General features: G+C 61.7%; 214 protein-coding genes, 2 tRNA genes, 3 pseudogenes and 1 riboswitch (1 of these 220 running past the window's edge). Of the genes and pseudogenes, 108 read left to right on the top strand and 111 right to left on the bottom strand.

The window, feature by feature from the left end:
* The first annotated feature begins 195 nt into the window (after nt 1-195).
* The 8 genes from fabD (at nt 196) to SPHINGO391_RS13350 (ending at nt 7,757) form a co-directional block, all read left to right on the top strand.
* On the top strand, nt 196-1,140 hold the full coding sequence (fabD, locus tag SPHINGO391_RS13385; protein WP_152009290.1) for an ACP S-malonyltransferase: 945 nt from the start codon (nt 196-198) through the stop codon (nt 1,138-1,140).
* Between the two features lie 72 nt (nt 1,141-1,212).
* The gene (fabG, locus tag SPHINGO391_RS13380) at nt 1,213-1,950 is read left to right on the top strand and encodes a 3-oxoacyl-[acyl-carrier-protein] reductase (protein ID WP_152009289.1); all 738 of its coding nucleotides are present in this window, start codon (nt 1,213-1,215) and stop codon (nt 1,948-1,950) included.
* A gap of 282 nt (nt 1,951-2,232) precedes the next feature.
* A complete protein-coding gene (locus SPHINGO391_RS13375; RefSeq protein WP_152009288.1) occupies nt 2,233-2,469 on the top strand; it encodes an acyl carrier protein in 237 nt (78 codons plus the stop codon).
* Nucleotides 2,470-2,568: 99 nt separating this feature from the next.
* Complete coding sequence (fabF, locus tag SPHINGO391_RS13370) at nt 2,569-3,834, top strand: beta-ketoacyl-ACP synthase II (protein WP_152009287.1); 1,266 nt, start codon at nt 2,569-2,571, stop codon at nt 3,832-3,834.
* 144 nt (nt 3,835-3,978) lie between these two features.
* The gene (mltG, locus tag SPHINGO391_RS13365; protein ID WP_244615420.1) at nt 3,979-5,178 is read left to right on the top strand and encodes an endolytic transglycosylase MltG; all 1,200 of its coding nucleotides are present in this window, start codon (nt 3,979-3,981) and stop codon (nt 5,176-5,178) included.
* Nucleotides 5,179-5,232: 54 nt separating this feature from the next.
* The gene (locus tag SPHINGO391_RS13360; protein ID WP_152009285.1) at nt 5,233-6,120 is read left to right on the top strand and encodes a YicC/YloC family endoribonuclease; all 888 of its coding nucleotides are present in this window, start codon (nt 5,233-5,235) and stop codon (nt 6,118-6,120) included.
* Nucleotides 6,121-6,122: 2 nt separating this feature from the next.
* Nucleotides 6,123-6,779, top strand: a complete 657-nt coding sequence (gene gmk, locus SPHINGO391_RS13355; protein ID WP_152009284.1) for a guanylate kinase — start codon at nt 6,123-6,125, stop codon at nt 6,777-6,779.
* Nucleotides 6,780-6,911: 132 nt separating this feature from the next.
* On the top strand, nt 6,912-7,757 hold the full coding sequence (locus tag SPHINGO391_RS13350) for a hypothetical protein (protein WP_152009283.1): 846 nt from the start codon (nt 6,912-6,914) through the stop codon (nt 7,755-7,757).
* 65 nt (nt 7,758-7,822) lie between these two features.
* Here SPHINGO391_RS13350 and SPHINGO391_RS13345 read toward each other — a convergent pair whose 3' ends face one another.
* Nucleotides 7,823-10,183 (bottom strand): transketolase, encoded by a 2,361-nt coding sequence (locus tag SPHINGO391_RS13345; protein ID WP_152009282.1) that lies wholly within the window; start codon nt 10,181-10,183, stop codon nt 7,823-7,825.
* A complete protein-coding gene (locus SPHINGO391_RS13340; RefSeq protein WP_152009281.1) occupies nt 10,180-10,887 on the bottom strand; it encodes an aspartate/glutamate racemase family protein in 708 nt (235 codons plus the stop codon). Before SPHINGO391_RS13340 ends, SPHINGO391_RS13345 begins: the two co-directional genes overlap by 4 nt.
* 126 nt (nt 10,888-11,013) lie before the next feature.
* On the opposite strand from SPHINGO391_RS13340, the gene SPHINGO391_RS13335 reads away from it, so the two are divergent.
* Nucleotides 11,014-11,466: an Lrp/AsnC family transcriptional regulator gene (locus SPHINGO391_RS13335; protein WP_343200306.1), complete on the top strand. Its 453-nt coding sequence runs from the start codon at nt 11,014-11,016 to the stop codon at nt 11,464-11,466.
* Nucleotides 11,467-11,514: 48 nt separating this feature from the next.
* Here SPHINGO391_RS13335 and SPHINGO391_RS13330 read toward each other — a convergent pair whose 3' ends face one another.
* Complete coding sequence (locus tag SPHINGO391_RS13330) at nt 11,515-12,720, bottom strand: methionine gamma-lyase (protein WP_152009280.1); 1,206 nt, start codon at nt 12,718-12,720, stop codon at nt 11,515-11,517.
* 113 nt (nt 12,721-12,833) lie between these two features.
* Between SPHINGO391_RS13330 and SPHINGO391_RS13325 the strand changes: the two genes are divergently transcribed.
* Entirely contained in the window at nt 12,834-13,295 is a 462-nt protein-coding gene (locus SPHINGO391_RS13325; RefSeq protein ID WP_152009279.1) for an Lrp/AsnC family transcriptional regulator, read from the top strand.
* Nucleotides 13,296-13,333: 38 nt separating this feature from the next.
* Here SPHINGO391_RS13325 and rsmA read toward each other — a convergent pair whose 3' ends face one another.
* The 6 genes from rsmA to SPHINGO391_RS13295 form a co-directional block, all read right to left on the bottom strand.
* The gene (gene rsmA / locus SPHINGO391_RS13320; RefSeq protein WP_152009278.1) at nt 13,334-14,164 is read right to left on the bottom strand and encodes a 16S rRNA (adenine(1518)-N(6)/adenine(1519)-N(6))-dimethyltransferase RsmA; all 831 of its coding nucleotides are present in this window, start codon (nt 14,162-14,164) and stop codon (nt 13,334-13,336) included.
* On the bottom strand, nt 14,164-15,210 hold the full coding sequence (gene pdxA / locus SPHINGO391_RS13315; RefSeq protein ID WP_152009277.1) for a 4-hydroxythreonine-4-phosphate dehydrogenase PdxA: 1,047 nt from the start codon (nt 15,208-15,210) through the stop codon (nt 14,164-14,166). The genes rsmA and pdxA overlap by 1 nt, the downstream gene beginning before the upstream one ends.
* A gap of 12 nt (nt 15,211-15,222) precedes the next feature.
* Nucleotides 15,223-16,158, bottom strand: coding sequence for a SurA N-terminal domain-containing protein (locus tag SPHINGO391_RS13310; protein WP_152009276.1), 936 nt, complete (start codon nt 16,156-16,158; stop codon nt 15,223-15,225).
* A 134-nt stretch (nt 16,159-16,292) separates the two neighbouring features.
* Nucleotides 16,293-18,656: an LPS-assembly protein LptD gene (locus tag SPHINGO391_RS13305; RefSeq protein ID WP_244615188.1), complete on the bottom strand. Its 2,364-nt coding sequence runs from the start codon at nt 18,654-18,656 to the stop codon at nt 16,293-16,295.
* On the bottom strand, nt 18,656-19,738 hold the full coding sequence (gene lptG, locus SPHINGO391_RS13300) for an LPS export ABC transporter permease LptG (RefSeq protein ID WP_152011555.1): 1,083 nt from the start codon (nt 19,736-19,738) through the stop codon (nt 18,656-18,658). The genes SPHINGO391_RS13305 and lptG overlap by 1 nt, the downstream gene beginning before the upstream one ends.
* A gap of 2 nt (nt 19,739-19,740) precedes the next feature.
* The gene (locus tag SPHINGO391_RS13295; RefSeq protein ID WP_193217285.1) at nt 19,741-20,946 is read right to left on the bottom strand and encodes an LptF/LptG family permease; all 1,206 of its coding nucleotides are present in this window, start codon (nt 20,944-20,946) and stop codon (nt 19,741-19,743) included.
* A 364-nt stretch (nt 20,947-21,310) separates the two neighbouring features.
* Between SPHINGO391_RS13295 and SPHINGO391_RS13290 the strand changes: the two genes are divergently transcribed.
* The gene (locus SPHINGO391_RS13290) at nt 21,311-22,798 is read left to right on the top strand and encodes a leucyl aminopeptidase (protein WP_152009273.1); all 1,488 of its coding nucleotides are present in this window, start codon (nt 21,311-21,313) and stop codon (nt 22,796-22,798) included.
* An 8-nt stretch (nt 22,799-22,806) separates the two neighbouring features.
* Nucleotides 22,807-23,256, top strand: a complete 450-nt coding sequence (locus SPHINGO391_RS13285) for a DNA polymerase III subunit chi (RefSeq protein WP_152009272.1) — start codon at nt 22,807-22,809, stop codon at nt 23,254-23,256.
* Between the two features lie 28 nt (nt 23,257-23,284).
* Here SPHINGO391_RS13285 and SPHINGO391_RS13280 read toward each other — a convergent pair whose 3' ends face one another.
* The 6 genes and pseudogenes from SPHINGO391_RS13280 to SPHINGO391_RS13255 form a co-directional block, all read right to left on the bottom strand.
* Complete coding sequence (locus tag SPHINGO391_RS13280; protein ID WP_152009271.1) at nt 23,285-24,502, bottom strand: ABC transporter permease; 1,218 nt, start codon at nt 24,500-24,502, stop codon at nt 23,285-23,287.
* Nucleotides 24,492-25,226: an ABC transporter ATP-binding protein gene (locus SPHINGO391_RS13275; RefSeq protein ID WP_152009270.1), complete on the bottom strand. Its 735-nt coding sequence runs from the start codon at nt 25,224-25,226 to the stop codon at nt 24,492-24,494. Before SPHINGO391_RS13275 ends, SPHINGO391_RS13280 begins: the two co-directional genes overlap by 11 nt.
* Entirely contained in the window at nt 25,223-26,479 is a 1,257-nt protein-coding gene (locus SPHINGO391_RS13270; RefSeq protein WP_152009269.1) for an efflux RND transporter periplasmic adaptor subunit, read from the bottom strand. The genes SPHINGO391_RS13275 and SPHINGO391_RS13270 overlap by 4 nt, the downstream gene beginning before the upstream one ends.
* Before the next feature lie 229 nt (nt 26,480-26,708).
* A pseudogene (locus SPHINGO391_RS13265) lies at nt 26,709-28,487 on the bottom strand (PAS domain-containing methyl-accepting chemotaxis protein).
* Between the two features lie 512 nt (nt 28,488-28,999).
* The gene (locus SPHINGO391_RS13260) at nt 29,000-30,049 is read right to left on the bottom strand and encodes a trifunctional transcriptional activator/DNA repair protein Ada/methylated-DNA--[protein]-cysteine S-methyltransferase (RefSeq protein ID WP_152009268.1); all 1,050 of its coding nucleotides are present in this window, start codon (nt 30,047-30,049) and stop codon (nt 29,000-29,002) included.
* A gap of 111 nt (nt 30,050-30,160) precedes the next feature.
* Complete coding sequence (locus tag SPHINGO391_RS13255; RefSeq protein ID WP_152009267.1) at nt 30,161-32,041, bottom strand: ABC-F family ATP-binding cassette domain-containing protein; 1,881 nt, start codon at nt 32,039-32,041, stop codon at nt 30,161-30,163.
* 125 nt (nt 32,042-32,166) lie between these two features.
* Between SPHINGO391_RS13255 and SPHINGO391_RS13250 the strand changes: the two genes are divergently transcribed.
* The gene (locus SPHINGO391_RS13250) at nt 32,167-32,859 is read left to right on the top strand and encodes a glutathione S-transferase family protein (protein WP_152009266.1); all 693 of its coding nucleotides are present in this window, start codon (nt 32,167-32,169) and stop codon (nt 32,857-32,859) included.
* 6 nt (nt 32,860-32,865) lie between these two features.
* On the opposite strand, the gene SPHINGO391_RS13245 is transcribed toward SPHINGO391_RS13250, so the two are convergent.
* The gene (locus SPHINGO391_RS13245) at nt 32,866-33,441 is read right to left on the bottom strand and encodes a hypothetical protein (protein ID WP_152009265.1); all 576 of its coding nucleotides are present in this window, start codon (nt 33,439-33,441) and stop codon (nt 32,866-32,868) included.
* Nucleotides 33,442-33,710: 269 nt separating this feature from the next.
* Here SPHINGO391_RS13245 and ndk point away from each other — a divergent pair, with 269 nt between their 5' ends.
* A complete protein-coding gene (gene ndk, locus SPHINGO391_RS13240) occupies nt 33,711-34,133 on the top strand; it encodes a nucleoside-diphosphate kinase (RefSeq protein WP_152009264.1) in 423 nt (140 codons plus the stop codon).
* 102 nt (nt 34,134-34,235) lie between these two features.
* Here the strand turns inward: ndk and SPHINGO391_RS13235 are convergent, their stop codons facing one another.
* From SPHINGO391_RS13235 to SPHINGO391_RS13200, 8 genes are all read right to left on the bottom strand, one after another.
* On the bottom strand, nt 34,236-35,018 hold the full coding sequence (locus SPHINGO391_RS13235) for a DUF4344 domain-containing metallopeptidase (protein WP_152009263.1): 783 nt from the start codon (nt 35,016-35,018) through the stop codon (nt 34,236-34,238).
* A gap of 63 nt (nt 35,019-35,081) precedes the next feature.
* Entirely contained in the window at nt 35,082-35,771 is a 690-nt protein-coding gene (gene ung / locus SPHINGO391_RS13230; RefSeq protein WP_152009262.1) for a uracil-DNA glycosylase, read from the bottom strand.
* Nucleotides 35,771-36,268 (bottom strand): molybdenum cofactor biosynthesis protein MoaE, encoded by a 498-nt coding sequence (locus tag SPHINGO391_RS13225; protein ID WP_152009261.1) that lies wholly within the window; start codon nt 36,266-36,268, stop codon nt 35,771-35,773. Before SPHINGO391_RS13225 ends, ung begins: the two co-directional genes overlap by 1 nt.
* Nucleotide 36,269: 1 nt before the next feature.
* Nucleotides 36,270-36,527, bottom strand: a complete 258-nt coding sequence (gene moaD, locus SPHINGO391_RS13220) for a molybdopterin converting factor subunit 1 (RefSeq protein ID WP_152009260.1) — start codon at nt 36,525-36,527, stop codon at nt 36,270-36,272.
* A complete protein-coding gene (gene pgsA / locus SPHINGO391_RS13215) occupies nt 36,524-37,108 on the bottom strand; it encodes a CDP-diacylglycerol--glycerol-3-phosphate 3-phosphatidyltransferase (protein WP_152009259.1) in 585 nt (194 codons plus the stop codon). Before pgsA ends, moaD begins: the two co-directional genes overlap by 4 nt.
* A gap of 120 nt (nt 37,109-37,228) precedes the next feature.
* On the bottom strand, nt 37,229-39,316 hold the full coding sequence (uvrC, locus tag SPHINGO391_RS13210; protein WP_152009258.1) for an excinuclease ABC subunit UvrC: 2,088 nt from the start codon (nt 39,314-39,316) through the stop codon (nt 37,229-37,231).
* Nucleotides 39,317-39,411: 95 nt separating this feature from the next.
* Nucleotides 39,412-40,176, bottom strand: a complete 765-nt coding sequence (locus SPHINGO391_RS13205; protein WP_152009257.1) for an SDR family oxidoreductase — start codon at nt 40,174-40,176, stop codon at nt 39,412-39,414.
* A gap of 48 nt (nt 40,177-40,224) precedes the next feature.
* On the bottom strand, nt 40,225-41,160 hold the full coding sequence (locus SPHINGO391_RS13200) for a calcium/sodium antiporter (RefSeq protein ID WP_152009256.1): 936 nt from the start codon (nt 41,158-41,160) through the stop codon (nt 40,225-40,227).
* A 278-nt stretch (nt 41,161-41,438) separates the two neighbouring features.
* Here SPHINGO391_RS13200 and SPHINGO391_RS13195 point away from each other — a divergent pair, with 278 nt between their 5' ends.
* Nucleotides 41,439-42,077, top strand: a complete 639-nt coding sequence (locus tag SPHINGO391_RS13195) for an outer membrane protein (protein WP_152009255.1) — start codon at nt 41,439-41,441, stop codon at nt 42,075-42,077.
* A gap of 97 nt (nt 42,078-42,174) precedes the next feature.
* Here SPHINGO391_RS13195 and SPHINGO391_RS13190 read toward each other — a convergent pair whose 3' ends face one another.
* The 6 genes from SPHINGO391_RS13190 to SPHINGO391_RS13165 all read right to left on the bottom strand — a co-directional run bounded on the left by SPHINGO391_RS13190 (nt 42,175) and on the right by SPHINGO391_RS13165 (nt 45,855).
* Nucleotides 42,175-42,828, bottom strand: a complete 654-nt coding sequence (locus SPHINGO391_RS13190; RefSeq protein ID WP_152009254.1) for a DsbA family oxidoreductase — start codon at nt 42,826-42,828, stop codon at nt 42,175-42,177.
* A gap of 161 nt (nt 42,829-42,989) precedes the next feature.
* The gene (locus tag SPHINGO391_RS13185; RefSeq protein ID WP_152009253.1) at nt 42,990-43,376 is read right to left on the bottom strand and encodes a diacylglycerol kinase; all 387 of its coding nucleotides are present in this window, start codon (nt 43,374-43,376) and stop codon (nt 42,990-42,992) included.
* A complete protein-coding gene (locus SPHINGO391_RS13180; RefSeq protein WP_152011554.1) occupies nt 43,373-43,969 on the bottom strand; it encodes a glutathione S-transferase in 597 nt (198 codons plus the stop codon). Before SPHINGO391_RS13180 ends, SPHINGO391_RS13185 begins: the two co-directional genes overlap by 4 nt.
* 39 nt (nt 43,970-44,008) lie before the next feature.
* A complete protein-coding gene (locus SPHINGO391_RS13175; RefSeq protein ID WP_152009252.1) occupies nt 44,009-44,710 on the bottom strand; it encodes a ribonuclease in 702 nt (233 codons plus the stop codon).
* A 7-nt stretch (nt 44,711-44,717) separates the two neighbouring features.
* Complete coding sequence (locus SPHINGO391_RS13170; RefSeq protein WP_152009251.1) at nt 44,718-45,140, bottom strand: hypothetical protein; 423 nt, start codon at nt 45,138-45,140, stop codon at nt 44,718-44,720.
* Nucleotides 45,141-45,270: 130 nt separating this feature from the next.
* Nucleotides 45,271-45,855 (bottom strand): hypothetical protein, encoded by a 585-nt coding sequence (locus tag SPHINGO391_RS13165; protein WP_152009250.1) that lies wholly within the window; start codon nt 45,853-45,855, stop codon nt 45,271-45,273.
* Here SPHINGO391_RS13165 and SPHINGO391_RS13160 point away from each other — a divergent pair.
* Nucleotides 45,833-46,534 carry a Crp/Fnr family transcriptional regulator gene (locus SPHINGO391_RS13160; RefSeq protein ID WP_193217283.1) on the top strand — a complete coding sequence of 234 codons (702 nt, stop codon included), beginning with the start codon at nt 45,833-45,835 and terminating at the stop codon, nt 46,532-46,534. The two genes, SPHINGO391_RS13165 and SPHINGO391_RS13160, sit on opposite strands and share 23 nt — an antisense overlap.
* On the opposite strand, the gene rlmJ is transcribed toward SPHINGO391_RS13160, so the two are convergent.
* Nucleotides 46,502-47,353: a 23S rRNA (adenine(2030)-N(6))-methyltransferase RlmJ gene (gene rlmJ, locus SPHINGO391_RS13155; RefSeq protein WP_152009248.1), complete on the bottom strand. Its 852-nt coding sequence runs from the start codon at nt 47,351-47,353 to the stop codon at nt 46,502-46,504. The two genes, SPHINGO391_RS13160 and rlmJ, sit on opposite strands and share 33 nt — an antisense overlap.
* Before the next feature lie 85 nt (nt 47,354-47,438).
* On the opposite strand from rlmJ, the gene SPHINGO391_RS13150 reads away from it, so the two are divergent.
* The 3 genes from SPHINGO391_RS13150 (at nt 47,439) to SPHINGO391_RS13140 (ending at nt 51,443) form a co-directional block, all read left to right on the top strand.
* A complete protein-coding gene (locus tag SPHINGO391_RS13150) occupies nt 47,439-49,577 on the top strand; it encodes a molybdopterin oxidoreductase family protein (protein ID WP_152009247.1) in 2,139 nt (712 codons plus the stop codon).
* 125 nt (nt 49,578-49,702) lie between these two features.
* Entirely contained in the window at nt 49,703-50,662 is a 960-nt protein-coding gene (locus SPHINGO391_RS13145) for a VOC family protein (RefSeq protein ID WP_152009246.1), read from the top strand.
* Between the two features lie 154 nt (nt 50,663-50,816).
* Nucleotides 50,817-51,443, top strand: a complete 627-nt coding sequence (locus SPHINGO391_RS13140) for a class IV adenylate cyclase (protein ID WP_152009245.1) — start codon at nt 50,817-50,819, stop codon at nt 51,441-51,443.
* Here the strand turns inward: SPHINGO391_RS13140 and SPHINGO391_RS13135 are convergent.
* Nucleotides 51,440-51,910, bottom strand: a complete 471-nt coding sequence (locus SPHINGO391_RS13135) for a MarR family transcriptional regulator (RefSeq protein ID WP_152009244.1) — start codon at nt 51,908-51,910, stop codon at nt 51,440-51,442. The two genes, SPHINGO391_RS13140 and SPHINGO391_RS13135, sit on opposite strands and share 4 nt — an antisense overlap.
* 121 nt (nt 51,911-52,031) lie before the next feature.
* On the opposite strand from SPHINGO391_RS13135, the gene SPHINGO391_RS13130 reads away from it, so the two are divergent.
* Complete coding sequence (locus SPHINGO391_RS13130; RefSeq protein ID WP_152009243.1) at nt 52,032-52,454, top strand: organic hydroperoxide resistance protein; 423 nt, start codon at nt 52,032-52,034, stop codon at nt 52,452-52,454.
* Nucleotides 52,455-52,506: 52 nt separating this feature from the next.
* Here the strand turns inward: SPHINGO391_RS13130 and SPHINGO391_RS13125 are convergent, their stop codons facing one another.
* The 3 genes from SPHINGO391_RS13125 to purM all read right to left on the bottom strand — a co-directional run bounded on the left by SPHINGO391_RS13125 (nt 52,507) and on the right by purM (nt 54,442).
* Nucleotides 52,507-52,656, bottom strand: coding sequence for a hypothetical protein (locus SPHINGO391_RS13125; RefSeq protein ID WP_193217282.1), 150 nt, complete (start codon nt 52,654-52,656; stop codon nt 52,507-52,509).
* A 95-nt stretch (nt 52,657-52,751) separates the two neighbouring features.
* Nucleotides 52,752-53,342, bottom strand: coding sequence for a phosphoribosylglycinamide formyltransferase (gene purN / locus SPHINGO391_RS13120; protein ID WP_280177937.1), 591 nt, complete (start codon nt 53,340-53,342; stop codon nt 52,752-52,754).
* 29 nt (nt 53,343-53,371) lie between these two features.
* Complete coding sequence (gene purM / locus SPHINGO391_RS13115; RefSeq protein ID WP_152009241.1) at nt 53,372-54,442, bottom strand: phosphoribosylformylglycinamidine cyclo-ligase; 1,071 nt, start codon at nt 54,440-54,442, stop codon at nt 53,372-53,374.
* Between the two features lie 203 nt (nt 54,443-54,645).
* Here purM and SPHINGO391_RS13110 point away from each other — a divergent pair, with 203 nt between their 5' ends.
* From SPHINGO391_RS13110 to SPHINGO391_RS13090, 5 genes are all read left to right on the top strand, one after another.
* Nucleotides 54,646-55,191 (top strand): CDP-alcohol phosphatidyltransferase family protein, encoded by a 546-nt coding sequence (locus tag SPHINGO391_RS13110; protein WP_152009240.1) that lies wholly within the window; start codon nt 54,646-54,648, stop codon nt 55,189-55,191.
* 48 nt (nt 55,192-55,239) lie between these two features.
* Nucleotides 55,240-56,367: an AI-2E family transporter gene (locus SPHINGO391_RS13105; protein ID WP_152009239.1), complete on the top strand. Its 1,128-nt coding sequence runs from the start codon at nt 55,240-55,242 to the stop codon at nt 56,365-56,367.
* On the top strand, nt 56,367-57,071 hold the full coding sequence (gene hdaA / locus SPHINGO391_RS13100; RefSeq protein ID WP_152009238.1) for a DnaA regulatory inactivator HdaA: 705 nt from the start codon (nt 56,367-56,369) through the stop codon (nt 57,069-57,071). Before SPHINGO391_RS13105 ends, hdaA begins: the two co-directional genes overlap by 1 nt.
* Nucleotides 57,072-57,162: 91 nt before the next feature.
* Nucleotides 57,163-59,343, top strand: coding sequence for an RNA degradosome polyphosphate kinase (locus SPHINGO391_RS13095; RefSeq protein WP_343200362.1), 2,181 nt, complete (start codon nt 57,163-57,165; stop codon nt 59,341-59,343).
* Between the two features lie 260 nt (nt 59,344-59,603).
* On the top strand, nt 59,604-61,130 hold the full coding sequence (locus SPHINGO391_RS13090; protein ID WP_152009236.1) for a Ppx/GppA phosphatase family protein: 1,527 nt from the start codon (nt 59,604-59,606) through the stop codon (nt 61,128-61,130).
* Between the two features lie 226 nt (nt 61,131-61,356).
* Here SPHINGO391_RS13090 and SPHINGO391_RS13085 read toward each other — a convergent pair whose 3' ends face one another.
* Nucleotides 61,357-61,659, bottom strand: coding sequence for a hypothetical protein (locus SPHINGO391_RS13085; protein WP_152009235.1), 303 nt, complete (start codon nt 61,657-61,659; stop codon nt 61,357-61,359).
* A gap of 86 nt (nt 61,660-61,745) precedes the next feature.
* Nucleotides 61,746-62,105: a hypothetical protein gene (locus SPHINGO391_RS13080; protein ID WP_152009234.1), complete on the bottom strand. Its 360-nt coding sequence runs from the start codon at nt 62,103-62,105 to the stop codon at nt 61,746-61,748.
* Between the two features lie 323 nt (nt 62,106-62,428).
* Here SPHINGO391_RS13080 and SPHINGO391_RS13075 point away from each other — a divergent pair, with 323 nt between their 5' ends.
* A complete protein-coding gene (locus SPHINGO391_RS13075) occupies nt 62,429-63,733 on the top strand; it encodes a cyclopropane-fatty-acyl-phospholipid synthase family protein (protein WP_152009233.1) in 1,305 nt (434 codons plus the stop codon).
* A gap of 113 nt (nt 63,734-63,846) precedes the next feature.
* Here SPHINGO391_RS13075 and rnd read toward each other — a convergent pair whose 3' ends face one another.
* Both rnd and SPHINGO391_RS13065 read right to left on the bottom strand, forming a co-directional pair.
* Entirely contained in the window at nt 63,847-64,992 is a 1,146-nt protein-coding gene (gene rnd / locus SPHINGO391_RS13070; RefSeq protein WP_152009232.1) for a ribonuclease D, read from the bottom strand.
* Nucleotides 64,993-65,007: 15 nt separating this feature from the next.
* A complete protein-coding gene (locus SPHINGO391_RS13065) occupies nt 65,008-66,297 on the bottom strand; it encodes an MFS transporter (RefSeq protein ID WP_152009231.1) in 1,290 nt (429 codons plus the stop codon).
* Between the two features lie 234 nt (nt 66,298-66,531).
* Between SPHINGO391_RS13065 and aspS the strand changes: the two genes are divergently transcribed.
* Nucleotides 66,532-68,319 (top strand): aspartate--tRNA ligase, encoded by a 1,788-nt coding sequence (gene aspS / locus SPHINGO391_RS13060; RefSeq protein WP_152009230.1) that lies wholly within the window; start codon nt 66,532-66,534, stop codon nt 68,317-68,319.
* 92 nt (nt 68,320-68,411) lie between these two features.
* On the opposite strand, the gene SPHINGO391_RS13055 is transcribed toward aspS, so the two are convergent.
* The 5 genes from SPHINGO391_RS13055 to SPHINGO391_RS13035 form a co-directional block, all read right to left on the bottom strand.
* Entirely contained in the window at nt 68,412-68,567 is a 156-nt protein-coding gene (locus SPHINGO391_RS13055) for a hypothetical protein (RefSeq protein WP_193217281.1), read from the bottom strand.
* 124 nt (nt 68,568-68,691) lie between these two features.
* Complete coding sequence (locus SPHINGO391_RS13050; protein WP_152009229.1) at nt 68,692-69,915, bottom strand: hypothetical protein; 1,224 nt, start codon at nt 69,913-69,915, stop codon at nt 68,692-68,694.
* 129 nt (nt 69,916-70,044) lie between these two features.
* Nucleotides 70,045-71,310: an RNA polymerase sigma factor gene (locus tag SPHINGO391_RS13045; RefSeq protein WP_152009228.1), complete on the bottom strand. Its 1,266-nt coding sequence runs from the start codon at nt 71,308-71,310 to the stop codon at nt 70,045-70,047.
* A gap of 5 nt (nt 71,311-71,315) precedes the next feature.
* A complete protein-coding gene (locus SPHINGO391_RS13040; protein WP_152009227.1) occupies nt 71,316-71,666 on the bottom strand; it encodes a YciI family protein in 351 nt (116 codons plus the stop codon).
* A 112-nt stretch (nt 71,667-71,778) separates the two neighbouring features.
* Nucleotides 71,779-72,168: an MAPEG family protein gene (locus SPHINGO391_RS13035; RefSeq protein ID WP_152009226.1), complete on the bottom strand. Its 390-nt coding sequence runs from the start codon at nt 72,166-72,168 to the stop codon at nt 71,779-71,781.
* A gap of 168 nt (nt 72,169-72,336) precedes the next feature.
* On the opposite strand from SPHINGO391_RS13035, the gene parC reads away from it, so the two are divergent.
* A complete protein-coding gene (gene parC, locus SPHINGO391_RS13030) occupies nt 72,337-74,583 on the top strand; it encodes a DNA topoisomerase IV subunit A (RefSeq protein ID WP_152009225.1) in 2,247 nt (748 codons plus the stop codon).
* Here parC and SPHINGO391_RS13025 read toward each other — a convergent pair.
* The 5 genes from SPHINGO391_RS13025 to SPHINGO391_RS13005 form a co-directional block, all read right to left on the bottom strand.
* Complete coding sequence (locus tag SPHINGO391_RS13025; protein WP_152009224.1) at nt 74,576-75,337, bottom strand: DUF3750 domain-containing protein; 762 nt, start codon at nt 75,335-75,337, stop codon at nt 74,576-74,578. The two genes, parC and SPHINGO391_RS13025, sit on opposite strands and share 8 nt — an antisense overlap.
* 112 nt (nt 75,338-75,449) lie before the next feature.
* Nucleotides 75,450-76,361: a DMT family transporter gene (locus SPHINGO391_RS13020; RefSeq protein ID WP_152009223.1), complete on the bottom strand. Its 912-nt coding sequence runs from the start codon at nt 76,359-76,361 to the stop codon at nt 75,450-75,452.
* Nucleotides 76,362-76,467: 106 nt separating this feature from the next.
* Nucleotides 76,468-77,217 carry an arginyltransferase gene (locus SPHINGO391_RS13015; protein ID WP_152009222.1) on the bottom strand — a complete coding sequence of 250 codons (750 nt, stop codon included), beginning with the start codon at nt 77,215-77,217 and terminating at the stop codon, nt 76,468-76,470.
* A gap of 19 nt (nt 77,218-77,236) precedes the next feature.
* Complete coding sequence (locus SPHINGO391_RS13010) at nt 77,237-79,057, bottom strand: SLC13 family permease (protein WP_152009221.1); 1,821 nt, start codon at nt 79,055-79,057, stop codon at nt 77,237-77,239.
* 194 nt (nt 79,058-79,251) lie between these two features.
* Nucleotides 79,252-82,671, bottom strand: coding sequence for an indolepyruvate ferredoxin oxidoreductase family protein (locus tag SPHINGO391_RS13005; protein WP_152009220.1), 3,420 nt, complete (start codon nt 82,669-82,671; stop codon nt 79,252-79,254).
* 126 nt (nt 82,672-82,797) lie between these two features.
* Between SPHINGO391_RS13005 and SPHINGO391_RS13000 the strand changes: the two genes are divergently transcribed.
* A complete protein-coding gene (locus tag SPHINGO391_RS13000) occupies nt 82,798-83,268 on the top strand; it encodes an Lrp/AsnC family transcriptional regulator (protein WP_244615185.1) in 471 nt (156 codons plus the stop codon).
* A gap of 1 nt (nt 83,269) precedes the next feature.
* On the opposite strand, the gene SPHINGO391_RS12995 is transcribed toward SPHINGO391_RS13000, so the two are convergent.
* A complete protein-coding gene (locus tag SPHINGO391_RS12995) occupies nt 83,270-83,701 on the bottom strand; it encodes an RDD family protein (protein ID WP_193217427.1) in 432 nt (143 codons plus the stop codon).
* A 138-nt stretch (nt 83,702-83,839) separates the two neighbouring features.
* Nucleotides 83,840-84,895 (bottom strand): porphobilinogen synthase, encoded by a 1,056-nt coding sequence (gene hemB / locus SPHINGO391_RS12990; RefSeq protein ID WP_152009218.1) that lies wholly within the window; start codon nt 84,893-84,895, stop codon nt 83,840-83,842.
* Nucleotides 84,896-85,120: 225 nt separating this feature from the next.
* On the opposite strand from hemB, the gene SPHINGO391_RS12985 reads away from it, so the two are divergent.
* The 9 genes from SPHINGO391_RS12985 to SPHINGO391_RS12945 all read left to right on the top strand — a co-directional run bounded on the left by SPHINGO391_RS12985 (nt 85,121) and on the right by SPHINGO391_RS12945 (nt 92,844).
* The gene (locus SPHINGO391_RS12985) at nt 85,121-85,567 is read left to right on the top strand and encodes a DUF6163 family protein (RefSeq protein WP_152009217.1); all 447 of its coding nucleotides are present in this window, start codon (nt 85,121-85,123) and stop codon (nt 85,565-85,567) included.
* Between the two features lie 125 nt (nt 85,568-85,692).
* Nucleotides 85,693-86,217, top strand: a complete 525-nt coding sequence (locus SPHINGO391_RS12980; protein ID WP_244615184.1) for a MarR family winged helix-turn-helix transcriptional regulator — start codon at nt 85,693-85,695, stop codon at nt 86,215-86,217.
* 242 nt (nt 86,218-86,459) lie between these two features.
* Nucleotides 86,460-86,873, top strand: coding sequence for a hypothetical protein (locus tag SPHINGO391_RS12975; protein WP_152009216.1), 414 nt, complete (start codon nt 86,460-86,462; stop codon nt 86,871-86,873).
* Nucleotides 86,874-86,921: 48 nt separating this feature from the next.
* Nucleotides 86,922-87,422 carry a hypothetical protein gene (locus SPHINGO391_RS12970; RefSeq protein ID WP_152009215.1) on the top strand — a complete coding sequence of 167 codons (501 nt, stop codon included), beginning with the start codon at nt 86,922-86,924 and terminating at the stop codon, nt 87,420-87,422.
* Nucleotides 87,423-87,796: 374 nt separating this feature from the next.
* Nucleotides 87,797-89,068: a L,D-transpeptidase family protein gene (locus SPHINGO391_RS12965; protein ID WP_152009214.1), complete on the top strand. Its 1,272-nt coding sequence runs from the start codon at nt 87,797-87,799 to the stop codon at nt 89,066-89,068.
* Between the two features lie 246 nt (nt 89,069-89,314).
* Nucleotides 89,315-90,628: a serine hydroxymethyltransferase gene (glyA, locus tag SPHINGO391_RS12960; RefSeq protein WP_193217280.1), complete on the top strand. Its 1,314-nt coding sequence runs from the start codon at nt 89,315-89,317 to the stop codon at nt 90,626-90,628.
* A 6-nt stretch (nt 90,629-90,634) separates the two neighbouring features.
* Nucleotides 90,635-91,117 (top strand): transcriptional regulator NrdR, encoded by a 483-nt coding sequence (gene nrdR, locus SPHINGO391_RS12955; protein ID WP_152009213.1) that lies wholly within the window; start codon nt 90,635-90,637, stop codon nt 91,115-91,117.
* A gap of 4 nt (nt 91,118-91,121) precedes the next feature.
* On the top strand, nt 91,122-92,225 hold the full coding sequence (ribD, locus tag SPHINGO391_RS12950) for a bifunctional diaminohydroxyphosphoribosylaminopyrimidine deaminase/5-amino-6-(5-phosphoribosylamino)uracil reductase RibD (protein ID WP_244615183.1): 1,104 nt from the start codon (nt 91,122-91,124) through the stop codon (nt 92,223-92,225).
* A gap of 4 nt (nt 92,226-92,229) precedes the next feature.
* Complete coding sequence (locus SPHINGO391_RS12945) at nt 92,230-92,844, top strand: riboflavin synthase (protein ID WP_152011550.1); 615 nt, start codon at nt 92,230-92,232, stop codon at nt 92,842-92,844.
* Between the two features lie 24 nt (nt 92,845-92,868).
* Here SPHINGO391_RS12945 and SPHINGO391_RS12940 read toward each other — a convergent pair whose 3' ends face one another.
* Nucleotides 92,869-94,245 carry an O-antigen ligase gene (locus tag SPHINGO391_RS12940; RefSeq protein WP_152009211.1) on the bottom strand — a complete coding sequence of 459 codons (1,377 nt, stop codon included), beginning with the start codon at nt 94,243-94,245 and terminating at the stop codon, nt 92,869-92,871.
* Between the two features lie 215 nt (nt 94,246-94,460).
* Here SPHINGO391_RS12940 and SPHINGO391_RS12935 point away from each other — a divergent pair, with 215 nt between their 5' ends.
* Complete coding sequence (locus tag SPHINGO391_RS12935; protein ID WP_152009210.1) at nt 94,461-94,838, top strand: VOC family protein; 378 nt, start codon at nt 94,461-94,463, stop codon at nt 94,836-94,838.
* Nucleotides 94,839-94,869: 31 nt separating this feature from the next.
* On the opposite strand, the gene SPHINGO391_RS12930 is transcribed toward SPHINGO391_RS12935, so the two are convergent.
* Entirely contained in the window at nt 94,870-95,586 is a 717-nt protein-coding gene (locus SPHINGO391_RS12930) for a DUF2161 family putative PD-(D/E)XK-type phosphodiesterase (RefSeq protein WP_152009209.1), read from the bottom strand.
* A gap of 269 nt (nt 95,587-95,855) precedes the next feature.
* Between SPHINGO391_RS12930 and ribH the strand changes: the two genes are divergently transcribed.
* From ribH to SPHINGO391_RS12905, 5 genes are all read left to right on the top strand, one after another.
* Nucleotides 95,856-96,311 carry a 6,7-dimethyl-8-ribityllumazine synthase gene (ribH, locus tag SPHINGO391_RS12925; protein WP_152009208.1) on the top strand — a complete coding sequence of 152 codons (456 nt, stop codon included), beginning with the start codon at nt 95,856-95,858 and terminating at the stop codon, nt 96,309-96,311.
* Nucleotides 96,308-96,823, top strand: a complete 516-nt coding sequence (nusB, locus tag SPHINGO391_RS12920) for a transcription antitermination factor NusB (protein ID WP_193217426.1) — start codon at nt 96,308-96,310, stop codon at nt 96,821-96,823. Before ribH ends, nusB begins: the two co-directional genes overlap by 4 nt.
* A 5-nt stretch (nt 96,824-96,828) precedes the next feature.
* Nucleotides 96,829-98,067: an MFS transporter gene (locus SPHINGO391_RS12915; protein ID WP_152009206.1), complete on the top strand. Its 1,239-nt coding sequence runs from the start codon at nt 96,829-96,831 to the stop codon at nt 98,065-98,067.
* A gap of 258 nt (nt 98,068-98,325) precedes the next feature.
* A complete protein-coding gene (locus tag SPHINGO391_RS12910; protein WP_152009205.1) occupies nt 98,326-100,479 on the top strand; it encodes a sodium-translocating pyrophosphatase in 2,154 nt (717 codons plus the stop codon).
* Between the two features lie 107 nt (nt 100,480-100,586).
* A complete protein-coding gene (locus SPHINGO391_RS12905) occupies nt 100,587-101,348 on the top strand; it encodes a DUF4239 domain-containing protein (RefSeq protein ID WP_152009204.1) in 762 nt (253 codons plus the stop codon).
* Nucleotides 101,349-101,403: 55 nt separating this feature from the next.
* Here SPHINGO391_RS12905 and SPHINGO391_RS12900 read toward each other — a convergent pair whose 3' ends face one another.
* Nucleotides 101,404-101,913, bottom strand: coding sequence for an outer membrane protein assembly factor BamE (locus SPHINGO391_RS12900; protein ID WP_152009203.1), 510 nt, complete (start codon nt 101,911-101,913; stop codon nt 101,404-101,406).
* Between the two features lie 136 nt (nt 101,914-102,049).
* Here SPHINGO391_RS12900 and SPHINGO391_RS12895 point away from each other — a divergent pair, with 136 nt between their 5' ends.
* The 6 genes from SPHINGO391_RS12895 (at nt 102,050) to SPHINGO391_RS12870 (ending at nt 106,603) form a co-directional block, all read left to right on the top strand.
* Complete coding sequence (locus tag SPHINGO391_RS12895; RefSeq protein ID WP_152009202.1) at nt 102,050-102,598, top strand: ubiquinol-cytochrome C chaperone family protein; 549 nt, start codon at nt 102,050-102,052, stop codon at nt 102,596-102,598.
* Nucleotides 102,598-103,161: a DUF177 domain-containing protein gene (locus SPHINGO391_RS12890; RefSeq protein WP_152009201.1), complete on the top strand. Its 564-nt coding sequence runs from the start codon at nt 102,598-102,600 to the stop codon at nt 103,159-103,161. The genes SPHINGO391_RS12895 and SPHINGO391_RS12890 overlap by 1 nt, the downstream gene beginning before the upstream one ends.
* A 96-nt stretch (nt 103,162-103,257) precedes the next feature.
* On the top strand, nt 103,258-104,316 hold the full coding sequence (gene plsX, locus SPHINGO391_RS12885; protein ID WP_152009200.1) for a phosphate acyltransferase PlsX: 1,059 nt from the start codon (nt 103,258-103,260) through the stop codon (nt 104,314-104,316).
* Nucleotides 104,317-104,325: 9 nt separating this feature from the next.
* A complete protein-coding gene (locus SPHINGO391_RS12880) occupies nt 104,326-105,297 on the top strand; it encodes a beta-ketoacyl-ACP synthase III (RefSeq protein WP_152009199.1) in 972 nt (323 codons plus the stop codon).
* A 170-nt stretch (nt 105,298-105,467) separates the two neighbouring features.
* On the top strand, nt 105,468-105,791 hold the full coding sequence (locus tag SPHINGO391_RS12875; protein ID WP_152009198.1) for an integration host factor subunit alpha: 324 nt from the start codon (nt 105,468-105,470) through the stop codon (nt 105,789-105,791).
* A gap of 269 nt (nt 105,792-106,060) precedes the next feature.
* Nucleotides 106,061-106,603, top strand: coding sequence for a MerR family transcriptional regulator (locus tag SPHINGO391_RS12870; protein ID WP_152009197.1), 543 nt, complete (start codon nt 106,061-106,063; stop codon nt 106,601-106,603).
* Between the two features lie 90 nt (nt 106,604-106,693).
* Here SPHINGO391_RS12870 and SPHINGO391_RS12865 read toward each other — a convergent pair whose 3' ends face one another.
* Both SPHINGO391_RS12865 and SPHINGO391_RS12860 read right to left on the bottom strand, forming a co-directional pair.
* On the bottom strand, nt 106,694-106,897 hold the full coding sequence (locus tag SPHINGO391_RS12865) for a hypothetical protein (RefSeq protein ID WP_152009196.1): 204 nt from the start codon (nt 106,895-106,897) through the stop codon (nt 106,694-106,696).
* A complete protein-coding gene (locus SPHINGO391_RS12860) occupies nt 106,894-107,892 on the bottom strand; it encodes a LysR family transcriptional regulator (protein WP_152009195.1) in 999 nt (332 codons plus the stop codon). Before SPHINGO391_RS12860 ends, SPHINGO391_RS12865 begins: the two co-directional genes overlap by 4 nt.
* A gap of 166 nt (nt 107,893-108,058) precedes the next feature.
* On the opposite strand from SPHINGO391_RS12860, the gene SPHINGO391_RS12855 reads away from it, so the two are divergent.
* Both SPHINGO391_RS12855 and SPHINGO391_RS12850 read left to right on the top strand, forming a co-directional pair.
* On the top strand, nt 108,059-109,198 hold the full coding sequence (locus tag SPHINGO391_RS12855; protein WP_193217279.1) for a GNAT family N-acetyltransferase: 1,140 nt from the start codon (nt 108,059-108,061) through the stop codon (nt 109,196-109,198).
* Nucleotides 109,199-109,210: 12 nt separating this feature from the next.
* Nucleotides 109,211-109,477: a hypothetical protein gene (locus SPHINGO391_RS12850; protein ID WP_152009193.1), complete on the top strand. Its 267-nt coding sequence runs from the start codon at nt 109,211-109,213 to the stop codon at nt 109,475-109,477.
* 187 nt (nt 109,478-109,664) lie between these two features.
* Here the strand turns inward: SPHINGO391_RS12850 and SPHINGO391_RS12845 are convergent, their stop codons facing one another.
* Nucleotides 109,665-111,320, bottom strand: coding sequence for a sensor histidine kinase (locus SPHINGO391_RS12845; RefSeq protein ID WP_152009192.1), 1,656 nt, complete (start codon nt 111,318-111,320; stop codon nt 109,665-109,667).
* A gap of 298 nt (nt 111,321-111,618) precedes the next feature.
* Here SPHINGO391_RS12845 and SPHINGO391_RS12840 point away from each other — a divergent pair, with 298 nt between their 5' ends.
* Together SPHINGO391_RS12840 and SPHINGO391_RS12835 are read left to right on the top strand one after the other, a co-directional pair.
* Nucleotides 111,619-112,296 (top strand): nitroreductase, encoded by a 678-nt coding sequence (locus tag SPHINGO391_RS12840; RefSeq protein WP_152009191.1) that lies wholly within the window; start codon nt 111,619-111,621, stop codon nt 112,294-112,296.
* A 90-nt stretch (nt 112,297-112,386) separates the two neighbouring features.
* Nucleotides 112,387-112,463: transfer RNA gene (locus tag SPHINGO391_RS12835), tRNA-Pro, on the top strand.
* Between the two features lie 70 nt (nt 112,464-112,533).
* On the opposite strand, the gene SPHINGO391_RS12830 is transcribed toward SPHINGO391_RS12835, so the two are convergent.
* The 4 genes from SPHINGO391_RS12830 to SPHINGO391_RS12815 all read right to left on the bottom strand — a co-directional run bounded on the left by SPHINGO391_RS12830 (nt 112,534) and on the right by SPHINGO391_RS12815 (nt 117,171).
* A complete protein-coding gene (locus SPHINGO391_RS12830) occupies nt 112,534-113,799 on the bottom strand; it encodes an O-antigen ligase family protein (RefSeq protein WP_244615182.1) in 1,266 nt (421 codons plus the stop codon).
* Nucleotides 113,796-115,361 carry an undecaprenyl-phosphate glucose phosphotransferase gene (locus SPHINGO391_RS12825; RefSeq protein ID WP_193217278.1) on the bottom strand — a complete coding sequence of 522 codons (1,566 nt, stop codon included), beginning with the start codon at nt 115,359-115,361 and terminating at the stop codon, nt 113,796-113,798. The genes SPHINGO391_RS12830 and SPHINGO391_RS12825 overlap by 4 nt, the downstream gene beginning before the upstream one ends.
* 87 nt (nt 115,362-115,448) lie before the next feature.
* Nucleotides 115,449-116,591, bottom strand: coding sequence for a glycosyltransferase family 4 protein (locus SPHINGO391_RS12820; RefSeq protein WP_152009190.1), 1,143 nt, complete (start codon nt 116,589-116,591; stop codon nt 115,449-115,451).
* Nucleotides 116,592-116,595: 4 nt separating this feature from the next.
* Nucleotides 116,596-117,171, bottom strand: a complete 576-nt coding sequence (locus tag SPHINGO391_RS12815; RefSeq protein ID WP_152009189.1) for a polysaccharide biosynthesis/export family protein — start codon at nt 117,169-117,171, stop codon at nt 116,596-116,598.
* A gap of 263 nt (nt 117,172-117,434) precedes the next feature.
* Between SPHINGO391_RS12815 and SPHINGO391_RS12810 the strand changes: the two genes are divergently transcribed.
* A complete protein-coding gene (locus SPHINGO391_RS12810) occupies nt 117,435-119,552 on the top strand; it encodes an exopolysaccharide transport family protein (protein ID WP_193217425.1) in 2,118 nt (705 codons plus the stop codon).
* 39 nt (nt 119,553-119,591) lie between these two features.
* Here SPHINGO391_RS12810 and SPHINGO391_RS12805 read toward each other — a convergent pair whose 3' ends face one another.
* Complete coding sequence (locus tag SPHINGO391_RS12805; RefSeq protein ID WP_152009187.1) at nt 119,592-120,818, bottom strand: GNAT family N-acetyltransferase; 1,227 nt, start codon at nt 120,816-120,818, stop codon at nt 119,592-119,594.
* 159 nt (nt 120,819-120,977) lie between these two features.
* Nucleotides 120,978-121,196 (bottom strand): DUF2842 domain-containing protein, encoded by a 219-nt coding sequence (locus SPHINGO391_RS12800; protein ID WP_152009186.1) that lies wholly within the window; start codon nt 121,194-121,196, stop codon nt 120,978-120,980.
* A gap of 187 nt (nt 121,197-121,383) precedes the next feature.
* Between SPHINGO391_RS12800 and SPHINGO391_RS12795 the strand changes: the two genes are divergently transcribed.
* Nucleotides 121,384-122,538: a COX15/CtaA family protein gene (locus tag SPHINGO391_RS12795; protein ID WP_152009185.1), complete on the top strand. Its 1,155-nt coding sequence runs from the start codon at nt 121,384-121,386 to the stop codon at nt 122,536-122,538.
* A 58-nt stretch (nt 122,539-122,596) separates the two neighbouring features.
* Nucleotides 122,597-122,884, top strand: coding sequence for a YrhK family protein (locus SPHINGO391_RS12790; RefSeq protein ID WP_152009184.1), 288 nt, complete (start codon nt 122,597-122,599; stop codon nt 122,882-122,884).
* A gap of 82 nt (nt 122,885-122,966) precedes the next feature.
* Here the strand turns inward: SPHINGO391_RS12790 and argC are convergent, their stop codons facing one another.
* A complete protein-coding gene (argC, locus tag SPHINGO391_RS12785) occupies nt 122,967-123,896 on the bottom strand; it encodes an N-acetyl-gamma-glutamyl-phosphate reductase (protein WP_152009183.1) in 930 nt (309 codons plus the stop codon).
* A gap of 88 nt (nt 123,897-123,984) precedes the next feature.
* Nucleotides 123,985-124,935: an agmatinase gene (gene speB, locus SPHINGO391_RS12780; protein WP_152009182.1), complete on the bottom strand. Its 951-nt coding sequence runs from the start codon at nt 124,933-124,935 to the stop codon at nt 123,985-123,987.
* A 229-nt stretch (nt 124,936-125,164) separates the two neighbouring features.
* Between speB and SPHINGO391_RS12775 the strand changes: the two genes are divergently transcribed.
* Entirely contained in the window at nt 125,165-126,220 is a 1,056-nt protein-coding gene (locus SPHINGO391_RS12775) for an acyltransferase (RefSeq protein WP_193217277.1), read from the top strand.
* A gap of 186 nt (nt 126,221-126,406) precedes the next feature.
* Here the strand turns inward: SPHINGO391_RS12775 and SPHINGO391_RS25250 are convergent.
* Nucleotides 126,407-126,538: pseudogene (locus tag SPHINGO391_RS25250) on the bottom strand (IS5/IS1182 family transposase); the annotation flags it as partial.
* A 191-nt stretch (nt 126,539-126,729) separates the two neighbouring features.
* Here SPHINGO391_RS25250 and SPHINGO391_RS12770 point away from each other — a divergent pair.
* Both SPHINGO391_RS12770 and SPHINGO391_RS12765 read left to right on the top strand, forming a co-directional pair.
* Nucleotides 126,730-128,247, top strand: a complete 1,518-nt coding sequence (locus SPHINGO391_RS12770; RefSeq protein WP_152009180.1) for a glycosyltransferase family 39 protein — start codon at nt 126,730-126,732, stop codon at nt 128,245-128,247.
* 73 nt (nt 128,248-128,320) lie between these two features.
* A pseudogene (locus tag SPHINGO391_RS12765) lies at nt 128,321-128,823 on the top strand (DDE-type integrase/transposase/recombinase); the annotation flags it as partial.
* Here the strand turns inward: SPHINGO391_RS12765 and rpsI are convergent.
* The 3 genes from rpsI to SPHINGO391_RS12750 form a co-directional block, all read right to left on the bottom strand.
* Nucleotides 128,820-129,302, bottom strand: coding sequence for a 30S ribosomal protein S9 (rpsI, locus tag SPHINGO391_RS12760; RefSeq protein ID WP_152009179.1), 483 nt, complete (start codon nt 129,300-129,302; stop codon nt 128,820-128,822). The pseudogene SPHINGO391_RS12765 and the gene rpsI sit on opposite strands and share 4 nt — an antisense overlap.
* 2 nt (nt 129,303-129,304) lie before the next feature.
* Nucleotides 129,305-129,769 carry a 50S ribosomal protein L13 gene (gene rplM / locus SPHINGO391_RS12755; protein ID WP_152009178.1) on the bottom strand — a complete coding sequence of 155 codons (465 nt, stop codon included), beginning with the start codon at nt 129,767-129,769 and terminating at the stop codon, nt 129,305-129,307.
* Nucleotides 129,770-130,038: 269 nt separating this feature from the next.
* Nucleotides 130,039-130,476 carry a PaaI family thioesterase gene (locus SPHINGO391_RS12750; RefSeq protein WP_152009177.1) on the bottom strand — a complete coding sequence of 146 codons (438 nt, stop codon included), beginning with the start codon at nt 130,474-130,476 and terminating at the stop codon, nt 130,039-130,041.
* A gap of 230 nt (nt 130,477-130,706) precedes the next feature.
* Between SPHINGO391_RS12750 and SPHINGO391_RS12745 the strand changes: the two genes are divergently transcribed.
* Together SPHINGO391_RS12745 and SPHINGO391_RS12740 are read left to right on the top strand one after the other, a co-directional pair.
* Complete coding sequence (locus tag SPHINGO391_RS12745; protein ID WP_152009176.1) at nt 130,707-131,531, top strand: enoyl-CoA hydratase; 825 nt, start codon at nt 130,707-130,709, stop codon at nt 131,529-131,531.
* A 121-nt stretch (nt 131,532-131,652) separates the two neighbouring features.
* Nucleotides 131,653-132,090, top strand: coding sequence for a VOC family protein (locus tag SPHINGO391_RS12740; RefSeq protein ID WP_152009175.1), 438 nt, complete (start codon nt 131,653-131,655; stop codon nt 132,088-132,090).
* A gap of 67 nt (nt 132,091-132,157) precedes the next feature.
* Here SPHINGO391_RS12740 and SPHINGO391_RS12735 read toward each other — a convergent pair whose 3' ends face one another.
* A complete protein-coding gene (locus SPHINGO391_RS12735) occupies nt 132,158-132,532 on the bottom strand; it encodes a hypothetical protein (protein WP_193217276.1) in 375 nt (124 codons plus the stop codon).
* 140 nt (nt 132,533-132,672) lie between these two features.
* On the opposite strand from SPHINGO391_RS12735, the gene SPHINGO391_RS12730 reads away from it, so the two are divergent.
* From SPHINGO391_RS12730 to SPHINGO391_RS12720, 3 genes are all read left to right on the top strand, one after another.
* Entirely contained in the window at nt 132,673-133,212 is a 540-nt protein-coding gene (locus SPHINGO391_RS12730) for a CoA-binding protein (RefSeq protein WP_152011547.1), read from the top strand.
* A 125-nt stretch (nt 133,213-133,337) separates the two neighbouring features.
* Nucleotides 133,338-133,796: a hypothetical protein gene (locus SPHINGO391_RS12725; protein WP_152009174.1), complete on the top strand. Its 459-nt coding sequence runs from the start codon at nt 133,338-133,340 to the stop codon at nt 133,794-133,796.
* A gap of 221 nt (nt 133,797-134,017) precedes the next feature.
* The gene (locus SPHINGO391_RS12720; protein WP_152009173.1) at nt 134,018-135,301 is read left to right on the top strand and encodes an O-acetylhomoserine aminocarboxypropyltransferase; all 1,284 of its coding nucleotides are present in this window, start codon (nt 134,018-134,020) and stop codon (nt 135,299-135,301) included.
* A gap of 147 nt (nt 135,302-135,448) precedes the next feature.
* Here the strand turns inward: SPHINGO391_RS12720 and SPHINGO391_RS12715 are convergent, their stop codons facing one another.
* Nucleotides 135,449-136,381, bottom strand: a complete 933-nt coding sequence (locus SPHINGO391_RS12715; protein WP_152009172.1) for a formate/nitrite transporter family protein — start codon at nt 136,379-136,381, stop codon at nt 135,449-135,451.
* A 338-nt stretch (nt 136,382-136,719) separates the two neighbouring features.
* On the opposite strand from SPHINGO391_RS12715, the gene SPHINGO391_RS12710 reads away from it, so the two are divergent.
* Nucleotides 136,720-136,962, top strand: a complete 243-nt coding sequence (locus SPHINGO391_RS12710) for a hypothetical protein (protein WP_152009171.1) — start codon at nt 136,720-136,722, stop codon at nt 136,960-136,962.
* Here SPHINGO391_RS12710 and SPHINGO391_RS12705 read toward each other — a convergent pair.
* Nucleotides 136,950-137,456, bottom strand: a complete 507-nt coding sequence (locus tag SPHINGO391_RS12705; protein WP_152009170.1) for a DUF6653 family protein — start codon at nt 137,454-137,456, stop codon at nt 136,950-136,952. The genes SPHINGO391_RS12710 and SPHINGO391_RS12705 overlap by 13 nt on opposite strands.
* 41 nt (nt 137,457-137,497) lie before the next feature.
* Here SPHINGO391_RS12705 and SPHINGO391_RS12700 point away from each other — a divergent pair, with 41 nt between their 5' ends.
* Both SPHINGO391_RS12700 and SPHINGO391_RS12695 read left to right on the top strand, forming a co-directional pair.
* A complete protein-coding gene (locus SPHINGO391_RS12700; protein ID WP_152009169.1) occupies nt 137,498-137,848 on the top strand; it encodes a cupin domain-containing protein in 351 nt (116 codons plus the stop codon).
* Between the two features lie 9 nt (nt 137,849-137,857).
* The gene (locus tag SPHINGO391_RS12695; RefSeq protein ID WP_152009168.1) at nt 137,858-138,874 is read left to right on the top strand and encodes an NAD(P)H-binding protein; all 1,017 of its coding nucleotides are present in this window, start codon (nt 137,858-137,860) and stop codon (nt 138,872-138,874) included.
* 11 nt (nt 138,875-138,885) lie between these two features.
* On the opposite strand, the gene SPHINGO391_RS12690 is transcribed toward SPHINGO391_RS12695, so the two are convergent.
* On the bottom strand, nt 138,886-140,094 hold the full coding sequence (locus SPHINGO391_RS12690) for a cytochrome P450 (RefSeq protein ID WP_152009167.1): 1,209 nt from the start codon (nt 140,092-140,094) through the stop codon (nt 138,886-138,888).
* A 133-nt stretch (nt 140,095-140,227) separates the two neighbouring features.
* A complete protein-coding gene (locus SPHINGO391_RS12685) occupies nt 140,228-140,821 on the bottom strand; it encodes a hypothetical protein (RefSeq protein WP_152009166.1) in 594 nt (197 codons plus the stop codon).
* Nucleotides 140,822-141,275: 454 nt separating this feature from the next.
* Between SPHINGO391_RS12685 and clpP the strand changes: the two genes are divergently transcribed.
* The 5 genes from clpP to dnaE all read left to right on the top strand — a co-directional run bounded on the left by clpP (nt 141,276) and on the right by dnaE (nt 150,919).
* Entirely contained in the window at nt 141,276-141,902 is a 627-nt protein-coding gene (clpP, locus tag SPHINGO391_RS12680) for an ATP-dependent Clp endopeptidase proteolytic subunit ClpP (protein WP_152009165.1), read from the top strand.
* Between the two features lie 315 nt (nt 141,903-142,217).
* On the top strand, nt 142,218-143,498 hold the full coding sequence (gene clpX / locus SPHINGO391_RS12675) for an ATP-dependent Clp protease ATP-binding subunit ClpX (RefSeq protein ID WP_152009164.1): 1,281 nt from the start codon (nt 142,218-142,220) through the stop codon (nt 143,496-143,498).
* 342 nt (nt 143,499-143,840) lie between these two features.
* Nucleotides 143,841-146,273, top strand: coding sequence for an endopeptidase La (gene lon, locus SPHINGO391_RS12670; RefSeq protein ID WP_152009163.1), 2,433 nt, complete (start codon nt 143,841-143,843; stop codon nt 146,271-146,273).
* Nucleotides 146,274-146,522: 249 nt separating this feature from the next.
* Nucleotides 146,523-146,837, top strand: coding sequence for a DNA-binding protein HupB (hupB, locus tag SPHINGO391_RS12665; RefSeq protein ID WP_267662127.1), 315 nt, complete (start codon nt 146,523-146,525; stop codon nt 146,835-146,837).
* Between the two features lie 521 nt (nt 146,838-147,358).
* The gene (gene dnaE, locus SPHINGO391_RS12660; protein ID WP_152009161.1) at nt 147,359-150,919 is read left to right on the top strand and encodes a DNA polymerase III subunit alpha; all 3,561 of its coding nucleotides are present in this window, start codon (nt 147,359-147,361) and stop codon (nt 150,917-150,919) included.
* Here dnaE and SPHINGO391_RS12655 read toward each other — a convergent pair.
* Nucleotides 150,916-152,232: a DNA polymerase IV gene (locus SPHINGO391_RS12655; RefSeq protein WP_152009160.1), complete on the bottom strand. Its 1,317-nt coding sequence runs from the start codon at nt 152,230-152,232 to the stop codon at nt 150,916-150,918. The genes dnaE and SPHINGO391_RS12655 overlap by 4 nt on opposite strands.
* A gap of 94 nt (nt 152,233-152,326) precedes the next feature.
* Here SPHINGO391_RS12655 and SPHINGO391_RS12650 point away from each other — a divergent pair, with 94 nt between their 5' ends.
* Nucleotides 152,327-152,905 carry a GNAT family N-acetyltransferase gene (locus tag SPHINGO391_RS12650; RefSeq protein WP_152009159.1) on the top strand — a complete coding sequence of 193 codons (579 nt, stop codon included), beginning with the start codon at nt 152,327-152,329 and terminating at the stop codon, nt 152,903-152,905.
* Nucleotides 152,906-152,949: 44 nt separating this feature from the next.
* On the opposite strand, the gene SPHINGO391_RS12645 is transcribed toward SPHINGO391_RS12650, so the two are convergent.
* On the bottom strand, nt 152,950-153,603 hold the full coding sequence (locus SPHINGO391_RS12645) for a hypothetical protein (RefSeq protein ID WP_152009158.1): 654 nt from the start codon (nt 153,601-153,603) through the stop codon (nt 152,950-152,952).
* Entirely contained in the window at nt 153,600-153,890 is a 291-nt protein-coding gene (locus tag SPHINGO391_RS12640) for a DUF3572 domain-containing protein (RefSeq protein WP_244615180.1), read from the bottom strand. The genes SPHINGO391_RS12645 and SPHINGO391_RS12640 overlap by 4 nt, the downstream gene beginning before the upstream one ends.
* Before the next feature lie 192 nt (nt 153,891-154,082).
* Here SPHINGO391_RS12640 and SPHINGO391_RS12635 point away from each other — a divergent pair, with 192 nt between their 5' ends.
* Nucleotides 154,083-154,454: a response regulator gene (locus SPHINGO391_RS12635; protein WP_152009157.1), complete on the top strand. Its 372-nt coding sequence runs from the start codon at nt 154,083-154,085 to the stop codon at nt 154,452-154,454.
* A 15-nt stretch (nt 154,455-154,469) separates the two neighbouring features.
* Nucleotides 154,470-155,843, top strand: a complete 1,374-nt coding sequence (locus SPHINGO391_RS12630) for a PleD family two-component system response regulator (protein WP_152009156.1) — start codon at nt 154,470-154,472, stop codon at nt 155,841-155,843.
* A gap of 435 nt (nt 155,844-156,278) precedes the next feature.
* Here the strand turns inward: SPHINGO391_RS12630 and rpmG are convergent, their stop codons facing one another.
* The 6 genes from rpmG to topA all read right to left on the bottom strand — a co-directional run bounded on the left by rpmG (nt 156,279) and on the right by topA (nt 163,992).
* A complete protein-coding gene (gene rpmG / locus SPHINGO391_RS12625; RefSeq protein ID WP_007197024.1) occupies nt 156,279-156,446 on the bottom strand; it encodes a 50S ribosomal protein L33 in 168 nt (55 codons plus the stop codon).
* A gap of 92 nt (nt 156,447-156,538) precedes the next feature.
* Entirely contained in the window at nt 156,539-157,723 is a 1,185-nt protein-coding gene (locus SPHINGO391_RS12620; protein WP_152009155.1) for an MFS transporter, read from the bottom strand.
* A gap of 10 nt (nt 157,724-157,733) precedes the next feature.
* Complete coding sequence (locus tag SPHINGO391_RS12615) at nt 157,734-158,453, bottom strand: NUDIX hydrolase (protein WP_193217275.1); 720 nt, start codon at nt 158,451-158,453, stop codon at nt 157,734-157,736.
* Complete coding sequence (locus SPHINGO391_RS12610) at nt 158,450-158,902, bottom strand: DUF983 domain-containing protein (RefSeq protein WP_152009154.1); 453 nt, start codon at nt 158,900-158,902, stop codon at nt 158,450-158,452. The genes SPHINGO391_RS12615 and SPHINGO391_RS12610 overlap by 4 nt, the downstream gene beginning before the upstream one ends.
* Nucleotides 158,903-158,962: 60 nt before the next feature.
* Nucleotides 158,963-161,341, bottom strand: coding sequence for a ribonuclease R (gene rnr / locus SPHINGO391_RS12605; RefSeq protein WP_244615179.1), 2,379 nt, complete (start codon nt 161,339-161,341; stop codon nt 158,963-158,965).
* Between the two features lie 2 nt (nt 161,342-161,343).
* A complete protein-coding gene (gene topA / locus SPHINGO391_RS12600) occupies nt 161,344-163,992 on the bottom strand; it encodes a type I DNA topoisomerase (RefSeq protein ID WP_152009153.1) in 2,649 nt (882 codons plus the stop codon).
* Nucleotides 163,993-164,244: 252 nt separating this feature from the next.
* Here topA and SPHINGO391_RS12595 point away from each other — a divergent pair, with 252 nt between their 5' ends.
* A complete protein-coding gene (locus tag SPHINGO391_RS12595) occupies nt 164,245-164,454 on the top strand; it encodes a hypothetical protein (protein ID WP_152009152.1) in 210 nt (69 codons plus the stop codon).
* Here the strand turns inward: SPHINGO391_RS12595 and dprA are convergent.
* From dprA to SPHINGO391_RS12575, 4 genes are read right to left on the bottom strand one after another with little or no spacing between them, the layout of a single operon-like run.
* Nucleotides 164,451-165,602, bottom strand: a complete 1,152-nt coding sequence (gene dprA / locus SPHINGO391_RS12590; protein ID WP_152009151.1) for a DNA-processing protein DprA — start codon at nt 165,600-165,602, stop codon at nt 164,451-164,453. The two genes, SPHINGO391_RS12595 and dprA, sit on opposite strands and share 4 nt — an antisense overlap.
* Nucleotides 165,602-166,210, bottom strand: coding sequence for a glycerol-3-phosphate 1-O-acyltransferase PlsY (gene plsY / locus SPHINGO391_RS12585; protein ID WP_152011543.1), 609 nt, complete (start codon nt 166,208-166,210; stop codon nt 165,602-165,604). The genes dprA and plsY overlap by 1 nt, the downstream gene beginning before the upstream one ends.
* Before the next feature lie 60 nt (nt 166,211-166,270).
* Entirely contained in the window at nt 166,271-167,557 is a 1,287-nt protein-coding gene (locus tag SPHINGO391_RS12580) for a dihydroorotase (RefSeq protein WP_152009150.1), read from the bottom strand.
* Complete coding sequence (locus SPHINGO391_RS12575; protein WP_152009149.1) at nt 167,554-168,489, bottom strand: aspartate carbamoyltransferase catalytic subunit; 936 nt, start codon at nt 168,487-168,489, stop codon at nt 167,554-167,556. The genes SPHINGO391_RS12580 and SPHINGO391_RS12575 overlap by 4 nt, the downstream gene beginning before the upstream one ends.
* A 178-nt stretch (nt 168,490-168,667) precedes the next feature.
* Between SPHINGO391_RS12575 and SPHINGO391_RS12570 the strand changes: the two genes are divergently transcribed.
* Complete coding sequence (locus SPHINGO391_RS12570; protein WP_152009148.1) at nt 168,668-170,326, top strand: acyl-CoA dehydrogenase family protein; 1,659 nt, start codon at nt 168,668-168,670, stop codon at nt 170,324-170,326.
* Here the strand turns inward: SPHINGO391_RS12570 and SPHINGO391_RS12565 are convergent.
* Complete coding sequence (locus SPHINGO391_RS12565) at nt 170,308-171,258, bottom strand: AEC family transporter (RefSeq protein ID WP_152009147.1); 951 nt, start codon at nt 171,256-171,258, stop codon at nt 170,308-170,310. The genes SPHINGO391_RS12570 and SPHINGO391_RS12565 overlap by 19 nt on opposite strands.
* Nucleotides 171,259-171,421: 163 nt before the next feature.
* Here SPHINGO391_RS12565 and SPHINGO391_RS12560 point away from each other — a divergent pair, with 163 nt between their 5' ends.
* Together SPHINGO391_RS12560 and SPHINGO391_RS12555 are read left to right on the top strand one after the other, a co-directional pair.
* The gene (locus SPHINGO391_RS12560) at nt 171,422-172,012 is read left to right on the top strand and encodes a hypothetical protein (protein WP_152009146.1); all 591 of its coding nucleotides are present in this window, start codon (nt 171,422-171,424) and stop codon (nt 172,010-172,012) included.
* On the top strand, nt 172,009-172,359 hold the full coding sequence (locus SPHINGO391_RS12555; RefSeq protein WP_152009145.1) for a DUF6105 family protein: 351 nt from the start codon (nt 172,009-172,011) through the stop codon (nt 172,357-172,359). Before SPHINGO391_RS12560 ends, SPHINGO391_RS12555 begins: the two co-directional genes overlap by 4 nt.
* On the opposite strand, the gene ruvX is transcribed toward SPHINGO391_RS12555, so the two are convergent.
* Entirely contained in the window at nt 172,345-172,839 is a 495-nt protein-coding gene (gene ruvX / locus SPHINGO391_RS12550; RefSeq protein ID WP_152009144.1) for a Holliday junction resolvase RuvX, read from the bottom strand. The two genes, SPHINGO391_RS12555 and ruvX, sit on opposite strands and share 15 nt — an antisense overlap.
* Before the next feature lie 107 nt (nt 172,840-172,946).
* Between ruvX and SPHINGO391_RS12545 the strand changes: the two genes are divergently transcribed.
* From SPHINGO391_RS12545 to SPHINGO391_RS12515, 7 genes are all read left to right on the top strand, one after another.
* Entirely contained in the window at nt 172,947-173,654 is a 708-nt protein-coding gene (locus SPHINGO391_RS12545; RefSeq protein ID WP_152009143.1) for a metal-dependent hydrolase, read from the top strand.
* Between the two features lie 109 nt (nt 173,655-173,763).
* The gene (gene gatC / locus SPHINGO391_RS12540; RefSeq protein WP_152009142.1) at nt 173,764-174,051 is read left to right on the top strand and encodes an Asp-tRNA(Asn)/Glu-tRNA(Gln) amidotransferase subunit GatC; all 288 of its coding nucleotides are present in this window, start codon (nt 173,764-173,766) and stop codon (nt 174,049-174,051) included.
* A gap of 4 nt (nt 174,052-174,055) precedes the next feature.
* Nucleotides 174,056-174,538 (top strand): GNAT family N-acetyltransferase, encoded by a 483-nt coding sequence (locus SPHINGO391_RS12535; RefSeq protein WP_152009141.1) that lies wholly within the window; start codon nt 174,056-174,058, stop codon nt 174,536-174,538.
* Entirely contained in the window at nt 174,535-176,016 is a 1,482-nt protein-coding gene (gene gatA / locus SPHINGO391_RS12530) for an Asp-tRNA(Asn)/Glu-tRNA(Gln) amidotransferase subunit GatA (RefSeq protein WP_152009140.1), read from the top strand. The genes SPHINGO391_RS12535 and gatA overlap by 4 nt, the downstream gene beginning before the upstream one ends.
* Before the next feature lie 168 nt (nt 176,017-176,184).
* A complete protein-coding gene (locus tag SPHINGO391_RS12525) occupies nt 176,185-176,454 on the top strand; it encodes a hypothetical protein (RefSeq protein ID WP_193217274.1) in 270 nt (89 codons plus the stop codon).
* Between the two features lie 19 nt (nt 176,455-176,473).
* Entirely contained in the window at nt 176,474-177,610 is a 1,137-nt protein-coding gene (locus tag SPHINGO391_RS12520) for a radical SAM protein (protein ID WP_193217273.1), read from the top strand.
* A 115-nt stretch (nt 177,611-177,725) separates the two neighbouring features.
* Nucleotides 177,726-178,259 (top strand): GNAT family N-acetyltransferase, encoded by a 534-nt coding sequence (locus SPHINGO391_RS12515; RefSeq protein WP_244615415.1) that lies wholly within the window; start codon nt 177,726-177,728, stop codon nt 178,257-178,259.
* A 139-nt stretch (nt 178,260-178,398) separates the two neighbouring features.
* Here the strand turns inward: SPHINGO391_RS12515 and SPHINGO391_RS12510 are convergent, their stop codons facing one another.
* Nucleotides 178,399-178,683 carry a DUF6455 family protein gene (locus tag SPHINGO391_RS12510; RefSeq protein WP_152009137.1) on the bottom strand — a complete coding sequence of 95 codons (285 nt, stop codon included), beginning with the start codon at nt 178,681-178,683 and terminating at the stop codon, nt 178,399-178,401.
* A gap of 185 nt (nt 178,684-178,868) precedes the next feature.
* Between SPHINGO391_RS12510 and gatB the strand changes: the two genes are divergently transcribed.
* From gatB to SPHINGO391_RS12495, 3 genes are all read left to right on the top strand, one after another.
* Entirely contained in the window at nt 178,869-180,371 is a 1,503-nt protein-coding gene (gatB, locus tag SPHINGO391_RS12505) for an Asp-tRNA(Asn)/Glu-tRNA(Gln) amidotransferase subunit GatB (protein WP_152009136.1), read from the top strand.
* A 30-nt stretch (nt 180,372-180,401) separates the two neighbouring features.
* Nucleotides 180,402-181,043 (top strand): YdcF family protein, encoded by a 642-nt coding sequence (locus SPHINGO391_RS12500; RefSeq protein ID WP_152009135.1) that lies wholly within the window; start codon nt 180,402-180,404, stop codon nt 181,041-181,043.
* An 85-nt stretch (nt 181,044-181,128) separates the two neighbouring features.
* Nucleotides 181,129-181,626 (top strand): GNAT family N-acetyltransferase, encoded by a 498-nt coding sequence (locus tag SPHINGO391_RS12495; protein WP_152011542.1) that lies wholly within the window; start codon nt 181,129-181,131, stop codon nt 181,624-181,626.
* A 14-nt stretch (nt 181,627-181,640) separates the two neighbouring features.
* Here the strand turns inward: SPHINGO391_RS12495 and SPHINGO391_RS12490 are convergent, their stop codons facing one another.
* A complete protein-coding gene (locus SPHINGO391_RS12490) occupies nt 181,641-182,063 on the bottom strand; it encodes a hypothetical protein (protein WP_152009134.1) in 423 nt (140 codons plus the stop codon).
* A 175-nt stretch (nt 182,064-182,238) separates the two neighbouring features.
* On the opposite strand from SPHINGO391_RS12490, the gene SPHINGO391_RS12485 reads away from it, so the two are divergent.
* From SPHINGO391_RS12485 to SPHINGO391_RS12470, 4 genes are all read left to right on the top strand, one after another.
* Entirely contained in the window at nt 182,239-182,727 is a 489-nt protein-coding gene (locus tag SPHINGO391_RS12485) for a DM13 domain-containing protein (protein ID WP_152009133.1), read from the top strand.
* A 4-nt stretch (nt 182,728-182,731) separates the two neighbouring features.
* Nucleotides 182,732-183,196, top strand: a complete 465-nt coding sequence (locus SPHINGO391_RS12480) for a GNAT family N-acetyltransferase (protein ID WP_152009132.1) — start codon at nt 182,732-182,734, stop codon at nt 183,194-183,196.
* Between the two features lie 101 nt (nt 183,197-183,297).
* Nucleotides 183,298-183,696 carry an NADH:ubiquinone oxidoreductase subunit NDUFA12 gene (locus SPHINGO391_RS12475; protein ID WP_152009131.1) on the top strand — a complete coding sequence of 133 codons (399 nt, stop codon included), beginning with the start codon at nt 183,298-183,300 and terminating at the stop codon, nt 183,694-183,696.
* A gap of 128 nt (nt 183,697-183,824) precedes the next feature.
* A complete protein-coding gene (locus tag SPHINGO391_RS12470) occupies nt 183,825-184,256 on the top strand; it encodes a DUF2155 domain-containing protein (RefSeq protein ID WP_152009130.1) in 432 nt (143 codons plus the stop codon).
* 139 nt (nt 184,257-184,395) lie between these two features.
* On the opposite strand, the gene SPHINGO391_RS12465 is transcribed toward SPHINGO391_RS12470, so the two are convergent.
* From SPHINGO391_RS12465 to SPHINGO391_RS12440, 6 genes are all read right to left on the bottom strand, one after another.
* Nucleotides 184,396-186,501, bottom strand: a complete 2,106-nt coding sequence (locus SPHINGO391_RS12465) for an OmpA family protein (RefSeq protein ID WP_152009129.1) — start codon at nt 186,499-186,501, stop codon at nt 184,396-184,398.
* A 236-nt stretch (nt 186,502-186,737) separates the two neighbouring features.
* The gene (gene aat, locus SPHINGO391_RS12460) at nt 186,738-187,349 is read right to left on the bottom strand and encodes a leucyl/phenylalanyl-tRNA--protein transferase (RefSeq protein ID WP_152009128.1); all 612 of its coding nucleotides are present in this window, start codon (nt 187,347-187,349) and stop codon (nt 186,738-186,740) included.
* 26 nt (nt 187,350-187,375) lie between these two features.
* Complete coding sequence (gene accC, locus SPHINGO391_RS12455) at nt 187,376-188,731, bottom strand: acetyl-CoA carboxylase biotin carboxylase subunit (protein ID WP_152011541.1); 1,356 nt, start codon at nt 188,729-188,731, stop codon at nt 187,376-187,378.
* 12 nt (nt 188,732-188,743) lie between these two features.
* Nucleotides 188,744-189,211 carry an acetyl-CoA carboxylase biotin carboxyl carrier protein gene (gene accB / locus SPHINGO391_RS12450; RefSeq protein WP_152009127.1) on the bottom strand — a complete coding sequence of 156 codons (468 nt, stop codon included), beginning with the start codon at nt 189,209-189,211 and terminating at the stop codon, nt 188,744-188,746.
* 298 nt (nt 189,212-189,509) lie between these two features.
* Nucleotides 189,510-190,274, bottom strand: a complete 765-nt coding sequence (locus tag SPHINGO391_RS12445) for a DsbA family protein (protein ID WP_152009126.1) — start codon at nt 190,272-190,274, stop codon at nt 189,510-189,512.
* Between the two features lie 57 nt (nt 190,275-190,331).
* A complete protein-coding gene (locus SPHINGO391_RS12440; RefSeq protein WP_244615178.1) occupies nt 190,332-191,729 on the bottom strand; it encodes a M48 family metalloprotease in 1,398 nt (465 codons plus the stop codon).
* A 285-nt stretch (nt 191,730-192,014) separates the two neighbouring features.
* Here SPHINGO391_RS12440 and SPHINGO391_RS12435 point away from each other — a divergent pair, with 285 nt between their 5' ends.
* Both SPHINGO391_RS12435 and SPHINGO391_RS12430 read left to right on the top strand, forming a co-directional pair.
* Nucleotides 192,015-193,133 (top strand): aminotransferase class I/II-fold pyridoxal phosphate-dependent enzyme, encoded by a 1,119-nt coding sequence (locus SPHINGO391_RS12435; protein ID WP_152011540.1) that lies wholly within the window; start codon nt 192,015-192,017, stop codon nt 193,131-193,133.
* Nucleotides 193,130-193,705: a GNAT family N-acetyltransferase gene (locus SPHINGO391_RS12430; RefSeq protein ID WP_152009124.1), complete on the top strand. Its 576-nt coding sequence runs from the start codon at nt 193,130-193,132 to the stop codon at nt 193,703-193,705. Before SPHINGO391_RS12435 ends, SPHINGO391_RS12430 begins: the two co-directional genes overlap by 4 nt.
* A gap of 424 nt (nt 193,706-194,129) precedes the next feature.
* Here SPHINGO391_RS12430 and SPHINGO391_RS12425 read toward each other — a convergent pair whose 3' ends face one another.
* Nucleotides 194,130-197,096, bottom strand: coding sequence for a ribonuclease E/G (locus SPHINGO391_RS12425; protein WP_152009123.1), 2,967 nt, complete (start codon nt 197,094-197,096; stop codon nt 194,130-194,132).
* An 807-nt stretch (nt 197,097-197,903) separates the two neighbouring features.
* Between SPHINGO391_RS12425 and SPHINGO391_RS12420 the strand changes: the two genes are divergently transcribed.
* From SPHINGO391_RS12420 to prfB, 3 genes are all read left to right on the top strand, one after another.
* On the top strand, nt 197,904-199,178 hold the full coding sequence (locus SPHINGO391_RS12420; protein ID WP_193217272.1) for an N-acetylmuramoyl-L-alanine amidase: 1,275 nt from the start codon (nt 197,904-197,906) through the stop codon (nt 199,176-199,178).
* A gap of 304 nt (nt 199,179-199,482) precedes the next feature.
* Complete coding sequence (locus tag SPHINGO391_RS12415; RefSeq protein WP_152009121.1) at nt 199,483-201,933, top strand: penicillin-binding protein 1A; 2,451 nt, start codon at nt 199,483-199,485, stop codon at nt 201,931-201,933.
* Between the two features lie 111 nt (nt 201,934-202,044).
* A protein-coding gene (prfB, locus tag SPHINGO391_RS12410) for a peptide chain release factor 2 (RefSeq protein WP_152009120.1) occupies nt 202,045-203,173 on the top strand; the annotation gives its coding sequence in 2 pieces (ribosomal slippage) (nt 202,045-202,113 and nt 202,115-203,173; 1,128 coding nt in all).
* Between the two features lie 50 nt (nt 203,174-203,223).
* Here prfB and SPHINGO391_RS12405 read toward each other — a convergent pair.
* The 4 genes from SPHINGO391_RS12405 to SPHINGO391_RS12390 form a co-directional block, all read right to left on the bottom strand.
* Nucleotides 203,224-203,844 (bottom strand): LysE family transporter, encoded by a 621-nt coding sequence (locus tag SPHINGO391_RS12405; protein WP_152009119.1) that lies wholly within the window; start codon nt 203,842-203,844, stop codon nt 203,224-203,226.
* A 92-nt stretch (nt 203,845-203,936) separates the two neighbouring features.
* Entirely contained in the window at nt 203,937-204,416 is a 480-nt protein-coding gene (locus SPHINGO391_RS12400; protein WP_152009118.1) for a hypothetical protein, read from the bottom strand.
* Nucleotides 204,417-204,441: 25 nt separating this feature from the next.
* Nucleotides 204,442-205,206 (bottom strand): NAD kinase, encoded by a 765-nt coding sequence (locus SPHINGO391_RS12395; protein WP_152009117.1) that lies wholly within the window; start codon nt 205,204-205,206, stop codon nt 204,442-204,444.
* Nucleotides 205,207-205,382: 176 nt separating this feature from the next.
* The gene (locus SPHINGO391_RS12390) at nt 205,383-207,266 is read right to left on the bottom strand and encodes a heavy metal translocating P-type ATPase (protein ID WP_152009116.1); all 1,884 of its coding nucleotides are present in this window, start codon (nt 207,264-207,266) and stop codon (nt 205,383-205,385) included.
* Nucleotides 207,267-207,440: 174 nt separating this feature from the next.
* On the opposite strand from SPHINGO391_RS12390, the gene SPHINGO391_RS12385 reads away from it, so the two are divergent.
* Complete coding sequence (locus SPHINGO391_RS12385) at nt 207,441-208,949, top strand: fused MFS/spermidine synthase (protein WP_244615177.1); 1,509 nt, start codon at nt 207,441-207,443, stop codon at nt 208,947-208,949.
* Nucleotides 208,950-209,020: 71 nt separating this feature from the next.
* Here the strand turns inward: SPHINGO391_RS12385 and SPHINGO391_RS12380 are convergent, their stop codons facing one another.
* Genes SPHINGO391_RS12380 through SPHINGO391_RS12355 form a run of 6 tightly spaced genes read right to left on the bottom strand, consistent with a single transcriptional unit; the run spans nt 209,021 to nt 213,564 of the window.
* Entirely contained in the window at nt 209,021-209,320 is a 300-nt protein-coding gene (locus SPHINGO391_RS12380) for a nitrate reductase (protein ID WP_152009114.1), read from the bottom strand.
* Nucleotides 209,317-210,306: a GTP-binding protein gene (locus tag SPHINGO391_RS12375; RefSeq protein WP_152009113.1), complete on the bottom strand. Its 990-nt coding sequence runs from the start codon at nt 210,304-210,306 to the stop codon at nt 209,317-209,319. Before SPHINGO391_RS12375 ends, SPHINGO391_RS12380 begins: the two co-directional genes overlap by 4 nt.
* Entirely contained in the window at nt 210,303-211,481 is a 1,179-nt protein-coding gene (locus tag SPHINGO391_RS12370; RefSeq protein WP_152009112.1) for a GTP-binding protein, read from the bottom strand. Before SPHINGO391_RS12370 ends, SPHINGO391_RS12375 begins: the two co-directional genes overlap by 4 nt.
* A gap of 4 nt (nt 211,482-211,485) precedes the next feature.
* Nucleotides 211,486-211,896, bottom strand: coding sequence for a Fur family transcriptional regulator (locus tag SPHINGO391_RS12365; RefSeq protein WP_152009111.1), 411 nt, complete (start codon nt 211,894-211,896; stop codon nt 211,486-211,488).
* A complete protein-coding gene (locus tag SPHINGO391_RS12360; RefSeq protein WP_152009110.1) occupies nt 211,893-212,744 on the bottom strand; it encodes a metal ABC transporter permease in 852 nt (283 codons plus the stop codon). Before SPHINGO391_RS12360 ends, SPHINGO391_RS12365 begins: the two co-directional genes overlap by 4 nt.
* The gene (locus SPHINGO391_RS12355; protein ID WP_152011539.1) at nt 212,737-213,564 is read right to left on the bottom strand and encodes a metal ABC transporter ATP-binding protein; all 828 of its coding nucleotides are present in this window, start codon (nt 213,562-213,564) and stop codon (nt 212,737-212,739) included. Before SPHINGO391_RS12355 ends, SPHINGO391_RS12360 begins: the two co-directional genes overlap by 8 nt.
* A 129-nt stretch (nt 213,565-213,693) precedes the next feature.
* On the opposite strand from SPHINGO391_RS12355, the gene SPHINGO391_RS12350 reads away from it, so the two are divergent.
* From SPHINGO391_RS12350 to SPHINGO391_RS12315, 8 genes are all read left to right on the top strand, one after another.
* Entirely contained in the window at nt 213,694-214,740 is a 1,047-nt protein-coding gene (locus SPHINGO391_RS12350; protein WP_152009109.1) for a zinc ABC transporter substrate-binding protein, read from the top strand.
* A 204-nt stretch (nt 214,741-214,944) separates the two neighbouring features.
* Nucleotides 214,945-216,039, top strand: coding sequence for a hypothetical protein (locus SPHINGO391_RS12345; protein ID WP_152009108.1), 1,095 nt, complete (start codon nt 214,945-214,947; stop codon nt 216,037-216,039).
* A gap of 150 nt (nt 216,040-216,189) precedes the next feature.
* Complete coding sequence (locus tag SPHINGO391_RS12340) at nt 216,190-217,398, top strand: GTP-binding protein (RefSeq protein ID WP_152009107.1); 1,209 nt, start codon at nt 216,190-216,192, stop codon at nt 217,396-217,398.
* Between the two features lie 124 nt (nt 217,399-217,522).
* A complete protein-coding gene (locus SPHINGO391_RS12335) occupies nt 217,523-218,143 on the top strand; it encodes an ABC transporter substrate-binding protein (RefSeq protein WP_152009106.1) in 621 nt (206 codons plus the stop codon).
* Between the two features lie 15 nt (nt 218,144-218,158).
* Nucleotides 218,159-218,379: riboswitch (cobalamin riboswitch) on the top strand.
* Nucleotides 218,380-218,486: 107 nt separating this feature from the next.
* Nucleotides 218,487-218,912, top strand: a complete 426-nt coding sequence (locus SPHINGO391_RS12330) for a DUF1636 domain-containing protein (RefSeq protein ID WP_152009105.1) — start codon at nt 218,487-218,489, stop codon at nt 218,910-218,912.
* Nucleotides 218,909-219,688, top strand: a complete 780-nt coding sequence (locus SPHINGO391_RS12325; RefSeq protein ID WP_152009104.1) for an ABC transporter ATP-binding protein — start codon at nt 218,909-218,911, stop codon at nt 219,686-219,688. Before SPHINGO391_RS12330 ends, SPHINGO391_RS12325 begins: the two co-directional genes overlap by 4 nt.
* A gap of 11 nt (nt 219,689-219,699) precedes the next feature.
* Nucleotides 219,700-220,638 carry an ABC transporter substrate-binding protein gene (locus SPHINGO391_RS12320; protein ID WP_152009103.1) on the top strand — a complete coding sequence of 313 codons (939 nt, stop codon included), beginning with the start codon at nt 219,700-219,702 and terminating at the stop codon, nt 220,636-220,638.
* 40 nt (nt 220,639-220,678) lie between these two features.
* The gene (locus SPHINGO391_RS12315) at nt 220,679-221,698 is read left to right on the top strand and encodes an iron ABC transporter permease (RefSeq protein ID WP_244615413.1); all 1,020 of its coding nucleotides are present in this window, start codon (nt 220,679-220,681) and stop codon (nt 221,696-221,698) included.
* Between the two features lie 246 nt (nt 221,699-221,944).
* On the opposite strand, the gene SPHINGO391_RS12310 is transcribed toward SPHINGO391_RS12315, so the two are convergent.
* The 3 genes from SPHINGO391_RS12310 to SPHINGO391_RS12300 form a co-directional block, all read right to left on the bottom strand.
* Nucleotides 221,945-222,020 (bottom strand) — tRNA-Thr (locus SPHINGO391_RS12310).
* A gap of 84 nt (nt 222,021-222,104) precedes the next feature.
* Nucleotides 222,105-222,794 (bottom strand): FkbM family methyltransferase, encoded by a 690-nt coding sequence (locus SPHINGO391_RS12305; RefSeq protein WP_152009101.1) that lies wholly within the window; start codon nt 222,792-222,794, stop codon nt 222,105-222,107.
* Nucleotides 222,795-222,802: 8 nt separating this feature from the next.
* Nucleotides 222,803-223,693: the 3' portion of an RNA methyltransferase gene (locus SPHINGO391_RS12300; RefSeq protein ID WP_152009100.1), read on the bottom strand. It continues 3 nt past the right edge of the window; the window shows 891 of its 894 coding nt (coding positions 4-894); its start codon lies beyond the right edge, outside the window — the gene reads right to left on this strand; its stop codon occupies nt 222,803-222,805.

Raw genomic sequence — 223,693 nt, 5'->3', positions numbered from 1 at the left:
GCAGCCGGTCGATATGCAAATAAATCTTTCGGCTCTCCTCGACTGGACTGACCGGCGTGCTGAAACGCCGCCGCATGGGCGTTTAGGCTGACCCGACTCTCTGGCGCCGCGGCCTGAAACCGGTCTCAACCTTGACACCGGCGGTGCGAATGTGAATTGAAGCGGCAACGCGACATCAATCATCGGAGCCGAAACATGGCCATAGCATTCACTTTTCCGGGGCAGGGCAGCCAGACGGTCGGCATGGGCAAGGACCTGGCCGCCGCTTTTCCCGAAGCCCGGGCCGTCTTTGACGAAGTCGATGCGGCGCTCGGCGAAAAGCTTTCGTCGGTGATCTTCGAAGGCCCCGAGGACAGATTGACCCTGACCGCCAATGCCCAGCCTGCCTTGATGGCGGTCTCCATGGCGCTGATCCGCGTGCTCGAAGCCCGCGGTCTCGACCTGGCCAAGACCGCAAGCTATGTCGCCGGCCATTCACTCGGTGAATATTCCGCGCTGTGTGCGGCCGGTATGTTCTCGATTTCCGACACGGCGCGGCTGCTGCGCATTCGCGGCAATGCCATGCAGGCCGCGGTTCCGGCGGGCGAGGGCGCAATGGCTGCCATCATCGGGCTGGAGAACACTGATGTTGAAGCCGCCTGCACAGAGGGCCGCGCGCACGGCGCCGTCCAGATCGCCAATGACAATGGCGGCGGCCAGCTGGTCATTTCCGGCCTGAAGCCGGCGGTGGAAGCCGCAGCTGCCGCGGCCACGGCAAAGGGCGCCAAGCGCGCCCTGATGCTCCCGGTCTCCGCGCCTTTCCATTCAAGCCTGATGCAGCCCGCCGCCGACGCCATGCGCGAGGCGCTGGCGGGCGTGGCAAAATCGGCACCGGTGGTTCCTGTCATCGCCAATGTGCGCGCTGCACCGGTCTCCGATCCCGATGAGATTGCCGACCTGCTGGTCGAGCAGGTTACCGGCCAGGTGCGCTGGCGCGAAACGGTTGCCTGGTTTGCCGCCAACGGCGTCGACACGCTGGCCGAAATCGGTGCCGGCAAGGTCCTCACCGGTCTTGCCCGCCGCATCGACCGCTCCGTCACCGGTTTGAATGTTGCCGGACCCGACGACATCGACCCGTTTCTGGCCGCAATGAACGCATAGGCCGAACCGGCCTGCAAACAGGACTGCCCGCGCCCAGGCGCCGGCGCGAGACCAATCCCGAAAGGACTTTCCATGTTCGATCTGACCGGCCGCAAGGCCCTCGTCACTGGTGCATCCGGTGGAATCGGCGAAGCCATCGCCCGTCAGCTGCACAGCCGTGGCGCGACCATCGGCCTGCATGGCACCCGCGTTGAGCGGCTCGAGGCGTTGGCCGCCGATCTCGGCGACCGGGTTCACATGTTTCCCGCAGACCTCTCCGATCGCGACGCGGTCTCTGCGCTCGGCAAGTCCGCCGAGGAGCGGCTCGAGGGCGTCGATATCCTGGTCAACAATGCCGGGATCACCAAGGACGGACTGTTCGTGCGCATGAGCGACGATGCCTGGGACCAGGTGCTGGAAGTCAACCTGACTGCGGTCTTCCGCCTGACACGCGAACTTGCCCACCCGATGATGAAGCGCCGCAATGGTCGCATCATCAACATCACCTCGGTGGTGGGTGTTTCCGGCAACCCCGGGCAGGCGAACTACTGCGCCGCCAAGGCCGGTATGATCGGCTTCTCCAAGAGCCTGGCCCAGGAAATCGCGCCGCGAAACGTCACCGTCAACTGCGTTGCGCCCGGCTTCATCGAGAGCGCCATGACCGAAAAGCTCAATGACAAGCAGAAGGATGCGATCATGGGCGCAATTCCGATGCGCCGCATGGGCACTGGTACCGAGATCGCTTCCGCGGTGACCTGGCTGGCATCCGACGAGGCCTCCTACGTGACCGGCCAGACCATCCACGTCAATGGCGGGATGCTGATGGTCTGATCTGCCGGAGGGCAGGTCCGGGCCATGCCGGCGCATCAGGAGGGCTGGCGGGAATCACGGGTGACCCGCATTTTCCGGCTTTGCCCGGTTGGCAAACCGTGATACTTCGCCCCCGCTGCGCGCGGCGCATGCCTTTTCCAGGGGTCGAATAAGCTGAAATCCACAGCTTCGGCTTTGACGGGATGGGGTAGAGCGCATAAAAACGTGCAACAAGCTTGATTACCCATGCTTGCGCAGGTAACGAGGCGCAACAACAATTTGAAACAGGTCGAGGAATCCGACATGAGCGACATCGCAGACCGCGTAAAGAAAATTGTCATCGAACATCTGGGCGTTGACGCTGAAAAAGTGACCGAAAGCGCAAGCTTCATCGACGATCTGGGTGCGGACTCGCTCGATACCGTCGAACTGGTGATGGCGTTTGAAGAAGAATTCGGCGTTGAAATCCCCGATGATGCCGCTGACACCATTCTGACTGTTGGCGACGCGATCAAGTACATTTCGTCTGCTCAGTCCTGATCGGACTTCAATTGACCGGCGGACCTGATGTCCGTTGTCAGGACCGGCGCAGACCCTGCGCCGGTTATTTGCATTTTGACATGACTGGGACTTGAGACGATGCGCAGAGTTGTCATTACCGGCACCGGTGTTGTTTCTCCGCTGGGATGCGGCACCGAAATAACATGGTCCCGCCTGATCGGCGGCCAAAACGGTGCGTCACGCGTCACGGCATTCGATGTCAGCGACATCCCCGCACAGATAGCCTGTTCGGTTCCCACCGACCCGTCGGTCGAGGGAGCCTTCAATCCTGACGACTGGATGGAGCCCAAGGAACAGCGCAAGGTCGACAAGTTCATCCTGTTCGGCGTGGCCGCCGCCGACATGGCGCTCAAGGATGCCGGCTGGAACCCGCAATCGCGTGAAGACCAGATCGCCACCGGCGTGATGATCGGCTCGGGCGTCGGTGGTCTCGAAGGTATCGTCGAGGCCGGCTACACCCTGCGCGACAAGGGTCCCCGCCGCGTGTCCCCGTTCTTCATTCCCGGACGTCTCATCAACCTGATCTCCGGTCAGGTGTCGATACGCCACGGCTTGCGTGGACCCAACCACGCCGTGGTCACAGCCTGTTCGACCGGCGCCCACGCCATTGGTGACGCGGCCCGGCTGATCGCGCTCGGCGATGCCGAGGTGATGGTCGCAGGCGGTGCGGAAGCCGCCATCTGCCGGATCGGGCTTGCGGGATTTGCCGCCTGCAAGGCGCTGTCTACCGCCTACAATGACACGCCGGAAAAGGCGTCACGCCCCTATGATCGCGACCGCGACGGTTTTGTCATGGGCGAGGGGGCGGCCATCGTGGTGCTTGAAGAGCTTGAGCATGCGCTGGCGCGCGGCGCCAACATCATCGCTGAAGTCTCGGGCTACGGGCTGTCGGGTGACGCCTATCACATCACCGCGCCGTCCGAAGATGGCGATGGAGCCTACCGTTGCATGCAGATGGCGCTCAAGCGCGCCGGTATCACACCGGCAGAGATCGACTACATCAACGCCCATGGCACATCGACCATGGCCGACACCATCGAACTGGGCGCCGTCGAGCGGCTGGTCGGAGAGGCGGCTGATGGCATCTCGATGTCGTCGACCAAATCGTCGATCGGTCATCTTCTGGGTGCGGCGGGCGCGATGGAGGCGGTCTTCTCTGCGCTTGCCATCCGCGACAATGTCGCCCCGCCGACGCTCAACCTCGACAATCCGGAAGTCGAGACAACAATCGACCTTGTTCCCAAGGTTGCGCGAAAGCGCAAGATCGATGTTGCTTTGTCCAATTCCTTCGGGTTCGGCGGAACCAATGCATCGCTCGTGCTGAAGCGTTTTCAACACCAGTAAGACCTGTGCCCGGTCCGGGAAGACACGTTGCCGGACCGGCATTTCGCCACATTGAGCGGCCAGAACACTGCAACGGACGCCGTCCCTGTTTCAATTCCTGCGGAGATTGATCTCGTGAACGACCGCAACAATCAAGGCAATGGCATTTTTGGCCGCGCCGGTGACCAGAACAATGCGCCGTCCGGCCCGATCATTCCGGTCTCGCCGTCGCAGGCGCTGAAGCCTGAAAAGGCGCCGCCTCCGCCGAAGCGGTCGCGCCGCGCCCGTAACCAGGTGGTCGTCTTCCTTAATTTCATTCTTTCGCTTGTCATCTTCGTGGCCGTCATCGCCGTGGGTGTGTTCTGGTACGGCAAGACTGAATTCGAAGGTCGCGGGCCGCTTGACCGGACCACCAATTACATGGTGCGCGAAGGCGCGGGCCTGAACCAGATTGCCGCCGGGCTCGAGCGCCAGGGCATCGTGACAAACCAGCGGATCTTCTCGATCGGGGCAAAGGGCGTGCTGGGCGACGACACGCTGAAGGCCGGCGAATACGAGATCAAGGCCGGCGCCTCGATGCTTGAAATCGTCGAACTGATGCAATCGGGCAAGTCCATCCTGCATTCCTTCACCGTGCCCGAAGGCCAGACCGTTCAGCAGGTGTTTGACCGGCTGAGAAGTGACGAGATGCTTGTCGGGGATCTCCCCGAGGACATGCCGGCGGAAGGTGCCTTGCTGCCCGAGACCTACAAATTTTCGCGCGGCACCACGCGTGCCGACATTCTCGACCAGATGATCAAGGCGCAGACACGCGCGCTCGAACAGGTATGGGCCCGCCGCGCGCCCGATCTTCCGCTCGAAACCCCCGAAGAGCTGGTGATTCTTGCCTCGATCGTCGAGAAGGAAACCGCCCGGGCCGATGAGCGCCCGCGGGTAGCCAGCGTCTTCATCAACCGGCTCAACAAGGGCATGCGCCTGCAGTCCGACCCGACCATCATCTACGGTTTGTTCGGTGGCGCCGGAAAACCCTCCGACCGTCCGATCTACAAGTCTGACATCGAGAAGCCGACAGCCTACAACACCTACGTGATCAACGGGCTGCCGCCCACGCCGATCGCCAATCCCGGCCGTGAAGCCATGGAAGCGGTTGCCAATCCGTCACGGACAGACGATTTCTACTTCGTCGCCGACGGCACCGGCGGCCATGCCTTCGCCCAGACGCTGGACGAGCACAATTCCAATGTCGCGCGCTGGCGGCGGATTGAAGCCGAGCGTGAAAAGGCACTGGCTGCGGAAAAGGCAGCCGCCGAGGCGGCTGCCGCAAACCAGCCGGCCGAAGCCGGGGCAGGCGGCGAAAACAACTGACCGGACGCCGTCCTGGCGGGCGGATCCGGTCCGGGGGAACAGGGGGCTGAAACAATGGCGATCCAGTCGATGACGGGATTTGCCCGTCATGAAGGCGAAGTCGATGGCTTCCGCTTCGTGTGGGAACTGCGCTCGGTCAATGGCAAGAACCTGGATGTCCGTCTGAGATTGCCGCAGGGCTTCGAAGTGCTGGAACAACCGGTCCGCAAGGCCGTGGCGGCGGCCATGACCCGCGGCAATCTGCAGGTGTCGCTGTCCACAAGTGCTTCCGCGACGGCCTTGGAGGCCGTTGTCAACGAAGCCGCGCTCGATGCAGTGATCGATCTCGTCAACCGTCTGGAAGACCGGATTGATGCGCGCAAGCCCGCGCTCGACGGCATTCTCAACATCAAGGGTGTTCTCGAACTTCGCGATCCCGAACTGACCGAGGAGGCCCGTCAGGCCCGCAACGAGGCGGTTCTTTCAGGCTTCATGAACGCGCTCGGGGATCTCAAGGCCATGCGCCTGTCGGAAGGCAAGGCCCTGGCGCGGGTTCTGGGCGAACAGGTCGATCGTATCGGAGAACTCACCCGCGCAGTCGAGGCCGATCCGTCACGGTCTGCCGAGGCCATTCGCGCCCGCCTGGCCGAGCAGGTGGCAAGCCTGATGGACACCGGCGCCGGGCTGGATCGCGACCGGCTCCACATGGAAGCGGCACTTCTGGCCACCAAGGCGGATCTGCGCGAGGAAATCGACCGCCTCAAGGCCCATGTCGAAGCGGCGCAGGCCTTGATCGGCGGCGAGGCTGCCGCAGGCCGGCGGCTGGATTTCCTGGCCCAGGAATTCAACCGGGAAACCAACACCATCTGTTCAAAATCCAATGCGGCCCCGGTTACTGCGATCGGGCTTGATTTGAAGGTCCTGATAGACCAGTTTCGCGAACAAGTTCAAAATCTGGAGTAGCGATGAGCCAGCCGCCCGCCCATCTTCCCTCGGCCCGCATCAAGCGGCGCGGCCTCATGCTGGTGATTTCCTCGCCCTCCGGAGCCGGAAAATCCACCATTGCCCGCAATCTTCTTGAACATGACACCGGCCTCAGCCTGTCAGTCAGCGTGACCACGCGGCAGCGTCGCGGCAGCGAGATCGAGGGTGTGCACTACCAGTTCAAATCGCATCGTGAATTTGAGCGGATGCGCGATTCCGAAGCGCTGCTTGAATGGGCGGAGGTACATGGCAATTACTACGGCACGCCGCGCGAGGCCGCCGAAGTGGCCATGGCCGAAGGCCGGGACATGCTGTTCGACATTGACTGGCAGGGCGCACAGCAGCTTCAGGAAAAGATGAGCGCCGATGTGGTCTCGATCTTCATCCTGCCGCCTTCAATGGATGAACTCAGGGCCCGTCTGCACCGTCGTGCCGAAGATGCAGACGATGTGATCGAGCAACGGCTCGCCAATGCCCGTTCGGAGATCGAGCACTGGCGCGAATATGACTACGTCGTCGTCAACGACGATCTCGACCGGGCCTATTCGGCGGTGCGCGCCATCGTCCAGGCCGAACGCCTGCGCCGCGACCGCCGTCCCGGCCTGTTCGAGTTCGTCCAGGGGCTGCTTGAAGGCTGAGCGCAGGTGAACCAATCTGCAAATTGCAAGTCGAAGAGCGTAGAGCGAATAGATATAGGTAGCAAAAACTGGCATAGTTCAGCTTTGTTGATTCAAGAATAAAATTGATAATTGATCAACGAGGGTTTTTGTATGCTTGAGCTAAATGCAGCTAAGTTTTTTGATACTCTCCTTGAGGTCAGGAGAGTGAAAACTGTCATCGACACTGCGTTCGATAGCGATGGCAAGGCCGCTAGTGTGACAGACGCCAGAGAAATGCTGCGAGCGAATTTCGAGGATCTAGCGGAAGCCACATCATTCGTAGGTGCTGAATTGGCTTCTATGGCAGCCAGCAGAATGGCTGCGAAGCTTTTTGATTCAGAAGTAAATATTACGATGGCCGAGATAAGCCACTCCATCGAAGATGTTGAGAGTCGTTTTCGGGATGAGTGTCAACTGGTGACTTTTGTTGTTCTGAACAGAAATCAGAAAATGCTATTTGGATCTGCTAATGAGCTAGTGGGAAACACCTGGGATTTGAACAAAATATTTCCGGATGCAGCACGAGAGCTAGAAGAATCGGCGAAGTGCATCGCTCTACAGCGTCCTACAGCGTCGGTATTTCATGCAATGCGTATGTTAGAGGTTGGTATTAAGATTCTGGCAGACAAATTGGGTATTGATGAGATTACAGAGCCAGCTAAGCGAAATTGGGGGAATATTTTGAATGTAGTTAAGTCAAAAATAGATTCAACCTATCCCAAAAATACAAGGGTTGAAGGTTCAGAAGGTGCTAAATTTGAGCGTCTTTACGTATCTCTGGATGCTGTAAAAAACCCTTGGCGAAATGGGACGATGCATGTTGAGTCATTTTATTCAGAAGCGGAAGCTCTTCATATACTGCGTTGCGTAACCTACTTTTTGCATGTCCTTGCCGCAGTTTGCATGCCGGATGAAGTAGGATTGTCTTTGGAAACAACCTCTGAAATACCGAAATGACAGGTAGCCAAGCTATTGGGACGAGTTGAATTGGAGCGCTTCCCGTTGTCTCCAATCAAAGGCTATCAGCAGCGTCTGCCGTCCGTCAGTCCGATCGCCGCCTGAACGATGGCCTCAGCGTCAATCCCGAAATGCCGGTAAAGATCGCCGATCGTGCCGGTCTGGCCGAAATGCTCTACGCCCAGAGGGATGGTCTGATGGCCCTGCACCGAGCCGATCCAGCCCAACGTGGCCGGGTGGCCGTCGATGACCGTGACGATCTTGCAGTGCCGGGGCAGGGCGGCGGTCAGCGTCTCGATGTGGCTTCGGGCTTTGGAATTGCCACGTGACCGCGCCCGTTGCGCCGCCGTCCAGCCGGCGTTGAGCCGGTCGGACGAGGTGACAGCAAGCACCCCGACATCGCGCCTTGTCTCGGCAATGCGGCCCGCCGCCCGGATCGCTTCCGGCGCCACGGCGCCCTGGTAGGCGATCACCACCTCGCAGTTTGGCCCCGGCTTGCGCAGCCAGTAGGCCCCGTCGATGGCACCCTGGCGAAAATCCTCGTCGGCGCGGGTGCCCGGCTGCTCGATCGGGTTGGTGGTGAGTCTCAGATAGACCGAGCCCCCGGTCTCATCGCGCAACCATGTGCGTTCGTCCGGATCGCCCTCGCCATCCTTCTGCATGTAGTCAAACGCCCATTTCATGATCACCGCCAGCTCGTCGGCAAAGGCCGGCTCGAACGCGGCCAGCCCGTCCTGGCTCAAGCCGATCAGCGGCGAGCCGATCGACTGGTGCGCGCCGCCTTCAGGCGCCAGCGTCACGCCCGAGGGCGTGCCGACGATCATGAAGCGCGCATCCTGGTAGCAGGCATAGTTGAGTGCATCGAGCCCGCGGGCGACGAAGGGATCGTAAACCGTGCCGATCGGGATCAGCCGCTTGCCGAACAGGGAGTGTGAAAGTCCGGCGGCACCCAAGAGCAGGAACAGGTTCATCTCGGCAATACCGAGCTCGATATGCTGGCCGTCGGGCGTGAACTCCCATTTGGCGGTCGAGGGGATGTTGTGGGTCTTGAAGGTGTCGGCTCGGGCTTCCCGGGCAAACAGCTTGCGCCGGTTGACCCAGGGGCCGAGATTGGTGGTTCCGGTCACGTCCGGCGACGTGGTCACGATCCGGGCCGCCAGCTCGCTGTCCGTCTTCGACAGATCGTCGAGGATCTTGCCGAACGCCATCTGGGTCGAGATCTCGCGTTCGGACGCGAGCTCGATCTGAGGCGTGGCGATGACATGGTCGGAAAAGCGCCGCCGGCCCTTGGCAAAGAACGGCGTCCGCTCGAGGAACGCCTGGAGTGTGTCGGGATCCCTCACGGTTGCGAATTTCTCCCACTCCTCGCCCTCGGGCACGCCCATGTGGCGCTGCCACTCGGCCATCTGGGCCTTGTTCATCAGCCCGCCGTGATTGTCCTTGTGGCCGGCAATCGGCGTGCCCCAGCCCTTGATCGTGTAGGCCAGGAAACACACCGGCCGGTCATGGTCGATCGAGGCGAAGGCATCGGCCATGGTCGAGACGCAGTTGCCGCCGAGGTTTTCCATCAGTTCGGCCAGTTCAGCGTCGGAACGCCGCTCGATCAGCGCGGTCACGTCACCCTGGTCGCCAAGGTCGTCCATCAGGTGCTTGCGCCACACGGCCCCTCCCATGAAGGTCAGCGCCGCGTAGAGCTGGTTGGGGCAATTGTCGATCCAGCCCTTGAGCTTGTCGCCGCCCTTTTCGGAGAACGCCGCGCGCTGCAGGTGGCCGTACTTGACCCTGACCACGTCCCAGCCGAAGGCCTCGAAAATCTTCTCGACGCGCCGGAACAGGCCCTCATGGACGATGCCGTCGAGCGACTGGCGATTGTAGTCGATGATCCACCAGGTGTTGCGCAGATCGTTCTTCCAGCCCTCCTGCAGCGTCTCGTAGATGTTGCCCTCGTCAAGCTCTGCGTCGCCGACCAGAGCCACCATGCGCCCGAGCGGCAGATCCTGGCCCCACTCCTTGGCGGCAATGTAATCCTGTACGATCGAGGCGAACGAGGTGATCGCCACCCCGAGGCCCACCGAGCCCGTGGAGAAATCGACATCGTCGATATCCTTGGTCCGCGAAGGGTAGGACTGCACCCCGCCGAACCCACGGAAATTCTCCATCTTCTCGCGGGTCTGGTTGCCCATCAGGTACTGGATCGCGTGGAAAATTGGTGAGGCGTGCGGCTTGACCGCCACCCGGTCCTCGGGTCTGAGCGCGGAGAAATACAGCGCCGTCATGATCGACACCATCGAGGCCGATGACGCCTGGTGCCCGCCGACCTTGATCCCGTCCGCCTTGGGGCGGATATGGTTGGCATTGTGGATCATCCAGTGCGACAGCCACAGCAGCCGCTGTTCGATTGTCTTGAGATGGTCGGTACGGCTCATCGTGCAGTGTCCCCTGAAAGTGCGAAATCAACCGCAGCCTGGGCGTGCAGCTGGGTGGTGTCGAAGGCGGGAATGTCGAAATCATCCTGCGAGATCAGCAGCCCGACCTCGGTGCATCCGAAGATGATCCCGTCGGCTCCACGCGCCCGGGCAGTTTCGATGATTCTCAGGTAACGGTTCTTCGAGACCGGGCTGATCACACCCTGGCAAAGCTCTTCGTAGATGATGCGGTGCACGTCGTCGCGCTCTTGCTGTTCGGGTACGCAGACTTCGATCCCGTGCCGCTCCCTGAGCCTCGCCTTGTAGAAGTCCTGTTCCATGGTGAAACGGGTGGCAAGCAGCAGCGGCTTGCGGCAGCCGCTGGCCTTAATCGCTTCGGCAGTCACGTCAGCGATGTGAAACAACGGGATGGAAAGCGCCGCCTGAACCTCGTCGGCACAGATGTGCATCGTGTTGGTGCCGATCAGCAGGCAGTCGGCGCCGGCCGCTTCCAGCCGGATCGCCGCTTTGACCAGCAGTTTCGCCGCCTCGCTCCATCTGGCCTCGGCCTGCAGATCCGCGATCGGCGCGAAATCGAACGAGCGCATCAGGATTTCGGCGGAGTGCAGACCACCCAGCCGCTCCCGCACCATCCCGTTGAGCAGCTGATAGTAAGTGACGGTGCTTTCCCAGCTCATCCCGCCCAGCAGGCCGATCGTTTTCATGTGTCCTCTCCCGTATCCCTTCACAATAACATCCTGCTTGAGCAAATTGATGCCATTTTCCGCTTCCCGTGCCGCAATTGTTGGTGATATATCGCGCATATTCAGACTACAACGGGGGTAATCCGCGTGGATGATATCGATATGGCGATTGTCCGTCGCCTGGCGGTCCATGGCCGTATTTCACTCAATGAGCTCAGCGAGGAGGTCGGGTTGAGCCCGACCCCCGTCTCGCGGCGCATCCGGCAACTCGAAGCTGAAGGTATCATTACCGGCTATCACGCCAAGCTCGATGAGACCGCGCTGGGCTTTCCGGTTTCCGTTTTCGTGTCAGTGCGCCTCGACAAGCAGGTGGACGAGGCGCTGGCGGTTTTCGAAGCCGCGATCAACCGTTTTCCGGAAGTCGTCGACTGCTGGTTGATGACCGGAAATCGCGACTACCTGATGCGCGTCGCCACCCGGGATCTGGCGGATTTCGAGCGTTTCCTGACCCAGCAGCTGACGCGGGTGAAAGGCGTGGCGGCGATCGAATCCTCCATCCCCCTGCGCCGGGTCAAGGCTATGCCGGCAAGAACCCCGTGACCCCGCAAGCCTGACCGTCCTTGTCCCGCGCATTCGAGTCGAGCATCCTCACGCCGCTGCGCGGACTGCATCATCGCTCAGCGCCTGGGCCAGATCGCCGATGATGTCGTCGACATCTTCAAGTCCGACGGACAGACGGATCAGCCCGTCGGAAATGCCGTGCTCGGCCCGCTCTTCGGCGGTGTAGGTCGAGTGTGTCATGCTCGCCGGGTGCTGGATCAGCGATTCCGCGTCGCCCAGCGAGACCGCACGCCCGATCATGGTAAGCCGGTTCATCAGCCGCCGTCCGGCCTCGATGCCGCCGTCGAGCTCGAAAGCGATCATCGCGCCGAAGCCGGGCATCTGCCTCAGCGCAAGCTCGTGCTGCTCGAAGCTTACTAGACCCGGGTAATGGACCTTCGCCACGCCTTCGCTCGCCTCCAACATGGCGGCGACCTTCTGCGCATTTTCGCAATGCCGCTCCATTCTGAGCGCGAGCGTCTTCAGCCCACGCAGGATCAGCATGGCGTTGAACGGGGCCATCACCGCGCCGGTCATGTCCTTCATGCCGAACATCCTGATTTCGGAAACCTGTTCCGCGCTGCCGACAAGCAGACCGGCGACGACATCGCCGTGGCCGCCGAGATATTTGGTCGCCGAATGCACGACGATGTCGGCGCCGAGCTCGATCGGACGGGTGAGGTAGGGGGTGGCGTAGGTGTTGTCGACAACGACCGTCGCACCGCTCGCATGGGCGATCTTCGAGATGGCTTCGATGTCGACGAGCCGCATGTTCGGATTGGCCGGTGTCTCGAAATAGACGACGCGTGTCTTCTCGGAGATCACCGGTGTCAGGTTGGCCGGATCGGTCAAGTCGACATGGGTGATGGTGATGCCGAACTTGGATAGCCCGTGGCGCATGAAGGCGAAGGTGCAGCCATAGAGCGTCTTGTCGACGATGACTTCGTCACCCGGCGACAAGAGCGTCCACAGGGCCGCGGTGATCGCGCCCATGCCGGATGCCAGAGCCAGCCCAGCCTCCGCACCTTCAAGCACCGCGATGCGCTTTTCCAGCAAGTCGAGCGTCGGGTTCGAAATGCGCGAATAGATGTAGCCCGGTCGCTCGCCCGCAAACATCTCGCCGCCGGCTTCGGCACTGTCAAAGGCAAAGGTCGATGTCAGGTGCAGCGGCGGCGTCAGCGCTCCCTGATGATCCAGCGGATTGTAGCCGTGGTGGATGGCGCGGGTGGAGAAGTTCTTGCTGCTCGATTTCATGACGGGATCCTTTCCGGTGAAGCAGCAAGATTGCCCTATCTTGAAGGGCATTTGATTGCTATTTGTGCTTCAACAGACATGAGTTTTGGCATTATCTGCCAGGAAACGGGAAGATGGACAGCAAGGATCGCCAGATCATCCGGGCGCTGCAGGCCAATGCCCGCATGACCAATCAGGATCTCGCGGCAGCGGTGAACCTGTCACCCTCGCCATGTCTGCGCCGGCTTCGCAACCTCGAGGACAGCGGCGTTATCCGCGGCTACAGCGTCGATGTCGACGCCAGGGCCTACGGGCTGCCGATGACGGTCTTCATCCGCATCCGGCTCGAGCGGCACACGGGCAGCCATATCCAGGAGTTCGAGGCCCGCATCAGGGCGATCGATGAAGTGCTCGAATGCCATCTGATGACCGGACCGGCGGATTATCTGCTGAGAGTCGTGGTCGCCGGTCTTGACCATTACGAGGATTTCATCCGCAACCGCATCCACGCCATCGGCGGCATCGCGTCGATCGACACGAGCATCGTCTACGGAACCGTCAAGAAGACCGGCGTGTTTCCGGCGCTGCCGTCATAGGCAATAAAGGCAGCCGGGATTGAGGGATTGTCGCCGGACTACAGGGCCTCGGCCAATGCGCAGAATTCGGCGACACTCAGCGTCTCGGCGCGGCGCGTGGGCTCGATCCCGACCCGTTCCAGCAAGGCTTCCCCGCCCAAGGGTTTCAGGCTCTGCCTCAGCATCTTGCGGCGCTGGCCGAAGGCGGCGTGGGTGACGCGTTCGAGCCGTGCGAGGTCGCAGGGCAGGCGCTTGGCCAGGGGCTCGAGCTGTACCACGCTCGACGTGACCTTCGGCGGCGGCGTGAAGGCCTGTGGCGGCACGTCGAACAGGATCTCGCTGTGCGCCAGCCATCCTGCCAGCACGCCCAGGCGGCCGTAATGGTTCGATCCCGGCACAGCCACGATCCGCTGGCCGACCTCCTTCTGGAACATCAGCGTCATCGACGTCCAGAACGGATGGTCGACATCGGCAGTGAGCCAGTTGATCAGCAATTGCGTGCCGACATTGTAGGGCAGGTTGGCGACGATCTTGGCCGGAGCGCCATTGGCCAGCGCCGCAAGGTCGGTCTCGAGCGCATCTCCCTCCACCACCTCGAGCCGACCGGGATAATGTGCAGCGATCTCAGCCAGGATCGGCAGGCAGCGCGGGTCGCGCTCGACCGCGACGACGCGGGAAGCGCCCTGGGCCAGCAGCGCCCGGGTGAGCCCACCCGGGCCGGGGCCGATTTCGAACACGGTGAAGCCCTCGAGAGGGCCGGCCGACCGGGCGATCTTGGCAGTCAGGTTCAGGTCGAACAGGAAATTCTGCCCAAGCGCTTTTTTCGGCGCCAGCCCGTGCGTGGCAACGACATCGCGCAGCGGTGGAAGGCCGTCGGGGGTGGTGGCCATCAGACCCTGCTCAATGCTTGAAGGGTTGCGGTTTCAATCTCGGTATTGGCCATCCTGGCGGCAAGCTTCAGTGCCGCCACAAGGCTGTCGGCGCGGGCCTCGCCCTTGCCGGCCAGCGAGAAGGCGGTGCCGTGATCGGGCGATGTGCGGATGAAGGGAAGGCCGAGCGTCACATTGACCGAATCGTGAAAGCCCAGCGTCTTCGCCGGGATCAGCGCCTGATCGTGATACATGCAGATCGCCGCGTCATACCCCGCCCTGGCCTCCGCATGAAACATCGTGTCAGCCGGCAGCGGACCTGTGACATCAAGCCCCTCGGCCTTCAACAGGGCAATCGCGGGCAGGATGACCTCGCCGTCCTCGCGTCCCAGAGCGCCATCCTCGCCGGCGTGCGGATTGAGGCCCGAAACCGCGATGCGCGGCCGTGTCAGGCCGAAACGGCGGCCGAGATCATGGGCGACAATGCGTGTGGTCTCCACGATCGCGCCGGTCGTCAGCGCATCGGGAACCTGCCTGAGCGGGATGTGAATGGTGACCGGAGCAACGCGCAGGGAAGGACCGGCAAGCAGCATTACCGGAGTGACTTCATGGCCGGCGTTCTCGCTCGCCAGATGGGCAAGATACTCGGTGTGGCCGGGAAAGCCGAAACCGGATGCATAGAGCACCGATTTTGCGATTGGATTGGTCACAACCGCCCGGGTTCTGGCAGCCGTGGTCAGTCCCACCGCAACACGGATAGCCTCGATGATCGCCTCCGCATTGCCCGAATCCGGATGGCCCGGCACGGCGGGCCTGGCGAGTTCGACCGGCAGCACGGGCAGGGCCCTGTCGAATTTCGCCACGGCACTTTCGGCGGTGGCCTCCACCAGCGGAATATCCAGGCCGAGCAGCTGCGCCCGCTCGGCGAGCATCGCCGGATCGGCAATCATCAGGAAGGCCGGCAGCTCAAGCTGCCCACGATGTGTCCAGGCCGCGAGCGCCAGATCCGGGCCAATTCCGGCCGGGTCGCCCATGGTCAAGGCCAGCGCGCGGCGGTGCCCGTTCATGTGGGGGAATTCCTACTTGTTGGCAATGACCGCACGCTTGCGCAGTTCGGCGAGGTACTTCTTTGCCTCCGCGGAATCGCCGGCATCGGCGTTCTCTGCGCGAAACACCATTTCAGCTGCCTTGTCGTCCGACACGGTCTTGGCCGAGCAGACGATGATGAATTCAACCCCGCGTTCCGTGATCCGCGCCGAGGTGGTTCCGCCGGCATCCGTGCGTTCAATGAGCGGCTTCCACTCCGGCGGCAATTCCGGCTTCATGACGCGCCCAAGCTGGCGCAACGACACGTCGCGCAGACCGGTAATGGTCGATGCGGTGTTGTCACAGCCCTGAATGCGCGGGCGCAGCTGGTCTGCCTCGCGCTTGCGCGCGTTCAGCACCGCGTTCGAGCGCTTGTTCGCCGGCACCACCAGAACCACCTGCTGCAGAAAATACTCCGTGGTCGACGGCTTGTCGTCGCCACGCTCGAGCATCTTCGTCACGAGATCCTGGGTGGAAATGCCGCCACCGCCGGTGACTGCGCCAACCACCCTTGGCCAGCTCATCTGCACCCGGATGAAGGACTTGAAATGCTTTGGCGTCACACCGGCCTGGTTGAGCACCTGGTTCATCTGCTTGGCCGACAGGTTGTTGGAGGCGGCGAACCGCTCATACGACGCATCTACCTGGGAATCGGAGGCCAGCACGCGGATCCGCGCGGCTTCCTGCAGCTTGAGCGCTTCCTCGATCAGTTGTTCCCGCGCTTTCTGGTTCAGGTTTCCGCCCGTGCGTTGCAGTCTGAGGAATGCCGCCCTGCGGGCGATATCGACGCTGGTGATCGCCTGGTTGTTGACGATGATCTTGATCTCGCTGGCGGCATTTGCAGCGCGCATGGGCGCAAACGACATAGGCAGCGCCAGTGTCAGTGCCAGCAGCAGTCCGGTAAGGCGAAAGATCGCGGAAGATGTCATGCTTTCGTGTCCTCTTGTCCGGTCAAACGGATCATTGCCAGTCTTGCAAATCCGGCGCCGCCCGTAAATGCCTGTTGCTTGCGGCAAAAACGAGGCGGGTAGGGCACGCTTTCCCTTGCATCGGACTGCTTGAATCAGAAACTGGGCTTGAGCAGCGGGCTTTCAACATCACCTGTCCCGATGCCGCCAAGCGTCCTGAAGCTCAGCCGGGCGCCGATCTTCCAGTCGCGGGCGTTGGTGTTGCCGTCGTCGCGGATGCTCTCATAGGCGAAAGAAAACGCGTAGCATTCGTCCTCGTAGAGAATCCCGAACGCCTGCCGGTTGAATTTCTTGTCGACCAGATCATAGCTGGTCGATGCGGCGACGCGCCAGAAGTCATGCACCTTGAGCGAGGCATAGCCGGTGACTTCGCGGCGGTCCTCGTCGCCGACAACGAACGGACGCGGCGCCTTGATTTCCGTATAGGTCATCGAGGTGCTGAGCCGGCCACGGCTGAAGCCTGCGCGCACATCGGTGCGCTCCATGCGGAAATCGTCCTTGTCAAACCGCGCCGATGCGGCCAGCGAGAGGCCGTTGAAGGACAGGCCGCCCATGCCGACGAAGTCAGAGACATCGTTTTCCAGCCCGGCGTTTCGGGTTGCCTGCGAAAGATCCGGGGATGCGAAGGAATTGAGGCCTGCAATATGATAGGACTGGCCGAAAGCCGTGTGGGTTTTCAACCCGTTGTCGAAGCTGCCGGTGTAGCGCAGGCCGACATTGGCGCGGGTGCCGCCCTCGGTCCTGTCGAAACCGGAAAATTTGTCACGCTCGAACAGCGAAGTTGTGTCGAACACAAAGCTCTGCGCGTCCTCGTTTGGCAGGCCGCCGGCCAGCCGCTCGTTGGGACGCACGAAAATCTGGCCGATCGGTTCGAACACATGGCTCGAGCCAGCGGTAGTCACAAGCACCGGATAGCTCGCTTCCAGGCCGGCGGTCACCATGCCGCGGGCATGTGAGCCATTGCCCGCGAACGCGCCGTTGTAATCGGTGGGCGCTGTGTCGATATTGACCGAATTCAGGTCGCCGCGCGCCGCCAGGATGGGGGTCAGGCGCAGGCCGTTGGCCGTGGTCAGGGTCCGCCTCCACTCGAGCTCGCTGCTCAGACGCGAATTGGCGCCGGCGAAGCCCTTGTAGCGGTCGGCAAACAGGGGATCGGTCGCGGCAAGCCCGGTGCGCGTGGTGATGTCGTCAGCATTGCGGGAAACCGAATAACCATTGACGTTCAGCGAAAGCTCGCCCCCGGCGACCGGATCGGAGAAGGTGCGGGTGTAGTCGAGCGAGGGGTGGATCGTCGCCTGTTGCCTCTCGGTCAGGTTTGTCGTGGTCGCGTCCTGAATGTCGAACCGGTAGCTGCGCAGATCGAAATGGCTGCGGTTTGACAGGCCGGTCAGGTACACTTCCGATTTGACCGTGTTCTCCGAATAGCCGGAAATCCCGTAGGTGCGCGAGAAATTGTTGTCGGACTGCAGCATCCCGTCCCAGCCGAAGGTCCAGCGTGGATTGATCCGGAACTGGCCTCGCGAGGCAATCATGCCGCGCTCGGTCACCAGGCTGTCGGAGGTGCCGGCATCGAAGTCGCCGGGATTGGTCTGGGAGATGCCTGCCATGCGCAGTGTGTGTTCGCCATTGGCGAAGTTCTGCCGGAATTCGACCTCACCAAGAAAGCCCTGGTTGGTGTAGCCGCTGCCGGTGAAGGTCGCATCCATATAGGGCGAGATCGCCCAGTAGTAGGGGATCGACACACCGGTGCCGAGGTTGTCGGCAGTCAGGTAACTCGGCGTCAGGAAACCGCTCTTGCGCTTCCTGTCGTGATCCGGGATCTCGAGAAAGGGCAGGTAGGCAATCGGCATGCCGAAAAGTTCGAAGGTCGCCTGCTCAAGCCGGATCGTCTTGGTTTCGCCGTTCTGGATGACGCGTTTGGCCTTGACTTGCCACAGCGGCGCGCGCTCCGGGTCGTCCTCGCATGCTTCGCACGCGGTGTAGACACCGTTGTTGAAGGTGGTCTGGCCGTCACCGCGTTCAGCACTTTCAGCCGCTATACGGGTGTTGTCCGGTGTCTCGATTCTGAGCGCGTTGACAAATCCATCGGCGAAGTCGTCGGTGATGTCGAGATTGTCGGCATAAATCCGGTTACCGGTCGGCTCTATCATCTCGACCGAACCGAAGGCCTGCATCCGGCCGCTGTTCTGGTCATATTCGACGCGGTCGGCGACGAGCTTGTAGTTGTCATAATCGATCTGCACGCCGCCACTGGCGACGACCACGCCGGTGTCGTTGTTGTAGATCAGTTCGTCGGCTGCCAGCAGCATCTTTGCGTCTTCGGCAACACTGATGCCGTCCGGCGCCACGATCTGGGCGGCAGCCTGCGGCGCGGCAAAGTAAAAAATGGTGCAAAAGGCCACGCCGGCGCACAAGACGCCAGCAAACGCATGAACTCTCGACCGGCGCACACCCGCCACTATCCGTCCTCCTTGTGGAGAAGCACTGTTGTCCCCAATGCCGAGGCGACCAAAACCGGAAGCCATGCCGCCACGACCGGCGGGATGGTCCCGGCATTCGCGAACGCCTGGATCAACTCGGAGACGACATAAAGCACGAAGCCCGCCAGGATTCCACCCAGGATGACCGTTAAAGACTGACCAAATCGAACAAATTTGAGCGACACCATCGCCGCGATAAGTGTCATGGCCGCCAAAAGCGCCGGAAGAGCCAGCAAACGGTGGAATTGAGTCTCGTAGCTGGTTGCCGGAAGGCCGAAGGATTTGGCCGCGGCAATTTTCTCCCGCAACTCGAAAAACGGCACGGTTTCCGGTGAAGTCAATGATTCGCCAACAAATTCCGCCTTGAGACTGGTCGGAACGGTTGTGCTCTCAAGCTCTTCAACCGGTTGCGAGCCGCGGATGCGCTTGACCTTGGTCAATTCCCACACGCCATCCCCCAACCGTGCGCTCTCGGCCTCCAGCCGTTCCCTGATCCGCTGGTCCTGATCGAACAGGAAAAAGGTTGCGCCGGAGAGTTTGGTACCACCGTCGGAGCTGGCCCGGGCGCCAAGAACGGTATCGCCTTCTGCAGTTCGCTGTCGCAGCCAGGGCGCGGCATTGGTCTGTTGCCGGCTGCCGAGATTGCTTTCAACGACAATGTCCTCGGCTTTTTGCATAGCGCTTGCCGCGAGAGTGTTGAGAACGGTGATCGACAGAACTCCGATCAGCAGGTTGGCAATGATCAGGGGGGCCAGGAACTGCCAGGCGGAGATTCCCGCAGCGCGCGTTACCACCAGCTCGTATTTCCGATTGAGCTGCATGAGCGTGGCAATCGAGGCGATCAACACGACAAACGGAATGATCAGCTGCAGCACGCTGGGGACGCGCAGCGCCGAGACCAACAGCCCGAGCGCGACCGTGTAGTCGGGCGCGCGCGACAGGCGCCGGCTGGTCTCGTTGAAATCCACCAAGAGGATCACCAGCAGCAGTCCAAAGCAGTAGACAAGGAACGTCGTCATGTAGCGACTGAAGAAATAGCGCGAAAGAGTGGAGGCCAGGATTGTCATGCCGAGCGTCCTTCACCCGGCTTCTCGCGGTTGCCCTGAAACCGTTCGAGCAAGCCGGAAAGGTTGTCGAAAAGCCGGTTGTTGAGCTGGGCCCAGGCCTTCGGGATCGTCAGTGCCCGGCCGCTGATGGTCAGAAAGCCGAAGACCACGATCAGGCTTACCGGCACGAGATAGGATATCGCCTCCATCACCGGGCTGATGCCTGCCGCTTCGGTGCTGTAGAACCCGAGCCCGCGGGCACTCAGCGCGATGGCTGCGACCAGTGCCCCGTTCTGAAACTGTTCATGCCGGTTCGAGCGCGCCTTTCCGAGGAAGGAAAACGCCACAAGCCCGAAGGCAAGCGGATAGGTCCACGTCGAAAACCGCTTCACCAGCTCCTGCTGGATCATGTTTTTCGGACCTGTGTAGTAGTAGTCGTCGGGGTCCGGATCAAGGAGATAGAGGGTGGATCGCTCGTTCGGGCGCTTTGCCGCGGAGCCGCCTGCGGGAACGAACGCGGCCATGTCCAGGGCGTAGGATGAAAAGGTGACGATCGAGATCCGGTTGTTGGAGAGATCCTGCTGCTGCAATTCGCCATCGACCAGGTAGAGGATGTTTGTATCGGTCTCTTCAGATTTCCGGATGACGCCACTGCGCGCGTAGTAAATGGTTTCGTTGCCCTCGGTACGGGTGTCGGAGAGAAAGATCCCGCCGAGTTCGCCGCCGGGCAGCTTCTCGTTGACCTGGACGTACAGGCCGTCCTCGAGCTTCATGAAGGCGCCGGAGCGTACGGCAACCGAAAACAGGTCTGACTGGGCCTCGGCGATCACGTCATAGAGCTTGCCGTTTGCCCATGGCTCGATGAAATTGCTCACCACGAGCACCATCAGCGAAATCGCCGCTGACAGCGCCAGAACCGGTTTGAGAACCGTGGTCGGTGGCACGCCGGCGGCTTCCACGACAACCAGTTCGCTGTCCGAATTCATGCTCGACAGCACCTGGCTGACCCCGATCAGCAGCGCAAAAGCGGCGACGATGGGCACCACCGAGGGAATAAGCGTGGCCGCAAGCATGGCGAAGGCTCCGAACGCCTGTCCGGTGGTCGTCAGCACATTGACACGTATGAGCACCTGCGTGGTCAGCACAAGCAGGGTCACCGCGGAAAGCGACCAGAAGGTCAGCGAACTCATGCGGCGAAATATGTAACGTTCAATCTGCTTCATTTCGCCTTTCCGGAGCAGCCCGAGCGGAACCATGATTCGTTTGGCACCTCAGTGCCCCGGTTCGACCAGCCCAACCATGCACCGGCCTTATCAAATCTCAAATTGGATAATGTGTGGCAAACAAACGCGGTTAACATATTGTTGCGGCGGTGTAACGCAAATGCAATATGGCTTGATACGAGGCTTCGGCAGCGCCGCTGTTAGCTCAAGGACAATCCGGATCAGGCCCAATTTTCGACGCAAAGCCGGTTCGTCATGAGCGTGCGGGAATTTGCGGCGTGTTGCGCCCATCCGCTCTTGCCTTCTGCCGCGAAAGCGCCAAGATCGCGACCCACGCAAATCAAGAGAATCCATTGGAGCCGTCATGTCGATGAGCATTGAAATCAGTTTTTCCAAATCAGCAAAGGTCACTGGAGGACTGGTCGTCGCTCTCGGCTCGTCGAGCCAACCCGTGCCATCGATTGTTCGCAGCGTGGACCCCGGCGGCCAGCTCGACAAGGCGGTCAAGGTTGCGGGCTTCTCCGGCAAGCTCTGTTCGACCGCCGATGTGATTGCGCCCGTCGATGCGGCTGCGGACCGTATCGCGCTCGTCGGGGCAGGGGAGCAGGGCAAGCTCTCCGCGCACGAATGGATGCGGATCGGCGGCAAGGCCTTTACCCAAATCCGCAAGGCCGAGAAGGTCACCGTTCTGTTGGGGGACGCGGACGAAGTTTCAGCGGAGGCTGCCGCCGACATGGCGCTCGGGCTGTTGATGCGCGCCTACTCGTTCGACCTCTACAAGACCAAGAAGAAGGACGATGACGACAATGGCGCCCGCAAGTGCACCGTGGTCTTCCAGCATGAGGACGCCGCGGCCTGCAAGAAGGCCTTCGCCAGCCGCCAGGCGGTCGCCGACGGGGTGAAGCTGGCCCGCGATCTGGTCAACGAGCCGGCCAATGTGCTCGGCCCGGTCGAGTTCGCAGCCCGCGCCAAGGAGCTTGAAGCGCTCGGCATGGAAGTCGAGATTCTCACCGAAAAGGAAATGAAGAAGCTCAAGATGGAGGCGCTGCTCGGTGTCTCGCTCGGTTCCGTGCGCCCGCCGCGCCTGGCGATCATGAAATGGCAGGGCGGCAAGGCCAAGGACAAGCCGCTGGCCTTCGTCGGCAAGGGCGTCGTCTTTGACACCGGCGGCATCTCCATCAAGCCCGCAGCCGGCATGGAGGACATGAAGGGCGACATGGGCGGCGCTGCGGCCGTCATTGGGCTGATGCACACGCTCGCCGCGCGCAAGGCCAGGGTCAACGCCATCGGCATTATCGGACTTGTCGAGAACATGCCCGATGGCGCCGCCCAGCGTCCGGGCGACATCGTCCGCTCGATGTCGGGCCAGACCATCGAGATCATCAACACGGATGCTGAAGGGCGCCTGGTGCTCTGCGATGCGCTGACCTATTGCCAGGATCGCTTCAAGCCCGAGATCATGATCAACCTGGCAACGCTCACCGGTGCGGTGATGGTGGCGCTCGGCCAGCACCATGCCGGCCTGTTCTCCAACGACGACAAGCTGTCGGAGGCGCTCAGCAAGGCCGGCGCGGTCACCCAGGAGCGGGTCTGGCGCCTGCCGCTCGATCCGGCCTACGACAAGATGATCGATTCCAAGTTCGCCGACATGAAGAACACCGGCGGCCGTTATGCCGGATCGATCACCGCGGCGCAGTTCCTCAAGCGCTTCGTCGGTGAAACGCCGTGGGCGCATCTCGATATCGCCGGCACAGCCATGGGGTCGCCCTCGACCGACATCAACCAGTCCTGGGCCTCGGGCTTTGGCGTCCGGCTGCTCGATGAGCTGGTGCGCGCCAACTACGAGGGCTAGGACGGCTCATGGCCGAGGTGCTGTTCTATCATCTGACCGAGTCCAGGCTCGAGGACGCCTTGCCGCCGCTGCTGGAGAAAAGCCTCGAGCGCGGCTGGCGGGTGTCCGTACACGTTGGCAGCGAGGAACGCTGCGCCGCGCTTGATGCGCATCTGTGGACCTGGCGCGAGGAAAGTTTCCTGCCGCATGGCAGCGCTCAGTCGCCGCATGCCGAGAGGCAGCCGGTGCTGCTGACGCTGGAACCCGAAGCAGCCAATGGCGCCACCGTGCGCTTTGTCGCCGATGGCGCCGATGTTCCTGCCCTTGAGGGAGTGGAGCGCCTGGTGATGATGTTTGACGGCCATGATCAGAACCAGCTCGATGCGGCCCGCGCCCAGTGGAAGACCCTGAAGGCCGGCGGTCACACGCTGACCTATTGGCAGCAGACCCCGGACCGCCGCTGGGAAAAGAAGGCCTAGATACCTGACACGGCAGGCCTCGGGACGCCTATTGGTGGCGGAGCGCCTCGATCGGATCCATCCGGGCAGCCCTGCGCGCCGGAAAATAGCCGAACACGATGCCGACCAGAGCCGAGAACAGGAAGGCTGCGAGCACGATGGTCGCGTCCGGCGCGAAGGGAATCGACAGCAGCCGCGAGCCAAGAAGCCCGAGCGCCAGGCCGAGCAGGATGCCGATCAGCCCGCCGATCAATGACAGCACGATCGCCTCGACGAGGAACTGCATCAGCACCTGGCGTTCTGTGGCGCCCACGGCCAGCCGGATGCCAATCTCGCGGGTACGCTCTGTCACTGACACCAGCATGATGTTCATGATGCCGATCCCGCCGACCAGCAGGCTGACAGCGGCCACCGCCGAGAGCAGGCCGGTCAGCACGCTGGTGATCCCGGTCAGCATCGAGGTGATCTGCTTCATGTCGAAGACGTTGAAGTCGTCCTCCTCGAAGGGGCCGATCCGCCGCCGCTCCCGCATCAGGCTTTCAATGTCGGCCTTGGCCTTCTCCGTGGAAACGCTGTTGCGGATCGAGGCATAGATCATCGCCACATCCTGGTTGCCCGATATCCGCCGCTGGAAGGTCCGGATCGGGATCAGGATGATGTCATCCTGATCGGTGCCGAAGCTCGAGGCTCCCTTGATTTCGAGAATACCGATCACCCGGCAGGCGATCTGCTTGAGCCGGATGCTGGCGCCGATCGGATCGCCATTGCCGAACAGTTTCTGGCGCACGGTTTCGCCGAGAATGCAGGCGGCGGTGCCGGTTCTCAGCTCGCTTTCATAAAACGCGCGGCCACTGACGACAGCCCAGCTGCGGGCTGTCAGGTAGCGGTTGTCGGTGCCGGTCACGGTGGTGGAATAGTTCGCGTTGCCGTAGATCGCGGTCATGCCGCGCGAATTGGAAGGGGTGGCGACCGCGACACTGGAGATCTGCTGTTCGATCGCATCGACATCCTTGAGCGTCAGGCTTGCAGCCGTGCCGCCACCACCGCCCGAACCCGGCCCCTGCGAGGGCTGGCCCGGCCGGATCATCAGCAGATTGGTGCCAAGCGTCGACACATCGGCTTCCACCTGGTCGGTCGACCCCTGACCCACCGTGACCATGGCGATGACAGCCGCGACGCCGATGACGATGCCCAGAACCGTCAGAAATGACCGGAAGGCGTTGCGCAGGATCGCCTGCAGCGCCAGCCGCACCGCTTCATACAGCATCTGCAGCCGCCTTCCTGTTCCGGTTGTCCGTTTCGATCCTGCCGTCCAGGAAGTGTATGATCCGGTCGGCGTAGTCCGCCATGTCCGGCTCATGGGTGACCATCAGGATGGTGATGCCATCCACGCGGTTGAGCCCTGTGAGCAGATCCATGATCTCGTGGCTGCGTGCGGTGTCCAGGTTTCCAGTCGGTTCATCGGCCAGGATCACGTCCGGATTGGTCACGATCGCCCGCGCGATGGCCACCCGCTGCTGCTGACCGCCCGACAGTTGCGCGGGATGGTGGTCTTCCCGGCCTTCAAGCCCGACCTTGGCCAGCGCCTCGCGCGCCAGTATCCGTCGCTTTGAGCCAGCCATGCCCTGGTAAATCAGCGGCAATTCGACATTGTCGAGCGCCGATGTCCGGGCCAGCAGATTGTATCCCTGGAAGACGAAGCCGAGAAAGTTCCGCCGCAGCAGCGCCAGCTGGTCACGGTTGAGGTGACCGACCTCTGCTCCGCCGAAGAAGTATCGTCCGCCGGTCGGCTTGTCGAGAAACCCGAGAATGTTCATGGCGGTGGACTTGCCGGAGCCGCTGGGTCCCATGACGGCGACGAACTCGCCGCCTGAGATTTCCATGTCGATGCCGCGCAGAGCCCTGACCTCGGCATCACCGCTGCCATAGACCTTGGTGATGCCTTCAAGCCCGATCAGTGGCCTGGAGTCCGGATCTTGACCCTTGCTCATTCTTGCATCAGATCGGTAATCACCTGATCGCCCTCGGCCACGTCTCCATCCCTGATCTCGGTCATCGCGCCGTCTGTCTCGCCGGGCAGGATATCCACCGCCACGGCCTGTCCATCGCGCAGCACCCAGATATTGCGCCTGCCGTCTTCACTTACCTGGGCCGCTGTCGACGGCGGTCGGCTCGGTGCGTTCTTGAACAACATGCCGAGCAGGCCGGTACGGTTGCTGTCCTCGGTCTCCACAGGTGGTGCGAACCTCAGCGCCGCATTGGGAACCGCCAGCGTGTCCTTGATCTCCGCCACCCTGTTGTCGGCGGTGGCCGTCATGCCGGGCCGCAACAGAAGCTCGGCATTGTCGATCGACAGGATCGCTTCGTAGGTCACCACGCCGTCGACGGTCTTGGGCGCAAATCTGAGTTCCGAGATCACCGCCGGGAAAGTGCGTCCCTGGTAGGCCTCGACCGTGAACACCGCCCGGTTGCCAACCTGCACCTTGCCGATGTCGGCCTCGTCGATATCGACGCGCAGCTCCATGTTCTTGAGGTCAGCGGCAAGGGTGAACAGCACCGGAGCCTGCAGGGATGACGCGACGATCTGGCCCACTTCGACATTGCGCTCGAGCACCACCCCGTCGATTGACGAGCAGATGCAGGCCTTGGCCAGGTTGGCTTCATTGATCTTCAGGTTTGCCTCTGAAACCCGGATATCGGCTTCAGCGCTCTTGAGGGCCGCCTGGGCCCGGTCATAGGCGGCCTTTGCCCTGAGCAGTCCCTCAAGAGTGGTCACCTGCTTTTTCTCGAGCATCACCGCCCGCTCGTAATTGTCCCTGGTCTCGTTCCGTGTCGCCGTCGCCTCGGCCATTCTTGCCTGGGAGGCCGTCAGCGAAGCCCGGGCAAGTTCGACATTGGCCTCCAGCTTGTCGGTGTCCAGCCGCGCGAGTATCTGGCCGGTCGTCACCAGGTCGTTGAAATCGGCTTCCACCGAGCGGACCGTTCCGGACAGTTCGCTTGAGATTTCAACCTTGTCCGTCGGCTCCACCGTGCCGGTGGCCGTCACCTGAACGATGACATCGCTCCGCACGATGGCCTGCGTCGTGTAGACGGGCAGGTTCTGACCCGAACCGGAACTCCACCACAGCCAGAGCGTGGAAGCACCCATGATCAGCGCCATCGCCCATAGCATCCGGCGCAGGGTGGACGGGCCTTTTTCGGCAGATTTGGCGATTGTTTCGATGTCGGATTTGGAAGGCGTCATCTGGATATCCCGTGGTTGGGAATGTCCTACCACGCAGCGTCGGCGCGACCGTTGACATGGGTCAAGAACTTGCCCGCGGGGAACCGCTGCAATCTGCTACTCGTGTTATCCTGCCTTGATACGGTTATCCATGGCTGCGGCGGTCCAGCCCGTTCTGAACGCGAAAACCCCCGGATCAGAGATCCGGGGGTCCCTCCTTTCGGCCTAGCGGGGGACATCCGAGCCGAAATTAAAACTCTTCCCAGTCCGACATCTCCACCGCGGCATTGCCGTGGAAGGCAGGCCGCTGGCGGGCTGGCGCGGTGTAGGCCGGGGCGGGGGTGCCACCGTTGCTCCGGACCACCCGTGGCGAGTGGCTTGCAGCGGCATCCACCTTGAACCGCGACAGCAGCTGGAACAATGAGGCTGCCTCCTGCGCCAGGCTGTGGCTGGCGGCGGTCGATTGCTCGACCATTGCCGCATTCTGCTGGGTGCCCTGATCCATCGCGTTGACCGCCGTGTTGATCTCGTTGAGGCCGGTCGACTGTTCGCGCGAGCCGGTGACGATCGCCTCGACATTGGCGTTGATCTGCTTGACCTGCTCGACGATGCTGACCAATGCCTTGCCGGTTTCGCCAACCAGCGACACCCCGGTGTTGACCTGCTCGCCCGAAGCCGTGATCAGCCCCTTGATCTCCTTGGCCGCCGTTGCCGTCCGTTGCGCGAGCTCGCGGACTTCCTGGGCGACAACCGCAAAGCCGCGACCGGCTTCACCGGCCCTGGCGGCTTCGACGCCGGCGTTCAGTGCAAGCAGGTTGGTCTGGAACGCGATATCGTCAATCACATCGATGATGTTGGTGATCGCCTTGGAGGAACTTTCGATCTCGGCCATTGCAATGACAGCCTTGTCGACCACCTGGCCGGATGTCTCCGCATCGCGCTTGGTCTTAGCCACCAGTTCGCCGGCTTCTTCCGCACGCTGGCTGGAAGCGGCGACGGTCTTGGTGATTTCCTCGAGCGCGGCTGCGGTTTCCTCGACGGAGGCTGCCTGGTTCTCGGTCCGCTTGGCGAGGTCGTCTGCTGCAGAGCGGATCTCATCCGAACCGCTGGCGATCATCCGGGCGTTCTCGTTGACCGAACTCATCGCATCGCAAAGCCCTTCGTTGGCCTTGTTGAAATTGATCCGGAGCGGCTCGAGAGCAGGCTGGAAGGGCTTTGTAATCTGGATGGTCAGATCGCCGTCGGCCATGCTCTGCAGGCCGGTCGACAGGGATTCGACATTGCTGACCCGTTCGGTCACGTCTGTGGCGAACTTGACGACCTTGAAGACCTTGCCGTCCGCATCGAAAATCGGGTTGTAGGAGGCCTGGATGTGGATCACCTTGCCGCCCTTGCCGATCCGCTTGAACTCATCGGAGTTGAATTCGCCGGCGGCAAGTTTTGTCCAGAACTGCGCGTATTCTTCCCCCCTGACATAGTCGGGGTCGCAGAACATCCGGTGGTGCTTGCCGACGATTTCGGCAAGCGTCTAACCGACCGCGCCGAGAAAGTTTTCGTTCGCGAACACGATTGTTCCATCAGGCTTGAACTCGATCATCGCCTGTGAACGGGAGATGGCGTCGAGCTTTCCGGCGTCCTCCATCGACTTGACCTTGGTCGCCGTGATGTCGGAGGCGAACTTGACCACCTTGTAGAGCTTGCCGCCGCGAAAAACGGGGTTGTAGCTGGCTTCGATCCAGATTTCATCGCCGCTCTTGGTGACGCGCTTGTACTGCGCCTTGTCGTATTCGCCGCGGCCGAGTTTCTTCCAGAATTCGGCATAGGCTGGCGCGGCAGCTTCCTTCGGTTCGACAAAAATGCGGTGGTGCTTGCCCTTGATCTCGGACAGTTCGTAGCCGAGTGCCTGGCAGAAATTTTCATTTGCGTCGAGAATCTTGCCGCTCAGATCGAATTCGATCATGGCGAGGGACTTTTTCAGTGCCTGGACGATGTTCTTTTCGTCTGAGCCGACGATGCTGGTGAAGCTCATGAGACTGGTCCTAAATGGTAACAAGTGACCTTATGATCTGCACGGATTTCTGCCGCGTAGACGCCGGTGGATTGTATCGAGGGAATGTCTGAACCAGATGCTTCATGCATCAAGTACATCATGAATTTCTCATGCATCCATTTCTAAAAAGTTAATGAATTTTCATATTAGGAATGCTAAATATTGAGGTGCATTTTAGCAAATGAGGAACTGGTTGACGGGCACTCGTGAAAGACACGCGCGGGGCCGTTGATGTTGCTGAATGCCCGTTTGAGTGCGATGGCAAAAGCATCTGCAGATGCTTCGGTTGGAAACAATCGAAGAGGTTGCGGGAAGGCTGTGCGAACCGTGTCCGGCGCCCGCTCCCGATGGCTGCTGTGCCTCAACGAGTTTCCGCAGAAAAATGACCGCACCGGCTTTAATTGACGCATCTGCGACCTGCGTTCATTGCGCTGTCTGACGCAGGCATGAGCGGAACACTTCTGCAGCCGTTACCTGTCGCTCGTGCCTGCTCAGGCGTATTGACGCTCGATCTCGATCAGTTTCTGTTTTCGCCACAAGCCACCGCCGTAACCGGTCAGGGACCCGTCGGCGCCAACGACGCGGTGGCACGGCACGAGAAGCGCGATCTGGTTGGCGCCATTGGCGCGCGCCACGGCGCGGACAGCGGAAGGGCGCCCGATTGTCCCGGCGATCTGGCTGTAACTGCGGGTTTCACCCGCAGGGATCTCCACCAGCGCATGCCAGACGGTTTTGGTGAACTCGCTGCCATGAAACGCCAGCGGCACGCTGAAGCGCGGGTTGCGGCCTGAGAAATAAGCATCAAGCTGGGTTTCGAGATGATCGAGGGGAGCATGACGGCCGAAGCCGATCCGGCCCTTGAACGCCTGGTGCATGCGGCGCAATTCGGCGGGCAGGGCCTTGCGGTCGGCGAATTCCAGAAGATGCAGATGGGTTCGGTCACACAATGCGATCATCGGACCGAGCGGGGTATCGATGTAGTCAGCCCGGATCATCGCGTCAGCGGTAAAACTCCCCGGCGGTGTGCCCATCAGCCTGGCAAAGGCCGCCCGGAAGGCGCCAGCCGATTCAAACCCGGCATCGAGCTGCGCCTCGATCACCTTGGAGCCGCCCGCCAGCGCCAGGTGTGCATGGCGCAGCCGCTCGAGCCGCGCCATTTCCAGGAAAGTCATTCCGAAATGCCGGTTGAAGGAGCGCCGCACGGTCGAGGGATCGAAACCCAGCCGGATGATGTCGGGTTCGCGCCAGCGATGTCCCTTCCGGTCAGCAAGCGCTGCAAGCAACGCTTTCACCGCCGGATCGGCTTCCGCGGCGGGCGCTATCGGGTGGCATCGCTTGCAGGCCCGGAAACCGGCCTGGATGCAGTCGCCCACGCTGGCATAGAAGCTGCAGTTTTCCGGACGTGGTTTACGAGCCGGGCAGGTCAGCCTGCAGAAGATGCCGGTCGAGGACACGCCCACATAGGCGCGCCCGTCATAATCCGGATCGCGTTTCAACAGCGCTTCGTAAAGAATGGCGGGCTCTGGCAGGTCAAACAACATGGTTCGCAGCCTAGCGCCGGCGTGATCCGTCGTCAGCCTGAAATCGGGCGTCTATTCCTGATTACGTCTGGCGAGGTTGCCGGTCAGCCGGGGCCTCGGCAATGCGCGTATCTACTCGGCCGCGTCAGCTTCCTCGACCTGGCTGGTCAGAGCCAGCCATTCCTCCTCGGCCTTGGCCAGTTCCGCCGCCCGGTCGGCCCGCTGCTTGGATTTCTGGGTGATCTTGTAGGGCGCGTCGGCAAACTGGCCCGGATCCGAAAGTTCCGCATCAAGCGACTGAATCTGTTTGGTAAGTCTTGCCACCAAGGATTCGAGATCATTGATCTTTTTCTTCAGCGGAGCCACGCTGGCGCGCTGCTGGGCGGCCTGCTTGCGTTTCTCCGCTTTGGAGCCCCCATCGCTGTCATTCCCCTTCTTGCCACGGCTCGAGGCGCCGACGACTTCCTGCCGGTAATCCTCCAGATCGCCGTCAAAGGAACTCACCGTGCCGTCCTTGACGATCCAGAGCCGGTCGACCGTGGCCTCGATCAGGTGCCGGTCATGGCTGATCAGGATGACCGCGCCGGGGAAGTCGTTGAGCGCCCGGATCAGCGCCGCGCGGCTGTCGATGTCAAGGTGGTTGGTCGGCTCGTCGAGGATCATCAGGTTCGGCGCGTGAAACGCCGACAACCCCATAAGCAGCCGCGCCTTCTCGCCACCCGAAAGGTCCTTGGCCGGCGTGTTCATCTTCTCCGCTGTCAATCCCATCTGCGCCACCCGGGCCCGCACGCGGGCTTCCTGCGCGTCCGGCATCAATGCTCTCACATGCGCCACGGCCGATTCGTTCGGCCTCAGATCGTCCAGCTGGTGCTGGGCAAAAAAGCCGGTCTTGAGTTGCGGCGCGGTGCGGATCAGCCCGTCCTCGGCCTCAAGCCGTCCGGCAATGAACTTGGCGAAGGTCGACTTGCCGTTGCCGTTCGAGCCAAGCAGCGCGATGCGGTCGTCGGCGTCGATCCTCAGATCGAGCCGGGACAGGATCGGCGAGCCGGGAGTGTAGCCGACCGAGCCGCCCTCGATGGCGATGATCGGCGAGGCAACGCCGCGATCGGGCCGTGGAAAGGTGAAACCGCGCACATTGTTCTCGATCACCGCGTCGACGGTGCCCATCTTTTCAAGCGCCTTGAGCCGCGATTGCGCCTGGCGCGCCTTCGAGGCCTTGGCCCGGAACCGCTCGACGAAGGCTTCCATGTGCTTGCGTGCCGCCAGGCTCTTCTCGCGCGCCTTCATCTGGTGTTCGTCGCGCTCGGCCTTCTGCCGCTCGAACTGGTCGAAGCCGCCGCGGTAGAAGGTCAGCTTCTTCTGGTCGAGATGAACGATCGCGTTGGCCGCGGTGTTCAAGAGGTCGCGGTCATGGCTGATGATCAGCACCGTGTGCGGATAGCGGCGGATATACTCTTCCAGCCACAAGGTGCCTTCCAGGTCGAGATAGTTGGTCGGCTCGTCGAGGAGAAGCAGGTCGGGTTCCGAAAACAGCACCGAGGCCAGCGCCACGCGCATCCGCCAGCCACCCGAGAAACTCGAGGCGGGCAGCTGCTGGGCGTCCTGGTCAAAGCCGAGACCGGCCAGGATCGAGGAGGCGCGGGCCTCGGCCGAATGGGCGTCGATGTCGACCAGCCGGGTCTGGATCTCGGCGATGCGGTTGGGATCGGTCGCGGTCTCGGCTTCCTTCATCAGCCGGGTGCGCTCGAGGTCGGCGCGCAGCACGATCTCGACCAGCGCCGTCTCTTCGGAAGGCGCTTCCTGAGCGACCTGGCCGATGCGGGTGTTCTTCGGGATCGAGACGTGGCCGGTCTCGCTCGCCATCTCGCCGGTGATGATCCTGAACAGCGTCGACTTGCCGGCGCCGTTCGGCCCCACAAGCCCGGCCTTGATGCCCGCGGGCAGCGCCAGCGAGGCATTGTCGATCAATAGCCGCCCGGCAATGCGTGCGGAAAGGTCTGTAATCGTAAGCATGACCGCGCTTCTGGCCGGGTTCACGTCAAATGGCAAGGGCAAACGGTGTTTTCCATGGTCCCTGACCGGTGACAATTGGTCCGCGGTGCGTCACAAGTCGGATGACATGTGGCAGGAGAAAAAGAATGACGATTGTTTTGCACGAGCTTGTCGGCGCCGATGAAGCCCGTCCGTTCAGCCCGCACTGCTGGAAGGTGGTGATGGCGCTGGCCCACAAGGGACTGCCTTTCGAGCGCAAGCCGGTCTGTTTCACCCAGGTGCCCGGGGTCGAGGGCGGTGTATCGAAAACCGTGCCCGTCATTCGCGATGGCAGCCAGGTGGTGGCCGACAGTTTCATGATCGCCGCCTATCTGGAGGAGACCTATCCCGACCGGCCATCGCTGTTTGGCGGCGACGGCGGCCAGGCCATGGCCCGCTTCGTGGAAGCCTGGTCGCAATCAACCCTGCATGCTGCCCTGAATGTGATCGCGCTCAAGGAGATCGACGGTATTCTGTCGCCCGAGGATCAGGCCTATTTCAGACCGAGCCGCGAAGCCCGCCTGGGCAAGACGTTCGAGCAGATTGCCGAGCGTCGCCAGGCCGAGATCGAGGGTTTCGGAGCCAAGTTGACGCCTTTGCGGGTGATGCTGAAATCGCAGCCCTGGATCGGCGGATCGTCGCCGCTGTTTGCCGACTACATCGTCTTTGGCGCGCTGCAATGGGCGCGAGTGGTTTCCAGCGCCCCGTTGCTCGAGGCGGGCGACGCTGTGACCGACTGGTTCGAGCGCTGTATTGATCTCCATGACGGTCTGGGGCGTGCGGTAGCCGCGGCGGGCTGAACCGGTTCAGCCGCCCGGCATCAGCGCGGCGATGGCTGCGACAAACATCAGGATGCCGAAGCCCCAGTCGAAATGACGCCGGTGCCAGCCCGAGCTCAGATACAGGCAGCCGGACCATCCGGCGACGGCCCAGAGGCCAAGGCCGGAAGCGGTCAGCAGCGTCAGCCCGGCAAAGGCTGAGGCCAGCGTCACCGAGCCGCTGAGCGCCGACCCCGCGAGGAAAAAGGCGACGGCCCAGCTCTCGGGGCTCTGCAGATTTTGCACGGGCAGTGTAGGGCGCACAGGGGCGGCCTCCTGCTCTAACGGAGTGCCCGGATCGGCCATGTAGCGGGTCAAGCCTGACAGCGCCAGCAGGAGCGACGCCAGCACCATCGCCGTGCCGCTCATCCATTGCGGCATGAGGTGCAGGACACCAAGCGCCAGCGCGAACAGCGACAGCCAGCCGCAGATGCTGGAAATCATGCCGTCGATCACCGGTTTGAAGGTTCGCTCGGCGCCAGCCGTCAGCATCGCGTTGTTCTGGGGCGCAAACCCCAAAACCGCGACCGCGACAACTCCGCAGGCTATCACCGCGTCAGACATGTCATAAATCTACAACGCAATCGTGATTGTTCCAAGTCACCATGGCTACGGGGAGCCGGGGAGGGCACGATGACCGGATCACAGGCAGCATGCGCGCGCAACGGACCGTGAGAACGCCGGTGCCCCTTGCGAAGAGCCGGGCATGCGGCTATCTAGGCGCCAACTCCGGGCCGGACCTCGTCCAGCCCGGACTTTTGCACCCGAAATTCTTGCGTGGGCCTCTATGGCCCAGCTCTCGCAACCACAACCAGATGACAGGACAGACACCAATGGCGATTGAACGCACTTTCTCGATGATCAAGCCCGATGCCACCAAGCGCAACCTGACCGGCGCGATCACCAAGGTTTTCGAAGACAACGGCCTGCGCGTCGTCGCTTCCAAGCGCGTCTGGATGAGCAAGCGCGAAGCCGAAGGCTTCTACGCCGTGCACAAGGAACGCCCCTTTTTCGGCGAACTGGTTGAAGGCATGACCTCCGGCCCGACCGTCGTCCAGGTTCTCGAAGGCGAGAACGCCATCCTCAAGAACCGCGAGATCATGGGCGCCACCAACCCGGCAAACGCCGACGAGGGCACCATCCGCAAGACCTTCGCGCTGTCGATCGGCGAAAACTCGGTGCACGGCTCGGATGCGCCGGAAACCGCAGCCGAGGAAATCGCCTACTGGTTCTCCGGCACCGAAATCGTCGGCTGAAGCTTCTGAACTGATGGAATGCGAAACGGCTCCCAAGAGGGGGCCGTTTTTGTATCGGCGGATCAGTCCGACGGTGTGCCGGTACCCAGCATCGTCCGTCGCTCAGCGCTCCAGCGTTTCCGCCACCACCAGCAGCTCGTCCATCATCTCGTAGCACAGCGTGATCTTGACCGCTTCGGGATCGTAGAAGGCATTGACCTCGCCGCACTCCGCCGCTTCGAGGATGAGCGGGTTGGGCCAGGCGTATTCGGTGTCGATCCAGGTGGCGATGTCGCCAAGCACGCCGGTGTCTTCCAGTTCCTCGCGCAGATCGTTGTAATCATCGCTTGGTTTGAGTTCGACCGACACCTTGCCGCCGGGTGTGTCACTGTCCCTGAGCGCGTCGGCCAGTAGCAGATCCCAGGATTCCAGCGCCAGCGCCGCATCGTACTCGCAAGTGTCAAGCCGCTCGTCGGGAATTGCGCGTTTCCTGGCCGCTTCGACATAGGTATCCGGATCGTAGCCATGGGCGATGCACAGAATCCGGTAGGCGCGCTGGATGTCGAGATCGTGCTCGCCGTAATAGGCGTGTTGGCCCCCATCCTGCTTGAAGATCCGGTCGAATGCGAACCAGGTTGCCGCCGCATCGAGCAGGATCGGTGCAGGTTCATCATAGGTTTCCAACACCATCAGCGTGGCGAAGGCATCGACCGCGTCCTCTTCCTGGCCGATCACGGGCAGGCCAAACTGGTCGACCAGCGCATGCCCGATCTCATGATGCATGATCAGGATGATGTTGCTGAGCGCGATGTCGTACTGGGTGTCGGGGTTTGCGCGGGCGGCAGAACCCGTTGTCAGGCTGATGAGAAGACTGGCAAAGGTGAGTTTGAGCCATGAGAACCGCATTTCGGCACTGTCCCTGTTTTTGGTGAGTTGGCCAGCTTCCTGCGGTTTCGTCAATGGCGGCGATCACGCCGTTGCCGGCAGTCGCCAGTCGATCGGCTGCATGCCATTTGCCTCAAGAAACGCGTTGGCTTTCGAGAAATGCCGGCAGCCGAGAAAGCCGTTGTGGGCCGACAGCGGCGAGGGGTGGGCGGCCTTGAGCACCAGGTGCCGGTCGGTGTCGACGAAGCCGGCCTTCTTCTGCGCGTAAGCCCCCCAGAGCAGGAATGCCACCGGATGCTCGAGCGCGTTGACCTTTGCGATCACCGCGTCGGTAAAACGCTCCCAGCCGCGACCGCGATGCGAGGCCGCCAGCCCGCGCTCGACAGTCAGCACGCTGTTGAGCAGAAGCACGCCCTGCCGCGCCCAGCTTTCGAGATTGCCGTGGTTCTCCTTGGGGATGGAGAGATCGCTCTCGAGCTCCTTGTAGATGTTCTTGAGCGAAGGCGGCACGCGGACGCCCGGCTGCACCGAGAAACACAGCCCGTGGGCCTGTCCGTCACCGTGATAAGGGTCCTGTCCGAGAATGACCACCTTGACCCGGTCGAGCGGGGTGAGGGCGAGGGCCGCGAAATACTCCGACGTCTGCGGAAAGATCTGCTTGCCGGCATCGAGCTCAGTGTCGAGGAAAGCTGCAAGTTCGTCCATGTACGGATCAGAAAGCTCCGCCGCCAGAGCCGTGTCCCAACCGCCCGTAAGCGTGAAATTCGCAGGCATCAGTTCTTCTGCCAGCGCAGTTTGGCCTTGTCGTCGGCGTCCTTGGCCGAGACCCATTCGCCTGAACCGCCGTCTTTGAGATGTTCCTTCTTCCAGAACGGCGCATCGGTCTTGAGGAAGTCCATCAGGAACGAGGCGCCATCGAAGGCTGCCTGCCGGTGCGGCGCACTTGCCACCACAAGCACGATGTTGCCGCCGGGTTGAATCGCCCCGTAGCGGTGAATGGCGGTGATTCCGCTGAGGTTGAAGCGGGCCACAGCCTCTTCGGCAATTTTACGGATGGCCCGCTCGGCCATGCCCGGATAGTGCTCGAGTTCAAGCGCTGAGAGCTTTCCGCCTTCGTCGCGGCACAGCCCGGTGAAGCTTACGACCGCGCCGATGTCGGCACGGTCGCCCGTGAGCGCCTCTATCTCTGCGGATATGTCGAAATCCCCGGCCTGGATGCGCACGGTGACCGGCGCCACCGGATCTCCGGAAATCTTGCCGCCCGCCGCCATTTCAGCCTCCGGTCATCGGCGGAAACAGCGCGATTTCCTTCGCGTCGCCGATCGCCTCGTCATGCTCGGCATGTTCCTCGTTGATGGCGGCGCGGATGACCCGGGGCACCTCGAAGGCTGCGGCATATTCCTCGCCCAGCGTGGCCAGATGCGCGATCAGATCGCCCACCGTCTTGACGTCCGCCGGCAGGTCGATCTCTTCCGAGCCCTTGCCGATGCGCTCGCGCACCCAGGCGAAATAGACGATCCGCACGCTCATTCGTCCACCACATGTCTCAGCCCGGCGCGGAAATAGTCATAGCCGGTGTAGATCGTGATGATCGCCGCAACCCACAGCAGCACGATGCCGGTTTCGGTGGTGTAGGGCAGCACCTTGTCGCCGGCCGGACCTGCCAGCAGGAAGCCAAGCGCCACCATCTGCAGCGTGGTTTTCCATTTGGCAATCCAGGTGACCGGAACCGAGACCTTGAGTGCTGCGAGATATTCGCGCAGGCCCGAAACCAGGATCTCGCGGCACAGGATAATGATTGCCGCCCAGATCGACCAGCCGGCGATGGTGCCGTCGGCGGCGACCAGAAGCAGGATCGCGGAGACCAGCAGCTTGTCGGCGATCGGATCGAGCATGCGCCCGATGTTCGAGGTCTGGTCCCAGATCCGGGCGAGATAGCCGTCGAAGAAGTCGGTAATCGAGGCGATGGTGAAAATCGCCAGCGCGCTCCAGCGGGCAAAATCGGATCCGTGCAGCCGGCCCTCGATGAAGAAGCACAGCACGATCAGCGGGACGGCGAGAATCCGTCCATAGGTGAGTATATTCGGTATGTTAAGCGCGCGCGACGCCATGGAGCACCCCGTCCGTATCAGGATTTTGCGCAAGATGCGCGTGGCGGGGCGGAAAGGTCAACCGCCTTGGCCACGATTAGCGCCTGAATGCCGCAGTTTGATGTCTCATCGCACACCAATTCAGCGGTTTTCCTCGTGGAAATGATTGTAGACCAGTTCGGCCACCGCGCGTGAAATCCCCTCGACAGCGACCAGGTCGTCGATTCCCGCGCGCGAGACCGCCTTGGCGGTGCCGAAATGGTGCAGCAGCGCCCGCTTGCGCGTCGGCCCGATACCGGCAATCTCGTCAAGCGGATTGGTCACCATGTCCTTCTTCCGTCGCGCCCGGTGCGAGCCGATGGCGAACCGGTGGGCCTCGTCCCTGAGCCGCTGGATGAAATAGAGCACCGGGTCGCGCGGCGGCAGCGTGAAGTCCGGCTTGCCTTCGACAAAGAACCGCTCGCGGCCGGCTTCCCGGTCCATGCCCTTGGCGACGCCGATGGCGGTGATCTTGTCGGCGATGCCGAGTTCCTCAAGAATTGTCCGCACCGCGCTCATCTGTCCCTTGCCGCCGTCGATCAGCACCAGGTCGGGCCAGGCCGGCATGCCGGGTTGGCTCACCGCGTCCGGATCTTCGGCGCCGTCGGGCCGGACCGGGCCGGCATCCCCATGTTCCTTGATCAGCCGCGAGAACCGGCGCTGCATGACTTCGCGCATCATGCCAAAATCGTCGCCGGGGGTGATGTCGGTCGATTTGATGTTGAACTTTCGGTACTGGTTTTTGACGAAGCCTTCCGGCCCGGCAACGATCATGCCGCCCACCGCATTGGTGCCCATGATGTGCGAGTTGTCGTAGACCTCGATGCGACGCGGCGGATGGGCCAGGTTGAAGGTCTCCGCAAGCCCCTGCAGAAGCCGCGCCTGCGAAGCCGTTTCGGCCAGGTTGCGGCCGTGCGCTTCGCGCGCATTGTTGAGCACCTGCTCGACCAGTTCGCGCTTTTCGCCGCGCTGCGGCACGCTGATCGAAGTTTTGCGGTCCATCCGCACGCTCAGTGCCTCCTCGAGCAGCCTCCGGTCCTCGAACTCGTCGGAGATCAGGATCATCCGCGGCGTCGGCTTGTCGTCGTAGAACTGGCCGATGAAGGCGCCGAGGATCTCGCCCGGCGCCAGCGACGGGTCGGCCTTGGGGAAATAGGCGCGGTTGCCCCAGTTCTGCCCCGTGCGGAAGAAGAACACCTGGATGCAGGCCATGCCGGCATCGTGATGGATGGCGAAGACGTCGGCTTCTTCCACAGTCTGCGGGTTGATGCCCTGGTGGCTCTGCACGTGGCTGAGCGCCGACAGGCGGTCGCGATAGACGGCCGCCCGTTCGAAATCGAGATCTTCCGATGCCGACTGCATCGCCGTGGCCAGTTGCGCTTTCACCGCCTGGCTGCGGCCTGAAAGGAAATCCTTGGCCTCATCCACCAGCCGGGCATAGCCTTCGGCATCGATCTCGCCGGTGCAGGGCCCGGAGCAGCGCTTGATCTGGTAGAGCAGACACGGCCGGGTGCGGCTTTCATAGACGCTGTCGGTGCAGGTTCTCAAAAGAAAGGCGCGCTGCAGCGCGTTGATCGTCCGCCCTACCGCGCCGGCCGAGGCGAAGGGGCCGAAATAGGATCCCTTTCGCGAGCGCGCGCCGCGATGCTTGAAGATCGCCGGCGCCTCGTGATCACCCGTCACAAGGATATAGGGAAACGACTTGTCGTCGCGCATCAGCACGTTGAAGCGTGGCTTCAGCCGCTTGATCAGGTTCGCCTCGAGCAGCAACGCTTCCGTCTCGGTGCGCGTGGTGACGAACTCCATGTTGGCCGTCTGCGCGATCATCCTTGTGATGCGGTTCGAATGGCCGCGGCCCTGCGCGTAGTTGGTCACCCGCTTCTTCAGGCTGCGTGCCTTGCCGACATAGAGCACGTCGCCGGCCTCGTTCATCATCCGGTAGACGCCGGGCTGGTTGGGCAGGTGCCTGACGAAGGCCTGGATGACTTCCGCGCCTTTCAAGCCCGGCGTGGCGACCGGGCTTTCGTTCCACTCGATGCCGGCGACGGAAGCCGCATCCGCGGGCAGGGAAGCATCGACAGCATCCTGTTCGTCCTCGTCTGCACCGGTTTCCTCATAGATCATGCCGCCATCGGCTGGTGCCGTGGCTTTGGATGGCTTGGGAGAGGTCGGATTCGGCGTGCGAGTCATCAGGCGATCTTATCAACTTCCTGCGCTTGTGGGGCAAGGGAGTGCGGCTGTCAGATCATGACATCTGGCGTCAGCAGCGCAGGTTATCAAGCGCGCTATTCCCCTACGCCTGTCACATCCGGGGTCTCCCACGCCAGATGCTGGCCGCCATCAAGCGCGATCATCTGGCCGGTGACTGACCGGGCTGCGTGCAGGTAGCGGATGGTCGCGCCAAATTCCGCCAGTTCCGGCCCGCGCTGAAGCGGCACGGCGGCCTCCTGTCTTGCGAAATCGCTGTCTTTCTGCCGCTCGTTGGCGAGCGTCGGTCCGGGACCGATGGCGTTGACCCGGATGCGTGGCGCCAGTGCCTGCGCCATGGTCTGAGTTGCCGTCCACAGCGCTGATTTCGACAGGGTGTAGGAAAAGAAGCGCGGCGTCAGCTTCCAGACACGCTGGTCTATGATGTTGACGATTAGCCCTTCGCCGTCCCTCGGCAGGTTCTCCGCCATGGTATGGGCAAGCACCGCCGGCGCCTTGACGTGGACGGCGAAATGCCTGTCGAACAGACCCTCATCAAAAGCGCGTACATCGTCTGCCTCGAACACCGAGGCATTGTTGACGATGACGTCCGGTACACCCATGCGTTCGCTCACCTGGCCGTGCAGCGCGCCAACGGCCTTCATGTCGGTGAGATCAGCAAGGAACACCTCCGCCGAACCGCCCGCATCGCGGATCGTGCTCGCGACAGCCTCGGCTTCCTCGCCGCTGCTGTTGGCGTGAACCGCGATGCCGTAGCCGTGTGTAGCGAGATCCAGCGCGATTGCCTTACCGATGCGGCGCGCTGCGCCGGTCACAAGAACTGTGCCGTTCGAAGATGTCATGATGTGTCCCGGTTCATGCTGGCGTGGCTGAAAGCCAGGCTTTCAGGTTCAGAATACCGAGATGATATAGGCCGCGAAAACGACAAGCATAGCCGCGCCGCCGAGCTTTTTGATCGGTATGTTCCAGTGCGCCAGCCCCACCACCAGGAGGCTGACTGCCAGCATCACCCATATGTCGATCGAGACAATGCGCGGATCGACATCAAGCGGCAGGATGACGGCGGTGCCGCCAAGGATCAGGCCGATGTTGAAGATGTTCGAGCCAACCACGTTGCCGATGGCCACCGCGCCGGACCTGCGCCATGCCGCCATGACCGAGGTCACCAGTTCGGGCAGCGAGGTGCCGATGGCAACGATGGTCAGCCCGATGGCCGTCTCCGTTGCTCCGAACATGCGCGCGATATCGGACGCGCCGTGCACCGTGAGCCAGGCTCCGATCGGCAACCCTATCAGGCCACCAACGATGAAAACATTGGTGCGCCAGGTTTCCTGCGGAAGGCCTGCGACCTCGTCGTGATAATCGGGAACGCTGGCGCCGTTCTTCCGGGCCTCCCGGATCTGCCAGCCGAGATAGGCCGCGATCAGCGCCAGCAGGATCGCGCCATCGAGCCGGCTCAGCGGCCCGAACCACATCATCGCCATCAGCGCGACAGACATGACGATCATCACCGCCAGCGATGTCCCCAGCCCGTTTTCGCGGCAATTGATGGTCATCAGCAGGGCTGGCGCGCCGAGTACGAGCAGCACGTTGGCAATGTTCGATCCGACCACGTTGCCGATGGCGATTCCCGAGACGCCGTCGAATGCCGCCTGCAGCGAGACAAACAGCTCTGGCGCGGAGGTTCCGAAGGCCACGATCGTCAATCCGATGATCAGGGGGTCGATTGAAAGCTTCTCGGCGAGGCCGACTGCGCCGCGTACGAGATAGTCACCGGCAAACACGAGGACGATCAGTCCCGCGATCAGGGTCAAAATGCTTAACATATTAAGGAATCAACGCTCGCGGTTTGAATGGGCCCACACCCCATATAGGCGGCGCGCCCGCATGCGCAATGGCGCGGGTGTCCGCCGTCAACCGAAAATGTTGCCGCAATGCAACAGTGAGCGCTGCCCTTTTTCCGCCGCTGTGTTTCCACATTCCTGCTTCTCGTCCGCCGCATTCGATCTCCATCTTCAACCTCGTCGACGGCATGCATCCCAGTGCCGCCGGTGCTCAAGGTCCGCTGTTTCGTGTCGGGCCGGAATTAAACAAGGAGAATGACATGCGTATTCGTAAACTGGCACTGCTGGCCGCAGCCCTTTCCGTGCCGCTCGCTGGCCCCGTGCTGGCCGCGGACGCTATCGTCGAACAGCCACCTCAGCCGCCTGTAGCGGAAGTGGCACCTCAGGCCTACCTCTGGTCCGGCGGTTACCTCGGCGGCTACGGTGAGTACAAATGGGGCGAGTTCAGCGCTGTCCCCGCCCAGAATGCCAATGGCTTCGGCGGTGGCGTCTATGGTGGCTACAACTGGCAGTCCGACAACATCGTCTATGGTGCGGAAGCTGATCTTGGCTATTCGGGCGCCGACTTCACCTCTGGTGGCTTGACCGGCAAGCAGGGCTTCAACGGCTCGCTGCGGGCACGGATGGGTCTCGATATCAACCCGTTCATGATCTACGCAACCGGCGGTGTCGCAGCCACCAATGCAAAGCTGACCAATGCTGCTGGCTCTGACAGCAACACCCATGTCGGCTGGACCGTCGGTACGGGCGCCGAAGCGTTCCTGACTGAAAACATTACCACCCGCATCGAATACCGCTACACCGATTACCAGTCGAAGAACTACAATCTTGGCGGCACCAACGTGTCGTCCGGCTTCGACGACCATTCGGTCCGTCTCGGTATCGGCATGAAGTTCTGATCTTCAGGACATCCCAACAGGAAAGCCCGGACGCGAAAACGTCCGGGCTTTTTTGATTTCCGAAGGTGATTTCGAGCTCGCAGCCGGTCCGCCTGCTTCAACCGCGCAATTGAGCCAGTTGAGCCAGAATGCCGGTGTAATTGTCGGTTCCCTGTGCGCCGGTTACCAGGTGCTTGCGATCAAACACCATGGCCGGCACGCCGCGGATTCCCTGCTGCACCCAGAAGCTCTCCGCCTGCCGCACGTCCTGGGCATAGCGCTGGTCGTCCAGCACGGCCCTGGCTTCGGCCGCATCAAGGCCCGTCTTGCTGGCGATTTCAACCAGCACTTCGGGATCGGACAGATCGCGGCGTTCGGTGAAATAGGCCGCAAACAGCGCCTGCTTCAGTGCGTGCCCACGGTCCTGGGTATCCGCCCAGTGAATCAGCTGGTGGGCATTGAAGGTATTGTACATCCGCATGTCGTCGTCGAAGTTGAACGCGAATCCCAGACTGGTTCCCAGATCGCTCAGCCGCGCGCGGTTTTCCTGTGACTGCTCGCGCGTGGCACCGTATTTCTCCGCGATATGTTCGCCAAGGTTCTGTCCTTCGATGGGCATGTCCGGATTGAGCTCGAAAGGGTGCCAGTGAATCTCGTGTTCCGTGCCCGTGGCCTCGAGCGCCGCGGCCAGTTGCCGGTAGCCGACGATGCACCAGGGACAGACAACATCCGACACGATGTCGATGCGAAGCGGCGCGGTTTGGTCAGTCATCAGAATTCCAGTGTTTGTTCGGTGGGTTTTCTCACAGATAAGACATGAAAATGGAATTGCCACCGCGCAGGGAGAGGGCAGGGAGAGGATTGCGACCCGACTTTGAGGTCGCGGTATCCCGCCCGGTCACCCCGGAAGCGGGCAGGCCGCTGTTCTCAGCCTCAGGGGGCAAGAGGCAGCCAGAGTGTTGCCAGCACATAGGCCGCCCAGATTCCGTTGGCGAGCAGCAGGCAAAACACCGCGAAGGAACCAAGATCCTTGGCGTGCTTGGCCATCTCGGAATAATTGGGAGACGCATGATCGGTGATTTCCTCGACCGCCGTGTTCAGTGCCTCGATCGAGACCGTCAGCAGAAACAGCAGGCTGGCGCCGACATAGCCCCAAAGCGGTGCTCCGGCGTACAGGAACACGCCGGTGATCAGCACGATGGCGAGCACCTCGTGCCGGAATGCGGTTTCGCCCCAGAGCCGCCTGACGCCACCCAGCGAGTAGCGCGCGGCAGCGAATACATGGGCAATCCCGGTTTCCTTGTCCGGCCGTGGTGTCACGCTTTTGGCACCATGTCTGCGAGTTCGGGAAAGCTCGATGCGAACTTGGCATGCCAGCGCTTGAGCTTCGGCCGGCCGCGCTCCCATTGTCCGGAAAACCGCAAGTTCAGATAGCCGATCATCGCGGCGGCAGCAAAATGCCCGCCATTGGGCGCCTTGGTGATCCGAGGCAGGTTGGCCTCGAGATGGTCAAGCGCCCGTGTGGCCTTGGTCCATTGCTTGTCGATCCATTCCTGGTGGACGATTTCCTCGGGCCGGAAGCGGCGCTCGTACATGATCGCCAGCAAGCAGTCGCAGATCCCGTCACACAGGGCTTCCATCACCTCGGCATCCGTCCGCTTGGCCGCATTGCGCGGGTAGATCCGCTTGCCGCCGGCACGATCGATGAACTGCATGATGGCCCGGCTGTCAAAAACGGCCTGTCCCTCGTCGGTGAGCAGCGTCGGGATCTTGCCGAGCGGATTGTTGCCGACCAGTTCGGCCGGCGCGGCATTGGTGTCGGTCAGCACAGCTTCGGCGTTGAGGCCGGCATATTTCGCGGCCATCCGCACCTTGGCCGAATAGGGGGATGCAGGCGAGTAGAGGATTTTCATGGTTTTCATCTCTTCTTCTTGTGACACGACCCGCTTCGGTCAGTCCGGTTCGGGGACGGTGAGATTTTTGATTTTGCAGCCGGCCCGGTCAACCTCGGGGCATGCACGATAGTCAAGTGACGGGGTCATGCAGATGCGGATCTCTCGCAGATAGCCGCGCTCGCAACGTACGGCAATGGTGTCGCGCTTCATGCCGGGGTTGGCGGCGATGAAGGCGTCTTCGGCTTCGAGTGCGTCGATCTCGGCGGGAAGCGTCTCGAGCGCGAACGCCGCCGGTATGCTCACCCGCTCGCGCGCTGCACGCAGCGTTTTTAGATAGTCGGCCTGGGAAAGTCCCGAACAGGACCCGTGCTTGCGCCACTGGTGGCCGATCAAACCCATTGTCGGCACGATGTCGAGATAGTCCCGGCCCAGGCTTGAAGGCACGCGGTCAGGTTCGCGGCTCGGGCAGAACTCCGGGTAGCCCGTTTCATATTGTGGCCAGAGACCGTGCACCACAAAGCCCAGGTCGCGGTCTTCGGCGCATTGCTGGCGGTTGGCGCGGTCACCTTCGACCAGGCAATAGGCTGGCGACCAGGACAGCGCGAGCACGTAGAAATCAAATCCCGATCCGGAAGGCGCGGTCCGGTTCGCGCCGGTTGTTTCCGCCCGCGCCGGCGGTGCGCCATCTTCCGTGCAGGCCACGGCCAGCATCAGCACCGGCAAGGCAAGCAGGATCCGGATCAGGGTGGCGCCCGTCATGGCCCGGTCAGCGAACCGACCTGCACCAGGCTCCGTGAACCTTGAGCGGATCGAGCCCGGATATGCAGAACTCGAGATTGTCTCGCAAACCGGCAAAACCCTGGCCACCTTCGATCAGCCACCAGATCTGGCGTTTGTGGCCATCGTTCATATGGGCGGTGCCGTGGCAGTAGAGCCGGGGAATCGACCAGTATTCGTGCCCGTTGCTGCTGCGATTGCGATGCACCCGTTCGATACTTTCAATGGCAAGACCGCGCTGGAGCACATGGCGGTCGGTCCAGACGAACCTGTTCTGGATATAGGAAAGAACCTGAGGCGCATCGCAGGCCGGGAAGTTGCCGCCGCTGAAAGCCATGGCAGGGCTGGCGAAACTTGAAAGCAAGAAACCGACTGTTGCGGCAAATGCGATTATCAGGCTTTTCATGCTCATGACCGGTCCTCCAAACAGGATGCGAGTCACGATATAAGATGCACGGCCGCCGATGAGCAAGTGCAGAGCGCAAACCAGTCCAACCATTTGGTCCGGTTTGCTGCTCTGTCCGGCAAAGACGGCCGGCGGGTCAATGACCCATCATCCCCCTGGCCATGGCCAGATGGTGCGGCTGGTGATGGCTGCCTTTCGCCATCATCCCGAAGAAGCCGAGCGCCCTGGCTTTCTCCAGATCGTCTTCGGTTGCGCTTTTCACCAGAAGGATTGCGCCTTCGGGCGTTAACTCCGCCGACGTGCTCCACGGACCGGACTTGTCGAGCTCAGCAGCATGGGCGGGAACCATCGCCTGGATGGCCCGCAGCACTGCGCCTTCGCCCTCGACCCTGAACCGGATGGTGTTTCCCTCAACCGTTGTGGTTGCCTTGGCATTGAGCATCAGGCTGTTCATGTCGACCAGGTGCTCGCGCAGCGCGGTGATGTCGACAGTCGACCAGTCCGTGTCCGGATCCTCTTCAAGCAGGGCGACGATTTCGGCAATCGCGGCAAAAGTGGACTGCCCGCCTTCCTCGGGCAGGGGTGCGTCGCCGTGGAGCGCATGCGCCTCGTGGCTTCCTCCGGCCATGGTCGTGGCATCTGACGCGGCAATCCAGTGGTAGAGCGGAATTGCCCCGGCCAGGATGGCGAGAACCGCAATGAGAAGGGGAAGGCGTTTCATCAAGTCATCTCCTGTGTTGCGCGGAGACTACGATGACCGCCGGTTGCCGAAATATGATTTCAATCATATTCTCTCGGCCATGTTGCCATACCCGTTTGATCTTCTGCCACCTTCCGCCTCGTCCCCGCGATCGGTGAAGAAGGGCCAGGCCCTGTTTCGCCGCAACGACCCCACCACCGCCATGTATCACCTCACCGCGGGGCAGGTGCATCTGCTCAGGCACACCAGACAGGGCGATGAGGTGATCATCCACCGTGCTCGCGCCGATGAAAGCTTTGCCGAGGCGGCTTTGTTTTCATCCGCCTATCACTGCGACGCCGTGGCCGCCTCTGACAGCGAGTTGCTTCGTATCGACAAGACCGCCGTGCTTGAACGGATGAAACAGGATCCCGACTTCGCCATGGCGATTGCCGCCCGGTTCGCCGGACAGATCCAGAATTACCGCCGCCGGCTGGAAATCATCGCCATCCGGGATGCCAAAGCCCGTGTCTTCGCCGCGGTGGCCGACGGCATGCTGACCGGCAGCATCAAGCCGGCTGCCGTACAGATCGGGCTGACCCATGAGGCCATGTACCGGGCGTTGTCATCACTGGTGCGCGCCGGCAGGCTGATCAAGACCGGTCGCGGCAGCTACAGGCTGAAAGGCTCAGCTCTCGCCGACCAGGAGCCGCACCTCTGAACCGGCACCCGGGCCTTGCGACAGCAGGCCTGCCAGTTCAGGCAGCACCTGCCGCAGTTCGGCTTCCAGCGTGAACGGCGGATTGATGATCACCAGCCCGGTCCCGTTGAGCCCCGGCGCGGTCTGGTTGGCGCGCGTGAGCAGACGGACGGTCAATGTTCGCGGCCTTGCCAGCGCAATGAGCTTCTTGTCGAAGGCGCCAAGGGCGCTGTCGGCCTTGATCGGGTGCCAGAGCATGTAGGTCCCGCCCGGAAACCGCCGCGTCGCCCGCGCCAGCCCGTCAATCATCCGGTCATACTCGCCGGCTTCCTCGAACGGCGGATCGATCAGCACCAGGCCACGCTTTTCCTTGGGCGGCAGGTGGGCGCCGAGCGACAGCCAGCCATCGAGTTCGATGACCCGCACCTGGTAGTCGCCATCAAAGACCTGCCTGAGCTGTCTGGCGTCTTCCGGATGCAGTTCGATCGCCGTCAGCCGGTCCTGCTTGCGCAGAAGCGAGCGGGTGAGTTTCGGCGATCCCGGGTAATGCAGCAGCCCGCCCTCGGGGTTGAGCGTCGCGACCGCCTCGAGCCATGGCGCCAGGAAGGCCTTGAGCTCGGACGACTGTTCGGCGCCGCTCACCCGTCCGATCCCGTCGCGCCATTCCCCGGTCTTCTGTGCCTCGACCGACGACAGGTCGTAAAGCCCGATGCCCGCGTGGGTGTCGATGACGCGGAACGCCTGGTCCTTGCGCTTGAGATAGGTGATGATCTGGGCCAGCACCGCGTGCTTGAGCACATCGGCGAAATTGCCCGCATGATAGCTGTGACGGTAATTCATCGACTGGCGTGATGCGTCCCTGATTTGATCTGATCAACGCCCGCGCGGCGTGGCGCGGCGGTGCGAATTCTCTTATAGAGAAAGCATGAACGACGCGACCCCCCTTGATTCCGCCGCCCGCGATTCCACAGCGGTCACCGCCATCGGTCATTCGGCCTGCCCGCATGACTGTCCGTCGACCTGCGCGCTGGAGGTCGACCTCTTGGCGCACAACCGCATCGGCCGGGTGCGTGGCGATGCCGCCAACAGCTACACCGCCGGCGTGATCTGCGCCAAGGTGGCCCGCTATGCCGAGCGCATCCACCACCCCGAGCGGCTGCTCAAGCCGCTGATCCGCTCAGGCGCGAAAGGCGAGGGCCAGTGGAAACAGGCGAGCTTCGATGCGGCGCTTGACCTGATTGCCGAGAAATTCGATCAGGCGGAAGCAAAATTTGGCTCGGAAACGGTCTGGCTCAACTACTATGCCGGCACCATGGGTCTGGTGCAGCGCGACGGTATCCACCGGCTCAGGCACGCCAAGCGCTACTCCAACCAGTTCGACAGTTTCTGCACCAACATGGCCTGGACCGGCTTCGCCATGGGGGCAGGGGCGATGCGCGGCTCCGATCCGCGCGAGATGGCCAAATCCGACTGCGTGGTGATCTGGGGCACGAACGCGGTCTCCACCCAGGTCAACGTCATGACCCATGCCATCCGCGCCCGCAAGGAGCGCGGTGCCACGATCGTGGTCATCGACATCTACGACACCCCGACGATGAAACAGGCCGACATCAAGGTGCTGCTCAAGCCCGGTACGGATGGCGCCTTTGCCTGCGCGGTGATGCATGTGCTGTTCCGCGAGGGGCTCGCTGACCGGGATTATCTCAACAAATTCAGTGACGACCCGGCAGGTCTTGAATCACATTTGCACGACCGGACGCCCGAATGGGCGGAAGCGATCTGCGGCGTGCCGGTGGCCGAGATCGAGGCCTTTGCGCGGATGGTCGGCACGACGAAACGAACCTTCTTCCGGCTTGGCTACGGCTTCACCCGCCAGCGCAACGGTGCGGTCAACATGCACGCGGCGCTGTCGCTCGCGGTCTGCACCGGCAGCTACCAGTATGAGGGCGGCGGCGCGTTTCATTCCAATTCGGACATCTTCCGCCTCGACAAGTCGCTGCTCGAAGGCCGCAAGCATTTTGATCCCGGCTTGCGCTGGCTCGACCAGTCCAAGATCGGCCGGGTGCTGACCGGCGATACGGAAGCGCTCAATGGCGGCCCGCCGGTCACCGCCATGCTGGTGCAGAACACCAATCCCGCCAATGTCGCGCCCGAACAGCGCAAGGTGATCGAGGGTCTGAAGCGCGAGGACCTGTTCCTCGCCGTCCACGAGCAGTTCATGACCGACACGGCAAAGCTTGCCGACGTGATCCTGCCCGCCACCATGTTCCTCGAACATGACGACATCTACCGCGGCGGCGGCCACCAGCACATCATGCTGGGCCCGAAACTGATCGACCCGCCCGAGGGTCCGAAACCCAATCACCATGTGATCGAGGAACTGGGCAAGCGTCTGGGCGTCGCCGACCGCGATGGCTTTGGCCTGAGCGAGCGCGAGCACATCGACATCATGCTCCAAAAGCGGGGCCTGGGTGATTTCGACAGCTTCAGGGCCGGCAAATGGGCCGATGTGCAGTCGGATTTCGAGACTGCGCATTTTCTGAACGGCTTTGCCCATAAGGACGGCAAGTACCGCTTCCGGCCCGACTGGACCGGAACGCCGGCCGCCAACAAGCCGCCCAAACGAATGGGTCCGCAAGGCCCGGTCGAGCGGCTGCCGGAGTTTCCCGATCATGTCGAGCTGATCGAAAGCGCCGATGCCGATCATCCCTTCCGGCTGGCGACCTCGCCCTCGCGCTCGTTCCTCAATTCCACCTTTGCCGAAACGTCATCGTCGAAATCGAAGGAAAAGCGCCCGGAACTGCTGATCCACCCGGAAGATGCCGCAAGTCTCGGGATTGCCGATGGCGACAGGGTGCGTCTCGGCAATGTCCGCGGTGACCTCACTATGCCCGCAAGGCTCGACTCCGGCCAGCGCCGCGGCGTGGTCATCCATGAAGGGCTCTGGCCGAATTCGGCTTTCGAGAACGGCGAGGGCATCAACACCCTTACCGGCGCTGATTCCTGCGCCCCCTATGGCGGCGCCGCGTTCCACGACACGCGGGTGTGGGTCAATAAGGCCTGACGGTTCCGCTGCGCATTCATTGTTCGGCATTTGTGAACGAAGTTGCGCTGAAGCGTGGGCTTTAATGTCCGGTGCTCCGTTGCGATATTGGAACAAGATCAACGAAACAAAGTCGAGTTCCGGCCATGCCTTCCTCATTCGACATGACCCGCCGTGCAGCCCTGAATTTTCTTGCCGCCGCGCCGGTTCTGGCCAACGCGTCAACGGCAAGCGCTGCACCGGTGGCGCCTTCCTTTGCGGTCACCACGCCGATCCACATCCACTCCGTGTCGCTGCGGGTGCGCGACCTGGAAAAGATGACCTATTTCTACAATGCGATCATCGGCCTCGATGTCCTCGGTGCCGAGCCGGACCGGACCGCGCTGGGCAAGGATGGAAGAACGCTTGTCACCCTCATCCGCCATGTGGATGACGATGTCGACGATGCATCGACTGCCGGCCTCTACCATACGGCATTCCTGATGCCGTCTCGCCAGGATCTGGGGCGCTGGCTGATCATGGCCTACATGAACGGCATCCCGTTTACAGGTTTTTCCGATCATCGCGTCTCCGAAGCGCTCTATCTCAACGATCCGGAAGGCAACGGCATCGAGGTCTATGCCGACCGCCCGCATCAGGGCTGGCAATGGGTCGACAACCGGGTTGTCATGGGGAGCCAGCAACTCGATCTCGACAATCTGGTCGCTGGCCTGCCCGATGATTCGGACTTGCCTTACAGCGCGCCCAGCGGCTTTCGCATCGGACATATCCATATGCGGGTTGGCGACACGCGGCTGGCGCAGGACTTCTATGTCAAGGCCACCGGCCTTGATCTGACCGCGCTGATACCCAACGAAAGCGCCGCCTTCTTCTCCAACGGCCGCTATCATCACCACGTTGGCGCCAATATCTGGCACAGCCGCAATGCCGGCCAGCGCCCGCAGAACATGTCGGGTCTCGAAGACGCCGCCTTTTCCATCGAGCCTGCGCTGATGGACGGCTTGCGCCGGCGGCTGAGAGCCCACGGCACCGACATCAAGGAAACCGGAAGCACGCTCGAAGCGCTCGACCCCTGGGGCACCAGGATCCGCTTCATCAGCGGCTGAGCGCTCTGGAAAAACCGGGCGTCCGGTGCAGAATGCGGCCTTGAGATTCGCAGATGTCGCAGCGGTTGGGTTTCCGGGCTGAATTGGCTCCGGTGCCTTCCGTGGCCGACCTGCACTCTCGCTGCGTGAACATCGGACAGGAAAGGTCTGGGGCATGGCTGCCGCGATATCAACGACCACCGCATTGCAGGCCAAGGGCATGCTCTGCGATCCCGGCTCTCACTTTGACGGCCGCTACGAGGTTGAGCGCAAGTACCGCGTCCATTCGCTTGAGCCGTTTCGATCTAAAATCCTGTCCATGGGAGCGGTTCCTTTCACTCTCGGCAACGTCGAAACCGACATCTTTCTCGATCAGCCCGATGGCCGGCTTGCGTTGAACGATCAACAGCAGGTGGTGCGCCTGATGCAACCCTCGGGCCGGGTCCTGTGGATCTGCAAGGGACCTGGATCCGATCGCTGTGTGGCGATGGATCTCGATGGTTCGGAAAAAACGCTGGAGATGCTCTCGGCGCTTGGCTTCGTCGGGACCGGGAGACTGGTCAAGCAGCGCGATATCTATTTTGCCGGAGACTTTCACATTACGCTTGACCGGCTCGAAGGGCTCGGCTGCTTTGTCGAGATTGCCGTGATGAGCGATGCTGCCGACAGCCTGTCTTACTGGGCAACCCGTATCGGGGAGTTCGCGAACGGGCTTGGTCTGGATGCCGCACAGGCAGAGGAACGATCCTACCGCGCCATGATGACGGGGAAGGACGGGGCTGGAGATTTGCCGCAGACTTAGGCGGCTTCGCTGTCGCCCCGCGCCTTGAGCGCCCGTCGCAGCTGACCGAGCAGCGAATGCATCTGGGCGAATTGCTCCACTGACAACCCGAAGGCTTCGGCCACGCAGCCGGGAACGTGGCTTGCCTCCTGTTCCAGCGCGATGCCGGCCGGAGTAAGAAGCACACGCACCTTGCGTTCGTCGGCCGCATCGCGTTTGCGCGATACCAGCCCCTGGCTTTCCAGCCGCTTGATCAGCGGGGTGAGGGTGGAGGATGTGAGGTCCAGCCGTTCGCCAAGCTGTCCGACGGTCTGTCTGTCCTGCTCCCACAGCACGATCATCACCAGGTATTGCGGATAGGTCAGCCCCAGCTTAGACAGAAGCGGCTGGTAGACCTGTCCGACCGCATGGTGGGTCGCGTAGATATCGAAACACAACATGGATTCCGGTCTCAGCCTGAATCCGTCCGGCAGTTTCACATCGACCATTCGGTTTCTCCCCTGTCCGGCAAACCTATTTCTCGCAGTCAGGCGGCGCAATGACTTGCATCAAACCCGATTCAATCATATATATCGTGTACGATTAAATCGCAAACAAAGGAAATTGACCATGGTTACGAAAGTTGTCTACAGCACATCGGCCACCGCAACCGGCGGCCGCGACGGACGCTCGAAAACCCACGACGGGGCAGTGGATGTCAATCTCGCCGTTCCCACTGAAATGGGCGGCCCTGGCGGCGGTGTGAACCCGGAACAGCTTTTTGCCACCGGCTACGCCGCCTGTTTCCTGGGCGCGCTGAAGTTTTACGCCGGCCAGCAAAAGGTGAAGGTGCCTGATGAGGCCACCGTGACGGTAACGGTCGGCATCGGCCCGCGCGAAGATCCCGGCTTCGGTCTCGACGTCAAGATCAAGGTCGATCTTCCGGGCATCGACAAGGACGTGGCCGAGGATCTGATCGCCGGTGGCCACAAGGTCTGCCCCTATTCGCACGCCACCTCCGGTACGCTCAGCATCACACCGGAACTTGCCTGAGACCTCCGGGCCTTGACTTTGCAGCCAACCACCGGGCCTTGCGGTCCGGTGGTCAGGCGTCAAGCGCCTTTTGGGCGCTTGCCACCACGCGCTCGAGAAACGCTTTCTCGCGCTCCACGATGCGCGCTTCCTCGGCTTCGATATAGTTTGGCGTGATCGGAGCCGTGGCCGCATTGAGCTCCGGATTGATCAGGATCTTCAACGGAGCCGTGGACGACGTGAAGCGGATCGCGGCTTCGGGGCCGGGCTCCGCAGCTGATCGGATTGAGGGGCACTGACCGACCAGCCGAGCCGGAGTCAGCCGGCGAACTGGGCCCTGTTGTCTCCGCTCATGCGGACTTCGCCGCGCGCCAGCATCGCCAGCGCCATCGGGTAGATCCGGTGCTCGGCCTCAAGCACGCGGGCTGCAAGTGTATCGGGCGTGTCGCCGCGTTCCACCCGCACCGCTTCCTGCTCGATGATCGGGCCTTCGTCCATGCCTTCGGTGACGAAATGGACAGTGCAGCCGTGCACCCTGCAACCGGCGGCCAGCGCCCGCTCATGGGTGGCAAGGCCGGGAAAGGCCGGCAGCAGCGACGGGTGAATGTTGATCATCCGTCCAGCGTAGCGTTTGACAAAATCCCCGGACAACAACCGCATGTAGCCCGCGAGCGCGATGATCCGCGCGCCTGACGCATCCAGTGCGGCAATGACCGCGGCTTCATGCTCGGCCTTGCTGGCATAATCGCCGCGCGGGATCGCCAGCGCCTCGATGCCGAACTCGCGGGCGTGTTCCAGCCCCTTGGCTTCGGGCTTGTCCGAGATCACCGAGACGATCTTGGCAGGAAACCCAGCATCCAGCGCGGCGGCGATCAGGGCGCCCATGTTCGAGCCACGGCCGGAGATCATCACCGCGACCGGCACTTTCGGCTGATCGGTCACAGCGACAGCGTTCCCTTGTAGATGACGCCGGGGCCGTTGTCGGTCCGCCGGGTCAGCCGTCCGAGCCGGATGACCGTCTCGCCCTCGGCTTCCAGCGCGGCAATCACGCGGTCCGCGTCCGCTTCGGGCGTGACCGCGATCATGCCGATGCCGCAATTGAAGGTGCGCAGCATTTCTTCCGGCGCCACGCCGCCGGTCCGGGCGAGCCATGAAAACACGGCCGGAGCCTTGATGGCGTCGAGGTCGATTTCCGCCGCAATCCCTTCGGGCAGCACGCGCGGCAGGTTTTCCGGGAATCCGCCGCCGGTAATGTGCGCCAGCGCCTGGAGGGCGCCGGTCTGCCGGATCGCCGCAAGCAGTGGTTTGACATAGATCCGGGTCGGTTCCAGAAGCGCCGCACCAAGGCTGCGCGAGGCATCGAACGGGGCAGTGGCGTTGTAATCGAGCCCGCTGAGCTCGACGATCCGGCGTACCAGCGAATAGCCGTTGGAATGCACCCCGGAGGAGGCAAGGCCCAGCACCACATCACCTTCCGAAAGTGTGCCCGAGGGCAGCAGCTGACCGCGTTCGGCCGCTCCCACCGCAAACCCGGCGAGATCATAATCGCCATCGCGGTACATGCCGGGCATTTCCGCCGTTTCGCCGCCGATCAGCGCGCACCCGGCCTGCAGGCAGCCCTGTGCGATGCCGGCGACGATTGCCGCGCCCTGTTCCGGATCGAGCTTGCCGGTGGCGAAGTAGTCGAGAAAGAACAGCGGTTCCGCGCCCTGGACGACGAGGTCGTTGACGCACATGGCGACGAGATCGATGCCGACGGTATCGTGGATGCCGGCTTCGATCGCAACCTTCAGCTTGGTCCCTACGCCATCATTGGCGGCCACCAGCACGGGATCGGTAAAGCCTGCAGCCTTCAGGTCGAACAGGCCGCCAAAGCCGCCGATCTCGCCATCCGCACCCGGCCGCCGTGTTGCACGCACCAGCGGCTTGATGCGGTTGACCATCTCGTTGCCGGCATCGATATCAACGCCCGCCTGGGCGTAGGTGAGGCCGTTCTTAGGATCCGCCATCTTGGCTTCCCCTCCCTGGGTTTCAAAGGAGCATCATATGCCGGGGGGATGGCATTTTGCGGGCCATTCTGCAAGCCGGAGCTTGGTTGCAAACCGAACAAACGTCGGGAAAAAGCTTTGCCCGCGTGCTATTGCGGTCGTGAACCATTTAAAAACCGCCGGCCAGTCTCCATATCGCCATCGTTCAGGATCGTTCGCTGCCCATGACGCTGCCCAATTTCATAACGATTGCCCGGTTCATAATGGTTCCGCTGATCATCCTTGCCATGATCAATGGCGAGATGCTTGCGGCATTCCTGCTGTTCATGCTTGCGGGCATTTCCGACGGTCTCGACGGTTTGATTGCCCGGCATTTCAACCAGCGCTCCGAACTGGGATCCTGGCTCGATCCGGTAGCCGACAAGTTCCTGCTGGTCAGCGTTTTTATCATGCTCGGCTGGCTCGGCGAGCTTCCAAGCTGGCTGGTGATCTTTGCCGTCTCGCGTGACGCTCTTATTGTCGGCGCGGTGGTGCTCTCGAGCCTTCTCGACAATCCGGTCGAAATGCGGCCGCTTCTGGTATCCAAAGCCAACACCATGGTTCAGATCGTTCTGCTCATCCTGGTGCTGGCCGATCTCGCCGGCCTTGCTGAGCTCGACGGCATCGTCACATGGATGATCTATGCGGTCGCGGGCTTGACCATCGCTTCAGCCAGCGCCTATCTCGTTACATGGCTCCGGCACATGGCCGGTGTGAATCAGCCGGACTGACCTTTGGCGGATTGTGGCGGCCGCGACCGGCCTGCAAGCGAGGTGATCATGACCACTCACATAGACCGTGCGGCGCTTCGCCGGCAGATCTTCTTCTGGTTGCTGGCCTTTGCGGTCGTCGTCGCCTTCCTGATGGTGTTTCGTTCCATCCTGCTGCCCTTTATCGCCGGCATGGCGCTGGCCTATTTTCTCGACCCGGTGGCCGACTGGTTCGAACGCCGCGGGTTTTCCAGGCTGATGGCGACCTTCGCCATCCTGATTGCCTTCATAGCGCTGTTTGCCATCGCGCTGATCGTGCTGATACCGATCCTGGTAACCCAGGCGGCCGATCTCGGCGGCAAGATTCCGGGCTACATCACCCAGTTGCAATCGCTGTTGACGTCCGAAACCACCCTGCTGCCGGGCTGGATCAGCAGTCAGCTCGATCAGATCAAGGACAGTTTTGCCGCGCTGCTGAAGGAAGGTGCCGGCCTGGTCGGCACAATCTTCCAGCAGATCTGGAACTCCGGCATGGCGCTGCTCGACATCGCAGCGCTGTTCGTGGTCACCCCGGTGGTCGCTTTCTACCTGCTGCTCGACTGGGACAACATGGTGGAGAAGGTTGATGGCTGGATTCCGCGCGATCATGTCGACACCGTTCGCGAACTAGCAAAGCAGGTTGATGCGACCATTGCAGGCTTTGTCCGCGGGCAGGGCAGCGTCTGTATCATCCTTGGTCTCATCTATGCGGTCGGCCTGTCGCTGGTCGGGCTGAATTTCGGGCTTCTGATCGGGCTCTTCGCAGGTCTGATCAGCTTTATCCCCTATGTCGGCTCGATGGTCGGCCTGGTGCTGGCAGTCGTCGTGGCCATTGTCCAGTTCTGGCCCGATTTCATCATGATCGGTGCGGTGATCGCGGTTTTTGCGCTTGGCCAGTTTTTCGAGGGCAACATCCTGCAGCCGCGGCTGGTCGGCAAATCGGTGGGCCTGCATCCGGTCTGGCTGATGTTTGCGCTGTTTGCCTTCGGCGCACTGTTCGGTTTCGTCGGCATGTTGATCGCGGTGCCCGCGGCAGCCTCTGTCGGCGTGCTCGTGCGCTTCGCCATTTCCCGTTACCTCGACAGCGATCTCTACCACGGAACCAGGCGACCGGCGCCGCTGACGGCCGGAACCGCCGACGACACCACGGGTGACTGATGGGCAAACCACCCGCAACCCGTCAGCTGCCGCTCGCTTTCGACCATGGCTCCGCTTCCGGGCGTGACGACCTGATCGTCTCCGACCGTTTGAACGCGGCGGTTGCGATTGTCGACCGCTGGCCCGACTGGCCGGCGCCGGTCGTCATCCTGGCTGGCCCTACCGGGTCGGGAAAATCTCATCTCGCGGGCATTTGGGCGGGCCTTGCCGGCGCAAGCCGGGTCAGCATCGACAAGCCCGATCCGATGGTTCTGGAGATCGCCACGCGCGCGCCGGTGCTCATTGAGGACATTGATCACACCCGGTTTGACGAAACCGCGCTGTTCCATCTGATCAATGCTGTCCGCGAAAATGGCAGCGCGCTGCTGATCACCAGTCGTGTCTGGCCCGCGGCCTGGCCGGTGTCATTGCCTGACCTCGCCTCCCGCCTGAAAGCGGCGACGGTGGTCGAAATCGCCGAGCCCGATGAAGAACTGCTGGCCCAGGTCATGGTCAAGCTGTTCGCCGACCGGCAGGTCGTCGTCGATGACCGCATCATCCATTGGCTTGTGGCCCGCATGGAGCGCTCGCTTGCCGCAGCCCGCACCATCGTCGCCCGTCTTGATCAACTGGCGCTGGCCAGGGGGTCGAAGATCACCCGCGCGATGGCCGCGGAGGTTTTGGCGCAAATGGAGGCCGGAACGGACGACACGGAAGTGTCATAGTTCCTTCGTTCTTGTGCTATAGACGGTGACTTTCATAACCGGGGCGTTGGAGTGAATGATGGACGATTTCGAGGGGACAGTCGGGAGTGAACTGCGGATCGATCCGATCACGGCAGATATTTCTCCGGAAGATCTGAAGACCAGCCCGAAGCGCTTCATCAACCGCGAATTTTCCTGGTTGCAGTTCAACCGCCGGGTGCTTGAGGAGACGCTCAACGCCGCCCATCCGCTGCTTGAACGGGTCCGGTTCCTGTCGATTTCGGCGGCCAACCTCGACGAGTTCTTCATGGTGCGCGTCGCCGGCCTTGAAGGCCAAGTGCGCGAAGGCATTACCAACCGCTCTCCTGACGGGCTTTCGCCGAACGAGCAACTTGACCAGATCCTCGAGGAAATCGACGGCCTGCAGCTCGAACAGCAGGCGTCTCTCGCCATTCTGCAGCAAAACCTGGCGGCCGAGAACATCTACATCGTCCGTCCCTCCGTGCTGGTCGAAGGCGACTTGGCCTGGCTTGAGGACGAGTTCTTGCAGTCGATCTTCCCGGTGCTGACCCCGCTGTCGATCGATCCGGCCCATCCGTTTCCGTTTATTCCCAATCTTGGATTCTCGATCTGCCTGCAACTCGCCTCAAAGGCGGCAAACGAGCCAATGACGGCGTTGATCCGTCTGCCGGTGGCGCTTGACCGCTTCCTGCGTCTGCCCGATCTTGACGGCGCCATCCGCTACATCACGCTCGAGGACGTTGTCTCTCTCTTCATCGGCTCGCTCTATCCGGGCTACGAGGTCCGCGGTTCGGGCACCTTCCGGATCATCCGCGATTCCGACATCGAGGTCGAGGAAGAGGCCGAGGATCTGGTTCGCCTGTTCGAGAGCGCGCTCAAGCGCCGCCGCCGCGGTTCGGTGATCCGTATCGAGTTCGATTCGGAACTGCCGCAGAGCCTGCGCGAATTCGTGGTTCACGAAACCAATGTGCCCGACAACCGCGTCGCGGTGCTGCCGGGCCTGCTGGCGCTCAACACTCTGTCTGAAGTCACCAAGGCACCGCGCGACGATCTCAAGTTCGAGCCTTACAATGCCCGCTTTCCCGAGCGCATTCGCGAACATGCCGGCGATACCTTCGCCGCGATCCGGGAAAAGGATCTGGTGGTTCACCATCCTTATGAATCCTTTGACGCGGTGGTCCAGTTCCTGTTCCAGGCCGCGCGCGACCCGGACGTGCTGGCGATCAAGCAGACGCTCTACCGGACGTCCAACGACAGCCCCATCGTCCGGGCGCTGGTGGATGCCGCAGAGGCCGGAAAGTCTGTCACGGCGCTCGTCGAGCTCAAGGCCCGCTTCGACGAGGAAGCCAATATCCGCTGGGCCCGCGACCTTGAACGCGCCGGTGTTCAGGTGGTTTTCGGTTTCATCGAACTGAAGACCCACGCCAAGATGTCGCTGATAGTCCGCCGCGAAGAGGGAAAGCTGGTGTCCTACTGCCATCTCGGCACCGGCAACTATCATCCGATCACCGCCAAGATTTACACCGACCTGTCCTATTTCACCTGCGATCCGGTGATCGCGCGCGACACCGCGCACGTGTTCAACTTCATCACCGGCTACGGCGAACCGGAAGGGCTCAGCCGGCTTGCAGTGTCGCCGCTCAACCTGCGCACCCGGATCCTCGAGAACATCGAGGCCGAGGTCAACCATGCCCGCGCCGGCCGGCCGGCGGCGGTCTGGATGAAGATGAACTCGCTGGTCGACCCGGAAATCATCGATGCGCTCTACGGCGCCAGTGCCGCCGGCGTCGAGATCGACCTGGTGGTGCGCGGTATCTGTTGCCTCAGGCCGCAGGTTCCCGGCCTATCCGAGCATATCCACGTCAAGTCGATTGTCGGCCGCTTTCTCGAACACAGCCGTATCTATTGTTTCGGCAACGGCCACGGCTTGCCCTCCGCCGAAGCGCTGGTCTATATCGGCTCGGCCGACCTGATGCCGCGCAATCTCGACCGCCGCGTTGAGACGCTTGTGCCGCTGGCCAACAAGACCGTGCATGAACAGGTGCTTTCGCAGATCATGCTGGGCAACATGATCGACAATCAGCAGAGTTACGAGATCTTGCCTGATGGCACCTCCCGCCGGATCGAGCCAGGCGTGGATGAGGAGCCGTTCAACGCACAGGTCTATTTCATGACCAATCCCAGCCTGTCGGGCAGGGGCGAGGCGCTGAAATCCAACGCTCCGAAACTGATCGCCGACCGTTTGGCCCGGGCTTCCCGCAGCAAGCGCTGACCGTCCATCGATTTGACCATGCCTGGCCGCGCGCACCGTCTTCTGTGCGTCCCGGCTCTCGCGAGGTCGGCTTCGGCCACGCGTTCCGCTGTTTCCTGGCGCGTCAAAAGTCGTATGAATTGTTGCTGGACAAGCCTGTGAGAAGTGGTGCTGCCGGGTTTCAGTTCCGGCTAATGCCATATATAAGGGCGCTGAATTGTTGACCTTGGTCTCGCTCCGCTCAGCCGGAGCGCGTCGCCCTAACCGAAGAGCCCTTGGACATGGTGGAATCGGAAGCGCAAGGCCGGCTGCCGGGCATACATCCAGTTTCTGTCATTGATATAGGATCGAATTCGGTCCGCCTGGTGATCTACGAAGGTCTCAACCGGGCGCCATCCGTGCTGTTCAACGAGAAGGTTCTGTGCGGGCTAGGCAAGGGGCTCGTCGCCACCGGCAGGATGGACGAAAGCGGCATCGAGCGGGCTTTGGCCGCGCTCAGACGGTTCCGCGCGCTCTCCGACCAGGCCCGCGCTTCGGAAATGCACGTGCTCGCCACCGCGGCGGCAAGGGAAGCAGAAAACGGTGCTGCCTTCATCGATTCGGCGGAATCCATTCTTGGATGCCGGATCCGCGTCCTGACCGGTGAGGAGGAAGCCCGTTTCTCGGCTCTTGGCGTGATCGCCGGCTACTACAAGCCCGATGGCATCGCCGGCGACCTGGGCGGCGGCTCGCTCGAACTCGTTGATGTCAAAGGCAATGTTCACTCTGGCGGGCAGACCCTGCCACTGGGTGGCCTCCGGCTCGCCGAAATGTCCGGCAACTCGATTTCAAAGGCGCGGGCTATCGCCAAGCGGTCGCTGAAGCAATCGACTGTGCTGCCGGGCGGGGCAGGGCGGACCTTCTATGCCGTGGGTGGAACCTGGCGAAACATCGCCAAGCTGCACATGGAAATCACGGGTTACCCGCTGCACATGATGCAGGCCTATGAGATCGAGGCCAAGCCTGCGATCGAGTTTCTCGGCGAGGTGGCGGCGATGAAGCAGTCGCGGATCAGTGCCATCAAGGCGATTTCGAGAAATCGCCGAGGCCTGTTGCCCTATGGCGCCGTGGCGCTGCAGGAGACGCTGATCGCCATGAAGGCGTCACGGGTCAGTTTCTCCGCACTCGGCGTGCGCGAGGGCTATCTCTACTCCCTTCTCGGCGCTGCGGAGGCGGCACGAGATCCGCTGCTGACGGCAGCAGGCGAACTGGCAATTCTGCGCGCCCGTTCACCCGAGCACGCCCGCGAGCTTGCTGTCTGGACCGGCCGCATGTTCCCTGTCTTCGGTGTCGAGGAGAGCGAGGAGGATGCTCGCTACCGCCAGTCGGCCTGCCTGCTCGCCGACATTTCCTGGCGCGCGCATCCCGATTACCGCGGCCCGCAGGCGCTCAACATCATCGCCCACGGGACCTTCACCGGCATCAGCCATGCCGGCCGGGCCTATATCGCGCTGGCCAACTACTTCCGTTTCGAAGGTCTCAATGACGACGGCATGTCCTCGGAGCTTGCGGCGATCGCCGGGCCGAAATACCTCGAATACGCCAAGCTGCTGGGTGGCATGCTTCGGGTAGTCTATCTTTTTTCGGCTTCCATGCCGGGCATGGTGCCGCGCCTGGAATTCGTTGCCGCCGCGCCATCTGATGGTGACGTCGATATCGTGCTGAAGGTTCCGCGTGAAAGCGAGGCTCTCGTTGGTGAACGCCTGGATGGCCGTTTGCAGCAGCTTGCCAAGCTCACCGGCAAGCGTCTCGGTTTCCGGATCGGCTGACGGGCCCACAAGGTCTTGCAAGGTAAACCCCAGAACAGCAGACAAAGAAAAAGGCCGGGCGAAATTCGCACCGACCTTCCTGACTTGCCTCAACAAACCTGCCAGTACATCCGTGGTCAGGCTGGAGGCAAATTTCCTTGTTGATCAATATATGGGGTGGATCAGATCGATTGCAAGAGGGCACAGTGATTTTCCCGCCTGAACCGGAATAACTTTGCCATTCCGGTCAATCGTCGGGCTTGAAGTCCGAACTCACCGTGATCGCACTTGGACCGGTGGTAAAGGATATGTCCATCGGCGTATCGGTTTTCGAGGTCCAGCTATCGGTCTTGTAGGAATAGGTTGCTTTCAGATACACCGTGTAATCAACGCCGAACTGGATCATGACGTCTCCGCTGAGCATCAGCGTGAAGGTCTTGCGGACGTCACCGATCTTGAATTCCTCGTTGATCACATCCTCGCTGAAGATGGTCCAGTCCTGCTGCTTCCCGGACGTGTTGTAGACAAACAGTGTGTATTTTCGTGCCATTGTCGGGTCCTCCGAGGCGCCGGCCCGCGTGGCGACGGGCCGGCTTTTGCCGGAGCGGGGCTGGCTCCGGCGGGCGATTCACGGGGTCAGCACTTGCCGAACGACTTGGTGATGATCACCTTGCCAAGCACGCTGATGGTGACCGTGACGCCGGTCGGAAACGGGCCGGTGAAGCAGATGCTCAGGCAGGCTTCGGCGGCCGTGCCATTCGGGATGAAAGACGGGATCGGCAGGCAGACCGTGTTGCCGAGCACCGGCAGCTTCAGGCAGACCTTGCCGTTGTCGACAGTCACCTGGATGCATTCCGCGGCAATGTTCATGTGACCGTCATCGTTCGGATCGATCCTGCCGCCTTCCTGGTAGGTGCCGATCTCCGCATAGTAGCTGCGCGCAGCCTCGATCGCGGCGGCAACCCTGTCTTCGCTGAATTCGTGATACTTGGCCATTTTCTTCTCCCTGGATGGTGTGATTGAAGAACCCGGCCGTCCCTCGCAGATGCTGGGCAGGCCGGTATTTTGCCTAACGAGTGCAATTCATGGCAGCAGTTTGAAGGTAATGCAACTAATAATTGATTTACCAAGTTGCAAAACGTAATGGTTGTGTTTTCTAAGGGGGCTGTAATCTTGTAACTGCCAGGTGTCGCGCAGCCGGGTTGACCTGGGCATCATGCCGCGCTGTGGTGTTGCGTAGGTCGGGCGGCCGTGCGACGCCTTTGCTGACCACCAGTTGAGTTGGAACCGATGCGGTTGATCAGACGGGAGACGTGAGTTTGAGCGCAAACAGTCGATTGAAGAGCCTTCGAAAACTTCTTGCCCATGCCCGAGAGATTCTCCAACTGGATATCGGGTTCAGGCTCTGGGATGGCTCCACGGTGCCCGATGACCTCGATCCGGCCGCCTTCGCCATCCGTTTTGCCGACGAGGGCGTGATAGCGTCGCTGCTGCGTTCACCCAATCCCGAAACCCTGCTCAATCTCTGGGTATCCAGCCGGGTCGACCTGGAGAACGGCGACATGTTCGACCTGGTGGCGCGACGGCCAAAGGTTCGCACCCGCGAGATCCGAAAGCAGCTCAGCAAGCTCCAGGTGTTCAACACGGCGCGCAAGTTCCTGTTCGTCGACAGGGGCGGACCATGGCCGCTCAGCGATCAACCCGACGAAAAGCCATCAGATGGCAATGCCGAAGAGAACCAGAAGAACATCGCCTATCACTACGATGTCTCCAACGCGTTCTATGAACTCTTCCTCGATGACCAGATGGTTTACACCTGCGGCTATTTCACCGATTGGAACAATGACATTCACCAGATGCAGACAGACAAGCTGGAGATGATCTGCCGCAAGCTGCGCCTCAAGCCCGGTGAGAAAATGCTCGACATCGGCTTCGGCTGGGGCTCGCTGGCGCTCTATGCGGCGAAGAATTACGGTGTGCATGTGACCGGTGTGACCCTGTCCGAACGCCAGTTGGAGTATGCCACTCAAAAGGCTGAAATGCTCGGACTGTCCGACCGTGTGAACTTCATCCTGCTCGACTATGCCAAGGTCGAAGGAGAATTCGACAAGATTTCCTCGATCGGCATGCATGAAGCCATCGGCATCGACAATTACCCGACCTATTACTCAACCATACACCGGGTGCTCAAACCCGGAGGCATCTACCTGCATCACGCCATCACCCGGCCCGCCAAGAAGGACGCCAGAACCTTCCGCAAGAAGAACAAGGAATTCAAGCTGCTCACCAAGTACATCTTCCCCGGTGGTGAACTCGACCATATCGGCAACACCGTGATGATGCTGGAACAGCACGGCTTCGAGGTTCATGATGTCGAGAACTGGCGGGAGCACTATCAGCGCACCTGCCGGCTGTGGCATGATCGGTTGCTGGCCAATTACCAGGCCGCCGTCGCCGAAGTGGGCGAGGTCAAGGCCCGGCTGTGGCTTGTCTATCTCGGCGGCTGTTCGATCGCCTTCGAGCGCAACACCGTCAGGATCTACCAGACCGTGACCACCAGGTCCGCGCGGGGACCCGCCGGCCTGCCGCCAACCCGGGCAGATCTCTATCGCCAAACCGACTGACGCGCCGTGGTCTTGATCAAACGCACGACGCACGCTTTAGCACTTAAAGCTGCTGCATGATCTTCCACCTTGGATCGTTTCCGATTTAGGGAATTACGCAGCAGGACGAGCAGCTAGAGCTCGACAGCCTCGACCTTCTTGTTGGCAAACCGCAAGGCCAGCTCGCCGCGGATCAGCTTGAGCGCCCGCTCGCCGAACAGGTCGCGGCGCCAGCCCTGGAGCGCGGGAACGTCGGCGGCTTCGCCATCGACGGCGATGGCTTCCAGATCATCCGAATTGGCGATGATCTTGGCGGCGACGTTTTCCTTCTCCACGGTCAGCTTCAACAAGACCCGTAACAGCTCGATCGAGGCCTGCGCGCCTTCCGGCGCCTGTTTCTGACGGGGCAGGCGCGGCATCGCGTCCTTCGGCGTCTCGAGCGCCTCGTTGACGATCTCGACCAGCGTGGCGCCCTGTTGCGAGCGCTCCCAGCCGCGCGGGATGGTCCTGAGCCGCGACAGCGCTTCCGCATCCTTTGGCTGCTGCTGGGCGATTTCGTACAGCGCATCGTCCTTGATCACCCGGCCGCGCGGCACGTTGCGGGATTTCGCCTCGCGTTCGCGCCAGGCCGCCACATGCTGCAGCACGCAGAGTTCGACCGGTTTCTTGACCCGCATCTTCAGGCGCTTCCAGGCGTCTTCGGGTTCAATCTCATAGGTCGAGCGCGATTCGAGCACGGCCATTTCGTCGGCAACCCAGTCGCCACGGCCTGCTGCTTCGAGGCGCGAGACCAGTTCGAGATAGACGTCGCGCAGATGGGTGACATCGGCCAGCGCATAATCGAGCTGCTTGTCGCTCAGCGGCCGGCGGCTCCAGTCGGTGAACCGCGACGACTTGTCGATCGGCGCGCCGGTGATCCGCGAGACAAGCTGGTCGTAGGAGATCGATTCGCCAAATCCGCAGACCATCGCCGCCACCTGCGTGTCGAAGAGAGGGTGTGGAACCAGATCACCGAGCTTGACCACGATTTCGATGTCCTGGCGGGCGGCGTGGAACACCTTGATCACCGAGGCGTCCGCCATCAGCTCAAAAAACGGTTTGAGATCAATGCCTTTGGCCAGCGGGTCGACAATCCCTTCATCCTCGGGACCGGCCATCTGGATCAGGCACAGTTCGGGCCAGTAAGTGGTCTCTCGCAGGAACTCGGTGTCGACGGTGACAAAGTCGTGTTTGGCGAGGCGGGCGCAAAAGGCGGCAAGCGCCTCGGTCGTTGTAATCATGTCCATGTCTGGCATTTAGCGGGAATTTTCCGGTTTGTCTTGTGCCGGATCGCCATTTTGGATGGCATCCTTGTCACCTGGCTCGCTGTTGGCCGACTGGGTCGCCATCCGCGCGAACACCGGTGAGGTGCGCAACAGCGAGGCGAAGCGTCCGCGGTCCGGCTCGTCGGGCTCACCACGGACGATCCGGACGATTGTGTAGGCCACGAATGCGCCATGCATGGCACAGACATAGGTGAAGAAGGCGACCGCGCCGAACCAGTCGACCAGAACCGCCGAAAGCAGCGGACCGATGGAGGCGCCAATCGCCCAGAAGAACATCAGGCCCGAGGCAATCTGCACATACTCGCCGGCCTCGGCCTTGTCGTTGGCATGCGCCGCCGACAATGAGTAAAGCGGCAGCGTGAAGGCACCCCACAGGAAGATGCCGACGAGATTGAGCGCCAGGTTGCTGCCTGCGAACCAGACCATCGCCAGTCCGGTAAGGGTGGAGCCGGCCGTGGCCATCAGCAGCACCGACCGCCGGCTGATATTGTCGGAGAGATAGCCCAGCGGATATTGCAGCACGACACCGCCGATGATGCCCGCACTCATGAAAGAGGCGATGTCGGAGACACCAAACCCCAGACCTTCGGCGTAGAGCGGGCCGACGGAGCGGAACGAGGCGGTGGTCAGGCCCACGGTGATGGCGCCGGCGCAAGCCAGCGGCGAGACCGCGAACAGACGCTTCGGGTTGAACGAGAACGGCGCCGGCGGGGCAGGGTTGGAACGGTCGGCGAGCGAGACCGGCACGATCGACAGGATGATCAGCATGGTCATCACCGCGAAGATCTCGAAACCGCCAATGCCGAAAACCGGCAACATGTACTGCGACAGTGTCACCGCGCCGAGATCGACAAAACGGTAGATTGCAAGTGTCCTCGCCCGGTTGTTGTTGGTCACCTGCGCGTTGATCCAGCTTTCGACATTGGCAAACAGCGAGGCAAAGCAGATCCCGGTGACAAGCCGCATCAGGAACCAGAAGAAGGGATCGATGACCATGACCATGGCGAGCGAGGCACAGGCAGCGACCGCGGACATGGCTGCAAAGGCCCGGATGTGCCCGGTGCTTCTGAGCAGCCACGGTGTCACCCAGCAGCCGACGATGAAGCCGAAATAGTATCCCGCGCCGGAGAGCCCGATGACCGTGGCGGAAAATCCTTCCGCCGAACCGCGCAGGGTGACCAGCGTGCCCTGCAGACCATTGCCTGCCAGCAGCACGCCGGCTGTAAAAAGAAGCGGGAAAAGCGGGCGAAGCGAATGCATTGCAGTCCGGACGAGAGATTGGCCTTCGCGAATCCTTACATGGAATTGTCCGGGCCGTCGCCCTGAAATCCCGTCACTCACAGCGCCATTCACGCCCTTTCAGCTTGACAAACCCGATGCGCCATGCGCTTTTCCGCGCGATTTCGACCGTGCGCCGAAACGGTGATGGATCGCGTCTTCACTCCCGCCGATCCGCCGTTGTCAGCGCGACGCCCCAGCCTTGAGGATATCACAATGCATCGCTACCGTTCCCATACCTGCGCCGCGCTTCGCAAGAGCGACACCGGGGCCAATGTCCGGCTTTCGGGCTGGGTGCACCGCGTGCGCGACCATGGCGGCGTACTGTTCATCGACCTGCGCGACCATTATGGCCTGACCCAGGTCGTCGCCGACCCGGATTCGCCCGCCTTCAAGATCGCCGAGACTGTTCGCGGCGAATGGGTGATCCGCGTTGACGGTATAGTCAAGGAACGCATGGCCGACACCATCAACCCCAATCTCGGCACCGGCGAGATCGAGGTTTTCGCCCAGGAGATCGAGGTCCTGTCGTCGGCCAAGGAACTGCCGCTGCCGGTCTTCGGCGAGCCGGACTATCCGGAAGACGTCCGCCTCAAGTACCGCTTCCTCGATCTGCGCCGCGAGACGCTGCACAAGAACATCGTCACCCGCACCAAGGTGATCGCCGACATGCGCAAGCGCATGACCGAGATCGGCTTCGCAGAATACGCGACCCCGATCCTGACCGCGTCGTCGCCTGAAGGCGCGCGTGACTTCCTGGTGCCGAGCCGTATTCATCCGGGCCAGTTCTACGCCCTGCCGCAGGCGCCGCAGCAGTACAAGCAGCTTCTGATGGTCGCGGGCTTTGACCGCTACTTCCAGATCGCGCCCTGCTTCCGCGATGAGGACCCGCGCGCCGACCGTCTGCCGGGCGAATTCTACCAGCTCGACCTTGAAATGAGCTTCGTCACCCAGGAGGATGTCTGGGACACGATGGAGCCGGTGATGCGCGGCGTGTTCGAGGAATTCGCCGAAGGCAAGCCTGTCACGCAGGAGTTCCGCCGCATTCCCTATGACGAGGCGATGCGAACCTACGGCACCGACAAGCCCGACCTGAGAAACCCGATCGAGATGCAGGCCGTCACCGAGCATTTCGCCGGTTCGGGCTTCAAGGTCTTTGCCGGCATGATCGCCAACAACCCGAAGGTCGAGGTCTGGGCAATTCCGGCCAAGACCGGTGGCTCCCGCGCCTTCTGCGACCGGATGAACTCCTGGGCGCAAGGCCAGGGGCAACCGGGCCTCGGATACATCTTCTGGCGCAAGGAAGGCGACAACCTCGAAGGCGCCGGTCCGATCGCCAAGAACATCGGACCGGAGCGCACCGAGGCGATCCGCGTGCAGATGGGGCTCGAGGATGGCGATGCCTGCTTTTTCGCTGCCGGTGACCCCGCCAAGTTCGCCAAGTTTGCCGGCGACGCCCGCACACGCGCCGGCGAGGAACTGAACCTTGTCGACCAGGACCGCTTCGATCTCTGCTGGATCGTCGATTTCCCGTTCTACGAATGGGACGAGGACAACAAGAAGGTCGAGTTCGCCCACAACCCGTTCTCGATGCCGCAGGGCGGCATGGAAGCGCTCGAGACCCAGGATCCGCTGACGCTGAAGGCCTACCAGTACGATCTGGTCTGCAACGGCTTCGAGATCGCGTCGGGCTCGATCCGGAACCAGTCGCCCGAACTCATGGTCAAGGCCTTCGAGAAGGTGGGGCTCACCAAGGCCGACGTCGAGGAGCGCTTCGGCGGTCTCTACCGCGCCTTCCAGTACGGCGCACCGCCGCATGGCGGCATGGCAGCCGGTGTCGACCGGGTGATCATGCTGATCGTCGGCGCCAAGAACCTACGCGAAGTGGCCCTGTTCCCGATGAACCAGCAGGCCCAGGATCTGTTGATGGGCGCACCGAGCCCGGCTTCGCCAGCCCAGATGCGCGAACTGTCGCTGCGCGCGCTACCGCCGAAGGCCGAATAGGCCGCAAGCAGACTCAAATCATAAAGAAGCCCGGGCAAACATCTGTTTCCCGGGCTTTTTCTTTGCGGCAATGTCTTGCCGGCATGTGGTGATCAGTCCTTGTCGTCTTGTGATTCCGCGGCCAGATCGAGCAGGTCTTCCTTGGCTGCGGATTTCGCAGTCTTGGTCTTTGTTGCAGGTTTTTGCGGTTTGGCTGTGGCGTTTTCCGCTGGCTTTTCAGCCAGCGGCTCTGCCCTGAAACGGATCATCTGTTGGTCCAGTGCTGGTATGAGGCGGTCGAATCGGCACGCGAGGCCCGGAGCCAAATCGCTCCCGGTCCGGCGCGACACTGCGCCCGCCGGGGCCAACAAGCAACCTGATAATCCGCCGATGCTACTGCTTGCAGCAGACTTCCACCGGCTTGTTGGCGATGATCTGCACATTGAGCAGATCAACCAGCGACTTCGGATCGCCCATGCCCGCACCCATGATCACCGGGACCGCCACCGGCGATGCCGGCATCGCCGTGATGGTGATGTCCTGCGGGTTGTTGAGATAGACGCTCGCGGCGGCGGCAATCTGTTTCTGCAGTTCGGGAATACCGATACGGCCGAGCATAAGCGGCAGCATACCCTTGAGCGCCATCCGCATCTGGTCGCCGGAAACACCTTGCTGCTTGCCTGCAAAGGCCAGCGCCCGTTCGGTCACCGAGGCATCCTCGAAGCGCACCGAGGCGGAATTGAAGTTCAACTGCTGCAGCATGCCGAGCATGGCAAATCCCAGCGCCTGCTGGGCTGCCTGCGGATCCGGATTGGCCGCTGCGGCCGCCTGCGCCTGCTGCATCGCGTTGATGAACTCGAGAGTGTAGCCTGAGATCTCCATCGACATGCTCAGGCGTCCCACGTCGTCGAGGCTCAGGGAGTATTCCTGCATGTTGACCGTGCCGGCGGTCGCATCCCACGCGGCGGTGAGATTGATATCGCCGGTCAGGGTCTCGTAGCCCAGCTGTTGGATGGCATCCCTGGCCTTCGGATCATCGATGGAACTGAGGTCGATCTTCAGATCGGATCCGTTCATCCGCATGTCGACCTTCGAGCCATCATCCTGACGCTCGACCTGCATGTCGACCCCGGCCATCGAAAACACACGGACATCGTCTGTCTCGACGCTGATCTCGCCGGTTGAAAACCCTTCATAAAAAAGCATTCCTGCAAGCGAACCCGTCTCGCCGTTGCCCGGTACGCTCAGTCCGGTCATCTCGATACCTTCCACCGTGACCGTGGTCGGTCCCTCGTTGATCTCGACATCTTCGAACAGGGCTTCGCTGACGAAATAGCCGCCGTCGTCCTCTTCCTCGACACCCTTGAAGGTAATGTCGCCGGCTGCGATGGGGGCTTGTCCGGGCACCTCAATGCGAACTGATCTAAGCACAACCGTGTTGCCGTCGGGCTCGACCGCGGAAAAGCTCAACCGGTTGCCGCTCTGGCTGGAGAGGGCTGCAAGCTTGGTGGCGAAGTCATCGGCATCCAGGGCCAGTGCGGGCAGGGCAGGCAACGACAGGCCGGCCGCGAGCAGGGAGGCGGAAAACAGACGCTTGGGTGAGTATTGGACAGTCATCGGAGTTTCCTTCTGCTTTCGATGCGGCCTGGCCGGCCGTTGGGTCAGGGGTGCCGTGTTTTAATAAACTAGGTACCTGTCGCTGCATCGTCCACAGCTTTGTGGTGCGGATGAGGCCGCAAGGCGGTCCTATGTGCTCTGCTCCATCGCCGCCATACGGCTTGCCAGGAACTGGCGTTCGCTTTCGTTGCCGCTGAGCTCGATGGCGCGCCGGTAGCTTTGCCGGGCGGCCTCGAACTGACCCGTCCGGCGCAGCAGATCCGCCCTGGCGGCATGAAACGGCTGATAACCACCGAGCGTGGCTTCGACGGCGCCAAGAGCCTCCAGCGCCTGGTCCGCGCCATGTGCATAGGACAGTGCCGCGGCGCGGTTGAGCAGGTAGACCGGATTGTCCGAACGTGCGTGCATGGCCTCGTACAGAAGCACGATCTGGTGCCAGTCCGTGTCCGCGTGGCTCGTTGCCTCGGCATGCAGGGCACTGATGGCCGCTTGCAGCTGAAACAGGCCTGCGCGTCCGCGGGCGAGCGCCCGCTCAAGTGTCCGGCTGCCCTCGTCGATTTCGCTACCGCTCCAAAGGCTCCGATCCTGTTGATCGAGCGGGATCATCCTGCCGTGATCGTCAATCCGAGCCTGGGCACGTGAGTGGTTGAGCAGCATCAGCGCCAGCAATCCCTCGCATTCCGCGTCGCCAGGGGCCAGTTCCAGCATCAGCCGTCCCAGCCGGATCGCCTCGAGGCACAGGTCATGACGCAGCAGGTCCGGGCCTGCGGTCGCCGAATAGCCTTCGTTGAAGATCAGGTAGATCACCGAGAGCACCGAGTTGAGCCGTTCCGCCCAGTGATCCGGCTCGGGAATTGCAAAGGGAATGCCGGCCTTGGTGATCTTGTGGCGCGCCCGCACCAGCCGCTGTGCCATCGCCTCCGTCGCATCCAGAAAGGCCCGGGCGATCTCCCGGGTTGTCAGCCCGCACAGCGTTCTCAGGGTCAAGGCGACACGGGTCTTGCTGTCCAGCGCCGGATGGCAGCAGGTGAAGATCAGGCGCAGGCGTTCATCGGGGATCTCCGGCGGTTCCTCGCGGCTTAAGGCTTGCTGGTCAAGCTCGATCAGCAGTCCGTACTCCTCCGCCTTGCGGTCGAAATTGCGTGCCCGCCGGAACCGGTCGATGGCTTTTCGGCGCGCCGCTTGCAGCACCCACCCTGCGCGAGAGTCCGGCAGCCCGTTGCGGGACCAGTGCAACAGCGCCGATTCCAGCGCCTCCTGCAGACAGTCTTCCGCCATCTGGAAATCGCGGACATCGCGCAACAGGGCGCCCAGCAGACGGCCTGTCTCTGCGCGCGCAAGTGCCTCTATGGCCTTGCGCGCGCGGTCCTCCAGCTCGGGGACGTCGGATGCCATCCGGGCTATTCGATTTCCATGATCGGCCGGACTTCCACCGATCCGTGCTCGGCTGTCGGGATCATCGCGGCATAGCGGATCGCCTCGTCAAGATTGGCGCAGTCCAGCAGGTAGAACCCGCCAAGCTGTTCCTTGGTTTCGGCAAATGGTCCGTCCATTGTATCCGTCTTGCCGTTGCGAATCCGCACAGTCGTTGCGGTCGACGTGTCCTGCAGGGCTTCGCCCGCCAGCATGACGCCGTCACGCTGGTAGGTTTCCGTAGCCGCGCGGTATCCGTCCATGTAGGGGCCGAATTCCGGTGTGCCGTAATCCGGTCCGGCTCCGGGTGCCGCGTAGATCAGTGCAAGATATTTCATGGTCTGCTTCCTTTTCCTCGGTGGTTGAGGCCACAGCGGTATCCGCCGGGGCCGGAGTTTACGTCAAGGGGACGAACGGGCGGAGCCCGTTTCGACATCGGGCGTGAAAAAACTATGTGCCCCACTGGGCGAGGACGATGTTCACCATCGAAATCAGCATGGAGAGCCATGTCAGGGAACCACCGGCGATGCGGGCGGCGGTCACCGGCCTGTCGTGGAACAGGCCAAGCGGGTGAAGGATCCGGCCGGCAAGAAGGGCAAGGCCAGCCGCATGGGTCCACAAGTGCGCCGTTGTCGAAGCTTCGGCAAAAGCCATCAACAGAAGTGCGGTTGGAACGTTCTCGGCAAAATTGCCATGCCGCCGTATCCGCTCGGCAAGGGCCATGTTGCCGCCATCGAGAATGGAGATGGCGGTCTTTCCCCGCAGAACGCTGACATGGGCGGAAAGTCCCATCATCATCAGCGCCAGCGGCACGGAGTACAGTCCGGTCAGGTGCATCATCGGTGTTTTCCTTTGTCTCGGGTCGATAGTGATGTGCTTTCGATCGATCGCACTGTCATATCGACGAACGGGCCTTGTCGAAATCGACAGGCTGGCGGAAGTTTCCTCTTGATGCCGCCGATGCCGGCGCCTCTTGCCCCGAATCAGGGCTTCCTCTAATCCAGCCCCATGGGAAAAAGCTTGATACCGCCCGGCGGCGGCGATGACATTCAGGGCATCGACCTGAAAAAGGCGCTCGAGGAGCGCTATCTGGCCTATGCGCTGTCGACGATCATGCACCGGGCGCTGCCCGATGTGCGCGATGGCATGAAGCCGGTGCACCGGCGCATCGTCTACGCGATGAGCGAGATGGGCCTGCGCTCGGCCGGGTCGTTCAAGAAATGTGCCAAGATCGTCGGTGAGGTGATGGGTAACTTCCATCCCCATGGCGACCAGTCGATCTATGACGCGCTGGTGCGGCTGGCCCAGGATTTTGCCGTTCGCTACCCGCTCGCCAACGGCCAGGGCAATTTCGGCAACATCGATGGCGATAGTGCGGCCGCGATGCGCTACACCGAATCGAAGATGACCGCGGTCGCTGAACTGCTGATCGAGGGCATCGGCGAGGACGCGGTGGATTTCCGCACCACCTATGACGAGGAAAACAGCGAACCGGTAGTTCTCCCCGGCGCGTTCCCCAACCTGCTCGCCAATGGCGCCACCGGTATCGCCGTCGGCATGGCGACCTCGATTCCGCCGCACAATGCCGCCGAACTCTGCGATGCGGCTCTCGCTCTGATCCGCAAGCCCGAGGCCACGGTCGAGGACCTGCTGCAATATGTCGAAGGTCCGGACTTCCCCACCGGCGGCGTCGTCATCGACAGCCGCGAATCCATCCTCGAATCCTACCGCACTGGCCGAGGCGGCTTCCGGGTTCGCGCCAAGTGGGAAGTCGAGGAGACCGGTCGCGGCGGCTACCAGATCGTTGTCACCGAGATGCCCTATCAGGTGCAGAAGTCGCGGCTGATCGAGAAGATCGCCGAACTGCTGATCGCCCGCCGCCTGCCGCTGCTTGATGACGTCCGCGATGAATCCGCTGAAGACGTGCGCCTGGTTCTGGTCCCCAAGAGCCGTGCGGTCGATCCCAACCTGCTGATGGAATCGCTGTTCCGCCTCTCGGATCTCGAAAACCGCATTCCGCTCAACCTCAATGTCCTGTCGATGGGCAAGGTGCCCAAGGTGATGAACCTGGCCGAGGTGCTGTCTGAATGGCTGGCGCACCGCCGGGAGGTGCTGCAGCGCCGCTCCCGCCATCGCCTGGCGGCCATCGAACGGCGTCTGGAGCTCCTGTCGGGCTTCCTGATCGCCTATCTCAATCTCGATGAGGTGATCCGCATCATCCGTGAAGAGGATGAGCCGAAGCTCGAACTGATGAAGACCTTCGAGTTGACCGATGTTCAGGCCGAAGCCATCCTCAACATGCGGCTGCGGTCGTTGCGCAAGCTCGAAGAGCTTGAAATCCGCAAGGAATTTGATGGCCTGACCAACGAGAAGGCCGAGATCGAGGCCTTGCTCGCCTCCGACGCCAAGCAGTGGCAGACGGTGGCGTGGGAAATCGGCAATGTCCGCAAGACCTTCTCCAAGGAAACCGAACTCGGTGCGCGCCGCACCAAATTCGCCGAAGCGCCGGTGGCCGATCTCGCGGCAATCGAGCAGGCGATGATCGAGAAAGAGCCGATCACCGTTGTGATCTCCGAGAAGGGCTGGATCCGGGCGATGAAGGGCCACATGGCCGATTATGCCGGCTTGCAGTTCAAGGACGGCGATCAACTGAAACTCGCCTTCCACGCCAACACCACCGACAAGCTGGTCATAGTCACCACCGGCGGCAAGGCCTACACGCTCGGCGCCGACAAGCTGCCGGGTGGACGCGGGCATGGCGAGCCGCTCAGGATCATCGTCGACATGGATAATGACCAGGCGGTGCTGACCGCCTTTGTGCATGATCCGGCGCGCAAGCTGCTTATTGCCTCGACCGTCGGCAACGGCTTCATCGTGGCTGAAAGCGACATGGTCGCCAACACCCGCAAGGGCAAGCAGATCATGAATGTCAGCCTGCCGGTGGAAACCCGGCTGTGCGTTCCCGTTACCGGCGATCACGTTGCCATCATCGGCGAGAACCGCAAGATGCTGATCTTCCCGCTTGAGCAATTGCCCGAAATGAGCCGTGGCAAGGGCGTTCGACTGCAGCGCTACAAGGATGGCGGCGTGTCCGATATCCGCTGCTTCGTCATGGAGGACGGGCTCACCTGGGAAGACAGCGCAGGACGGATGCACAACCGCAAGAAGGAAGAACTCACCGAGTGGATTGCCGACCGCGCCCAGGCAGGCCGCCTGGTGCCCAAGGGCTTCCCGCGGTCCGGCAAGTTCAGCTGACCAGCCCGGTATCCCGTTCCATCCCGATCCGTCCAAAGCCCGGCAGCTTGAGCGCCGGGCGCATCACGTCCAGGCCGAAGACCAGTCCGGCGAGTCTCAGTTCGAGGCCGTAGAGCGTGCCTATGGCAAACCCGGCATATCCACCGAGAGAGACTTCGAGATTGCGCCAGTCCGGCGTCAGCGTGACGAAATCACCGAAAGGGCGGAAGTCGCGGCCGACCGCTTCCGGCGGCAGTGCAAGCTCAAGCTCGGGTACCTGCCTGAGCACATGGGCGACAAAGGAATTGGAGTTCGGCCCCGGCCAGATCCGGTAATCGCCAAAACCGGCAAACGGATAGGCCTCGACCGCAGCCTCGATCTGCGGGATCAGCCGGGCGGCTTGCGCGCCGTGAAGCGCCAGCAGCACGTCCGGAGTGTTGGAGTACCAGCGGCCGTCGGCGGGATAGGAATTGGTGCGGATCGGGCTGCCCCAGCCGACCTTGTCGTAGCGGGTGTAGCGCGCCGCATCCCTGTCCTTGGTCACGATCCAGCTGTGAACGGCGAGCGCGCCTTTTAGTCCGCCGGTCCGTGCCGCCATCACATACACTGCTGCCTCCCTGTCCGACGATGCCTCAGGCAGCAGCCCGGAAGACGACCAGTCCGCGGTTCGCCAGGAGCCCGGTTGCGAGCCCGCGGCACGAACGCCGAGCGAGGCCAGCGCCGGGGCGACGAAGCACAGCACGACAACAAGGATGATTTTCTTGATCTTTGACAAGGGCCGATCCAGACGGTTTGAACGCGCGCAGTTGATCACTGCCTTAGGACCAGATTAGGGCGCTTTCAAAACTTTGACAGGGTCAGAGGCCCGCGTGGTGTTTGTATCCGCTTCAGAGCGGATGCCGCGGCGCCAGGCTGCGAACCGCGCGACGGTGCGCGGAAAGTTGCCACAGGGAATGCGCAACAAGCGCCGTGACGATGATAGCCCCGCCGATCAGGCCGAGCCGGGTAGGGGCCTCCGAAAAGATCAGCCACATCCAGACCGGCGCCAGGATGGTTTCGAGCAGGTAGAACATCGCCACTTCGGGCCCGGAGATGTATTTCGGTCCCGTCGCCAGGCACCAGAAGGCGATCGGGATGACGATAAGCCCGTTGAGCGCCAGCCATCCCGGATGCGGCAGGACAATACCGCCGGGGCCGCCGATGATCACAAGACCGACCAGGCAGGGCACGATCGCCGCGATCAGCGGGGCAAAGCCCATGCCGGTGCGGGCCTTCCGGCTGATGGTGATGATCAGCGACAACAAAAGCGAGGTGAACAGCGCCAGCCCGTTGCCGATCATGTTGCCGGCCTGCAACCCGTCGGAGACGATCAGGGCGACGCCGACGATCATCGCGGCCATTGCCACGAAGGTCTGTGGCTTGGGCCTTTCGCCGATCAGCAGCCAGCCCATGAGGGCGGCAAACATCGGGTTGAAGGCAAGGATGAACACCAGGTTGGCCGTTGTCGTGTGAAACACGGCCAGCATGAAGCTGATGGCTGCAATGCCATAAAGCCCGGTCACGAGAAGCCCGGTACGCCCGGGAATGATCGGGTCACGGTTGGAGGTAAACAGCCGCAATCCGGCCCACATCACCAGCGCCGCGAAAAAGGTCATCCCGCCGCGTGTGGCCACAACCGACCAGGCTTCGCCCTCCGACAGCTTGATCAGCGGGATGTCGATGGTCAGCGCCAGCCCCCCGAATGCCGTGATCAGCAATCCCTTGCGATGCTCGGCCGCCTGCTGGATGTGGTCGGACATGGTTGGCGGCCTTGCTGGAGGAACCGGACGGCAGTCTGGTTCTGGCTTCGGTTCGGATCGGGTTTGTGTGGGAATGGTTCAGGCGGGAAACAGGAGGACGAAGAGGTCAGGGTGCATAGCGCTGCCAACCCTGAGCCATCAGGTGTTCCTGCGGCTGAAAACGGGTCTTGTATTCCATCTTGCGCGAACCCTTGACCCAGTAGCCCATGTAGACATGCGGAAGGCCGAGCATCCGGGCGCGCTCGATGTGATCGAGGATCATGTAGGTGCCGAGCGAGCGGGCCGTCACGTCCGGATTGTAGAACGAATAGACCATCGACAGACCGTCGCTCATCCGGTCTGTCAAAGCCACCGCCAGCAATTCGCCCGCCGGATGCTCCTGCAGTCCGTCGCCCTCGGCGCGCACCCGGTATTCGATGATGCGGCTGTCGACGTGCGAATCCTCGACCATCATCGCGTAGTCGCCGATGCTCATGTCGGCCATGCCGCCGCTCTGGTGACGGCTGTCGAGATAACGGCGAAACAGCTTGAACTGCTCGCTCGAGGGTTCCGCGTGATACTCGGCGGCAATCAGATCCGCATTGACGGAGATGTTGCGGCGCATCGAGCGGGTCGGCTTGAACTCGCTGGCGAGAATGCGCACCGAGACGCAGGCCCGGCAGGTCTCGCAGGCCGGCCTGTAGGCAATGTTCTGCGACCGGCGGAAGCCGCCCTGGGTCAGAAGATCATTCAATTCCGTGGCCTTTTCGCCCACCAGATGGGTAAAAACCTTCCGTTCGCTCTGGCCCTCAAGATAGGGGCAGTCCGACGGAGCGGTCAGAAAGAACTGCGGGGAATTGATGGGTTGGTTCATCATGTTTGGGATTCGGAACTGTTCAAAGTCCATAATACCATGGCGCAAGTATCGAAAACGTCAACCATATGATGATCACAAGCGGTGTGCCGGCGCGAAGAAAATCGCTGAACCGGTAATGCCCGGGCCCCATCACCAGCAGGTTTGTCTGATAGCCGATCGGCGTGGCGAACGAGGCGTTTGACGCAAAGATCACCGCCGCGATGAACGGCTCGGGCGGAGCGCCCATGCCCTTGGCGATCCCCAGCGCGATCGGTGTGAACAGCACCGCGGTGGCATTGTTCGACAGGATGTTGGTCAGCACAGCCATCACCAGGAAGAGCCCTGAAAGGACGACGCCGGGCGACGCGCCATCCATAAGGCTGAGCGACGCAGAGGCGATCAGCGCCGCCCCGCCGGTGATTTCAAGAGCGGTGGCGAGCGCCACCGAAGAACCCACCAGCAGAAAGATCTGCCGGTCGAAGGCTCGGCCGGCCTGCAGGATCGAAAGACATCCGGTCAAGAGCATCAGCACCGCGCCGCAAATCGCTGCCACCACGATGGGCACGACGGAGAACGCCGAAAGCAGCACGATGGCGGCAAAGATCGCCACCGCGATCCGTGCCTTGCGGGATTGCGGCACGGCCTCGGCGGAATGCTCGAGCAGCAGCAAGTCGTGATTTCCCCGCAAGAGCTTGATCGCCTCCATCGGGCCGCCGATCAGCAGCGTGTCGCCCGGTTCCAGCCTGATGTCGGACATGGCCGAGCGCGCCATGCGGCTCTTGCGCTGCACGCCAAGCACCGAAATGCCGAATTGCGGTCTGAGGCCGGACAGCTGGATGGTTCGCCCGGCATAGCGCGAACCCGGAGAGATCACCGCTTCGGCAAGATGGTAATCGGGGCCCGGCGGAAGCTCCTTGCCGGTATCTTCCTGCGGGCCGTCCTCGCTTTCCAGCCCCGTGCCCCCGCGCGACAGTGCCTTGGAGAAGGCTCGCCGGGTTCCGGTTACCACAAGCGTGTCGCCGACCGACAGGGTGAGATCCTCAAATGGCGGCAGAACCGGCACATCCCGGCGCTGCAGCAGCCTGAGCGTCAGTTCGCCGAGCCCCGGGAACATCCCCGCCTTGGCGGATATGCCGACAAAGGGATGATCCCGCGTCAGCGTGATCTCGCCGATGAACTGCGCCCCGGACTTTGCTCCGGCGGACAGTTCGGCGACCCGTTCTGGCAACAGTCGCGGCAACACGCCAAGCACATAGGCGCCACCGACCAGCGCCAGGATGACGCCCATCCCGGTGACGTCGAAGAAGCCGATCTCGTAGCCGTAGTCGCGCACCACGCCCGCCACCAGAAGGTTGGTCGAGGAGCCGATCAGCGTGGTCATCCCGCCCAGGATGGTGATGAAGGACAGCGGTATGAACACCCGGCTCGGCGAAATCGACCGTTGCGCGGAGATCACCACCAGGATCGGGATGAAGATCACCACCACCGGCGTGTTGTTCAGAAAGGCCGAGAAGATCGCGGCACCGACCAGAATGAACAGGATCGGCCGGAATGTCGCTGCTCCGCCCATCCGCCCGAGCTTGCGGGCAGGTGCTTCCATGGCGTCCGTCGCAAACAGCCCCTGGCCGACGATCAGCAGCGCGATGACGGTCGCTAGTGCCGGGTTTGCAAAGCCGGCCAGTAACTCTTCCGCACCCAGGGTCGCGCCGTCGAGGCCGGAATAGGGAAACAGCCCGAACAGCAGCAGCACGGCCGCAAGCGAGACCAGCGAAACCGTCTCCATCGGCCAGCGCTCGGAGGCATAGGCAATGATGGTGGCCGCGATGATCACGAACGTGGCGATGAGATGAAAGTCTGGCATGGAAACGGGGCGACTCCGGTGGCGCTGTCTGCTGCCACTTTACCGCGCCACCGGCTCACGCGCCTAGGGCGAATATTTCAGGCCGCTCAATTCCGGCGCAACGGCTGAGGCGATGGTTGACCGAACATGAAACGAATCTTCCGGCCTGTCCATGCCGCCGGTGCTCTTGGCTCAGCGGCGTCCTCTGCAAGCCGTCAGCGCGGCAGCAGCGCTTCAACCCTTGCTTTCACCGTGTCGACCGCCGCGTGCTTGACCGGGCCGTAGCCGCGTATGTCCATTGGCGCGGACAGCACCTGGCACCATGTTTCGGCTGTCTCCGGCGTGATTTCCCGCTCGCAGCGCGCCATCAGCGTTTCGAACCACGCGATCAGCCCGCGCTCCATCTTGCGCTCGGCGGTATAACCGAAGGGATCGAGCGCCGTACCGCGCAGGCCCTTGAGCCGAGCGAGCATTGAGAGCGCTGGCCGGATGGCGGGCCCGAAGGCGCGCTTCAGCGGCCGTCCGCGCGCATCCTTGCCGCCGGCGAGCAGCGGCGGCGCGAAATGATGAACGACCCTGAATTCGCCCTCGAAGCGGTCCTCAAGGCTCCTGCGGAACGCTGAATCCTGGTGGAGCCGTGCGACTTCGTATTCGTCCTTGTAGGACATCAGCTTGAACAGCGATTTTGCCGCCGCGCTGGTCAATCCGGCCCCGAGTTCGGCAGGCATCCTCGCCTCGAACCCGGTCATCCGGCTGCGATAACGATCCGCCCAGGCCCGGTTCTGGTAGCCTTCCAGAAACACGGCCCGCCGCGCGATGATGTTCTCGGGCGAGGTTGCGAAGTCTGGTTTCGGGTTGAGATGAGCAGCCAATGCCGAGGGGTCGGAAGCCATCAGCCGGCCGCAGGCAAGCGCCCGCTTGTTGGCGTCGATTGCGACATTGTTGAGTTCGATCGCCCGCATCAGTGCATCGAGCGTCACCGGAACCAGCCCGCGCTGCCAGGCAAAGCCGAGCATCATCACATTGGCATAGACGGCATCGCCGAACAGCGCCTCGGAGGCCAAATTGGCGTCAAACGCAGCCAGATTGTCAGCGCCGACGACTGCGGCGATGGCGGAGGCGCGGCTGTCGATGTTGAGATCGGCATCGCGCCTGAGCACCAGATCGCCGGTCGGCATCGACGCGAGATTGAGCGCGACCGATGTTCCGGCGCGGTAGGTTCCCGATGCCTTGGGTGACGAGGAGACGACCACATCGCAGCCTATCACAGCGTCCGCCATGCCGGTGTCGATGCGGACCTGGTTGATGGCATCCGGGTCGCGGCCGATCCGCACGAAGCTCAACACCGCGCCGAATTTCTGCGCAAAACCGGTAAAATCGAGAATGCTCGCACCCTTGCCCTCCAGATGCGCCGCCATCGAGATCAATTGCCCGACGGTGACCACGCCGGTGCCGCCAACGCCGGTAACCAGCAGGTTGAACGGCGCGTCAAGGCCTGGAAGCGCGGGCAGGGTGACGGTTTGCATCAGCTTTTCGATGTCGAGATCTGCCGGTTTCGGCTTGCGCCGCTCTGCGCCTTCGATGGTGACGAAGCTCGGGCAGAAGCCATTGAGGCAGGACATGTCCTTGTTGCAGTTGGACTGGTTGATCTGCCGTTTGCGGCCGAATTCGGTTTCCTTTGGCTCGATGCTGAGACAATTGGATTCGGTCGAGCAATCGCCGCAGCCCTCGCAAACCAGCTCGTTGATAACCGCGAATGTCTTCGGATCCGGCAACTCGCCGCGCTTGCGTCGGCGGCGCTTCTCGGTGGCGCAGGTCTGCTCGTAGATCAGCACCGAGACGCCCGGAACCTCGCGCAATTCGCGCTGGACGGCGTCCATTTCGGCCCGGGCATGGATGCTGATCCCGCCCGGGAAGTCCGCAGCCGAGAACTTGTCCGGATCGTCTGACACCAGCGCGATCCGCTCGACACCCTCGGCGCGGCAGATATGGGCGATCGCCTGAACGCTGACCGGTCCGTCCACCGGCTGCCCGCCGGTCATGGCCACGGCATCATTGTAGAGGATCTTGTAGGTGATGTTGGCCTTGGCCGCGATCGCCTGGCGGATCGCCATCGAGCCCGAATGATACCAGGTGCCTTCGCCGAGATTCTGGAAGATGTGGTCCTTGCCGGTAAAGCGCGAGGAGGCCGCCCAGTTGACGCCTTCGCCGCCCATCTGGATCAGCGACGAGGTCTCGCGGTCCATCCAGCTGGCCATGAAATGGCAGCCGATGCCGGCCAGCGCCTTCGAGCCCTCGGGCACCTTGGTCGAGGTGTTGTGCGGACAGCCGGAGCAGAAATAGGGCGTACGCGTTGCGCCCGGATCGGAAAGGGCTACGACCGGCTTGCCGGTGATCTCGGCAGCGCGCGCGGCAAAATTCTCGCCCCGGAACACGCCGTCGAGCCGCTTGGCGATCAGCGGCACAAGTTGCCTCGGCGACAGTTCGCCGGTCCAGGGGATCAGCCGGCAGCCGGTCTCGTCATGCTTGCCGACCATGCGCTGCGGCTTGTCGCCGGGCCAGTCGTAGAAATACTCCTTGAACTGGCTTTCGATGATGCCGCGTTTTTCCTCGATCACCACCACTTCGCGTTTTTCCCGCACGAAATCGAGCGCCGCGCGCCGCGCGAGCGGCCAGACCATGCCGACCTTGTAGATGTCGATGCCGAGCGCCCGGCAGCGCGCCTCGTCGAGGCCAAGCAGCCTGAGTGCTTCCATCAGGTCGAGATGCGCCTTGCCGGTGGTGACGAAGCCGAAGCGGGCATCCTTGATGCCGTAGACCGCCCGGTCGACCGGGTTGGCATCGGCGAAGGCAAACACCGCGTGCTTCTTGGCCTCCATCCGCTCCTCGATCTGCGGGCCGGGTAGGTCGGGCCAGCGGTAGTGCAGGCCGGTGGCCGGGATCTGGAAGTCCGGCTCGGCAAACACGCGGTCAGGCTTGAGCAGGAAGGAACTCGCACCCTCGACCGTTTCCGAAATAGCCTTGAAGCCGACCCACATGCCTGAATAGCGCGACAGCGCGTAGCCATATTCGGCGAACTCGAGATATTCGGCCACGCTGGCCGGATTGAGCGTCGGCATGAACCAGGCCATGAACGCCACGTCCGACTGGTGCGGCATCGAGGACGAGACGCAGCCATGGTCGTCGCCCGCCACCACCAGCACCCCGCCATGCGGCGAGGAGCCATAGGCGTTGCCGTGCTTGAGCGCGTCACCGGCCCGGTCGACGCCCGGACCCTTGCCGTACCAGAGCCCGAACACGCCTTCGACCTGCCGGTTCGGATTGGTTTCCACCTGCTGCGAGCCGAGCACCGCGGTGGCCGCCAGATCCTCGTTGACCGCGGGCAGGAATTCGATCCCGCCTTTTTCAAGCCGCGCCTTCTGCCGCCATAATTCCATGTCGAGCCCGCCGAGCGGCGAGCCACGATAGCCCGAGACAAACCCGCCGGTCTTGAGCCCCGCCTCGCGGTCGCGCCGGGCCTGGTCGAACAGCGCCCGGACGAGCGCCTGGGTGCCGGTCATGAACACGCGGCCGGATGCGAGCGCGTAGCGGTCGTTGAGCGTGTAATTGGATGGGGCGGGTGTGTGGAATGTCATGGGCAGCTCCTCTGCCCGTCACCATACCACTCCCACGCTGGCAGATCTTGCCAGATTGGCCGATTAAGGCCATAAATATGGCAGGATCCTCCAGCAATATATCTAACAGAGAAAAAATTATCCGGAATGACCAGAGAATCTGAAATGCAGCCGGCAGACCGGCAGATCCTCAAGGCGCTGCAGCAGGATGGCCGTATCTCCAACCAGGACCTGGCCGAGCGCGCGGGCATGTCGGCATCCGCCTGCTGGCGGCGGGTCAAGGCGCTGGAGGAGGACGGCGTCATCGAGCGCTACACGGCGCTCGTCAATCCCGAAGCCGTCGGCCTGAACTTCCACGCCATGATGCACGTGGTGCTCTCACGCCACCAGGCCGGTCATGTGGAAAATTTCATTCAGGCGGTGATGGGCCGCCCGGAAGTGCTCGACTGCTTCGCCACCACCGGCGACGCCGACTACCACCTGCGCATCCGCTGCCGCGATCTTGCGGCCTACAACGCGTTCCTGGAGGACTTCATGTTCGCGCTCGAAGGCGTCTCGACGGTGAAGACCAATTTGATCCTGAGGCAGCTAAAGCACGAGACGCGGGTAGAGGTGTGACTTACCCCCGCACCACCACGGTGCCGAGCAGCCAGTCGTGCACGGTCTGCTTGCGGTCGAGCACCAGCGTGGCGAGCAGGATGAACGGGGTCAGCACGGCGTTGAGCGCCCAGAACAGCACGCCGTGGACGACGGCCAGCATGAAATCGACCGGGCGGCCGTCGAGGCGCGCAAGTCGGATGCCCATCACCCGCATGCCGGGGGTTGCCTGGTTCGGTCCGCCCATGGTCATCCCGATATAGGGAATGGCGACCAGCAGGAACAGCAGCGGGTAGAGGAAGAAGCCAAGACCCAGCGTGAAGATGCCGATGAAGAAGATCAGGATCGCCACCGGTACACACAGCGCCAGAACGATGGCGTAGTCGATGAAAAACGCCAGCACACGCTTGGTGCGCACACCGTCATAAAGCGCGATATCATCGTAAGCGCCCATGGCGGGATTGTCTGCACTTTCGCGGATCGGCTGGCTCATCGGTTTCTCCTGTCATCGGCGCGGACAGGTCGCCCACGCTCAATCTGATGTAGGAACTCGAGCCCCGCACTTAAAGGGTTTCGGACGAGCCGCAGCGGATCACCAGCCGCCCTTGGCAAGCTGCCGGGCCGCTTCCGGGGCGAAATAGGTCAGCACGCCGTCGCAGCCTGCGCGCTTGAAGGCCAGCAGTTTTTCCATCATCACCCGTTCGCCGTCGATATAGCCGGCGGCGGCTCCGGCCTTGACCATCGAATACTCGCCCGACACCTGGTAGGCGAAGACCGGCAGGCCGTATGTGTCCTTCAGCGCGCGGCAGATGTCGAGATAGGTGAGCCCCGGCTTGACCATCAGCATGTCCGCACCTTCCTCGACATCTAGGCCCGCGTCCCGGATCGCCTCGGTGGCGTTGGCGGGATCGAGGTAATAGGTGCGCTTGTCGCCCTTGAGCAGCCCCGAGGTGCCGATCGCCTCGCGGTAGGGGCCGTAAAGCGCCGAGGCGAACTTGGTGGCATAGGACATGATGCCGACCGACTGGTGGCCGGCGGCATCGAGTGCCTGGCGGATCGCGCCGATGCGCCCGTCCATCATGTCCGACGGTGCGATGATGTCGGCGCCCGCATCGGCCTGGTGAACGGCGGCCGCGGCGATGATGCGCACGGTCTCGTCATTGACGATCTCGCCGTTGCGCAACACCCCGTCATGGCCGTGATCGGTGAAGGGGTCGAGGGCCACATCGGTGATGATCCCGATTTGGGGCACTTCCTTCTTGATGGCGCGTGTGGCCCGGTTGATCAGGTTGTCGGCTTCAAGCGCGTAGGATCCGGTCTGGTCGCGGTGTTCCATTTCGACATTGGGGAAAGTGGCAAGTGCCGGAATTCCCAGATCGGCCGCCATTTTGGCCGCTTCCACCGCCTTGTCGACCGACATGCGGCTGACGCCGGGCATGGCGTCGATCGGCTCAAGCACATTTGTTCCGGGAATGATGAAGATCGGCCAGATCAGGTCATCGACGGTCAGCCGGGTCTCGCGGGTCAGTCGCCGCGACCACTCGGCGATCCGGGTCCGGCGCATCCGGCGGTGGCCGGTGATCTGATCCACATCGCTCGCCGCCGCAGCCTTCAGTCCGGCAGCCGTGTTCTTCTTGTCCTCGCCCATGTCTTTCCATCCCTTGGCTTCCGCTGCCCCGGCGTCCTCGCCAGGCCCGGTGCGTTCGTATCAGTCGCTTTAGACCGCACCGGGGGGCAAACGGTCAAGCCGGACAAATCATCCGGTCTCATCCGTGTTTGCCCACGGGCTTGCACCGCACGCGGCGGATTGGCTATGACAGGAGCCCGTCGGGGGCTGTTGTCACCCGCGCCCCCCGGACAAGGAGTTTCCTGAATGGCGATACTGCAGATCGGCACCGCCCCGGAAGTCGGCACCGGCGCGATCGAAGCCAGCTTCCGGCTGTTCGTCCGGCTGGTGGCGTTGAGTTCGCTGCTTGCAGGGCTGCACTATTGGGGGCGTCTGATCGGTTACTCCGATGGCGGCGTCTACCGGTTCGATCTTATCCCGTCCTACTGGCAACTGGCATCGGCCTCGCTTGCGGTTTTGCTGCCGGTGGCGGCGGTCGGCCTGTGGATGCAGGTCTCCTGGGGACCAGTGCTCTGGGTGGTGGCGGCCGGTTCTGAAATCATCATGCACCAGGGCTTGCCACAATGGTTCGGAGAGCGTCCGCTGCTGATTGCAGCCCACGCGGTGGTCATCTGCGTCTATGTCGGGTTTCGCATGGCACTCTTCGTCAAGCGACGCTTTGACGCCAGGCAGGTAACAACTGATTCACTTTGATTGACGGTCGGTGACGGGTAACCCGCTGTTAAGCTTGCAGTTTAAGTAGAATTTTAGGCGTATTCGATAGGGTCTGTCTCAAGGCGGGAACAAAAGCCGCCACAACAAACAGTGAGGCAGTCATCATGTCATATACCAATTCAGCTCTTGCGGCGGGACCCAAATCCGCAGTTGCAAACGACGAATCCGAGGCCCTGCGTGATCTCTATCTGGAATCACTGCAGCTGGTCGAGCGGCTCCACCGCCGTCTTCTCGATGTCATCAAGGACGAGTTCGACCGCGCCAATCGCACCGACATCAATGCCATCCAGGCATTGCTGCTGTTCAACATCGGCAATTCCGAACTGACGGCGGGCGAGTTGCGCAGCCGCGGCTACTATCTCGGCTCCAACGTCTCCTACAATCTCAAGAAGCTCGTTGATCTCGGCTACATCAATCACCAGCGTTCGCGGGTCGATCGCCGCGCAGTGCGCATCAGCCTGACCGAGCACGGTGCCGAAATCGCCGAGACGGTAGGCGCGCTTTATGACCGTCACATCAATTCGATCGCCAAGGTCGGCGGTATCGGCGCCAGCGAGTTCGAGGAGCTAAACAAGCTGATGCAGCGCCTCGACCGGTTCTGGAACGACCAGATCCTCTATCGCCTCTGAACCGGCGGTCCATACCAATCCAGTAAAACGCGGCGGGCTCCAAACCCGCCGCTTTTCGTTTGCGCTCCCGGTCCGGGCGGCAGACGCCTCCGCCGGTGTGGAACAGTCGTGTCTCTAAATACAACTTAAAATATTTATAATTACTGATTGCAACCTATAGAATATAAGCCTAGCCTGATAAGCGGCATTCCGGCTCGGGAATGCCGATCCGGCACTTCAACCCAAATACGAGGAGACATCTCATGAGCCAGCCAAGTCCGGGCAATTGCCCCGTCCAGATCCAGGTCTATGTCGACACCAACGCGGCCAAGCAGAATTCCACCGCCGGCGTCTACATGGTCGACAATCGTGTCAACAGCGGCAGCACAGGCGAGGGGTCGCTCGATCTGGACACCAATGTATCGAAGGCCTCGAACGTCTGTTTTCAGGTCATCAACATCGATGCGACATCCGATGTGACGGTGGAGTTTACATCCTTCGGCAACTCCAATGCCTGGGGAACCCAGATACCCGCCATGTGGGACAACAATGCCAAGGTCTGGACCGCGCAGGCGGCCAACCAGGGCGGCAATCAGCCCTACAGCTTCGTTCTGCGGGTCGGAAATGCCACCCCGTTCCAGGTCAGCGTGACCACGCCGACGCTGACCGTCAGCTGATTTTCCAGACACCGGACAATCATCAGCCAAACCGAGGAAGGAATAGAAATGTCCAACGCCATGGTATTGATCAGTCAGAACAGAAAGCCGAACCTGAGAGCTCCCATCGTCCAGACCGCCGTCACGATCGCGCTCGACACCAAGTACCTCATCTCGCAGCCGCCGGGAACCAATTCGCGCGGCATCTACATGTTCGACAACCGCGTCAACAACGGCAGCAGCAACGAGGGGGGACTGGAACTGTCGACCGTGTGCAATGCCGGAGACATCATGAGTTTCGAGGTCATTGCCATCAATGAACTCATGGGTGGTTCCGCCGACACGGTGAAGATCACCGGCTTCAACGTCTCCCAGGGCAATGTCTTCGGCGGCAGCGAAGGCGCACCCATCCCCTATCATCTGCCGGGCACGTCCCCCGGTGCCTACTGGCTGGCCCAGGCGGTCAACGCTGGCCAGCAGGTTTACCAGATCTTCGTCGAGATCACGAGTTCGGGTCTTCACCCGATCGTCCGCGACATCACCTGGGATCCCTACATCACCGCGAAGTAGGATCCCGTAGGCCTTTGGCAATCAGCCGGCGCAAAGAGCGCCGGCTTTTCTCATGCGGCGGCGTCAGCGCCCATGGGTTTGGCATGATGGCATGAGGCAAGTTCGCTGCAAACAGCCGAGCAGGGTGCGCGCTGGGGAGGTCTCTTGCCGTCACCTTGCGGCATTGCCGAATCCGGAACATCAATTAGCCATATTGCCGTGAGACCGGATGTGCTAAGAATGGGGCTGTGGAAATGCGGTTTTCTCCGGTCGCGGGCTCACGCAAAAGTGTTGTGGCTTGCTTGAAGGAGCAGTTTTGGTCCCCATTTCTTAACGTTAACAATGGTACGAAAAGCCGGACCTGACGCTAGAACCGATTGCATGGTGGATGACGCATGAACAAGCCAACCCGACCTGATACACTCTCCCGTCGCCGTTTTATCGGTCGCGCCGCAGCGCTGGCCGCTACCACCGTCGTGGCAGGTCCTGCTCTGGCTCAGTCCGCGATTGAAGATATCATCAATTCGCCGCGCCGCGGTACCTGGGACGACCAGTTCGACGCCAAGAGTTCGCGCTCTGTGGCAGCGACCGCCACCCGTCATCCGATTGCGAGCGCCGACACCATCGCCTTCGTCGAGCGCGCAATCTTCGACTACCAGAACCTTGTCGCCCGCGGCGGCTGGCCGATCGTGCCCGCCACCAAGAAACTGCGCATGGGTGTCTCCGAACCCGAAGTCCGCCTCCTGCGTCAGCGGCTGATGGCATCGGGCGATCTCGACCGCAATGCCGGTCTCTCCAATGCGTTCGATTCCTATGTCGACGGTGCGGTCAAGAAGTTCCAGGCCCGCCACGGCCTTCCGCCGGACGGTGTGCTCGGCAGCTACTCCTACCAGGCGCTCAATGTCTCCGCCGATGTCCGCCTCGGTCAGCTGGAGACGAACCTCGTGCGGCTGCGCTCGATGTCGGGCTTTCTTGGTGACCGGTATGTCATGGTCAACATTCCGGCAGCCCAGATCGAGGCTGTGGAAAACGGCTCGGTGGCGCTGCGCCATACAGCCATCGTCGGCAAGATCGACCGTCAGACGCCGATCCTCAATTCGAAGATCCACGAGATCATTCTCAACCCCTACTGGACCTCGCCGCGCTCGATCATCGAGAAGGACATCGTTCCGCTGATGCGCAAGGATCCGACCTATCTGGCTCGCAACAACATCCGCCTGTTTGACGGCAAGGGCGAGGAAGTCGCGCCGGAAATGGTCGATTGGCATGCTGAAAAGGCGCCGGAACTGATGTTCCGTCAGGATCCGGGCAAGGGCAACGCCATGTCCTCAACCAAGATCAATTTCCACAATCCGCACGCGGTCTACATGCACGACACCCCGCAGCAGGGCGTCTTCAACCAGCTCATGCGGTTTGAATCCTCGGGCTGCGTGCGTGTGCAGAACGTGCGCGATCTCAACACCTGGCTGCTGCGCGACACGCCCGGCTGGAACCGCCAGGCCATCGAGGCGACGATCGCTTCGGGGGAAAACACCGAGATTGCGCTGTCGACTCCGGTGCCGGTCTATTTCACTTATTTCACCGCCTGGGCCTCTGGGGACGGAATTGTCCAGTTCCGTGACGATGTCTACCAGCGCGACGGTGTCGACGAACTGGCGCTGCGCTGAACCGGCACCTTTGCTGAGAGATGATCCTGAAAACCGCCCCTTGCCGGGCGGTTTTTTGTTCTGCGCTGCACAATGACGCAATCAGGACGGCGGATATTGCCCTCGTCATGCGACGGGGGTAAACAGCCGCATCCGGACCGGAACACATTGCTCCGGATTCGAGCTAATCTTTGGACGCCGCCGGACCACAGGCGGACGTTACGTCAGACCCGAGCCATACCCCGAGTCACACAAGGAACCCGGAACATGTCCAACGCGACCGCCGCCGCCCGTTTTTCAGATGCATCGTTCAACCGCACCCTGGCTGATGCCGATCCCGCACTGTTCGGTTCCATTCAGAGCGAGCTGGGCCGCCAGCGGCATGAGATCGAGCTGATCGCTTCAGAGAACATCGTCTCCCGCGCGGTTCTGGAAGCGCAGGGCTCGGTGATGACCAACAAATATGCGGAGGGCTATCCGGGCCGTCGCTATTATGGCGGTTGCCACTTTGTCGATATCGCCGAGGAACTGGCCATTGACCGGGTCAAGCAGCTGTTTGACTGCGGCTTCGCCAATGTTCAGCCGAACTCCGGTTCGCAGGCTAACCAGGCCGTGCTTCTGGCTCTTGCCAAGCCCGGCGACACGCTTCTGGGCATGAGTCTCGACGCCGGCGGTCACCTGACCCATGGCGCCCGGCCCAACCTGTCGGGAAAATGGTTCAACGCGGTCCAGTACGGCCTCGATCTCGCCACCGGCACCATCGACTATGACCAGGTCGAGGCGCTCGCCCACGAGCACAAGCCGCGCATCATTATCGCCGGCGGCTCGGCCTATTCGCGCCAGATCGATTTCGCCCGTTTCCGCGCCATTGCCGACGCGGTTGACGCCATCCTGTGGGTCGACATGGCGCATTTTGCCGGTCTCGTCGCCGGCGGCGCTCATCCAAGTCCGTTCCCGCATGCTCACGTGGCGACTTCGACCACCCACAAGACCTTGCGCGGGCCGCGCGGCGGCATCGTTCTGACCAATGACGAGGATATCGCCAAGAAGATCAATTCGGCAGTCTTCCCCGGCCTGCAGGGTGGTCCGCTGATGCATGTCATCGCAGCCAAGGCTGTGGCCTTCGGTGAGGCACTGACCCCGGACTTCAAGCACTACATCGGCAACGTTGTCCGCAACGCCGAGGTGTTGGCCGAAACTCTCGTGGCCGGTGGCCTCGAGATCGTCTCCGGTGGCACCGACACCCACCTGATGCTGGTTGACCTCAGGCCGAAGAACCTGACCGGCAAGGCGTCGGAATCCGCGCTCGGTCGCGCCTTCATCACCTGCAACAAGAACGGTGTCCCCAACGACCCGGAAAAGCCGACGATCACCTCGGGTGTCCGTCTCGGTACGCCGGCCGGCACCACCCGTGGCTTTGGCGAGGCCGAATTCCGCGAAATCGGCGCATTGATCCTCGAGGTTCTCGACGGCCTCAAGGCCGCCAACTCGGAGGAGGGCAACGCCCAGGTGGAAGCCGCGGTGAAGGAAAAAGTGGTGGCGCTGACGAACCGTTTCCCGCTTTATCCGCATCTCGGGTAAGCCGGTATGCGCTGTCCCTATTGCGGTTCCGAAGACAGCCAGGTGAAGGATTCGCGGCCAGCCGAAGATGGCGCCGCGATCCGTCGCCGGCGGGTCTGTCCCGATTGTGGCGGACGTTTCACCACCTTCGAGCGCGTTCAGTTGCGCGACTTGCAGGTTCTGAAGAAAACCGGCCGCAGGGTTCCCTTCGATCGCGACAAGCTGGCGAAATCCTTCCAGATCGCGCTGCGCAAGCGCCCGGTTGATCCCGAGCGCATCGATCGCGCGGTTTCGGGCATCGTGCGCCGGCTGGAAAGCTCGGGAGAAACCGAGATCGCCACCGACGAGATCGGCCTGCTGGTGCTCGAGGCGCTCAAGGCCTTGGATGATGTGGGGTTTGTTCGGTATGCTTCGGTCTACCGGGATTTTTCCGGGCCGGAGGATTTCGAGCGCACCATCGCCGAGCTGACTGCCCGGATCGCCAATGACAGTTCCGTCGGGGATATCTGACACGATGGCCGTGAGCGCGCGCGACCGCCGTTTCATGGCGGCGGCAATCCGGCTGGCGCGCTGGCACGAGGGCCGCACAGGTTCCAATCCGTCTGTTGCAACATTGATCGTGCGCGAAATCGAAGGCGCGCCGGTGATCGTCGGACGCGGCGTGACCGCCATCGGCGGGCGACCGCATGCCGAGCCTCAGGCTCTGGCCGAAGCCGGGGAGCTGGCGCGCGGCGCAACCGCCTATGTCACGCTTGAACCCTGCGCCCATCATGGCCGCACGCCGCCTTGCGCGGAGGCCCTGGTCGCCTCTGGTGTCACCCGTGTGGTGGCGGCTGCGACCGATCCCGACGAACGCGTCTCCGGCCGCGGTTACGCCATATTGCGCGCCGCGGGCATCGAGGTCGAGGAGGGCGTGCTGGCGCGCGAGGCGGAACGCGATCTGGCGGGCTACCTCAAGCGGCGCACCAGCAACCGCGCGCATGTGACTCTCAAACTTGCAGTCTCTGCCAATGGCATGATCGGACGGCGCGACGGCCGGCAGGTGGCCATTACCGGCGAGATCGCCCGTCACCAGGTCCATGCGCTACGCGCCCGCTCGGATGTGATCCTGATCGGGGTCGGCACCGCCATCAATGATGATCCCGAGCTGACCTGCCGGCTTCCGGGGCTGGAAGACCGGTCTCCGGTCCGCCTTGTCCTTGATACCCAACTCAGATTGCCGGCCGGGTCCCGGCTTGTGGCAACGGCGCGGGATGTTCCCCTGTGGATTGCCACTGCCGCCGCTCCGGATGATCCGCGCCGGGCCGAGCTCGCTGAACTGGACGTGGAATTCCTCGCCTGCGACGCCCATGACGGGCGCATCGCGCTGCCGGAATTGCTCGAGGATATCGCGGCCCGCGGCCTCTCGACGGTATTCGTCGAAGGCGGCGCCGATGTCGCCCGCACCTTTCTGGCCGAGGATCTTGTCGACCGCCTGATCCTGTTCACGGGTGAGGGGAGTGTTGACGGCGATGCGGTGAACGCACCGGTCACCAGGACCACCGTCCCCGAGGCTTTCCGGCCGCTCGCTTCCATGACATACGGGACCGACCAGATGGATGAATACGAAAGGGCCTGACACCATGTTTACCGGCATCATCACCGATATCGGCCGGGTGGCCGCAGTGACCGAGCGCGATCAGGGCGTGAGCCTGCGCATTGAAACCGCCTGGGATCCGGCCGGCATCGATATCGGCGCCTCGATTGCCTGTTCGGGGGTTTGCCTCACGGTGACCGCACTGCCGGCCGACGGTGAGAATTCCCGCTGGTTCGAGGTCGAGGCCTGGGAGGAGGCGCTGCGGCTGACCTCCATCGGCACATGGGCAGCCGGCGCCAGGATCAATCTCGAGCGCTCGCTGAAAATCGGCGACGAACTCGGCGGCCACATGGTCTCCGGTCATATCGACGGTCAGGCCGAGATCATTGCCATCAGGGACGAGGGCGAAGCCCGCCGTTTCACCCTGCGTGCGCCGGGTGAATTGTCCCGGTTCATCGCGCCCAAAGGGTCTGTGGCGCTCGACGGAACGTCGCTGACGGTCAATGCCGTCGATCAGACCGATTTCGACGTTCTCCTGATCCGGCATTCGCTGATGGTCACCACCTGGGGAGAACGCGGGGTCGGCGACCGCGTCAATCTCGAGGTGGACCAGATGGCGCGCTATGCCGCGCGTCTCGCCGAAACCGCCAAGCCCGTCTGATTTCGGTTTTCACCACTGACCGGGTCAGCGCGGGAACGGGTCTTCGCCGAGGCGGAACCGGGCGGCCAGATGTAGGCCGAACACCGCAAAGACATGCATCAGCCACAATGAATCGTTGCGCGCCAGGAAAAATGTCTCCAGGAAAGACAGCAGCGCCGCGAAGACGATGATCATGAAGAACATGTCGGCGATCTTCCTGTTACCCGGTATTTTTCGTGCTTTGGCGTAGTTGAACATTGGCCCGATGAACAGCACCCAGAGCAGCACCGCGCCGCCGATGATCCCGAGATTGAGCACGATATCGAGATAGTTGTTGTGACCGTGAACGATGAAACGGTAGTCCCAGGCCGATTCAAAGGGCTTGTCGAGCAGGAAGACGTTGTCGGTGCTCCAGAAATTGTAAAGGCCGAAACCCGTCCACGGCTGTTCGGGGATCTTTGACAGGCTGAACTCCCAAAGGGTCGTGCGCCCGGTATAGGTGCGGTCACCGAGCAGATCCTCGATCAGATAGGAAATGCGCCCGCTGTAGAGCGAGCCCAGCGTCGCCGCCGCCACACCGGCGAGAGTGACCAGAAAGGCCAGGATGGCCGCCCCGCTGCGCCCGAACAGGCCGGCCATCATCACGATCATGATCGACAGCGGAAAAAAGCCGCTGGTGGTTTTCGATCCGGTCTTGAGCACGAACAGCGCGCCGGCGAGGAAGATGATCAGGCCACCGAGGCGATGACCCGTTCGCATCAGATAAATGCCGAAAATGGCAATCACGCACATCACCGGGCCGGCAACGTTCTTGTGGCTGAAATGACCGCGCCACAACCCGGCATGCTGGGGCTCATAGGCGTCGTAACCGTGGGTGGCCAGATCCGGCACCACCACCAGTCCGCCATAGGACATGGCGAGCGCAGCCGCCGCTCCGGCCAGCAGCGCGATCTGGAAATCCCGCTCGCTGCGCGGCAGCGCAATCGTAGAAAACGCGATGAACATGCCGATCACGGTGAGCACCACGGCACGGATCATTGAGTCCGGATCCGGTGCCTTTGCCACCGAATAGGCAAGGATGACAGCCAGCATCAGGTAGCTTGGCGTGAGCAGGCTTGCGAGCACTTTTCGGCTTGCCAGGCACATCATTGCCACGGCAAACACCAGGCCCGCCGCCAGAAAGCCGATCTGGTTGACGATGCTGCCGCCGTCCCCGCCGGTTTCGCTGACCAGGCTGGAACTGACGAAGGGGCGAAGCGAGATCAGCATCAGCGCCATGCCGGCCGCCGACAGCACGATCGCCGACAGCCGCAGAAGCCCGGGCGTGATGATACCGGGCCGGGCAAAGTCGAGACCGTGCTGCAGCGGAGAAAGTGCCGCACGCCGCAAGGGGCCGGAAGTGAAGGAAGGTGCGTGGCGCATGCCGTTGCCCGGGCGAGAGGTGTCAGGCTCCGAGCATCCGCATTTATGGTTAACCTTGTGTAAACAAGGTCATTCAAATGCGTGCCTGCATTGGTTGAACAAGTCCGCCGGATGGTATATCGCAGTATCAGGCACCGCCCTGTATCGCGATGAATGACCGCTCCACCGGCACCGACCGGCCCTGCACAGTCGCTTCTTTGACTATGGGGTAAACCATGACAGCCACCCGTTCCTCGAATGTATATCTCGGTCGCATAGCGGCCACGATTGCGGTCAGCGATATTGCTGCCGCCTGTCAACTGTACAACACTGTTTTCGGGTTCGAGTGCGTGTTCAGCAATGGCGACCCGACCGGATTCATGATCCTGAAGAAGGATGATGCAGAACTGCACCTGACGCTTCAGAAGGATCGCAAGCCGGCGCCGTTCAATGTCGCACACATGATGGTGTCCGACGCAAACGCCGCGTACGAGTTGTGCCAGGCGAACGGCCTGAGGATCATCAAGCGGATACAGGACAAGGACTACGGCTTGAGGGCGTTCGTGTTCGCCGACCATGACGGCAACCGCATCGACGTCGGCGAGGCGTTGTAGCGGGCAGGGTGGGTCCGGTGCCCGGCTGGGGTCAATCCCGTACGTTGGCTGGAACTGGTGTTTCTGCGACCTTGTCCGGATCGCCAAGCAGCGCCAGCGCCTCCGATCCCTTCGGGCAGAGGCCGTAAATCCCGGTCGCCAACCGTTCGAACCAGCCGTAGTGATTATTGGCCATCAGCGCCCTCGCTCTGTCGACGCCGGAGGCCTTCGCCACCAGCGCGGCCTTTGTGGGACCGAGTTCGGAGAGAACCCGTGCGCAGCGAAGCGCATCCTGCCGGTAGGCGGTCATCAGGCCCTGGCGTGTCGCGCCACCGGAAGTGGGATCGCCTGTACGCTTGGCGAACTCCTTCAGCAGGCGTGCCTTCTTGATGTTGGATTTCCTTGGCTTGTAGGGCGCCGGATCGGCATGCACCTCCACCAGCCCATCTTTCAGCCGCACCGTCATCAGCCCGAGCCCAAGCCGGCGGCAGAGCGATGTATTGGCGGCGATCGCCTTCTGGAACGCCCGCCCTGTCCCGCGCGGCACAGCGATATAGACCACATCGGTGATCGCTTGCCTTTCGATGCCCTGGTGAAACAACGACAGCGAGAACCCGGTTTTCAGTTCCACGACAAGCGGATCCTCATCGGCGCGGACGGCGACGATATCCGCCGCCCCGATCTCGCCCTTGACCGCATAGCCCTGGCTTTCGAGCAGGGCCTTGACCGGCGGATAAAGGTCGGTTTCTCGGGGTTTGGCTGCGCTCATGATTGCCTGCATAGCGGAGTCGTTTCGTTCCGCAAAGGTACCGGCGCGATCCAGCGCGCGGGGGGAGCATGGAAGGGCATTCGGCAGCAACTGCCGCACGCACGGGCCGCGGAAGCGGACAAAAGGCCGCTGGAACCAGCCAAACAGCCATTTCCGCTTGCCAAGCTGCGGACAAAGTGATTTGACCGCGCTCTGATCCGACCCAGTTCTCAGGTTCCAGTGAGGAACCCAGACGCGAGGCAATTCTGTCCGCAAAAAGGAAAGCCGTCATGGCCAAGCCCAAGATTCCGCATCTTCTCATCGTTGAAGCGCGTTTTTACGATGACATGTCCGATGCCCTGCTGGATGGCACGAAATCCGCTCTCGATGCCGGCGGCGCCACCTATGACGTCGTCACCGTTCCGGGTGCTCTGGAAATTCCGCCAGCCATTGCCATGGCGCTCGACGCGATGGACGAGGGCGGCGCGGAGTATGACGGGTTCGTGGCGCTTGGCGTGGTCATTCGCGGCGAAACCCACCATTTCGACATTGTCGCCAATGAATCGGCGCGCGGCCTGATGACATTGTCGATTTCCGAATCGCTCGCGCTCGGCAACGGCATCATGACCACAGAGAACGCCGAGCAGGCATGGGAGCGGGTCCGCAAGGACCGGCTCGACAAGGGCGGCTTTGCAGCGCGCGCGGCGCTGACGATGATCGCGCTGAAAGACAATCTGGCGGGCTGAACGTGGCGACAGAAGACACTTCCTCACCATCGGCGCCCGAGCCGGAAATCAAGGCCGCCAACCAGCGCGGCGCAGCACGGCTGGCCGCGGTCCAGGCGCTCTATCAGATGGATATTGGCGGTGCGGGCGTGCTCGAGATCGTCGCCGAATATGAAGCGCATCGTCTCGGCAGCGAAATCGATGGCGAGCAGTACCGTCCGGCCGATCCGGCCTGGTTTCGCGCCGTCGTATCCGGCGTGGTCGACAACCAGCGTGCACTTGACCCGGTGATTCGCTCCGGTCTGACCGAGGACTGGCCATTGTCACGGCTTGATGCCACGTTGCGCGCGATCCTCAGGGCAGGGGCCTGGGAACTCTCCGCCAAGAAGGATGTACCGGTGGCTGTCGTCGTCAATGAATATGTCGATGTGGCGCGGGCCTTCTTCGACGGCGAGGAGCCCAAGATCGTCAATGCGGTGCTCGATCGCCTGGCACGCAAATATCGCGGCGACCAGAACCCCGGCAAGGACTGACCAGCATGGCGTTTCTCGACAGGGTGGGGCTCGCCGGGACAACCGATGCCGAAAATCTTGCCCGCCGCAACGCGCTGTTGCTCTCGGGCGCGCAGGCGTTCGGTGGAGCGGCCGCTCCCATCGCCATTTCCATGGGTGGACTGGCCGGCTTCTACCTGCTCGGCGCCGACAAGTCCCTGGCAACGGCCCCGGTCACCGGTTTCAATCTCGGCGTTGCGATCGGCGCGCTGCCCGCCGCCTGGCTGATGCGTCAGATCGGACGCCGTTACGGCTTCCTGTCGGGCATGGTGATGACCGCGCTTGGCGGGATTATTTCTTCTATCGCGCTGTTCCGGCATGACTTCTGGCTGTTCGCCATCGGCATGATCTTTATCGGCCTGGGCGGCTCTTTCGTTCAGCAGTACCGGTTTGCAGCCGCCGACGGCTCCCCCACCAATTTCAAGGCCCAGGCCATCTCATGGGTGCTGGCTGGCGGTGTCTTCGCCGCCATCATCGGGCCGCAGACCGTGATTTTCACACGTGAACTGTTCGATCCGGTGATGTTTGCGGGCTCGTTCGTGGCCCTCGTGCCGCTGGCCCTGATCACCATGTCGATCCTGTGGTTTCTGCGCATCCCCAACGACACCAAGCCCGGTGACGCCGGCCACGATGAAACACCGGCCAGGCCGCTTCTCGAGATCATCAGCCAGTCCCGCTTCATCACCGCGATGATCTGCGGTGTCGGCTCCTATGCCCTGATGACCTTCATGATGACCGGTGCGCCGCTCGCCATGGTCGGCTGTGGCTTCTCGCCGGAACTGGCGACGCTCGGCATCCAGTGGCATGTCATGGCCATGTTCGCGCCGAGCTTCTTCACCGGCAAGCTGATCGCCCGCTTCGGCCGCGATACCATCACCGCCGCCGGCCTTGTGATTTTGCTTGGCTGCGCCATCGTCGCCCATATGGGCATAGAGTTGTGGAACTTCTGGCTGGCCCTGGTGCTTTTGGGAGTAGGCTGGAACTTCGGCTTCATCGGTGCCACCACCATGGTGACCATGACCTACAGGCCGTCAGAGAAGAACAAGGTGCAGGGCTTTCACGATGTCACCCTGTTCGGCATTGTTGCCTTTTCCTCGCTGATGTCGGGCAAGGTGCTCAATGCGTGGGGCTGGGACGCCCTCAACAGCCTGTTCTGGCCGGTTGCGCTGTTCTGTCTGCTGGCGCTGGGCACGCAGGTCCTGCTGGAGCGCCGCCGCTCGATCTGAACGGTCTCGCCGGTGTGATGCTGCTGGGCCGCGGTGTTTTTGCGGACGCGGACCATCAGCGGCCATTCCGGCAGCGTTTCCCAATGCTTATTGGCTGTGCCCTGGCAATAACACCATATGCGCCCTTGACGGCACCCCACCTGTGTCGCAATCATCCGCCGCGATGCGGCAGGGTGCCCGGACGTGTGGTCCGTGCAGCTTTCGCCGCGCAATACCTGGCCGGGGGGAGGATTCCGGCCAAATTGGAGGGATATCAGCATGACAATTCTTTTTGCTGTGATCGCCTGCGGATTGCTTTCCGTTGTCTACGCCATCTGGGCGACCAAGTCGGTGATGGCCGCCGACCAGGGCAACGCACGCATGCAGGAAATCGCAGGCTACATTCGTGAAGGCGCTCAGGCCTACCTGAACCGCCAGTACACCACCATTGCCATCGTCGGTGCGGTGGTTTTCGTCATTACCTGGTTGTTGCTCGGCGCGACCGCCGCCATCGGCTTCCTGATCGGCGCGGTGCTGTCGGGTGCCGCGGGCTATGTCGGCATGCATGTGTCCGTGCGCGCCAACGTGCGCACCGCGCAGGCTTCGGCGGTCAATCTTGCCGGCGGCCTCGACATCGCCTTCAAGGCGGGCGCCATCACCGGCATGCTGGTGGCGGGTCTCGCGCTTTTGGGTGTTGCGGTCTACTACTACATCCTCACCGGCCCGATGGCGCTTGCCTCTGATAGCCGTCAGGTGATTGACGCGCTGGTGGCATTGGGCTTTGGCGCCTCGCTGATTTCCATCTTCGCCCGTCTCGGCGGCGGTATCTTCACCAAGGGCGCCGACGTTGGCGGCGATCTCGTCGGCAAGGTTGAAGCCGGCATTCCCGAAGACGATCCGCGCAACCCCGCAACCATCGCCGACAATGTGGGCGACAATGTCGGCGACTGTGCAGGCATGGCTGCCGACCTGTTCGAAACCTACGCGGTGACCGTTGTCGCCACCATGGTTCTGGGCGCCATCTTCTTTGGCGGCATGGATGTGCTCGGCTCGGCCATGCTCTATCCGCTGGCGATCTGCGGTGCATCGATCATCACCTCGATAGTGGGCACTTTCTTCGTCAAGCTCGGCACCAACGGCTCGATCATGGGCGCGCTCTACAAGGGCCTGATCGTGACGGGCGTGCTCTCCATCATCGGCCTGGGCGGCGCCACCTCGCTGACCATCGGCTGGGGTGAGATCGCCGTTATCGACGGCAAGTCGATCACCGGCACAGCACTGTTTGCCTGCGGCGTCGTCGGTCTGATCGTCACCGCGCTGATCGTGGTCATCACCGAGTACTACACCGGCACCAACAAGCGTCCGGTCAACTCGATCAGCCAGGCATCGGTCACCGGTCACGGCACCAACGTCATCCAGGGTCTCGCCATTTCGCTGGAATCGACGGCTCTGCCGGCGATCGTCATCGTTGGCGGCATCATCTCGACCTATCAGCTTGCCGGCCTGTTCGGCACCGGTATCGCGGTGACCGCCATGCTCGGCATCGCCGGCATGATCGTGGCACTGGACGCTTTCGGCCCGGTTACCGACAATGCCGGCGGCATCGCCGAAATGTCGGGTCTTCCGCCGGAAGTCCGCCAGGCCACCGATGCCCTCGACGCCGTCGGCAACACCACCAAGGCCGTGACCAAGGGTTACGCCATCGGTTCGGCCGGTCTCGGTGCACTGGTGCTGTTCGCGGCCTACTCGAACGACCTTCAGTTCTTTGCCGCCAAGGCGAACGCGGAAGGCTCGACGCTGTATCCCTACTTCAAGGATATGGGCGAGATCTCGTTCGATCTGTCCAACCCCTACGTGGTTGCCGGCCTGATCTTCGGTGGTCTGATCCCCTACCTGTTCGGCGGCATCGCCATGACGGCTGTGGGACGTGCGGCCGGCTCGATCGTGGAAGAGGTTCGCAGCCAGTTCAAGGCAAAGCCCGGCATCATGGCAGGCACCGAAAAGCCCGACTACGGCCGTGCGGTGGACATCCTGACCAAGGCTGCAATCCGTGAAATGATCGTGCCGTCGCTGCTGCCGGTTCTGGCGCCGCTGTTTGTCTATTTCGGCGTGCTGTTGATCTCCGGCTCGAAGGCATCCGCCTTTGCTGCCCTTGGTGCATCGCTGCTCGGCGTGATTGTCAACGGCCTCTTCGTCGCCATCTCGATGACCTCGGGCGGTGGTGCATGGGACAATGCCAAGAAGTCCTTTGAAGACGGCTTTGTCGACAAGGATGGCGTCAAGCACGAAAAGGGATCGGATGCCCACAAGGCTTCCGTGACCGGTGACACCGTTGGCGATCCCTACAAGGACACCGCCGGCCCGGCCGTCAACCCGGCCATCAAGATCACCAACATCGTTGCACTTCTGTTGCTGGCAGTGCTTGCGCACTGATCAAGAGACAGGATTGTCATAACAAGGACCCCGCGGACAGCCATGTTCGCGGGGTTTTTTGATGCTATGTTCGCAGCGGCGCATAGCCGCGCAGAACGGGAGGGGCAATGACCGTCGCTGTCTTGGAAGGAAGCGGTTTCATTCTGGGAACCGCAGCACTGACACTGCTTTGCTATCTGCTCATGCGCTACCTGACCGGCGGTGACCCGGAGCAGCACACAAAGGATCTCGCCGGTTCGGTGATCTTCCGGGTCTCCGCTTTGCACGGGCTTATCCTGGCGCTGGTGTTTGCCCAGGAAATGGTGGATTACCAGCAACTGAAATTCGAAAGCACCGTCGAGGCCAATGCGATCGCCGACGTCTATTTCGATGCCCGGCGTTATGATCCGGATTTGGCGCCGGTGGTGCAGGAGCCGATAGAGGCCTATCTCGAACTCGTCGTTTCACGGGAATGGGATCATCTGGCCGAAGGCAAGGGCCTGTTTGGCCCTGCCTGGGGGCAATGGGACGCGGCGTATGAGGCGGTGCTTGATCTTGAGCCGGCCGACCAGCGCCAGGAGAGCCTGCGCAGCCATATGCTTGACCGTATCCATGTCATCTCGGAAACGAGGGTCAAGCGTGAAAATCATGCGGCCGGCTCGATCAGCGCCATGTTCTGGTTCGCGGCAATGGCCGGCGTCGTCCTCATCGCGCTGGCCTACTACCCCTATCCGGTGCAGCGGCACAATGTCATGCTGATTGTCATGTTCGGCGCCTTCACGGGCCTGGTCCTGTTCTTTATCTCCGCCTTCTCGAATCCGTTCGACCCGCCCGGAGCGATCGGAACCGGCCCCTATCTGCGGCTTATTGAGCAGATTGCACGCTCATGAAATATGGAGATGAGGCCGCGGCGCAGCCCGAAAGGCTGCGCCTGGCTGGTTGGGATCAGTTGCCGCCGCCAAGGATGTTGCGGGCCGAGTTCGCCGCCGATTCAGCGCTTGATGCGCCGGCCAGGACCTGGGCAAGGAACGACTTGTCGACGCCGCCGGTCGGCGTCGTACGGGAGATCATGTCGAACACCCGGCCGTCCTGAAGTGTGTAGTTGGCGATCTGCTTGACCGTGCCTTCGTCATCGAAATAGACCGCCAGCACCGACTGGTCGACCAGCTTCGGCTTCATGAACATCGCTGCGCGTGTACGTTTCTGCGAGACGTAGTAGAAGACTTCATTGTCGAAGGTCGCCGTGGTCGAAGGCGTACCGAGCGACAACAGCACCTGTTCCCGGCTTGACCCGACAGGTGTCAGTTCAAGTGCGGTCTGATCGACGACGTAACCCTGATGGAAGACTTCCCCGGTTGTGCAGCCGCTCAGCGCGATCGTCGAGACCAGCGCGATTGCTGCGCCGAGACGCAAATTCCGTCCGGTTGCCTTGAAAACTCTTATCGTCAACGACATCTCCCTTTGGCACGCAGGCTTGAAAGCCGCAGCCATTGCGTTTTGCGTCCCATTCGGTAAACCAGCTTCCGCACGGATGCAACACGCCAGTCTCTTGCAGTTGCGATGATATCCATCGGCCATTGAAGGCATTTTCATGATCTGGAACCTGTTCAAGCGAAAAAAATCCAATCAGGCTCTGGTTGAAAGGCAATATGCCGAAATCACCAGGGCGGCGCGGGTGCCGGCCTTCTACGAATCGATGGGCGTTCCCGACACTGTTCTGGGTCGTTTCGAGATGATTTCCATCCATCTCATACTGTATTTGCGCCGAACCGGCAAAGCCGGAGAGCCCTCGAGGGCGCTGGCCCAGGACATCGTCGATGCCTTCTTCGAGGACGTCGATCACTCGATCCGCGAACTTGGCATCGGCGATATGGGGGTGCCCAAGCGCATGAAAAAGCTCGCCCGCATGTTCTATGGCCGGGTCCAATCCTACGGCCAGGCGGTGGACGCCGGCGACCGGCAGGCCCTGATTGATGCGCTCAAGCGCAATCTTCACCCCGAAAGCGGTGATGCCGCACCGCCGATGCAGGCGCTCGCCGACTGGATGATCGCAACCGCCAGCACCCTTGAAGAGGTGCCGGATGAAACCCTTGCGGCCGGCCGGTTGACGTTCAATGCTTCCGACCGGGAGGTTGCATGATGACCGAGGCAGAAAAGGACCTGTTCGCCTACGAGGTCAAGGTCAGCCATGTGTCGGCCAATCCGATCACGGTCAGGATTGCCGCGGACACTGCTGATCTGCAGCGATTGGCCAGGCAGTGGGGCGTGCCTGAGGTATTGAAGTTCGAGGCCGAACTCTCCCTTGGCCGCTGGAAGCGCGACGGTGTGCGGGTGAAGGGCCATGTCAGCTCCGAAATCGTTCAGGACTGTGTCGTCACCCTCGATCCGGTGCAGCAGCAGATCGAGGAGGATGTCGAAGCTGTCTTCCTTCCCGAGAATTCGCGCCTGGCACAACGGGCCGTCGACGGCAATGGCGAGATGTTTCTTGATCCGGACGGGCCGGACCTGCCCGAACTGTTCAGCGGCGATTCGATCGATGTCGGCGCGGTCGCTGCCGAGTTCGCGGCGCTCTCGATTGACGAGTATCCGCGAAAGCCGGGCCTGGACTATGCGGACCGGATCGAGAGTGATCCGTCGGTGGACAAAAAACCGTCACCTTTTGCGGTTTTGCAAGGTCTCAAGCGCGACGATTCCGCTTCTTGACGCCATGTGCGACGACAAAGCGGTTGTACGCAGAGCGAAAACGGGTATTTTCTGCCGACTAATCCGGCCCGAAGAGCCGGGGACAAAGGACGGGGCGTGATCAGGATTGCGGTTGATTTGATGGGGGGCGACCACGGCCCCAAGGTTGTCGTGCCCGGCGTCGCCAAAGCGCTGGAGCGTCATCCCGACATCCGCTTTTCCCTGTTCGGCCTCGAGAGCGAATGCAGCCCTGTGCTCGACAAGTACCCTGCGCTCCGCGAAGCCTCGACATTCGTGCCTTGCGAGGTCGCCGTCAGCATGGACGACAAGCCCAGCCAGGCTCTGCGCCACGGCAGGTATCGCTCGTCGATGTGGCGCGCCATCGAGGCGGTGAAGACCGGCGATGCCGATGTCTGTGTCTCCGCGGGCAACACCGGCGCACTGATGGCGATGTCGCGCTTCTGCCTGCGCACAATGGCCAACATCGACCGGCCGGCCATCGCCGCCATCTGGCCCACGATGAAGGGTGAGAGCATCGTTCTTGATGTGGGCGCCACCGTTGGCGCCGATGCCCAGCAGCTCATCGACTTCACCATGATGGGTGCGGCGATGGCGCGCGCTCTGTTCGAGATCGAAAAGCCGACCGTCGGTCTGCTCAACATCGGCGTCGAGGAGATCAAGGGGCAGGAGGAAGTCAAGGAAGCCGGTCGGCTGATCCGCGAGGCCGCGATGCCGAGTTTTGATTATTACGGCTTCGTCGAGGGTGACGACATCGGCAAGGGAACCGTCGACGTGGTGGTGACCGAGGGGTTTTCCGGTAACATCGCGCTCAAGACCGCCGAAGGTACCGCCCGCCAGATCGCAAGTTATCTTCGCGCGGCGATGTCGCGCACCCTGATGGCGCGCATCGGCTACGTCTTCGCCAAGGGCGCGTTCGACCTGCTGCGTGAGAAGATGGATCCCGGCAAGGTCAATGGCGGGGTCTTTCTCGGCCTGAACGGCATCGTCATCAAGAGCCATGGCGGGGCCGACGTTGAAGGTTTTGCGGCAGCCGTCGATGTCGGCTATGACATGGCCCGCAACGGTCTAAAGGCCAAAATCGAACATGATCTCAAACTTTTTCACACGCGCCGCTCGGCACTTGCTGTTTCGGTCGGTGACACTTCTTCCAGCTAGGATGCCAGCATGATCCGTTCCGTCGTTCGTGGTTTCGGGGCCCACCTCCCTGAACGCATCATGAAAAACACTGATATGGAAGGTGTCGTCGAAACCAGCGACGAATGGATCGTGCAGCGCACCGGTATTCGCCAGCGCCACATTGCCGGCGAAGGCGAAACAACGGCGTCGCTGGGCGAGATGGCAGCACGTCAGGCGCTCGAGCGGGCCAACATGACCCCAGACGATATCGATCTTATCGTCTGCGCCACGTCCACGCCGGACAACACGTTTCCTGCCACCGCGGTCAATATCCAGAACCGGCTTGGCATGCATCACGGCGCAGCCTTTGACCTTCAGGCCGTCTGCTCGGGCTTTGTTTTCGCCGTCACTACGGCCGACAGCTACATCAAGTCCGGACTGGCCAAGCGCGTCCTTGTTATCGGAGCGGAGACGTTCTCGCGCATTCTTGACTGGAACGACCGCACAACCTGCGTTCTGTTCGGCGATGGCGCCGGCGCCATCGTGCTCGAAGCCGTCGAAGGAGAGGGCACCAATGCCGACCGGGGTGTTCTCACCGCGCATCTGCGTTCCGACGGGGCGCATCGCGAGAAGCTCTATGTCGATGGCGGCCCTTCGACGACCGGCACTGTCGGTCATTTGCGCATGCAGGGGCGGGAAGTGTTCAAGCATGCCGTCGGCATGATCACCGATGTCATCGAAGCTGCCTATGAAGCGACCGGCCTCGGTTCCAGCGACATCGACTGGTTCGTGCCCCACCAGGCAAATCGCCGGATCATCGACGCTTCGGCGCGCAAGCTCGGGATCGATGATGGCAAGGTGGTCATAACCGTTGACCATCACGGCAACACCTCCGCCGCGTCCATTCCGCTGGCGCTCAACGAGGCGGCTTCGGATGGCAGGATAAAGCAAGGTGATCTTGTTCTGCTGGAAGCGATGGGCGGCGGTTTCACCTGGGGATCGGTGCTGTTGCGCTGGTAACCGTCAGGTTTTCTCAACGGAAAATTAACCCTTCCGGGGTCGCTGTTTAGGTGCAGCGCAGTAATGCGGGCGCATTTATGGGAGTTGCTTGACCTTGAGGAACATGATCCATAAAGTTATCGGACTGCATCTACGGGCGGCGGGGAAGCTCACCAGTTTGGTTGGAAAAAATGAGTGGTAAAACAATTACCAGGGCTGATCTTGCGGAGGCGGTTTTCCGCAAGGTCGGGCTCTCTCGAACCGAGTCAGCAGAGCTCGTCGAGATGGTCATAGACGAAGTCTGCAGCGCCATCGTGCGTGGCGACAGCGTCAAGCTCTCGTCCTTTGCGACCTTCCAGGTGCGCGACAAGAAGGAACGCATCGGCCGCAATCCCAAGACCGGCGAGGAAGTGCCGATCAGCCCGCGCCGGGTCATGACCTTCAAGGCCTCCAACGTGCTCAAGAACCGTGTTCTGAAGGGGCATCTGGCCCGAAAAGGCAAAGCCAAGTCCTGAGCGGCCCTGGCACGAGACCAAGCGGTCCCGGGCAATGCCGAGACAGGGCGGTGCAGGTCCTGCTTCAGATCGCACTTGATATTTTTCACGCAAACCTTTGAAATGACGGTTCCCTGATGCGCTGTTGCCGCGATTCGGGGCGCCTTTGCACAGATTGCTGGCGGCGCTCGACATGCCGTTGGTGCCCACTGTGGTGCGCATCAGATTGGAATTTGGCAGGTTTTCCGTCCGGTTCATCCGGCGGGGCTGCCTGAGATCGGAGTGGTCCAATGGACAAGAGCCCTGACGCGTTCCGGACAATATCGGAAGTGGCCGAAGACCTGGATCTTCCGCAGCACGTTTTGAGGTTCTGGGAAACCAGGTTCACCCAGATCAAGCCGATGAAACGCGGCGGCGGCCGTCGTTATTACAGGCCCGATGACATCGAACTGCTCAAGGGCATCCGGATCCTGCTCTATGATCAGGGATACACGATCAAGGGCGTGCAGAAACTGCTCAAGCAGAACGGCAACAAGTTCGTCATTGCCATTGGCAGCGGGGACATGGCCGCGGTGGAGGCTCTATCGGCCACAATCGCGGAAGAAAAGCCCGCTCCGCGCCCAGCCGCGCCGGCGGAGGAAGACCAACTGGTCGGCAAGCCGCGGCTGCCGTCGACGCGCCGGTTTTTCGGTCTCGGCGGCGATGCCGGCAAGTCCGAGGCCGAGGCGCCGGAGCCGGGAGCAGGCGGTCTCAAACGGGATGATCGCGCGCTGCTTCAGGAGGCTCTTTACGACCTGCTCGAATGCAAGCGGCTGCTTGACCAGGTGCGCTGAGCTTCTACAGCGCAAATTCTACCCTCCATCGGAAACGATCCAGGGCGGTATTCAGCAGCATGAAATTCTACAGCCTGAACATGAAATCCGTCAGTTGAGCAGCTTGCATTGCAGGCTGCGCGCCTCGGCGATCGCGGCTTCAAGATGGGCCTCCAGATGCCCGAGTTTCTTGGCCTTGGCCAGGGCCAGGGCCATCTCCAGCTGCATGAGGACCATGACGATGCGGTCATGTTCATCCTGTGTCGCAAGGGTGACGATTTCCGGAGCAGGGCGGGGAAGACGGGGCAAGCTCATGAGCGGGCGGTAAACCCTTCGAAATAGGATCTGAGATCCTCGCGCGAAAACTGCTTCTCGATTTCCTGCGGCGTCATGGTGTCGGCTCCGAACCAGGGAAACCTTCGTTCGTCAAAGCTGTCCGTAAGGAAATCGATGAAGTTCCTGTGCCGGGCGCTCTTGGCGATCTCGGGATGGGTTGCGAGCCAGATCTCGACACGGAAGTCGAACCCGAGATCGACATGTTCCACATCGCCGCCGATCGCCCGGGCATAATTCGGCATCAGGCCGATGCCTGCACCCTTCGCAACGGCCCAGTAATGCGCCGAGGAGAAATTGGTCTTCATCCGCACTATGCGCTCGGCGATTTTTGGGCCGAACACCTTGTCCAGCTCGTAGCCGCGCAACTGGTCGGTCTGCTGCTCGACCACACGGTGATTGACCATGTCGGCCACGCTCTTTGGCCGTCCGAACTGTTCGAGGTAGCTCGAACTGGCAAATGGCAGCAGATGCAGATAGCCCAGCCGCTTGACCTTGAGTTCGGGCCGGTTGGGCATTTCCAGCTGCACCGAGATATCGGCTTCCATGCGCAAGACGTCGACCGAGCGCATGGCGCATTGCAGCTCGATACGGTTCTGCGCCCCGGTTTCGTTCATGTAGTCGACAATGCGCGGGGTCAGCCAGAAGCTGCCCAGACCCTCGGTGATGGCGAGGCGGATCGGGCCGTTCGCCTCGCGCTCCGCCATCGCTGCAACACGCCACATGTCCGAGACCGAGCTTTCGACATCGCGTGCCGCAAGCACGACCCGGCGGCCTTCGTCGGTCAGCCTTACGCCCTCGGCCTCACGGAACAGCAGCAGATAGCCGAGCTGGTCTTCAAGCCGCGAGATCGTGCGCCGTGCGGTGTTGACCGACATGCCCAGCTCTTCCGAAGCCTTGCGGAAGCTGTTGAGCCGCGCGACAGCAAGAAAGATCCGGATGCTGTTCCAATCGGCATTGCGCCACTGGTGTTCCATGGGTGGAACTCTCTGTTACAATCTTTGCCAAAGTCAACGCGGTTCTGCACGGTTACTCTACCCCAACTGGAAGGGGTATCAGGCCATGTCAGCCACACCACAAAATAGTTTTTCATCATCAAAAGCAAGTGCATTGGCTGCGGAGGCGGCTTTGGAAGCCCAACGCATGCAGCGCGCTGCGGCCATGGTGAGCGTGACCAACCGGCTCGAACCGGCCGATGTCCCGCGCCTGCTTGAAGCGGCGGGAAAGGCCATCGGCCGGCTGGCCGAGCCTGGGACGGTGATCAGGGTGGCTGAACGCAACGCCGATTCGGTCTGGCTGTTCACCCGGCGAGGCCGCAGCCGGCCCGAGGGGTTCATGTCGGCGCTTTTGCTCAACGAGGCAGGTCGTTCGGCGCTTTTCGAGGGAACGCTCAACCTGCTTGATCCGCAGGACGAGTATCTGGTCAGCCAGCACGAACGTCCTGCGGCGATCTATGTCTGGGCCAGCTTTACGCCCGGTGTGCTGGCAGCCGGCATCAACCGCGTGATGGACCGGTTTGATTCGCCCCATTACGCCGAGGCCGACATCATCTCGACATCCTTCACCCTGCGCGGCCACCGCGCCATGGTGCGGCGCGGTTTCGAACAGGGGGTCTGGCACGGCGGACGCCTGATCGAGGATTTCTACATGATCCCGCGCCGGCCGAAGACGCTTTCCGCACGCATGCCAAGCTATGCCACGCATGACCCGGTGCTGCGTCCGACCGGTATCCGTGTGGTCAACGGTTTTGACGACATGATGCGGGTCGCCGCCGTCCGCTCCGCTGTCTACATCGGAGAGCAGTCCTGCCCCTACAACGAGGAATTCGACGGCAACGATCTCGCCGCGACCCATTTGCTGGCGCTGGTCGACAATGAGCCGGCGGGGTGCATGCGGCTACGTTTCTTCGGTGATTTCGCCAAGCTCGAGCGGCTTGCCGTGCGACGCGAGTTCCGCACCTCGCGGACCGCTTTCCAGCTCGTGCGGGCCAGTGTCGCGCTGTGCAGGGAAAAGGGGTTCCGGCGCATCTACGGTCACGCGCGCGAAGATTACCTGAACTTCTGGCAGCATTTCGGTTTCAGTCTCAAGGAAAATGGCGCGCCGTTCGCGTTCTCCGATCATGTTTTCGTCGAGATGGCGGACGATATCGAACCTTCGCCCACCGCGCTGTCGCTGAAGGATGACCCCTATCGCCTGATCCGGCCCGAAGGGGCCTGGCATGTTCCCGGCCCGCTTGAAGCCTCGGCCGCGCGCCATCCCGACCTGCAAGCAGCCCGGGCCTGAAAGGAAGCATCGATGACAACAGACGCCGGTTCCTATGCCTGGATCATTCGTACGCTTGTAACCTGCAGGGAGGAAGCCGACCGGATGCAGTTGAACGATCTCAGCCGTCTCATCAACATGGCCGTGTTGCAGACCGCGCTGGACTGGGAGGGAGAAGAGCCTTCCAGAGTGTCGAACACGAACCTTGAAGCCCTGTTGCGGCTCAAGATGAAACTCGCGTTTTCGGAACGAAGCGACAATGTCTTCGTTCTGAACTCGAAAACCGCCGGGGAAGCCTAACGACCTGCGGTTTGCCGGGCGGGTGCAAGGGTTGACGCCACCGCATGCGGCGCGCCCGCCCGGTTTTCTCATTTACCTGCCGCTGCCTCGGGCGGGATTGGCATGCCGGACTGACACCCGGGGATGGCAAAAGCTACTCAAGGCCTCTGCCGCTTTGCTGGTGAAAGCGGCATCGACTTCAACAGGGTCAGCCCAGAAGTGTCCGGTTCAGGGTCGCCACCGGAGCATTGAGAACCCACACCAGCCCCGTCGGGCAATAGTTGATCTCCGTCTGGCCGTTCAGCGCCGCACTCAGGTGACGATCGAGGATCTGTGTGCCGAAACTTGTCTGCTCGGGCTCTGTCACCGCCGGCCCGCCGCTTTCCTGCCAGCGCAGTTCGAGCCGCTCGCCGGCCTCGCTCTGCTGCACCGACCAGCTGATTTCGACCTTGCCGGTCTCGACGCTGAGCGCGCCATATTTCGAGGCATTGGTGGCAAGCTCGTGGATCGCCATTCCGAGATTCTGAACGGCGTCCGAGCCGAGCGAAAATTCTCCCCCTTCGAGCACGATATTGCCGCCGATCGAGCCGAATGTGCGCACATGGTTTTCGATCAGGTCCCTCAGCGTGATTGCCTTCCACTCGCTGGCGGTCAGCAGGTCGATCGACTGCCCGAGACCGGCAATCCGGTCTGCCGTCGATGCCACCAGGTCCTGCGGGGTCTTGGCCTTTTTCGAGCTCTGGCGGACCATGGCGAGCACGATCGAGATCAGGTTCTTGGTCCGGTGTGCAAGTTCCTGCGTGACGATGGTCAGCTGTTCTTCCTTCTGGCTCCGGTCATAGGACGCGTTCGACAGCGCCCGCGCAATCAGGTCGAGTTCGCTGATCCGGGTGTGGATTGGCGAAACAACGCGACCGTGACCGACACCTTCCGCCATGCGGGAGATGCCGCGTACCTCGTTCCGGATCAGCTTCGTGCCGGCGTAGATGACGACAACGCACACCCCCAGCAGCACAAGCGTGCCCAGGATGAGCATTTTCCAGGTCTTGAGGATCGGCGCCTGTGCGGAGGCAAGGGGGCCCGATATCACCGCGTTCCACGGGGTCCCGCGGATCGGTGCATAAGCGAGGACCAGCTCCTCCGGGCCGTCGAAGTGCGAGATGAACGGCAGGCTGGAGACATCTTCGGCGCGAATGTCGACCGGCAATATGTCGGGGGTGGTCATTTGGACCGATATCGGACTTTCAGGCACGAGCGTATTGCCGTCGCCATCAATGATTGCGGCTGTCCAGCCATCGGGAAGCGGCAATTCTGCCATCGCACCAGCCAGGTCGTCCGCGTTCATGGTGGTCACCAGCATGCGGGCATCGGATACCACCGAGACGTCCACCGGCTTGAGCACGTTGAACACCCATTTCCTCGAGGTTCTTCCCATGAAGAAGTTGGAAACGACCGGCCTGCCGGTTTCCATCGCCCTCCTGAAGCCGTCGCTATCCGATATGGTCCCCAGCGGCGCGCCATAGTCGACCCGGGTGTTGAGCAACTGCCTGCCGGCCTCGTCGACGACGATGACGAACTGGCCTGTCTCACGCAAGGCAAACTCGCTCCGCCGATGGAACGTTTTGAGGTCGCCATTGGCGAGTTCCTCAGTCGAGGCCAGCAGGTTGACGGTCGTCGTCATGCTGTTGATCACCGGCTCGACAGCGCGCGCGATGCTCTGCGCGGAGCGCAACGTTCGCCGGTCGACAGAGTCGGCTTCGCTCGATTGAAGCTGCGCGGCCAGAAACCACAGAAACAGGCTGAACGGAGCAACGATCGCGAACAGCGAAAAAGTCAGCCATGTCGAAATTGAGTATCGTCGCAACGCGATTTCCGCCTGTAATCACACGCAGGAGACAGTTAAAGCCATCCGGAAACTTGTCAATTAACATAGGTTAACCGGCTGCCCTGCCGGCAAGTCGAAGGGATCATATTTGAAGACATTCCGACACAAAAGCGTTTCAAGAATGGCCCCCAACAGCGTCCGGCGGTGTTTCAGGCCTCCTGAGCTACGGTTCGCGGCGTCCTCGCTGTCTAGTGTTTGAAAACCGCACCAACATCGGGTAGCCATGCGTTCGGCAGGGCCGTCCGGCTCGACCTTTTTTCCAACCGGGGGCGAACTTATGAATCTTGATCAGGCGATGCAGGACCGTCGTTCCATCCGGGGATTCCTCGACAAGCCGGTTCCGCGTGATCTGCTTGAGGAGGTGATTGCGCTCGCCAACCGCGCGCCCTCGTCAATGAACACCCAGCCCTGGCACCTGCACGTGCTGACCGGTGAGCCGCTGGAACGGGTCCGCAAGGGCAATACCGAACGCATGCTCGCCGGCGTCACGCCGAGCCGCGAGATCGAGGATTACGCCGCCTATGAGGGCGAGCACCGCAAGCGCCAGATCGAGATCGCCGTGCAGCTGTTCGAAGCCATGGGAATCGAACGCCATGACGCCGAGCGCCGGCAGGACTGGGTGATGCGCGGCTTTCGCCAGTTCGATGCGCCGGTCTCCGTTGTTGTCTGCTTCGACCGCGATCTGCTGGGTAACACCATCGCCCATTTCGACACCGGCGCCATGACCTATGGTCTGGTTCTGGCGGCCTGGAGCAGGGGACTTGGCGCGGTAATCAACGGCCAGGGCATCATGCAGAGCCCGGTTGTGCGTGACGTGGCCGGCATTCCCGAGGACCAGGTGATCCTGACCTGCGTGGCGCTCGGCTGGCCCGACGACGAGTTCATTGCCAATTCCGTCGTCTCCCGCCGCCGCCCGGCGGAGAACGTCACCCGGTTCCTGGGCTTCGGCGATTGAGCGCTGCCACGGCTTTTCCCGGTTTTTCCCTAAGAGCCGACATTTTGCTCTTGCCCGCAAAACACTGATGATCTAAGCCCTGTCCCCAGTCGGAGCGTAGCGCAGCCCGGTAGCGCACTTGTCTGGGGGACAAGGGGTCGTGGGTTCGAATCCCGCCGCTCCGACCATTTTCGAAAATCAGCAATGTTTGAAACTGCCGCACTCAAGAACGGCGGCGATTGCGTGTCTCGGCAGACCTCAGGCGGGCAGGGGGCGTTGATGCAGTTCAGCCCCAGACCGCAGCCGTGCCTGCCAGCGCATTTCCAGCGCGTAGCATCCCCAGACGATGCCCATCAGCAGGTAGAAATGCCGCCAGTGGTCGGTGTCGATCACGTTGCCGATGATCATGTGTCCTATCAGGACGATGTAGCCGATCATCAGGTAAGGTTGCCACGGCCGGTCACGCAGCAGGTACCGGAAGCCCAGCACCAGCGTCCATGCGATCAGCGTCACGTAGCTGACAAAGCCCAGCCAGCCATAGTCCATCAGTGCCTTGAGCCAGATATTGTGCGTATCCTCACCCCACATCAGCCCGAACTCCAGCGGCCCGATGCCGAGCGGATGCTCCATTGCCATCAGGAAGCCGATGGCGTGGCGCTCGAAGCGCCCGTGCCGGGCACCGTCATAGGATTGCACCAGCTTGGCGCGGTCGGAGAAAAGATCGGCGATCTGGTCGAACTGCAGCGCCACGATGATTGCTCCAATCAGCAGCAGCGTGCCGATCAGCGTCATCACCAGGATCTTCAGCCGGAAGGCGCCGGTGCGTTCCTTGATCAGCATGGTGAACACCAGCAGAACCATGGTGATGGCGAGCAGGCCCCAGGCTGCGCGTGAGAACGAGAAGAACACGCCGAGTGCCAGGATCACCAGGCCGATCACGCGCAACGGAGCAGCCTTCAGGGTGCCGGTCAGCAGCCCGTGCATCAGGTAGAGCGCCGGCAGCACCAGGTAGGGGCCGAACACGTTCGGGTCCTGAAAGGCGCCCATCGCCCGGCCATAGCGGGTGAACACCTCGCCGCCGGGCAGCACACCGAGATAGCCCAGGATGCCGAGAAGCGCGGTGATTATTGCGGCCGCCACATAGGCCCGGAAGATCAGCACAAGACGCCGCTGGTCGGCTTCGATGATGGCGGCGAAGAATATCGACGTGAAGGCAAGGAACAGCGACACGGCGATGTACATCGGCGTGTCCTTGACGTTGTCCATCGTCAGGATCGAGAACATGCCGCCGATGTTGAAGACCACGAAGAGCACGATCAGCGGTGCGATGTGTTTCGACAACCGGAGCCCGAACACTGCCCAGATTGCGATCAGCACGACCAGGAACAGCTCATAGGGTGCGGGTTCGTTGATCACGAAGCCCGAAAGGAAGACGCCGAAGGCCACCAGCAGCGAGGCCAGCATCGAGATCGCTGCGCGTTGCGGCTGAAACAGGGCAGGTGCTGGAAGGACGGCGCTGGTCAATAGGCGTTTTCCGTGTTGAAGAGCCGGATCGGCGTCAGGAAAAGGATCTTGAGATCGAACAGAAGAGACCAGTTCTCGATGTAGTAGAGATCGCAGGCCGTACGTTTCTTGATCTTCTCGTCGTTGTCGATCTCACCGCGCCAGCCATTGATCTGGGCCCAACCGGTGACCCCGGGCTTGACCCTGTGGCGGGCGAAGTAACCGTCCACCACTTCGGCAAACAGCCGGTCATGAGCCGCGGCCACCACTGCATGCGGCCGCGGCCCGACCAGCGAAAGATCACCCCTCAAGACGTTGAAGAACTGCGGCAATTCATCAATCGAGGTTTTACGGATGAAACGGCCGACCTTGGTGACGCGCGGATCGCCCTTGGTCACCGCCGCGCGCGCCGTGGGGTCGCATTGCTCGGTGTACATCGAACGGAACTTGAGCACGGAAATGACTTCATTGTTGAAGCCATGGCGTTTCTGGCGGAACAGCACCGGTCCCCTGGAATCGAGCTTGATGGCGATCGCCGTGCCGATCATGACCGGCCAGAGGACGGCAATGGCCAGCAGCGAGAAGAAGATATCGAAGATCCGCTTGGCCACCGAATCCCAGTCGGTGATCGGCCGGTCGAAGATGTCGAGCATCGGCACGGCGCCGACATAGGAATAGGCGCGGGGACGGAACCTGAGCTTGTTGGCGTGCGCGGCGAGGCGAATGTCGAGTGGCAGGATCCAGAGCTTCTTCAACAGTTCGAGAACCCGCGATTCCGCATTCAGCGGCATCGCGATGATCAGCATGTCGATCCGCGCCATGCGTGCAAACTCCACCAGCGCGTCGATGTTTCCCAGTTTCGGGTACCCGGCGATCATCGGCGGCGACCGCCGCTCGTCCCGGTCATCGAAAAAGCCGCAGATGCGGATATCATTGTCGGCGTCCTGCTCGATCGAGCGGATCAGGCCCTTGGCGATCTCGCCGCCGCCGACGATGACCGCCCGCCGTTCCATGATCCCGTTCCGGGCCCAGCGCCTGATGCCGAAGGCGACGACATTGCGCACGATGATCAGCCCGACCGCGCCGGAGACGTACCACGCCGCAAACCAGAACCGCGAGAACGCCAGGCCATACTGCATGAAGAACGCCAGCACGGAGATGATGGCGAAGGCAATGGTCCAGGCGCTCAGCACCTTGGGCAAGGTTCGTAGCGCGCTTCTGAGTGCGGGAACCTGGTAGCCGTCGGCAATCTGGATCAGCAGCACCGCCAGGGTCGAGCCGATCAGGATGGCCGGAAGATAGAGATAGACGGTCGCATCGCTCGACAGGCCGACATAGAGGGCATGGACGATGAAACCGGTCAGCGCCAGCAAGGCGAATTCCGCAAGCCGCAGCGAACCGATGATCATCGTTGGGGAGTAGTTCTCCTGCGACAGACGGTTGGCGGTCTGGCGTGCCAGGCGGCTCATTTCGACCGCCGGCTTTCCATCCGCGCCCTCCAGGCTCGGCTTGACCTTGATGTCGGCCAAGGCCTTGCGGATGCCTTCGGAATTGAACGCGTCGTTGCGGTCGAACTTGTTCACGGTCGAACTCTCCCCGGAAACTTACCCCTTGGGGATAGCATGTGCTCCCTAAGAAAGACTTGACACGCCGCGCTTCCCGCTGTGCCGTTATCGTCCGTCCAGGCAGTCCCGGTAGAGCGATATCATCCGGTCTGCCATTGTTTGCGCAGAGAAATTTGCTTGGAACTCCGCCATTTGCGGCATTGAGGCGGGCAGCCAGTTCGGATCGGAGACGGCGTGAGCCATGGCCGCTGCCAGCGCCTCGATGTCCCCCGGTGGCACAAATCCGGCAAAGCCGGTGCCGAGAATTTCAGGGATGCCGCCGACTTCGGTCGAGATCACCGGCTTGCCGGCCGCGACCGCTTCGAGAACGATGTAGGGCATCGATTCAGCCCGCGAGGGGATGACCACCGTTCGCGCCATCGCAAAGGCCTCTCGGGCGGGCATGGCGTCGCGCATCCTTACCCGCTCGCCCAGGCCGAGCAGGTCGAGCCGTGCCTGGTAGCGCGGCTTGTCATCTCCGTCGCCAACCATGACGCCGCGCAGGGGCCGTCCGGCCAGTTGCTCGGCACGCCGCAGCGCTTCGATGAAGACGTCCGGCCCTTTCAGGTCGCGCATCATGCCGATGTAGAGGAAATCGACCGCATCGGCATCGTCAACGACCGGCTCGAACTCGTTTTCACGCAAGCCGTTGTGAATGAGACGCCAGGATGCGCGGGGTGTGCCGATCTTTTTCTCATAGGTTCTGCGCTCGTAATCCGAGACGAACACCAGGCTGTCGGTCCAGCGCTCGAGCAGTCGTTCGATGGCAAAGTAGGCCTGACCCCGCAGGGTCTTCTCGTTGTAGTGCAGGCTCCCGCCGTGCGGGGAATAAAAACGGGCAACGCAAGACCTTGATACCCGTAACCGTGAGCCGACCAGTCGCACGAAAGCGCCACCCTTGGCGCCGTGTCCGTGCAACACGTCCGGCTGCAAATTCTTGACTTCACGAAAGGTTTTGACTGCCGTGCTGATGTCTGACAGCCCAAGTGAGCGGCGAATGGGCAGCCGTGTCAGCCCAAGCGTCAGATGCGGCATGATGCTTTCGAAAAGCTTGTCCTCATAGGCGCCGCCGGTGGTGGAATCGCACAGGATCCCGACCTGGTGACCGGCCTTTGCATGCTCTTCCGCCAGATCCCGTACATGCCGGAAAATGCCGCCCACCGGCGATCGGAAGCAATGAAGGATCCGTAGAGGTTTGTGTGCTGTCATCAGGTTAGAACAGCCGCTCACGCACATAGATCGTGTCGCCAGCGAGGATCGGATCCGTGATCCGAACCCTGCCGGTCATGATTTTCCCGTTGATGTTCCGGGTGATATCGACATTGCGCTGGTTTGCCCGCGAGGAATAGCCCCCGGCAATGGCAATGGCGTTCTGCACGGTCATGCCGGCCACGTAGGAGTATTGCCCCGCCTGTCCGACTTCGCCCATGATGTAGAACGACCGGTAGCGGTCGATTTCGATCGATACGTCAGGATCGCGCAGATAGCCCTGTCTCAGGCTGACTGCGATATTGCCTTCCAGTTCCTGCAATGTGCGGCCGCGCGCGGGAACCGCGCCGATCAGCGGGAAGGCGATATAGCCGGACTGGTCGATGGTGTAGGTTCCGGTCAATCCGTCCTGTTCAAAGACGGTGACCCGCAACCGGTCTCCGGCGTCCAGCCTGTAGGGCTGCATCACCGCCTCGTGGAAAGCCCGCGGCGCCGGCTGATAGCCCGAACATCCTGCCAGCATGACCGCGGTCATGGCGGCCGCCAGAAGATGTGTCACTTTGGACTTGGCGGGTTTCATTCTTTTCCGTGCTCCACGCGAAACGTGCAAAATTCGAAACCCGTTATCGATCCATTAGGGTTAACGGCTGGTAAAACTCCGATCTTTTTTGCTCTGTGCGACCTGCAGGGCGGCTTCAATCAAAGCTGCTGTCCGGCGGGGCCGGGGAGGAGAGCCCAAAGGTAAAGGAACTCTGACTGCAGCCTTAACCCTTGCGTTACCATGTTCCTTTACTCTTGCGGGTCAGTACAAGTACGGAGTAGCTGCGCATGTCTGTCTCGCCGATGACACAAGCTGATGTGGATATTGATCTTGGCCGCCTGGTAAAGGCGGTCTGGGAGAAGAGAGTGCTTGTGGCGGGTCTCACCGCTGCCGCGGCAGGACTGGCCTTCATCGTCACCGGTTTGCTCAATCCGCTCTACAAGTCGGAAACCCGGCTTCTGATCGAAACCCGTGAGCCGGTCTATTCCAGCGATCAGAACCAGACCAACTCCGACACGACATTTGATGACCGGGCGGTGACCAGCCAGGTCGAGATTCTTCGCTCGACCGATCTTGTGAAGCAGGTGGCGCGCACGCTCGATCTGTCCTCCCGCGAGGAATTCGATCCCGCGGCCAATCCCTCGGCGATCAGCGATATCCTGGTCATGCTCGGCCTCAAGAAGAACCCGCTCGACGTCCCCGCCGAAGAGCGCATTCTCAAGGAATTCTACAAGAAGCTTGATGTCTATGCCGTGCCTGAATCGCGCGTGATCGGCATCGAGTTCTCCTCCCAGGACGAGGCGCTCGCCGCCCAGGTACCCAACGCCCTGGTCGATGCCTATCTGGCCTTCCAGTCCGGCGCCAAGCTTGAAACCAACACCGACGCAAGTGCCTGGCTGGAACCCGAAATCGCCAGGCTGCGCGAGAAGGTCCGTGAATCCGAAAGCAAGGTCGCCGAATACCGTGCCCAGACCGGGCTCCTGCTGGTCAACCAGCAGGACACCATTGCTGCCAAGCAACTCTCTGATATTTCGACCGAATTGAGCAGGGTGAGGGGCGAGCGGGCGGATTCGGAAGCCCGTGCTCAACAGGTTCGCACAGCGCTGCAGAATGGCCAGGCGGTCGATGCCGTATCCGACGTGCTCGATAGCCCGGTCATCCAGCGGCTGCGCGAAAGCGAGGGCAACATCCGTGCCCAGCTTGCAGATGTCTCGACCACGCTTCTCGATGCCCATCCCCGCATGAAGGGGCTGCGCGCGCAATTGGCTGATGTCGAGCAGCAGATTGTCAGCGAGATCCGCAAGGTGCTCTCGAGCCTCGAAAGCAATGCGCGGGTTGCGCGTCTGCGCGAAGAGGAACTGGTAGCCCAGCTCAACGAACTCAAGGCCGGGTCGGCCCGCGAGGGCGAGGAGGCCGTCGAGCTGCGCTCGCTCGAGCGCGAGGCGGCGGCCCAGCGTGAACTGCTCGAAACCTATCTGAGCCGCTATCGCGAAGCGGCCTCGCGCACCGAGCCCAAGGCCCTGCCTGCAGATGCCCGGGTGATTTCCCGCGCAGTCCCTGCATCGGAAGCCTATTTTCCGAAAACCGGTCCCATCATTATTGTGGCAGCGCTCTCGGCCTTTCTGCTCTCGTCGATCGGCGTGATGCTGGGCGAATTGTTCTCCGGCAGGGCCCTGCGGCCCTCCTCGGCGCTTGTCGGTGATCCGACTGCCGCCCCGGTAATGGCAAATCAGGCTGCAGCAGTGCCCGTTGCCGCGGCTTTTGCACCGTCCGGCGACCAGTCTGAAAGCCACTCCGCAGCATTGCCCCAGATCTCCAATGATGCGGATGATTTCAGCGTTGAGGCGGTTGCCGAGCAACTGATTACCGATCAGACGCCGGTCGCGGTATGCGTTTCACCGGAGGGAGACGAGGGCTCGGCTGCCGCGGTGATGCTCACGCGCACCGTTGCCGGCGATGGTCTCAAGACCGTGCTGATCGATCTGACCGGGTCGGCCTGCCCGACCGAACTCATGGCAGAATCGACCCGTCTTCCGGGATTGACCGACCTGATGTGCGGTGAAACCAGCATCGCGGACTCGATCCATCCCGATCGCCTGTCTTCGGCGCATGTCATCCCGCGCGGCAACGCCAATGCAAGACGCGCCATGCGCGCGATCGACCGGTTGCCGATGATCATCGACGCCCTGACCGAAGCCTATGATCTCGTGGTGGTCGAATGTGGCGCCGCCGACGCCGCTTCGGTTGCGCGGATTGCCCGCGCTGAGCGCAGCGAGATCGTGCTCTCGATCCTGCGCTCAGGTGAGGCCGAAATCGCCACCCTGCTGGCTGAGTTCAATGCACAGGGTTTCGACGATATCCTGCTGATGACACCCGGCGAACCGGTCAGCCCGCTGGGAAACCGCAGTTCAGCCGCCTGAGTTCCTAGGCTTGTTCCGATTGATCGCCGTATCCCGCGATCAATCGGTCTCCGCAGCCGGCCTGGCTTTCTCTACCGTCAGGCCCCGCAAGCGCGCGGCAACTCGGTGCAATGCCGGTGAGGTCTTGATGGTCCGCTTCAGGCGGATCATGCCGGAGATCAGGGGCGCGGCCAGCCGCCCCTTGAGATTGAGCGGCACATAGCAGTCAACGAGTTCTGTCCGTTGCGGACACCAGGACCGCTTGTAGAGCTGATCGCCGACACCGAAGTCGAACACCTTGTGTCCGCTCGCCGAAGCACGTTCGATCATCAGGTAGAACAGAAGCTCCCCGGCGCTTACGTCGGCGGCCACCGTCTCGTCGATCGAACCGAACTGGCAGGTGACATGCCGGTCCTTGACGGTCAGCCCGGCCACCGAAATGATCCGGCCCGCGTGATCGCCGCCGGCAAGTTCGATGCCGTGAAGTTCGAGTGCGGGCTGTCCGTCCACGTTGCGGTTGGTCGCAAGGGTGCGCAGGAAGGCCCGAATCCCGGCATCTGCAAACACGTTCGGAAGGCCCTGCGCGGTAAGCCGCGCCGGCTTCTGCTCGAGAAAAGCATCCAGCAGCAGCAGGGCTTCGGCATCGCTGTCGCCGGTGATGTGCCGGTAGCCGCCCATCGCCTCCAGCCGTCGCTCCGAGACGCGGAACTTCTTGCGGCGGCGCTTGCCGTTGATCTGCGCCAGTACCTCGGAGAAGTCGGTAAAGAGCGGCAGCTGGAAACTCGGATTCTGGTGGAACACCCGGGGCAAGCCGGAAAACGGCGGTTGCCCGGCCGTCTCCGGCGTCATCTTGTCAAACAGAACGATGTCTGCCGAAAGCCCCGCCTTGGTCAGGGTTGTTGCGAGCTGTTTGGCCGAAACCTGGCCGATCTTGGTCAGTTGCTTGGTGTCGATCAGGCCGGTGTTTTCGTTGGAATGGGCTGTTCCGGCGAAGCGCGCGATGCTGAGCCCACCCCTTTGTTCGATCTCGAGCGGCAGTACGGCGAACGGTACACCATTGTGCTCGAGAGTAACGACGTTGAGGTTCGCGCCGGTTGTCTTGGTCCAGGCTTCCACCCAGGCGCGGCTCTGGTGAAAGCTTGTCTTCGGATCGGCTTCGAGCGCTGACCACAGCTCTGGGATTGCCTCGGGCGCCGGTGCGATCCGCGCGGACAGCCGGTCCACGGCCGCCGCCGCATGCTTTGCTGCCGAGGCCAGGGGGGCAGTGATGTCCTGTGCATTCGCCATGATGTCAGAGCTCTCGGGTTTTCATGCCTGCTGGGGCAAACATGAAGCACGAGACCCAAAATTCACGTAAACATAGTGTCAAAGCTGCATAAAAGCCGGTTTGAAGGCTAATGCCGCGTTAACGCCGCCAGACGCCGCCGCTCGGGGCGCCGGCCGTCGTCAGGCCTGTTTTTTCTTCGGCGGGCGTTCCATCCAGCGGATAACGAACATTGCCGGCACCACCCAGAGAACGCCCGTAAACAGGAAATAGAGCAGGTGCACATACCATTCCGATTCCGCCAGCCGGTAGGTGGCGATCGTCGTGGCCACCAGCGCATAGACGATCACCAGCGCGACGATGATCACGGTTCCGATGAGTTTCTTCAGGCGGACGGGCATGGCGGGGCCTTGTAATTTCGGGCGGTCAGGTTGATCTGGTATCCGACATAGCGGCTTTCGGGCTGAACGCAAGGGCAAGCCTGCGGGGGGCACGCGCCGCGACGGCATGCCGCAAAGCCCTGACCCTTGCCTTGGCACGGCGTGTGGTGCACATGTCCGCCGTGTTGCTCAAGGAAAGAAACCGGACATGAATGCCACCACCGCTGCTCCGCGCGCTGAACTTCAGGATCCCCGGGCGCAGGCCGCCACCGAGACGCCGGATGCCGGGAAATTGCTGGCCGAGCAGCAGCGGATCCGCGACAACCGTGCGGTTCAGCGGGTCTGGCTTGCCATCGTGCTGGTCGCCATTTTCGCCCTTGTGCTTGTCGGCGGCGCCACTCGTCTGACCGATTCCGGCCTTTCGATCACCGAGTGGAAGCCGATCCATGGCGTGATTCCGCCGCTGAGCGAGGCCGAATGGCAGGAAGAACTCGAACTCTATCGCCAGATCCCCGAATACCAGCTGATCAACAAGGGCATGAGCCTGGATGAATTCAAGGTGATCTACTGGTGGGAATGGGCGCACCGGTTTCTCGCCCGTGGTGTCGGCGTGCTGTTTGGCGTGCCGTTGCTGTTTTTCCTGGCCACGGGCCGTGTCGAGAAACGCCTGCGGTGGCCCTTGTTCGGGCTGCTGGTACTTGGCGGTCTGCAAGGCGCCGTCGGCTGGTGGATGGTGGCGTCCGGTCTTGTCGATCGCGTTGATGTCAGCCAGTACCGTCTGGCCACCCACCTGACCCTTGCCTGCCTCATCTTTGCGGCGATTGTCTGGGTGATGCGGGGCCTTGCGCCGCACTCCTCGGACCCGCTCCCGAGTGTCGGCCTGAAGCGCGCGGCAGGGGCTCTTGCGGGCCTCATCCTGGTGCAGATCTATCTCGGCGGCCTGGTAGCGGGGCTTGACGCAGGGCTGGCATCCAACACATGGCCGTTGATGAATGGAGCCTTCGTGCCGGAGGGCCTGCTTGTGATCGCGCCCGCCTGGCGCAATTTCTTTGAAAACGAGTTGACGGTTCAGTTCGTGCACCGTCTTGGCGGTTACCTCATCTTTGCGCTCGCCTTGTGGCACATGGTAGCATCGATCCAGCGCGGACGAGGCAGCACCCATTGCCGCCGCGCCGTTGTGCTGTTTGGACTGGTCACCATCCAGGCCCTGATCGGGATCGTGGTGATTGTCACCCAGGTTCCGGTGAGCTGGGCCTTGCTGCACCAGGGCTGGGCGGTGGTTGTGCTCGGGTTTGCCGTCGCCCACTGGCGCGGGTTCCATGGCGCCTATCCGATGGAAACAAACATCAGCCTGAGGAGTTGACCGGCAAGGCCTGCCGCGACGTCGGCGGCAGGGGTCCGTCTTTCCAAGGGAGAGTGCAATGACACTTTTCAAGCCGTCGCGTCGTCGAAGATATGTCTCCGACACACAATACTACGCCTGGTTCGAACTCGCCTACACGACGGTCGACGTCTGCGCGGCACTGCTATTCGTGCTGGGGTCGGTCATGTTCTTCTCGGAGAATTGGCAGACCGCCGGGACCTGGTGTTTTCTGATCGGCTCGATCTGCTTCGCACTCAAGCCGACACTGCGCATCATCCGCGAACTTCGCTATGTCGAGGAGGATGATTACGAGGATCTTGCCAAGCGATACCAAGACGGCTCTTAGAGCGTCTGCTCAAGGGCAGAGGCGGCTTTCTGCAACGAAAGACGCGGCAAGGCCTGCCGCGCCGCTCGCGCCTTAGCCCGCCTTAGCCGCCGATCATCAGGTCCATGTTCTGCACTGCCGCCCCGGACGCGCCCTTGCCGAGATTGTCGAGCGAAGCGACCAGGTTGACCTGTCCCGCCCCCTCGGTGCCGCAGACATAAAGCTTCATCCGGTCGGTGCCCGCCATTTCTTCCGGATCCAGCCGCGGCAGGCCTGACGAGACCGCAAGCGAAACGACTTCGACGACCGATCCGCTTCCGTAGTGGTCGGCAAGCGCCGCGTGTACGTTCGCCATCGACGGCTCGCCGGTCATCAGGTCGAGATGCAGCGGCACATTGACCAGCATGCCCTGTGCGAAGCGCCCGACGGCGGGCGTGAAGATCGGCCGCCGCGAGATCCCGGTATGGGTCATGATCTCAGGCACATGCTTGTGCGCCAAGGCCAGCGCATAGGCGAAATAGGTAGCCGTGATCGCATCGTCGCGGCCCGCATCTTCCATCTGCGCGATCAATTGCTTGCCGCCGCCGGTGTAGCCGGACACGGCATTGATGGTGACCGGATAGTCCGCAGGCAGCAAGCCGGCTCCCACCAGAGGCGAGATCAGCGCGATCGCGCCGGTTGAATAGCAGCCCGGGTTCGAGACGAACTGCGCACCGGCGATGCGCTTTCTCTGAGCTTGAGAAAGCTCGGCAAAGCCGAACGCCCAGTCCGGGTTGCTGCGGTGCGCGGTAGAAGCATCGATGAACCGGGTTCCGGCGTCGGACGCGAGTGCCACCGCTTCCCGCGCCGCGTCGTCGGGCAGGCACAGAATGGCAATGTCGGCCTCGCGCAGAAACTGGGTCCGGACAGCCGGATCCCGCCGCTGCTCGACGGGCATCGACATCAGCTCGATGTCGCTCCGCTGCTGCAGCCGCGATACGATCTGCAGGCCAGTTGTTCCGTGTTCACCGTCAATGAAAATCTTGGGAGCCATCGGGCTTCTCCGTTCATGCAAATAGTATCAGGGACTTGTGCAGCGCTTCGGATTCAGTTCGCGAAGCTCTTGGTTGGCTTCGCGAGCGTTATCGTCGTGATCGGCGTTCTGCAAGCAGTCCCAGATAATGCATGGCAACAGAGGCTCCGGCTATCGCGGTGATGTCCGCGTGATCATAGGCTGGCGCGACTTCTACAATATCGGCGCCCTTGATATCAAGCCCCCCGAGTTTCTGAAGCACCGAGAGCATCTTGGCGCTCGAAGGTCCGCCGGCCACCGGTGTACCGGTTCCGGGGGCGAAAGCCGGGTCGAGGCAATCGATGTCGAAGGTGACATAGCAGGGCGCATCGCCGACATGATCGGCGATGGTCGCGGCAATCTGCGTCGCCGACATGTCCTCGACGTCGTAGCCGTAGAGGATGCGGATGCCGCAATCCTCCGGCGCATGGGTCCTGATTCCGACCTGGATCGAGCGGGTCGGGTCGATCACCCCGTCACGAACCGCGCGGCCGACGAATGAACCGTGATCGATCCGCTTGCCGTCGTCGAACCAGGTGTCCTGATGGGCATCGAACTGGACCAGTGCCAGTTGCCCATGTTTGGCAGCGTGCGCCTTGAGCAGCGGCCAGGTGACAAAATGGTCGCCGCCCATGCTCATCAGAAAGGCCCCGGAGGCCAGGATCTTGCTCGCTTCGCGCTCGATGGTCGCCGGTGTCTTCTGATGGTTGCCATAGTCGAGCAGGCAGTCACCGTAGTCGATCACCGCCATCGCCTCGAACAGATCCCGATCGAACGGATATTGCGGATCATTGTCGAAGATCGCCGCTGCACGGCGGATTGCCTGCGGTCCGAAGCGCGCGCCGGGCCGGTTCGATACGGCCGCGTCGAACGGAATGCCCCACACCACCGCATCGGCGCCCTTGAGCGACTTGGTGTATTTGCGCCGCATGAACGAAAGCGCTCCGGCATAGGTCGGATCAGACGCCGCCGAGGTCAGCGAACGGGTGGTGAATGCGTGGTCGATGGATTTATTGGCCATGGTCTGGTCCCGGGCGCTGCGGATGTGTCCGCCTTGTCTAACCCAATAGACCCGCATGTCAAAGTCGGCCGTTTCCGGCAGCGGGGCAGAAAACCCCTAGGTTTTTGGTGTTTTAGGGTTTGGGAAGTTTTGTCTGGTAGAGCATGGGCAAGCAGGACAGTGTCCATAGATCCACAAGACGGAATTGGCCATGGGTGAAGCTAAGTCTTCATACGCTTCCACGGAGACCTTGTATTCCGTTCAGTATCTGCGCGCGGCGGCAGCGCTCGCGGTTGTTTACTACCATGTATCGGCACTGTCGCAAGAGACCTGGGGGCTCGATCCCGAGCGCATCGACCATGTCGGTGCCGCTGGTGTTGATCTGTTTTTTGTCATCTCCGGTTTTGTCATGGCGATGATCGTGGGGCGACCTGGCGCCTTTGACGGCCGCGAATTCTGGATCCGCCGCATTGCCAGGGTTGTGCCAGCCTATTGGGTGATCACCTTTGCCGTTTTCGCGCTGGCATGGTTCATGCCGCATCTCTTCAACTCGACCACGGCCGATCTCTCCACCCTGATGACATCCTTGTCATTTCTGGCTCTCGACCATGGTGACGGCAACACGACACCGCTGCTGGTGGTCGGCTGGACACTGAACTACGAGATCTTCTTCTATGCGATCGTGGCATTGACGGCTGGTCTGTTCGGCGACCGCAGGCTGCATGGCGCCTCGCTGCTCATCATCTCTCTGGTGGCCCTGGGGCTGTGGGTGCGCCCGGAAGATCCGAGCCTGGCGTTCTATACGGATCCGATCCTGCTTGAGTTCGTCTTCGGCATCCTCATCTACCGCACATGGAGCCGGACACGGCAACTGCATCACGGACTTGCGTTGGCCATGTTCCTGACAGGCACCGTGCTGCTTGTTCTTCAGTGGGAACGTCCGGTTGGCGATCTGCGGATGCTGTTCTGGGGCGTGCCCGCGGCTGCGGTGCTGTATGGGGCGCTGGGCACGCTGACCTTCCGCAGTCCGCTGCTGGCGCGCCTGGGCGAGTGGTCCTATGCCCTCTATCTCACCCACGTCTTCGTCATCACCCTCTACATCAAGCACATCATCTCCGCCGTGACGACGATCGAACTGCCGTGGCAGGTGCATTACCTGATCATGACCATTTTTACGGTCGCCGGCGCTGCGGCCTACCACATGGTGGTCGAAGCCCCGCTCTCGCGTTGGACCTTGCGCTCACTGCGCCGGCCGCAACCGGCCCTGAAGCAAACCGTCCGACCGACGACTGGTCCCGCCGAATAGTAGCTCCGCCCCTGAGCGGCAAGGCCACCGGCATCAGGTATTGTCTGCGGACAAAAAGGCGGAGCTGAAGCCCCGCTTAAACCTGCAATTCCAGAGATGAGGCTTAACATCTGGAGAGCTGAATAAACGAATAGATAAACCAGTAAAAAATTTGGAAGTTTACATGTCTTGTGGCAGGTAAAACTTTTTTGGGCATCCGGGACGGCGCGGCATTGGTCGAAAAGGCTCGGTCCATGCCCAGTCCCGGTCCGTCATCTCGCTTGCGTAGCGTGCCGTTCGCCCGGCATATTGCCGGCGGGCGGTTTCGGTCCCGATCATTGTGCTCTGCGTTGAATCCCTGCAAGTCAGAAAGATAATTAACCTGTTGAAATAAAACGATTTATTTGAGGTGATTTCTCAATCACGATGCTGTAGAACCCGTGAAAACAAGCCAGGAACGATGTGTTCGATTGCATCGAGATGTTCTACGATCCGAATCGCAGGCGTGTGAGAAGCAGAAAGGGACTTAAATGGTGGCTGTAAAGCCTGAAGCAACTGGCGTGGGGCTCAACAATACCGTGCGAAAGACATCGACATTCTCGCTAACGCATTCGGAACGGCAAGTCTTGATCGCGATTCTCTGCGTCCTGCTGGTCGTGCGCATCCTGGCCATGTTCTGGTACCCTTTCGTAGACTCGACAGAGGCACGATATGCAGAAATTGCGCGAAAGATGGTCGAGACAGGCGACTGGATAACCCCTCAGTTCGATTACGGCGTCCCGTTTTGGGGTAAGCCACCATTGCACACCTGGATGTCCGCTCTGGGCATGAAAATATTCGGAGTTGGTCATTTTGGTGCGCGTTTTTTCTTTCTGATCGCATCTCTTGGCCTGCTGTGGCTCTGCTACGTCTGGGTCCGGAGAGTGCGAGGCGCAGACCAGGCCTTGGTGGCAATGGCTGTCATTGCAACTGCAGGGCTGTTTTACGGGGCGTCGGCTTTCGTCGTGACCGATATGGCAATGGTGCTGGGAACGACCATGAGCATGGCCGGGTTCTACGTTTGCCTCACTGACAGATCGGCTCACCGTTTATGGGGGTACCTGTTCTTTGTTGGCCTTGCTGTTGGCCTCTTGGCAAAGGGGCCGGTTGCGGTCGTTTTAACAGGAATCCCGATTTTCCTTTGGATCGTCGTAGGCAATCGCTGGCGACAGTTGTTTCGTCTTCCATGGATCACGGGTCTGCTTGTCACTGCTCTGATCGCTTTGCCATGGTATCTTGTGGCCGAAGCGAAAACGCCAGGATTCTTGAACTATTTCATTGTCGGAGAACACTACAAGCGATTCCTGGAGACTGCCTGGCAGGGCGATTTGTACGGTTCGGCTCATGCTCGCCCGAAGGGAATGATTTGGGCATATGGGACCTTTACATTCCTGCCTTGGTCATTTTTCGTGCTAGCTTTGATGCTCAGAAGCAAACAGGTTCTGGATGTCTTACGAAAAGATCAAGCCGGATGGTATAGTTATCTTTTTTTCTGGTCATTGTCGCCGTTGATCCTGTTCACGCCAGCTGCCAACATTCTTCCCGCTTATGTTTTGCCGGGAATTCCTGCCGCCGCCATTCTGTTGGTTGCCGTCTGGTCAAACGTATTCGGGCCACCAGGTCGGATGACGCGGCTATGGGGATCACTTTCCATGATCAGTGTCGCGGTAATAGTACTGGGTCTGGCTACGGTTGCGTTCTTCTTGCCCAACACGCTCAATGTGAAGTCGGAACGAGAGTTGGTCCTTAGAGCACTCGAGGCGTCGCCCGATATCGCAATCACCTACTGGGCCGACCGCAGTTATTCCGCCGAATTTTACGCACAAGGCCGCGTTAGCTACCTGATGGATCCGGATGGTCTCCGCGCATTAAACACCAACAACGTCAGGGATGCCCTGGCGGTCAGTAGCCAAGACATACCAAATCTAAGGGACCAATTGGAGGCTGGCTTCGTTGATGTGGGTCGGTTTGGGCGGCGTCATCTGTTTATTGAGCCGTCGCCGCAATAACGATCCGGATGCTGCTGATGGATGCCGGCTATCTGTGACTTGCTCAGACCCGAGGCGAGTGCTGAGAGCTGATGCGCCGGACAGGGCGTGGGTGACAGACATCACCTACATCCGGACAAGGAGAGCTTTGCCTGTCTGGCGGTGATGATCGGCCTGTTTTCGCGCCGCGTCACCGGCTGGCCGCTGCAGGCCAGGCAGGCCACCGGCATTGCGTTGCAGGCGTTGCTTATGGCGGTATGGCGTCGAAGGCGGAAGAACATGGTTCTGGTCCGTTCCGACCAGGGCTCGCAGTTCACCAGCATGGACCGGGCGGTGTTCCTGAAACACCATAGTCTTGAGCACTCGATGAGCCGTCGCGGCAACTGCCATGGCAATGCCATGGCGGAGAGCTTCTTCACTCTCCTCAAGCGCGAGCACCTTAGGGACGGGATGCGGTCACCCGTGAAGTTCGAAAGGCAGCAGAAAATGCAACCCGAGGATGTCCACGAAACTCGGGGCTATTCAGCAAGCATCAAAAAAGGAGGCCCGGTGAGGGGCCTCCTTGAAAATGTTGGGATATTTGCAGTTCCAGCTTAACGCTTGGAGAACTGGAACGAGCGGCGGGCCTTGGCCTTGCCGTACTTCTTACGCTCGACGACGCGGCTGTCGCGGGTCAGGAAGCCACCCTTCTTGAGAACGCCGCGCAGGCCGGGTTCGTAGTAGGTCAGCGCCTTGGAGATGCCGTGACGGACAGCACCGGCCTGGCCGGAGAGGCCACCGCCGGTGACGGTGCAGACAACGTCGAACTGGCCCTGGCGGGCAGCGGCGACGACAGGCTGCTGGACAACCATCTGCAGCACCGGACGTGCGAAATACTTGACGAAGTCGCGGCCATTGACAGTGATCTTGCCGGTGCCGGGCTTGACCCAGACGCGGGCGATCGCGTTCTTGCGCTTGCCGGTCGCATAAGAGCGGCCCAGGTCATCGACCTTGCGCACGTGGACCGGGGCTTCCGGTGCAGCTTCGGCAGCGTTGACCGATGCGCCGAGCTCCTCAAGCGAATTGAGTTCAGCCATGATCAGGCGCTCCTTTTGTTCTTGGTGTTCAGCGAGGCGACGTCCAGGACGGTCGGCTGCTGGGCTTCATGCGGATGTTCCGAACCGGCATAGACGCGCAGGTTTTTCATCTGGCGACGGCCAAGCGGACCGCGCGGAACCATGCGCTCGACAGCCTTCTCGATGACGCGCTCGGGAAAGCGGCCTTCGAAAATCTGGCGCGCGGTGCGCTCCTTGATGCCGCCGGGATAGCCGGTGTGCCAGTAGTATTTCTTGTCGGTGTACTTCTTGCCGGTCAGGACCGCCTTTTCGGCATTGATGATCACGACATTGTCGCCATCGTCAACATGAGGGGTGAAGGTGGCTTTGTGCTTGCCGCGCAGGCGGTTTGCAACAACAGAGGCGAGGCGGCCAACGACGAGATCTGTCGCGTCGATGATGACCCACTTCTTTTCCACCTCTGCAGGCTTCTGCGAGAAGGTTTTCATGGAGTTCTCTCTTCAATTCAGGATCCGGAACCGGTCAGGCCGGCGCGGACGTTTCTTGTTGCTTGTGTTGCTGCGGTCGAGCCCGAAAGCCCAGCATCGCATCAACGATTGCGCCAGCCCCTTCCAAAGGTGCCAACGCTGCGTGCTTATAGGCGAGGGGTAAATCAGCGTCAAGCGGGCGTTCTTGGCGTGAACCAAAAAATACCTTTCAAAAACAAGCGGTTATGAATGCGGTATTTAAATACCGTACAAATTCCGCTTGTTCCGGCTCAGTTTCGCGGCGGAATGGAGTATGTCGCTGTTGCGTGCGCCACCAGTTCACCGCCGGAATCGCGGATGGAGATGTCGGTGACGACCAGCCGTTTGCCCAGTTTCAGGATCATCGCGGTGGCGTCGAGCGGCCCGGGCTGGGGCTTCATCAGGAAGTTGATGTTGAGATTGGTGGTGACTGCCAGCGCCACGCGGCCGATATGCGCCAGGATCACAGCATAGGCCGCGAGGTCGGAGAGCATGAACATGGTCGGGCCGCTCACGGTTCCGCCGGGGCGCAGATGCTTGTCGTCGGCATGAAGCCGCACCAGCGCCGTTCCGGGCGAGACTGCCTCAACCGAGATATCGTCCCCGTTCGCCTTGATTTGCGGAAACACTTCATCGAGATAGGCCGAAACCTCGGGAGCGGACATCACGGGCGTGGCCGGTGCGGACATGGGGCATTTTCCTGTTTTTGTCAGTGTATAGGTAGGCTGTCACAAGGCGCTGAGCATGTGGCGGTCGCGTTCATGATGAACCTTCGCCTTCGGCTTCAACCCTCACGCCAGATTCGATTTACTTTACCCACCGTTGCGGAAACGAAGCGTCCGGTCAACGCGGTGCCGTGGGGTTCACGCCGCGATGCTGCCGCGCTAGACTTGAGCCTGAACAGAAAAGGGTCTCTCGCATGAACGTCGTTGAATTGAAACAGGAAGCACCAGCCGGCCTGGTCAAGGTGTCAAGACACGGCAGCGTGCTGCGGCTGGAGATGAACAATCCGCCGGCCAACGCCCTGTCGATCGCCATGATGGAAGCCCTCAAGGATGAATTCGACGCCGCACGCGAGGACAAGTCCATCCGTGTGGTCATTCTCGCCTCGGCGACGCCCGGAAAACTGTTTTGCGCCGGTCACGATCTCAAGGAGCTGACCGTTCACCGCGCCGACGAGGACCGGGGCAGGGCGTTTTTCGCCCGCACCATGAAGCTTTGCGCCGAGGTGATGCAGACCATCGTGCATCTGCCGGTGCCGGTGATTGCCGAGGTCGATGGTCTGGCCACGGCCGCCGGATGCCAGCTTGTGGCTTCGTGTGATCTGGCCATGTGCACCGACACCTCGACCTTCTGCACGCCGGGCGTCAATATCGGGCTGTTTTGCTCGACGCCGATGGTGGCGCTCTCCCGCAACGTGCACCGCAAGCAGGCCATGGAAATGCTGCTGACGGGAGAGACCATCGACGCCTCCACCGCCCGCGAGTTCGGGCTGATCAACCGCATCATGCCGCGCCAGTATCTCAACCAGGTGGTGATGAAATACGCCGAGGTCATCGCCTCCAAGTCTCCGCTGACCGTGAAGATCGGTAAGGAAGCCTTCTACCGCCAGGCCGAGATGTCGCTCGAGGACGCCTATGAATACACCGCCGGCGTCATGGTCGAGAACATGATGGCCCGCGATGCCGAGGAAGGCATCGGCGCCTTCATCGCCAAGCGCAAGCCCGAATGGACCGGGGAGTAGTCCTGCTGCAATGATCCGGACCAATGGACTTGACGGAAGCCCGGCAAGCTGATTTGTTCTCTGTATGTTCTTTTTGCTGGAAGCGCCCGCCGGATAGCGTCGGTGGCCGCGGGAGTGTGATATGAAGACCTTTGAACCGCGTATCTCCATGATCACGCTTGGCGTCGCCGACGTGGCGGCAGCGACCGCGTTTTACCAGCGGCTGGGCTTCAGGCGGTCATCGGCCTCAAATGACAACGTGACCTTTTTTCACATGAGGGGCACGGTGCTTGGCTTGTTCGGCCGCGATGCGCTTGCCGCCGATGCGGCGGTCGAACCGACTGTGCCGCAGGGTTTCGAGGGCGTGGCGCTTGCCCATAATCTCGGTTCTCGGGACGAGGTGGACGCAGCCTGGGACTTTGCGGTTGAATGCGGCGCGCGGCCGGTGAAAAAGCCGCACGAGGTGTTCTGGGGTGGTTACTCCGGCTATTTTGCCGATCCCGACGGCCATCTTTGGGAACTCGCGCACAACCCCTTCATGCAACTCGATGAGAATGGTCACATGACGCTGCCCGAATAGGGCAGGGACATGGACCCATCACCAGCACTATCGTCATTCTTCACGCCGGTCTGGCTGCCCGAAGGCGCTACTGCGACAGCCGCAGCAGCGGGCGGAAATTGAGCAGCCCGTCATCATCGTCCGCTGCATGCGGATCACAGCGGATCACCCGGCAGGAATTCGTGTCCCGCGCCGGTACCCTGGCCCAGACACCAACCGACGGGCTCTCGCACATCAACGACGAACTGACATAACGGTCATAGATCGGCAGGCCGCGCTTCGACGTGTAGCGCAGGATCGCGGCACCCTCCCGGATAAGCGTCGCGCGGATGGCGTTGCAGTCGGTCTTCGTGGTTTCGACTCGGCTGATGGCCTGCGCTGGTGCAGTCCCGACCGCGAGGGTCGCCGCAAGTACCGCAGCAATCGGCAGGATCGTCCGGGCGGATATGATTGTCTGTCTCATGGGGCTCTCCAAAGCGGTCGTGTAGTATCACCATACAGCCAATTGTGGCGCGTATCGGGACAAAAGGTGACGCCGCCGATGCTTGACGCCATTGATGCCTGTTGCGACAACCGCTGCATCAGGAACCCGGAACAGAGATGATGAATCACGACAGCTACGAGAACGCCTACATCTCCGGTATCCTGAAATCGGTGAAGACCATCGCGGTGGTCGGCGCTTCAGCCAACGATGTCCGCCCGAGCTTCTTTGTGATGAAATACATGCTCGACAAGGGCTATAGCGTTGTTCCGGTCAATCCGGGGCAGGCGGGCAAACCGATCCTCGGCCAGATGACCTATGCACGGCTCAGCGATGTTCCCGAGCCAATTGACATGGTCGATGTCTTCCGCGCTTCCGATGCCGTGCCCGGGATTGTGGATGAAACCCTCAGCCTTGGTCCCCTCCCGAAGGTCATCTGGATGCAGCTGACCGTGCGCCATGACGAAGCCGCCGCCCGTGCTGAAGCGGCAGGCCTCAAGGTGGTGATGAATCGCTGCCCCAAGATCGAATATGCGCGGCTGTCGGGCGAGATCGGCTGGAATGGCGTCAACTCGGGCATGATTTCCTCGCGCAAGCCGGTGATGCGGTCTGGCTACCAGAGCTACGGCCTCAGGGGCAAACCGGGCGATGGGAGCAACTGATCCGACCCTGCAAAGTCCGGCACTAGGTCTGTTTGCCGATCTGATGCCACAGTTCGAGCGCAAGGAATGCCTGGGCAGACTCCATATGAGTGTCTGCCTGTTCAAGACTTGCCCGGAAGGTCATCATGGTCCGTCTCTTCAAGCTGGTGCGCACCACCGCCTTTCTCGTGGTCCTCTGCGTGTCACTCGCCACCACGGCGGTCAGTCTCGGCGTCTGGGCCGTGTCGCTGACGGCGCAGGTCACGACCATGACGGCGAGTGCCGCCGCGGCCGCCATCGCCAACCGCAAGGCCATCGCCGCGGCCGTGCTCAGAACCAAGGCCAAGGCGCGGCTCCGGCGGGCCTTGGTGGTGGTGCCGGTGGCGGGCATCGCCGCAGCCATTGCGTTTGAGCGCGAGGACTATCTCGAATGGAAACAGGACAATCCAGACGGCGACATTGAGGCCTATGGCTGCGAGGTTAGCGCGGTGTCGGCGGAGGTTGTCGATGATGTGCTGCAGGATCTTCCCGAACAGGTGCGCCCCTCGCGCGACTGGCTGCTTTCACGCCTGCCCGAATGTGCCACATCTGACGTGGAGAGCTGAGAGGTAGCCCCGGGCCGGGTGCTCCGCTCGCTCATCCTTTCGCGGACTGTAGATCTTGCAGCATGTTTTTCCCGAAACAGCGCTGAAATAACGCGACAGGCGTGTCTCTTGCTGGTTGCGCGCAAAATTCTTCTTTGACCAGCGCGCGGACATGCGGGATAAACGCCGCGACACCCAACACGGGCCGCAACTGGCCCTACAGGGCACAAGGGGAGAGGTCCATGTCGAACAATCAGCCAGGTTTCAACACGCTTGCCATTCATGCCGGAGCGCAACCCGATCCGGCAACCGGCGCGCGCGCCACGCCGATCTACCAGACCACCAGTTTCGTCTTCGATGATGCCGATCATGCAGCCTCGCTGTTTGGCCTCAAGGCCTTCGGCAACATCTACACCCGCATCATGAACCCGACCCAGGCCGTGCTCGAAGAGCGCATCGCAGCGCTTGAGGGCGGCACTGCCGCGCTTGCCGTGGCTTCGGGCCATGCCGCGCAGCTTCTGGTGTTCCACACCATCATGAGCCCGGGTGACAATTTCATCGCCGCCAACCGGCTTTACGGTGGCTCGATCAACCAGTTCGGCCAGTCCTTCAAGTCCTTCGACTGGCATGTCCGCTGGGCCGATCCCGCCGACATGTCGAGCATCGAGGCGCAGATCGACGATCGCACCAAGGCGATCTTCATCGAGAGCCTTGCCAACCCGGGCGGCACCTTCGTCGATATCAATGCCATTGCCGAAGTCGCCCGCAAGCACGGCCTGCCGCTGATCGTCGACAATACCATGGCCTCTCCCTACCTGATTCAGCCGATCGAACATGGTGCCGACATTGTCGTTCACTCGCTGACCAAGTTCATCGGCGGCCACGGCAACTCGATGGGCGGCGTCATCGTCGATGGCGGTTCCTTCGACTGGTCGAAGTCTGGCAAGTATCCGATGCTCTCCGAACCGCGTCCGGAATATGGCGGCATGGTCCTGCATGAAACCTTCGGCAATTTCGCCTTCGCGATTGCCTGCCGGGTGCTGGGCCTTCGCGACTTCGGTCCGGCCATCTCGCCGTTCAACGCCTTCATGATCCTGACTGGCATCGAGACGCTTGCGCTTCGCATGCAACGTCACTCGGACAACGCGCTTGAGGTCGCCAACTGGCTGGCCAAGCACGACAAGGTCGCCTGGGTCTCCTATGCCGGTCGGTCCGAGCATGAGAACCATGCCCTGCAGCAGCGCTACTCGCCCAAGGGCGGCGGCGCGGTGTTCACCTTCGGCCTCAAGGGCGGCTATGATTCCGGCGTCAAGTTCGTGGAAGGCCTCGAGATGTTCTCGCATCTGGCCAATATCGGCGACACCCGCTCGCTGGTCATCCATCCGGCCTCGACCACCCACCGCCAGCTCACGCCAGAGCAGCAGGTTGCTGCCGGCGCCGGGCCCGACGTGGTCCGCCTCTCGGTCGGCATCGAGGACGTCAAGGACATCATCGCCGATCTCGAGCAGGCACTCGCCAAGGCCTGATCACCGATGTGATGTCTGAATCTGAACGGCCCGGAACCATGTTCCGGGCCGTTTCTGTTAATTCCGTTGTCGCGCTGATGGGTGACAGCGGCTGGACTAGGTTTCACACCCGGACGGAACGCACCGGGGCCACCGCGACTGATGGCTCTACATTTCCTGGCTCACCTGGCCGTAAGACAACACGGCGAAAAGCCCGGTTCCGCCGATGACGTTTCCGATGAACACAGGCAGAATGTGGTGGGTAAAGGCGGTCAGGATATTTATCTCGCCAATCGCCACGAGGCTGAAGATTTCGTTGGATCCGGCGATGACATGGGTGAATTCGCCCGCTGCGATGAGCCAGGTAAACAGGATTATCACGATAACTTCGGATCCTTTTGCCGATGGCAGCATCCAGACCAGCGCGGCGATGAAGAAGCCTGCCGGAATCCCGCGCAGCAGCGCGTCCGCCGGCGGTATCTCGGCCACATGACGCGAGATCTCCAGAACCGATGACAGGATCTTGTCATCCAGAATCCCGCTGTGAACGGCCAGAAATGCAGTGAAGAACGTCCCAACCATGTTGGCCGCAAACACGATGCCCCACAAACGCGAGGTGTAGTAGAACTTGGAACGGGTGGGACTGGTCAGCACAGGCAGCACGACGGTGAGTGTGTTTTCAGTAAACAGCTGAAGCCTGCACATGATCACCAGGACAAAGCCGATCGAATAGCCGAAGCTCTCGATTAACGTCAGATAGGGAAGGTCAGGTGCCAGATTGGCCCTGAGCGTGGCTTCTGCCAGAACTGAAGTCGAAATCCCGATGCCTGCCGCGACACCTGACCACCACAGCGATGTCTTCGGACGGTGAAGCTCCTCTTCCCCTTCGCGCAGTATGATGGAGTAAACCGTAAGGGCGGACAGCCGGCCATGTTCAGCCACCGATTCACGCTCGTCACGGGTGAGTGACCTTTCTGATTCCGTCGGTGTCTGCTCTCGCGTCTCCCGCTCTTCCAGCTGGTCGTGGGATTGCTTGTCCGCATCGCTGGTGCTTGAGGAGGCACCTGTTTTCGGCAACCGATTTTCATTCTCCTTGATCATGGAACTCTCCTGTTGCCTCACATTTTCAATGGCTTCTCAGATCGAATTCGCTGACAGCGCAGTGCTCCAGCCATTTCCTCCCAAACATCCAATCTAGGGCAGGCGAGAGAATAAGCACGCCCGGCTCGGATATGAGTGATCGACATTGAGGCCGGATGGATGACGTTTTCGGGTCTGCGCCTTGCCAATCCCCGGGACATCAATTCAAACCGCAATTGATCTCAGACAAGTCGCGCAAGGACCTGACACGCTAGTCTTTGGTGAAAATTACTCAGTGGAGGCCCCCCGTGTTACGCAACCATCTGCACATTCTTTTCACTGCCGCGATAACTATGGTCATGGCGTCTGCGGCATGCGCCCAGTCCGCCAATCCCGCCTGGCTTGATCAGCTCTCCGAACAGCTGGCGGTCGATAAGGATTGCGCCGTCGAGTATTTTCTCAACATGAAGGAAGGCGAGCTTGCCGGCCGGCTGACGTTCGAGGCCCGCGCTCAATGCGCCGATGGCCGTCAGTTCGACGGTTCGCTGACCGAGCCGGCCGAGGATTTTACCATCAGTGAATGCGGCGTTCAGGTCTGCTGAGCAGCATCTCTGCCGAGAGACCGGGTCATGTCTTCCGCTAGCCAGGCCATCCGGTCGCAGAACCACAGCTTGAACACCGAGGCAAGTATAGCGCTCAGGAATGCCGTCCACGGATCGAGAGCCCACAGGCCGTAGGCGAGCGGCAGCAGCGACAGGCCGGAAAGCACTGACAGCATCAGCGCCGAGCGGGCGTGGTGCGCGGGAATGGGCGTGGTCTTGCGCGCCAGCCAGAAGCGTTCACCGAGCACGGCTTTCGATGCCCAGTCGTTGAGATGAGGCGGCGGCGGAAAGGCGCGCGGATTGACAAAGGTCCACGCGATCAGCCCGGCGACAGGCATAAGACACCACCAGCCGATCCAGACGCGCGACCAGATGGCGAGCGTCAGCAGCAAAAGGATCGGAACCCGGGTCCAGAAACTCAGGGGATTGGCATGGCGTGCCCAGGTGGCATCGTCCATCGCCATCGCGCTTTCGATTGCCTTGTCGATCCTCATGGGCTCAATATAGAAGCCACACGCCCTCTTTGCGAGATCAAATGACCATGTCGAGTACCGCCTTTCTTGCCGTCACCGAAACCGTCGAACCCGAAGTCTCACGGCCCGATGCCGAGAAAGTCCTCTCCGGTGATCCGGTGCACACCACCTGGAACCTCGAAGAGCGCGACGGGCTCTATTCCGGCATCTGGCAATCAACCCCGGGAAAATGGCGGATCTCCTACGACGAGTGGGAGTATTGCCGGATCCTTGAGGGTGTTTCGGTCATATCGGAGGATGGTGGTGCGGCTGTCACGGTCAAAGCGGGCAACAGTTTTATCCTCAGGCCCGGCTTCAGGGGAAGCTGGGAAGTCGTTGAAACGACTCGCAAAGACTATGTGATCAGGGTGTAGGCCGTCAGCGTGAGCGCAGATCCTTCAGATCCATCACCGGGCAAGAGGATACTCCTCCTTGGAGCCACCGGAACGATCGGTCGTGCAACGGTGCGTGCGCTTGTCGAGGAGGGCCACGAAGTGGTCTGTTTCCTCAGGCGGAATTCGGGCAGCGGGCTGGGCCATGCTCGTGCGACACCCCTTGATTGGCCAGATGGCGTCATTGTCCGCCAGGGTGACATCACCGATCCGGATAGTCTTGCGCGCCAGGGCCTTTGCGGTGAGCGCTTTGATGCGCTTGTCTCCTGCATGGCATCCCGCACCGGGGTACCCTGCGACGCCTGGGGGGTGGATTACCAGGCCCATTCCGATGCGCTCAAGGTCGTCGGTGAGGCAGGGATTGGGCAGATGGTGCTGCTCTCGGCGATCTGCGTCCAGAAGCCGCTCCTGGAATTCCAGAAAGCCAAGCTCGCCTTTGAGCAGGAACTGATGGCATCAGGCCTCATCCATTCAATCGTCCGGCCGACCGCCTTCTTCAAATCGCTTTCGGGACAGATTGACCGGGTCCGCAAGGGCCAGCCGTTTTTGTTGTTTGGAAACGGCGAACTGACCGCCTGCAAGCCGATCAGCGATCGTGATCTGGGCGCTTTCATCGCAAGCTGTGTCACCGATGAGAGCCGTTGGAACAGGATCTTGCCGGTTGGCGGCCCCGGCCCGGCCATCACCCCGCGCGAGCAGGGGGAAAAGCTGTTTGCCCTGCTGGACAGGACGCCGAAATACAGGCGAGTCCCGGTCGCCATGATGGATGTGATCATCGCCGCGCTCGATGCCGCTGGCAGGCTCTTGCCGCGCCTGCGGGACAAGGCTGAACTGGCGCGGATCGGCCGCTATTACGCAACCGAATCCATGCTCGTGCTCGATCCCGAAACCGGCCGCTACGATGAAAACCTCACCCCTTCCCATGGTTCAGACACGCTGTTCGAATTCTATGAACAGGTGATCCGGGGAAAGGCCCGCGTCGAGCGTGGCGATCACGCCGTGTTCTGAGCCGGCAGCAGCTAGCGGACGACCAGGCTTTCGAGCCCGTGGAAATGGTAGCTGTCGCGGTACCGAGGCGGGGTCTCGATCTTCATCTCAGGCATCCGCTCAAACAGCACCGACAGCGATTCCTGCAATTCGAGCCGGGCAAGCGGCGCGCCGATGCAGAAATGCAGGCCCGCGCCAAAACTCACATTTTTCTGGTCCGGCCGGCCAGGCCTGAAATCATGCGGCGCGTCGAAGGCGGACAGATCCCGGTTGGCGGCGCCGAGCAGCAGGGCAACCTGCTCTCCCGGCTTGAGCGTCACCGGGCCGAGATCGACCTCCTCATAGGCGTAGCGGGTGAACATGTGCAGCGGCGCATCGAAGCGCAGCGCTTCCTCGATGGTCGCCGCGGTCAGCTCGGGCGTTGCGAAGAACCGGCGCGGGTCGCCACCCTGGTCCAGGATCGTCTTCACCGCATTGCCGGTCTGATGCACGGTGGCCTCGTGACCGGCATTGAGCAGCAGCACGCAGGTGGAAATCAGCTCCGCGTCCGAAAGTTTCTCGCCGGTGTCACGCACCGCGATCAGCGCCGAAAGCAGGTCGTCGGCGCCATTGTGCCGGTGGTCTTCGATATGGGCTGTCAGGAACGCACCGAATTCCGATGAGGCGCGATTTGCCTGTTCCTCGGTCTCGCGCGAGCGCTGCGGCACATACATCTCGCACATGGCGTGCGACCAGCTCAGGAGATCCTGGCCGCGTTCGACCGGCACGCCAAGCAACTCGCAGATCACCGTCAAGGGGATCGGCGTCGCAAAGGCGGGCAGCAGGTCGACTGCCTGGCCCGCTGGAAGGGCATCGACCAGCGCGTTGGCAAGCAGGCTGATCCTCGGCCTCAGCCGCTCCACCGAACGCGAGACGAAAGCGCGGTTGACCAGCGTCCTCAGCCGCGTATGGGCAGGAGGCTCGCGCTCGAGCAGAGAGCCGCTTTCGATCCGGTCAAAATCGGTGAGATGTTCGCGGCCCTCGACCGGGTTGAGCGGCGCGCCCCAGCGGTTTTCGCGGCCGAGCCGCCGGTCGCGCAGCAGCGCATTGACCTGATCATAGGCGGCCACGCACCACATGCCGTACTCCTCCCAGAAGAAGACGGGGCCCGCGCGGTGCATCGCGGCGTAGAACTGGTAGGGGTTCTGAACGAAGTCGGGGTTCTTGGGGTCTTGTGAGACGGAAAGTTCAGCTATGGTCATGATGCACGCATTAGCGTGGATCGGAAGCCGGCAAAATCCGGAATCTTGCCGGGCAACAGTTTTTCTCGACTATGGCTCTCAACTGCCGTGACCTTGCTGCGGCCTTCGCTGTCACGTTGCGGCGGCAGGCGGATCAGTTGCAGCGGCGTTTGCCCGAGACCTGAACCCATCCGGCGGATGCGGGCCGGACTTCGACCGTGCGGGCAACAGTCTTGACCACCGGTGGCACGTGCCGGGCAACAGTGCGCGCCGGTTCGATGACTACCGTACGGGTGCGGTGCGCGTAACGTGCCGGGATCCGCTGATGCACGGTCTGTGCCGGCTGGACCACCACCGTGTGGGCCCGCGTGGCATATTGTGCCGGATGCACCACCTTGCACAGCGTCTTCTTGCCATGCACGTGGCGCCACTCCCAACCGACGGACTTGGCGCGAACCATCACGGTCTGGTGCACGGTCTTAGTCACGGCGGGAATATGACGCGCCACCACCCGTTCAGGCTCGATCAGCACCTTCTCGGTCACCTGGCCGTAGCGGGCCGGGATCGTTTCGTGGACAACGCCGCCGGGCCTGACCACCACCTGTTGATGGATGGTCTTGTAGACTGCGGGCTGGTGAACCTGCTGGTAGCAGGCAAGCGCCTTGCCACCGGCGGCTGCCGGCGAGGCGATCGACATTGCCAGGACGACTGCGGCAACGCCGCGACGGACATGCAAGAACTCAGACATGATACACGCTCCCTTGTTGCGGCAGCGGCATTCTGTGTGCCTTCTCCGCGACTTGAGAGAGGACTTTGACTCACTCTTGCACGCAAGGAAAGCAAAACATTAACGAGTGTTAACCCGAAGTCATCCCGGACGAGGAAAACTCACATGGCGATCTGAGGTTCAAGCAGCCATGGCGCACGACCTCTGGACTATGGTTCGCATTTCGAACGACTGTTTGGAGAAGGGGCAGGCAACGGTCCGAAAACATCCGGCAGAGGGACGGAATTTGCACCGCGATCGAGACAATTGCAAAACCGTAACCTGACCTTAACACCGTTGGTGAACAACATCGCTGAGCCGTTTCGCAGCCTTGCGTCTTGAAGCGGCGGGGGGGCACACTCTATGTAGTGGGTTCAATGAGACTGATTCTGGGCAGGCCGCGCCGTCTGCCGGGCCGTTTGACAAGGGAAGCGCAATGAAAAACACAGTTGATAACGCCATGGCCCTGGTGCCCATGGTCGTTGAGCAGACAAACCGCGGCGAACGGTCATACGACATCTATTCGCGGCTGCTCAAGGAGCGCATCATCTTCATCACCGGCCCGGTTGAAGATCACATGGCGACGCTCGTCTGCGCCCAGCTTCTGTTTCTCGAAGCCGAGAACCCGAAGAAGGAAATCGCCATCTACATCAATTCGCCCGGTGGCGTCGTCACCGCCGGCATGGCGATCTACGATACCATGCAGTTCATCCGGCCCGCGGTGTCGACCCTGTGCGTCGGACAGGCGGCATCCATGGGATCGCTGCTGTTGGCTGCCGGTGAGAAGGGCATGCGCTTTGCCACGCCCAACGCCCGCATCATGGTGCATCAGCCGTCCGGCGGGTTCCAGGGGCAGGCCTCCGACATTGAGCGCCATGCGCAGGACATCATCAAGATGAAGCGCCGTCTCAATGACATTTATGTCACCCACACCGGTCAGGACTACGAAACGGTCGAGAAGACTCTCGATCGTGATCACTTCATGACGGCGGATGAAGCGCTCGGCTTCGGTCTCATCGACCGGGTTATCGACAAGCGCGAATACATAGAAACTGACTCCTAAGGACGGGATAAGGGCTTTTTGTTCCACTCAAGCGTCGATTTCCAGTGCGATGCGCTTCCCCTGCAACACGTTTTCGTGTCTCCGGGGTGGCGCAGGCGTCAGAGCGCGCTAGTATGAACGTTAAGTCTATGTTCAATTTCTCTGGCGTAGCATTGCCAGATTGACGGGGATTCGTTGCCACCGGCCTCAGGACTGTTTACCTGTTCGGTCGGATTTGTACCCCAAGATTGCCTGTAAGCGCAGCGTCAGGACGCTGGTGTGGTCAGGCGCCATACATCCGGGCTTCTATGCCGGGATTGCGGGAAGGAAAGTGAAATGAGCAAGGTCAGCGGCAGCAACGGCGGCGATTCAAAGAACACCCTCTATTGCTCTTTCTGCGGCAAGAGCCAGCATGAAGTGCGCAAACTCATTGCCGGTCCCACAGTGTTCATCTGCGATGAATGCGTGGAATTGTGCATGGATATCATCCGCGAGGAAAACAAGTCCTCGATGGTCAAATCCAGCGATGGTGTGCCGTCCCCGCAGGAAATCATCGCCACGCTCGACGAGTATGTGATTGGCCAGCACCAGGCCAAGAAAATCCTCTCGGTCGCGGTTCACAACCATTACAAGCGTCTCAACCACTCCTCCAAATCGGGTGAGGTGGAACTGGCGAAGTCCAACATCCTGCTGGTCGGGCCCACCGGTTGCGGCAAGACCTATCTTGCCCAGACGCTGGCCCGCATCATCGATGTGCCCTTCACAATGGCCGACGCCACCACTTTGACCGAGGCCGGTTATGTCGGTGAAGATGTCGAGAACATCATCCTCAAACTGCTTCAGTCGGCTGATTACAATGTCGAACGTGCCCAGCGCGGCATCGTCTACATCGACGAGGTCGACAAGATCTCCCGCAAGTCGGACAACCCCTCCATCACCCGGGACGTGTCGGGCGAGGGTGTGCAGCAGGCGCTTCTGAAGATCATGGAAGGCACGGTTGCCTCGGTTCCGCCCCAGGGCGGCCGCAAGCACCCGCAGCAGGAATTCCTGCAGGTCGACACCACCAACATCCTGTTCGTCTGCGGTGGCGCATTCGCCGGTCTCGACAAGATCATCTCGGCACGTGGCGAGAAGACCTCGATCGGCTTCGGCGCCAATGTCCGCGCCCAGGACGAACGCCGTGTCGGCGAAGTGCTGCGCGAGCTCGAACCCGAGGATCTGGTGAAGTTCGGCCTGATCCCGGAGTTCATCGGCCGTCTGCCGGTGCTTGCCACGCTCGAGGATCTTGATGAGGCGGCGCTGATCCAGATCCTGACCGAACCGAAGAACGCGCTGGTCAAGCAGTACCAGCGTCTCTTCGAGATGGAAGAGGTGGAGCTGACCTTCCACGAAAGCGCTTTGCAGGAGATCGCCAAGCGCGGCATCATCCGCAAGACCGGCGCCCGTGGCCTGCGCTCGATCATGGAAAAGATCCTGCTCGACACCATGTTCGAACTGCCGGAACTTGAAGGTGTGCGCGAAGTCGTCATTTCCGACGATGTCGTCACCGGCAATGCCCGCCCGCTCTACATTTACGCGGAGCGTGATGGCGATGCCAAGGATTCGGCTTCCGCCTGATCTCTGCCGCGCTTAAGCCGGATTGTTTTAACACGGGCCCTTCGGGGCCCGTTTCCGTTGCCGGTTGCCTTTTCAGGCGGCGCGGGAGGCTGAGCCTGGCCGCATTGAATCGCAATGATTCCGGTGGCTCCAGCTTCCCGCCACTTTCATTCTCTAATATCGTCACGAATCGGTGATGAAACACATCGCCAGAGCTGATCTGACTTGAAACCGGGGCGCCGGTTCTCCAATTAGACTGGAAAGGGTTTTCCCTTCCAAAGGACGCGAATGGCGGTTGCTGGATGAACCGGGGCCGCGTGCCGTGTTGCCACTCGGTCTGAACGGACCACGAAAGGAAATGACATGCCGGACAAAAATGTGAGTTCATCACACAGCCCTGAAGAGGCAGGTATCTATCCCGTCCTTCCCCTGCGCGACATCGTCGTGTTTCCACACATGATCGTGCCGCTGTTTGTCGGCCGCGAAAAGTCGATCCGCGCGCTTGAGGAAGTAATGGGTTCGGACAAGCAGATCATGCTTGCCACCCAGATCAATGCCAGCGATGACGACCCGGAGCCGTCGGGCATCTATGATATCGGCACAATCGCCAATGTGTTGCAGCTGCTCAAGCTTCCCGACGGCACCGTCAAGGTGCTCGTTGAAGGCCGCGCGCGCGCAGAGATTGTCGAATACACCGACCGCGAAGAATATTACGAGGCCCGAGCCGTCGAGCTCGCAGAGCCCGAGGAAGACCCCGTCGAGATCGAGGCGCTGTCGCGCTCGGTGGTTTCCGAGTTTGAAAACTACGTCAAGCTCAACAAGAAGATCTCGCCTGAAGTTGTCGGCGCCGCCAGCCAGATCGATGACTATTCGAAGCTCGCCGACACTGTCGCCTCGCATCTGTCGATCAAGATCCCCGAAAAGCAGGACATGCTTTCGACCGTTTCGGTCAAGGGACGCCTCGAGAAGTCGCTCGGCTTCATGGAAGGCGAGATTTCGGTTCTGCAGGTGGAAAAGCGCATCCGCTCCCGCGTCAAGCGGCAGATGGAGAAGACTCAGCGCGAGTACTATCTCAACGAGCAGATGAAGGCGATCCAGAAGGAACTCGGCGACGGCGAGGACGGCCGCGACGAGATGGCCGAACTGGAAAGCCGCATCTCCAAGACCAAGCTGTCCAAGGAGGCCCGCGAAAAGGCGGACGCCGAGTTCAAGAAGCTCAAGCAGATGAGCCCGATGTCGGCGGAAGCCACCGTCGTGCGCAACTATCTCGACTGGCTTCTGGGACTGCCCTGGGGCAAGAAATCCCGCGTCAAGATCGATCTCAATGCTGCCGAGAAGGTGCTCGAGACCGATCACTACGGTCTGGAAAAGGTCAAGGAGCGGATCATCGAGTATCTTGCCGTCCAGGCCCGCTCGTCCAAGATCAAGGGCCCGATCCTTTGCCTCGTCGGACCTCCCGGCGTGGGCAAGACCTCGCTCGCCAAGTCGATCGCCAAGGCCACGGGCCGCGAATATGTGCGCATGGCGCTTGGTGGCGTTCGTGACGAGGCAGAAATCCGCGGTCACCGCCGCACCTATATCGGCTCGATGCCCGGCAAGGTCGTCCAGTCGATGAAGAAGGCCAAGAAAACCAACCCGCTGTTCCTTCTCGACGAGATCGACAAGATGGGCCAGGATTTCCGTGGCGATCCGTCCTCGGCGCTGCTTGAGGTGCTTGATCCGGAACAGAACTCGACCTTCATGGACCACTATCTCGAGGTTGAGTACGACCTGTCCAACGTGATGTTCATCACCACGGCCAACACGCTCAACATTCCGGCACCGCTGATGGACCGCATGGAAGTGATCCGTATTGCGGGCTACACCGAGGATGAAAAGCTCGAGATCGCCCGCCGGCACCTGCTGCCCAAGGCTGTGCGTGATCATGCGCTCAAGCCCGAGGAGTTCGAGGTCACCGATGAGGCGCTTCTTCAGGTCGTCCGGACCTATACCCGCGAAGCCGGCGTGCGCAATTTCGAGCGCGAACTCATGAAGCTGTCGCGCAAGGCGGTCACGGAGATCCTCAAGACCGGCCAAACCAAGGTATCGGTCGATGCGGACAACCTCTCCGACTATCTCGGCGTGCCGCGTTTCCGTTACGGCGAGGCCGAGTTCGACGATCAGGTCGGTGTGGTCACCGGGCTTGCGTGGACTGAAGTTGGCGGAGAGCTGCTGACCATCGAAGGCGTGATGATGCCCGGCAAGGGCAAGATGACCGTAACCGGCAACCTGCGCGATGTGATGAAGGAATCGATTTCGGCGGCGGCCTCCTATGTCCGCTCGCGTGCTGTCGATTTTGGCATCGAGCCGCCGATGTTCGACAAGCGCGACATCCACGTGCATGTGCCCGAGGGCGCAACGCCCAAGGATGGACCGTCCGCCGGCGTCGGCATGGCCACCGCGATCGTCTCGATCATGACCGGCATCCCGGTGCGCCGCGATGTTGCCATGACCGGCGAGATCACGCTGCGCGGCAGGGTCCTGCCGATCGGCGGCCTCAAGGAAAAGCTGCTCGCGGCACTGCGCGGCGGTATCAAGACCGTGATGATTCCCGAGGACAATGCCAAGGATCTCCCCGAGATCCCCGACAATGTCAAAAACGGTCTCGAGATCATTCCGGTTGCCAAGATGGGCGATGTCCTGCGCCATGCACTGGTGCGGATGCCCGAGGCCATCACCTGGGATCCGGATGCAAAGCCGGAAACGCCGATTGCGGCGGAAGCCGGTGAAGAGGGCGGCGCAACCATCGCGCACTGATCTCCGGCAAGCGGAAAGCAGGAACTCACGGGCGGGAGAATGTCTCCCGCCCGTTTTCATTTGCACGTAGACCAGGTTGCATCTGGCTGTGCCGAAAGGGGACGCCGTGAGCGCCCGCGTCGGCATTCCAGCCAGTTTCCGCTGCCGGACACACGGCAAAGTAACGTTTTCCCTGTGAAAAGCCTTTATAAAGCGCGGGTTTCCGGGGAGTTTGGTTGCACGGAACCGCGAGATGCGTAGGATCACCGCATCGAACGAAATGAGTCGACACAACGCCAGAAAGGGACGGAAATGAACAAGAATGAACTCGTGGCAGCTGTTGCCGAGAAGTCGGGCCTGAGCAAGGGTGACGCAACTTCTGCGGTTGAAGCGGTTTTCGAAACCATCACCGGTGAGCTGAAGAATGGCGGCGACGTCCGTCTGATCGGCTTCGGCAACTTTACGGTTTCGCGCCGCGAAGCGTCCAAGGGCCGTAACCCGCAGACCGGCAAGGAAGTCGACATTCCTGCCCGCAACGTGCCGAAGTTCTCGGCCGGCAAGGGTCTTAAGGACGCCTGCAACTAAGCCATTTCATGGTTCGAGTAACAGGAGCCCGGGCGGCGACGCCCGGGCTTTTTGCTGTCTGGCTACCTGTGCACGAACCTGCAGCCCGGCACGGTTCCACGGGGAATGCCGGTGTATGATCTAAGCCTGTTCAGCCGGTTGAATGGCAGAATCGACGGTGGGGAAAAATCAGATCGCTGCGATTGACATAAGAACAAAAATAGAACATAAATAAAACATAGAGCGAATTCAAAGGAGTTGATCATGACCGCATTCGCCCGTGATATTGCCGCTTTCGTTTCCATGTCCCTGTTTGTCGCCAGTTTTGCCGTTCTCGCGATGGCGTTTTGAAGCGATAGATTTTTCTCAGCCTGCAATCTTCTTTGCCTGCTGCAGCGCAGATGTGTCGGGGTGCCCGGCAGCCAATGTGAATAAGCTGTTCCCGCTCTGGACTTTGTGGTCCGGGTCCTCACAATTGGCTCCTGAGTCTTGTTCTCGTCGGCATGGTGCCGGTCGTGTCGGACGGACGGCAGAGGGCAGCCATGGCGCGGGAAAACAAGTCGGCGAAACTTCTCGCCAATCTGGCATCGGGAACAGATCAGGCACGGCAGCGCAGCGATCAGAAAGATGACCGCGACGCTGGCAGCTGGCCTGGCTTCGTGCATCTCAGGGTCCACTCGGCCTATTCGCTGCTCGAGGGTGCCCTGCCGATCAAGACGCTGATCAAGCGGGCGGTGGCTGACGATCAGCCGGCCTTGGCCATCACCGATACGAACAATCTTTTTGGCGCGCTCGAATTCTCGGTCAAGGCGATGGAAGCGGGCATCCAGCCGCTCATCGGCTGCCAGCTCGACATCGACATGGAGGATGTCCAGACAGGGGATCGCCGGTCCCATCGCGACCATCTTCAAAAGCCGCCATCCATCGTTCTTTATGCTGCAACACCGGTCGGCTATGACCGGCTGGTGGCCCTGGTCAGCCGCGCCTATCTCGGCGGAGACAGCAGCGAGCGTCCGCACATCATGCTGTCTTGGCTCGAGGAAGGCGCAGAGGGTCTGATCGCCCTGACCGGCGCTGCCGGGGGGCCTGTCGACAAGCCCATGCGCGACGGCCATACCGAGCAGGCGAGGGCGCGTCTCGATACGCTCAGGCGGGTTTTTGGCGACGGCCTCTATCTCGAACTCCAGCGCCAGTCCGGATATGACCGGGCTCATGAGGCAAAGATGATCGCGCTGGCCTACGAGGCCGAGGTGCCTCTGGTTGCCACAAATGAAGCGTTCTTTCCCGCGCCCGGTGATTTCGAGGCACATGACGCGTTGATGGCGGTGGCAAACAACGCTGTCATGTCGGATGACCGCCGTCCGCGTCTGAGCGTTGACAATTGTCTCAAGTCCCGCGCCGAGATGACCGCGTTGTTTGCCGACATCCCCGAGGCGCTTGAAAACACCATCGAAATCGCGCGGCGCTGCAGCGCCATTGTCGAGCGCCGCGCCCCGATCCTGCCGCGCTTCACCGGTGGCGGCGAAGAAGATCCGGAGGCAGCGCTGGCAGCCGAAGCGGCGGAATTGCGCCGCCAGTCGATCGAGGGGCTGGACCGGCGGCTCGAACGCATCGGGCTGGCCGAGGGCTACACCGAGGCAGATTATCGCGAGCGGCTCAAGACCGAACTCGACATCATCGAGAACATGAAGTTTCCGGGCTACTTCCTCATCGTTGCCGACTTCATCAAATGGGCCAAGGAGCAGGACATCCCGGTCGGGCCTGGCCGTGGTTCGGGCGCCGGCTCGCTGGTCGCCTATGCGCTCACCATCACTGATGTCGATCCCTTGCGGTTTTCGCTGCTGTTCGAGCGGTTCCTCAACCCCGCCCGCGTGTCGATGCCCGACTTCGACATCGATTTCTGCCAGGACCGCCGCGAAGAGGTGATCCGCTACGTCCAGCGCAAATATGGCCGCGAACAGGTTGGCCAGATCATCACCTTCGGTAGCCTGCAGGCACGTGCGGCGCTGCGCGACGTCGGCCGCGTCCTGGAAATGCCCTACGGGCTGGTCGACCGCATCTGCAAACTGGTACCCAACAACCCCGCCAACCCGACGCCGCTCAACAAGGCGATCGAGGAAGAACCGCGCTTTGCCGAGGAAATGGAGAAGGAGCCCGCGGTCGAACGCCTGCTCGATATTGCCCAGAAGCTCGAGGGGCTCTACCGTCACGCCTCCACTCATGCGGCAGGTATCGTGATCGGCGACCGGCCACTGTCCGAGCTGGTGCCGATGTACCGCGATCCGCGCTCGGACATGCCGGTCACCCAGTTCAACATGAAGTGGGTCGAGCAGGCCGGCCTGGTCAAGTTCGACTTTCTCGGTCTCAAGACGCTCACCGTGCTGAAGACGGCTGTTGGCTTCATCGCCAAGCGCAACATTGCTATCGATCTTGAAGCCCTGCCTCTGGATGACAAGCCGACCTACGAGATGCTCTCGCGCGGCGAGACGGTCGGTGTGTTCCAGGTGGAATCGGCGGGCATGCGCAAGGCGCTGATCGGCATGCGGCCCGACCGCATCGAGGACATCATCGCGCTGGTGGCGCTCTACCGCCCGGGCCCGATGGAGAACATCCCGGTATACAACGCCCGCAAGCATGGCGAGGAGGAGCTTGCCTCGATCCATCCCAAGATCGACGGACTTCTGGCGGAAACCCAAGGGGTGATCGTCTACCAGGAGCAGGTGATGCAGATCGCCCAGGTGCTGGCCGGCTACTCGCTTGGCGAAGCTGACCTGTTGCGCCGCGCCATGGGCAAGAAGATCAAGGAGGAAATGGACAAGCAGCGCGTCCGTTTCGTCGAAGGCGCGGTCGAGCGCGATGTCTCCAAGCCGCAGGCCGACATGATCTTCGATCTTCTGGCCAAGTTCGCGAACTACGGCTTCAACAAATCCCACGCCGCAGCCTACGGCATCGTCTCCTACCAGACCGCCTATCTCAAGGCGCATTATCCGGTCGAATTCCTCGCCGCCTCGATGACGCTCGACATGTCCAACACCGACAAGCTCGTCGATTTCCGCCAGGACGCCCGCCGGCTTGGCATCGAGGTGGTGCCGCCTTCGGTGCAGACCAGCTTCCGTCACTTCGAGACCGGCGAGAACAGGATCTACTACGCCCTGGCCGCCATCAAGGGCGTCGGCGACGCCGCGGTCGAGCACATTGTCGAGGTCCGCGGCGACACCCCTTTTGCCTCGCTCGAGGATTTCTGCACCCGCATCGATCCGCGCCAGGTCAACCGCCGGGTGCTTGAAAGCCTGATTGCCGCCGGCGCATTCGACTGTTTCGGTCATGACCGCGCCATTCTGAGCGGCGGGCTCGATCGCATTCTGGGCTTTGCCCAGCGCGCCCAGGAAAACCGCATCAGCGGCCAGAGCGACATGTTCGGCATCGGTGGCGGCGCGGCCGAAGCCGAGACAATCCAGTTGCCCGCCGCCACCCCCTGGCTGGCGGCCGAGAAGCTGCACCGCGAATACCAGGCGCTGGGCTTTTATCTTTCAGCCCATCCGCTTGATTCCTATAATGATCTTCTCGCCAAGATGCGGGTCCAGACCTGGGCTGACTTCTCGCTGGCTGTGAAGGCCGGAGCCACCGCCGGGCGTCTGGCCGGCACCGTGACCAGCAAGCAGGAACGCAAGACCCGCACCGGCAACAAGATGGGTATCGTCGCCTTTTCCGACAGTTCCGGCCAGTATGAGGCGGTGCTGTTTTCCGAGGGCCTTGCCCTCTACCGTGAACTGCTCGAGCCCGGCAAGTCGATCGTCATTACCGTAAACGCGGAGGAACGGCCCGAGGGTATCGGGCTGCGCATCCAGACCGCCGACTCGCTCGAAGATCGTGCCGCGCGCGGACAGTCGGCGCTCCGGGTCTACATGCGTGATGCCCGGCCGCTCAATTCGGTCTCGACCCATCTCAAGTCGCGCGGCGAGGGCCAGGTGTCCTTCGTCATGATCAAGGATGACGGCCGCCGGGAGATCGAGGTCACTCTGCCGGACCGCTACAAGATCTCGCCGCAACTGGCCTCTGCGCTCAAGGCGGCGCCGGGCGTGCTGGATGTGGAACTGGTCTAGTCTTCGTCCGCCTGCCGCGTCTTGCGCGACGTGCCGAAGGTGTAGCCGGTCTCGACGATGTTGCGCCCGAACTTCTGACGCACCTTGTCGATGGCGCTTTCCGCCACTGCGCGCCGTGCCGCCGCCGGATCGACCAGGTCGGGCGGGTCGGCCCGTTCGGCTCCGGTAAGGTCCGACACCCCGATGCCGATCAGCCGGAATCGATCCTCGCCCAGCTCGCGTTCCAGCAGATGCAGCCCGGTGCGGAAGATCCGGTCGGCGAGCACGGTCGGGTCTTCGAGTTTGAAATTCCGCGTCCGGCTCTTGAAGTCCGAGGTCTTGAGCTTGAGCACCACGGTTTGTCCGGCCACGCCCGATGCCTTGAGGCGCGCGGATACCTTTTCCGAAAGCCGCCGGAGCACCGGGACGAGATCCTTGGCTTGCGACAGGTCTGAATTGAAGGTGGTTTCCGCCGAGACGCTTTTCGCCCCCTCGTTGGCGTGGACAGTCCGGTCGTCCTCGCCGCGCGCCAGGTGATAGAGCCGCTTGCCCATCACGCCGTAGCGGCGCATCAGGGCAGTTTCCTCCATCGTCTGCAACTGCCCGATGGTGCGGACGCCGTCGCGCTCCAGCGTGGCCGCGAAGGCCTTGCCGACGCCCCAGATCAGCGACACGGGTCTGGGCGCCAGGAACGACAGCGCCTCCTGCTTGCCGATCACCGAGAAGCCGCGCGGCTTGTCGAGATCTGAAGCGACCTTGGCGAGGAACTTGCAGTAGGACAGACCGACCGAAAGGGTGATTCCGATCTCGGCCTCGACCCGGGCCGCAAAGCGCGCCAGCGTGCGGGCAGGGGTGTCCTTGTGCAGTCTCTCTGTACCCGCCAGGTCCAGGAACGCCTCGTCGATCGAGATCGGCTGCACCAGCGGCGTCAGCTCCTCCATCATCCGCCGGACCTCTCGCCCGACCCGGACATATTTTTCCATGTCGGGCTTGATGACGATCGCGTCGGGGCAGGCGTCAAGCGCCTTGAACATCGGCATCGCCGAGCGCACGCCGTGAATGCGCGCAATATAGCAGCAGGTCGAGACCACACCCCGCTTGCCGCCGCCGATGATCACCGGCTTGTCGGCGAGGTCCGGATTGTCGCGCTTTTCCACCGTTGCGTAGAACGCATCGCAGTCCATGTGCGCCAGCGTCAGTTCATTGATTTCCGGATGCCGGATAATCCGCGGGCTTCCACAGGCGTGGCAGCGCTTTGCCTCGTTGCGCGCTGGCGTGAGGCAATCGCGGCAGAAGCCCGGAACCGGATCTGAAAGCTGCGGTGTTTGAATCATGGATTTGCAAATGGGAACAAAGGTTGAACATCTGCAGATTACGCAATAACCTTCAGACTCACAAGTCTGACCAATCCGCCGGAGATCAAACAGCGTGACCCTCGAAATCCGTCCTGTTACAGCCGATCTTTGGCCATTGCTCGAAACCCTGTTCGGGCCGCAAGGTGCCTGCTATGGCTGCTGGTGCAGCTATTTCCGGCTGGAGCCGAGACTGCGGGATGCCTTGAGCAGGGATGAGAAGAAACAGTTGCTCGAGCAGGCCACGCAGGAAGCTTTGCCGCCCGGGCTGATCGCGTTGGATGCAGGTGTGCCCGTGGGCTGGGTGCAGGTGACGCCGCGCGCTCACGTGCCGCGCTGGAACACTGTGCGCACGGTCTCCCGGCCGCTGGACGGGGACGATCCATCCGACTCGGGTCTTTGGGCGATCTCGTGCTTTTTCATCCAGTCAAAGCGGCGCGGAGAGGGGATCAGCCGTGCCTTGCTGGATGCGGGGGTCACCCACGCCCGGCACAATGGCGCCCGCATCGTTGAGGCCTGCCCCATCGAAAAGGCCAAGCATTCCAGGTCGGTCGGCCTGTTCGTCGGTTCGGTCTCCGTGTTCGCGCAGGCCGGTTTCGAGCCGGTTGCCGAACGGAAGCCGGGACGGCCGCTGATGCGCAAAGTTCTTGCGTGATCGCCCGGTCTCTTCCTGCTGCGGGCCAGCCGCGACGCCGCCGCTCAGCGGCCGTCGAAATGGGTCTTGATGATGTCTTCGGCATGCGGCCAGTCGCACGCGATGTCCACACCGTCGCCCGGGTGCGGCGCCAGCGCGCGGAACGTGTCATTGGCCATCAGGTTGACCAGCAGTGTATCGGGTACATGTTTGCGCACCGACTGCAGATTGACGAAGATGTCGTCGATGAACACCACCGGGTGCTGCCGTTCCCCGTGCAGCGCCAGGACCGCGGGCCCCTTAGGCTGTTCCGTCGCGATCATCGGGTAATCAAAGCCATGCCGCGAGAGCAGTCTTCTGCGAACCTCGCGGTGGCGTGGCGGCATGGCGGTGAGGAACACGACATCGGCCCGCACGGAAAGCCGCGCCAGGCTGTCGGCTGCTTCTTTGACCGGCGTTTGCCAATTGTCCTGGGCTTCGAAGAAAGCCTCCAGCATCTCGCTCACGGTCTCGCCCGGCGTCTCGCTGCCGTCGGCGCGGTTGAAGACATTTCCGTGCAGGCGGAAAGACGTGGCGCGCAGCTCGTGGCCATTGTGGTCGAGATAGGCCATAAACGGACTGACAAATTCCAGCACGACTTCATCGATGTCGCAGACGATCAAAGGCCGCTCGCCCAGGTGCAGATCGTCATGTTCGGCGTCAGGGATCAACATGGTCATGCCTCGCTCGCGCCGCCCAGCGCATGGAATGCCCACGAGATGGTTTCGGGCTTGGTGCCCGTTGACGCGCAGAAATCCAGCAGCGTCGGTTCATGGCTCATCAGGAAACCGAGAACACCGGCAAGAAACCCCGGTTCTTTGGCTGCCTCGCGAAGGCTGGAGGCCTCAAGCCCGGTCAGGGCCAGGAAACGGCCCATCAGCTCAGGCTCGCCCGCAAGCCAGACAAGCACCGCAATTGCCGTTTCTTCTGCATCCGCCATCGCTGCCTTGTCCTTCCGGAGTCTCATGCACGGTATTCGAAATGACCGATTACCACTTTTTCAACCTAATGGAACTAAGGTGGCGTTGTTGACCGGGTCCGCAAAGCACGTTTTCCGGGGACAAGGCCAGCTCAAAGCCGGTGAAATCCGCCGCTGGCGGCCGGCAACGACGGGATCCGGCAGGCCGGTGGCCAGCCTGGATCGGGAATGGGATCGGATATGACAAAGCAGGTTATGATTGTTGAGGACAATGAACTCAACATGAAACTCTTCCGGGATCTGATCGAAGCGTCAGGTTACAAGACGATCCAGACCCGCAATGGTCTGGAAGCCATGGACCTTGCCCGCAAGCACCGTCCCGACCTGATCCTGATGGACATCCAGCTACCCGAGGTTTCCGGTCTCGAAGTCACCAAATGGCTCAAGCAGGATGATGATCTGCATGTGATCCCGATCATTGCTGTCACAGCCTTTGCGATGAAGGGCGATGAGGAGCGCATCCGCCAGGGTGGATGCGAAGCTTATATCTCCAAGCCGATCTCCGTGCCGAAATTCATCGAGACGATCAAGACCTATCTCGGTGACGCGTGAGGGTGGAGAGCTGACATGACCGCGCGCATCCTGGTGGTTGACGACATACCGGCCAATGTGAAGCTTCTCGAAGCAAGGCTTCTGGCCGAGTATTTCGAGGTGTTGACCGCCGCAGATGGTATGACCGCGCTGTCGATCTGCGATCAGACCCCCGTCGATCTCATCCTGCTCGATATCATGATGCCCGGCATCGATGGCTTCGAGGTCTGTGAACGGCTCAAGACCAACCCCAGGACCGCACACATTCCTGTCGTCATGGTCACCGCGCTGGATCAGCCGGCGGATCGCGTCCGCGGGCTCAAGGCCGGTGCCGATGATTTCCTGACAAAGCCGGTCAATGATCTGCAGTTGATGACAAGGGTCAAGAGCCTGATCCGTTTCAAGGCACTGAGCGACGAGTTGCGGTTGCGTGCAGAGACCGCGCGCGGCATAGGCCTGGAAACCCTGCTGGCACCCCATCAGGGCCAGCTCGAGGAACCCGGCATGGTGCTGTTGGTCGAGAGCCGCGCCAATACCCAGGACCGCATGTCGAGGGCGCTGGCGGGCATCGCGGACATCACCGCCATCGGAGATCCGCAGGCGGCTCTCTTCGAGGCTGCCGACAAGCCCTATGAGCTGGTGATCGTCTCGTCGTCGCTGGAGGATTATGACCCGCTGCGTCTTTGCTCGCAGCTGCGCTCCCTTGAACGGACCCGCTTCATCCCGATGCTGGTGGTGGCCGAACAGGGCGAGGAGGATCTGGTGATCCGGGCGCTCGAGCTTGGCGTCAATGATTACCTTCTGCGTCCCCTCGATCCGAATGAACTGGTGGCCCGCAGCGTCACCCAGATCCGCCGCAAGCGCTATTCGGACCGGCTCCGGGCCAGTCTATCGGAGTCTGTCGAGTTTGCCGTCACCGACGCTCTGACCGGGCTCAACAATCGCCGCTACCTCGACACCCATCTGGCGACGCTGGTGGATCGTTCCAACCGTCGCGGACGGCCGCTGTCGGTGCTGATCACCGATATCGACCACTTCAAGTCGATCAACGACACCCACGGTCACGAAGGCGGTGATGATGTGCTCCGCGAATTTTCCAAGCGCATCCGCGGTGCCGTGCGCGGCGCTGATCTTGCCTGCCGCTACGGTGGTGAAGAGTTTGTGGTGGTGATGCCTGATACCACATCCGAGATCGCCGCCCAGGTGGCCGAGCGGTTGCGTGACGCGGTGGCGGGCGCTCCGTTCAGGATCTCTGCTTCGGGCGCAGCAGCAGCTGTCACGACTTCCGTGGGTATTGCCACGCTGGAAGTTGATGGCGAGGGCGCTGATTCCCTGTTGCGTCGCGCCGACAAGGCGCTCTACCAGGCAAAAAACAATGGCCGCAACCAGGTTGTTGGACAGGCTGCCTGACAATTTGCAAGTGTTCATCTGGAAGTTGCTGCGGACAATCCCAGTCCGTCAGCATAGTTTCTGATTGTTCATGCCTGGGCTGAAATTTCGTTAAAATTGTTTCTATTATTAACCAATATAGAAAAGATGCTCGAGGCATTCTTAACAAACTATTGATTTTTTACCGGATTGATACAAATATTATAGCACATGATGCGTTTTGGGACTGCCGGGTTGGCATTCTGCGACAGCATAGGTTTTGAATACCCCATGATGTTCAGGTCCGCCGCATCTCCTGGGTCGTGGGGTGGCCGATCGGGATCAAGTGCACAGTGGCATCCTCGTTCCACGCCTTTTTTCCGGTCGGCCCTCGACACGAAAAAACCCGCTTCCGAAAGGAAGCGGGTTTTTTTGTCTGCCGTCGTCGTCCCCGGCCAATCTGGCCGGAAAGCCTGATTACTTGATCTTGGCTTCCTTGAACTCGACGTGCTTCTTGGCAATCGGGTCATACTTGGTCTTCACCATCTTGTCGGTGAAGGTACGGCTGTTCTTCTTGGTCACGTAGAAAAAGCCGGTGTCTGCGGTCGACAGGAGCTTGATCTTGATTGTGGTCGCCTTGGCCATGGTGTTTTGCCTTCTTCAAAAATGAAGCCGCGGACAGCGCTCAAGGCTCCACGGCGAAACTTGCGCGGAAACTACAAAAGCCGCAGGGAAAGTCAAGTCCGTTTTGGACGCAGCACGATACGAAACAGCGTCAGCGCCACATAAAGCGCGAAAAAGAACGCAAGTGCCCAGGCGAAACCGTGATTGCCGGCCACATCCATCGAGACCCCGATGGTTTGCGGGCCCACCAGCATCCCCAGAGCGTAGCAGAAAACGAATGCTGCATTGGCTGCCGCGAGATCCGAACCATGCAGCTTGTCGCCCAGATGCGCCAGCCCGACGGTGTAAAGCCCCGCAACACTTCCACCCCAGAACAGCAGGATGACCGCAGTCAGCAGCCAGTCGTGGATCAGGAAGGGCAGGGCCAGCGATCCCGCCAGTCCGATGAAGGCAAAAAGAGACAAGAGCGGCCGCCGGTCCTTCATTCGATCGGCAATCAGGCCTATCGGGATCTGGAACAGAACATTTCCCAGCCCCATCATCATCAAAAGCAGGGCACCCTGTGATTCGGTGAAACCCGTCCGGTTGGCATAGACCGGGAACAGCGAGAGCCCGCCCGATTCCACTGCCCCGAAGATGAAGACAGCGGCAGTGGCGGTGGGCACAAGGAACACATAACGCAGGAACGGAAGGTCTGGCGGCGTGTCTATCGCCGGGTTTTCCTTGCGCGCCATGATGATCGGGACGGCCGCCAGAAGAATGATTCCCGCGCCGATGAGGAAAGGCAGGATTCCATCCGAACCGATCACCGAGAAGATCAGCGGCCCGGCGGCAAATCCCAGCGACAGAACCGTGGCGTAGATGCCGAGCACCAGCCCGCGCCGCTTCGGCGGTGCGGCGGTGTTGATCCAGAACTCAGAAAGCACGAACAGGATCGTGATCGCGCCGTGGAACACGATGCGCAGTGGAAACCACATCCACAGCGCTTCGGCATAATAAAAGCCCAGCGCGCTCACCGACGCGGCGACAATGGAAAGCACCATCGTGGTGACAACGGAAAGCCGCTGCGCGATCATGGTCGAAAGCGGGGCGGCAACCATGGCCGCAACCCCGGCCATGGCCGAGTTCAAGCCGATCATGGAAGAGGATACACCGCGCTTTTCAAGAATGATCGAGAGCAGCGGCAACCCGAGGCCGATGGCGATTCCCACCGCCGTGATCGCCGAAACCGCAGCAATCAGTGCCGGCCAATGGATCTCCTCGCGGATCACTGGAATGCGGAGAGATGAATTGTCCATTTGGGGTCGCCTAAATCAATTCGCGAACGAATCGTCCGTTGCGGGAGTAGTAGAACGGAACCGCTTTGCCAAATGGTAAAGAGGGGTCTTGCGCGAGCGCCTGCTCGAGATCGGAGAGAATCACCCTGGTAATGCGCGGAAGCGGATGGCTTTCGTGATCATCGATCGGCAGCCATGTCAGGTCGTGCAGCTCGTTGCTGTCGCGGATATCGGCCGGATCAACCCCGACCTCGTCACAGAAACAGGCGAAGAAGCGGGTGTCGAACCTGCGGGCCTGGCCCGGAGGCGTGATCGCCCGGGCGAGAAAGCGGAACTGCGAGACATCCGGGCACAGCGATCCGGCGTGCTCCACGGGCGTCAGCGACAAATGCGCTTCCTCCATCATCTCCCGCGCGGCGGCAACGGCAAGGCCGCGCGCGGCGGGGTCGCCAAACCGCGACTGGGTGCGCACCAGCAGCTTGTCGAACACTTCATCGCGCAAGGGGCGCGCCAGCCGCACCCGGTTGTCGCCCGGATCACGCCGCCCGCCCGGAAACACGTAGAGATCGGGCATGAAGGCGTGCGCCTTGCCCCGTTTTCCAAGTAGCGCGCGCGGAACCTTGCCGCTGCGGTCCATCAGGATGAGCGAAGCAGCGTCGCGCGGGCTTCGCGTCGGATGCCGCTTTTCGCTGGTCCGTGACAGATGGTCCTCGGTCAGGAGTGCAGTGGTAGCGGCAGCGCTGTCGCTCATCGCGCATCCTCATGGGCGGGTGCGGCGAGCATCGGCTCTTCCGACTCGCCGCCAAACCCATGCATACGCAGCGCCCATTGCAATCCGATGACCGCGCCCTTGATGGATGGCAGCATGGCCAGTGTCAGGATCACTGTGATCGGAATCCAGATCATCAGATGCTGCCAGCTTTCAAGCACCAGCCAGGTGTCGGTTGCCATGAAGCCGGCAACAACGATGTGCCCGACGATGAAGATCGCCAGATAGGCGGGGAAATCATCGGCCCGGTGATGAGCCATTTCCTCGCCACAGGCGGGGCAGGCGTCGACCGGCTTGAGGTAGGACCTGAAAAGCTTGCCTTCAGCGCAGTTCGGGCAACGCCCCAGAAGGCCGCGTTTGACCGCGCGCCCGGTGTTGCGGGGGGCTTCCTGATGGGTGTCATGGGCTGTCTTGCCGCCAAATTCCAGCATCTTGTCTCTCCTGCTTCCGACAGCGCGTCGCAAACGCCTGTCTTGTTCGCTGGCGCCGTATCAGCGCCGTCCGCGAGGTGGCCGTGTCCCGGGTTTCTTTGGGGTCCCCCGGCGGGCACGGCCTGATTTGTGAAACGATCGTGTGCCCTTGGGCATTTTCTGCCCTTCGCTCAGCATCTCAAAACGCATTGAGCCTGCCAGCGGGATCACTTCGACCAGCTTGACCTCCACTCCATCTCCCAGACGGTACCCCAGGCCGGTCTTCTCCCCCGTCAGTGCCTGGTGTGCCTCGTCATAGTGATAATAGTCCAATCCCAAAGTTGAAACCGGAATAAATCCGTCTGCGCCAAATTGCGGCAGGCTGACGAAGAGTCCCGACTTGGTCACGCCCGAAACACGGCCGTCAAAGGCCTCGCCGAGGCGGCCCGCCAGATGGTGCGCGACGAGCCGGTCGACGGTATCGCGCTCGGCGGCCATCGCCCGCCGTTCGGTGGTCGATATCTCCGCGGCAATGTTTTCGAGTGCAGCCTCTTCGGCTGGCGTGATGCCGCCTTCGCCCAGCCCCAGCGATCCGACCAGCGCGCGGTGCACGATCAGATCCGCATACCGCCGGATCGGCGAGGTGAAGTGCGCGTACTTCATCAGGTTGAGGCCGAAATGCCCCATGTTTTCAGGCGAGTAAATTGCCTGGCTCTGGCTGCGCAGGACCATCTCGTTGACCATGTCCTGGTAGGGTTCGCCGCGGGCCTTGGCGAGGATGCCGTTGAAGGCGTTGGCCCGGATGGCCGCGCCGCGCGCCAGTGACAGATTGAGCGTACCCAGGAATTCGCGCAGCACTTCCTGTTTGGCCAGCGACGGCTGGTCATGCACCCGGTAGATCAGTGGTTGCCGGCGTTTCTCCAGCGTTTCCGCGGCGGCGACGTTCGACTGGATCATGAATTCTTCGATGAGCCGGTGCGCATCGAGCCGCTCGGGCACGATCACCTTGTCCACCTTGCCTTCCGGGGTGAGAAGGATCTTGCGTTCCGGCATGTCGAGGTCAAGCGGCTGGCGCCGGTCCCGTTCGCGCTTGAGCACCCGGTAGGCGTTCCAGAGCGGCTTCAGGACAGGTTCCAGGAGCGGGCCGGACTTGTCGTCCGGATTGCCGTCCATCGCTGCCTGCGCCTGCTGGTAGGACAGCTTGGCCGCGCTCTTGATCATCACGCGGTGGAAGCGGTGCCCGACTTTTCGGCCTTCGGCGGAAAACACCATGCGCAGTGCCAGCGCCGGCCGGTCCTCGCCCTCGCGCAGCGAACACAGATCGTTGGAAATCCGCTCGGGCAGCATCGGCACCACGCGATCGGGGAAATAGGCCGAGTTGCCACGCTTGAGCGCCTCTCGGTCGAGTGCCGAACCGGGCCGCACATACCAGGAGACATCGGCAATCGCCACGGTGACGATCACACCGCCCGGATTGTCGGGTGAGGGGTCTTCCTCGGCATAAACCGCGTCGTCATGGTCCTTGGCGTCATGCGGATCGATGGTCACCAGCGGGATATGCCGCCAGTCCTCGCGACCGCCGGAAAGGGGCGCTGGTTTCGCGTTTTCTGCTGCGGCAGTCACTTCGGCCGGGAAGACGTGCGGAATGCCGTGCGAATGGATGGCGATCATCGAGATCGCCTTTTCGCCTTCCACCGAACCCAGCACCGCGTGCACCTTGGCGCGGGGAAGACCCATGCGCCCGAGTTTCGCGGTTTCCACCTCGACCAGGTCGCCATCCTTCGCGTCTCCGGTGAAGTCCGGATCGATGGCATACTCCTCGCCGCGCCGCTCGATCGGCATCAGCCGCCCGCCGCCGCCCGGTGCCGAGCGGTAGACGCCCAGGATCAGCCCGTCGCGCCGGTCGAGGATCTTCATGATCCGCGCGGTGTAGCTCATGCCCTTGCCGTGCGGAGCGGCAAAGATCCGCGCCAGCACCTTGTCGCCGATGCTCGCGGCAATCGACGGTGAGCGGGACTTGCCGCGCTCGCGCCCGGCATTGGACTGGCGCACCGTCACCTTGGGGGCGGCACCGTGATCCTCGAGCCACTCCGCCGGGCGGGCAATCAGGTCGCCGTCGCTGTCGCGCATGGTGATTTCGAGCACGGCGACTGCGGGCAGGGTGCCAGGCCGCCGCAGCATCTTCCGGTCCCGCTCGATCAGGCCTTCATCCTCAAGCTCCCGAATAAGGTCTTTCAACTCGGCCCGAGTGTCGCCCTTCAATCCGAACGCCTTGGCAATGTTGCGCTTGGACGCGCGGTCGGGGTTTTCGCTCAGAAAACGCAGGATCGCTTCCCGGTCCGGCATGTCGCCACGACGGAAGGCCGGGCGCGTGTCCGCGTTCTCACCATCGCCCGTTCGGGGGGTCGGTTTGCCGGTCTTGGATTTGTCGGAGCCTGATTTACGGGGAGGGTGTCCCAAATTCAGTCCTTCTTGGCCTTGGCGGCAGCGGGCTTCTTGGCCGCGGCCGGTTTCTTGGCAGCTGCCTTCGCCTTCGGTTTTGCCTTGGCAGCCGCCTTTTTGGCTGGCGCCTTGGTCTTCTTGCCGGAAGCCGCAGCCTTGGCGGCGATCATTTCGAGCGCCTCCTCGACCGTGACCTCGGCGGGAACCTTGTCTTTGGGCAGCGTTGCGTTGATCTTGCCCCAGTTGACATAAGGGCCGTATTTGCCGTCACGCACCGTGATCGGCCCGCCGTCGGGATGGTCGCCAAGCGCCTTCAGCGCCGTGGGCGTGCCTCGTCCGCGGCCAGGGCCCTTGGCCTGCTTTTCGGCGATGACCGTGACCGCGCGGTTAAGCCCGATGGAGAACACGTCTTCCACGGTTTCGAGGTTGGCATAGGTGCCGTCGTGCAGAACGAACGGACCATAGCGACCGATTCCGGCAGAAATCATCTTGCCGGATTCCGGGTGCTGGCCAATGTCCCTCGGCAGGCTCAGCAGCGCCATCGCCTTCTCGTGATCGATGGAATCGACCGCCCACCCCTTGGGCAGGCTGGCGCGCTTGGCTTCCTTGCCGTCGCCGCGCTGGACATAGGGGCCGAACCGCCCGGTGCGTAGCGTGATCGGCTCTTCGGTGTGCGGGTCCTTGCCCAGATCCTTCGGTTCATTCGACAGCGATGCCTCGCCGTCAGCGTTCTGGTCGGCGGAAAGCTGGCGGGTGAAGTTGCAGTCGGGATAGTTCGAGCAGCCGACAAAGGCGCCGTACTTTCCGAGCTTGAGCGAAAGGTTGCCGGTGCCGCAGGTCGGGCAGATCCGCGGGTTGGAGCCGTCTTCGCGCACCGGGAAGACCAGCGGCGCCAGCGCCTCGTTGAGTGCGTCAAGAACCTGGGAAACCCGAAGTTCCTTGGTGTCATCGATGTGGGCGTGGAACTGGGTCCAGAATTCGCGCAACACGTCCTTCCAGGCAAGTTCACCGGCAGAAATCCGGTCGAGCTTTTCCTCGAGATCCGCCGTGAAGCCGAATTCGACGTAGCGTTCGAAGAAGTTCTCCAGAAAGGCGATGACCAGACGGCCCTTGGCCTCGGGGATCAGCTTGCGCTTGTCGATCACCACGTAGTCGCGGTCCCTCAGCGTCGCCAGCGTCGATGCATAGGTCGACGGCCGGCCGATGCCGAGTTCTTCCATCTTCTTGATCAGCGAAGCTTCCGAATAGCGCGGCGGCGGCTCGGTGAAGTGCTGGGTGGCGTTGATCTTCTCCCTGGCGAGGGCTTCCCTGGCATTGATCTCGGGAAGCCGTGCATCATCATCGCCGTCTCCGTCCGACTGTTCGCCGTCTTCCTTGGCGTCGGTGTAGGCGGCAATGAAGCCATCGAAGCGGATCACCGAACCCGTGGCGCGCAGGCCTGCGGTCTTGCCATCCTTCGAGGCGGTGATCTCGACCGTGGTCCGTTCGATCTCGGCAGAGGCCATCTGGCTGGCGGTGGCGCGCTTCCAGATCAGGTCGTAAAGCTTGAGCTGGTCGGGATCGAGATACTTCTTCAGTTCATCCGGAGCGCGCTCGAAACCGGTCGGGCGGATGGCTTCGTGGGCTTCTTGGGCATTCTTGGCCTTGGACGAGTAGAGTCGTGCCTTTTCAGGCACATACCGTGCACCGAAGCGCGTCTCGATGGCCGTTCTTGCTTCCTCGATCGCCTCGGGCGCCATCTGCACCCCGTCTGTACGCATGTAGGTGATCAGGCCAACGGTCTCGCCGCCAATGTCGATGCCCTCATAGAGCTTCTGCGCCACCTGCATGGTGCGCGAGGCGTTGAAACCAAGCTTCGAGGAGGCGGCCTGCTGCAGCGTCGAGGTGGTGAAGGGCGGCGACGGGTTGCGACGGGTCGGCTTGGCCTCGACGCTATCGGCGACAAAGGACGCGCCATCGAGCATGTCCTTGATCTTGTTGGCGAGATCGCCATTGGCTACCGACATCTTGGTGATCTTCTCACCGTCATGCGAAGTGAGCCGGGCGGTGAAACCCTCGCCGCGCGGGGTCTTCAGGTCAGCCGAGATCTGCCAGTATTCCTCCGAGATGAAGCGTTCGATTTCGCTTTCGCGGTCGCAGACCAGTCGCAGAGCCACTGATTGAACGCGGCCAGCCGATCGGGCGCCGGGGAGCTTCCGCCACAGCACCGGCGAGAGATTGAAGCCAACAAGGTAGTCGAGCGCCCGGCGCGCCAGGTAGGCATCGACCAGCGGCGTGTCGATCTCGCGCGGATTGGCCATCGCGTCGAGAACGGATTTCTTGGTAATGGCGTTGAAGACGACACGGGAAACGTGCTTGTCCTTGAGCGCCTTCTTCTTGTTCAGCACTTCCAGCACATGCCAGGAAATGGCTTCGCCCTCGCGATCCGGGTCGGTCGCCAGAATGAGCGAATCGGCACCCTTGAGTGCCTCGGTTATGTCCTTGAGCCGTTTGTTCGATGCCGTGTCGACTTCCCACGACATGGCGAAATCCTCGTCGGGGAGAACCGATCCATCCTTGGCAGGCAGGTCACGGACGTGGCCGAAAGACGCCAGAACCTTGTACCCGTTGCCGAGATACTTGTTGATCGTTTTTGCCTTCGCAGGCGATTCCACTACCACTACATTCATAAGATTGCTCGCATTCGGCCCGGGTTATCGGCAGGCCGCGCGAATTCGCGCCGTACCGATTTGGCCCACGAAATGTACATCGAAATCGATGCGGTCAAGCCCAACGGCCGATTTACCTCCATTTCGCAACCCGAATACAACCAATGCGCGATTGCAACCGTATTGCAATTTAAGATAATTACGGTATCGTGATTTTCGATCTGCCCGCCTCTCGGAAAGAGCCTTGCGGCAGGCAAAAGCAACGGAGCGTTGATGCAACCCCACCCTTCCCAAGGCAAGCTGGAGAATGCCCGCACAGAGCAGAACATTGCCTATATCAGGCAGATGTTGGGGGAACTGGGCACCGTTGCCCGCAACGAAAACGCCGACATGCTGTGTTACCTGATCGAGATGGCCTATCTCGAGGCGGGCGACGTTCTGGCCGGCTCGAGGCCGGTAAGCACGATCGAGAAACCTCGCTAGTCCGCATCAAAGGCCAGCGAAACCATGCCGCCCGGATGTCTGTGCAACCGCCCGGCGAGATCGAGTTCGATCAACACCAGATAGACCGTTTGAGCCGACACTCCGGTGTGCCGGATGATGTCATCGATCTCGGCGGGCGAGGGGCCCAGCGCCTCGATCACCCGTGTCCGGTCGTCATCATGCGGTTCGGTGAAGCGCGCCCCATCGTCACCTTCGGGTTCCTCGAAAAACGGCTCGTCATCTGAAAACAGGCGACTGGAGGGAGCCAGCGCCTCGATCACGTCGCCGCTGTCGGTGGTGACGATCGCGCCATCCTTGAGCAGCCCGTTGGTTCCCGCCGCACGCGGATCAAGCGGCGAACCGGGAACTGCGAAAACCAGCCTGCCGAAGTCGGCGGCACGCCGCGCGGTGATCAGCGAACCCGAGCGTTGCGCCGCCTCGATCACCACAAGCCCGAGGCCGATACCTGCAATCAGCCGGTTGCGACGCGGAAAATCGCGTGCCCGTGGCTCCCACCCCATCGGCATTTCACTGATCGCCAGGCCATTGCCGGCGCGGATCTGCGCGTAGAGTTCATTGTTTTCCGGCGGGTAGGGCTGGTCCAGGCCGCCCGCCAGTGCGGCGATCGTGCCCGCTTCAAGGCTCGCGCGGTGTGCAGCCGCATCGATACCGCGGGCAAAGCCGGAAACGACCACGTACCCGGCAGCTCCCAGTTCCCGTGCCATCCGGGCTGCCATCTTGGCGCCTGACACCGATGCATTGCGCGCGCCGACAATGCCCACCGCGGTTCGCGTCGCAAGCGCCAGGTCGCCGATGGCCGCAATCAGCGGCGGCGCGCCGTCAATGCGCCTGAGCGCCGGCGGGTAGTCCGGTTCGCCAATTCCGATGAACACCGCGCCGAATTTCCGGGCGGCCTCCATCTCCCGTTCCGCGTCATCGACGCTCGCCACCCGGATTGCCCTTGCGGACCCGCCGCGCCGCGACAGTTCCGGCAGTTGCGCGATGGCTGTTTCAGCGGAGCCGAAATGGTTGATCAGGTCTCGGAAGGTGGCAGGGCCGACATTGTCGGAGCGGATCAGCCGCAGCCAGTTCAGTCTCTGGCGATCGGAGAGGGGGACGCCGCGTCTCCCTTCCTCGCCGGCAGACATCAGCCCTTGTCCCCGATCCGGCTCTCGGTTCCCGATATCAGGCGGCGGATGTTCTCATGATGTTTGAGAATGGTGATCAGCGACATCACCACGAACAGTGATCCAACCTCCGGGCGGCCGTAGAGATAAAGTGCGACCGGGACCGCCACCGCGGCAGCGAGTGCGGCCAGCGAGGAGTAGCGGAACAGCTTGGCCATGCCGAGCCAGACTGCGGCAAACACCAGGACGATCAACGGAGCGAGGCCGAGCAGCACGCCCAAATAGGTCGCAACACCCTTGCCGCCCTTGAACTTCAGCCAGACCGGATAGAGATGTCCGAGGAAGGCGCCGAGACCGGCGATCAGCGCAGCTTCCATGCCGAGCACCTGCCGGGCAACGAGAACGGCAACCGTGCCCTTCAACGCATCGGCCAGAAGTGTGGCCGCGGCAAGTTTCTTGTTGCCGGTTCGCAGCACGTTGGTGGCGCCGATATTGCCCGATCCGATCTTGCGGACATCTCCGAGCCCGGCCATGCGGGTCAGGATCAGCCCGAACGGGATCGAGCCGCAGAGATAGCCGAACAGCAGCGAGCCGAGCATCATCGGAGCGGACAGCGTCCATTGGATCATATCAGGCACGGCGCGTCCTTCCTCCCGTGGAACCCGGTTGCGTGGCTCTCAGGCCCGCACTCAGGCGCGATGAACTGTGACACCTGCAACCAGTGTTTGCAATACTTTGCCGCTGAACCTGGCATCCTCGAATGCTGAGTTCTTCGATTTGGACACGATGTCGTCCTTGGACAGCACCCACGGGTACTCCGGGTCGAACAGGGCGATATCAGCCCGCGCGCCGACTGAAAGCGTTCCCGCATCAAGGCCGAGGATCTGCGCCGGGCGGGTCGACATGGCGTCCACCAGCCGCATCAGCGGAACATCGCCTGAATGATGAAGCCTGAGGGCTGCCGCCAGCAGGGTTTCAAGCCCGATGGCCCCGTTCTCGGCGTCCGCGAAGGGCAGCCGCTTGGTGTCGACATCCTGCGGATCATGCGCCGAGACGATGATATCGATGGCGCCGTCAGCCAGTGCCGCAACCATGGCCCGGCGGTCATCTTCGGTCCTGAGCGGCGGCGACAGCCGGAAGAAGGTCCGGTATTCGCCGATGTCGGTCTCGTTGAGTGTGAGGTGATTGATCGAAATCCCGGCGGTCACATTGAGCCCGCGCGCCTTGGCGGCGCGGATGATCTCGGCGGATTCGGGCACCGAAATGCTCATCGCGTGGTAGCGGGAGCGGGTCAGCGCCGCCAGCCGCAGGTCGCGCTCGAGCGGGATGATCTCGGCTTCGCGGGGGATCCCCGGCAAGCCCAGCCAGCTTGCAAAAAGCCCCTCGTTCATCACCCCGGCACCGCCCAGATAGCGGTCCTGCGTGGCCATCGCCACCACGGCGCCGAAATCCCGTGCATAGGTCATCGCCCGGCGCATCACCGCCGGATTGTCGACCGTATGGCGGCCGTTGCAAAGCATGACCGCACCGGCGTCGAGCAGCAGCCCGAACTCGGTCATTTCCTCGCCGTCGAGCCCCTTGGTCAGCGCCGCGGCCGGGTGCACATTGACCACGGCCTCGTCGCGCGCCAGACGCTGGACGAAATCCACCAGCGCCACATCATCGATCACCGGATCGGTGTCGGGCATCATGATGATCGAGGTCACGCCGCCCCGGGCGGCCGCACGGCTCGCCGAGGCGATGGTTTCGCGGTGCTCCGCGCCCGGCTCGCCGATATGTACGCAGGCGTCGACCAGCCCTGGAATCGCGATCAGGCCGGCGCAATCCTCAACTTCGGCATCGGCGGGAACGGAAAAGCCGGCTGCGCTCGCGCCGCAAGCCGCGATCCTGCCGTCGATGATGACGATGTCGCCGGTCTCGTCCATTTGCGTCGACGGATCGACGATCCGGACATTCCGGAGGACCCGCGCGCTCATCGGGCCAGCTCCCCGTGCAGCATCAGCGTTTCCATCACCGCCATCCGTACCGCGACCCCCATCTCGACCTGCTGCTCGATCACGCTCTGCGGCCCGTCGGCAATGTCGGAGGCGATCTCGACGCCGCGGTTCATCGGACCCGGATGCATCACCAGTGCATCTTCCTTTGCCGATTTGAGCTTTTCTGCGTCAAGGCCAAAGTAGCGGAAATACTCGCGCACCGAGGGCACGAAGGAGCCGGCCATGCGCTCTCGCTGCAACCTCAGCATCATCACCACGTCCGCGTCCTTGAGCCCGTCTTCCATGCGCTGGAACACCTCAACGCCCATGTCGGCGATGCCGGAGGGAAGCAGCGTCGAGGGCGCCACCACCCGGACCCGCGCGCCTAGCGCGTTGAGAAGCAGAATGTTCGAGCGTGCCACGCGCGAATGCAGTACGTCGCCGCAGATGGCGACCGTCAGGCGGCCGACCTTGCCCTTGGCGCGACGGATGGTCAGCGCGTCAAGCAGCGCCTGGGTCGGATGTTCATGCGCGCCGTCGCCGGCATTGATCACCGGGCAGCCGACCTTCTGCGACAGAAGCGCCACCGCGCCCGCCGACGAGTGCCGCACCACCAGCACGTCGGGCCGCATGGCGTTGAGCGTCATCGCCGTGTCGACAAGGGTCTCGCCCTTCTTCACGCTGGAATTGGCCACCGACATGTTCATCACGTCCGCGCCAAGCCGCTTGCCGGCCAGTTCGAACGAGGCCTGGGTCCGTGTCGAGGATTCGAAAAACAGATTGATTTGCGTGAGACCGCGAAGGGTGGTGGTCTTCTTCTCGCGCTGACGGGAGATCTTGACCGCTTCGTCCGCCTGATCGAGCAGATAGTGGATGTCCGGCTCCGAAAGCCCCTTGATTCCGAGCAGGTGGCGGTGCGGAAATGACATCATTTGTCCCGTCGGTTGAGGTCTGATGCATATGCTACAACATCCTTTGCGGATCCGATTTGGATGCGCGGCGCTGTAGTGCGGTCTATAGAAAGGTTCCGGGGCAGGGGCAAGCTTGCCAGAGCCGGAAATGCGCGATGTCCCCATGCAAAACCCTGCGAATCCCTGTAAGCGAGGTCCAATGAGCCCGATCCAAGCCTTTGGCCCCCAGGCCGACAATCAGAGCCCGGCCTTTTCCGGACACAATGCCTACCGTTCCGATCCGTTGCTGAAGGACATCGCGGCCGATATGCCGCGCGCGCTTCGCACCGATTTCGAAACGGTCGGAAAGTTCGTGGCCTCCGCCGAGGCTCAGGACCTTGCCGGCATCGCCAATCGTGCCGTGCCCGAGTTGAGAACCCATGACGGTTTCGGCAACCGCATCGACCAGGTCGATTTCCATCCCAGCTGGCATGCGCTGATGCGCCGGGGCGTGGCGTCCGGCCTGCAGGGCTCGGTCTGGGAAGGCCGGCGCGAGGAGGCGGGCTACGCCCACCAGGCCCGCGCCATCCGGTTCTTCCTCACTGCCGGGCTGGAAAGCGGCCATCTGTGCCCGCTGACCATGACCAATGCCTCGATTGCGGCGATCATGGCTTCGCCGCGGATCGAGAAGGCCTGGGCGCCGCAGGTGGTTTCGCGGCGTTATGATTCGAGCCACCGGCCCGCCATGCAGAAATCCGGCGTGACCATCGGCATGGGCATGACCGAAAAGCAGGGCGGCACCGATGTGCGCGCCAACCAGAGCGTCGCCACCCGCGCCGGCGAAGGCGTCTACCGGCTGTCGGGCCACAAGTGGTTTCTCTCTGCACCTATGTCGGATGCCTTTGTCATGCTGGCGCAGACCGGAAGCGACACGTTTGGCGAGCTCAGCTGCTTTCTGGTGCCGCGCATTCTCGAGGACGGCAGCCTCAACGGCCTGCGCCTGCAGCGGCTGAAGGACAAGGTCGGCAACCGCTCCAACGCATCTTCCGAAGTCGAGTTCAGCGACACCTTCGGGTTCCTGCTGGGCGGTGAAGGGGAGGGTGTGCGCACCATTCTGGACATGGTCACCCTGACCCGGCTAGATTGCGCGCTTGCCTCCGCCGGCATGATGCGCGCGAGCCTTGCTGAAGCCGTGCATCACTGCCGCCACCGGCGGGTGTTCGGCGAGTTGCTGATCGATCAGCCGTTGATGGCGCGCGTGCTGGCCGACCTGGCACTAGAGACCGCTGCGGCAACCGCGCTGTCACTGCGCCTGGCGCGCGCTTTTGACAATGCCCGCGACAATCCTGCCGAGGCGGCAATCGCCCGGCTGATGACCCCGGTGGTCAAGTACTGGGTCTGCAAGATCGCCCCGTCGGTCATCTACGAGGTGATGGAGTGCATGGGCGGCAATGGCTATGTCGAGGAACGCGCGGTGGCCCGCCATTACCGCGAGGCCCCGGTCAATGCGATCTGGGAAGGCTCGGGCAATGTCATGGCGCTTGATGTGCTCAGGGTGCTGACCCGTGGCCGTGATCTTTGCGAAGTGGCGCTCGACAGCATCAATCGAGATCTCGGTGCTGCCGGTCCGCGCACGGTTGACGTCCTGCGCGCCTGCATGGCCGTGGCCGAAAGCGATCAGGGAGCCGCACGTCTTCTGACCGAGCAACTGGCGCTGGCTGCTGCCGCTGCGGAACTGACCCGCCTGGGAGCTGGTCATGTCGCCGAAGCCTTTGTCGAAACCCGGCTCGGCGGTGCCTGGCGGTCGACCTACGGCATGCTCGATGCCCGGTTTGATGCCCGCCAGATCGTCGAAGTGCTTTATCCGCCGGCAGCCTGAGCCGCGGCCACCAGCCCCGCGCCCCACATCACGGCAGGAATGGTCAGGAAGGAGGCCGCGGTCTGCACCGTGGTCACGGCTGCGTAGAGTGGAGCGTCGCCGCCCATCTGGCGGGCGAGAAGATAACCGTTCATCGCCGTCGGCACGGCTGCGCACAGGCCCAGGATCAGAACCGTTTCGCCGCCAAGCCCGAACCCGGCCGCCAACCCCACCATGATAATGGGAAACACGATCAGCTTGAGAGCGACAGGGGTTAGCACCGCCGGCCCGGGCCGCAACGCATCGGTGAGTTTCAGTCCGGCTCCGACCAACAGCATCCCGAGACCCAGCGATGCACGCGCGATCAGGTCGACCGAGTATTCGAGCGGCGGATAGATGTCGATGGACAGCGCATTGACCGCGATACCCGCGACACAGCCGAGAATGAGCGGGTTGCCCGCGATCCGCTTGACCAGGGTCGCCATGCTGCGCCCGCCGGTGCCGTACCAGACCAGCATGATCACATTGATGAAATTGAGCGGAATGACAATCAGCGCCAGCACCAGCGCCACGAGTACCATGCCGCTGTCCCCGGTGAGCTTTTCCGCGATCGCCAGAGCCACGAACCCGTTCCACCGCGAAGATGTCTGAAACAGCGTCGTGTAGCTCGCATCCGACATGCCCGACGCCCTGGCCAAGGGGTAAAGCGCGATCAGCAGCACCGTCATGACCGCAACCGCAAGCAGGGAAACAGCCGCGACGGTCCCCAGCTCGATGCCGGAATAGTCGGCCTTCGCCAGGGTGAGAAACAGCAGAAACGGGAAAAACAGGTAATAGCCGAGCGTTTCCAGGCCGGGCCAGACGCTCTGGTCGATAAACGGGGTACGCCGCAGGACCACGCCGAGGAGCACGATCAGGAAAATCGGCAAAATGCTTTCAAATATGGGGATCATGAGGGCCGCCGGATGAAGAATGCCCTCTCATAAGCGGCGCTGGCGCGATGGGCAATGGCAGCCGTTAACCTTAACACAAGGTTAACATTGCGTGGACAGGTCGGCACCGTCATGGTGGAGGGACGAAATCATTCCTGCCCCACGAACCCGCAACGGACCCGTGATGATATCCAGCCGTCTCTACTATGCCTCGATGATGCTGTTCTGGGTCTGCTATCTGTCGCTGCTGGCGTTGGTCGTGATTTATGCACCGCAGGGCGGCGTCGCCTTGGCCGGGTTTACATTGTTTGCCGACACCGGTCTGATCGCGACGGCGCTCGAAGCGATGCAGGCGATCGGTCTGTCGGCATTCGGACAAAGCGTTGTCTTCGGTCTTCTCGGCGGTTTCAGCGCGGCTTCCGCCGGTCTGTTGATGTTTGCGATGATGTTTTATGTCTTTGGCGAGGAGCGCGAACAGCGCGAGGCTCGTCCGCTGGCGCAGGGGGCGGTGGCCTGCACGGCGCTCGCCGCGATGCTTGCCACCATGATCTTCTTCGCCGGCGGCGAGGCGGGCGCACTGCTGGCGCTTGAGTTCGGCGCGCTTGGTGGCCTGTTCCTGACGGTCATGTCACTTGGCCAGTCGCACATCGAACCCGACGCGGTCACGGAGAGTGATTCAATCGAGCTTGACGCGGTCATCGCCGAGCATGCAGCCAATCACGCGGCTTTCAGCGCTCAGCTTGCGTCCTTGTCGAGGCAGGGAGCCCAGTCATGAAGGTCTTCCTCATCCTCTGGGTCACGCCCATCGTCCTGCTCGGCAGCTGGTACGGCCTGTCCTACTACGACATGAATTTCGGCTTTCGCATTCTCAGCCGCGATCTGCACGACCTGGTCTTCACCATCTATGGCAACCTGCTCGGCATACCCCCCGAAACGATTCCGCCACTGGTGCTCAAGGCGATCATTCTCGACACGTTTCTGGTCATCGGCTTTATCGTGATCAAGCGCCGCCGCAAGCAAATCTGGGCTGGCACGCGCAGGATGCTGGGCTGGACCGAAAGCCGCGAAGACGCGATGCAGGTCCCCAACTCTGCCGAAGCCGAGTATTCACGGATTTCCTGATGCAGCTTTCTGCGCGCGCAATCCGGCGAGCCGGTCGAGCGCGCCCTGCAGGATGAAACTGGCGGCTGCCGAATCGATGCGCTCCTTGCGCTTCTTGCGCGAAACATCCATCTCGATCAGCGCCCGTTCGGCGGCCACGGTCGACAGCCGCTCGTCCCAGAACACGAACGGAAGGTCCGTCTTCTGCGCCATGTTGCGCACGAAGGCCCGTGTTGCCTGGGCGCGGGGGCCTTCGCTGCCATCCATGTTGACCGGCAGGCCGATCACCGCCGCACCCACCTTGTCCTGTTCGAGCGCTGCCAACAGCGCCATCGCGTCGATCGTGAACTTCTTGCGCCGGATCATCGGCCGCGGCGAGGCAAGCCTCCACGACAGGTCCGAGACGGCCAGACCAATGGTTTCCGTTCCCAGATCGATGCCGGCGATGGTTTGCCCGGGCTTGGTGTGCTCGAACAGCTCTTCAATGGTAATGGCCGCCATTTTTTACTCTCTGCCTTTGCGCCACGGCGTCAGCCGCGCTAGATGGTGGGTTTAGCGAACAAGCCCTGGAAATGCGAGGGCTGGTCAATTGCGAGGGAGAGCAACGCATGAAAATCACCTGGCTCGGTCACGCCGCGTTCCGTCTGGAAACTGCCAAATCGACGATCCTCATCGATCCGTTCTTCACCGGAAACCCCTCCTTTGAAGGCAATGACCGCAAGGATGCGGTCAAGGACGTGACCCATATCCTGCTCACCCATGGTCACGCCGACCATATCGGTGATACCGCGACGATCGGCAAGGAAACCGGCGCGACCGTCGTCTGCAACTATGATCTTGGCATCTGGCTCGGCCATCATCAGGGTGTCGATAAGCTCGAGATGGGCAACACCGGCGGCACCATCTCGCTCGACGGCTTCTCGGCGACATTCGTCAACGCCTTCCATTCCTCCGCGCAGATCACCCAGGACGGTGTCTCGCATTCGCTCGGCAGCGCCAACGGCCTGATGTTGCATTTCGAGGATGAGCCCGGGCTTCTTCACATGGGCGACACCGACATCTTCTCCGACATGGCGCTGATCAACGAGCTGCACCGTCCGGAAATCGGCATCGTGCCGATCGGTGACCGCTTCACCATGGGCGGAGCGGTGGCGGCACTCGCCTGCCGCAGGTTCTTCTCCTTCGCCAAGGTGCTGCCCTGCCATTACGGCACGTTCCCGATCCTCGACCAGACCGCCGATGCCTTCGTCGAGGCGATGGAAGATGACGCTGAGACCGTTGCCGTGCCGAAATCCGGCGAGAGCGTGACTGTGTGAGACAAGCCCGTCCGGGCGACAACCAGACAAATCGGTGCCCCGCAGTTGCGCGGCTGCGCGCTCGCGGCTATAGCGGGGCCACCTGTTCATATCACCCGATGAGGACCCGATGTCCGTAGATCTTGCCACCGTCAAACGCGTTGCGCACCTGGCCCGCATTGCGGTCACCGACGAGGAAGCCGCCCGCATGGAAGGCGAACTCAACACCATTCTGGGCTTTGTCGAGCAACTCTCCGAAGTTGATGTCGATGGCGTCGAGCCGATGACTTCTGTTACCCCGATGGCGATGAAGAAACGTGTCGATGTCGTCACCGACGGCTCCAAGGCCGAGGACATCGTCGCCAACGCGCCCGACTCCACGGACAATTTCTTTGTCGTCCCCAAGGTGGTCGAGTAGCGCAATGGCTGTTTCGGTCGCCATTGAATCCCCGCTTCAGGATGACGTCACAGGGCTTGTCGAGGCGCTGGATGCCTATCTGGTGCCTCTGGCGCCGGTCGAATTTCATTTCGGCCTGAACATCGAGGAAATGGCGGGCGACGCCACCGCAGTGTTCGTGGCGCGCTCGGATGCGGGAGAGGCGGTCGGCCTCGGCGCACTCAAGGATGTCGGCCTCGACACCGGCCTGCGGACCGGCGAGGTCAAGCGGATGTTCACCGCGCCCACGGTGCGCGGCCAGCGCATTGGCTCGACGCTGCTCGATGCGATTTGCGCGCGCGCGCGCGAACTGGGCATTGAACGGCTGGTTCTTGAAACCGGCGTGGGCGAGGGGCTTGCGGCCGCCGTCCGGCTTTATGAAAATCATGGCTTCACCGAGTGTGGTGCCGTCCTCGATTACCCTGATTCCGGCTATTCCCGGTTCTTTGAAAAGAAGTTGTCCGCATGAGTGACCTGATCCGTCTGACCATCGCTGAAGCCCGAGACGAAATGAAGAAGGGCGCCTTTTCCAGCGTCGAGCTGACCGACGCCTATCTGGCGGCCATCGAGGCGGCCAACCCGGTGATCAATGCCTATGTGAAGATCACCGCCGACAAGGCCCGCGAGATGGCGAAAGCCTCCGACGCCCGCCGCGCCGGCGGTACGGCCGGCGCACTGGAAGGCATCCCGCTCGGCGTCAAGGACCTCTACGCCACCGATGGCGTTCACACCCAGGCCTGCTCCCACGTGCTTGACGGCTTCGAGCCGCGTTACGAATCCACCGTCACCGCCAATCTCTGGTCCGATGGCGCAGTCATGCTCGGCAAGCTCAACATGGACGAATTCGCCATGGGCTCGTCCAACGAGACCTCCTACTACGGTCCTGTGATCAACCCCTGGCGCGCCGAAGGCTCCAATGCCAACCTTGTGCCCGGCGGCTCCTCGGGTGGCTCTGCCGCTGCCGTTGCGGCGCTGATGTGCGCAGGCGCCACTGCCACCGATACCGGCGGTTCGATCCGCCAGCCCGCGGCCTTTACCGGCACCGTCGGCATCAAGCCCACCTATGGCCGCTGCTCGCGCTGGGGCATCGCAGCCTTTGCCTCCTCGCTCGACCAGGCCGGCCCCATCGCTCGCGACGTGCGTGATGCCGCGATCCTGCTCACGTCGATGGCCTCGGTCGACGACAAGGACACCACCTCGGTCGACCTGCCGGTACCCGATTACGAGGCGGCGCTGGGCGGTTCGGTCAAGGGCCTGAAGATCGGCATTCCGCGCGAGTACCGCATTGACGGCATGCCTGAAGAGATCGAAGCACTGTGGCAGCAGGGCATTGCCTGGCTCAAGGATGCCGGCGCCGAGATCGTCGACATCGAACTGCCGCACACCAAATATGCGCTGCCGGCCTATTACATCGTCGCCCCCGCCGAGGCTTCGTCCAACCTCGCCCGCTATGACGGTGTCCGCTACGGCCTGCGCGTGCCCGGCAAGGACATTGCCGACATGTATGAGCAGACCCGCGCCGCAGGTTTCGGCCAGGAGGTCAAGCGCCGCATCATGATTGGCACCTATGTCCTCTCCGCCGGTTATTATGACGCCTATTACCTGCGCGCCCAGAAGGTTCGCAGCCTGATCAAGCGTGATTTCGAAATGGCCTTCGAGGCTGGTGTCGACGCAATCCTGACGCCCGCGACCCCCTCCTCGGCCTTTGCCATCGGGGACGAGAGCCTCGCCAGCGACCCGGTCAAGATGTACATGCAGGACGTCTTCACCGTCACCGTCAACATGGCAGGTCTGCCGGGCATTTCAGTTCCTGCGGGCCTTGACCCGAAGGGTCTGCCGCTCGGCCTGCAGCTGATCGGCCGTCCCTTCGAGGAAGAAACCCTGTTCAAGACCGCCCACGTGATCGAGCAGGCCGCCGGCCGGTTCGAAGCCAGGAAGTGGTGGTAACACGCGGCTTGATTTCGAGCTGTCAGCAGACCTGATAGGGCCTTGCTCATCATGCACCACTCTTATGCGGCGTGTGGTCATTGACGGTTGTCAATGGCGGGCAATGGAAATCGGATACAATCCTTTGGTGTTGGAGGCTTTTTGCCCCACGTCTTTGAGGAGAGTGTCATGTCATCGAAAACAGTCCGAAAGCTGCTGGAACGTGATCCCGAATTCGTTGCGAAATTTCTCACCGGACCATCGTCCGCGCTGAAGGAGTATGGCATCGATCCGGAGACCCTTCCGGAAAAGCAAGTCCATGCCCTTGAGGCGATGGTTCAGCAGACCCAGGAAAACATTCGCACCAACGCCAAGTTGGTCGGTGTGGAAATGGCAAAGTCCGAATGGGGCATTGGCATGGGATGCTGCAACGACGTCAATACCCGCTTCATGGAGTAGCCGTTGCGGCGGCTCTGAAATGAAGACCCTTGCAATATATCTGACCGGCGCCTGCAATCTTCGTTGCAAGCATTGCAGCGTCGGTTTTGACCAATACAGGCCCCGCCAGGCCCTATCGGATGATGAAATCATAAGGGTGCTGGACCGGGCGCGCGAGCGTGAAGTTGAGTTCATTACCTTCCTTGGTGGTGAACCCTTCTATTCGCCGCATGACCTGCCCAGGATTTTCGGCCATGCCGAAGCATTGGGCATCAATGTCTCGGTGAACACCAACCTGTTCTTCTACGAACGTCTGGAAGAGCTGTTCGGCTACACCAGTTTGCAGAATGTTGTCGTCAGCGTCGACGGCGCGAGCGCCGAGAGCCATGATGCCATGCGGGGCAAAGGCAGCTTCGAGCGCACGGTCGGCAATCTGCGCAAACTTGTCAAAACCAGAAACGCACTCCGGCCGGATATCACGATCGATGTGACGTTTGCCCTGTCCGACCTCAATCGCCGGGACAATCTCAAGATGTTCAGGCTTGCAGAGGACATCGGGATCGACTGTCTCAATGTCAACATTGTCCAGCCGATAGGTCGCGCCGGCAAGTTCAGGCAAAGGGTGATGGGGGATGATGCGGGCTACATCGAAGCTCTGGCACAGATTTTCATCTATTTTCTGGCTCGCAAGCCCGCTTTCAAGCTCAGCGTTCCAATTCCTCCGGCAGTCGCCGCCTTTATCAACCAGAAATACGCAGTGCCGATGGAGGTCTTTACCAATGAACGGATGTGCGGCGGCACCTCCGTCTACACCTATATCGATCTTATGGGAAACCTGCTGCCATGTCCGGGTCTTTCCTATGAGGAGGGCCGGAACAGTCTGATGAACCGCAGACAATCGCGGCTTAGCATCGTTGATCACAAGATCTCCGAGATCGAGGAGAGCAGCCTGTTCCAGGCTTTTGAGACCGCCCGCAAGACGCATTCGAAGAACGCGTTGTTTGATCCCTGCAATCGGTGCGCGTTTTCCGACCGTTGTTCTCCATGCACATCTGCCTACTACAAGACCGGCGCCAATCTTGAAATCTCCCTGTGCAAGCGCGTCAGCAATCTGGTGGCCGAATCCGGTGAGCAGTTTTCGGTCTTCAAGCAAACGGACCTTTCCGAAAGCTTCTGACAGGCATGCCGGCGGAGCTTAAGTCCCCGCCGGACTTGATGGCGCACAAAATACCGGCAATTATGTTCAGACCCGTTCGCTTGGGGCGCAGCGGAGGAATCACGGAGCGGTCTTGATGATAGCTATCCGGCCTGCCAGTTCCGCGGAAGCTCAGGATCTCGCCAAGATCGGTCTGGCTGCCTGGGAAAAGGCGATACGCGTCTGGGGCGAGGATGCCGATCGCCTGCGTGAGAATGCCAGGGAAGCCTACTACGATTTCTGCACCCGCTGCTGGCCCGATATCCTGGTCGCCGAATGGGATGGCGAACTTGCCGGCTGGGGATCCTGCGAAAAAGCCGACGATTTCATCACCGATCTCTGGGTTTTGCCGGAGTTCCAGGGCAGGGGAATCGGCACCGCGCTGCTCGACAAGATTGAATCGGGCATCCGGCAGCGCGGTTTTACCGCCGCGCGGCTCGACACCCATGCGCGCAACATCGGCGCAATCCGGCTCTACAAGCGTCTGGGCTATCGGGTGAAGACCTATTTCGTCAGCTACTCCGAACCGCTTGATGAAGACATCGACAAGGTGGAGATGATCAAGGAATTCGAGCCCGGCACCGAACCTGCCGATCCCGGGACCGGTGACTATGGTCTTTACGGCATGTGATCCCGGGTGAGGGGACACGCTGGAGCGTTGCTTCTCTGCCGGGCAAAAAAAGACCCGGATGCGGTGATTCCGATCCGGGTTCCTAAGTCGGGCAAAGAAGACTTTGCCTAGAGGGAGCAGAAAATGCCTGAAAGGAAAATCAGGCCGCCGGTTGCGTGTTCGCTTCGGCGTTGGTGAGCACACGCTCGAAAAGGTCGTGGTTGCGGCAGAACGAAGGCGCTTCATCCGGATTTGCCTCGTGCGACAGCCAGTGCTGGCACGCATCCGGACGATCACAGGTCATGCAGCGGTTGGCCGCGCGGCGCAGCACGCCGGCATGATCCGGCAGCTTCCAGATCTCCTCGGCAACGCCAAGCTTCTTCATCATGGCGTCCATCAGGTCTGCCTGTTTCGTCAAGCGGCTGAAAATATCGAGTACGCTCATGATCATCTCCTCTTCGATGTTGACCACAGAATTCCATGAGACCCGTGCGGCCGCATTGATCTCGGTCAAACATTTTGCAGGTTGTATCGGGGTCTCGGGCCACCAGCAGCCCGGAAAGCCTTGCAGTCGGGCCGGCTTTGTTCTACCCGACAGGGAGCTGATCCTTGTAAGAAAATGAGCCTGCCATGAGCCTCGTCGATACCCGTACTCCCGATCCCAAACGCCTGATTTCCGGTGCCACCGGTGACTGGGAAATCATCATCGGACTGGAAGTCCACGCCCAGGTCACGAGCCATTCGAAGCTGTTTTCCGGCTCCTCGACCGAATTCGGCAAGGCCGCCAATTCCAATGTCAGCCTGGTGGATGCGGCCATGCCCGGCATGCTGCCGGTGATCAACGAGGAATGCGTGGCCCAGGCCGTGCGCACCGGGCTTGGCCTGAAGGCGCAGATCAACAACCGCTCGGTGTTCGACCGCAAGAACTACTTTTATCCCGACCTTCCGCAGGGCTATCAGATCTCCCAGTACAAGGATCCGATCGTCGGCGAAGGCAAGATCATCATTTCTGTCGGTCCTGACCGCCAGGGCCAGTTCGAGGACATCGAGATCGGCATCGAGCGGCTCCACCTCGAGCAGGACGCCGGCAAGTCGATGCACGACCAGCACCCGTCTATGTCCTATGTCGATCTCAACCGCTCCGGCGTCGCGCTGATGGAAATCGTCTCCAAACCGGACATGCGCTCGGCCGACGAGGCCAAGGCCTATGTCACCAAGCTGCGCTCGATCCTGCGCTATCTGGGCACCTGCGACGGCAACATGGACGAAGGCTCGATGCGCGCCGACGTCAACGTGTCCGTGCGCAAGCCCGGCGGTGAATTCGGCACCCGCTGCGAGATCAAGAACGTCAACTCGATCCGCTTCGTCGGCCAGGCGATTGAATCCGAAGCCCGTCGCCAGATCGCCATCATCGAGGACGGCGGCACGATTGACCAGGAAACCCGCCTGTTCGATCCGCAGAAGGGCGAGACCCGCTCGATGCGTTCCAAGGAAGACGCGCACGACTATCGTTACTTCCCCGATCCGGATCTGTTGCCGCTGGAATTCGATGATGCCTATGTCGCCGCGCTGAAGGCCGATTTGCCCGAGCTGCCGGATGACAAGAAGGCCCGCTTCGTCGCCGATATGGGCCTGAGCGTCTACGACGCCTCGATCCTGGTCTCGGAAAAGGCGATCGCCGACTATTTCGAGGAAGTGGCGGCTGGTCGCGACGGCAAGATGGCTGCCAACTGGGTGATCAACGACCTGCTGGGCGCCTTGAACAAATCCGGCAAGGGCATTGAAGAGACTCCGGTTTCCCCCGCTCAGCTCGGCGCCATCATCGACATGATCAAGGACGGCACCATTTCCGGCAAGATCGCCAAAGACCTGTTCGAAATCATCTGGGAAGAAGGCGGCGATCCGGCAGAAGTGGTCGAAAAACGCGGCATGAAGCAGGTCACCGATACCGGCGCCATCGAGAAGGCCGTCGACGAGGTGATTGCCGCCAACCCGGATCAGGTGGCCAAGGCCCAGGCCAAGCCCGCGCTCGCCGGCTGGTTCGTCGGCCAGGTGATGAAGGCAACCGGCGGCAAGGCAAACCCGAAGGCGGTGCAGGACCTGGTCAAGGCCAAGCTCGGCATCGAGCAGTAAGCTGCCGTGGCAGCTGGCGGTCTTTCGGTGATGGACTACGCTCAGGCTCTCTGGGATTACCACAACACCGGGACATCGCTTGAGCAAGCCGACGTTATTGTCGGTCTGGGGAGTTATGACCTGCGTGTGGCGGATCGCTGCGCAGAGCTCTATGCCGAAGGATGGGCGCCGCTGGTGATCTTCACCGGCGCCTCGGGCAACTGGACCAGCGGAAAGCTTGCAGGGTCCGAGGCCCAGGCGTTTTCAGACCGCGCTATTGCCTTGGGCGTACCGCAACACGCAGTCCGGCTTGAAGAGACGGCAACCAATATCAGCGAAAACATCAGGTTTGTTCGCGCCCACGCACCCGGAGCCGGCAAAGTGATCTGGGTCACCAAGCCGCAAACACAGAGGCGGGTGAGCGCGACGCTTCCGGTCAGTTGGCCCGGGGTGATCTCGATAATCACTGCTCCGCAGCACGGGTTGGCGGCGCAACCCGTTGCGCATCATTCGTTTGAGGCGTTGGTCTCCGAGATGGTTGGTGATACATGGCGCATGGCTGCATACGCTGACAAAGGGTTTCAGGCCCGGCAACCACTGGGGCCGGATGTGCAAATGGCTTTTGATGAGTTGGTTGCGGCCGGCTTCACGGACCATTTACCGCCAACGGTTCGTTCGCTTCTTGACCGCTGAACCCGTTGGGGATGAAACTGCTCATGCTTCCGGTGAGCAAGAGTCAATCGCAATGGGCGCATTCGCAAACACCAGGGAAAAATTGATGTTCTTCGTCCGCTCCGCATCTTCACGCGACATCCCGGCGATCCGGGAGGTGCTGGCCGAGACCTGGCGCGCCACCTACGCGCCGTTCTACGGGGCGGCGAAGGTCGAGGAGATCATCGCCGACTGGCATTCGGAAGCTGCGGTCAAGGCCTCGCTGGAGCGGCCGGACGGCGAATTCCTGGTGGCCGATGACGGTAACCGGATCGGAGGCATGGCCTTCGCCAGTCACGCTTCGGGAACCCATGTCGTCTCCCTGCATCAGCTCTATGTCAGGCCCGAATGCCAGGGGCTTGGCATCGGTCGTGATCTCTTTGCCGAGATCGAGACCTGCTTTCCCGGAGCACAGAGCCTCACGCTGGAAGTCGACCCCGGCAACGAGCCGGCGATTGCCTTTTACCAGGCGCATGGAATGAGCGAGACCGGTCGCACCGACAATTGCGGCAAGGGCCAATCGGGTATTCCCGCGCTCATCATGACAAAACCGCTCGCCGGATAGGGCGCGGCGCCTTATCAGTTTGCCTGCAACTCCTGGCCCCTGTCATCCCAGAACCGCACGGCGGAGCACTCCCGGATGAAATCCCTGCGGGAGAGATCGCAGGCGACCTCGACGGCTGCCATCAACGCTTCCTTCGAATCCCAGCCGCACAGATACTCGTGCCAGTGGATGCCTTCCTTGTGCTGGACGAAGAGATCCGCCGACCAGCCTGCCGGATAGCACCATTTCACCCTGAGGCAGTCTTGCGCCATCGCACCGCCTTCAACGCACTTCTGCCGCGCGCAGGCGAGCGTCTTGTCGGTGCTTTGTCCGGTGCATACGCCCGAGGATTGTTCCGGCGCCTCGGCGAAGGCGATGCCGATCGGGCCGTCCTGGGCGATTGCCGGCGATGCCACCGCCAGCGCGATCAGGATTGTATAAATATGTTTCAGAATCATCGGTTGTCCCCCACTGCGTGTCCTGTCCCCGGATCATGCGGGCATTTTTCCTGTGTGAACAGTCCAGAGTCCGATTGACCCGGGCAGAAGCATGCCGACAAGGTTACCGGACGACGATCTACGTAAGCTTGATTGTCGGCATCCGCAGGCGCGGAACGGCCAGGGGGCGCAAGGCATGACACAGGGTTACAAAATCGCCATACCGGTCTTCGTCCTCGGCTTTCTTGCCGGAGCGGGTTTCTGGTACCTGTTTTCACCGTCCTTCATAGATCGTGTGGTCAGCGAGGAGCTGCCTGCAGGCCTCGAACTCACGGAAACGCGCAACGGCCAGTTCCGCGATGTCGATGGAGCGCACCGCGGTTCGGGGATGGTGAGGGTGCTCTCCAATGAGGCCGGCGGTGCGCTGCTGCGGTTCACCGATTTCGAAGTGACCAACGGTCCGGATCTGGAAGTGTGGCTGGTCCGGAACCCGGATCCGAAAAGATCCGCCGATGTGAGCGCCAGTCAATGGGTGTCGCTCGGCCCGCTCAGGGGCAACAAGGGTGACCAGACCTATGTGGTTCCCGAAGGCACTGACATGGCCGACTGGGGATCCGTGGTGATCTGGTGCGAGCAGTTCAGCGTGCTGTTTTCGGTCGCTACCCTCCTGCCGGCGGGAAACTGAACTGATGGCAGCCAAGGTGGAGATCCGCCACGCCGAACGCACCGATGTGGCAACCATTGCGGCGATGTTCGCCGAGGATGCGCTTGGCGGGCACGGCGACAGTGACGATCCGGCAGATCTGCCGGACTATCTCGCCGCATTCGACCGTATCGCTGCAAGTCCCAACGACAGCCTGTATGTTGCGGTCTGCGACGGCGAGGTGGTCGGCACATTCCAGACCACGCTGATCACATCGCTGACCGGCAGGGGTGCATCCAATCTGACCGTGGAAGCAGTCCATACCCGTTCCGACATGCGCGGGCACCGGATCGGCGAGGCGATGATCAGTCACGCCATCGAACAGGGCAGGGCGCAGGGTGTCCGTCTGATCCAGTTGATGTCAAACGCCAGCCGCCAGGACGCGCACCGGTTTTACACCCGTCTCGGGTTCACTCAGAGCCATTTCGGTTTCAAGTTGAAATTGCGCTGAGCTGCGGGCTGCGAGACTGGACAATACCGCTTCAGCGGGCCATAAGGCGGGTTGTGACGCGGCTGCGATTTGGCCGCCAGGTCCACGCACGAGAGGCTTTCATGAAGGCGCTACTTCTTCAGATTTTCACCTGGTGGAACGGACAGACCCTCGGCACCCGGTTTCACACCTGGCGCCACGGCAAGCGCGTCGGTGAAGATGCGGCCGGCAATGTCTATTATGAAGGCGGTTCGGACTCCGAAGGCCGCACACGGCGCTGGGTGATTTTCAACGGCCCATCCGAGCCTTCGGCGATTCCTTCCGGCTGGCATGGCTGGATGCATCACCGTACGGATGTTTCGCCCGCGGCCGAAACCTATGTGGCCAAGGCCTGGGAACAGGCGCATGAGGCCAACATGACCGGCACCGCTCGGGCCTACCGTCCGAAGGGCTCGATCCTCAATCAGGGTGCACGCCCGCATGTCACCGGCGATTATGACGCCTGGACCCCGAAATCCTGATCTGCTGCCTGAGCCTTGGCGCAGCCATGCCACAATTCATGGTTAACGCTTCATTGACGGCGGTAAGCTAGGCTTTCGGCTGGACGTGCCGGGAACGGCCCCTTGCGGCCTTGTGACGAGTGAAGCGAATGATTTTTCCCAAGAATATCCTTGCAAGAAGCGCGGGAGCGCTTGGTTTTGCCGCAGTTGCGCTGGCCGGTCCGGCAACACCGGTCGAGGCTGCCCGTATCGAGAACCCGGTTGCGGTGTTTTCAGGCATCGACAAGATCACCGGGCGAATCACCACCTTCGACGTCTATGTCGGAGAGACCGTCCAATTCGGCGCGCTGCAGGTCACCCCGCGGGTCTGCTACAGCCGCGACGAGACCGAGGCGCCGAAGACAACCACCTTTGTCGAGGTTGATGAGATCACTCTCGACCGCAAGATCCGGCGTCTGTTCACGGGCTGGATGTTCGCCGACTCTCCAGGGCTCAACGCCGTCGACCATGCCGTCTATGACGTCTGGCTCAAGGACTGCAAGCAGGAATCGGATGTTCCTGCGCCATCGCCGGGCAACTGATTTCTTCGGATCTTTGTGAAGCCTGGACATCGGTTATCCGGGCGGTCCGGCTCGATTATGATCGCTGCCGTCCCATGTCAAAACGCCGCGCATCCAATCTGATGCGCGGCGTTTTCTCTGGCTGTTGCGGTTCAGCCGCTCAGCGTGATGCAACCGGCGTTACCAGCGGGGTGATGCGTCGGATCGTGACCCGCCTGTTGAGCCGTTCCGGCGCCTCCGTGCGTACCTTCAGGTAGCGTTCGCCATATCCCTGTGTGACCAGGTTCTCCGGAGGAATGCCGAACACATCACTCAGAGCCACGGCAATCGTTTCCGCCCGCCGGTCCGAAAGCAGCAGGTTGGCCTCGTCACGGCCAACCGCGTCGGTGTGGCCTTCGATCAGGAAGGTCTCGGCCGGATTGCGTTCGAGTATCCTGCTGATTGCATCGGCAACATCCGCCAGCCTCTGGATCTGGTCTTCGGCAATCGTCGCCTTGCCGAATTCAAACGTCAGGCTGTCGAGGTCGACACGACGTACCTTGTCGCGGACACGGGCCGAGCGCCGGACTTCTTCGACCGAGTAGAGGCGTTCGACCTGCTCCACCGGCGGCTCGAGCAGGAAGTCCAGGAACGCAGACGGATCGGCGGACGTGGCATCAAGGATATAGTCGCCGATCGGAATAGACAGCCGCAGCGGCGGAAGCTCGCGGCCGGGGTCGACAAAGGCCTCGCGCGAACCGTCGCTCTTCGCTTCAGCGTAGAACAGGACATATTCGCGCCCGTCCGGCATCACCTTGCTGCGCTGGATGACATCGCCCCAGCGGTTGGTGATGGTGACCAGCTTGACGCCGTTCGGCCTTTGGATGACTTCACGCACCCGGCCGCCGCGCAGCTGCTCATAATAGACCTCGTTGCTGCCGGCCCTCAGTCGGTTGCCGTCATCATGCTCGATGATGGTGCGGTTATCGATCTGAATGATGGTCCGGTTGTCGATCTGGTTGACGACGCTGACATTGGTCTGCGCCTCCCGTTCGGGACGTTCCTCCATCCTTTCGCCGATTTCGGCAAGTGACTGGGGTGCGGGTTCACTCGCGGTTGTCTTGGCCTGGGCGTCTGCATCTGATGTCGGCGCAGGAGCTGCCGGGCCGCTTGATGCCGGGGCGGGTGCCGCAACACTTCCAGCTTCGGGTCCGGTGTCTTCCTTGGCGCTGTCAAGCACCGGTGCGCCGTCCTCGACCGGAAGGGTGAGAACGTCTTCATCGCCTGCTGCCTCTGCCTTTTCCGGTTCTTGCGGGGTGTCTGGCGAGGCGGTGTCTGCTTCAGCTTCCGAGTTGGACCCGGTATCTGAGCCTGCGTCTGCTTCAGCGGCGGTGTCTGCGGCAGGTGCCTGGTTGTCATCGGCCGAACCTTGCTGTGCCGGGGTCTCTTCGGGGTCGGAGCCGGCCGGGGTCGCATCTGCAGGCGCGGCTTCCATCGGTTGGCTGTCTTCCGGTGCTGTGTCCGCGGCAGGTTCAACCATAGGCGCAGCGGCTTGCGGTTGCGTAGCGGTTTCGTCCTCCGCTTCCGGGGCGGTCTGCTCTGCGGGTGCGTCTTCGACTGGCGCCACCTCCTTCACCGCCGGCTCGTTGGCCGGCGCGGGGTCCGGTTCCACCGCTTCTGCGGGCTCTTCGGCCTGCGGACCGGTAGCAGGGGGCGTCGCGGTATTTTCCGGGGCCGGTAAATCGGGGTCCTCGACCTCGGGCGTTGTCGCCGCCGGGGCAGTCTCGGTCGGAGTCTCCTCAGTCGCCGTCGTGTTCTCGGCAACAGGCTCGACGGCAACGGTTCCGGCTTCATCGCCAACCGGCGCTGCCGGCTGTACGGCTGCGGCATCGCTCTCGGTACTTGCGTCCGCCGGCTTGGGAGCGGGAGATGACGCCTCGGGAACAGGGGCGGTTTCCGCTGTGGGGGCGGGCGCTTCAGGTTCCGCTTCATTCGTGGCCTGGGCTGCGGCCTGGGCGGCCTCGAGTTCAGCCTCGGCGGCTGCGACGTCGGCCTGGGCTTGCGCGACATCGCCACCGGTAGATTCGGCGGTTGCCTGACGCTCGACAGCGCCCTTGAGCGCGGCCTCGGCATCGGCAACACTCGATTGAGCATTGATCAGGTTCCGTGTCACCACGGGCACGTTGATGTTCAGAGATCTGTTCTGGTTCATCGGCAGCGCGTGGGAAAAGCCTATGCTGCAAAGGCTGATGGCGGTGGAGGCAAGTAGAATCCGTGTTGATGTCACGAGGGCATCTCCTGTGGGTGATCGTTCCTTCCTGCCCTCAACGCCTCTGTGCACCCGGCGGTTCCATTCGCCCTGAAGTCAAATGGTATCGAACAGCAGCTTTCTGAACGGATCACGCGCGCCCGGAGCCTGATCCAGATGCCCTGGTCGTTCTGGTCATGTGAGTGGACCTTACCGCCGGAGGGGCATTTGCCAGCGCGTCGCCATGGTTTTGGTAAACGCGGGTAGACCTGCGCTCAGGGAAACGGCAGGTCTCGCCCTTCGAGCGCCTCGGCCAGCATCCCGGAGTAATCGTCCCGTGGGATATCGATGGCGCCAAAGCGCTTCAGGTGCTCGGTGGTAAACTGGGTGTCGAGCAGCACGAACCCGCGCTCACGCAGTTTCTCGACAAGATGGACGAGGCAGATTTTCGAAGCGTCCGTGGCGCGGCTGAACATGCTTTCGCCGAAGAACGCACGGCGCAACGACACGCCATAAAGCCCGCCGACCAGCTCGCCGTCCAGCCAGGCTTCAACCGAATGGGCGTGGTTGAGCCTGTGTAGCTCGCCGTAGAGCTCGGTAATGGTTGAATTGATCCAGGTCGAAGGGCGATTCTCGACGCTCTCCGCGCAGGCCGCCACCACCTGGTCGAATGCCGTGTTGAACCTGATCTCGAAGGGGGCCTGCCGCACCGTGCGGGCGAGCCGCTTGGGGATGTGGAACGCATCGAGCGGCAGCACGCCCCGCAACTCCGGTTCGACCCAGAAAAGATCCGGATCGTCAGCCGAATCCGCCATCGGAAACAGGCCCGAGGCATAGGCGCGCAGCAGAAGATCTGGCGTGATCCTGTGATCGGCGCCGTGCCGCACCTCAGCCTCCCCGGACCGGTTTCAGATCAGGACTTTTTCCCTGCCTTGGCCGCAAGGAATTTTTCAAGCCAGTGGATGTCATAGTCGCCATTTGCGATGTCCGGATTGGCAAGAAGATCACGGAAGAGAGGGATCGTGGTGTTGATCCCGTCAACCACGAATTCATCAAGTGCCCGCCTCAGCCGCATCATGCATTCGACACGCGTGCGGCCATGGACGATCAGCTTGCCGATCAGGCTGTCGTAGTAGGGCGGGATCTTGTAGCCCTGATACACGCCGGAATCGACCCGCACACCCAGTCCGCCGGGCGGATGGTAATGCGTGATGGTGCCGGGCGAGGGCACGAATGTGTTCGGATCCTCGGCATTGATCCGGCATTCGATGGCGTGACCATGGAAGCGGATGTCTTCCTGGGTCACCGACAGACCGGCGCCTGAGGCAACCCGGATCTGCTCATTGACCAGGTCGATGCCGGTAATGGCTTCCGTTACCGGATGCTCGACCTGAAGACGGGTGTTCATCTCGATGAAATAGAACTTGCCGTCCTCGTAGAGGAATTCAACGGTGCCGGCGCCGCGGTACTTCAGCTTGCGCATCGCCGCCGCGCAAATCTCGCCGATTTCCATGCGCTGGTCTTCGTTCAGCGAGGGAGAGTTGGCTTCTTCCCACACCTTCTGGTGCCGGCGCTGCAGCGAGCAGTCACGTTCGCCGAGGTGGACCGCGTTGCCTTCACCGTCGCCCAGAACCTGGATTTCGATATGGCGGGGACGGCCGAGATATTTCTCGATGTACACGGCCGCATTACCGAAGGCCGCACCGGCTTCCGAGCGCGCGGTCGACAGCGCCAGCGAAAGTTCTTCCTCGTTGTTGGCCACCTTCATGCCGCGGCCGCCGCCGCCGGCTGTCGCCTTGATGATCACAGGAAATCCGATTTCCTTGGCGATCTTGGCGGCGTCCTCGTCCGTGGTGATTTCACCTTCGGATCCCGGAACCACCGGAATGCCCAAGGCTTCAGCGGTCTTCTTGGCGGTGATCTTGTCACCCATGATGCGGATGTGATCGGCGGTCGGTCCGATGAAGGTGATGCCGTGGGCATCAAGGATATCGGCGAACTTGGCGTTCTCGGACAGGAAGCCGTACCCCGGATGCACCGCGTCCGCGCCGGTGATTTCGCAGGCGGCCACGATCTGGTGGATATTGAGATAGCTGTCGCGCGAGGGCGGTGGGCCGATGCAAACGCTCTCGTCGGCTAGGCGCACATGCATGGCATCCTGGTCGGCGGTGGAGTGCACCGCAACCGTCTTGATGCCGAGCTCCTTGCAGGCGCGCAGCACCCGGAGCGCGATCTCACCACGGTTTGCAATGAGAACCTTGGAGAACATAGGCTCGCTCACTTATTCTATCACGATCATCGGTTCAGCGAATTCCACCGGATCGCCGTCGGTAACCAGAACGCTCACCACCTTGCCGGCGCGCGGTGCGGGGATCTGGTTCATCGTCTTCATCGCCTCGATGATCAGGATGGTCTGGCCTTCCTTGACCGACTGACCGATCTCGACAAACGGCTTGGCGCCAGGCGCGGGCGAAAGATAGACGGTGCCGACCATCGGCGCAGTCACTGCATTTGCCGAAGACGGGGCTGCTGCAGGGGCGGCTTCGGCCTGGGGTGCTGTGGCAGCCTGCGGCGCCGGAGCCTGCGGTTGGGCGACCGGTGCATGGATCATCTGCGGCGTTCCCGCGCGGCTGACCCGCACGCGCAAATCATCCTGTTCGATCTCGATCTCGGTCAGATCGGTTTCGTTGAGGATATTGGCCAGATCCCGGATCAGTTCCTGGTCGATCGACGGTTTTCGTGTTGCCATCGGACTATTGCCTTTGTTTTTGTTGTTGCGGACGGCAGCTTGAGCCATTCCGCTGGTTGACTGTCCTTTACAGCCCCTGGCGGCCCGGTGACAAGCCCGGGTGGCGCTGGGAACCGCGAATAGGACCGAAACCCGGTATCAGGGGCAGGCCCTCCAGCCGACATCCATACACTGTCTGGCGGAAATCATGGGAATCCATTCGTGGGCGCGCAGGATTGTCCACAAGCGATTGGCCCGGGTGATCAGCAATGAAGCTTCAGTTCCGGGCCTGACAGCGGCTTCTTGGGGATGTGGGGGCTCAGCAGACGGTGCTCTCGCACTGACGCATGTTGGCGATCTTTGCAAGCAGGGCGTCCTCGCCCACGGCGCCGAATACGGCCTCGTCGCCAATCACGAAAGAGGGCGTGCCGGAAATGCCGAGCGCGTTGGCAAGCTCGTAGGTCTGGCGGATCGACTGGTCGATCGCCGGATCACTCATGCCTTGCTTGAGGGCTTCCTCGTCGACGCCGAAGGACTTGGCAACCTCGATGGCGTGTGCCTCGGTTGCGCGAACGTCCGAGCTGAGAAGTTCGATGTGAAAATCGCCGTATTTTTCCGGCGCGAGCGTGCGGAATGACATCGCCACCCGGTGTGCCGCGAGCGAATCGGGGCCAAGGATCGGGAATTCCTTGAGAACGAAGCGGATGTTGGGATCCTTGTCCAGCATGGCGACCATGTCGTTCATGGCGCGTTTGCAGAACCCGCAATTGTAGTCGTAGAACTCGACCACGGTCACGTCACCCTCCGGATTGCCGAGCACGATGTCTTCGGGTGCATTGAAGATCGCCTCGCGGTTCTCGGAGATCGCCGCCTGTGCCATCACACGGCTCTCGGCTTCCTTCTTGATCTCCAGAGCCTGGCTCATCTCTTCGATGAGCTCCGGATTTGCCAGCAGATATTCGCGAATGAAGGCGCCGAATTCCTGTTTCTGCGCGTCGTCAAGTGCTGCGGCCGGCAGCGGCAGTGCGGTCGACATGCCAAGAAGAAGAGCGGCCACCAGGCCCCTGCGGTTGCGAAATCCCATGTCGATTGTTCCTTCTGCCTGTCCACGCGGTCGCATCCCGTGCGCCGCAGATGCGTTCTAGTTTCCGATGGTTAAAATGTCATTTGCCCGGATCGATCCGGGTGACCCCTTTGGCAGCTTCTGCAGCGCGCGCGCCGCAAATGCCCTGGCTTCGCGCCGGTTTCCGGCCCTGAAGTTGCCCTCGGCCATGGCCAGTTCGGCATTGGCGATATCGCCGGCCTGGCCGTAGGCTTGCGAAAGATGGCGGTAGGCGTTGAAATTGTCCGGTTCGGCCTGCAAGGCCACCCGCAATTCTTCGATGGCGCGGTTCATGTTTCCAGGCTGCCCTGACGCCACCAGTGCAAAGCCAAGCCTGGCGCGGATCAGCGGCGACTTGCTGCGGTCGAGCTTGAGCGCCTGTCCAAATGCCTTGATCGCCTCGTCGCTTCTGCGCAGCTTGAGCAGCACTTCCCCGCGGAATTCGTGGAAATAGGCATTGTTGGGCTGTTCACGGATCAGGGCATCGAGTTTTTGCAGGGAAGCGGCCGAGTTGCCCGACAGGTCGGTGGCAATGGCCTCGCCGTAGCGTGCCGCAAGCGAACCACGGTCATCCGAGAACATCCTGGCCACCGCCTGTGCGCCCCCCGTATAGGCGGCGATTTTGGCTCGCATCAGTTGATGCCGCTCGTTCAGGGCGGCTGGATCCCTTGCGTCGAAATGCTTGCTCTTGCGCGCCAGTTCCTCAAGCAGCGCAATGCGTTCGCGCGGCAGCGGATGGCTGATCTGATAGGGGTCGACCTGAACCCCGGACAGCGACAGGCTGCGGGAGAAACGCTGAAACGTGGTCAGCATGCCCTGCATCGATTGTCCGGTGGCGTTGAGATAGCGCGCCGCGGCCTGATCGGCGTTCATTTCCTCAGACCGCCGGTAGCTGAGCAGATTGCGTTGTGCCAGCGTCGGCGTGGCCGTGATCAGCGCGCCGCCTGCCTGGGCGCCGGTGTCGCTGCCGGAAATGCTGCCAGCCGCCAGCGCCCCGATGCCCAGCAGGCTGCCGACGATGGAGAGCGTCTGGGCAGTGGCGATCTGTTCGCGCAATCTCTGCTGGTGGCCCCCGGCAAGGTGTCCGGCCTCATGGGCGATCACACCGATGATCTCGTTCGGAACCGTCGAATCTGCCAGGGCCCCGGTGTTGATGAACATCCGTTGCCCGTCGACGAAGGCGTTGAAACTCGGATCGTTGACAAGCACGATCTGCACCCGGCTCGTCTTCAGGCCGGCGGCGTTGAAGATCGGGTTGGCATAATCTTTCAGGAGGGTTTCGATTTCTGCGTCCCGGACCACCGCAACCCGGCCTTGGGAGTGCGCCGGCAACGCCAGTGCCAGCGAGAGCGCCACAGCCGTTGCTGTTGCCACCGAACGCCGCAGCCATCCCGGCCCGCGTTTGGCTTTGCCGCCTGAAAGGAATTGTGTCGCCATGATGCGTGATGTCCTTCTCATGGAACCGGAAAGTAATGGCTCGGCCCGGAAAAGCAATCGCCCGGCCGGCACAACTTGCCCATCTCTCGCTCTTGTGATGGACACGACAATCGGGCATTTGTGCGGCCATCAAAGGTCCTTCGGGCGCTGCGTGGACTATGCCGCACCAATGCGGTCACGGAGCTTCGTACAGACACGACATTGCATTTGCAGCCCGGGTGGGTGGCGACAGGAGTTCAGGATTTGACAATTCAGCGCAAGCCGTCGGTCGAGCCGTTTCATGCCATGGACGTCCTTGCCGAAGCGACGCGGCTCAAGACGGAGGGAAAGCCGGTCATTTCGATGGCGGTTGGCCAGCCGGCCCATCCGGCGCCTGCCACGGCCCGCGCCGCCGCCAGCCGCGCCCTCGAGTCCGGCAAGCTGGGCTATACGGATGCGCTGGGAACCAAGAGCCTGCGCCAGGCAATCGCTGCACGCTACAGCAGTGAATATGGTGTGGATCTCGATCCGCGCCGGGTCGCGGTGACCACCGGGTCGTCGGCGGGCTTCAATCTGGCATTTCTGCAATTGTTCAATCCGGGAGATCTGGTCGTCATCACCCGGCCCGGCTATCCGGCGTACCGAAATATCCTCTCGGCACTCGGGCTCAAGGTGATCGAGATTGCTGTCGGTGAGGAGACCGGCCACGCGCTGACACCGGCGGCGATCGAGGCGGCCGGACGGGAAGCCGGTGCCAGGGTTTCCGGTGTCTTGATTGCAAGCCCGGCCAATCCCACCGGCGCCGTTCATTCCCGGCAGGCGATAGCCGAGCTCGATGCCTGGTGTGCCGCCCGCGGCGTCGCCTTCATTTCAGACGAGATCTATCATGGCCTGACCTGGACCGGCGAGGAAGCCACCGCGCTTTCCGTCTCCGACAATGCGGTGGTGATCAACTCGTTCTCCAAGTATTTCTGCATGACCGGCTGGCGCATCGGTTGGATGGTGCTGCCAGACGATCTGGTGCGGCCGGTCGAGTGCCTGGCGCAGAGCCTTTACATAAGTGCGCCCGAACTCTCCCAGATTGCTGCGGAGGCAGCCCTTGAAGGCACCGCCGAAATGGAGCGGGTGAGGGAGGGATACCGGCAAAACCGGTCACTGTTGGCCGAGCGCCTCCCTGCGCTGGGTTTGCCGTTTGCCGCGCCTATGGACGGGGCATTCTACGCCTGGGTCGATGTGTCCCGTCACACCAATGATTCAATGGCGTTTGCCCGGCAGATGCTCTCCGACATTCATGTGGCAGCCACTCCCGGCAGGGATTTCGATCCTGTCGACGGTGCTCGCTTCATGCGCTTCTCCTATGCAGGCAGTCATGACGATATGAAGATTGCGCTGGATCGCATCGAAGCGTGGATTGATCGTCGATGAGCGACGGAGAGAAAACCGCGTTGTCCGACTGTTCCGCCGATGCGGCCGGATCCGGCATCCTTACCAAACGAACCCGCATGCGGCGCCACAGGATTGACGATTTCGACAAGTCCGCAGCACTCTGGAGCGATCCCGATGTTGCCCGGTACATCTCGGGCAGACCCTCCACACGCGCCGAATCCTGGTCGCGCCTGCTGCGCTACATCGGCCATTGGCAGGCGCTGTCTTTCGGCTACTGGGTGGTCGAGGACCGCGTGACCGGGCAGTATCTCGGGGAAGTCGGTTTGGCGGATTACAAACGCGACATGACACCATCAATTGAGCGATGGCCTGAAATGGGCTGGGTTCTGGCCCCTCATGCCCAGGGGCGGGGTCTGGCGACTGAGGCGGTCGCTGCGGCACTCGACTGGAGCGACCGGATGCTGGCTTCAGAACGGACCGTCTGCCTGATGGATCCCGGCCACCGCGCATCGATCCGCGTTGCGGCCAAGAATGGCTTTGTCGAGCGCTGTTCCGGTGAACTCGGCGGCAGCCCTGTCTTGATCATGGAGCGGCTCAAGCCGGCGACCTGAGCCGCTCGGAAACAGCTACCCTTCAGCCCAACAGTGATCAGATGGCATCCTGGCTTGCCGCTTCGGCCTTAGATGGTGCTTGACCTCCACCTCCAAAGAGCCCGTGTTTCTGACATCATTCAGACATTCCGGGTTTTCCGTTATGTCTGCGTGGAGAGGCTTGTGCCTCCGCGTGGGCTCTGCCGGCTTGCCGGCAGCCAAGTAGGCGTGGCTGGCGCTGTGTAGCAAGGAACCCCGGCTGGCCAAACGCTACAAGCATCGCCAACCAATCTAGGTCGAATAAACAAGTGATTACAATATATTGTTATTATATTCTAATAGATTGAATTAAGATATTGATTGGCTCTCAGAGCACGCCAGCTTGTTCCCTCAACCAAAAAAGCCGGCGCTGAACGCCGGCTTTCTGGTTCTCTGGATCCCTGGCTCAGAAGAAGCCGCGCTTCTGCCACCAGCCAGCCTTCTTCGGCTTCTTCTCCTCCGCATCAGGGGAGGAGGAGGTGACAACCGGTGCGGTCGCGATCGCTGCGAGATCGGTGCGGGCGCGGCGTTCGGCCGGTGTTTCCTCACGCGTCTCATCGCTCTCCCCGGCGTCCGTCTCCGATGCCGCGACAGCCGTTTCGGCCGCAGCCGCCGGTTCGTCTCCACCGGTTTCGGCATCGGTCTGGGTGGCAGGCTCTGAAGTCGCAGCAGCTGCCGCGGCCTCTTCCTCCGCAGCCTTGTCAGCGGCGATCTGTGCCTTGGTCCGGCGCTTCTTGCGAGCCGGCTTCGCGGGCTTTTCGTCCGCAGATGCATCAGCAGCTTCGGCCGGTGCCGCTTCTGCTACCGGCGCGTCTTCACTGACGGCTTCGGTCTCGGCGGTGTCGGTACGGACTTCGTTCTCATCGGACATGGTGTCGGATGATGCGGTCACGTCTTCCGCAGACGAGGTCTCGTCAGCGGCTTCCGCCGAACCGTTACCGTCTTCCTCGCGGTTGCGGCGGCCACCGCGTTTGCCCCTGCGGCGGCGCTTGCCGCGGCGCTGGTCGTCGCCATCGCCGTCCGAAGTGGCTTCCGCGGTGTCGCCGTCCGAAGAGCTCTCGTCGCTGGCCTCGTCCTGGTCGGAGCCATCGTCCGCGGAGGCTGACTGACCGTCGCCCTGGCCATTCTCTCCGTCCGACTTGCGGCCACCGCGACGGCGGCGCCGGCGCCGCTTCTTGCCCTGGCCGTCCTCGCGTTCGCCCCGGTCGTCGCTGCGGGCTTCCGATGTGTCTTCGGTTTCGCTGGCTTCGTCTTCGACTTCCTCGACAATGTCCAGGTCGTCATCATCTTCCGGATAGGCCGGCGAATTGATGGTGATGTGGTCGATATTGACCGGTGATTCCACCGCTGCACCACGTTCGATGGTAAAGTGGTTTGCCCCCACCGTTTCGTCGGCCGAGAAGCTGATCGAGACGCCGAAGCGTTTCTCCAGATCGACAACCGTGTCACGCTTGTGGTTGAGCATGTAGAGTGCGGTGTCGGCCGTGGTGCGCACGATGATGTCGTGGGTGGTGTTCTTGAGCAGATGCTCCTCGACACCGCGCAGCACGTGCAGTGCGACCGACGATTGCGACCGGATATGGCCGTTGCCGCCGCAGGTCGGGCAGATCTGCATGGTGCTTTCCAGAACCGAGGCCCTGATCCGCTGCCGCGACATCTCCAGAAGGCCGAAATGCGAGATCCGGCCCACCTGAATGCGGGCACGGTCGTTCTTCAGGCAATCCTTCATCCGCTTTTCAACCGCGCGGTTGTTGCGGTTTTCTTCCATGTCGATGAAGTCGATGACGATCAGTCCGGCAAGGTCGCGCAGGCGGAGCTGGCGGGCCACTTCCTCGGCGGCTTCCAGATTGGTCTGCAGTGCCGTGTCCTCGATCGAGTGTTCGCGGGTCGAGCGGCCCGAGTTGACGTCGATGGCAACCAGAGCCTCGGTCTGGTTGATGATGATGTAGCCACCAGATTTGAGCGTCACCTGTGGCTGCAGCATCCGGTCGAGCTGGGCTTCGATGCCCGAACGCGCGAAGATCGGGTGCAGGTCGCGATAGGGCTGAACCACTTTCGCGTGACTCGGCATCAGCATCTTCATGAAGTCTTTCGCTTCGCGATAGCCTTCCTCGCCCGAAACCACGATTTCGGAGATGTCCTTGTTGTAAAGGTCACGGATCGAACGCTTGATCAGGCTGCCTTCCTCGTAGACGAGGCTCGGCGCCGTTGATTTGAGCGTCAGGTTGCGAACGTTCTCCCACAGCCGCATCAGATATTCGAAGTCACGCTTGACTTCGACCTTGGTGCGGTTGGCACCGGCGGTACGCAGGATGACGCCCATGCCCTTCGGCACTTCGAGCTCACGTGCGATTTCCTTGAGCCGCTTGCGGTCGGGCAGATTGGTGATCTTGCGCGAAATGCCACCACCGCGGGCGGTGTTCGGCATCAGCACGGAATAGCGACCGGCCAGCGACAGGTAAGTCGTCAGGGCAGCGCCCTTGTTGCCGCGTTCTTCCTTGACCACCTGCACCAGCAGGATCTGGCGGCGCTTGATCACTTCCTGGATGCGGTACTGTTTGCGCGGCTTGCGCTGCGAGCGTGTCGGAACCTCTTCCATGGCATCTTCGGAGCCGACCGATTCGACCGATTCGTCGTCGCTGGAAGCGTCGTCGTCATCATTGCCCTTGCGCTTGCGGCGCGAAACCGGCTCGGAGATCTCGTCGGCTTCGACGTCCGCTGCCATCTCGGTCGGCTTGTCGTCGTCATCCTTGCCGGGGTTGGTCTCAGCCGTTGCTTCAGCCTCGTTGGCCTCTGCGGCGGCTGCAAGCTCATCGGCGGAAATCGCGCCGGCTCCGTCGACGCTACCTTCGTTTGACGTCGCCTCTGCATCATCTGCGGCAGCATCGTCCGAGGCCTTGGCCGGATCTGCAGTCTTCTTGCCGCGGCGGCTGCGGCGTGGCCTGGATTTCGTGCTCTTGCCGTCTTCGCTGCCTTCCTCGTCCTCGGCGGTTTTAGCTTCGGATTTGGACTTTGATTTCGATCTGGATTTGGCCGGGCCTGTGTCGGCTTCGTCGGCACTTTCGAAGTCCGGATCGTTTTCGGCGTCTTCGGCTTCCGCCTGAAGCAGCGCCTGACGATCGGCCAGCGGGATCTGGTAGTAGTCGGGGTGGATTTCCGAAAACGCGAGGAAGCCGTGGCGATTCCCACCATAGTCGACAAAAGCGGCCTGGAGCGACGGCTCCACGCGTGTGACCTTTGCCAGGTAGATGTTTCCGCGGAGCTGTTTCTTGTGCTCCGATTCGAAATCGAATTCCTCTATGCGGTTTCCACGAACGACAACGACGCGGGTCTCCTCGGGATGGGAGGCGTCGATAAGCATTTTTTCTGCCATTGAGTAGTAGCTCCTCGGCGCGCGCTCGACATGAGACTCCGCTCTCCCGAAAACCGGGGCAGGGGATGGCCTGTCGATAGTACGCCGGATGAAAGATATTCCGGTACTCGGCATGGGGCATTGGTCAACATGGCTGTAACCGGAGCATTCTTTGCCCGGGGCCTGTCAACACTTGGGGAAATCCGCATTTGCACCATAAAAGCCGGCCGAAAATTCATTTGCGTGTAGTCCTTGCGGACCGATGAAAGCCCAGAAGGGCACGCGGCAACGGGGCCGCTAAGGTTGTGGCAGGAGTCCTTGCCTGCCGGGTTTGATCACTGTCGTGGCCTTGGTGCTGAGGGAGACTGACTAGCCTCTGCGCATTACGGCCATATTGCCTGGCAGGAGCAGTCAGATTTGGTTCCCGACGTGGAAACTGTGAGCTGGCCGCTCCGGGGAAGGTTTGTTATTGGACGACGGACGATCCGCACTCCTGGCGCCCTAGGCCTGTTGCAGGCGGCGGCCGGAAGGGTGACAGTTCTATCCCGTCAATATACTTACCCTAAGAAAGCTTTTATGGGCTGAGTTGCGATCTGGCAACTGAAAAACATATGCGAACCTGGTTGAGCAATTCTGCAAATTGACGTAGCGCCACTCAACGTAAGGGGCGGGCTGCGCAATCATGGTGAACGAATGGTTAACCTCGATGCGTCATGCTGGATCCGGATATGCAAGGCCAAACGTGCCATTGTCTTGACGCTGTTTGTGTCTAGGAACGGGGCTGCGGGCGGCCTTGAACGGCGTCCAAGGGAAGCTGGAAGCAGACGAATGCAAAGATTTGCCAGAACGGGGCGGTTTCTGCGAGGCGGCGGCGAAAGCCTTCCGTCTGCGCGGCATGCATTGCCGCTGGTGCTGGCGCTCGTGCTGGCGGTGGCTGCTCTCCCGTTTGTTTCCCCATCACGAGCCATGCCCGACACTGCGTCGGAAACGAGATTCGTCGCTGTCGCCGCGCGGCTGGCGGGCGATGACAGCCGTGTGCGCCTGGTGCTCGATTTCGAACGTGAGCCCGAGTTCAGCCTGCATTATCTGGAAAATCCCTACCGGGCGGTCATCGATCTGCCGGAGACGGTCTTCGCTTTCGACGAAGAATCGCTTCAGCCACGCGGGCTCGTGTCCTCGGTTCGCTATGGAAACGCGGGCAAGGGCAGTGCACGGATGGTGTTCGAATTTGCCGGGCCGGTCAGCATGCAATTGGTCGAGACCTCCGAGGAAATCTCCGGCGCCATTCACCGCATGGTATTCGACATCACCACGCTTGAGGCGGAAGCCTTCTCGCAGGAGGTCTCGGCATCGAAGTGGAATGAAGCCGGCGAGGATGGTGGACAGGGACAGGCGGCGGAAATACCCGGCGACACACTGACCATCGTGATCGATGCTGGCCATGGCGGCATCGACGGAGGTGCGGAAGGCCCGGCCGGTTCGATGGAAAAGAACATCACGCTGGCTTTCGCCGAATCTCTGAAATCGGCGCTGGAGGCGCAGGACGGCATTCGCGTCGCCATGACCCGGACCGATGACAGCTTCCTGTCGCTTTCGGCTCGGGTGCGGCGGGCTCGCGATGAGTCCGCCGATCTTCTCATGTCGCTTCATGCCGATTCGATTTCGGTCAGGTCGCTGCGCGGGGCCACGGTCTATACACTGTCGGACAAGGCATCGGATGCGCTGGCCCAGTCGCTTGCCGATCAGGAAAACCGGGAGGATGCGATCGTCGGCGCAAGCCTTGAGAATGCGTCTGATGACATCGCGGCAATTCTCGTTGATCTCGCACGTACCGAAACCCGCGTGTTTTCCACCGGACTGGCGCGCCAGGTGATCGATTCCTTCGAAGGTCAGGTCAAGCTCATCAAGAACCCGTTACGCCACGCCGGGTTCCGTGTGCTCCAGGCGCCGGATGTGCCGTCCGTGCTCGTAGAGATGGGCTATTTGTCCAACCCTGAGGACGAAAAGCTGCTCAATGACGAAAAATGGCGGGAAAGCACCGCGCAACTGCTTGCTCAATCGGTGCAGAATTACCGCGAAATGATCTTGGCGGGCAGGCAATGATGGCCGATAAAGCAGAGAGTGATTCCGGCAGGCAGGATGGTTGCTGCGGCATGGGGTCAGCGTCTCTTGTTGGCGCGGTTCGATGCGCGGTGCGTGGGCTCCGCGTTTCGAGACGCCCTGAGGCGGTGCGCGGGGTCAGACACGGCGCGTTGCGACGTCCGGCCCGAGGCAGGCAGGATAGGGGAAATGCCGAGGCGCCCTATTTTATTCACATTGTCCGGGCTAACCGGGCAGATGATTTGTTGGGTCCCGGCCTCGGCGTCAGCCGGGTGGGTCAACACGAGAAGCAAACGGTAGCTGGCTGATGATACGACTGATTGGATATTTCTTCGGGATTGGGACCGTGCTGTTTCTGATCGTTGCAGCCGGGATTGCCTGGTACATCGGAGATGTGTCCAAGGATCTTCCGGACTATGAGGTTCTCAACAGCTACGAACCGCCGGTGACGACGCGCGTGCATGCCTCCTCGGGCGAGCTGATGGCCGAATATGCCCGCGAGCGGCGCCTGTTCCTTCCGATCCAGGCCATCCCGGACCGGGTCAAGGCTGCGTTCCTTTCGGCCGAAGACAAGAATTTCTATCATCACCCCGGCGTTGATCCGGCCGGTCTCGCCCGTGCCGTCGTCAACAACATCCGGACCGGCGGTCGCCAGGGAGCGTCCACCATCACGCAGCAGGTAGCCAAGAACTTCCTGTTGTCATCCGACCAGACCTACGAGCGCAAGATCAAGGAAGCCATTCTCTCCTTCCGCATCGAACAGGCCTATTCGAAGGACCGGATTCTCGAGCTTTACCTCAACGAGATCTTCTTTGGCCTTAACTCCTACGGTATCGCCGGGGCTGCGCTGACCTATTTCAACAAGTCGGTCAACGAACTGACCATCGCCGAAACGGCCTATCTTGCAGCCCTGCCGAAAGCACCCAACAACTATCACCCCTTCCGCCATACCGAGCGTGCTGTCGAACGGCGCAACTGGGTCATCGACCGCATGATCGAGAATGGCTATGTACGCGCTGACGATGGCGCCGACGCGAAGGCGCAGCCGCTGGGCGTGACACCGCGCAAGACTGGGTCCTACCTGTTCGCCTCGGAGTACTTTGCCGAGGAAGTCCGGCGTGAATTGATCGGCCGCTACGGCAACGACGCGCTTTACGAAGGCGGGCTCTCGGTCAGGACGACGCTTGATCCGAGGCTGCAGGCGATCGCCCGCAAGGCGCTGCAGAAGGGGCTCATCAGCTATGACGAGCGCCGTGGTTTCCGCGGCCCGGTCGAACGCATCGACATTTCCGGCGACTGGGGCGTTCCTCTTGCCGAAGTGGATCCGTTGCGCGATGTGCCCGAATGGCAGCTCGCGGTCGTCCTGTCCGCGTCGGCCGATACCGTTGAGGTTGGGCTGCGGCCCGGGCGCGAGGTGTCCGGCAAGGTCGAGGATGAGCGGGTCACCGGTACGATCCTTGCGGACAACATGAAATGGGCGTTCCGTCTCAACCTGCCGGGTGAGAAGGCCAGCAACGTCAAGTCTGCTGCCGATGTCCTCAATCCCGGCGACGTGGTCTACGTCCAGCAGCTCGAGCAGGATGGTGCGCAGGTTCTGCGCCTGAGGCAGCCGCCGCAGGTTCAGGGCGCGCTGGTTGCCATGGATCCGCATACGGGCCGTGTTCTGGCCATGGTCGGGGGGTTCTCCTTCGCCCAATCGGAGTTCAACCGCGCCACCCAGGCTCAGCGCCAGCCCGGTTCGGCCTTCAAGCCGTTTGTCTATGCTGCCGCTCTCGACAATGGCTACACGCCTGCCTCCGTGGTTCTCGATGCGCCGATCGAAATCGTTTCCGGTGGCGAGCTTTGGAAGCCCAAGAACTATGGCGGCGGCTCCGCCGGCCCATCAACGCTCAGGCTCGGCATCGAGCGGTCGCGTAACCTCATGACCGTGCGGCTCGCCCAGGACATGGGCATGAACCTGGTGGCCGAATATGCCGAGAGGTTCGGTGTCTATGACGACATGCTTCCGGTTCTTGCGATGTCGCTCGGCTCCGGCGAAACCACTGTGATGCGCATGGCCTCGGCCTATTCGGTGCTCGCCAATGGCGGCAAGCAGATCAAGCCTTCGCTGATCGACCGTATCCAGGACCGTTACGGCAAGACCATCTTCAAGCATGAGGAACGCAGTTGCGACGCCTGCATTGCAACCGCCTGGCTTGCCCAGGAGGAGCCGGAGGTTGTCGACACCCGCGAGCAGGTACTCGACCCGATGACCGCCTACCAGATCACCTCGATGATGGAAGGCGTCGTCACCCGCGGAACTGCTGCCAGCAAGATCAATCTCGATCGTCCGACAGCCGGCAAGACCGGCACCACCAACGAGGAAAAGGACGCCTGGTTCATGGGCTACACCGCCGACCTGGTGGCGGGCGTCTTCATCGGCTTTGACAATCCGACGCCGATGGGCCGCGGTTCCACCGGCGGCGCGCTCGCGGCCCCGGTCTTCAACGAGTTCATGCAGGGCGCGCTCGAAGGCACCAGACCCGCGGATTTCCGTGTTCCCCAGGGCATGAAGCTGATCGCCATCAACCGCAAGACCGGCATGCAGGCCTTTGAAGGCGAGGGCGATGTGATCATGGAAGCATTCAAGCCCGGCACCGGTCCTTCCGATGTCTACTCGGTCATTGGCCTTGAGGAGTTTGCCACCGGCGACGCCATTACAACCATATCGCCGCAGGCCAACCAGGCCGTGGTCAACGGCGTTGGCGGGCTCTACTGACGCTCCGGACAATCGTCACCTTTGACGCCTTTACATCGCGCGGAGCGGACCTTATGGTCCGCCCGCTTCGGTAAGAATGCTTGCCACACACCAGCATGGAACAAGAGAACAATGCGTGCAGAAACCCAGGTCGTTGTCGACGAAATCAAGCAGGCCATAAGCCTGCTGAGGAGGCATCTTTGACTGGGAACCTGCTCAAAAACGTCTCGAATGGCTGAACGCCAAGGCTGAAGATCCGTCAATCTGGGATGATGCTCAGGAAGCACAGAAGCTGATGCGCGAGCGGCAGCATCTCGACGATTCGATAAATGGACTGAAGCGGCTCGAATCCCAGCTCTCCGACAATCTCGAGCTCATCGAGATGGGCGAGGAGGAGGGCGATGCGGACATCGTCTCCGAGGCCGAGGCGGCGCTCAAGGAGCTCAGAACCGAAGTCACACGCCAGCAGATCGAATCGTTGCTGTCGGGCGAAGCCGACAGCAACGACACTTATCTGGAAGTCCACTCCGGCGCCGGCGGCACCGAAAGCCAGGACTGGGCCAACATGCTTCTGCGCATGTACACCCGCTGGGCCGAGCAGCACGGCATGAAGGTCGAGCTGATGGAAATCCATGATGGCGAGGAAGCCGGCATCAAGTCCGCGACGCTGCTGGTCAAGGGCCACAACGCCTACGGCTGGCTGAAGACCGAATCGGGCGTTCACCGCCTGGTGCGGATTTCGCCCTATGACAGCCAGGCCCGCCGGCATACCTCGTTCTCGAGCATTTGGACCTACCCGGTGATCGACGATTCGATTGATGTCGACATCAATGAGAGCGACTGCCGCATTGACACCTACCGCGCTTCAGGCGCCGGTGGACAGCACGTCAACACCACTGATTCCGCGGTCCGCATCACCCACAATCCGACCGGCATCGTGGTCCAGTGCCAGCAGGAACGCTCGCAGCACAAGAACCGCGCCAAGGCATGGGACATGCTGCGTGCCAGGATCTACGAAGCCGAGCTGAAAAAGCGCGAGGAAGCGGCCAACGCAGAAGCCGCATCGAAGACCGAGATCGGCTGGGGCCACCAGATCCGTTCCTACGTTCTTCAGCCCTATCAGCTGGTCAAGGACCTGCGCACCGGAACCGAAAGCACCAATCCGCAGGGCGTGCTCGACGGTGATCTCGACGAATTCATGGAAGCCGCGCTCGCCCAGCGTGTCTACGGTGGCGGTGAAGACGTCGCTGACATCGACTGATCACGGTGGAGCGGTTCTTCCCGCACCAGTGAGAACCGCAGGATGCGGCTTCACCGCGTCAACGCCGAGCGGATCAGGCTGAAGCCCGCCAGCGCGAACAGGCCTGCGGCGATACCATCGATCCACCGTCTCGACTTTCGGTACCCGGCCATGAAGCCGGGCAGCGAGAAGGTCAGGGCATATCCTGCGTAGTTTACAAACCCGAGCACTGCACAGATAAGGGTGGCGGTGGCCACGGCCTGGGCATCTGTCTCCTGTCCAAGTCCCATCGACAGCGCAGCCATCCATGCAACCACGGCTTTCGGGTTCGACAGGTTGAGCACAAGGCCGCGCCAGAACCATCCGCCCTTTTGCGAGCTGACGATGGCGTCTTCCTCTCTCCGCGCCGCGGACCGACCCGACTGGATTGCCAGCCAGACAAGATAGGCGCCGCCACACAATTTCAGAAGCGTCAGCAGCATGGTGGTGCCCTGCACGACGACCCCGAGTCCGGTTGCCGCCACGAAGCCCCAGAAGGCCAGCCCGGCCGACAGACCGAGCCCGAAGAACAAACCGGCCCTGCGGCCTGAATGCATTGCCACCGTTGCCAGTGCCAGATTTGCTGGGCCGGGGGATACGGTGACAATGAAGAACGCCGCAGCAATGGTCAGATAACTCTCGATGTGCTCCATCTTGTCCTCATGTGGTGCGGCAGTGAGAAGGCCGAAGGCTCTGTCCCGACATCGGCAAAGACTCGCCGGCGTGCCGGCAATGTATCACGGCATCAGTTGCTCGACTGTTCCACCTGAACGTCGCCAAACTGGTCGACATACAGGGCCCAGGTCTCCGGTTCGACCACATTGGGTGCGGTCTTGAGATAGATATAGGCGCCAAAGCCCTGTTGCGCGGCAGCTCCGGTCGAATCCTCCGGCCTGATATCGGTCACATAGGCACCAAGGCTGTTGATCTCTTCAATGGCGGAGCTTTCCATAAGCTGCGGCCCGTCCGGCGTCAGCGCGATGTGCTGAAGCTCCACCAGCGAACGGTTGTCTTCACCACGAACGGCGATCAGCCGGTAATAGCCGCGCTGTTGCGACCCGGCCTCTTCGCCGGTCTTTTCCCAGTAGCCGCCGCTGGTGACGAACAGGATACGGGGAGACAATGTTGCCGCCAACCCGTTTGGCTCTTGGGCGGATGCGGTCAGCGAAGTGGCGGGCACGAGCCAGACCAGCAAGAGCAGAACTTTCGACAGGGTTCGGATCATCAGCACAACCTCCTGTTTTACGGGGTCAGTAAAGGAATTGTTCGGCCAATATGCGGTCGTTCCAGGAATGGCTTGAATCGGTGAGGATGCGGGTCGTCGATTCCTTCGATTCCGCCACCTGCACCTGGGTCACGGATTTGACCTCGATGTGATCTGCCACCGCGTTCACCGGTCGTTTTTCCGGTTCGAGCACGTCGATGGTCACCTTCACCTTGTTGGGCAGCAGCGCGCCACGCCAGCGCCGCGGACGGAATGGACTTACCGGTGTCAGCGCAAGCAATTGGGCGTCGAGCGGCAGGATCGGACCGTGGGCGGACAGATTGTAGGCCGTCGACCCCGCTGGCGTCGCCACCATCAGCCCGTCGCAGATGAGTTCCTCCATCCGCATCTGACCGTCGATCGACAGTTTCAGCTTGGCTGCCTGATAGCTCTGCCTGAGCAGCGAGACCTCGTTGATGGCGAGCGCCGTGTGGGTCGCGCCATGTGCATCCCTGGCGGTCATTTCGAGCGGGCGGATGATGTTCTCCACCGCGGCCGCGATCCGCCCCGGCAGGTCCTCGTCCGAGTAATCGTTCATCAGGAATCCGACCGACCCCCGGTTCATGCCATAAACCGCCCGGCCGCTGTTCATCTGTTCGTGCAGCGTCTGCAGCATGAAGCCGTCGCCGCCCAGCGCCACGATGATGTCTGCCTCCTGAGGACGCGTGTTGCCGTAGAGCGCCGCGAGATGGACCGCGGCTGCCTGGGCGTCCGGCGCCGATGAGGCAATGAAACTGAATTTCCAAGTCATGTGATGAGCTTACTCCAACGCCTCGGCAGACAATGGCGATTGGACCGTCAGGATGCAAGGGCACGCGGCATGAGGGGTATGAAATGCTGTGCAGGTTCGAAACTGCCGTGGCAGAAAAGAATGCCTTGGCCTTCTGGCTGTTTTCCGATTGTCAAAAAGCCGGCTTGTTCGCGGTGCTAAACGGCAGCTGCCGGCGTTTGCTGCGAAACGGTCCTGCCGGTCCACGCAGGCTGGATGCGCAGGGCCCGAAGCGCATTCAGAATGACAGCGACATCGATCACTTCCTGCAGCAATGCCCCTTCGACCGGAGTCAGATAACCGAAGGCGGCGGCGATCATGCCCGCCACTGACAGGCTGATACCCACGGCGACGCTTTCAAACGCGATTCGCTGCGCCCTCTGGGCCACTTCCAGGCCCGACAGCAACCGGTCGAGGTGATCGACCAGCAGCACCACGTCGGCAGCTTCCGCGGAAGCGGCCGCGCCCCTGGCACCCATGGCCACCCCGATATCGGCCGCCGCCAGCGCCGGCGCGTCATTGACCCCGTCGCCGACCATCATCACTGGGCCCTTCTTGCGTTCGCTCAAGACCAGCAGGACTTTCTGGTCAGGCGTCAGGTCCGCCCGGACCGCATCGAGCCCGAGACCTTCGGTTATGGCCTCGGCGACCGCACGGCGATCGCCGGTGGCAAGCAGGATGCGCTTGATCCCCCGGCTGCGCAGACCGGCCAGCATGTCGGTCGTACCTTTGCGCAGGGTATCGGCCATGACCACGTGCCCTGCTGCCTCGCCGTCCACGGCAAGAACCACCATGACTTCACCGGTGTCGGCGACGGTTTTCCTGTTAAGCGGCAGCCCGAGCCGTGCGCCAATGAATCCGGCCCCCCCGACCGCGACGCTTCGCCCGTCGATTGTGCCGGTAATGCCTTCGCCCGGTGTTTCCACTAGATTTTCGGGGAATGGCAGTTTTTCTCCACGCGCCCGTGCTTCGGCCACGAGCGCCTGGGCGATGGGATGTTTGGACGCCTGGTCCAGCGCCGCGGCCAATTGGAGTATTTCGGCCTGACATAGTTCGCCATAACTTTCGATGGACACGATCACCGGGCGGCCATCCGTCAAGGTGCCGGTCTTGTCGAGCACCAGCGTCTTGATGCGCGCCAGTGCTTCGAGCGGTTTCGCGCCCTTGATCAGAACGCCGAAATGGGCGGCCCGGGACAGTCCCGCCACCAGCGCCACCGGCACCGCCAGGATCAGCGGGCAGGGCGTGGCCACCACCAGGACCGCAACCGCCCGGATCGGATCGCCGGTTGCCCACCAGGCAGCGGCGGCAATCGCCACGGTGACGGCGAGAAACACCAGGGAATAGCGGTCGGCCATCCGCGCCATCGGTGCTTTCGACTTCTGCGCCGCTTCGACCAGCCGGACGATGCCGGCATAGGTGCTGTCGCGGGCCGGGCGCGTTGCCTTCAGGTCGAACGCCTCGCCGGCATTGGTCGCTCCGCTCATCACCTCTGCGCCGCGGTCGAGCCGGACCGGCAGCGATTCCCCGGTAAGCGCGGACTGGTCCAGCATTGCCCGGTCACTTGCCACGGTTCCGTCCACCGGAGCCACGTCCCCTTGCCGGATCAGCAACAGGTCGCCCGGCCGGATATCGTCGAGCGGCACCTCTTCAAGCGTGCCGTCGCGTCGCCGAGATGCGGTGCGTGGAACCCGCGACAACAGGTTATGCATCTCCCGCCGCGCGCGCCCTTCGGCGAAACTCTCGAGGAACGTGCCGCCCGAATACATCAGTGCAACCACCGCCGCGGCCAGGGTTTCGTTGAAAACCAGGGCCGCAGACATCGACAGCGCTGCAACGATGTCGAGGCCGACCTCGCCCTTTCTCAGGCTTCTTACGATTTCGATGATCAATCCTGCCAGCACCGGCAGGACACCGGCCGTCCAGACCAGATCGGCCGCCTGTGTCAGGCCGGACAGGCTCAACGCAATTCCGCCAACCAGGCCGGCAAGCGCGATCACCAGAAGCGCGACCTTGAAACGGTCGTGAAGAAATTCTTTCATCTGAGCTGCGCTGTCCCTGTGTGGCCTGATGGTCGCCTAAACCAAGTATTAGACCAGCCAATGTCATACGGCATTGCTCGAGATCAATGTGAGCAAGTCTTCCATGGCTTGTCATGTCATGTCGGCAGGCTAATGATGCCATCATTGATGGGTTCGGGAGCGGGATGGATGTCGATGTCACATACGCAAGTGCCACTTTGGCTGCTTGTTGCGCTGCAGGCTGCGGTTTCCGGCGTCAGTCTGGTCGTTGAAATCGTCGCCGGCAGGATGCTGGCGCCCTATGTCGGCATGTCGCTTTACACCTGGACCTCGATTATCGCGGTGGTGCTCGCCGGATTTTCCATCGGTCACTGGTGGGGCGGCCATATTGCCGAACGTCCGGCCCGGCAGGCCCTCTCTCTGACCGGATGGGTGATGCTGGCGGCAGCAGTGTCAACCGCGGGCGCGCTGTTGCTGCTTCGGGTGATCGGCGGGCCGGTGCTGGCCGCGGTCGAGCACCCGGTCTGGGCCATTGTCACGCTCACCTGCGGCGTGTTCTTTCTGCCATCGCTGTTTGCCGGCGTTCCGGCGCCCGTTCTGGCGCAGATTGCCGTCATGAAAGAACAGTCCCAATCCGGCCGATCGCTGGGCGCCATGTTCGCGTCCGGCGCGGTCGGTGCGATTGCCGGAACCCTGCTTGCCGGGTTCGTCTTCATTCCGTGGCTCGGCACAGCGCTGACGCTTGCCATCGTCACCGTCATCTATCTCTGCGCGTCCGCCATCCTGTTCGCGCTCGCCCGTCCGGTCCGGCAGGGGGCGGCAGCGCTGGCCGTTGCGGCGCTGGCAATCGTGCTCGCCGGGCTATCGCTCACGCGGGTGTCGAGCTGCACCACGGAAAGCCAGTATTTCTGCATCCGTGTGCTCGACGTCTCCGCCGACCATGAGTCCCCGGTGCGGCGATTGGTGCTCGATCACCTGTCCCACGGCACCAGCGCCCGTGACCTCCCACGCACGATGTTTTCCGAGTTTACGGCCATGTTTGATGCGATTGCCCGGGGTCGGCTGGAGCCGGGGCCGTTCTCTGCCTTTTTCATAGGTGGAGGCACCTATTCGGTGCCGCGTGCGTGGGCTGACCGCAAGACAGGCCCGATCACCGTGGCCGAGATCGATCCGCAAGTCACACGCTCTGCCATCGAGAATTTCTGGCTGGAGCCGGAACACATGATGATTGTCGACGAGGATGCCCGTGTCGCCCTGCAGAAGAGGGCCGGTGCGCGTTACGACGTCATCGTCGGTGACGCATTCGGCGACATTGCCGTGCCATCGCACCTGATCACCCAGGAGTTCTTTCAGCTGGTCCGCTCGCGTCTGGCCGACGACGGCGTCTTTCTGATGAATGTGGTTGATTTTCCCGAACGTCTTCACGCTCTGAGCGCCATTGCCGCGACCTTGCGTTCGGTGTTTCCGAGCGTCGAGATCTGGACCGAGCAAACCCGGCCAGCCCCGGGCGAGCAGAGGGTCTTCGTTCTGGTCGCGGCAGACAGGCCCACGGCGTTCTCCTCCGTCGTTGCAGAGGCACCCGAACCAACACGCTTTGCCGCCATGGCCGACAGTTTCACCGACCAACTTATCGCCCAAAGCTCTCCGGCAATCCTGACCGACGATTTCGCCCCGATAGACCGGCTGCTGGGCGGCAGTTTCTGAGACTGTTGCGGACAGTCATTTGATTGCGTTGAAGTGGAAGCCTCCATTGAAGAGGCTTCCGCGGATCTGGATCACCGCGCGCTATCGAGGCGGGGCTGAGAGTCTCCATGGACGGCCTCGGCAATTGCGTTGCGCGTCACCTCTGCCAAGGCCACATGAACCCGAATTGTCCGGATCGGCTTGTTGGCCTCCATGATGCCGATCACGGTTTCGATGTCGGGACAGCCTTCGTCCCGGCAGGCAAGTTCAACGACGCTGACCGGCGTGCCGTCTGGCAGATCCAGCAAGTGGCGGACCCAGGCCCTTATCTCGGTCGATTTCACCTGAAGCCGGTTGGTCCTGGGAGCAAGCGGGTTGACGAAGCTCTTCATCCAAGGCGTCCTTCCTCGCCCGCAATGCACTTTCTGAAACCGTTCTCGATGATGTCGCGCGGCAGGTCCCGGCCTATGAACACTATCCGGGTCAGACGTGCCTCTTCGGGCTTCCATGGTCGCTGGTGATTGCCTTCCAGCAGCATGTGAACACCCTGCATGACATAACGGTCGTCATCTGCTTCGAAGGCGATGATCCCCTTCATGCGCAGCATGTCGATGCCAAAGTGCTGGGCCACGGACTGAATCCAGGGAAAGAACCGCTCCGGCAAGAGCGGCTCGTTGCTTGTGAGCGAGAAACTTGTGACGTGATCATCATGCTCATGATCGTGGAAATGCTCGAGGAAATCGGGTTCAAGTTCCAGCACCCTGTCGAGGTCGAAGGCGTTGCGGCCGATCACCTGATCGAGCGGTACCTGGCAGCGTTCGCTGCGGCTGAGGACGGCGGTCGGATTGATCCTGCGGATTCGCGCCTCGACCTTGGCCAGTTCCTGTTCGCTGACAAGGTCGATCTTGTTGATCAGGATGATGTCGGCGAACGCCAACTGTTCCTGAGCCTCGTGCGCCTTCTCGATTTCGCCCAGGAGATGCCTGGCGTCCACGACGGTTACGATGGCATCGAGCGTCGTCTTTGATCGCACGTCTTCATCGACAAAGAACGTTTGCGCCACCGGGGCGGGATCGGCGAGTCCGGTCGTCTCGACAAGGATCGCGTCGAAACGGTTCCGGCGTTTCAGAAGGCTGTCGATGATGCGGATCAGGTCGCCGCGCACGGTGCAGCAAATGCAACCATTGTTCATTTCGAAGACTTCCTCGTCTGCGTCGACGACAAGATCATTGTCGATTCCGACGTCCCCGAATTCGTTGACGATCACCGCATAGCGCTTGCCGTGATCTTCGGTCAGAATGCGATTGAGGAGCGTTGTCTTTCCTGAGCCGAGATAGCCGGTGAGGACCGTGACAGGAATTGTATTGATGGCGTTCATGAGGATCTCCGCGAAAGAGTGGTGAGATAGGAAGAAAGCCGGGAAGACAGCGCCGCGAGGGTGGCGCTGATGGGGCTCAGGAGCCGGCCGAATGGGGATGGCGTCCCGGCGATCACGGCCGAAAACAGGTCGCGAACCGGCTCGGGGTCGATGCCTGACGTGATGAACACCATGCGGGTTCGGCGGTCGCCATCCGGCCATGCTTCCAGCCGCACAGGGTCGGACATGCAATGCTGTACGCCGTGGATGATCCGGGGGCATTCGGGTTCGTCCTCAAGGCCGACGATGCCCTTGACCCGCAGCAGATGCTGTCCGGCGGACTGCTGCAGCAACGACAGGAACCGGGAGAGCCGGGCTTCATCCATGGGCGTATCGTGAACGATGCTGAAGCTTCGGATGCCTGAGCCATGCCGTGCTGGTCGCTGGCGCTCGTTTGAAGCATGCACATGGCGCGTCTCCGCCGCGAGAACTGCTTCCAGCGCTAGCCAACCGGAAACCTCCTCTCCGCGCTCGATGACCGAGTAGGGGCGGGGCGCAAACAGGCTGGCAGGGTCTGCTTCCCGACGGTCGACAATTTCGGCGGTCGCGTTGAACACGCGAAGGTCCTGCGGCAGGGCAGCGATGTCCGAGAGGGTCGCGGGATCCTTTGCCAGATCAGTCTTGGTCAGAACAATACGGTCGGCAAAGGCGATCTGCTTCATCGCCTCGAAGTGCCGCTCGATGCTGAGCTCACCCAGTATGATATCATATAACGTAACGAAACCCGCCAAATAAAACTCGCTGTCGACCGTCCGGTCACGCAATGTTTGGGTGTCGCTATCCTTGGCCATGAGCGCATTGACCAAGGGAGCAGGGTCGCCCAGTCCGCTCATCTCGACAATCACCCGGGAAAAGGCCGGCGCAAGTCCAGCGGACGCTGCGCAATGCAGGTCGAACAGTGTCGCCCTGATGTCGGTGGTGCCTGAGCAGCACAGGCAGCCGGTAGAGGTCTGGCTGATGGTGGTTTCGCCCTGGCGCACCAGCAGGTGATCGATGGCGACATCGCCGAACTCGTTGATGATGACCGCGGTATCTTCAAAAGACGGATCAGCCAGCACCTGGTTGAGCAGCGTCGACTTGCCCGAGCCGAGAAATCCGCTCAGGAAAAACACCGGTATCCGCTCGGGCAGGGCCATGGCTTCACGCCACCTGGCACGTACGGCAGATGCCGCGCAGTTCGATGGTCGTTTTCTTCAATGCGAAACTGGCGTCGCCCGCCAGTTGTTTCACCCGCTTGGCAAGGGCGTTGTCGGTGATCTCGTTGACCTGTCCGCACTTCTCGCAAATCATGAAGGCGATAGTGTTGTCCCCGTCGCAGCCCGGATGACTGCAGGCGACGAAGGCGTTGAGGCTTTCGAGCCTGTGCACCATGCCGAACTCCACCAGCTTGTCCAGCGCGCGGTAGACCTGGAGAGGCGCGCGAAAGCCGTTGTCTCGAAGCTGGTCGAGAATGGTGTAGGCGCTCAGCGGACCTTTCGACCGGGTCAGGGCGCCCATCACCAGGGACTGGTTCTTTGTCAGGTCCATTGCCTCGTGAACATGTTCATTCATGACCGGGCTCCTTTCTGGGGTTCGTTCGCACTCTTTACCGGCTCCATGGTCTGCGTTTTCCTGCGCGAGAAGACTGGAAAGAGTGACAGGATAAACAGAAGCAGGGCTGCGACCACGATGCTCGGGCCGGCAGGCGTGTCCCATTCCAGCGATCCGAAGAGGCCTCCAACCACCGCCGCCGACCCGATGACCGCTGCCAGCAGCGCCATCTGTTCGGGGCCTGATGAAAACCGGCGCGCGGTGGCTGACGGAATGATCAGCATCGCCGTGATCAGCAGCACCCCGACAATCTTCATCGAAATGGCGATCACCGCGGCCATCAGCAACATGAAGATGATGTTGACCCGTTCCGGGTTCATGCCTTCGGCTTCCGCCAGTTCGCGGTTGATGGTGGCGGCAAACAGCGGCCGCCAGATCACGGCGAGTATAGAGAGCACCACCGCGCCACCGAGCCAGATAATGGCGATATCCATTTGCGAAACTGCGAGAATGTCACCGAACAGGAAGCCCATCAGATCCATGCGGATCCACGTCATGAACGCAAGGGCAACGAGGCCGAGGGCAAGGGCGGAGTGGGCCAGCAAGCCGAGCAACGCGTCCGATGACAGCGTTCCCTGCTTCTGCAGCAGCAGCAGGGCGATGGACACGCAGGCGGAGACGCCGAAGACGGCCAGCGTGATATTGATCTCGAAGAGAAAGGCAAGCGCCACGCCAAGCAGAGCCGCGTGCGACAGCGTATCGCCGAAATAGGCGAGCCTGCGCCAGACGATGAAGCAGCCGAGCGGACCGGCCACAAGCGCCACTCCGATGCCGGCAAGGATGGCGCGGGTGAAGAAGTCGTCAAGCATCGGATTTGCCCTCGCTGCCGGGGTGATGGTGATGCCCGTCCTCTGGGTGGCAATGCTCGGTGATGCTGCCATCCCCATGCTGCACGCGTCCGTCGGGCAGATGCGTGTGATCATGATGGTGCTCGTAGACCGCGAGCGTCGACGCAGCGCGGGCGCCGAAGAGAGCCTTGTACTCGGCGCTCGAGGCTACCACCGTCGGCGTGCCCGAACAGCAGACATGGCCGTTGAGGCAGATCACCCGGTCGGTGGCCGCCATGACCACATGCAGATCATGGGAAATCAGCAGGATGCCGCAATGCATCTCGTCGCGGATCCGCTTGATCAGATCGTAAAGTGCGATCTCGCCCGAAAAATCGACGCCCTGAACCGGTTCGTCGAGTACCAGAAGATCGGGTTTTCGGGCAACGGCGCGCGCCAGCATCACCCGCTGGAACTCACCGCCGGACAGCGTGCGCACCTCCGCGTCCGCCAGATGACTGACGCCGGTGGAGGCCATGGCGCTTTCTGCCGCATGAACGCTGACATGGCCGGTCAGCCGCATGAAACGGCGCACCGTGAGCGGAAGCGTCCAGTCGACGGCCAGTTTTTGCGGTACATAGGAAACCTTCAGATCGGCGCGGCGCTGAACAACGCCCTCATCCGGCTTGAGGATACCCAGCGCCATCTTCGCAGTCGTCGATTTTCCCGATCCGTTTGGGCCGATCAAGGTCACGATTTCTCCCGGCTCAATGGCAAGGTTCACACCGCGCACAAGCCAGCGGCCGGCGCGATGAATGCCGGCATTGTCCAGCGTGGCGAGAGAATCAGGTTTCTGCAGCATGAATGATATGAACGGCTTCGTGGTGATCATGACAAGGGGGTTGCGCATCCTTATTGCACACGTTATACCGTTACGCAATGTTGTAATAAGATAACGTCACAGCCACCCAAATCATTCACGGAGACTGTCATGAACCGCCTCAAGGGCCTGCTCCTCGCTTCCACGCTCATCGCGTCCTCTTCTGTTTCCGCCAGCGCCGAGGTCAAAGTGGTGGCCTCCATCAAGCCGATCCATTCACTGGTGGCGGCGGTAATGGAAGGCGTCGGTGAGCCGGGGCTGATCATCGAAGGTGCGGGCTCGCCCCACACCTACGCGCTCAAGCCTTCGCAGGCTCAGATGCTGGAGCAGGCCAATGTTGTCTTCTGGATCGGCCATGAACTGGAAGCTTTCCTGGAGAAGCCGCTGGAAACGGTCGGCGCAGACGCGAAATCGATCGAGCTGATCGATGCCCACGATCTTCTGAAACTCGGCTTCCGCGAAGGCGGCGCTTTCGAGAAGCACGATCATGCCGATGAAGCGGGTCATGACGATCATGCGCATGAGGCTGAGGCGACCCATGACCACGATCACGAAAAGACAGCCGATGCCGCGCATGACCATGACCATGACCATGAAAAGACAGCGGAAGCCGGTCATGAGGGGCACGATCATGGCGCGTTCGACGCCCATGTCTGGCTGGATCCGGTCAACGCCAAGGCCATGGTGCATGAAATCGAGGAGGCGCTGGTCGAGGCGGATCCCGCCAACGCCGCAAAATATGAAGCCAATGCGGAAGCGGTGACCGCCAAACTCGACACGCTGATCGCCGAGGTTTCCTCCGAACTCGAGCCGGTCAAGGGCAAGGGCTTCATCGTCTTCCATGATGGCTATCAGTATTTCGAAAACCGCTTCGGCGTCACCGCCTCGGGTTCGATCACGGTCTCTCCGGAGGTCATGCCGGGTGCTGAGCGGATCACCGAAATCCGTGCACGCGTGCAGGAACTGGGTGCTGCCTGCGTGTTCGCCGAACCCCAGTTCGAGCCGAAGCTTGTTTCAACCGTGACCGAGGGCACCAACGCCAAGTCCGGAACGCTTGATCCGCTTGGCGCCGAGCTCGAAGACGGAGCTGATCTCTATTTCCAGCTCATCCGCAACATGTCGACGTCCATAAAGACCTGCCTGACCGAAGCCAGCTGACGAATTGGCCATATTCAAGACGGGCGGCTTGGACCGCCCGTTTTTGAGGAAAGACATGTAATGTAATATAATATCATAATACATCCAGGCGATACGCGGGACTTTTGCACCCAAGGCGTTCTGGTTTGGAACCACCATTCGATTGTTTACCGGATCCGATCCGGTCGCAGAAAATTGATCAATAGCAAAGCACAGGAAAGAATGATGAGCCCCAGAACTGCGGCAATCGCCTTACTTTTCGCCTCGATGGCAATTTCGCCCGTTTACGCTGACGACGATAGCAGCGCGAGGCCCCTGATCGAAGGGGAACTGGACACCGGATTGAGCACAGACCGGATCTTCCGCTCCGACGATCCGACTGCAGAAATTACTGACCTCTATGCGGAGGCGGCCTTGGCGGTGAAGTTGAATGCAGCCAACTGGCTGGCGTTCAACCTCGGCCTGACCTTTGAGCCAGTGCTCGACCCCCAGGCGTCAACGGACCGCTATTTTGGTGATCATGGGCTTTATGTCGACACGCTCAACATTCAGATAGAGAACGCTGGCTTCATCGCGGTGGCGGGCAAATTTGGGCCGGGCTTCGGTACGGCGTGGGACGTCACGCCAGGCATCTACGGAACCGGTTTCGCCGAAGATTATGAGTTGTCCGAGATGGTCGGCTTCGGCACCGCCTATGCCTTTGATGCGGGAGCGCCAGGCGTCATCACGATTGGCGGCAACGTGTTCTTCATGGACGACACCTTCCTCTCCGGTTCGGCCTTCACCAAGCGGGGGCGCAACCTGGCGTCGGCAGGCGGCCCCGGCAATACCGGAAGGTTGAACAACTTCTCGCTCACGGTCGATGGTTCCGATATCCCGGCCGTGGAAGGGCTGAACTGGCATCTTGGCTATGTCCATCTCGGCGCCGGCGCCGGTGACATCAGCGCCGTCAACGGCTTTGCCGCAGGCCTGGTTCGTGAGACTGAGCTTGGCAACGGTGTTGCAATCGGCTGGAACACCGAGATTGCCTACTTCGATGGTGCCAATGGCTCCAAAGACAAGGCGCTTTACCTGACGGGCGGTCTGTCGGTCGCAAAAGGTCCTTGGCACGGCGAAGCATCGGCGACGCTGCGGCGGACAAACTATTTCGCCGGTGGACGCGACAATGATCTGCTGGCGCAGGTGTCCGGTGGCTACGAGTTTGAGAACGGCGTCGACTTGTCTCTTGGCTACGCATTCGCGCGCCAGGCAGGTGTGCGCAGCCACACCGTCGGATTTCGACTGACCAAAGCCTTCGAGTTTAGCATCCCACGAAACTGAAAACGCGCGGGGCAGGGCCGTTGTTGCATGATGGAACTGCCCGCCAAAGTTCAATATGGACATTTTTGACTGGAGGAAGGGAAGCGGCGCGCTTGAGGGAGTATGCTGCCTTCCGCCCGCCTGTCCCGCCACCAGCAGAGGGCATTGCAAATGACAACCCGACATCTCCCCGTGACCGTTCTTTCCGGCTTCCTCGGTGCCGGCAAGACGACCCTGCTCAATCACATTCTGAACAACCGCGAAGGCCTGCGGGTCGCGGTCATCGTCAACGACATGAGCGAGGTCAATATTGACGCGAGCCTCGTTCGTGATGGCGGGGCGAACCTGTCGCGCACCGATGAGCAACCGGTCGAGATGACCAATGGCTGCATCTGCTGCACGCTGCGCGACGATCTCCTGGCTGAGGTCACATCGCTGGCGGGGCAGGGCCGGTTCGACCATCTGTTCATTGAATCGACCGGCATTTCCGAACCGCTTCCAGTCGCCTCGACCTTCGAGTTCCGTGACGAGCATGGCTTCAGCCTGTCGGATGTCGCCCGGCTTGATTCGATGGTTACGGTGGTCGATGCGGCGAGCCTGTTGAAGGATTATGCCTCAAGCGATTTCCTGCGCGACCGCGGCGAGACGCTGGGCGACGAGGACAACCGCACGCTTGTGGATCTGCTCGTTGACCAGATCGAGTTCGCCGACACGATCATCCTCAACAAGGTGTCGGCGACAGCGCCGGAAAACCTGGACGCTGCGCGCAAGATCATCCGTTCGCTCAATCCCGAGGCTGTTCTGATCGAGGCAGATTTTTCCCGGGTCGAGTTGAGCGAAGTCCTCGGCACCGGCCGGTTCGACTTCGCCAAGGCGCATGAACATCCGCTTTGGTACAAGGAACTCAACGGTTTCAAGGCCCATGTTCCCGAGACCGAGGAATATGGCATCCGCTCCTTCGTCTACCGCGCCCGTCAGCCCTTCGAACCGGTGAAACTCCAGGCCTTCATCAACCGTCCCTGGCCCGGTGTGGTGCGCGCCAAGGGGTTTTTCTGGCTGGCGACACGTCCACGCTTCGTGGGGGAACTCTCGATGGCCGGCGCGCTCGTGCGCACCGAAAAGCGCGGCCTCTGGTGGTCGGCGGCGCCAAAGGAATACTGGCCCGACGATCCGGCCTGGCATCGCGCCATGGCGCCCTATTTCGACCCGGTCTGGGGCGACCGCCGGCAGGAGCTGGTGTTCATCGGCTGCGATCCGATGGATGAAGCGAAGATCCGCGCCGATCTCAACGCCTGCCTGGTGAACGCGCCGGCGCTCCTGCCCGAACTGTGGACATCCATGCCTGATCCGTTCCCTGCCTGGGACAGGCAGGCGGCATAGCTGTCTCAAACGGGGCCAGCCCTGCCGCGGCTGATCCGGCGTCCGGCGGTGCAGCGCGGTCGGTGCGCCCCGAACCCCCTTTCGCATTCCCGGCCTTGCCTTCAATCAAACCCAGAAATCCCCCATGATCAAGAAACTCGCCCTTGCCATCCTCTTGTCGACCAGCCTTTGCTCCGCAGCGCTTTCCAGTGACGGCGTACTTGACGTCGCGGCCCCGTTTGAGATCAAGGGTGCCGACCCGTCCTTGTCGGGTGATATTTTTCTCAAGATGGACATCGCCGAGGCGCTGGTGAATGCCGATGCGACGGGTCGTCTGCTGCCCGGCCTGGCCGAAAGCTGGTCGGTGTCCGGTGATGGTCTGATCTGGCGGTTCGTCCTGCGCGAGGGCGCATTCCATGATGGCTCGCCCTTTACTCCAGAAGCCGCCGCCGCTGCGCTTGATATCGCCCGCGCAAAGAAGGGGCTTCTTTCTGCTGCACCGATCGAGTCCATCGTTGCCGACGGCTGCGATCTGGTCATCTCACTCAAGGAGCCGTTCGGGGCGCTGCCGGCTTTCCTCGCCGAATATCGCTCAAAGATCCTGGCGCCGTCCGCCTACGGTGCTGACGGCATAGCGACTTCGGTGATCGCCACAGGTCCGTTCAAGGTGACCGAGTTGCAGGCCCCGATGTCGCTGAAGACGAAGCGGAACGGCCATGTGGTGAAGCTTGATGATCGCCCGGCAATGGCTCGACACGGCAATTGACGAGGTGAAAACATCAATCTAGGTTCATGGCATGGTTCCGCCCGACTCAAAGGGAAGGCGGATTAAAAGGGAACACGGTGAGGTGTAGCCAATAGGCGCTGAATCCGTGACTGCCCCCGCAACTGTGAGCGGCGAGCTTCCTCAAGATTGACCACTGGCGCAAAGATCGTGCCGGGAAGGTTTGAGTGAGCTGTGACCCGCAAGTCAGGAGACCTGCCATGACCGTCGTAACTCAACCCGGGCGGGGTGTCCGGAAAGGGAGAATTGTCATGAGCAACCGGAATTCCGGGCATCGCAAAGTCAATCATCGCTTTGGCCCCCGCACTCTCGTGCGGAGCGCGCAATGCCGACCAGACAGACAACCACAAAGCCAGCCTCCCATCGCATAACCGTCTGCACCGCGTGCCGCCACACCGGCAGCGATTGCCGTCCCGGGTACGAACTGCTTGCACGTTTGCGCGATGCGATGAACAGGGCCGGCCAGGCGACAGGCGCGCTGTTCGAGATTTCGGGTGTGGCCTGCATGGCGGGTTGCGACCGGCCCTGCACGGTTGCCTATCAGGCGACCGACAAGGCCACCTACCTGTTTGGCGATATCGATCCGGCTGACGATATTGGCGACCTGGTCCGCTTTGCCGAGCACTATGCCAGCCTTGATGACGGTTGGTGCTCGTCCACCCAACGCCCGGGCAAGCTTCGCCACACCACGCTTGCGCGCGTTCCGGCCGCGATTTTTGTGGTCGAACCGGTCGAGGGATCGCTCCAGTGAGCGCGGCCAGCCTGACTCTTGCCGGAGCATCCTGGCGTGCGCCCCGCGGCCCGGTGATCCTCCAGCCCGTGACGCTCAACCTTCCCGCGGGCCGGGTGCTCGGCGTGGTGGGGCCGAATGGTGCGGGAAAATCCACCTTCCTGCGCCTCGTCTACCGCTATTTGAAGCCGGCGAGCGGCGCGGTGCTGATCGATGGTGAAGACATCTGGACCATGCGCGCCCGCGATGTGGCGCTCAAGGTCGCCACGGTGCTGCAGGAACAGCCGACCGACTTCGCGCTGACCGTGCGCGAGATCGTCGACCTCGGCCGGCTTCCGCATCGGGGCGGTCTGGTGCGCAGCGACGCCCGCGATGCAGCGGTTGTCTCTGCCGTTCTGGACAGGCTTGATCTTCATGGATTTGCCGGACGGCGTTTCGGATCACTTTCAGGCGGCGAAAGACAGCGGGTGATGGTGGCGCGCGCGCTGGCGCAGGAGCCTTCCCTGCTGGTGCTCGATGAACCGACAAACCATCTCGACATCCGCCACCAGCTCGAGGTGATCCGCCTGATCAGAAACCTCGACATGACGATCATCACCAGCCTGCATGACCTCAACCTGGCCGCCGCCGTTTGTGATGACATCCTGCTTCTGCAGCAGGGCCAGGCCATGGGTTTCGGCACACCCGATGAAGTTCTTGCCGACGACACCGTTTCGCGTGCCTTCGGGGTGCTCGCCCGGCGCGAGCGCCTCACACCGAGCGAGAACAGCCATTTTACCTACCAGCTTAACATGTAAGGGATTTTTCCATGAAAGCGCCTTCTCTCGCCCTGCTCGGGCTGGCTTTTGTTGCCGCTCCTGCTTTCGCCGGCACAACCGTTGAAAGCTGCAATCGCAGCGTCACTTTCGACGCCCCGCCAAAGGCCGCCATTTCCAACGACGTCAACCTGACCGAAATGATGCTGGTTCTGGGTCTCGCCGACCGCATGGTGGGGTATACCGGAATATCCGGATGGAAGACGCTGGATGAGGAAATGCGCGCGGGCGTGAGTGAACTGCCGGAGCTCTCCGAAAAGTACCCCACGAAGGAGGTCATCATCGGGGCTGATGCGGACTTCTTCTTCGCTGGCTGGAACTATGGCATGAAAGTCGGTGGAGAGGTGACGCCCGAGACGCTCGAGCCGTTCGGTGTCAAGGTCTATGAACTGACCGAAAGCTGCATTCATATCGGACCGAAGAACAAAGTCTCGATGCAGGACATGTACAACGACCTGCTCAATCTCGGGCGCATCTTTGGCGTCGAGGACAAGGCGCAGGCCCTGGTGGAGAGCTACAAGGCCGAGCTTGCGACGTTTGAGGCAACCGTCAGCAAGGGTGACACGCCGCTCAGGGTGTTCGTCTACGATTCCGGCGAGGATGCGCCGTTCACTGCGGGCCGTTACGCCATGCCGACCGCCATGATCGAGGCTGCGGGCGGTGTCAACATCATGGACGATTTCGAGAAGAGCTGGGCGACGGTCAACTGGGAAGCCGTGGTCGAACGCGACCCCGAATTGATCGTCATTGTCAATTATGGCGACGTCACCGCCGAGCAGAAGATTGATTTCCTGAAGAGCAATCCGGCCTTCGCCGACATTGACGCGGTCAGGAATGATCGCTTCGTGGTGCTCGAATATGTGGAGGCGACGCCCGGGCCACGCAACATCCGCGCGATCAGGAAGCTCGCCGCCGCCTTCTGGCCGAACTGAGTTGAAAAACGATATCAACGAAACTGGCGCCACAGCCCGTCTGGCGCCATCGGGTGCCGGGCGGGCGTTGTTCCTGCTTGCCAGCTGCATCGCCCTGTTGGTGTCCCTGACCGCCGCGGTTTCTGTCGGAGCCATCGCGGTGGATTGGTCGACGGTATGGGGCGTGCTCGTCAACAGGATATCGCCGGGATCGGTGGAGGTGACATGGTCGCCCGGCCGCGAGGCGATCGTCTGGGAGCTTCGCTTTCCCCGGGCGCTGCTCGCGGTGATGGTGGGCGCCGGGCTGGCGCTGGTGGGCGCGAGCCTGCAGTCGGTCACCCGCAATCCGCTCGCCGACCCGCATCTGCTCGGGATTTCCTCGGGCGGGGCTTTCGGCGCCATCCTCGCCCTGCTTCACACCGGACTTTTCCTGGGTCTGCTGACCGTTCCGTTGTTCGCCTTTGCAGGCGCGCTTGTCGCCACCCTGGTTGTTCTCGGGGTGGCGCGCATGACCCATTCCACCAGCGCCGACCGGCTGGTGCTGGCGGGGGTGGCGGTGTCTTTCATCATCATGGCGCTCGCCAACATGCTGATCTTTCTGGGCGATCCGAAGGCGACCCACACGGTGGTGTTCTGGATGCTGGGCGGGCTGGGCCTTGCGCAATGGTCGCAGCTCGTATGGCCGCTCTTGGTTCTCCTGGTTTGCGCGGCGTGGCTGCGCTGGCGGGCGGGCGATCTCAACGCCATGACCGTGGGCGACGAAACCGCCGCCACTCTGGGCATCGATGTGCGGCGGTTCCGGCTTCAGGTCTTCGTCGTCGGCGCACTGGTCACCGGGGTGATGGTCGCCTTTTCGGGCATCATCGGCTTTGTCGGGCTGATGGTTCCCCATATTGTCCGCATGTTCAGCGGTGGTGATTACCGGAGGGTCCTGCCGGCGTCGATGGTGCTCGGCGCGGTCTTTCTGCTCTGGGCCGATATCGCCGCGCGCACCGTGATGGCCCCCGAGGACATGCCGATCGGCATTGTGACCGGACTGGTCGGCGGCGCTTTCTTTGTCTGGATGCTGCGACGGACATAGGGGCACATCAGACCACCCCATCCGACGGCACAGAACGCAGGCCGCTCACTGACCCGGAAATCGAAGCATGGATTCGCCGTGGTGACGTTGCTGATGCTACCGCATCTTTCCGTCGCGCTTGCCGGCATCCACCTCCGCAGGTTGTCCTGTTGAACCCGTGGCAAGGCAGGAAAAGATCCAGGCTCGCCCTGAACCAGAAACGCCGCACTCTCCCGTTTCGGGAATGCGGCGTTCAACTGAAAGAAATGGTGCCCCCGGCAGGATTCGAACCCGCGACCCCCTGATTACAAATCAGGTGCTCTACCAACTGAGCTACAAGGGCAGCGGGGATGCGGATAGCAGCAACCGGATTCGCAAGCAAGAGGGAAATGCGCGATTGCCGGACCGGGTTCGGTGGCAAGCACCGTCAACGCCCTTCGTGGAAATCCTTGCGCATGTAGATAGACGTCAGCCCCACCTGGTAGCGGAAATCATATCCGTTGTCGGACATGATCCGGAAGGTGCCGGTCTCCATGACGGCCGGAATGGTTTGGGCATAGGTTTCGATCGCGATCATGCGCGGCTTGTGCGGCCAGTCAGCAAGCGAGGCGATCGCCTCTTCATCCATGCCCTCGATATCGATGTTCATGAAATCGATCCCGTCCGGCGCCAGTTCCGCGCTTTCGGCGATGATCGATGCCACCGAACGGCAGGGAACCGTCACGGATTTCTGTTTGCCCCGTTCGGAAGCCATATTCTGCACGACGGTGCCGGTCAGGTCCGTATGGTCTTCAGAGAAAAACTCTATCGTGTCGCGTTCCGCGGCGATCTTGTCGGAGACGACCGCGGCCCAGATCGTGTGATCCTGCTTTCGCACCCGGCGGAGAACATCGACGCTCTTGCGGTTGGCGTCGACATTGACGCCGGTCCATCCCCGAAGCCAGAGCCGGGCGGTGTTGGAATGGGCAAAGGGATGGTGGGCGCCGATATCGACGTAGAAACCGTGCTTCTGCTTGTCGAAATTGCGGTGGACGATCACATCTTCGCCCCACTGGCCGAAGCGTACCTTGATCTTTCCGTGAGGTCCAAGCAGGTGAAGCAGACGAAGGATGCGCATGGCCGGTCTCAGTTCCTGCCCAGGTGACGGCCCGCCGCATAGAGCGCGATCGCCGCGGCGTTGGAGACATTGAGCGACTTGATCGCACCGGGCATGTCGAGACGGGTCAGAATGTCGACCGTCTCGCGGGTCTTCTGCCTGAGCCCCTTGCCTTCGGCGCCGAGCACGAGCGCGATCCTGTCACCCGAAAGCCCGGCCTCGATCGGCTCCGGTCCTTCCGAATCAAGACCGATGGTGGTGAAGCCCTGCGCCTTGATCTCGTCGATCGCGGCGGCAAGGTTGCGGACCTCGATGTGGTCGATGAGTTCGAGCGCGCCGGAAGCGGACTTGGCCAGCACACCTGATTCCTGCGGACTGTGGCGCTGGGTTGTGATCAGCGCGCCGGCGCCGAAGGCCACCGCGGAGCGCATGATCGCGCCGACATTGTGCGGGTCGGTAACCTGGTCGAGAATGACCAGAAGCCGCGTGTCGCTAAGTGCGGACAGCGGCCGCGGCGTCAGGGGTGCCGCTTCCAGCAGCACCCCCTGGTGCACGGCGTCGTCACCGAGCAGCCGGTCGATTTCCTGCGGGCTGACCAGTTCGAGCGGGTAGGGCAGGTCCGCATCCTCGGCGATTTCAAGCCGCAACAGCGCATTGCGCGTGGCCTTCAGGCCGGTGATGCGGCGCGCCGGATTGTCGATCGCGGCACGCACGGTATGCAGTCCGTACAGATGGATGGTGTCCGGGGCGACGCGGTCCGTGTAAAGCGCGCCCTTGCGCGCCGGCAGGTCGCGTTTGCTCTTCGGTTGCGCCGGTGGCAGGCCCTGCTGCTCCCGCTTGGCGTCGCGGTGGGCGCGGCGCAGCTTGGCGTAATGGGTATCGCGGTTGGAACCGGGCGCGCCGGCGTCGTCATCTTTGCT

Origin of the sequence: Hoeflea sp. EC-HK425 (genome assembly GCF_902498795.1) — a bacterium.
GTDB lineage: Bacteria > Pseudomonadota > Alphaproteobacteria > Rhizobiales > Rhizobiaceae > Hoeflea > Hoeflea alexandrii.
This window is presented reverse-complemented; position numbering and strand designations above follow the sequence as displayed.

Coding starts and splice junctions, on each gene's coding strand:
- SPHINGO391_RS12340 (WP_152009107.1), top strand. CDS start 216,190: ATGACAACCCGACATCTCCCCGTGACCGTTCTTTCCGGCTTCCTCGGT.
- rplM (WP_152009178.1), bottom strand. CDS start 129,769: ATGAAAACCTTCTCGCAGAAGCCTGCAGAGGTGGAAAAGAAGTGGGTC.
- SPHINGO391_RS12560 (WP_152009146.1), top strand. CDS start 171,422: ATGATATCCAGCCGTCTCTACTATGCCTCGATGATGCTGTTCTGGGTC.
- SPHINGO391_RS13140 (WP_152009245.1), top strand. CDS start 50,817: ATGGCTGCCGCGATATCAACGACCACCGCATTGCAGGCCAAGGGCATG.
- SPHINGO391_RS12380 (WP_152009114.1), bottom strand. CDS start 209,320: ATGAAGAGCTTCGTCAACCCGCTTGCTCCCAGGACCAACCGGCTTCAG.
- SPHINGO391_RS12895 (WP_152009202.1), top strand. CDS start 102,050: ATGATCTGGAACCTGTTCAAGCGAAAAAAATCCAATCAGGCTCTGGTT.
- SPHINGO391_RS12995 (WP_193217427.1), bottom strand. CDS start 83,701: ATGGGCGCTTACGATGATATCGCGCTTTATGACGGTGTGCGCACCAAG.
- purN (WP_280177937.1), bottom strand. CDS start 53,342: ATGATCTCCGGCCGTGGCTCGAACATGGGCGCCCTGATCGCCGCCGCG.
- SPHINGO391_RS12795 (WP_152009185.1), top strand. CDS start 121,384: ATGAATGCCACCACCGCTGCTCCGCGCGCTGAACTTCAGGATCCCCGG.
- SPHINGO391_RS13375 (WP_152009288.1), top strand. CDS start 2,233: ATGAGCGACATCGCAGACCGCGTAAAGAAAATTGTCATCGAACATCTG.
- SPHINGO391_RS12860 (WP_152009195.1), bottom strand. CDS start 107,892: ATGGAACACCAGTGGCGCAATGCCGATTGGAACAGCATCCGGATCTTT.
- dnaE (WP_152009161.1), top strand. CDS start 147,359: ATGGCGCGGGAAAACAAGTCGGCGAAACTTCTCGCCAATCTGGCATCG.
- SPHINGO391_RS13170 (WP_152009251.1), bottom strand. CDS start 45,140: ATGAGCATGAAAAGCCTGATAATCGCATTTGCCGCAACAGTCGGTTTC.
- plsY (WP_152011543.1), bottom strand. CDS start 166,210: ATGATCCAATGGACGCTGTCCGCTCCGATGATGCTCGGCTCGCTGCTG.
- SPHINGO391_RS13050 (WP_152009229.1), bottom strand. CDS start 69,915: ATGACTGTCCAATACTCACCCAAGCGTCTGTTTTCCGCCTCCCTGCTC.
- SPHINGO391_RS12870 (WP_152009197.1), top strand. CDS start 106,061: ATGGACAAGAGCCCTGACGCGTTCCGGACAATATCGGAAGTGGCCGAA.
- SPHINGO391_RS12715 (WP_152009172.1), bottom strand. CDS start 136,381: ATGATCAAGGAGAATGAAAATCGGTTGCCGAAAACAGGTGCCTCCTCA.
- lon (WP_152009163.1), top strand. CDS start 143,841: ATGCCGGACAAAAATGTGAGTTCATCACACAGCCCTGAAGAGGCAGGT.
- SPHINGO391_RS13000 (WP_244615185.1), top strand. CDS start 82,798: ATGACCAGAGAATCTGAAATGCAGCCGGCAGACCGGCAGATCCTCAAG.
- uvrC (WP_152009258.1), bottom strand. CDS start 39,316: ATGACTCGCACGCCGAATCCGACCTCTCCCAAGCCATCCAAAGCCACG.
- SPHINGO391_RS13285 (WP_152009272.1), top strand. CDS start 22,807: ATGGCCGAGGTGCTGTTCTATCATCTGACCGAGTCCAGGCTCGAGGAC.
- SPHINGO391_RS13045 (WP_152009228.1), bottom strand. CDS start 71,310: ATGGCATCCGACGTCCCCGAGCTGGAGGACCGCGCGCGCAAGGCCATA.
- SPHINGO391_RS12635 (WP_152009157.1), top strand. CDS start 154,083: ATGACAAAGCAGGTTATGATTGTTGAGGACAATGAACTCAACATGAAA.
- clpP (WP_152009165.1), top strand. CDS start 141,276: ATGAAAAACACAGTTGATAACGCCATGGCCCTGGTGCCCATGGTCGTT.
- fabF (WP_152009287.1), top strand. CDS start 2,569: ATGCGCAGAGTTGTCATTACCGGCACCGGTGTTGTTTCTCCGCTGGGA.
- SPHINGO391_RS12915 (WP_152009206.1), top strand. CDS start 96,829: ATGGCGTTTCTCGACAGGGTGGGGCTCGCCGGGACAACCGATGCCGAA.
- SPHINGO391_RS12305 (WP_152009101.1), bottom strand. CDS start 222,794: ATGCGCATCCTTCGTCTGCTTCACCTGCTTGGACCTCACGGAAAGATC.
- SPHINGO391_RS12515 (WP_244615415.1), top strand. CDS start 177,726: ATGATAGCTATCCGGCCTGCCAGTTCCGCGGAAGCTCAGGATCTCGCC.
- SPHINGO391_RS12580 (WP_152009150.1), bottom strand. CDS start 167,557: ATGAGCGCGCGGGTCCTCCGGAATGTCCGGATCGTCGATCCGTCGACG.
- SPHINGO391_RS12930 (WP_152009209.1), bottom strand. CDS start 95,586: ATGAGCGCAGCCAAACCCCGAGAAACCGACCTTTATCCGCCGGTCAAG.
- SPHINGO391_RS12740 (WP_152009175.1), top strand. CDS start 131,653: ATGAAGACCTTTGAACCGCGTATCTCCATGATCACGCTTGGCGTCGCC.
- SPHINGO391_RS12865 (WP_152009196.1), bottom strand. CDS start 106,897: ATGAGCTTGCCCCGTCTTCCCCGCCCTGCTCCGGAAATCGTCACCCTT.
- SPHINGO391_RS12405 (WP_152009119.1), bottom strand. CDS start 203,844: ATGGAGCACATCGAGAGTTATCTGACCATTGCTGCGGCGTTCTTCATT.
- SPHINGO391_RS12355 (WP_152011539.1), bottom strand. CDS start 213,564: ATGCTGCAGAAACCTGATTCTCTCGCCACGCTGGACAATGCCGGCATT.
- SPHINGO391_RS12810 (WP_193217425.1), top strand. CDS start 117,435: ATGACACAAGCTGATGTGGATATTGATCTTGGCCGCCTGGTAAAGGCG.
- SPHINGO391_RS12435 (WP_152011540.1), top strand. CDS start 192,015: ATGGACGTCCTTGCCGAAGCGACGCGGCTCAAGACGGAGGGAAAGCCG.
- accC (WP_152011541.1), bottom strand. CDS start 188,731: ATGTTCTCCAAGGTTCTCATTGCAAACCGTGGTGAGATCGCGCTCCGG.
- gatA (WP_152009140.1), top strand. CDS start 174,535: ATGAGTGACCTGATCCGTCTGACCATCGCTGAAGCCCGAGACGAAATG.
- SPHINGO391_RS13090 (WP_152009236.1), top strand. CDS start 59,604: ATGGTGGAATCGGAAGCGCAAGGCCGGCTGCCGGGCATACATCCAGTT.
- SPHINGO391_RS12545 (WP_152009143.1), top strand. CDS start 172,947: ATGAAAATCACCTGGCTCGGTCACGCCGCGTTCCGTCTGGAAACTGCC.
- SPHINGO391_RS12975 (WP_152009216.1), top strand. CDS start 86,460: ATGAGCCAGCCAAGTCCGGGCAATTGCCCCGTCCAGATCCAGGTCTAT.
- gatC (WP_152009142.1), top strand. CDS start 173,764: ATGTCCGTAGATCTTGCCACCGTCAAACGCGTTGCGCACCTGGCCCGC.
- SPHINGO391_RS12655 (WP_152009160.1), bottom strand. CDS start 152,232: ATGATTCAAACACCGCAGCTTTCAGATCCGGTTCCGGGCTTCTGCCGC.
- glyA (WP_193217280.1), top strand. CDS start 89,315: ATGTCCAACGCGACCGCCGCCGCCCGTTTTTCAGATGCATCGTTCAAC.
- SPHINGO391_RS12910 (WP_152009205.1), top strand. CDS start 98,326: ATGACAATTCTTTTTGCTGTGATCGCCTGCGGATTGCTTTCCGTTGTC.
- SPHINGO391_RS12610 (WP_152009154.1), bottom strand. CDS start 158,902: ATGCTGGAATTTGGCGGCAAGACAGCCCATGACACCCATCAGGAAGCC.
- SPHINGO391_RS12615 (WP_193217275.1), bottom strand. CDS start 158,453: ATGAGCGACAGCGCTGCCGCTACCACTGCACTCCTGACCGAGGACCAT.
- accB (WP_152009127.1), bottom strand. CDS start 189,211: ATGGCAACACGAAAACCGTCGATCGACCAGGAACTGATCCGGGATCTG.
- rpsI (WP_152009179.1), bottom strand. CDS start 129,302: ATGGCTGAACTCAATTCGCTTGAGGAGCTCGGCGCATCGGTCAACGCT.
- SPHINGO391_RS12445 (WP_152009126.1), bottom strand. CDS start 190,274: ATGGGATTTCGCAACCGCAGGGGCCTGGTGGCCGCTCTTCTTCTTGGC.
- SPHINGO391_RS12335 (WP_152009106.1), top strand. CDS start 217,523: ATGATCAAGAAACTCGCCCTTGCCATCCTCTTGTCGACCAGCCTTTGC.
- SPHINGO391_RS12430 (WP_152009124.1), top strand. CDS start 193,130: ATGAGCGACGGAGAGAAAACCGCGTTGTCCGACTGTTCCGCCGATGCG.
- gmk (WP_152009284.1), top strand. CDS start 6,123: ATGAGCCAGCCGCCCGCCCATCTTCCCTCGGCCCGCATCAAGCGGCGC.
- hemB (WP_152009218.1), bottom strand. CDS start 84,895: ATGGGCGAGGACAAGAAGAACACGGCTGCCGGACTGAAGGCTGCGGCG.
- SPHINGO391_RS12385 (WP_244615177.1), top strand. CDS start 207,441: ATGTCACATACGCAAGTGCCACTTTGGCTGCTTGTTGCGCTGCAGGCT.
- SPHINGO391_RS13160 (WP_193217283.1), top strand. CDS start 45,833: ATGAGAAGGGGAAGGCGTTTCATCAAGTCATCTCCTGTGTTGCGCGGA.
- SPHINGO391_RS12415 (WP_152009121.1), top strand. CDS start 199,483: ATGATACGACTGATTGGATATTTCTTCGGGATTGGGACCGTGCTGTTT.
- SPHINGO391_RS12440 (WP_244615178.1), bottom strand. CDS start 191,729: ATGGCGACACAATTCCTTTCAGGCGGCAAAGCCAAACGCGGGCCGGGA.
- argC (WP_152009183.1), bottom strand. CDS start 123,896: ATGGCTCCCAAGATTTTCATTGACGGTGAACACGGAACAACTGGCCTG.
- SPHINGO391_RS12805 (WP_152009187.1), bottom strand. CDS start 120,818: ATGGCGAATGCACAGGACATCACTGCCCCCCTGGCCTCGGCAGCAAAG.
- SPHINGO391_RS12570 (WP_152009148.1), top strand. CDS start 168,668: ATGAGCCCGATCCAAGCCTTTGGCCCCCAGGCCGACAATCAGAGCCCG.
- SPHINGO391_RS12595 (WP_152009152.1), top strand. CDS start 164,245: ATGCAACCCCACCCTTCCCAAGGCAAGCTGGAGAATGCCCGCACAGAG.
- SPHINGO391_RS12320 (WP_152009103.1), top strand. CDS start 219,700: ATGAAAGCGCCTTCTCTCGCCCTGCTCGGGCTGGCTTTTGTTGCCGCT.
- speB (WP_152009182.1), bottom strand. CDS start 124,935: ATGGCCAATAAATCCATCGACCACGCATTCACCACCCGTTCGCTGACC.
- SPHINGO391_RS12620 (WP_152009155.1), bottom strand. CDS start 157,723: ATGGACAATTCATCTCTCCGCATTCCAGTGATCCGCGAGGAGATCCAT.
- SPHINGO391_RS13085 (WP_152009235.1), bottom strand. CDS start 61,659: ATGGCACGAAAATACACACTGTTTGTCTACAACACGTCCGGGAAGCAG.
- SPHINGO391_RS13350 (WP_152009283.1), top strand. CDS start 6,912: ATGCTTGAGCTAAATGCAGCTAAGTTTTTTGATACTCTCCTTGAGGTC.
- SPHINGO391_RS12475 (WP_152009131.1), top strand. CDS start 183,298: ATGAAGGCGCTACTTCTTCAGATTTTCACCTGGTGGAACGGACAGACC.
- SPHINGO391_RS12855 (WP_193217279.1), top strand. CDS start 108,059: ATGCAGCGCGCTGCGGCCATGGTGAGCGTGACCAACCGGCTCGAACCG.
- SPHINGO391_RS12905 (WP_152009204.1), top strand. CDS start 100,587: ATGACCGTCGCTGTCTTGGAAGGAAGCGGTTTCATTCTGGGAACCGCA.
- SPHINGO391_RS12820 (WP_152009190.1), bottom strand. CDS start 116,591: ATGACAGCACACAAACCTCTACGGATCCTTCATTGCTTCCGATCGCCG.
- SPHINGO391_RS12970 (WP_152009215.1), top strand. CDS start 86,922: ATGTCCAACGCCATGGTATTGATCAGTCAGAACAGAAAGCCGAACCTG.
- SPHINGO391_RS12685 (WP_152009166.1), bottom strand. CDS start 140,821: ATGTCTGAGTTCTTGCATGTCCGTCGCGGCGTTGCCGCAGTCGTCCTG.
- SPHINGO391_RS13110 (WP_152009240.1), top strand. CDS start 54,646: ATGACGCTGCCCAATTTCATAACGATTGCCCGGTTCATAATGGTTCCG.
- SPHINGO391_RS13150 (WP_152009247.1), top strand. CDS start 47,439: ATGAACGACGCGACCCCCCTTGATTCCGCCGCCCGCGATTCCACAGCG.
- rpmG (WP_007197024.1), bottom strand. CDS start 156,446: ATGGCCAAGGCGACCACAATCAAGATCAAGCTCCTGTCGACCGCAGAC.
- SPHINGO391_RS12900 (WP_152009203.1), bottom strand. CDS start 101,913: ATGTCGTTGACGATAAGAGTTTTCAAGGCAACCGGACGGAATTTGCGT.
- SPHINGO391_RS13175 (WP_152009252.1), bottom strand. CDS start 44,710: ATGACGGGCGCCACCCTGATCCGGATCCTGCTTGCCTTGCCGGTGCTG.
- pdxA (WP_152009277.1), bottom strand. CDS start 15,210: ATGAACGGGCACCGCCGCGCGCTGGCCTTGACCATGGGCGACCCGGCC.
- SPHINGO391_RS12485 (WP_152009133.1), top strand. CDS start 182,239: ATGACACAGGGTTACAAAATCGCCATACCGGTCTTCGTCCTCGGCTTT.
- SPHINGO391_RS13065 (WP_152009231.1), bottom strand. CDS start 66,297: ATGCATTCGCTTCGCCCGCTTTTCCCGCTTCTTTTTACAGCCGGCGTG.
- SPHINGO391_RS13145 (WP_152009246.1), top strand. CDS start 49,703: ATGCCTTCCTCATTCGACATGACCCGCCGTGCAGCCCTGAATTTTCTT.
- SPHINGO391_RS13010 (WP_152009221.1), bottom strand. CDS start 79,057: ATGCCAGACTTTCATCTCATCGCCACGTTCGTGATCATCGCGGCCACC.
- SPHINGO391_RS12390 (WP_152009116.1), bottom strand. CDS start 207,266: ATGAAAGAATTTCTTCACGACCGTTTCAAGGTCGCGCTTCTGGTGATC.
- SPHINGO391_RS12365 (WP_152009111.1), bottom strand. CDS start 211,896: ATGAATGAACATGTTCACGAGGCAATGGACCTGACAAAGAACCAGTCC.
- SPHINGO391_RS13105 (WP_152009239.1), top strand. CDS start 55,240: ATGACCACTCACATAGACCGTGCGGCGCTTCGCCGGCAGATCTTCTTC.
- topA (WP_152009153.1), bottom strand. CDS start 163,992: ATGAATGTAGTGGTAGTGGAATCGCCTGCGAAGGCAAAAACGATCAAC.
- SPHINGO391_RS13200 (WP_152009256.1), bottom strand. CDS start 41,160: ATGTTAAGCATTTTGACCCTGATCGCGGGACTGATCGTCCTCGTGTTT.
- SPHINGO391_RS13250 (WP_152009266.1), top strand. CDS start 32,167: ATGACGATTGTTTTGCACGAGCTTGTCGGCGCCGATGAAGCCCGTCCG.
- SPHINGO391_RS12770 (WP_152009180.1), top strand. CDS start 126,730: ATGGTGGCTGTAAAGCCTGAAGCAACTGGCGTGGGGCTCAACAATACC.
- SPHINGO391_RS13235 (WP_152009263.1), bottom strand. CDS start 35,018: ATGCGGTTCTCATGGCTCAAACTCACCTTTGCCAGTCTTCTCATCAGC.
- SPHINGO391_RS12735 (WP_193217276.1), bottom strand. CDS start 132,532: ATGAGACAGACAATCATATCCGCCCGGACGATCCTGCCGATTGCTGCG.
- ribD (WP_244615183.1), top strand. CDS start 91,122: ATGGCCGTGAGCGCGCGCGACCGCCGTTTCATGGCGGCGGCAATCCGG.
- SPHINGO391_RS12470 (WP_152009130.1), top strand. CDS start 183,825: ATGATTTTTCCCAAGAATATCCTTGCAAGAAGCGCGGGAGCGCTTGGT.
- SPHINGO391_RS12850 (WP_152009193.1), top strand. CDS start 109,211: ATGACAACAGACGCCGGTTCCTATGCCTGGATCATTCGTACGCTTGTA.
- SPHINGO391_RS13275 (WP_152009270.1), bottom strand. CDS start 25,226: ATGAGCAAGGGTCAAGATCCGGACTCCAGGCCACTGATCGGGCTTGAA.
- SPHINGO391_RS13330 (WP_152009280.1), bottom strand. CDS start 12,720: ATGAAATCGAGCAGCAAGAACTTCTCCACCCGCGCCATCCACCACGGC.
- SPHINGO391_RS12730 (WP_152011547.1), top strand. CDS start 132,673: ATGAATCACGACAGCTACGAGAACGCCTACATCTCCGGTATCCTGAAA.
- SPHINGO391_RS12840 (WP_152009191.1), top strand. CDS start 111,619: ATGAATCTTGATCAGGCGATGCAGGACCGTCGTTCCATCCGGGGATTC.
- SPHINGO391_RS12520 (WP_193217273.1), top strand. CDS start 176,474: ATGAAGACCCTTGCAATATATCTGACCGGCGCCTGCAATCTTCGTTGC.
- SPHINGO391_RS13135 (WP_152009244.1), bottom strand. CDS start 51,910: ATGGTCGATGTGAAACTGCCGGACGGATTCAGGCTGAGACCGGAATCC.
- SPHINGO391_RS13295 (WP_193217285.1), bottom strand. CDS start 20,946: ATGAAGCAGATTGAACGTTACATATTTCGCCGCATGAGTTCGCTGACC.
- SPHINGO391_RS13340 (WP_152009281.1), bottom strand. CDS start 10,887: ATGAAAACGATCGGCCTGCTGGGCGGGATGAGCTGGGAAAGCACCGTC.
- SPHINGO391_RS12710 (WP_152009171.1), top strand. CDS start 136,720: ATGGCGTCTGCGGCATGCGCCCAGTCCGCCAATCCCGCCTGGCTTGAT.
- SPHINGO391_RS13360 (WP_152009285.1), top strand. CDS start 5,233: ATGGCGATCCAGTCGATGACGGGATTTGCCCGTCATGAAGGCGAAGTC.
- SPHINGO391_RS12350 (WP_152009109.1), top strand. CDS start 213,694: ATGAACCGCCTCAAGGGCCTGCTCCTCGCTTCCACGCTCATCGCGTCC.
- SPHINGO391_RS12750 (WP_152009177.1), bottom strand. CDS start 130,476: ATGTCCGCACCGGCCACGCCCGTGATGTCCGCTCCCGAGGTTTCGGCC.
- SPHINGO391_RS12330 (WP_152009105.1), top strand. CDS start 218,487: ATGCCGACCAGACAGACAACCACAAAGCCAGCCTCCCATCGCATAACC.
- SPHINGO391_RS13195 (WP_152009255.1), top strand. CDS start 41,439: ATGCGTATTCGTAAACTGGCACTGCTGGCCGCAGCCCTTTCCGTGCCG.
- SPHINGO391_RS12690 (WP_152009167.1), bottom strand. CDS start 140,094: ATGACCATAGCTGAACTTTCCGTCTCACAAGACCCCAAGAACCCCGAC.
- clpX (WP_152009164.1), top strand. CDS start 142,218: ATGAGCAAGGTCAGCGGCAGCAACGGCGGCGATTCAAAGAACACCCTC.
- SPHINGO391_RS13130 (WP_152009243.1), top strand. CDS start 52,032: ATGGTTACGAAAGTTGTCTACAGCACATCGGCCACCGCAACCGGCGGC.
- rlmJ (WP_152009248.1), bottom strand. CDS start 47,353: ATGAATTACCGTCACAGCTATCATGCGGGCAATTTCGCCGATGTGCTC.
- SPHINGO391_RS12800 (WP_152009186.1), bottom strand. CDS start 121,196: ATGCCCGTCCGCCTGAAGAAACTCATCGGAACCGTGATCATCGTCGCG.
- SPHINGO391_RS12985 (WP_152009217.1), top strand. CDS start 85,121: ATGGCGATACTGCAGATCGGCACCGCCCCGGAAGTCGGCACCGGCGCG.
- SPHINGO391_RS12890 (WP_152009201.1), top strand. CDS start 102,598: ATGACCGAGGCAGAAAAGGACCTGTTCGCCTACGAGGTCAAGGTCAGC.
- SPHINGO391_RS13225 (WP_152009261.1), bottom strand. CDS start 36,268: ATGGCGGCGGGCGGCAAGATTTCCGGAGATCCGGTGGCGCCGGTCACC.
- SPHINGO391_RS12705 (WP_152009170.1), bottom strand. CDS start 137,456: ATGAGGATCGACAAGGCAATCGAAAGCGCGATGGCGATGGACGATGCC.
- SPHINGO391_RS13020 (WP_152009223.1), bottom strand. CDS start 76,361: ATGTCCGACCACATCCAGCAGGCGGCCGAGCATCGCAAGGGATTGCTG.
- SPHINGO391_RS13205 (WP_152009257.1), bottom strand. CDS start 40,176: ATGACATCTTCGAACGGCACAGTTCTTGTGACCGGCGCAGCGCGCCGC.
- SPHINGO391_RS12490 (WP_152009134.1), bottom strand. CDS start 182,063: ATGATTCTGAAACATATTTATACAATCCTGATCGCGCTGGCGGTGGCA.
- SPHINGO391_RS12575 (WP_152009149.1), bottom strand. CDS start 168,489: ATGATGTCATTTCCGCACCGCCACCTGCTCGGAATCAAGGGGCTTTCG.
- SPHINGO391_RS12965 (WP_152009214.1), top strand. CDS start 87,797: ATGAACAAGCCAACCCGACCTGATACACTCTCCCGTCGCCGTTTTATC.
- SPHINGO391_RS12935 (WP_152009210.1), top strand. CDS start 94,461: ATGACAGCCACCCGTTCCTCGAATGTATATCTCGGTCGCATAGCGGCC.
- SPHINGO391_RS13260 (WP_152009268.1), bottom strand. CDS start 30,049: ATGTTGTTTGACCTGCCAGAGCCCGCCATTCTTTACGAAGCGCTGTTG.
- SPHINGO391_RS12400 (WP_152009118.1), bottom strand. CDS start 204,416: ATGATCCGAACCCTGTCGAAAGTTCTGCTCTTGCTGGTCTGGCTCGTG.
- SPHINGO391_RS12375 (WP_152009113.1), bottom strand. CDS start 210,306: ATGAACGCCATCAATACAATTCCTGTCACGGTCCTCACCGGCTATCTC.
- SPHINGO391_RS12480 (WP_152009132.1), top strand. CDS start 182,732: ATGGCAGCCAAGGTGGAGATCCGCCACGCCGAACGCACCGATGTGGCA.
- SPHINGO391_RS13055 (WP_193217281.1), bottom strand. CDS start 68,567: ATGATCCGTTTCAGGGCAGAGCCGCTGGCTGAAAAGCCAGCGGAAAAC.
- SPHINGO391_RS12640 (WP_244615180.1), bottom strand. CDS start 153,890: ATGAGACTCCGGAAGGACAAGGCAGCGATGGCGGATGCAGAAGAAACG.
- SPHINGO391_RS12980 (WP_244615184.1), top strand. CDS start 85,693: ATGTCATATACCAATTCAGCTCTTGCGGCGGGACCCAAATCCGCAGTT.
- SPHINGO391_RS13035 (WP_152009226.1), bottom strand. CDS start 72,168: ATGATGCACCTGACCGGACTGTACTCCGTGCCGCTGGCGCTGATGATG.
- SPHINGO391_RS13190 (WP_152009254.1), bottom strand. CDS start 42,828: ATGACTGACCAAACCGCGCCGCTTCGCATCGACATCGTGTCGGATGTT.
- rnd (WP_152009232.1), bottom strand. CDS start 64,992: ATGATTACAACGACCGAGGCGCTTGCCGCCTTTTGCGCCCGCCTCGCC.
- SPHINGO391_RS13255 (WP_152009267.1), bottom strand. CDS start 32,041: ATGCTTACGATTACAGACCTTTCCGCACGCATTGCCGGGCGGCTATTG.
- SPHINGO391_RS12945 (WP_152011550.1), top strand. CDS start 92,230: ATGTTTACCGGCATCATCACCGATATCGGCCGGGTGGCCGCAGTGACC.
- moaD (WP_152009260.1), bottom strand. CDS start 36,527: ATGAGCGTGCGGATCGTCTATTTCGCCTGGGTGCGCGAGCGCATCGGC.
- SPHINGO391_RS13345 (WP_152009282.1), bottom strand. CDS start 10,183: ATGAGCCGTACCGACCATCTCAAGACAATCGAACAGCGGCTGCTGTGG.
- SPHINGO391_RS12720 (WP_152009173.1), top strand. CDS start 134,018: ATGTCGAACAATCAGCCAGGTTTCAACACGCTTGCCATTCATGCCGGA.
- SPHINGO391_RS12700 (WP_152009169.1), top strand. CDS start 137,498: ATGACCATGTCGAGTACCGCCTTTCTTGCCGTCACCGAAACCGTCGAA.
- SPHINGO391_RS12420 (WP_193217272.1), top strand. CDS start 197,904: ATGCAAAGATTTGCCAGAACGGGGCGGTTTCTGCGAGGCGGCGGCGAA.
- SPHINGO391_RS13015 (WP_152009222.1), bottom strand. CDS start 77,217: ATGATGAACCAACCCATCAATTCCCCGCAGTTCTTTCTGACCGCTCCG.
- fabG (WP_152009289.1), top strand. CDS start 1,213: ATGTTCGATCTGACCGGCCGCAAGGCCCTCGTCACTGGTGCATCCGGT.
- SPHINGO391_RS12495 (WP_152011542.1), top strand. CDS start 181,129: ATGTTCTTCGTCCGCTCCGCATCTTCACGCGACATCCCGGCGATCCGG.
- SPHINGO391_RS12510 (WP_152009137.1), bottom strand. CDS start 178,683: ATGAGCGTACTCGATATTTTCAGCCGCTTGACGAAACAGGCAGACCTG.
- SPHINGO391_RS12880 (WP_152009199.1), top strand. CDS start 104,326: ATGATCCGTTCCGTCGTTCGTGGTTTCGGGGCCCACCTCCCTGAACGC.
- SPHINGO391_RS12645 (WP_152009158.1), bottom strand. CDS start 153,603: ATGACCATGTTGATCCCTGACGCCGAACATGACGATCTGCACCTGGGC.
- aspS (WP_152009230.1), top strand. CDS start 66,532: ATGCATCGCTACCGTTCCCATACCTGCGCCGCGCTTCGCAAGAGCGAC.
- SPHINGO391_RS13165 (WP_152009250.1), bottom strand. CDS start 45,855: ATGAAACGCCTTCCCCTTCTCATTGCGGTTCTCGCCATCCTGGCCGGG.
- dprA (WP_152009151.1), bottom strand. CDS start 165,602: ATGTCTGCCGGCGAGGAAGGGAGACGCGGCGTCCCCCTCTCCGATCGC.
- SPHINGO391_RS12345 (WP_152009108.1), top strand. CDS start 214,945: ATGAGCCCCAGAACTGCGGCAATCGCCTTACTTTTCGCCTCGATGGCA.
- fabD (WP_152009290.1), top strand. CDS start 196: ATGGCCATAGCATTCACTTTTCCGGGGCAGGGCAGCCAGACGGTCGGC.
- SPHINGO391_RS13005 (WP_152009220.1), bottom strand. CDS start 82,671: ATGACATTCCACACACCCGCCCCATCCAATTACACGCTCAACGACCGC.
- rsmA (WP_152009278.1), bottom strand. CDS start 14,164: ATGGCCACCACCCCCGACGGCCTTCCACCGCTGCGCGATGTCGTTGCC.
- SPHINGO391_RS13290 (WP_152009273.1), top strand. CDS start 21,311: ATGTCGATGAGCATTGAAATCAGTTTTTCCAAATCAGCAAAGGTCACT.
- SPHINGO391_RS12555 (WP_152009145.1), top strand. CDS start 172,009: ATGAAGGTCTTCCTCATCCTCTGGGTCACGCCCATCGTCCTGCTCGGC.
- hdaA (WP_152009238.1), top strand. CDS start 56,367: ATGGGCAAACCACCCGCAACCCGTCAGCTGCCGCTCGCTTTCGACCAT.
- SPHINGO391_RS12790 (WP_152009184.1), top strand. CDS start 122,597: ATGACACTTTTCAAGCCGTCGCGTCGTCGAAGATATGTCTCCGACACA.
- SPHINGO391_RS12535 (WP_152009141.1), top strand. CDS start 174,056: ATGGCTGTTTCGGTCGCCATTGAATCCCCGCTTCAGGATGACGTCACA.
- SPHINGO391_RS13245 (WP_152009265.1), bottom strand. CDS start 33,441: ATGTCTGACGCGGTGATAGCCTGCGGAGTTGTCGCGGTCGCGGTTTTG.
- ndk (WP_152009264.1), top strand. CDS start 33,711: ATGGCGATTGAACGCACTTTCTCGATGATCAAGCCCGATGCCACCAAG.
- SPHINGO391_RS12360 (WP_152009110.1), bottom strand. CDS start 212,744: ATGCTTGACGACTTCTTCACCCGCGCCATCCTTGCCGGCATCGGAGTG.
- SPHINGO391_RS12725 (WP_152009174.1), top strand. CDS start 133,338: ATGGTCCGTCTCTTCAAGCTGGTGCGCACCACCGCCTTTCTCGTGGTC.
- SPHINGO391_RS12815 (WP_152009189.1), bottom strand. CDS start 117,171: ATGAAACCCGCCAAGTCCAAAGTGACACATCTTCTGGCGGCCGCCATG.
- SPHINGO391_RS12875 (WP_152009198.1), top strand. CDS start 105,468: ATGAGTGGTAAAACAATTACCAGGGCTGATCTTGCGGAGGCGGTTTTC.
- SPHINGO391_RS12500 (WP_152009135.1), top strand. CDS start 180,402: ATGGACTACGCTCAGGCTCTCTGGGATTACCACAACACCGGGACATCG.
- SPHINGO391_RS13325 (WP_152009279.1), top strand. CDS start 12,834: ATGGACAGCAAGGATCGCCAGATCATCCGGGCGCTGCAGGCCAATGCC.
- SPHINGO391_RS12525 (WP_193217274.1), top strand. CDS start 176,185: ATGTCATCGAAAACAGTCCGAAAGCTGCTGGAACGTGATCCCGAATTC.
- SPHINGO391_RS12370 (WP_152009112.1), bottom strand. CDS start 211,481: ATGGCCCTGCCCGAGCGGATACCGGTGTTTTTCCTGAGCGGATTTCTC.
- SPHINGO391_RS12425 (WP_152009123.1), bottom strand. CDS start 197,096: ATGGCAGAAAAAATGCTTATCGACGCCTCCCATCCCGAGGAGACCCGC.
- SPHINGO391_RS13040 (WP_152009227.1), bottom strand. CDS start 71,666: ATGAAATATCTTGCACTGATCTACGCGGCACCCGGAGCCGGACCGGAT.
- SPHINGO391_RS12395 (WP_152009117.1), bottom strand. CDS start 205,206: ATGACTTGGAAATTCAGTTTCATTGCCTCATCGGCGCCGGACGCCCAG.
- SPHINGO391_RS12940 (WP_152009211.1), bottom strand. CDS start 94,245: ATGCGCCACGCACCTTCCTTCACTTCCGGCCCCTTGCGGCGTGCGGCA.
- pgsA (WP_152009259.1), bottom strand. CDS start 37,108: ATGGCGTCGCGCGCGCTTAACATACCGAATATACTCACCTATGGACGG.
- SPHINGO391_RS13310 (WP_152009276.1), bottom strand. CDS start 16,158: ATGACATCTTCCGCGATCTTTCGCCTTACCGGACTGCTGCTGGCACTG.
- purM (WP_152009241.1), bottom strand. CDS start 54,442: ATGGCGGATCCTAAGAACGGCCTCACCTACGCCCAGGCGGGCGTTGAT.
- ung (WP_152009262.1), bottom strand. CDS start 35,771: ATGCCTGCGAATTTCACGCTTACGGGCGGTTGGGACACGGCTCTGGCG.
- parC (WP_152009225.1), top strand. CDS start 72,337: ATGGGAAAAAGCTTGATACCGCCCGGCGGCGGCGATGACATTCAGGGC.
- SPHINGO391_RS12630 (WP_152009156.1), top strand. CDS start 154,470: ATGACCGCGCGCATCCTGGTGGTTGACGACATACCGGCCAATGTGAAG.
- SPHINGO391_RS13180 (WP_152011554.1), bottom strand. CDS start 43,969: ATGAAAATCCTCTACTCGCCTGCATCCCCCTATTCGGCCAAGGTGCGG.
- SPHINGO391_RS13080 (WP_152009234.1), bottom strand. CDS start 62,105: ATGGCCAAGTATCACGAATTCAGCGAAGACAGGGTTGCCGCCGCGATC.
- SPHINGO391_RS13280 (WP_152009271.1), bottom strand. CDS start 24,502: ATGCTGTATGAAGCGGTGCGGCTGGCGCTGCAGGCGATCCTGCGCAAC.
- ruvX (WP_152009144.1), bottom strand. CDS start 172,839: ATGGCGGCCATTACCATTGAAGAGCTGTTCGAGCACACCAAGCCCGGG.
- gatB (WP_152009136.1), top strand. CDS start 178,869: ATGAGCCTCGTCGATACCCGTACTCCCGATCCCAAACGCCTGATTTCC.
- SPHINGO391_RS12745 (WP_152009176.1), top strand. CDS start 130,707: ATGAACGTCGTTGAATTGAAACAGGAAGCACCAGCCGGCCTGGTCAAG.
- SPHINGO391_RS13270 (WP_152009269.1), bottom strand. CDS start 26,479: ATGACGCCTTCCAAATCCGACATCGAAACAATCGCCAAATCTGCCGAA.
- ribH (WP_152009208.1), top strand. CDS start 95,856: ATGGCCAAGCCCAAGATTCCGCATCTTCTCATCGTTGAAGCGCGTTTT.
- SPHINGO391_RS12565 (WP_152009147.1), bottom strand. CDS start 171,258: ATGATCCCCATATTTGAAAGCATTTTGCCGATTTTCCTGATCGTGCTC.
- nrdR (WP_152009213.1), top strand. CDS start 90,635: ATGCGCTGTCCCTATTGCGGTTCCGAAGACAGCCAGGTGAAGGATTCG.